186 protein-coding genes and 2 pseudogenes are annotated in these 187,401 nt (G+C 66.9%); 82 read left to right on the top strand and 106 right to left on the bottom strand.

Annotation, left to right across the window (positions count from 1 at the left end; genetic code table 11):
- The 3 genes and pseudogenes from METUNV1_RS06505 to METUNV1_RS06495 form a co-directional block, all read right to left on the bottom strand.
- Positions 1-351: pseudogene (locus METUNV1_RS06505) on the bottom strand (hypothetical protein); the annotation flags it as partial.
- Positions 352-475: 124 nt separating this feature from the next.
- Complete coding sequence (locus METUNV1_RS06500; RefSeq protein WP_008060042.1) at positions 476-1,849, bottom strand: MATE family efflux transporter; 1,374 nt, start codon at positions 1,847-1,849, stop codon at positions 476-478.
- A gap of 7 nt (positions 1,850-1,856) precedes the next feature.
- The gene (locus METUNV1_RS06495) at positions 1,857-2,870 is read right to left on the bottom strand and encodes a quinone-dependent dihydroorotate dehydrogenase (RefSeq protein WP_008060040.1); all 1,014 of its coding nucleotides are present in this window, start codon (positions 2,868-2,870) and stop codon (positions 1,857-1,859) included.
- A gap of 316 nt (positions 2,871-3,186) precedes the next feature.
- Here METUNV1_RS06495 and METUNV1_RS19960 point away from each other — a divergent pair, with 316 nt between their 5' ends.
- Positions 3,187-3,447, top strand: a complete 261-nt coding sequence (locus tag METUNV1_RS19960) for a transposase (RefSeq protein WP_232416241.1) — start codon at positions 3,187-3,189, stop codon at positions 3,445-3,447.
- 9 nt (positions 3,448-3,456) lie between these two features.
- Entirely contained in the window at positions 3,457-3,636 is a 180-nt protein-coding gene (locus METUNV1_RS19955; RefSeq protein WP_232416242.1) for a hypothetical protein, read from the top strand.
- Between the two features lie 249 nt (positions 3,637-3,885).
- Here METUNV1_RS19955 and METUNV1_RS06485 read toward each other — a convergent pair whose 3' ends face one another.
- The 3 genes from METUNV1_RS06485 to METUNV1_RS20205 are packed head-to-tail and all read right to left on the bottom strand — an operon-like array spanning position 3,886 to position 6,440.
- Positions 3,886-4,635 (bottom strand): arginyltransferase, encoded by a 750-nt coding sequence (locus tag METUNV1_RS06485; protein ID WP_008060036.1) that lies wholly within the window; start codon positions 4,633-4,635, stop codon positions 3,886-3,888.
- 18 nt (positions 4,636-4,653) lie between these two features.
- Positions 4,654-5,358, bottom strand: a complete 705-nt coding sequence (gene aat, locus METUNV1_RS06480; RefSeq protein ID WP_008060029.1) for a leucyl/phenylalanyl-tRNA--protein transferase — start codon at positions 5,356-5,358, stop codon at positions 4,654-4,656.
- On the bottom strand, positions 5,355-6,440 hold the full coding sequence (locus tag METUNV1_RS20205; RefSeq protein ID WP_008060028.1) for an ABC transporter ATP-binding protein: 1,086 nt from the start codon (positions 6,438-6,440) through the stop codon (positions 5,355-5,357). Before METUNV1_RS20205 ends, aat begins: the two co-directional genes overlap by 4 nt.
- Before the next feature lie 158 nt (positions 6,441-6,598).
- Between METUNV1_RS20205 and METUNV1_RS06470 the strand changes: the two genes are divergently transcribed.
- Positions 6,599-8,236 carry an ABC transporter permease gene (locus METUNV1_RS06470; RefSeq protein WP_008060027.1) on the top strand — a complete coding sequence of 546 codons (1,638 nt, stop codon included), beginning with the start codon at positions 6,599-6,601 and terminating at the stop codon, positions 8,234-8,236.
- 151 nt (positions 8,237-8,387) lie between these two features.
- Here METUNV1_RS06470 and METUNV1_RS06465 read toward each other — a convergent pair whose 3' ends face one another.
- The 7 genes from METUNV1_RS06465 to dapC are packed head-to-tail and all read right to left on the bottom strand — an operon-like array spanning position 8,388 to position 17,226.
- A complete protein-coding gene (locus tag METUNV1_RS06465) occupies positions 8,388-8,837 on the bottom strand; it encodes a response regulator (RefSeq protein ID WP_008060025.1) in 450 nt (149 codons plus the stop codon).
- 27 nt (positions 8,838-8,864) lie between these two features.
- Positions 8,865-11,813 carry a PAS domain-containing sensor histidine kinase gene (locus METUNV1_RS06460; protein ID WP_008060023.1) on the bottom strand — a complete coding sequence of 983 codons (2,949 nt, stop codon included), beginning with the start codon at positions 11,811-11,813 and terminating at the stop codon, positions 8,865-8,867.
- Complete coding sequence (gene prmB, locus METUNV1_RS06455; protein ID WP_008060021.1) at positions 11,810-12,742, bottom strand: 50S ribosomal protein L3 N(5)-glutamine methyltransferase; 933 nt, start codon at positions 12,740-12,742, stop codon at positions 11,810-11,812. The genes METUNV1_RS06460 and prmB overlap by 4 nt, the downstream gene beginning before the upstream one ends.
- Positions 12,739-13,884 carry a succinyl-diaminopimelate desuccinylase gene (dapE, locus tag METUNV1_RS06450; RefSeq protein ID WP_008060020.1) on the bottom strand — a complete coding sequence of 382 codons (1,146 nt, stop codon included), beginning with the start codon at positions 13,882-13,884 and terminating at the stop codon, positions 12,739-12,741. Before dapE ends, prmB begins: the two co-directional genes overlap by 4 nt.
- 30 nt (positions 13,885-13,914) lie before the next feature.
- The gene (locus tag METUNV1_RS06445) at positions 13,915-15,096 is read right to left on the bottom strand and encodes a PilT/PilU family type 4a pilus ATPase (RefSeq protein WP_008060018.1); all 1,182 of its coding nucleotides are present in this window, start codon (positions 15,094-15,096) and stop codon (positions 13,915-13,917) included.
- 48 nt (positions 15,097-15,144) lie between these two features.
- Entirely contained in the window at positions 15,145-15,963 is an 819-nt protein-coding gene (gene dapD, locus METUNV1_RS06440; RefSeq protein WP_008060016.1) for a 2,3,4,5-tetrahydropyridine-2,6-dicarboxylate N-succinyltransferase, read from the bottom strand.
- A gap of 48 nt (positions 15,964-16,011) precedes the next feature.
- Entirely contained in the window at positions 16,012-17,226 is a 1,215-nt protein-coding gene (gene dapC, locus METUNV1_RS06435; RefSeq protein ID WP_008060014.1) for a succinyldiaminopimelate transaminase, read from the bottom strand.
- Positions 17,227-17,301: 75 nt separating this feature from the next.
- Here dapC and METUNV1_RS06430 point away from each other — a divergent pair, with 75 nt between their 5' ends.
- Complete coding sequence (locus METUNV1_RS06430; RefSeq protein ID WP_008060010.1) at positions 17,302-18,225, top strand: DMT family transporter; 924 nt, start codon at positions 17,302-17,304, stop codon at positions 18,223-18,225.
- Positions 18,226-18,338: 113 nt separating this feature from the next.
- Here the strand turns inward: METUNV1_RS06430 and METUNV1_RS06425 are convergent, their stop codons facing one another.
- Entirely contained in the window at positions 18,339-19,250 is a 912-nt protein-coding gene (locus METUNV1_RS06425) for a bifunctional GNAT family N-acetyltransferase/nucleoside diphosphate kinase regulator (protein WP_008060008.1), read from the bottom strand.
- 287 nt (positions 19,251-19,537) lie between these two features.
- Here METUNV1_RS06425 and smc point away from each other — a divergent pair, with 287 nt between their 5' ends.
- From smc to METUNV1_RS06395, 6 genes are read left to right on the top strand one after another with little or no spacing between them, the layout of a single operon-like run.
- The gene (gene smc / locus METUNV1_RS06420; protein WP_008060005.1) at positions 19,538-23,044 is read left to right on the top strand and encodes a chromosome segregation protein SMC; all 3,507 of its coding nucleotides are present in this window, start codon (positions 19,538-19,540) and stop codon (positions 23,042-23,044) included.
- A 20-nt stretch (positions 23,045-23,064) separates the two neighbouring features.
- On the top strand, positions 23,065-24,219 hold the full coding sequence (locus METUNV1_RS06415) for a cell division protein ZipA (protein WP_008060003.1): 1,155 nt from the start codon (positions 23,065-23,067) through the stop codon (positions 24,217-24,219).
- Positions 24,219-26,288: an NAD-dependent DNA ligase LigA gene (ligA, locus tag METUNV1_RS06410; RefSeq protein WP_008060001.1), complete on the top strand. Its 2,070-nt coding sequence runs from the start codon at positions 24,219-24,221 to the stop codon at positions 26,286-26,288. Before METUNV1_RS06415 ends, ligA begins: the two co-directional genes overlap by 1 nt.
- 4 nt (positions 26,289-26,292) lie before the next feature.
- A complete protein-coding gene (gene galU, locus METUNV1_RS06405; RefSeq protein WP_008059999.1) occupies positions 26,293-27,180 on the top strand; it encodes a UTP--glucose-1-phosphate uridylyltransferase GalU in 888 nt (295 codons plus the stop codon).
- A complete protein-coding gene (locus METUNV1_RS06400; protein WP_008059998.1) occupies positions 27,177-27,722 on the top strand; it encodes a hypoxanthine-guanine phosphoribosyltransferase in 546 nt (181 codons plus the stop codon). The genes galU and METUNV1_RS06400 overlap by 4 nt, the downstream gene beginning before the upstream one ends.
- A gap of 2 nt (positions 27,723-27,724) precedes the next feature.
- Positions 27,725-28,249, top strand: coding sequence for a 3'-5' exonuclease (locus METUNV1_RS06395; protein ID WP_008059995.1), 525 nt, complete (start codon positions 27,725-27,727; stop codon positions 28,247-28,249).
- Here METUNV1_RS06395 and METUNV1_RS06390 read toward each other — a convergent pair.
- A complete protein-coding gene (locus tag METUNV1_RS06390; RefSeq protein WP_008059994.1) occupies positions 28,239-29,864 on the bottom strand; it encodes a methyl-accepting chemotaxis protein in 1,626 nt (541 codons plus the stop codon). The genes METUNV1_RS06395 and METUNV1_RS06390 overlap by 11 nt on opposite strands.
- A gap of 225 nt (positions 29,865-30,089) precedes the next feature.
- Positions 30,090-31,904, bottom strand: coding sequence for a translational GTPase TypA (gene typA / locus METUNV1_RS06385; RefSeq protein ID WP_008059992.1), 1,815 nt, complete (start codon positions 31,902-31,904; stop codon positions 30,090-30,092).
- Between the two features lie 128 nt (positions 31,905-32,032).
- Between typA and METUNV1_RS06380 the strand changes: the two genes are divergently transcribed.
- Positions 32,033-32,782 (top strand): S-methyl-5'-thioinosine phosphorylase, encoded by a 750-nt coding sequence (locus tag METUNV1_RS06380; RefSeq protein ID WP_008059991.1) that lies wholly within the window; start codon positions 32,033-32,035, stop codon positions 32,780-32,782.
- Entirely contained in the window at positions 32,779-33,309 is a 531-nt protein-coding gene (def, locus tag METUNV1_RS06375) for a peptide deformylase (RefSeq protein ID WP_008059990.1), read from the top strand. Before METUNV1_RS06380 ends, def begins: the two co-directional genes overlap by 4 nt.
- On the opposite strand, the gene METUNV1_RS06370 is transcribed toward def, so the two are convergent.
- The 3 genes from METUNV1_RS06370 to map form a co-directional block, all read right to left on the bottom strand.
- The gene (locus METUNV1_RS06370) at positions 33,264-35,894 is read right to left on the bottom strand and encodes a bifunctional diguanylate cyclase/phosphodiesterase (protein ID WP_008059989.1); all 2,631 of its coding nucleotides are present in this window, start codon (positions 35,892-35,894) and stop codon (positions 33,264-33,266) included. The genes def and METUNV1_RS06370 overlap by 46 nt on opposite strands.
- Positions 35,895-36,006: 112 nt before the next feature.
- Entirely contained in the window at positions 36,007-38,589 is a 2,583-nt protein-coding gene (locus tag METUNV1_RS06365) for a [protein-PII] uridylyltransferase (protein WP_008059988.1), read from the bottom strand.
- 3 nt (positions 38,590-38,592) lie between these two features.
- On the bottom strand, positions 38,593-39,411 hold the full coding sequence (map, locus tag METUNV1_RS06360) for a type I methionyl aminopeptidase (RefSeq protein WP_008059987.1): 819 nt from the start codon (positions 39,409-39,411) through the stop codon (positions 38,593-38,595).
- A gap of 278 nt (positions 39,412-39,689) precedes the next feature.
- Between map and rpsB the strand changes: the two genes are divergently transcribed.
- The 15 genes from rpsB to rnhB all read left to right on the top strand — a co-directional run bounded on the left by rpsB (position 39,690) and on the right by rnhB (position 53,803).
- Entirely contained in the window at positions 39,690-40,442 is a 753-nt protein-coding gene (rpsB, locus tag METUNV1_RS06355; protein ID WP_008059986.1) for a 30S ribosomal protein S2, read from the top strand.
- 83 nt (positions 40,443-40,525) lie between these two features.
- Positions 40,526-41,428: a translation elongation factor Ts gene (tsf, locus tag METUNV1_RS06350; protein WP_008059975.1), complete on the top strand. Its 903-nt coding sequence runs from the start codon at positions 40,526-40,528 to the stop codon at positions 41,426-41,428.
- 23 nt (positions 41,429-41,451) lie between these two features.
- Positions 41,452-42,165 (top strand): UMP kinase, encoded by a 714-nt coding sequence (gene pyrH, locus METUNV1_RS06345; protein ID WP_008059973.1) that lies wholly within the window; start codon positions 41,452-41,454, stop codon positions 42,163-42,165.
- A 75-nt stretch (positions 42,166-42,240) separates the two neighbouring features.
- Positions 42,241-42,798, top strand: coding sequence for a ribosome recycling factor (gene frr, locus METUNV1_RS06340; RefSeq protein ID WP_008059971.1), 558 nt, complete (start codon positions 42,241-42,243; stop codon positions 42,796-42,798).
- Between the two features lie 17 nt (positions 42,799-42,815).
- Positions 42,816-43,565: a polyprenyl diphosphate synthase gene (uppS, locus tag METUNV1_RS06335; protein WP_008059970.1), complete on the top strand. Its 750-nt coding sequence runs from the start codon at positions 42,816-42,818 to the stop codon at positions 43,563-43,565.
- The gene (locus METUNV1_RS06330) at positions 43,558-44,397 is read left to right on the top strand and encodes a phosphatidate cytidylyltransferase (RefSeq protein WP_008059969.1); all 840 of its coding nucleotides are present in this window, start codon (positions 43,558-43,560) and stop codon (positions 44,395-44,397) included. Before uppS ends, METUNV1_RS06330 begins: the two co-directional genes overlap by 8 nt.
- Positions 44,397-45,563, top strand: a complete 1,167-nt coding sequence (gene ispC, locus METUNV1_RS06325; protein WP_008059967.1) for a 1-deoxy-D-xylulose-5-phosphate reductoisomerase — start codon at positions 44,397-44,399, stop codon at positions 45,561-45,563. The genes METUNV1_RS06330 and ispC overlap by 1 nt, the downstream gene beginning before the upstream one ends.
- Positions 45,560-46,918 carry an RIP metalloprotease RseP gene (gene rseP, locus METUNV1_RS06320; RefSeq protein WP_008059965.1) on the top strand — a complete coding sequence of 453 codons (1,359 nt, stop codon included), beginning with the start codon at positions 45,560-45,562 and terminating at the stop codon, positions 46,916-46,918. The genes ispC and rseP overlap by 4 nt, the downstream gene beginning before the upstream one ends.
- Positions 46,919-46,937: 19 nt before the next feature.
- On the top strand, positions 46,938-49,232 hold the full coding sequence (gene bamA, locus METUNV1_RS06315; protein ID WP_008059964.1) for an outer membrane protein assembly factor BamA: 2,295 nt from the start codon (positions 46,938-46,940) through the stop codon (positions 49,230-49,232).
- A gap of 31 nt (positions 49,233-49,263) precedes the next feature.
- Complete coding sequence (locus METUNV1_RS06310) at positions 49,264-49,785, top strand: OmpH/Skp family outer membrane protein (protein WP_008059962.1); 522 nt, start codon at positions 49,264-49,266, stop codon at positions 49,783-49,785.
- A gap of 7 nt (positions 49,786-49,792) precedes the next feature.
- On the top strand, positions 49,793-50,833 hold the full coding sequence (gene lpxD / locus METUNV1_RS06305; protein ID WP_008059960.1) for a UDP-3-O-(3-hydroxymyristoyl)glucosamine N-acyltransferase: 1,041 nt from the start codon (positions 49,793-49,795) through the stop codon (positions 50,831-50,833).
- 10 nt (positions 50,834-50,843) lie between these two features.
- A complete protein-coding gene (gene fabZ, locus METUNV1_RS06300; RefSeq protein WP_008059955.1) occupies positions 50,844-51,278 on the top strand; it encodes a 3-hydroxyacyl-ACP dehydratase FabZ in 435 nt (144 codons plus the stop codon).
- Positions 51,278-52,057 (top strand): acyl-ACP--UDP-N-acetylglucosamine O-acyltransferase, encoded by a 780-nt coding sequence (lpxA, locus tag METUNV1_RS06295; protein ID WP_008059953.1) that lies wholly within the window; start codon positions 51,278-51,280, stop codon positions 52,055-52,057. Before fabZ ends, lpxA begins: the two co-directional genes overlap by 1 nt.
- A 1-nt stretch (position 52,058) precedes the next feature.
- The gene (gene lpxB, locus METUNV1_RS06290; RefSeq protein WP_008059951.1) at positions 52,059-53,210 is read left to right on the top strand and encodes a lipid-A-disaccharide synthase; all 1,152 of its coding nucleotides are present in this window, start codon (positions 52,059-52,061) and stop codon (positions 53,208-53,210) included.
- Positions 53,207-53,803 (top strand): ribonuclease HII, encoded by a 597-nt coding sequence (gene rnhB, locus METUNV1_RS06285; RefSeq protein WP_008059950.1) that lies wholly within the window; start codon positions 53,207-53,209, stop codon positions 53,801-53,803. Before lpxB ends, rnhB begins: the two co-directional genes overlap by 4 nt.
- 26 nt (positions 53,804-53,829) lie before the next feature.
- On the opposite strand, the gene METUNV1_RS06280 is transcribed toward rnhB, so the two are convergent.
- Genes METUNV1_RS06280 through modA form a run of 5 tightly spaced genes read right to left on the bottom strand, consistent with a single transcriptional unit; the run spans position 53,830 to position 57,062 of the window.
- A complete protein-coding gene (locus METUNV1_RS06280) occupies positions 53,830-54,165 on the bottom strand; it encodes a cupin domain-containing protein (protein WP_008059946.1) in 336 nt (111 codons plus the stop codon).
- On the bottom strand, positions 54,162-54,548 hold the full coding sequence (locus METUNV1_RS06275; protein WP_008059945.1) for a cupin domain-containing protein: 387 nt from the start codon (positions 54,546-54,548) through the stop codon (positions 54,162-54,164). The genes METUNV1_RS06280 and METUNV1_RS06275 overlap by 4 nt, the downstream gene beginning before the upstream one ends.
- Positions 54,545-55,636: an ABC transporter ATP-binding protein gene (locus tag METUNV1_RS06270; RefSeq protein WP_008059944.1), complete on the bottom strand. Its 1,092-nt coding sequence runs from the start codon at positions 55,634-55,636 to the stop codon at positions 54,545-54,547. The genes METUNV1_RS06275 and METUNV1_RS06270 overlap by 4 nt, the downstream gene beginning before the upstream one ends.
- Positions 55,633-56,307: a molybdate ABC transporter permease subunit gene (gene modB, locus METUNV1_RS06265; RefSeq protein WP_008059938.1), complete on the bottom strand. Its 675-nt coding sequence runs from the start codon at positions 56,305-56,307 to the stop codon at positions 55,633-55,635. The genes METUNV1_RS06270 and modB overlap by 4 nt, the downstream gene beginning before the upstream one ends.
- Positions 56,307-57,062 carry a molybdate ABC transporter substrate-binding protein gene (modA, locus tag METUNV1_RS06260; RefSeq protein ID WP_232416243.1) on the bottom strand — a complete coding sequence of 252 codons (756 nt, stop codon included), beginning with the start codon at positions 57,060-57,062 and terminating at the stop codon, positions 56,307-56,309. The genes modB and modA overlap by 1 nt, the downstream gene beginning before the upstream one ends.
- A 139-nt stretch (positions 57,063-57,201) precedes the next feature.
- Here modA and METUNV1_RS06255 point away from each other — a divergent pair, with 139 nt between their 5' ends.
- The 13 genes from METUNV1_RS06255 (at position 57,202) to METUNV1_RS06195 (ending at position 68,461) form a co-directional block, all read left to right on the top strand.
- Complete coding sequence (locus METUNV1_RS06255; protein ID WP_008059934.1) at positions 57,202-57,525, top strand: ArsR/SmtB family transcription factor; 324 nt, start codon at positions 57,202-57,204, stop codon at positions 57,523-57,525.
- 13 nt (positions 57,526-57,538) lie between these two features.
- Positions 57,539-58,051, top strand: coding sequence for an ArsI/CadI family heavy metal resistance metalloenzyme (locus METUNV1_RS06250; RefSeq protein ID WP_008059930.1), 513 nt, complete (start codon positions 57,539-57,541; stop codon positions 58,049-58,051).
- 1 nt (position 58,052) lies between these two features.
- On the top strand, positions 58,053-58,544 hold the full coding sequence (locus tag METUNV1_RS06245) for an arsenate reductase ArsC (protein WP_008059929.1): 492 nt from the start codon (positions 58,053-58,055) through the stop codon (positions 58,542-58,544).
- A gap of 7 nt (positions 58,545-58,551) precedes the next feature.
- The gene (gene arsB, locus METUNV1_RS06240) at positions 58,552-59,577 is read left to right on the top strand and encodes an ACR3 family arsenite efflux transporter (RefSeq protein ID WP_008059927.1); all 1,026 of its coding nucleotides are present in this window, start codon (positions 58,552-58,554) and stop codon (positions 59,575-59,577) included.
- Positions 59,578-59,652: 75 nt separating this feature from the next.
- Positions 59,653-60,216 carry an alkyl hydroperoxide reductase subunit C gene (gene ahpC / locus METUNV1_RS06235; protein ID WP_008059925.1) on the top strand — a complete coding sequence of 188 codons (564 nt, stop codon included), beginning with the start codon at positions 59,653-59,655 and terminating at the stop codon, positions 60,214-60,216.
- A gap of 144 nt (positions 60,217-60,360) precedes the next feature.
- The gene (gene ahpF / locus METUNV1_RS06230) at positions 60,361-61,932 is read left to right on the top strand and encodes an alkyl hydroperoxide reductase subunit F (protein ID WP_008059923.1); all 1,572 of its coding nucleotides are present in this window, start codon (positions 60,361-60,363) and stop codon (positions 61,930-61,932) included.
- An 89-nt stretch (positions 61,933-62,021) separates the two neighbouring features.
- Positions 62,022-62,489, top strand: coding sequence for a CopD family protein (locus METUNV1_RS06225; RefSeq protein WP_008059922.1), 468 nt, complete (start codon positions 62,022-62,024; stop codon positions 62,487-62,489).
- Positions 62,486-63,256, top strand: coding sequence for a TrmH family RNA methyltransferase (locus tag METUNV1_RS06220; protein ID WP_008059920.1), 771 nt, complete (start codon positions 62,486-62,488; stop codon positions 63,254-63,256). The genes METUNV1_RS06225 and METUNV1_RS06220 overlap by 4 nt, the downstream gene beginning before the upstream one ends.
- A 109-nt stretch (positions 63,257-63,365) precedes the next feature.
- Complete coding sequence (locus METUNV1_RS06215; RefSeq protein WP_018229319.1) at positions 63,366-63,839, top strand: MarR family winged helix-turn-helix transcriptional regulator; 474 nt, start codon at positions 63,366-63,368, stop codon at positions 63,837-63,839.
- A 3-nt stretch (positions 63,840-63,842) separates the two neighbouring features.
- On the top strand, positions 63,843-65,921 hold the full coding sequence (locus METUNV1_RS06210) for an FUSC family protein (RefSeq protein ID WP_008059917.1): 2,079 nt from the start codon (positions 63,843-63,845) through the stop codon (positions 65,919-65,921).
- A complete protein-coding gene (locus tag METUNV1_RS06205) occupies positions 65,911-66,120 on the top strand; it encodes a DUF1656 domain-containing protein (RefSeq protein ID WP_008059916.1) in 210 nt (69 codons plus the stop codon). Before METUNV1_RS06210 ends, METUNV1_RS06205 begins: the two co-directional genes overlap by 11 nt.
- Entirely contained in the window at positions 66,117-67,028 is a 912-nt protein-coding gene (locus tag METUNV1_RS06200; RefSeq protein WP_008059914.1) for an efflux RND transporter periplasmic adaptor subunit, read from the top strand. Before METUNV1_RS06205 ends, METUNV1_RS06200 begins: the two co-directional genes overlap by 4 nt.
- Positions 67,025-68,461, top strand: coding sequence for an efflux transporter outer membrane subunit (locus tag METUNV1_RS06195; protein ID WP_008059905.1), 1,437 nt, complete (start codon positions 67,025-67,027; stop codon positions 68,459-68,461). Before METUNV1_RS06200 ends, METUNV1_RS06195 begins: the two co-directional genes overlap by 4 nt.
- Before the next feature lie 29 nt (positions 68,462-68,490).
- Here METUNV1_RS06195 and METUNV1_RS06190 read toward each other — a convergent pair whose 3' ends face one another.
- Both METUNV1_RS06190 and METUNV1_RS06185 read right to left on the bottom strand, forming a co-directional pair.
- Positions 68,491-69,174, bottom strand: a complete 684-nt coding sequence (locus METUNV1_RS06190) for a response regulator (protein WP_008059904.1) — start codon at positions 69,172-69,174, stop codon at positions 68,491-68,493.
- 1 nt (position 69,175) lies between these two features.
- Positions 69,176-70,528, bottom strand: a complete 1,353-nt coding sequence (locus METUNV1_RS06185) for a sensor histidine kinase (protein WP_008059903.1) — start codon at positions 70,526-70,528, stop codon at positions 69,176-69,178.
- Positions 70,529-70,709: 181 nt separating this feature from the next.
- Between METUNV1_RS06185 and METUNV1_RS06180 the strand changes: the two genes are divergently transcribed.
- A complete protein-coding gene (locus METUNV1_RS06180; RefSeq protein WP_232416244.1) occupies positions 70,710-70,970 on the top strand; it encodes a hypothetical protein in 261 nt (86 codons plus the stop codon).
- A gap of 25 nt (positions 70,971-70,995) precedes the next feature.
- Here the strand turns inward: METUNV1_RS06180 and METUNV1_RS06175 are convergent, their stop codons facing one another.
- A complete protein-coding gene (locus METUNV1_RS06175; protein ID WP_008059901.1) occupies positions 70,996-72,375 on the bottom strand; it encodes a GGDEF domain-containing protein in 1,380 nt (459 codons plus the stop codon).
- 270 nt (positions 72,376-72,645) lie between these two features.
- On the opposite strand from METUNV1_RS06175, the gene METUNV1_RS06170 reads away from it, so the two are divergent.
- The 7 genes from METUNV1_RS06170 to METUNV1_RS06140 all read left to right on the top strand — a co-directional run bounded on the left by METUNV1_RS06170 (position 72,646) and on the right by METUNV1_RS06140 (position 79,336).
- Entirely contained in the window at positions 72,646-73,572 is a 927-nt protein-coding gene (locus tag METUNV1_RS06170) for a histone deacetylase family protein (protein ID WP_008059899.1), read from the top strand.
- A 155-nt stretch (positions 73,573-73,727) separates the two neighbouring features.
- Positions 73,728-75,065, top strand: coding sequence for a hemolysin family protein (locus METUNV1_RS06165; RefSeq protein ID WP_008059897.1), 1,338 nt, complete (start codon positions 73,728-73,730; stop codon positions 75,063-75,065).
- Positions 75,066-75,188: 123 nt separating this feature from the next.
- Complete coding sequence (locus METUNV1_RS06160; RefSeq protein WP_008059895.1) at positions 75,189-75,650, top strand: NfeD family protein; 462 nt, start codon at positions 75,189-75,191, stop codon at positions 75,648-75,650.
- Positions 75,647-76,510, top strand: a complete 864-nt coding sequence (locus METUNV1_RS06155; protein ID WP_008059887.1) for an SPFH domain-containing protein — start codon at positions 75,647-75,649, stop codon at positions 76,508-76,510. Before METUNV1_RS06160 ends, METUNV1_RS06155 begins: the two co-directional genes overlap by 4 nt.
- Positions 76,511-76,682: 172 nt before the next feature.
- On the top strand, positions 76,683-78,338 hold the full coding sequence (locus METUNV1_RS06150; RefSeq protein WP_008059885.1) for an electron transfer flavoprotein-ubiquinone oxidoreductase: 1,656 nt from the start codon (positions 76,683-76,685) through the stop codon (positions 78,336-78,338).
- Positions 78,339-78,767: 429 nt separating this feature from the next.
- The gene (locus METUNV1_RS06145; protein ID WP_232416245.1) at positions 78,768-79,010 is read left to right on the top strand and encodes a ribbon-helix-helix domain-containing protein; all 243 of its coding nucleotides are present in this window, start codon (positions 78,768-78,770) and stop codon (positions 79,008-79,010) included.
- Positions 79,007-79,336, top strand: a complete 330-nt coding sequence (locus tag METUNV1_RS06140; protein WP_008059883.1) for a type II toxin-antitoxin system RelE/ParE family toxin — start codon at positions 79,007-79,009, stop codon at positions 79,334-79,336. The genes METUNV1_RS06145 and METUNV1_RS06140 overlap by 4 nt, the downstream gene beginning before the upstream one ends.
- Positions 79,337-79,583: 247 nt before the next feature.
- On the opposite strand, the gene METUNV1_RS06135 is transcribed toward METUNV1_RS06140, so the two are convergent.
- The 7 genes from METUNV1_RS06135 to METUNV1_RS06105 all read right to left on the bottom strand — a co-directional run bounded on the left by METUNV1_RS06135 (position 79,584) and on the right by METUNV1_RS06105 (position 84,202).
- Positions 79,584-79,796, bottom strand: a complete 213-nt coding sequence (locus tag METUNV1_RS06135) for a hypothetical protein (protein WP_008059882.1) — start codon at positions 79,794-79,796, stop codon at positions 79,584-79,586.
- Between the two features lie 76 nt (positions 79,797-79,872).
- Entirely contained in the window at positions 79,873-80,358 is a 486-nt protein-coding gene (locus tag METUNV1_RS06130; protein WP_008059881.1) for a VOC family protein, read from the bottom strand.
- A 38-nt stretch (positions 80,359-80,396) separates the two neighbouring features.
- Complete coding sequence (locus METUNV1_RS06125; protein WP_008059880.1) at positions 80,397-80,864, bottom strand: YciI family protein; 468 nt, start codon at positions 80,862-80,864, stop codon at positions 80,397-80,399.
- Positions 80,865-81,004: 140 nt separating this feature from the next.
- On the bottom strand, positions 81,005-81,433 hold the full coding sequence (locus METUNV1_RS06120) for a VOC family protein (protein WP_008059879.1): 429 nt from the start codon (positions 81,431-81,433) through the stop codon (positions 81,005-81,007).
- Between the two features lie 143 nt (positions 81,434-81,576).
- Positions 81,577-82,185 (bottom strand): hypothetical protein, encoded by a 609-nt coding sequence (locus METUNV1_RS06115; RefSeq protein WP_008059878.1) that lies wholly within the window; start codon positions 82,183-82,185, stop codon positions 81,577-81,579.
- A 19-nt stretch (positions 82,186-82,204) separates the two neighbouring features.
- Complete coding sequence (locus METUNV1_RS06110; protein ID WP_043359206.1) at positions 82,205-82,462, bottom strand: DUF1488 family protein; 258 nt, start codon at positions 82,460-82,462, stop codon at positions 82,205-82,207.
- 333 nt (positions 82,463-82,795) lie between these two features.
- Complete coding sequence (locus tag METUNV1_RS06105; RefSeq protein ID WP_139026298.1) at positions 82,796-84,202, bottom strand: hypothetical protein; 1,407 nt, start codon at positions 84,200-84,202, stop codon at positions 82,796-82,798.
- Here METUNV1_RS06105 and METUNV1_RS06100 point away from each other — a divergent pair.
- Both METUNV1_RS06100 and METUNV1_RS06095 read left to right on the top strand, forming a co-directional pair.
- Positions 84,201-84,572 (top strand): hypothetical protein, encoded by a 372-nt coding sequence (locus METUNV1_RS06100; protein WP_139026297.1) that lies wholly within the window; start codon positions 84,201-84,203, stop codon positions 84,570-84,572. The genes METUNV1_RS06105 and METUNV1_RS06100 overlap by 2 nt on opposite strands.
- A complete protein-coding gene (locus METUNV1_RS06095) occupies positions 84,569-85,540 on the top strand; it encodes an NAD(P)H-dependent flavin oxidoreductase (RefSeq protein ID WP_008059873.1) in 972 nt (323 codons plus the stop codon). Before METUNV1_RS06100 ends, METUNV1_RS06095 begins: the two co-directional genes overlap by 4 nt.
- A 15-nt stretch (positions 85,541-85,555) precedes the next feature.
- Here METUNV1_RS06095 and METUNV1_RS06090 read toward each other — a convergent pair whose 3' ends face one another.
- From METUNV1_RS06090 to METUNV1_RS06075, 4 genes are all read right to left on the bottom strand, one after another.
- On the bottom strand, positions 85,556-86,341 hold the full coding sequence (locus METUNV1_RS06090) for an HvfC/BufC N-terminal domain-containing protein (RefSeq protein WP_008059871.1): 786 nt from the start codon (positions 86,339-86,341) through the stop codon (positions 85,556-85,558).
- Positions 86,338-87,186 (bottom strand): MNIO family bufferin maturase, encoded by an 849-nt coding sequence (bufB, locus tag METUNV1_RS06085; protein WP_008059869.1) that lies wholly within the window; start codon positions 87,184-87,186, stop codon positions 86,338-86,340. Before bufB ends, METUNV1_RS06090 begins: the two co-directional genes overlap by 4 nt.
- 66 nt (positions 87,187-87,252) lie before the next feature.
- The gene (gene bufA2 / locus METUNV1_RS06080) at positions 87,253-87,543 is read right to left on the bottom strand and encodes a BufA2 family periplasmic bufferin-type metallophore (RefSeq protein ID WP_008059867.1); all 291 of its coding nucleotides are present in this window, start codon (positions 87,541-87,543) and stop codon (positions 87,253-87,255) included.
- A gap of 207 nt (positions 87,544-87,750) precedes the next feature.
- Positions 87,751-88,995 (bottom strand): tyrosine-type recombinase/integrase, encoded by a 1,245-nt coding sequence (locus tag METUNV1_RS06075; RefSeq protein ID WP_043359204.1) that lies wholly within the window; start codon positions 88,993-88,995, stop codon positions 87,751-87,753.
- A 167-nt stretch (positions 88,996-89,162) separates the two neighbouring features.
- Here METUNV1_RS06075 and METUNV1_RS06070 point away from each other — a divergent pair, with 167 nt between their 5' ends.
- Genes METUNV1_RS06070 through METUNV1_RS06045 form a run of 6 tightly spaced genes read left to right on the top strand, consistent with a single transcriptional unit; the run spans position 89,163 to position 95,065 of the window.
- Positions 89,163-91,979: a monovalent cation/H+ antiporter subunit A gene (locus METUNV1_RS06070; RefSeq protein ID WP_008059862.1), complete on the top strand. Its 2,817-nt coding sequence runs from the start codon at positions 89,163-89,165 to the stop codon at positions 91,977-91,979.
- Positions 91,976-92,347, top strand: a complete 372-nt coding sequence (locus METUNV1_RS06065) for a Na+/H+ antiporter subunit C (protein WP_008059860.1) — start codon at positions 91,976-91,978, stop codon at positions 92,345-92,347. The genes METUNV1_RS06070 and METUNV1_RS06065 overlap by 4 nt, the downstream gene beginning before the upstream one ends.
- Positions 92,344-93,954, top strand: a complete 1,611-nt coding sequence (locus tag METUNV1_RS06060) for a monovalent cation/H+ antiporter subunit D (RefSeq protein WP_008059858.1) — start codon at positions 92,344-92,346, stop codon at positions 93,952-93,954. Before METUNV1_RS06065 ends, METUNV1_RS06060 begins: the two co-directional genes overlap by 4 nt.
- Entirely contained in the window at positions 93,951-94,460 is a 510-nt protein-coding gene (locus METUNV1_RS06055) for a Na+/H+ antiporter subunit E (protein WP_008059856.1), read from the top strand. The genes METUNV1_RS06060 and METUNV1_RS06055 overlap by 4 nt, the downstream gene beginning before the upstream one ends.
- A complete protein-coding gene (locus METUNV1_RS06050) occupies positions 94,457-94,726 on the top strand; it encodes a K+/H+ antiporter subunit F (RefSeq protein WP_008059853.1) in 270 nt (89 codons plus the stop codon). The genes METUNV1_RS06055 and METUNV1_RS06050 overlap by 4 nt, the downstream gene beginning before the upstream one ends.
- Positions 94,727-94,735: 9 nt before the next feature.
- On the top strand, positions 94,736-95,065 hold the full coding sequence (locus METUNV1_RS06045) for a Na+/H+ antiporter subunit G (protein WP_008059851.1): 330 nt from the start codon (positions 94,736-94,738) through the stop codon (positions 95,063-95,065).
- A gap of 314 nt (positions 95,066-95,379) precedes the next feature.
- Here the strand turns inward: METUNV1_RS06045 and METUNV1_RS06040 are convergent, their stop codons facing one another.
- From METUNV1_RS06040 to METUNV1_RS06030, 3 genes are all read right to left on the bottom strand, one after another.
- Positions 95,380-96,981, bottom strand: coding sequence for a peptide chain release factor 3 (locus METUNV1_RS06040; protein ID WP_008059849.1), 1,602 nt, complete (start codon positions 96,979-96,981; stop codon positions 95,380-95,382).
- A gap of 61 nt (positions 96,982-97,042) precedes the next feature.
- Positions 97,043-98,215 carry a DUF2863 family protein gene (locus METUNV1_RS06035; RefSeq protein WP_008059848.1) on the bottom strand — a complete coding sequence of 391 codons (1,173 nt, stop codon included), beginning with the start codon at positions 98,213-98,215 and terminating at the stop codon, positions 97,043-97,045.
- A 66-nt stretch (positions 98,216-98,281) separates the two neighbouring features.
- Entirely contained in the window at positions 98,282-99,403 is a 1,122-nt protein-coding gene (locus tag METUNV1_RS06030) for a substrate-binding domain-containing protein (protein ID WP_008059846.1), read from the bottom strand.
- A gap of 192 nt (positions 99,404-99,595) precedes the next feature.
- Between METUNV1_RS06030 and METUNV1_RS06025 the strand changes: the two genes are divergently transcribed.
- Genes METUNV1_RS06025 through METUNV1_RS06005 form a run of 5 tightly spaced genes read left to right on the top strand, consistent with a single transcriptional unit; the run spans position 99,596 to position 103,100 of the window.
- Positions 99,596-100,090 carry a hypothetical protein gene (locus METUNV1_RS06025; protein ID WP_232416246.1) on the top strand — a complete coding sequence of 165 codons (495 nt, stop codon included), beginning with the start codon at positions 99,596-99,598 and terminating at the stop codon, positions 100,088-100,090.
- On the top strand, positions 100,087-100,791 hold the full coding sequence (locus tag METUNV1_RS06020; RefSeq protein ID WP_008059842.1) for an ABC transporter permease: 705 nt from the start codon (positions 100,087-100,089) through the stop codon (positions 100,789-100,791). Before METUNV1_RS06025 ends, METUNV1_RS06020 begins: the two co-directional genes overlap by 4 nt.
- Positions 100,784-101,491: an ATP-binding cassette domain-containing protein gene (locus METUNV1_RS06015; RefSeq protein ID WP_008059840.1), complete on the top strand. Its 708-nt coding sequence runs from the start codon at positions 100,784-100,786 to the stop codon at positions 101,489-101,491. The genes METUNV1_RS06020 and METUNV1_RS06015 overlap by 8 nt, the downstream gene beginning before the upstream one ends.
- Complete coding sequence (locus tag METUNV1_RS06010; protein ID WP_008059838.1) at positions 101,482-102,312, top strand: ABC transporter substrate-binding protein; 831 nt, start codon at positions 101,482-101,484, stop codon at positions 102,310-102,312. Before METUNV1_RS06015 ends, METUNV1_RS06010 begins: the two co-directional genes overlap by 10 nt.
- A gap of 2 nt (positions 102,313-102,314) precedes the next feature.
- Positions 102,315-103,100, top strand: coding sequence for a molybdate ABC transporter substrate-binding protein (locus tag METUNV1_RS06005; RefSeq protein ID WP_008059836.1), 786 nt, complete (start codon positions 102,315-102,317; stop codon positions 103,098-103,100).
- A gap of 47 nt (positions 103,101-103,147) precedes the next feature.
- Here the strand turns inward: METUNV1_RS06005 and hyi are convergent, their stop codons facing one another.
- A complete protein-coding gene (gene hyi / locus METUNV1_RS06000; protein WP_008059834.1) occupies positions 103,148-103,918 on the bottom strand; it encodes a hydroxypyruvate isomerase in 771 nt (256 codons plus the stop codon).
- 109 nt (positions 103,919-104,027) lie between these two features.
- On the opposite strand from hyi, the gene METUNV1_RS05995 reads away from it, so the two are divergent.
- On the top strand, positions 104,028-104,786 hold the full coding sequence (locus tag METUNV1_RS05995) for a 2OG-Fe dioxygenase family protein (protein ID WP_008059831.1): 759 nt from the start codon (positions 104,028-104,030) through the stop codon (positions 104,784-104,786).
- A 10-nt stretch (positions 104,787-104,796) separates the two neighbouring features.
- Entirely contained in the window at positions 104,797-105,171 is a 375-nt protein-coding gene (locus tag METUNV1_RS05990; RefSeq protein ID WP_008059830.1) for a YidH family protein, read from the top strand.
- Between the two features lie 345 nt (positions 105,172-105,516).
- On the opposite strand, the gene METUNV1_RS05985 is transcribed toward METUNV1_RS05990, so the two are convergent.
- From METUNV1_RS05985 to METUNV1_RS05885, 22 genes are all read right to left on the bottom strand, one after another.
- On the bottom strand, positions 105,517-106,299 hold the full coding sequence (locus METUNV1_RS05985) for a DUF4344 domain-containing metallopeptidase (RefSeq protein WP_008059828.1): 783 nt from the start codon (positions 106,297-106,299) through the stop codon (positions 105,517-105,519).
- Positions 106,300-106,342: 43 nt separating this feature from the next.
- On the bottom strand, positions 106,343-107,053 hold the full coding sequence (locus METUNV1_RS05980) for a hypothetical protein (protein WP_008059827.1): 711 nt from the start codon (positions 107,051-107,053) through the stop codon (positions 106,343-106,345).
- A 68-nt stretch (positions 107,054-107,121) separates the two neighbouring features.
- Complete coding sequence (locus tag METUNV1_RS05975; protein WP_158005291.1) at positions 107,122-107,292, bottom strand: hypothetical protein; 171 nt, start codon at positions 107,290-107,292, stop codon at positions 107,122-107,124.
- On the bottom strand, positions 107,273-107,455 hold the full coding sequence (locus tag METUNV1_RS05970) for a hypothetical protein (protein WP_139026295.1): 183 nt from the start codon (positions 107,453-107,455) through the stop codon (positions 107,273-107,275). Before METUNV1_RS05970 ends, METUNV1_RS05975 begins: the two co-directional genes overlap by 20 nt.
- A complete protein-coding gene (locus METUNV1_RS05965) occupies positions 107,452-107,823 on the bottom strand; it encodes a hypothetical protein (protein WP_008059821.1) in 372 nt (123 codons plus the stop codon). Before METUNV1_RS05965 ends, METUNV1_RS05970 begins: the two co-directional genes overlap by 4 nt.
- A 7-nt stretch (positions 107,824-107,830) precedes the next feature.
- The gene (locus METUNV1_RS20085; RefSeq protein ID WP_008059820.1) at positions 107,831-107,953 is read right to left on the bottom strand and encodes a hypothetical protein; all 123 of its coding nucleotides are present in this window, start codon (positions 107,951-107,953) and stop codon (positions 107,831-107,833) included.
- Positions 107,950-108,693: a lysozyme gene (locus METUNV1_RS05960; RefSeq protein ID WP_008059818.1), complete on the bottom strand. Its 744-nt coding sequence runs from the start codon at positions 108,691-108,693 to the stop codon at positions 107,950-107,952. Before METUNV1_RS05960 ends, METUNV1_RS20085 begins: the two co-directional genes overlap by 4 nt.
- On the bottom strand, positions 108,690-108,902 hold the full coding sequence (locus tag METUNV1_RS05955) for a hypothetical protein (RefSeq protein ID WP_008059816.1): 213 nt from the start codon (positions 108,900-108,902) through the stop codon (positions 108,690-108,692). Before METUNV1_RS05955 ends, METUNV1_RS05960 begins: the two co-directional genes overlap by 4 nt.
- A 10-nt stretch (positions 108,903-108,912) precedes the next feature.
- The gene (locus METUNV1_RS05950) at positions 108,913-109,746 is read right to left on the bottom strand and encodes a hypothetical protein (protein WP_008059814.1); all 834 of its coding nucleotides are present in this window, start codon (positions 109,744-109,746) and stop codon (positions 108,913-108,915) included.
- Positions 109,746-110,174 carry a hypothetical protein gene (locus tag METUNV1_RS05945; protein ID WP_008059813.1) on the bottom strand — a complete coding sequence of 143 codons (429 nt, stop codon included), beginning with the start codon at positions 110,172-110,174 and terminating at the stop codon, positions 109,746-109,748. The genes METUNV1_RS05950 and METUNV1_RS05945 overlap by 1 nt, the downstream gene beginning before the upstream one ends.
- Before the next feature lie 2 nt (positions 110,175-110,176).
- The gene (locus METUNV1_RS05940; protein ID WP_008059811.1) at positions 110,177-110,449 is read right to left on the bottom strand and encodes a hypothetical protein; all 273 of its coding nucleotides are present in this window, start codon (positions 110,447-110,449) and stop codon (positions 110,177-110,179) included.
- A 2-nt stretch (positions 110,450-110,451) separates the two neighbouring features.
- Complete coding sequence (locus METUNV1_RS05935) at positions 110,452-110,820, bottom strand: hypothetical protein (RefSeq protein ID WP_008059809.1); 369 nt, start codon at positions 110,818-110,820, stop codon at positions 110,452-110,454.
- A gap of 12 nt (positions 110,821-110,832) precedes the next feature.
- Entirely contained in the window at positions 110,833-111,624 is a 792-nt protein-coding gene (locus tag METUNV1_RS05930; RefSeq protein WP_008059807.1) for a major capsid protein P2, read from the bottom strand.
- 489 nt (positions 111,625-112,113) lie between these two features.
- Positions 112,114-112,770, bottom strand: a complete 657-nt coding sequence (locus METUNV1_RS05925; protein ID WP_008059803.1) for a hypothetical protein — start codon at positions 112,768-112,770, stop codon at positions 112,114-112,116.
- Entirely contained in the window at positions 112,767-113,270 is a 504-nt protein-coding gene (locus METUNV1_RS05920) for a hypothetical protein (RefSeq protein WP_043359198.1), read from the bottom strand. The genes METUNV1_RS05925 and METUNV1_RS05920 overlap by 4 nt, the downstream gene beginning before the upstream one ends.
- A gap of 5 nt (positions 113,271-113,275) precedes the next feature.
- Entirely contained in the window at positions 113,276-113,551 is a 276-nt protein-coding gene (locus METUNV1_RS05915) for a hypothetical protein (RefSeq protein ID WP_008059798.1), read from the bottom strand.
- Positions 113,548-113,712 (bottom strand): hypothetical protein, encoded by a 165-nt coding sequence (locus METUNV1_RS05910; RefSeq protein WP_008059796.1) that lies wholly within the window; start codon positions 113,710-113,712, stop codon positions 113,548-113,550. Before METUNV1_RS05910 ends, METUNV1_RS05915 begins: the two co-directional genes overlap by 4 nt.
- Positions 113,709-115,016, bottom strand: a complete 1,308-nt coding sequence (locus METUNV1_RS05905) for a protein rep (protein WP_139026294.1) — start codon at positions 115,014-115,016, stop codon at positions 113,709-113,711. Before METUNV1_RS05905 ends, METUNV1_RS05910 begins: the two co-directional genes overlap by 4 nt.
- A gap of 9 nt (positions 115,017-115,025) precedes the next feature.
- The gene (locus METUNV1_RS05900) at positions 115,026-115,247 is read right to left on the bottom strand and encodes a hypothetical protein (protein WP_008059792.1); all 222 of its coding nucleotides are present in this window, start codon (positions 115,245-115,247) and stop codon (positions 115,026-115,028) included.
- The gene (locus METUNV1_RS05895) at positions 115,247-115,576 is read right to left on the bottom strand and encodes a hypothetical protein (RefSeq protein WP_043359196.1); all 330 of its coding nucleotides are present in this window, start codon (positions 115,574-115,576) and stop codon (positions 115,247-115,249) included. Before METUNV1_RS05895 ends, METUNV1_RS05900 begins: the two co-directional genes overlap by 1 nt.
- Complete coding sequence (locus tag METUNV1_RS05890) at positions 115,576-115,911, bottom strand: hypothetical protein (RefSeq protein WP_008059789.1); 336 nt, start codon at positions 115,909-115,911, stop codon at positions 115,576-115,578. The genes METUNV1_RS05895 and METUNV1_RS05890 overlap by 1 nt, the downstream gene beginning before the upstream one ends.
- 184 nt (positions 115,912-116,095) lie before the next feature.
- Positions 116,096-116,356 (bottom strand): hypothetical protein, encoded by a 261-nt coding sequence (locus METUNV1_RS05885; protein WP_008059787.1) that lies wholly within the window; start codon positions 116,354-116,356, stop codon positions 116,096-116,098.
- 210 nt (positions 116,357-116,566) lie between these two features.
- Here METUNV1_RS05885 and METUNV1_RS05880 point away from each other — a divergent pair, with 210 nt between their 5' ends.
- Positions 116,567-116,956, top strand: a complete 390-nt coding sequence (locus tag METUNV1_RS05880) for a helix-turn-helix domain-containing protein (protein WP_008059785.1) — start codon at positions 116,567-116,569, stop codon at positions 116,954-116,956.
- A 74-nt stretch (positions 116,957-117,030) separates the two neighbouring features.
- Here METUNV1_RS05880 and METUNV1_RS05875 read toward each other — a convergent pair whose 3' ends face one another.
- From METUNV1_RS05875 to METUNV1_RS05820, 12 genes are all read right to left on the bottom strand, one after another.
- Positions 117,031-117,366 (bottom strand): hypothetical protein, encoded by a 336-nt coding sequence (locus METUNV1_RS05875; protein WP_139026293.1) that lies wholly within the window; start codon positions 117,364-117,366, stop codon positions 117,031-117,033.
- Positions 117,367-117,374: 8 nt separating this feature from the next.
- A complete protein-coding gene (locus METUNV1_RS05870) occupies positions 117,375-120,746 on the bottom strand; it encodes a pilus assembly protein (protein ID WP_008059782.1) in 3,372 nt (1,123 codons plus the stop codon).
- Positions 120,747-120,754: 8 nt separating this feature from the next.
- On the bottom strand, positions 120,755-121,294 hold the full coding sequence (locus METUNV1_RS05865) for a pilus assembly PilX family protein (RefSeq protein ID WP_008059780.1): 540 nt from the start codon (positions 121,292-121,294) through the stop codon (positions 120,755-120,757).
- Positions 121,291-122,283, bottom strand: coding sequence for a prepilin-type N-terminal cleavage/methylation domain-containing protein (locus tag METUNV1_RS05860; RefSeq protein ID WP_008059778.1), 993 nt, complete (start codon positions 122,281-122,283; stop codon positions 121,291-121,293). Before METUNV1_RS05860 ends, METUNV1_RS05865 begins: the two co-directional genes overlap by 4 nt.
- Entirely contained in the window at positions 122,280-122,729 is a 450-nt protein-coding gene (gene pilV, locus METUNV1_RS05855) for a type IV pilus modification protein PilV (protein ID WP_008059776.1), read from the bottom strand. Before pilV (METUNV1_RS05855) ends, METUNV1_RS05860 begins: the two co-directional genes overlap by 4 nt.
- Positions 122,729-123,352 (bottom strand): GspH/FimT family pseudopilin, encoded by a 624-nt coding sequence (locus tag METUNV1_RS05850; protein ID WP_043359230.1) that lies wholly within the window; start codon positions 123,350-123,352, stop codon positions 122,729-122,731. The genes pilV (METUNV1_RS05855) and METUNV1_RS05850 overlap by 1 nt, the downstream gene beginning before the upstream one ends.
- A 110-nt stretch (positions 123,353-123,462) precedes the next feature.
- On the bottom strand, positions 123,463-123,942 hold the full coding sequence (locus tag METUNV1_RS05845; protein WP_008059771.1) for a type IV pilin protein: 480 nt from the start codon (positions 123,940-123,942) through the stop codon (positions 123,463-123,465).
- A 25-nt stretch (positions 123,943-123,967) separates the two neighbouring features.
- Entirely contained in the window at positions 123,968-127,573 is a 3,606-nt protein-coding gene (locus METUNV1_RS05840; RefSeq protein WP_051165279.1) for a pilus assembly protein, read from the bottom strand.
- 18 nt (positions 127,574-127,591) lie between these two features.
- Entirely contained in the window at positions 127,592-128,212 is a 621-nt protein-coding gene (locus tag METUNV1_RS05835) for a pilus assembly PilX family protein (RefSeq protein ID WP_008059767.1), read from the bottom strand.
- Complete coding sequence (locus METUNV1_RS05830) at positions 128,209-129,273, bottom strand: PilW family protein (RefSeq protein ID WP_008059764.1); 1,065 nt, start codon at positions 129,271-129,273, stop codon at positions 128,209-128,211. Before METUNV1_RS05830 ends, METUNV1_RS05835 begins: the two co-directional genes overlap by 4 nt.
- Complete coding sequence (gene pilV, locus METUNV1_RS05825; protein WP_043359190.1) at positions 129,270-129,719, bottom strand: type IV pilus modification protein PilV; 450 nt, start codon at positions 129,717-129,719, stop codon at positions 129,270-129,272. Before pilV (METUNV1_RS05825) ends, METUNV1_RS05830 begins: the two co-directional genes overlap by 4 nt.
- On the bottom strand, positions 129,716-130,363 hold the full coding sequence (locus METUNV1_RS05820; RefSeq protein ID WP_008059761.1) for a GspH/FimT family pseudopilin: 648 nt from the start codon (positions 130,361-130,363) through the stop codon (positions 129,716-129,718). The genes pilV (METUNV1_RS05825) and METUNV1_RS05820 overlap by 4 nt, the downstream gene beginning before the upstream one ends.
- Positions 130,364-130,573: 210 nt before the next feature.
- Here METUNV1_RS05820 and METUNV1_RS05815 point away from each other — a divergent pair, with 210 nt between their 5' ends.
- Together METUNV1_RS05815 and METUNV1_RS05810 are read left to right on the top strand one after the other, a co-directional pair.
- On the top strand, positions 130,574-131,884 hold the full coding sequence (locus METUNV1_RS05815; protein ID WP_008059757.1) for a DUF3422 family protein: 1,311 nt from the start codon (positions 130,574-130,576) through the stop codon (positions 131,882-131,884).
- 252 nt (positions 131,885-132,136) lie between these two features.
- On the top strand, positions 132,137-133,105 hold the full coding sequence (locus tag METUNV1_RS05810; RefSeq protein WP_008059755.1) for a TerC family protein: 969 nt from the start codon (positions 132,137-132,139) through the stop codon (positions 133,103-133,105).
- 42 nt (positions 133,106-133,147) lie between these two features.
- Here the strand turns inward: METUNV1_RS05810 and radA are convergent, their stop codons facing one another.
- Genes radA through METUNV1_RS05795 form a run of 3 tightly spaced genes read right to left on the bottom strand, consistent with a single transcriptional unit; the run spans position 133,148 to position 136,601 of the window.
- Entirely contained in the window at positions 133,148-134,509 is a 1,362-nt protein-coding gene (gene radA, locus METUNV1_RS05805) for a DNA repair protein RadA (RefSeq protein ID WP_008059753.1), read from the bottom strand.
- A gap of 1 nt (position 134,510) precedes the next feature.
- Complete coding sequence (gene alr / locus METUNV1_RS05800; protein ID WP_008059752.1) at positions 134,511-135,677, bottom strand: alanine racemase; 1,167 nt, start codon at positions 135,675-135,677, stop codon at positions 134,511-134,513.
- 45 nt (positions 135,678-135,722) lie between these two features.
- A complete protein-coding gene (locus METUNV1_RS05795) occupies positions 135,723-136,601 on the bottom strand; it encodes a LysR family transcriptional regulator (protein WP_232416247.1) in 879 nt (292 codons plus the stop codon).
- Between the two features lie 256 nt (positions 136,602-136,857).
- Here METUNV1_RS05795 and lplT point away from each other — a divergent pair, with 256 nt between their 5' ends.
- Positions 136,858-138,123 (top strand): lysophospholipid transporter LplT, encoded by a 1,266-nt coding sequence (gene lplT / locus METUNV1_RS05790; RefSeq protein WP_008059748.1) that lies wholly within the window; start codon positions 136,858-136,860, stop codon positions 138,121-138,123.
- Here the strand turns inward: lplT and METUNV1_RS05785 are convergent, their stop codons facing one another.
- From METUNV1_RS05785 to tsaB, 4 genes are read right to left on the bottom strand one after another with little or no spacing between them, the layout of a single operon-like run.
- Positions 138,124-138,675, bottom strand: coding sequence for a glycine zipper 2TM domain-containing protein (locus METUNV1_RS05785; protein WP_008059746.1), 552 nt, complete (start codon positions 138,673-138,675; stop codon positions 138,124-138,126).
- A 56-nt stretch (positions 138,676-138,731) separates the two neighbouring features.
- On the bottom strand, positions 138,732-139,520 hold the full coding sequence (locus METUNV1_RS05780; protein ID WP_043359186.1) for a uracil-DNA glycosylase: 789 nt from the start codon (positions 139,518-139,520) through the stop codon (positions 138,732-138,734).
- Complete coding sequence (gene rimI, locus METUNV1_RS05775) at positions 139,517-140,005, bottom strand: ribosomal protein S18-alanine N-acetyltransferase (protein WP_008059743.1); 489 nt, start codon at positions 140,003-140,005, stop codon at positions 139,517-139,519. Before rimI ends, METUNV1_RS05780 begins: the two co-directional genes overlap by 4 nt.
- The gene (tsaB, locus tag METUNV1_RS05770) at positions 140,002-140,697 is read right to left on the bottom strand and encodes a tRNA (adenosine(37)-N6)-threonylcarbamoyltransferase complex dimerization subunit type 1 TsaB (protein ID WP_043359226.1); all 696 of its coding nucleotides are present in this window, start codon (positions 140,695-140,697) and stop codon (positions 140,002-140,004) included. The genes rimI and tsaB overlap by 4 nt, the downstream gene beginning before the upstream one ends.
- 139 nt (positions 140,698-140,836) lie before the next feature.
- Between tsaB and METUNV1_RS05765 the strand changes: the two genes are divergently transcribed.
- Complete coding sequence (locus tag METUNV1_RS05765; protein WP_008059739.1) at positions 140,837-142,417, top strand: response regulator; 1,581 nt, start codon at positions 140,837-140,839, stop codon at positions 142,415-142,417.
- Positions 142,418-142,424: 7 nt separating this feature from the next.
- Here METUNV1_RS05765 and METUNV1_RS05760 read toward each other — a convergent pair whose 3' ends face one another.
- The 3 genes from METUNV1_RS05760 to METUNV1_RS05750 form a co-directional block, all read right to left on the bottom strand.
- A complete protein-coding gene (locus METUNV1_RS05760) occupies positions 142,425-143,459 on the bottom strand; it encodes a DUF1501 domain-containing protein (RefSeq protein ID WP_008059738.1) in 1,035 nt (344 codons plus the stop codon).
- A gap of 72 nt (positions 143,460-143,531) precedes the next feature.
- Positions 143,532-143,861: a hypothetical protein gene (locus tag METUNV1_RS05755; RefSeq protein ID WP_008059736.1), complete on the bottom strand. Its 330-nt coding sequence runs from the start codon at positions 143,859-143,861 to the stop codon at positions 143,532-143,534.
- A 14-nt stretch (positions 143,862-143,875) separates the two neighbouring features.
- The gene (locus tag METUNV1_RS05750; RefSeq protein ID WP_051165280.1) at positions 143,876-144,172 is read right to left on the bottom strand and encodes a hypothetical protein; all 297 of its coding nucleotides are present in this window, start codon (positions 144,170-144,172) and stop codon (positions 143,876-143,878) included.
- A 179-nt stretch (positions 144,173-144,351) separates the two neighbouring features.
- On the opposite strand from METUNV1_RS05750, the gene ompR reads away from it, so the two are divergent.
- Both ompR and METUNV1_RS05740 read left to right on the top strand, forming a co-directional pair.
- Entirely contained in the window at positions 144,352-145,080 is a 729-nt protein-coding gene (ompR, locus tag METUNV1_RS05745; protein ID WP_008059734.1) for an osmolarity response regulator transcription factor OmpR, read from the top strand.
- Positions 145,081-145,104: 24 nt separating this feature from the next.
- Positions 145,105-146,520: an ATP-binding protein gene (locus METUNV1_RS05740; RefSeq protein ID WP_043359184.1), complete on the top strand. Its 1,416-nt coding sequence runs from the start codon at positions 145,105-145,107 to the stop codon at positions 146,518-146,520.
- On the opposite strand, the gene METUNV1_RS05735 is transcribed toward METUNV1_RS05740, so the two are convergent.
- Entirely contained in the window at positions 146,521-147,291 is a 771-nt protein-coding gene (locus METUNV1_RS05735) for a SapC family protein (protein ID WP_008059732.1), read from the bottom strand. It lies immediately after the preceding gene.
- 145 nt (positions 147,292-147,436) lie between these two features.
- On the opposite strand from METUNV1_RS05735, the gene METUNV1_RS05730 reads away from it, so the two are divergent.
- Complete coding sequence (locus METUNV1_RS05730; RefSeq protein ID WP_008059731.1) at positions 147,437-147,829, top strand: group II truncated hemoglobin; 393 nt, start codon at positions 147,437-147,439, stop codon at positions 147,827-147,829.
- Between the two features lie 12 nt (positions 147,830-147,841).
- On the opposite strand, the gene METUNV1_RS05725 is transcribed toward METUNV1_RS05730, so the two are convergent.
- Positions 147,842-148,963, bottom strand: a complete 1,122-nt coding sequence (locus tag METUNV1_RS05725) for an AI-2E family transporter (RefSeq protein WP_008059730.1) — start codon at positions 148,961-148,963, stop codon at positions 147,842-147,844.
- Positions 148,960-149,436: a cyclic nucleotide-binding domain-containing protein gene (locus tag METUNV1_RS05720; RefSeq protein WP_008059729.1), complete on the bottom strand. Its 477-nt coding sequence runs from the start codon at positions 149,434-149,436 to the stop codon at positions 148,960-148,962. The genes METUNV1_RS05725 and METUNV1_RS05720 overlap by 4 nt, the downstream gene beginning before the upstream one ends.
- Before the next feature lie 136 nt (positions 149,437-149,572).
- On the opposite strand from METUNV1_RS05720, the gene METUNV1_RS05715 reads away from it, so the two are divergent.
- Positions 149,573-151,198, top strand: a complete 1,626-nt coding sequence (locus tag METUNV1_RS05715) for an MFS transporter (RefSeq protein WP_008059722.1) — start codon at positions 149,573-149,575, stop codon at positions 151,196-151,198.
- Positions 151,199-151,244: 46 nt separating this feature from the next.
- Here METUNV1_RS05715 and METUNV1_RS05710 read toward each other — a convergent pair whose 3' ends face one another.
- Positions 151,245-152,453 carry a M20 aminoacylase family protein gene (locus METUNV1_RS05710; protein WP_008059721.1) on the bottom strand — a complete coding sequence of 403 codons (1,209 nt, stop codon included), beginning with the start codon at positions 152,451-152,453 and terminating at the stop codon, positions 151,245-151,247.
- On the bottom strand, positions 152,450-152,896 hold the full coding sequence (locus METUNV1_RS05705; RefSeq protein WP_008059720.1) for an MEKHLA domain-containing protein: 447 nt from the start codon (positions 152,894-152,896) through the stop codon (positions 152,450-152,452). The genes METUNV1_RS05710 and METUNV1_RS05705 overlap by 4 nt, the downstream gene beginning before the upstream one ends.
- 24 nt (positions 152,897-152,920) lie before the next feature.
- Here METUNV1_RS05705 and METUNV1_RS05700 point away from each other — a divergent pair, with 24 nt between their 5' ends.
- From METUNV1_RS05700 to METUNV1_RS05685, 4 genes are read left to right on the top strand one after another with little or no spacing between them, the layout of a single operon-like run.
- Positions 152,921-153,976, top strand: a complete 1,056-nt coding sequence (locus tag METUNV1_RS05700) for a ligase-associated DNA damage response exonuclease (protein ID WP_008059719.1) — start codon at positions 152,921-152,923, stop codon at positions 153,974-153,976.
- The gene (locus tag METUNV1_RS05695; RefSeq protein WP_008059718.1) at positions 153,973-155,625 is read left to right on the top strand and encodes an ATP-dependent DNA ligase; all 1,653 of its coding nucleotides are present in this window, start codon (positions 153,973-153,975) and stop codon (positions 155,623-155,625) included. Before METUNV1_RS05700 ends, METUNV1_RS05695 begins: the two co-directional genes overlap by 4 nt.
- Before the next feature lie 54 nt (positions 155,626-155,679).
- On the top strand, positions 155,680-156,405 hold the full coding sequence (locus METUNV1_RS05690; protein WP_139026292.1) for a PEP-CTERM sorting domain-containing protein: 726 nt from the start codon (positions 155,680-155,682) through the stop codon (positions 156,403-156,405).
- Between the two features lie 34 nt (positions 156,406-156,439).
- Positions 156,440-157,288, top strand: coding sequence for a DUF429 domain-containing protein (locus tag METUNV1_RS05685; RefSeq protein WP_162829700.1), 849 nt, complete (start codon positions 156,440-156,442; stop codon positions 157,286-157,288).
- Here METUNV1_RS05685 and METUNV1_RS05680 read toward each other — a convergent pair.
- On the bottom strand, positions 157,278-158,180 hold the full coding sequence (locus METUNV1_RS05680) for a LysR family transcriptional regulator (RefSeq protein WP_008059714.1): 903 nt from the start codon (positions 158,178-158,180) through the stop codon (positions 157,278-157,280). The two genes, METUNV1_RS05685 and METUNV1_RS05680, sit on opposite strands and share 11 nt — an antisense overlap.
- Before the next feature lie 108 nt (positions 158,181-158,288).
- Here METUNV1_RS05680 and METUNV1_RS05675 point away from each other — a divergent pair, with 108 nt between their 5' ends.
- The 4 genes from METUNV1_RS05675 to METUNV1_RS05660 all read left to right on the top strand — a co-directional run bounded on the left by METUNV1_RS05675 (position 158,289) and on the right by METUNV1_RS05660 (position 163,676).
- Entirely contained in the window at positions 158,289-158,630 is a 342-nt protein-coding gene (locus METUNV1_RS05675; RefSeq protein ID WP_008059713.1) for an HPF/RaiA family ribosome-associated protein, read from the top strand.
- A 33-nt stretch (positions 158,631-158,663) separates the two neighbouring features.
- Positions 158,664-159,365 carry a Bax inhibitor-1/YccA family protein gene (locus tag METUNV1_RS05670; protein WP_008059712.1) on the top strand — a complete coding sequence of 234 codons (702 nt, stop codon included), beginning with the start codon at positions 158,664-158,666 and terminating at the stop codon, positions 159,363-159,365.
- Between the two features lie 180 nt (positions 159,366-159,545).
- Positions 159,546-160,709 (top strand): methyl-accepting chemotaxis protein, encoded by a 1,164-nt coding sequence (locus METUNV1_RS05665; protein WP_008059711.1) that lies wholly within the window; start codon positions 159,546-159,548, stop codon positions 160,707-160,709.
- Positions 160,710-160,763: 54 nt separating this feature from the next.
- Positions 160,764-163,676 (top strand): EAL domain-containing protein, encoded by a 2,913-nt coding sequence (locus METUNV1_RS05660; RefSeq protein WP_232416248.1) that lies wholly within the window; start codon positions 160,764-160,766, stop codon positions 163,674-163,676.
- Here the strand turns inward: METUNV1_RS05660 and METUNV1_RS05655 are convergent.
- From METUNV1_RS05655 to METUNV1_RS05600, 12 genes are all read right to left on the bottom strand, one after another.
- The gene (locus METUNV1_RS05655; protein WP_197315195.1) at positions 163,673-164,296 is read right to left on the bottom strand and encodes a Crp/Fnr family transcriptional regulator; all 624 of its coding nucleotides are present in this window, start codon (positions 164,294-164,296) and stop codon (positions 163,673-163,675) included. The genes METUNV1_RS05660 and METUNV1_RS05655 overlap by 4 nt on opposite strands.
- Positions 164,297-164,552: 256 nt before the next feature.
- Entirely contained in the window at positions 164,553-165,443 is an 891-nt protein-coding gene (locus tag METUNV1_RS05650) for an OmpA family protein (protein WP_008059707.1), read from the bottom strand.
- Entirely contained in the window at positions 165,443-165,958 is a 516-nt protein-coding gene (locus tag METUNV1_RS05645; protein WP_008059705.1) for a DUF4398 domain-containing protein, read from the bottom strand. The genes METUNV1_RS05650 and METUNV1_RS05645 overlap by 1 nt, the downstream gene beginning before the upstream one ends.
- A 153-nt stretch (positions 165,959-166,111) precedes the next feature.
- Positions 166,112-168,634 (bottom strand): EAL domain-containing response regulator, encoded by a 2,523-nt coding sequence (locus tag METUNV1_RS05640; protein WP_232416249.1) that lies wholly within the window; start codon positions 168,632-168,634, stop codon positions 166,112-166,114.
- A 379-nt stretch (positions 168,635-169,013) separates the two neighbouring features.
- Positions 169,014-169,214: a CsbD family protein gene (locus METUNV1_RS05635; protein ID WP_008059696.1), complete on the bottom strand. Its 201-nt coding sequence runs from the start codon at positions 169,212-169,214 to the stop codon at positions 169,014-169,016.
- Positions 169,215-169,335: 121 nt separating this feature from the next.
- Positions 169,336-178,170, bottom strand: coding sequence for a glycoside hydrolase family 94 protein (locus METUNV1_RS05630; RefSeq protein ID WP_232416250.1), 8,835 nt, complete (start codon positions 178,168-178,170; stop codon positions 169,336-169,338).
- Between the two features lie 109 nt (positions 178,171-178,279).
- Positions 178,280-178,597: a BON domain-containing protein gene (locus METUNV1_RS05625; protein ID WP_008059689.1), complete on the bottom strand. Its 318-nt coding sequence runs from the start codon at positions 178,595-178,597 to the stop codon at positions 178,280-178,282.
- Positions 178,598-178,912: 315 nt separating this feature from the next.
- Positions 178,913-181,285 (bottom strand): phosphoketolase family protein, encoded by a 2,373-nt coding sequence (locus METUNV1_RS05620; RefSeq protein WP_008059687.1) that lies wholly within the window; start codon positions 181,283-181,285, stop codon positions 178,913-178,915.
- 108 nt (positions 181,286-181,393) lie between these two features.
- Positions 181,394-181,687 carry a glycine zipper domain-containing protein gene (locus METUNV1_RS05615; protein ID WP_008059685.1) on the bottom strand — a complete coding sequence of 98 codons (294 nt, stop codon included), beginning with the start codon at positions 181,685-181,687 and terminating at the stop codon, positions 181,394-181,396.
- A 60-nt stretch (positions 181,688-181,747) separates the two neighbouring features.
- Complete coding sequence (locus METUNV1_RS05610) at positions 181,748-181,909, bottom strand: DUF1328 domain-containing protein (protein WP_008059683.1); 162 nt, start codon at positions 181,907-181,909, stop codon at positions 181,748-181,750.
- A gap of 311 nt (positions 181,910-182,220) precedes the next feature.
- A complete protein-coding gene (locus METUNV1_RS05605) occupies positions 182,221-182,460 on the bottom strand; it encodes a hypothetical protein (protein WP_008059681.1) in 240 nt (79 codons plus the stop codon).
- A 67-nt stretch (positions 182,461-182,527) separates the two neighbouring features.
- On the bottom strand, positions 182,528-182,719 hold the full coding sequence (locus METUNV1_RS05600; RefSeq protein WP_051165286.1) for a glycine zipper 2TM domain-containing protein: 192 nt from the start codon (positions 182,717-182,719) through the stop codon (positions 182,528-182,530).
- A 279-nt stretch (positions 182,720-182,998) separates the two neighbouring features.
- On the opposite strand from METUNV1_RS05600, the gene METUNV1_RS05595 reads away from it, so the two are divergent.
- Positions 182,999-183,730 carry a Crp/Fnr family transcriptional regulator gene (locus METUNV1_RS05595; RefSeq protein ID WP_008059680.1) on the top strand — a complete coding sequence of 244 codons (732 nt, stop codon included), beginning with the start codon at positions 182,999-183,001 and terminating at the stop codon, positions 183,728-183,730.
- Between the two features lie 4 nt (positions 183,731-183,734).
- Here METUNV1_RS05595 and METUNV1_RS05590 read toward each other — a convergent pair whose 3' ends face one another.
- Both METUNV1_RS05590 and htpG read right to left on the bottom strand, forming a co-directional pair.
- On the bottom strand, positions 183,735-184,610 hold the full coding sequence (locus tag METUNV1_RS05590) for a prenyltransferase (protein WP_008059678.1): 876 nt from the start codon (positions 184,608-184,610) through the stop codon (positions 183,735-183,737).
- 256 nt (positions 184,611-184,866) lie between these two features.
- Positions 184,867-186,777: a molecular chaperone HtpG gene (htpG, locus tag METUNV1_RS05585; RefSeq protein WP_008059676.1), complete on the bottom strand. Its 1,911-nt coding sequence runs from the start codon at positions 186,775-186,777 to the stop codon at positions 184,867-184,869.
- Positions 186,778-186,887: 110 nt separating this feature from the next.
- Between htpG and METUNV1_RS05580 the strand changes: the two are divergent.
- Positions 186,888-187,401 (top strand): annotated as a pseudogene (locus tag METUNV1_RS05580) (pseudouridine synthase); the annotation flags it as partial.

Raw genomic sequence — 187,401 nt, 5'->3', positions numbered from 1 at the left:
TTCGGCCGGGGCGAGGGGCGCGGCGAGTACCGGCAGCGGCGGCGCCGGGCGCGGCACCTCCTTGGGCGGCTTCGGCGTCGGCTTGGTCGGCGGCGGAGGCGGCGGTTCGATGATCTTCTGTGGAGGCGGCGGGGGCGGCGGCGGCACCGGGCGCTCCGGCTCGATCATCCGGATGTCGACACGCACTTCCGGCTCATGCACGCGCGGCACATACACCGATGCCCGCCATACGACGAAGGCATGAACCAGTATGGAGGCGACAAAGGCGGCTGCCCACAGCCAGGAGCGAAAACGGGAGAAGTCCCGGAAATACGCGATATAGGGTGGGCGAAGTACGGAGGTCGGATTCATCAGCGGTGCTGGGGCAAACCCGGACGAGTGGTTTGTTCTGTTCCGGGCGGGGCAGTGGCGGACTTTACCTGATAGACCGCACCCGGTGCACGGTCGGGAGTTTTTCCCGGGTCCGGGCGGCGTTTCAGCGCTGTGCGGGCGGCGTACGGCGGATCACCCGCAACAGCAGTCCGCCGATCAGGATGCCCGCCAGCGCGGTGGACAGCAGGGTCGCGAGCCAGAAGCCGGCGGCGCCCATCGGTGCGGTCACGCCCTCGAGTCCGTGGAATGCAAGCCACGCGCCCAGGCCCAGCCCGACGCCCCAGAAGCACACGGTGTGGACCAGCATGGGCGCCAGCGTCACCTTGTAGCCGCGCAGCGCGAACGAGGCCAGCGTATGCGCCGCATCGACCAGCACGAACAGCACGACATAGGGGATCAGACCGCGGGCGACCGCCAGCACCGCGGTGTCGCTGCTGAACAGCGTCAGCACCGGCTCGTGCAGCGCCCACAGCGCCAGTCCGACCAGCACCGCCAGTCCGCTGGCCAGCGTGAAACCAGTCAGCGCCGTGCTGCGCGCGCGTGTCCAGTCGCGCGCGCCGGCAGCCTGGCCGACCCGCACCAGCGTGCCGCTGCCCAGGGCCAGCGGCAGCATGAAACAGAGGCCGTTCAGGTTGGCCACCACGCGATGCCCGCCGACCACGTCCGGACCCAGCCGGGCGACGAACAGCGCGATCAGGGTGAAGCTGGTGATTTCGACGAAATTCGACACCCCCATCGGCCCGCCCAGCCGCAGCATGTCGCGCTGCGCCCAGGCGCGCGGCGCCTGCCAGTCGGCGAACGGGCGCAGGGTACGCATGCGGCCCGCCCGCAGCAGATAGCCCAGCCCCAGCAGCACCGATAGCGCATTCACCGCCAGCGTCGAGAGGCCGCAGCCCAGCGCGCCCAGCGGTGCGCCGAACACCCCGGTGGTGAGCGCCCACGCCAGCGGCACATGCACCGCAAGACAGGCCAGCATGATGACCATGACCGGCCGCGGATGACCGATGCCGTTCATCAGCGCCTGGAAGGCGCGGAACAGCAGCGCGCATGGCACCGCCCAGGCCAGTGCCGCGAGGTAGGCGCGCGCCTTGGCTTCGACCACCGGGTCGAGCCGCGACAGCGCGAGCAGTGGGTCGGGAAAGGCCAGCAGCAGCGCACCCGGCACCGACAGGAAGAGCGCCAGCCACACCGCCTGCTGGAAGGCTGGCGCGATGTCTTCGTGACGGTTGGCGCCGACGTGGTGGGCGATGATGGGCGAGGCCGCCTGCAGCACGCCGATCAGCGCGATCACCACCGATACGAACAGGCCACCGCCCACCGCCACGGCGGCCAGGTCGACCGTGGCGTGATGGCCGGCGATGACGGTGTCCGCGACGTGGGTGCCGATGCCCGCGAGCTGCGACACGAACATCGGCCAGGCCAGCGACACGATGCCGGCGGCGATGCCGCGCGGCGTTTCGCGGGCGGCCACGCTCACGCCGGGTTCAGCGCGCCAGCGCGCGTGCGGCGTCGGCCACCAGCGCCGGGCCGCGGTAGATCAGGCCGCTGTACAGCTGCACCAGCTGTGCGCCGGCGTCGATCTTGGCCTTCGCGTGCACGCCTTCGGTGATGCCGCCGACGCCGATCAGCGGCACACGGCCGTTCAGCCGCTGCGCCAGCGCGCGCAGCACCGCAGTCGACTTCTCATACACCGGCGCACCGGACAGACCGCCGGCCTCGCCGCCATGCGGCAGGTTCTCGACGCCGGTGCGCGACAGCGTGGTGTTGGTCGCGATCAGCGCGTCGATGTGGTGACGCACCGTGGCGTCGGCGATCGCTTCGATCTGTTCCGGGTCGAGGTCGGGCGCGATCTTCAGCGCGACCGGGACCACGCGGCCGGCGGCGGCGTCGAGCTTCCGGCGCTCGGCGTCGAGCGCGCCCAGCAGCTGGTTCAGTTCGTCCGCGCCCTGCAGCTGGCGCAGGTTCTTGGTGTTCGGGCTTGAAATGTTCACCGTGATGTAGCGCGCGTACGGGTGTGCGCCGCGCAGGCCGATCAGGTAGTCGTCGGTGGCACGCTCGATCGGCGTGTCGGCGTTCTTGCCGATGTTGATGCCGAGGATGCCGCCCTCGCGCACCCAGCGCGAGCGCTTCACGTTCTCGATCAGCACGTCCAGACCGAGGTTGTTGAAGCCCATGCGGTTGATGATGGCGTTTGCCTGCGGCAGCCGGAACATGCGCGGCTTCGGATTGCCCGGCTGCGGCCGCGGCGTGACCGTGCCGATCTCGATGAAGCCGAAACCGAGACGGGCCAGGCCGTCGATGGCGGCGCCGTTCTTGTCCAGCCCGGCGGCGAGCCCGACCGGATTCGGGAAATCGATGCCCATCACCCGCACCGGATTCGCGGCGATGCGCTGTTGCGGCACCAGGCCAGGATGCTTCGCCAGCGTGCCCAGCGTCAGTTCATGGGCGTGCTCGGCGTCGAGCGAGAACAGCAGGGGGCGCAGCAGCGGGTAGAGCATGGCGGAATCCGGATCGGCGCACCGCGATGCTGCGGCGCAAAGCCGCGGATTATCGGCCGGCCACCGGGACGAGGCAACCGGCGCATGGCGGTGGCCGGCGCAGTCTCGCCAGCGAACGCCGAAATCGCGGCGGGGGCGCCGCTCGCACAATCTGGACTCGGCGGTGACTGGCGGGTTTTCGTGGGAGCGACGCCCCGTCGCGATAGGGCCTGCGCCCGGCGCAGTCTCCTGAACAGGCGCAGAAATCGCGGCGGGGGCGCCGCTCCCACAAGGCAGAAGCGGTTTCAGCCGGCTTTCTTTATTCTATGCTTTATGCATGAATGATCTTCCCTCTTCCCACCGTTTGCGCAAGGGCCGCTATTCGCAGACCGGCGTCACCTACATGGTCACCACCACGACGATCGGGCGAGCCCCGATATTCCGTGACCTGATCGCGGCGCGCTGTGTTGTCCGGACGCTTGCGGCTGCTGTCGAGCGCGGAGAACTCGAGCTTCTGGCGTATGTGCTGATGCCGGATCATCTTCATTGCCTGCTGACGCTGACCGGTTCTCTGTCGCTGCAGGCGCAGATGCAGTAGCTGAAGTCCGTGAGCGCGCATCGCTGCGGTCGGCGTATCTGGCAGGCCGGATTTCACGATCACGCGCTGCGCGACGAGGAGAGCCTGATCAATTGTGCCCGCTACATCGTCGCGAATCCTGTCCGGGCGGGGCTGGTGGACAGGGTTGGAGACTATCCGCATTGGGACGCGATCTGGCTGCCGCAATGAGGCGTGCGGCGGCGAGATGGTCGGCAGCGCGCTATTGCCCCAGCAGTAATCGCGGCGAGGGCGCCGCTCCCACAATCTGGGCTCGCCGGTGACTGGCGGTTTTGTGGGAGCGACGCCCCGTCGCGACAGGGCCTGTACTTGGCGCCATCTATTGAGCGGGCACCGGAATCGATGCGAGGGCGCCGCTCCCACAATCTGGGCTCGCCGGTGACTGGCGGTTTTGTGGGAGCGGCGCCTCGCCGCGATGATTCAGCTGAGGTCGTCGTCGTCCAGCTCGCGCCAGGCGCTGTTGATGCGGCCTTCGAGCGGGCGGAAGCGGGATTTGTAGGCCATCTTGGCGCTGTCGCGTATCCAGTAGCCCAGATAGACGTGGTGCAGGCCAAGCAGCCGGGCGAGGCGTACCTGCCACAGGATGTTGAAGGTGCCATAGCTGGCGCCTTCGACGTCCGGGTCGTAGTAGGTGTAGACCGAAGACAGGCCGTCATCGAGGATGTCGATGATGCTCACGATGCGCAGCGGCGCGTCCGGCGCGCTGCCTTCGCGGAATTCGATCAGCCGGGTGTCGACATGGCTCTGCAGCAGGAAGTGCGCGTACTGCTCCCGTGAATCCTGGTCCATGCCGCCACCGCTGTGCCGGCTGGACTGGTAGCGCTGGTACAGCGCGTAATGCTCTTCGCGGAAGGACAGCGGCGCTTCGCGCGCCACCAGGTCGTCGTGCTTCTTCTCGGCCCGGCGCTGGGTGCGTGACGGCACGAAGCGATCGACCGGCAGGCGCACCGGCGTGCAGGCGCGGCAGGCGTCGCAGTAGGGCCGGTAGGTAAACACGCCGCTGCGGCGGAAGCCGGCGCGCACCAGATCGCTGTACAGCCGGGAATCGATCAGGTTGGACGGCGTGGCGACCTGCGAACGGGCGGTACGCCCCTGCAAATAGGAACAGGCATAGGGCGCCGTCGCATAGAACTGCAGGGTGGTGAAGGGCAGGTCCTTGAGCAGCGCCATGGCGTCAGCGGTCGGTGTTCAGTCTTTGAAGTAATGCGGGATTTCGTCGGTACGCCAGCGGCGCGGGTGGGCCGACAGCACCGACTGTGACAGCACGCGGCAGAATTCGCTGCGCGCAATTTCACGTCCGCCCATGGACGCCAGATGCGCGGTGTTCATCTGGCAGTCGATCAGTTCGAAACCCTGCGATTCAAGATAGCGCGCGAGATGCACCAGCGCAATCTTCGATCCGTCGCGCACGCGACTGAACATCGATTCGCCGTAGAACATGCGGCCGATGGCCATGCCGTAGAGTCCGCCGACCAGTTCGCCGCCAACCCAGATTTCGACGCTGTGCGCCCAGCCCTGCGCGTGCAGTGCGCAGTAGGCGGCGATCATCGGTGCGGAAATCCAGGTGCCGCGCTGGCCGTCACGCGGTTCGGCGCACAGCCGCATCACCTGCTCGAAGGCGGTGTCGCAGCGCACTTCGTATGTACGGTTGCGCAGCACCTTGCGCATCGACGGCGTGATGCGGATTTCTGATGGCACCAGCACCATGCGCGGGTCCGGGCTCCACCAGAGCACCGGCTCGCCTTCTGAAAACCAGGGGAAGATGCCCTGGCGGTAGGCGTCCAGAATGCGTTGCGGCGTCAGTTCGAGGCCGGCGGCGAGCAGGCCGTTGGGTTCGGCCAGCGCCTGCGTGACCGGCGGAAAGGCGTCGCCCGGTTCCAGCCAGGGAATCACGCTGCGCGGGCAGCCGCCTCGGGGTGGCGGAAAGCCACCACATGGTCGGCGTCGAGCCGGATGCCGATGAATTCGCCGATCGCGTGATTGTGATGCGACGGCACCAGCGACAGCACGCGCTGGCCGGACGCCAGCCTCAGCGTGTACAGGAACTCCGCGCCGCGGAAGGATTTGCCCATCACTTCGGCGCGCAGCGGCGCGGCGTCGTCATGCACCACGTCGTCCGGCCGCAACAGCACGTCGACCCGGGTGTTGCCGGCGCAGTGCGGGCAGCCGTCCTTACATTCGAACGGGAATTCGCTGCGCAGCACGCCCAGTTCCAGTTCCACTTCGTGGTCGCCACGCAGCGTGCCCGGGAGGAAGACGCCCTGACCGACGAAGTCCGCGACGAAGCGGCTGGCCGGGCGGTGGTAGAGGTTGTAGGCGCTGTCCCACTGCAGCATCTCGCCCGCCTTCATCACGCCGATCTCGTCGGCGATGGCGAACGCTTCCTGCTGGTCGTGGGTGACCAGGATGGCGGTGATGCCGCGTGCCTTCAGGATGTCGCGCAGTTCGACCGCGAGCCGGGTGCGCAGCTCGACGTCGAGACTGGAGAACGGTTCGTCGAGCAGCAGCAGTTCCGGATCCGGCGCCAGTGCGCGCGCCAGTGCCACCCGCTGCTGCTGGCCGCCGGACAGCTGGTGCGGGTACTTGTCGGCGTGTTCGCTCAGACCGACCACCGCCAGCATGTCGTCTGCACGGGCGCGACGTTCCGCGCGCGAGCCGCTGCGCAGGCCGAAAGACACGTTGTCGGCCACGCTCAGATGCGGAAACAGCGCGAAGTCCTGGAACACCATGCCCACCCGCCGCTGTTCCGGCGCGCGGTGCTGCTGCGGCGTGGATACGGTTTCTCCGCGGATGGCGATGCGACCGCCGGTCAGCCGCTCGAAACCGGCGATGGCGCGCAGGATGGTGGTCTTGCCGCAGCCGGACGGGCCGAGCAGGCAGCCGATGTGGCCCCGTTCGAGGCTGAGCGAGAGGTCGCGGACGACTTCGGTGGCGCCGTACGCGATGCGTACGGATTCAAGCTGCAGTTGTGACATGAACCGAAGTCTGAGGGCGGCGGCAGGACAAATCAGTGATCTGTATCAAGATCGATAATCGCTCTCAATTATAATGCAGCGCCGTCGTGTGGACAGCGTTCCGCACGACAACACACCGCAACCGAAAGCCGGCCCGGCCGGCACAGCCCATCCGCCACGTGTTCGCCCGCCGTTTTCACCCCCTGTCGCTGAGTGCGCTGCTGCTGGCCGCGCTGGTCGCCGCACCGGTGCTGTCGGTGCTGTTCAACCTGTTCGCCGGCGGCACCGGCGATACCTGGGCGCATCTGGCCTCTACCGTGCTGCCGGATTACATCGCCAGCACGCTGTGGCTCTGCCTGTGGGTGGGGCTTGGCACTGCGACCATAGGTGTGGCGACCGCGTGGGCCACCGTGATGTGGGAATTTCCGGGCCGTCGCGTGCTGGAATGGGCCATGGTGCTGCCGCTGGCGACGCCGGCCTACGTGATGGCCTATACGTATACCGACCTGCTGCAGTTCGTCGGCCCGGTGCAGACCGCGCTGCGCGACACCTTCGGCTTGGAACGCGGCGATTACTGGTTCCCGGACGTGCGCAGCACCGGCGGGGCGGCCTGCATGTTCGTCGCGGTGCTCTATCCCTACGTCTATCTGCTGGTGCGCCAGTCGCTGATCGAACGCGCGGCCGGCCTGAACGAGGCGGCGCGCATGCTGGGGCAGGGCGCCTGGTCGGCCTTCTTCCGCATCACCCTGCCGCTGGCGCGTCCGGCCATCGCCGCCGGCGTGTCGCTGGCGCTGATGGAAACGCTGGCCGACTACGGCGCGGTGAGCTATTTCGGCGTGCAGACCTTCACCACCGGCATCTACCGCGCCTGGTTCTCGCTCGGCGACCGGGTGGCGGCCGCCCAGCTGGCCGCGGTGCTGCTCGGATTCGTCGCCACGCTGCTGCTGCTGGAACGGATGAGTCGCGGCGCCGCACGCTTCCACGACAGCGGCCGGGCCGGCGGCAGCGCCCGTCGGCAGGCGCTGTCGCCGTTTGCCGGTGGCTGCGTGAGCGCGCTCTGCCTGCTGCCGCTGGCCGCCGGCTTCCTGATTCCGGCCGGCGTGCTGATGAAGTGGGCGTTTTCCGAAGGCGACGCGCAGTTCGGCGAACGCTTCATCGGGCTGGCCCTGAACAGTTTCACGCTGGCCGCGACCGCGAGCGTCTGTGCGGTGGCGCTGGCGCTGCTGCTGGCCTACGCGGTGCGCGTGAGCCGCTCGCGGCTGGTCGCGCTGGCGCGCGGCGCGGTCGGCCTGGGCTACGCAGTGCCGGGCGCGGTGATTGCGGTGGGCATCCTGATTCCGGTCACCCGGCTGGATCACGCGCTGTCCGGTCTGTGGGCACACTGGACCGGCCAGAATCCGGGCCTCTTGCTGACCGGCGGCATCGCGGCGCTGATCTACGCCTATCTGGCGCGCTTCCTGACGGTGTCGCTGCAGTCGGTGGAATCCGGCCTGGCCCGCATCACGCCCAGCATGGACGAGGCGGCGCGCAGTCTGGGGCTGGGCGCCGGCGAAACGCTGCGCCGGGTGCACTGGCCCATGCTGCGCGGCAGCCTGCTGACCGCTTCGCTGCTGGTCTTTGTGGACGTGATGAAGGAACTGCCGGCCACGCTGGTGATGCGGCCGTTCAATTTCGACACCCTGGCCACCCAGGCCTATACGCTGGCCAGCGACGAACGGCTGCAGGAGGCCTCGACCTCGGCACTCGCCATCGTGGTGGTGGGTCTGCTGCCGCTGATTGCGCTGTCACGCCAGATCGCGCGTTCGCGGCGGAACTGACAAGCGTGGCGACTCAGTCGCCAGGAGTTCGGCGGCTTTGCTGGATGCGGTGGTGGGGCAGGCCCTTTCGCGGCGGGGGCGCCGCTCCCACAGGTGTCCGCAGTCTGTCGCCGACTTCGTGGGAGCGGCGCCCTCGCTGCGGCGACCGCGCTCAGAGGCCCGGCGGATCGACCGGTTCGTTCAGAACCAGCCAGTACAGGCCGAGCTGGCCGACCGCGTAGATGAATTTCTCGAAATCGACCGGCTTGCGGATATAGCTGTTGGCGCCGAGCTGGTAGGCCTCGTAGATGTCCTGCTGTTCGCGCGAGGTGGTCAGGATGACCACAGGCAGCAGATTGGTGCGGGCGTCGGCGCGCACACGGCGCAGCACTTCGAGACCATCTACGCGGGGCAGCTTCAGATCGAGCAGGATGACCGCCGGCGCCACCGACAGGTCGCGCCCGGCGTAGGCGCCGGTGCCGAACAGGTAGTCGAGCGCTTCGACCCCGTCACGGGCGACCACGACTTCGTTCGCGATGCGGTTCTTGTGAAAGGCGCGAAGCGTGAGGGCTTCGTCATCCGGATTGTCTTCAACCAGCAGTATCGGGCGTTCGCTTGCCATATAAAACAGCCTGTCAGGTCGCCTGCGTCATTGCACGGCAGGCTCCAGCGTAAAGAAGAAGCATGCGCCGCGTTCCACTTCGGCTTCTGCCCAGATCCGACCGCCGTGCCGCTGGACGATGCGGTTCACGATGGCCAGTCCGATGCCGCTTCCGGAGAATTCGCCCACCGAGTGCAGCCGCTGGAAGGGGCCGAAGAGCTTTGTTGCGTAACGCATGTCAAAGCCCGCGCCGTCGTCCTTCACAAAATACACGAGCTCACGATCATGCTGCAAGCAACCGATCTCGATGCGGGCGCCATCATGACGGCTGGTGAACTTCCAGGCGTTGCGCAGCAGATTGTCCAGCGCGATACGCAGCAGATTGGCGTCAGCATACACGCGCATTGACGGCTGAATGAGGAACTCTGCCCGCCGTTCAGGCTCGGATCGCGTCAGTTCCGAGCATATTTCGCTCACCATGGCACTCAGATCCACCATCTGGCGGTTCATTTCGTTGCGGGTGATGCGTGCCAGACCGAGCAGGTCGTCGATCAGCCTGTGCATGCGCTGGGTGCCGGCGCGGATGCGGTTGATGTAATCGCGGCCGCGTTCGTCCAGCTGGTCGGCATAATCTTCCTCGATCATGCGCGAAAAGCCGTCGATGCCGCGCAGTGGTGCTGCCAGATCGTGCGACACCGAGTAGCTGAAGCTCTCCAGTTCGCGCATCGCGGTCAGCAGTTCGGCGGTGCGCTCGCGCACCCGGGTTTCCAGGCGCTGGTTCATCGCCAGCACGCTGCGTTCGGCTTCCTTCTGGGCGCGGATGTCCAGGCCGGTGCACAGCAGGTGGGGCAGGCCGTCCAGATCCAGCCGGTAAAGGCTGAAGGCGTGGGTCAGGTGCTCGCCGCCGGCCGACAGCAGGTCGGCCTCGAAGGTGGAATCGCGGTGGGTCAACGCCCGGCGGGCCTGGCGGCGCAGCAGCGGGCGGAACACCTCCGGGAAAAGGTCGAGGGCCGATTTGCCCATCAGGTCGGGCGCGCCGTGACCGGTCACGGTCTGCAGATTCTCGTTCCAGCGGCGCAGCGCGCCGCGCGCATCCACCAGCAGGAATACGCCGGGCATGCTGCGCACCAGCGCAGCCGAGAAATGCTCCTCGCGCCGGGCGGCGTCCAGCGCGCGCCGGCGCGCGGTGTCGTCGGAAAAGATCCAGATCGTTTCTTCCGGCGAACTGGTCCGGGTGCTGACCTGGCGTACCGAAACATAGGCGTGCAGCGGGCTGCCGTCGCGCCGCATCAGCATGGCTTCCTGCGCGTGCGGCTGTGGCGCGTTGCGGCCGGCCCCTTCGAGCAGCGCAGGCAGTTCGTGGTAGCTGTTGAAGAACAGATCCATCGTGCAGCCGATCAGCTCACTCTGGCGGTAGCCGAAAATTTCCTCGCAGCGCCGGTTGCAGTCGGCGATCTGGTTGTCGCGCACATAGACGATGGCCACCGGCACGTCGTCCAGCAGCGCCTGCTTTTCGGCGGCCAGCCTGACCACCGCTTCTTCCGCCAACTTGCGCTCGGTGATGTCGGTGATCGAGCCGGAAAAGCGCAGCACCTTGCCGTTGGGGCTGCGGGTGGCGAGGCCGCGGTCGCGCACCCACAGGTAGCGGCCGTCGGCATGGCGCATGCGGTATTCGATGTCGAACGATTCGCGGCGCAGGAAGTGTTCGTCGATCGCGTGCTGCAGCCGCGCCAGATCGTCCGGGTGCACCCGCTCCAGCAGATCGTCGTGGGTCTGTGGCTGCTGCGCCTGCGAAATGCCGAGGATTTCGCTCAGCCGCGGCGACAGGAAGTAGCGTCCGGCGCCCAGATCCCAGTCCCAGGCGCCGTCGAAGGAGCCGCGTACCGCGTGGAACAGCCGCGCCTCGCTTTCGCGCAGCGCGTCCAGCGTCATCCGCTCGCGGGTCACGTCCTCCAGCGTGCCGGACACGCAGCGCGCGCCGCCCTGCGGGTCGCGGTCGGCGGTGGCGCGCAGCCGGAACCAGCGGTAGGTGCCGTCACGCACGCGCAGCCGTATCGGGTCGTCGGTGCGCTGCAGTTCGCCGCGCACCAGCCGGTCGCGCGCCCGGCGCACCGTGCCGGCGTCGTCCGGATGGATCGCGGCGCGCCACTTGAACTGGCTTTCGAACGCGTCGTGCGCGGTATAGCCCAGCAGTTCGGGAAAGCGCGGGCTGTACCAGGTTTCGCCGGTGGCCGGCCACCATTCCCATTCCGCCTCGTCGTGGGCGCGCACGATGCGACCCAGCCGCTGTTCGCGGGCCATGGCCTCGTCGCGCCGGCTGGCCAGCGTGAAGGCGGCGTTTTCCAGCGCACGTGCCAGCGGCGCGAGCAGGCTGTCGGTGATGCGGTCAAGGCTGGGTCGCCCGCCCTGGGCGATGACCGCGCTGGCGCCTTCGAGCGCGGACAGCGAGGGCGCCAGACGACGGCGCAGCGTGCTGCCGGCACCCCAGGCCACCAGCGCGCAGAAGCCGGCCAGCGCGAAAGCCGGCAGCAGCGTGCGGGCGAGCAGGCTGCCGCCGCCTTCCTGCATGCTCACCACCGACAGCAGGCCGACCGGACGACCCTGATGCATGACCTGGCCGTCGATCTGCAGATGGCGTTCGCTGCCGGTGGGCGACGGGCCTTTCAGCTCGGCGATCACGGTGCCGTCAGCGTCGCGTACCGTGGCCGCGATCAGCTGGCCGCGCCGGGCGGCCTCGTCCAGCGCGGCGTGGATGGGCTCTGCACGCCGTTCGGCGATTGCTGCGGCCAGTTCATGACCCAGCGTTGCATGGACGGCGCCGGCGTCGTCGCGACCGGACAGCGCGGCCAGGCCGAGCGACACCATGAGTACGAACAGGCCGAGCGACAGGCCCTGCCACAGCGCGGGCGAGCGCCTGCCCCGGCGGGCGCGCGCCGCCGGGGCGGCGTCCGCAATGCGGTCCAGCCCTGATGCGGGCTGGTGGTCCGCTTCGCTCATTGCGGCAGGTCTTCGGCCCGCAGCAGGAACACCGGCGCGGTGGCCGAATCGGTGTCCAGCCAGACCAGCGGCAGGTCGGGCAGGGCGGCTTCGGCTTCCGCCTGGTTGTGGCCGATCTCGATCAGCAGCAGGCCACCCGGATTCAGGTGGCGGCCGGCTTCGGCCACGATGCGGCGCACGATGTCCATGCCGTCCGCGCCGGCGCCCAGCGCCATGGCGGGTTCCTTGCGGAACTCTTCAGGCAGCGCGTCCATCGCGGCGTCGGTGACGTAGGGCGGATTGGACAGGATGAGGTCGTAGCGGCGGCCTTCGAGCGGCTCGAACAGGTCACCGTGCAGCACCTCGACCCGGTCGCGCAGACCGTGGTCATGGATGTTGAGCTGGGCCACCTTGAGCGCGTCGGCCGACAGGTCGACCGCGTCCACCTCCGCGTCCGGGAAGGTGTGGGCGGCGGCGATGGCCAGACAGGCCGAGCCGGTGCACAGGTCGAGGATGCGGCCGGGCGCGCCGGTGTCATCCAGCCAGGGCGAAAAACCGTCCTGCATCAGTTCGAAAATGTGCGAGCGCGGAATGATGACGCGCGGATCGACCCGGAAGCGCAGGCCGCCCAGCCAGGCTTCGCCGGTGATGTAGGCGGCCGGTTCGCGCTCCTCGCAGCGGCGCTCGACCACGCGCATCAGGCGTTCGCACTCGTCGACCGTCAGTGCCGCGTCGAGAAAGGGCTCCAGCCGGTCGAGCGGCAGATGCAGCGTGTGCAGCACCAGATAGACCGCCTCGTCCCAGGCGTCGACGAAGCCCTGGCCGAAGGACACTTCGGCCGCGCCCATGCGGCTCATCAGGAAGCGCAGCCAGTCGCGGACCGACAGCAGTTCCTCCGGCGGCAGGGTCTTTTTCGGGGCGGGCGTCTTTTCGGAAGATTTCAGTTTCATGCGGCGGAGTCCGGACCGAGCAGGCGGTCGAGCAGGTTTTCATAGATGCGGGACAGCGGCTCGATGTCGGCCACCGCCACGCATTCGTTCAGTTTGTGGATGGTGGCGTTGCTCGGGCCGATCTCCACCACCTGGGCGCAGATGTCGGCGATGAAGCGGCCGTCCGAGGTGCCACCGGTGGTCGACAGTTCGGTGGTGAGCCCGGTCACGTCGCGGATGGCGGCGGCGGCGGCATCGACCAGCGTGCCGCGCGGTGTCAGGAAGGGCCTGCCGCCCAGCGTCCACACGATGTCGTAGTCCAGACCGTGACGGTCGAGGATGTCAGTCAGCCGCGCCTTCAGCCCGTCCGGCGTGCTGGCGGTCGAGAAGCGGAAGTTGAACAGCACTTCCAGCGTGCCCGGGATGACATTGGTGGCGCCGGTGCCGGCCTTGATGTTGGAAATCTGCCAGCTGGTGGGCGGGAAGTATTCGTTGCCTTCGTCCCAGGTGACCGCAGCCAGTTCGGCCAGCGCCGGCCCGAACAGGTGGATCGGATTCTTCGCCAGATGCGGGTAGGCGATGTGGCCCTGTACGCCCTTGACCGTGAGCCGGCCGGACAGCGAGCCGCGACGCCCGTTCTTGATCATGTCGCCGACCCGGGTGACCGAGGTCGGTTCGCCCACCACGCAGTAATCCAGCCGTTCGCCGCGTGTCGCCAGCGTTTCGACCACGCGCACGGTGCCGTCGATGGCGTCGCCTTCTTCGTCCGACGTGAGCAGGAAGGCGATCGAGCCGGCGTGGTCCGGGCAGCGCGCGACGAAGCGCTCGGTCGAGGTGACGAAGGCGGCCAGCGAGGCCTTCATGTCGGCCGCACCGCGGCCGTACAGCATGCCGTCACGGATGACCGGTTCGAACGGGTCGCTGTGCCACTGGTCGAGCGGACCGGTCGGCACCACGTCGGTGTGGCCGGCGAAACAGAACAGCGGTGCGGCGCTGCCGCGGCGCGCCCACAGATTGGACACGCCGCCGGCATCGATGCGCTCGAGCGTGAAACCGGCCGCGGCCAGACGCGCACCGATGGTTTCGAGGCAGCCGCCGTCGACCGGCGTGACCGACCGCGTGGAAATGAGCTGACGGGTGAGCGCCAGGGTGGCTTCGGACATCAGGGAAATTCCGGAAGGACGCAGCGGCGCTCAGCGGCCGCTGTCGTCGAGATTGAGCGAAAACTCGGCGAAGGATGCGCCGCTCGGCTCGGTCGCTTCGAGGTCCGGAATGTCGATGCTCTGCGCATCGGGTTTGGGCGACTCGGGCGTGCCGAACTGCGAGTTGTTGATGAGCCAGGACAGGTTGGTCGGCGAGTCGGAATTCGACAGCGCCTCGTCCAGCGTGATTTCGCCTTCGCGGTAGAGGCGGAACAGATCCTGTTCGAAGGTCTGCGAACCGGGCGCCATGCTGCGCTCCATCGCCTCCTTCACGCTGTTTACCTCGCCGCGCTCGATCAGTTCGGAAATGTAGCGGGTGTTCAGCAGCACCTCGACCGCCGGCATGCGGCGGCCGTCCGGCTTGCGCACCAGGCGCTGCGAAATGATGCCCTTGAGCGTGACCGACAGGTCGAGGAAAAGCAGCGGACGGCTGTCCAGCGGGAAGAAATTGACGATGCGGTTCAGCGCGTGGTGGGCGTTGTTCGCGTGCAGCGTGGCCAGGCACAGGTGACCGGTCTGGGCGTAGGCGAGTGCCGCCTGCATGGTTTCCAGATCGCGGATTTCGCCGATCAGGATGCAGTCCGGCGCCTGACGCATCGCGTTCTTCAGCGCGGGCGCCCAGCCCTCGGTGTCCATGCCGATCTCGCGCTGATTGACGATGGATTTCTTGTGCTTGAACAGGTATTCGATCGGGTCTTCGACCGTCAGGATGTGGCCCGACTTGTTGGCGTTGCGATAGTCGATCATCGCCGCCATCGTGGTCGATTTGCCGGAACCGGTGGAGCCCACGACCAGGATGAGGCCGCGCTTCTCCATGATCATGTCGGTCAGCACCGGCGGCAGGCCGAGGGTGTCCAGCGGCGGGATGTCGCCCAGGATGTAGCGCACCACCATGGCGATGCTGCCGCGCTGCCAGAACATGTTGACCCGGAAGTTGCCGAGGTCGCGCCGGCCGAAGGACAGGTTCAGTTCGCGCGTCTTCTCGAACTTCTGCTGCTGCTCTTCGCTGAGCATTTCGTAGGCCATGCGCTGGATCGTTTCCGGATCCATCACGCGCTGGTTGATCGGCACCGTGGTGCCCTGGATCTTGATCGCGATCGGCGCGCCGGCCGAAATGAAGATGTCGGAGGCGTTCTTCTCCGCCATGACCTGGAACAGCTTGTCGAGAATCACGCGAGGGCCTCCGCCGGCGACATCTTCAGTGGGTCGGACTGTGCGGAATCAGGCGCGCAGCAGTTCGTTGATGCTGGTCTTGGCGCGGGTCTGCGCGTCGACGCGCTTGACGATGACGGCGCAGTACAGGCTGTACTTGCCATCGGCCGACGGCAGGTTGCCGGACACCACGACCGAACCTTCCGGCACGCGGCCGTACATCACCTCACCGGTGGCGCGGTCGTAGATCTTGGTGCTCTGGCCGATGTACACGCCCATCGAGATCACGCAGTTGTCCTCGACGATGACGCCTTCGACCACTTCCGAACGGGCGCCGATGAAGCAGTTGTCGCCGATGATGGTCGGGTTGGCCTGCACCGGCTCCAGCACGCCGCCGATGCCGACGCCGCCCGACAGGTGCACGTTCTTGCCGATCTGGGCGCAGGAACCGACAGTGGCCCAGGTGTCGACCATGGTGCCTTCACCGACGTAGGCGCCGATGTTCACGTAGGACGGCATCAGCACCGCGTTCTTGGCGATGTAGGCGCCGCGGCGCACGGTGGCCGGCGGCACCACGCGGAAACCGCCGGCGCGGAAGGCCGCTTCGTCGTAGCCGGCGAACTTCATCGGCACCTTGTCGAAGTAGCGGGTTTCTGCGCCGTCCATCACCACGTTGTCTTCCATGCGGAAGGACAGCAGCACCGCCTTCTTGATCCACTGGTGGGTGACCCACTGGCCGTCGATGCGCTCGGCCACGCGCAGCGCGCCGCTGTCGAGCTGGGCGAGTACGTATTCAATGGCTTCGCGCACCTCGGCCGGGAAGTTGTCCGGCGAGTACTGGGTGCGGTTTTCGAAGGCGGTTTCGATGATCTGCTGTGCGGCCTGCATGGAGGGTGTCCCGTAGTGTTCGATGTGAGAGGGTCGTGGTGCCGCGGCTCAGAGTGCGCGACAGAACTGCACGATGCGTTCGGCGGCCTCGATGCACTCGCTGGCGGGTGCCACCAGCGCAATGCGGACGAAACCGGCCCCCGGATTGATGCCGTGGGCCGTGCGGGCGAGGTAGCTGCCCGGCAAGACTGCAACATTATATTCGGCGAGCACGCGCCGGGCGAACTCGGCATCGTCGATCGGCGTGCGTGCCCACAGGTAGAAACTGGCGTCCGGCAGCGGCGATTCCATGACCGAGGCGATCAGCGGCTGCACCGCCGCGAACTTGGCGCGGTACTGGTCGCGGTTGTCGCGCACGTGCGCTTCGTCCGACCACGCGGCGATGCTGGCGCGCTGCACCGCCAGCCCCATCGCGCCGCCGTGGTAGGTGCGGTAGAGCAGGAAGCGCTTGAGCAGGCGCGCGTCGCCGGCGACGAAGCCGGAGCGCAGGCCGGGCACGTTCGAGCGCTTGGACAGGCTGGAAAACACCACCAGCCGCTCGAATGCGCTGCGGCCGAGCGCCTGCGCGGCCTGCAGGCCACCGAGCGGCGGGGCCGCCTCGTCGAAATAGATTTCCGAATAGCACTCGTCGGAGGCGATGACGAAGTTGTGGCGGTCGGCCAGTTCGAAGAGCGCGCGCCACTCGTCCAGCGTCATCACCTTGCCGCAGGGATTGGCCGGCGAGCACACATAGACCAGCTGCACGCCCTTCCAGTCCGCCTCCGGAATGCGATCGAAATTGCAGGCGAAGCGATCGTCCGGCAGCTGGTTGTAGAAGGCGATCTGTGCGCCAGCCAGCAGGGCCGCGCCTTCATAGATCTGATAGAAGGGATTGGGCGCCAGCACCTTCGCGTCCGGCCGGCTGCCGTCGATCACGCACTGCGCGAACGAGAACAGCGCCTCGCGCGAACCGTTCACCGGCAGCACCTGGGTCGCCGCGCTCACCGCCGGCAGGCCGTAGCGGCGCTGCAGCCAGGCCGCGATACACTCGCGCAGCGCATCGATGCCGGCGGTGGTCGGATACACCGCGAGGCCGTCCAGCGCGCCGGTCAGCGCGTCCTTGATCAGCTGAGGCGTGGCATGCTGCGGCTCGCCGATCGACAGGCGCACCAGCGGCAGATCGGCCGGTCCGGTCACGCCGGCGGTCAATTCCTTCAGTCTTTCAAAGGGATAGGGTTGGAGCAGCGACAGATGGGGCGTGACGGGCAGGGTGTCGTTCAGCATGAAAGTCAGCAGTTTCGGTTCTTGAAGCCGGTGGCGCCGACGGCGGCGCCCGTAAACCCGTAAGTATACGTCCCGATGCTCACTTCCCGCCGGCCGTCGTCACGGCTGCTGCCCTCGATCGCACTGCTGGCCGGCGCGGTCGTGTGGGGCCTGATCTGGTACCCCTATCGCGTGATCGACGCCGCCGGCGTCGGCGGCGTCACCGCGACCCTGATCACCTACGGTCTGGCCTTCCTGTTCGGACTGGGGCCGCTGTGGCCGGTACTGCGCCGCACCCGGCCCAGCTTCTGGTTCGTCGCGCTGGCGCTGGCCGCGGCCGGCACCAATATCGGCTACGTGCTCGGCACGCTGGACGGCGTGGTGATGCGGGTGCTGCTGCTGTTCTACCTGTCGCCGCTGTGGACCGTGCTGCTGTCGCGCCTGCTGCTGGGCGAACGGCTGAGCCGGGCCGGTGCCGGCGTGATCGCGCTGTCTCTGGCCGGCGCCTTCGTCATGCTGTGGCGGCCGGAACTCGGCCTGCCCTGGCCATCCGGCACCGCGGAGTGGGTGGGTCTGGGTGCCGGCGTGTGTTTTGCGCTCACCAATGTGCTCATCCGCCGCACCGCCCACATCGAGATAGAACAGAAGGTGATGGCGGTCTTCCTCGGCGTGATCTGCATGGCGCCGCTGATCGCCTGGCTGCGCGGCGAATCGCCGCTGGAACAGGCGGTGTCCGCCGGCGCCGGAACCTGGCTGCTGCTCGCCGTGGTGGCCGGCGTGCTGCTGGTGGTCAATCTGGTGGTGCAGTACGGCATCACCTTCCTCAGCGCCAACGCTGCGATCGCGCTTTTCCTGTTCGAACTGGTGGTCGCCGCGATCTCGTCGTGGTGGCTGGCGGGCGAGGTGATGGGCGTGAAGGAATGGGCCGGCGGCGCGATGATCATCGCAGCCAGCCTGTTTTCCGGGCATCTGGAAGCGCCAGCGGACGAAACGCCGGCCGGGCGCCCGTCCGGCGGCTGAGCGTCCGCGTCCTGCAGGCAACACGGTAGCCAGGGCGCACGGTCACGCATTTTCCGACCGGTGCATTGCCGCGGCCCGACATGCACCGCGGCCGGTCCGCCGGCGCAGCGGGCCTAAAGGTGAAAGTCGCCCGCCGCTTCCGGCTGGTACAGCACGCGCTCGATCCGGATGCGCCGGGTGCGGTGCGGCGTCCGCCAGTCGATGGCGTCGCCTTCGCGGTAACCCAGGATGGCGGTGCCGATGCTTGAGCACACCGACAGTTTGTCCTCGCTGCCGTCCGCGTCCTCCGGATAGACCAGGGCCACTTCCATTTCCTCGTCGTCCAGATTCAGCACGGCACGGGAGTTCATCGTGACCACGTCGCGTTTCACCTGTTGCGGCTCGACCACGATGGCGCGTTCGATCTCGTGTTCCAGATCGACCACGTCGGCACCGTCTTCCAGCGCGATCAGGGTGCGCAGCCGGCTCTGGTCGATTTCGGTGATGTAGATGCCGGACGGATCATTCACCGTATCTTCGCGCAGGCGCTGCAGATAGCGCTCCGAACTCATGGCGAATGACTTCAGCGTCGGTGTTTCGCTGTCGAGCAGGAAGCCGCTGCGCAGGAAGGTGTTCAGCGAGCGTGCGTTGTCGGCGTGAATCCGCGCGATCAGTCGTTCGGCCCGCATGTCGAAAAAGGCGAACTTCATGCCTTCGCGCAGCGCACTGGCGCCCAGCCTGCGGCCCCAGTTGTCGCGGTCGCCGATGACCAGCACGATTTCGCAGTCCGCGCCGCTCTTGACCAGACGCACGAAGCCCACCGGCCGGTCGTCCCGGTCATGGGCCATGAAGAAGCGGCCGCCCTGGTTGAACAGATGGGTCAGCACCGGCAGCTGGACCCGGCTGACGACCTGTTCGATGTGGCGGGAAACATGGCGCGAATCGCTCAGATAGCGGATGACGTTTTCGTCCTCCAGCCAGTCCATCAGATTCAGCGCGTTGGCCCGGGTGATTTCCGGGCACAGGGAAATGAAAGGCTTGCTCATATTCACCCCGATTGATGACAAGGATGAAAGCCTTCCATGGTCAGTGCCATGACGGTTCTTTCGACTGAGGCGCCATTCTAGGACGACACGCGGACGCCGCGGCATTCGATGCACTGCAGCATCCGCGCTCGCTGCGACGGAGCAGAGCCGGATGCTCGACCACCGGACGGCGCCGCCGGTTTCCCTCGCAAAGGCCGCTGAGCCGCGCCGGTGCTATCATCCGCACCCTATCGGGCGTCATTCGCCCGCCTTTTTTCAGCTCACGTCCTTCCTCCCGCCGCAGACCCGTGCGACTGTCCAAGCTCAAACTCGCCGGTTTCAAGACCTTCGTCGATCCGACCACCATTCAGATGCCCGGCCAGCTGGTCGGCGTGGTGGGGCCGAACGGCTGCGGCAAATCGAACATCATCGACGCGGTGCGCTGGGTGCTCGGCGAGTCGCGCGCCTCCGCCTTGCGCGGCGACGCGATGACCGACGTCATCTTCAACGGCTCGGGCACCCGCAAGCCGGTGGGCCGGGCCAGCGTCGAACTGGTGTTTGACAACGCCCAGGGCAGGGCGGCCGGGCAGTGGTCGCAGTACGCCGAAATCGCGGTCAAGCGCGTGCTCGAGCGCGACGGCCAGTCGGATTACTACATCAACAACACCCGCGTGCGCCGGCGCGACGTGATCGACGTGTTCCTCGGTACCGGCCTGGGCCCACGTGCCTACGCCATCATCGAGCAGGGCATGATCACCCGCATCATCGAGGCGCGGCCGGAAGAGCTGCGCGCCTTTCTCGAAGAGGCGGCCGGCATCACCAAGTACCGCGAGCGGCGCAAGGAAACCCAGGGGCGGCTGGACGATGCGCGCGACAATCTGGTGCGGCTGGACGACATCGTCGGCGAACTGGGCAGCCGCATCGACCGGCTGCAGAAGCAGGCCGAAGTCGCCGCCCGCTACACCGAACTGAACCGGCGGCTGAGCGAACGCCAGGCGCTGCTGTGGGCGCTGAAGCAGCGCGCGGCCGCGGCCGAAGCCGAAACCCTGGCGCAGGATGCCGGCCGGCTGGAAAACGACATCGAGCGCGATACCGCGGCGCTGCGCCATCACGAGGCAGCGCTGGAGCGCATCCGCACCGAACATTTCGCCAGTTCCGAAGCGGTGCACGCCGCCCAGGCCGAACTGCTGACCGCGAACGCCGAAGCCAGCCGGCTGGAAGACGACCTGAAGCGGGCGGCCGAGAACCGGCACAAGCTGCAGGCGCGCATCGCCCAGCTGGAAGGTGAAGTGGCCAACTGGCGCGCCCGCATAGAAGGCATCGAAACCGATATCGGCCGCTGGACCGAACTGGCCGACCACGCCGCGCACCGGATCGAGCAGGCCGAAGCGCGGCACGAAACCACCTCCGCGCTGCTGCCGGAGGCCGAAGCCGCTTTCCAGGAGGCCGAACAGCAGGCCAGTGTCGCGCGGCGCGAACTGGCGGCGGTCGAACAGCAGTTGAAGGTCGAGGAAACCCACCGCGCCAACGCCGGCCGCACGCTGAATTCGCTGGCCGGGCGGCGTGAGCGCATCGCGCATGACGAGGCGCAGCTGGTGGAGCCGGACCGCGAGGCGCTGGCGCTGGCCCAGGACAAGCTCGAATCGCTGCAGATGGCGCAGGAGGCCGCACAGCAGCGGCTGCACGCCGCACAGAACGCGGTACCGCAGCTGCAGGCGCAGGTGCGCAACGCCCAGGACGCCGAGCGCGCCGCCACCCGCACGCTGACCGAAACCCGCGCCCGCCGCGACGCGCTGGTCGAACTGCAGCGCAAGACCCAGAGCGACGGCAAGCTCGCGCCCTGGCTGGCCGCGCTCGGCCTGCAGGACGCGAAGCCGCTGTGGCAGTCGCTGCAGGTCGATGCCGGCTGGGAAATGGCGGTCGAGGCGGTGCTGCGCGAACGACTGGGCGCGCTCGAAGTGCCGGACGCAGACACGCTGGCCCGCGCCCGCGCGGCTGGCGCCGCGCCGCAGAACCTCACGCTGGCGCTGCCCGGGCAGGACGCCTCGGCTGCGGTGCCGGCGGACAGCCTGCGCCACCGGGTGCGTGCGCAGGACGCCCGCTGGAACGCGCTGCTCGATCTGTGGCTCGGCCCGGTCGCCGCGGTCGAGTCGCTGGATGGCACCGCCACCGGCCCGCGCGTGGACCGCGAAGGCCGGCTGGCGCACGGCGCCTCGCTCACGCTGTACGCGCCGGACGCGCGCACCCACGGCGTGCTGGAGCGGGCGCGCGACATCGAAGGGCTGGGCGCCGAAATCGACGAGGCGGACGTCCGTCTGGCCGAATCGCGCGAAATGCTGCGCGAAGCCGAAGCGGCGCTCGCCGGTGCGCATGAGGAACAGGCGGCGGCGCGGCGCGAACAGCAGTCGCTGACCCAAGCGGCGCACAGCGCGCAGGTGGAACAGATCAAGCTCGCGCAGGCGGTGTCGCGCTTCGACGAACAGAAGGCGGCGCTGGCGCGCGACCGGGCCGAGGTCGAACTGGCGGAACAGACCGAACAGGCGCATCTGGAGCGTGCCGACGCGGAGATCGAACGCGCGCGCGAACTGATCGAAGTGCAGCGCATGCGGCTGGATTCGGCGCTGGACGCGCAGAAGAACGCCGACATCCAGCTGCGCGAAGCGCGTTTTGCCGATCAGGCGGCGGTGCGCGAACTGCAGGAAGCGAATTTCTCGCAGCGCGAATGCAGCAGCCGGCTGACCGACCTCGGCAACAATCTGGGCATGGCGAAAACCCAGCTCGAGAACGCCGAGCTGGAGCGCGCGCTGCGCAGCGACGAATTCGCGCAGATCGACGAAGGCAGCATAGACGCCCGGCTGCAGCAGGTGCTGGACAACCGGCGGGCGCGCGAACAGGTGCTGGCCACCTGCCGCGACGCGCAGGAAGTGCTGGCCGCCCAGCTGCGCGACCTTGAATCGCAGCGCGCGAACACCGAACACACGCTGGCGCCGGCGCGCGAACGGCTGGCCGACCTGAAGCTCAGGCAGCAGGCGGCACTGCTGAATGCCGAACAGTACGCCCAGCGGCTGGCCGAGATCGAACTGCCGGAAGGCCGGCTCGATGCGCTGGTCGCCGAAGGCGAGGCGGAGAAGGTGAAGGAGGGCGCGCTCAATGGCGAGATCGGCCGCCTCGGCCGCGAAATCGCCGCGCTCGGTGCGGTGAACCTCGCCGCGCTGGAGGAACTGGCCCAGGCCAGCGAGCGCAAGGGCTATCTGGACGCGCAGTCCACCGACCTGCGCGACGCCATCGCGACGCTGGAAGACGCCATCCGCCGCATGGACCGCGAAACCCGCGCCCTGCTGAAGGAGACGTATGATCGGGTCAATGCCGAATTCGGGCGCATTTTCCCGGAACTGTTCGGCGGCGGTGAAGCCCGGCTGGTCATGACCGGCGAAGAAATCCTCGATGCCGGCCTGCAGGTGTTCGCGCAGCCGCCGGGCAAGCGGAATGCATCGATCCAGCTGCTGTCCGGCGGTGAGAAGGCACTGACCGCGACCGCGCTGGTGTTCGCCTTCTTCCAGCTCAATCCGGCGCCGTTCTGCATGCTGGACGAGGTGGATGCGCCGCTGGACGATACGAATACCGAACGCTTCTGCGAAATGGTGAAGCGCATGTCCGCTTCGACGCAGTTCGTGTTCATCAGTCACAACAAGATCACGATGGAAATGGCGCAACAGCTGGTCGGCGTCACCATGCAGGAGCGCGGCTGTTCGCGCGTGGTCGAGGTCGATATGGAAGCGGCGCTGAAGCTGCGCGACGAAGCGCTGAGCGTCTGAACGAACAAGGAACCGGATTCATGCAACTGACTGAACTGCAGATGGGCCTGATCGCGCTGGGCGTGCTCGGCGTCGGTGCCGTGATCGGCTACAACATGTGGCAGGAACGCCGTCACCGCCGTACCGCCGAGCGCGCGCTCGGTGACGCCCAGCCGGATGTGCTGATCGATCCGCTGGCCGCCCCGGTGCGCCGGGTGGAGCCGACGCTGGACATCGACCTCGGCAGCAGTCTTGGCGCCGCTCAGGACGACGCCGTGCTGACCGAGCCGAAGCTGCAGGCCGCGGCCGACGATACCGTGGTCATGCCGCCGCCGGCCCGCGAAACGGCCCTGACCCCGGTCGCCGCCGATGACGCCGGCGGCTGGCTGGACGCGCGGATCGAGGAACAGGTGGTGATCGAGTTCGACAGCCCGGTGGCGGCGACCGAATTCAGCCGCACCTGGGAAGAGCTGACCCGCGCGGTCGACGCCGCGCTGCGTCTGCGTGGCCACGACGCGCAGGCCGGCCGCTGGCTCGCGCTGACGCCGGACACTGCCGGCATGCTGACCCGCGTCGACATGGCGGTGCAGCTGGCCGACCGTCGCGGCCCGCTCAGCGACGCGTCGCTGTCAGCACTGGCGCATGCGCTGCAGGCGGTGGCCGACCGCTTCCTGGCGGTGGTGCATTTCCCGGACGCGCGTCAGCTGCTGGGCCGGGCACGCGAACTGGACGAGTTCGCCGCCTCGGTCGACGTGCAGATCGGCCTCAATCTGGTGGCTGGCGACCATCCGATCTCCGGCACCAAGCTGCGCGGCCTGGCCGAGGCCCAGGGCTTCGTGCTGGAAGGCGGGCAGTTCCATGCGCGCGACGACGCGGGCGTCACTCACTACACGCTGGTGAACCAGGATGCCGCGCAGTTCGCGCCGGAAACGATGAAATCGCTGCAGACGCCGGGCGTCACGCTGCTGCTCGACGTGCCCACGGTGCCGGACGGCGCACGCGCTTTCGACCGCATGGTCATGGTGGCCGAACAGCTGGCGCACGCGCTGGGTGCGCGGGTGGTTGATGACAACCGCCAGCCGCTGTCGCCGGCCTCGCTCGGCCTCATCCGCGGCAAGATCGCGGAGTTCCAGGCCCGCATGACGCAGTTCGGCGTGGCCGCCGGCAGCCCGTCGTCGCGGCGTCTGTTCAGCTGATGGACGCAGCCGTCCGGGCGCGTGCAGAGGAACTGCGCGCGCAGATTGCCCATCACGACCGCCTCTACTACGAACTCGACGCGCCGGAAATTCCGGACGCGGAATACGACAGGCTGTTCCGCGAACTGCAGGCGCTGGAAGCCGGACACCCCGAACTGGCCACGCCGGATTCGCCGACCCGTCGCGTCGGCGGCAAGCCGCTCGACAGCTTCGCGCCGGTGCGTCACGTGGTGGCCATGCTGTCCATCCGCACCGAAACCGATACCGAAGCCAGCGGCGCGCTGAATTTCGATGCACGGGCGCGGCGCGAACTCGGCCTGGCTGAAGATGCGCCGCCGGTCGAATATGCGGCCGAACTGAAATTCGACGGCCTCGCCATCAATCTGCGCTATGAGCAGGGCGTGCTGGTGCAGGCCGCCACCCGCGGCGACGGCGAGACCGGCGAGGACGTGACCCAGAACGTGCGCACCATCCGCGACGTGCCGCTGCGCCTCACCGCGCCGCCGGTCAGCGGCCAGCCCTCACTGTTCGACACGCCCGGTCTGCCCGAGGTGCTGGAGGTGCGCGGCGAGGTGTACATGCGACGCGATGATTTCGACGCCTACAACGCCCGTGCGATCGCGGCCGGCGAAAAGACGCTGGTAAACCCGCGCAATGGCGCGGCCGGCAGCATCCGCCAGCTGGATCCGGCCATTGCCGCGAAGCGGCCGCTGTCCTTCTACGCCTATGGTCTGGGCGAGGTGCGCGGCTGGGACCTGCCCGCCACCCATGCGGGCGTGCTCGACGCGCTGGCCGCCTTCGGCCTGCCGGTCAGCGAACATCGCGCGGTGTGCGCCGGTGGCGAGGCGCTGGCCGCCTTCCACGCCCGCATCGCCGAGGCCAGGCCGACGCTGCCGTTCGACATCGACGGCGTGGTCTACAAGGTGAACAGCCTCGCGCTGCAGGCAAAGATGGGTTTCGTGACCCGAGAGCCGCGCTGGGCGGTCGCGCACAAGTATCCGGCCCAGGAAGCGCTCACCACGGTTCAGGACATCGAGGTGCAGGTGGGACGCACCGGCAAGCTCACGCCGGTGGCCCGGCTGGCGCCGGTGTTCGTCGGCGGCGTCACGGTGACCAACGCCACGCTGCACAACGAGTCGGAAATCCGGCGCAAGGATGTGCATGTGGGCGATACCGTCGTCATCCGGCGGGCAGGCGACGTCATCCCCGAAGTCGTGTCGGTGCTTTCGGACAGACGGCCGGTGGACGCCCGTGCATTCTCCATGCCCAGCCACTGTCCGGTCTGCGGTTCGGACGTGGTGAGGGAAGAAGGCGAGGTCGACCATCGCTGCACCGGCGGGCTGTACTGCTCGGCGCAGCGCAAGCAGGCGGTGCTGCATTTCGCGCAGCGGCGTGCGATGGACGTGGAAGGCCTGGGCGACCGGCTGGTGGAGCAGCTGGTGGACGGCGGGCTGATCCGCACGCTCCCCGACCTGTACCGGCTGGGCGTGCTCAAGCTGGCGGAGCTGGATCGCATGGCCGAGAAATCGGCCGAGAACCTGGTGGCGTCGCTGGAAAAATCCAAGCGCACCACGCTGGGGCGCTTCCTGTTCGCGCTGGGCATACGGCACGTCGGCGAGGCGACCGCCAAGGATCTGGCACGACACCTCGGCAGCATGGATCGCATCATGGACGCCTCTGTCGAGGAACTGTCCCAGGTACCGGACGTCGGGCCGGTGGTGGCCGCCAGCATCCACACCTTCTTCGCCCAGCCGCACAACCGCGAAGTGGTCGAACAGCTGCGTGCCTGCGGCATCGTCTGGGAAGAGGGCGAAGCGCAGGTGGCGAGCGGGCCGCTGGTCGGCAGGACCGTGGTGCTCACCGGTACCTTGCCGACGCTGTCGCGCGATCAGGCCAAGGACTTGCTTGAGGCCGCGGGTGCGAAAGTGGCCGGCAGCGTGTCGAAAAAGACCGATTTCGTGGTGGCGGGCACGGACGCCGGTTCCAAGCTCACAAAAGCGCAAGAACTGGGCATTAATATCCTCGATGAATCCGGGCTGCTGTCGCTGCTCGGTAACAGGGAGCAATAGAACGATGAAATCCGTACGCAAGGCCGTGTTTCCGGTCGCCGGCCTGGGCAGCCGTTTCCTGCCCGCCACCAAGGCCAACCCGAAGGAAATGCTGCCGGTGGTCGACAAGCCGCTGATCCAGTACGCGGTCGAAGAGGCGGTGGCTGCCGGCTGCACCGATCTCATCTTCATCACCGGTCGCACCAAGCGTTCGATCGCCGACCATTTCGACAAGGCCTACGAACTCGAGCACGAGCTCGAAATGAAGCAGAAGCATGATCTGCTGGCGCTGTGCAACACGGTGCCCAAGCACGTGAACTGCATCTACATCCGTCAGGCCGAGCCGCTCGGGCTGGGGCACGCGGTGCTGTGCGCCGAGCCGGTGGTTGGCGACGAGCCGTTCGCGGTGCTGCTGGCCGATGACCTGATCGACGGCGAGCCGCCCATCCTGAAGCAGATGACCGACATTTTCGACCGCTTCGGCCGCTCCATCCTGGGTGTGCAGCAAGTGCCGCGCAGCCAGACCGGCAGTTACGGCATCGTCAGCACCGACGCCGACGTCGGCGGTCTGTACGGCGTGACTGGCATCGTCGAGAAGCCCAAGCCCGACGTGGCGCCCTCCACGCTGGCGGTAGTCGGTCGCTATGTGCTGACGCCGCGCATCTTCCATCACCTGAAGTCGATCACGCCGGGCGCCGGCGGCGAACTGCAGCTGACCGATGCGATTGCCGCGCTGCTGAACGAGGAGGCGGTGCTCGCCTATCCGTTCAAGGGCACCCGCTACGACTGCGGTTCCAAGCTGGGCTATCTGCAGGCCACGGTGGCGCTGGCGCGCAAGCACCCGGAAGTGGGTGCCGCCTTCACCGCCTGGATGGACGCGCAGGAAGTGTCGCGCGAAGCCGACGCCGCGTGAGCAGGCTGGCCGACGCGCAGGCGCTGCTCGACGGCGCCGACCTGATCTGTTCCGCGGCCGAGGTCGACGCCGCGGTGGACCGGGTAGCACGCGAGATCACGGTCGCGCTCGGCGACAGCTATCCGCTGCTGCTGTCGGTCATGGGCGGGGCGGTGGTATTCACCGGCAACCTGCTGCCGAAGCTGGCCTTCCCGATCGATTTCGATTATCTGCACGTCACCCGCTACGGCGACGATACCGCCGGCGGCACGCTGCGCTGGATCAGCGAACCGCGCACACCGGTCGTGGGGCGCACGGTGCTGGTGATCGACGACATCCTGGACGAGGGCATCACGCTGGCCGCCATCCGCGAACACCTCTTGGCCAAGGGTGCGGCACGCTGCCTGACCGCGGTGTTCTCCGACAAGCGCATCGGCCGGCCGAAGCCGATACGGGCCGATTTCACCGGCCTCGAACTGCCGGACCGCTACGTGTTCGGCTACGGCATGGACGTGCGCGGTGCCTGGCGCAACCTGCCGGCCATCTACGCGCTGAAGGACTGAGCATGTGCGCCGCCGTGCCCGAGGCGCTGCCGGTGTTTCTGGACATCGAGGCCTCCGGCTTCGGCGCCGGCAGCTACCCGATCGAGGTGGGCTGCGCGCTGTCCGACGGACGCACCGTGTGCTGCCTGGTCCGCCCGGCGGGATCCTGGCAGCACTGGGATGCGCAGGCCGAGTCGGTGCATCACATTTCCCGCGAAGTGCTGGAACGTCACGGTCTGCCGGTGCAGGAGGTGGTGGGCCGGCTGGACGAGGCGCTGCGCGGCAGTGAGGTCTACAGCGATGCCTGGGGCAATGACTACGCCTGGCTGTCCCGCCTGTATGACGAGGTGGACCGGGTACCGCGCTTCAGGCTGCGCAGCCTGCGCGAACTGCTGAACGAGGACGAGGCCGCGCGCTGGCACGCGGTGAAGGAAGCCGTGGCCGGAGAACTGCGCAGCACCCGTCATCGCGCCAGCAGCGACGCCCGCGTGCTGCAGACCGCCTACGCCCGTCTCAGGGCGCAGGCCGGCACGCCGCTTACACCCTGAATCGGGCGGACGACGCCTGCAGACCGGCAGCGAGCCGCTGCAGCGAGGACGCCTCGTCGGCGATGGCGATCACCTCACCGCTGTTGCGGGTGGCGGTCGACGAAATGCTGACGATGTTTCCGCTCACCAGCGCGCTGGCGGCTGACTGTTCCTGCAGCGCCTCCGAAATGTCGCGTATGGCCTCGCGCACATCGATGGCACCGCGGCGGATCTGTTCCATCGAATCCATCGCCACGCGTGCGGTATCCACGCCTTCGCCGACCCGGCGGCTGCCCTCCTGCATGCTGTCGATGGCGCGCTGGGTCTCTTCCTGGATGCGCGAAATCTTGGTCGATATTTCAGTGGTCGATTGACCGGTGCGCTCGGCCAGCTTGCGCACCTCGTCCGCCACCACCGCGAAGCCGCGTCCCTGTTCGCCGGCGCGGGCCGCTTCGATCGCGGCGTTGAGCGCCAGCAGATTGGTCTGGTCGGAAATTTCCCGGATCACGTTCACGATGCTGGAAATTTCCTGCGACTGCTGGCCCAGCGTTTCGATGAAGCGGGCCGAGGTCTGTACCGAATCGGCGATGCGCTGCATTTCCTCCACCGCGCGTGACACCACGTCCGCGCCCTGCATGGCCAGCTGTTCCGCCGAGCTCGCGGTGTTGTCGGTGCTGCGTGCGCGGTCCGACACGCGGGCAATGCTGCCGCTCATCTGTTCCACCGCGGCCGAGGTTGCCATGGCCGACTGGCTCTGGTCCTGCGAGGCCGAGGCGACCGAGGACGAGGCGGCCGACAGCTGACGGGCCGCGGCCTCGACCGCCTGCGAGGACTGCCCGATGTCGCGTACCAGCCCCTGGAAGCCGCTCATCATCGTGTTGAAGGACTGCGCCATGTTGCGGATTTCCAGCGGACCTTCCACCGGGGCTCGGCGGGTCAGGTCGTGGTTCATCGCCACCTGATCCATGGTGTGTTCCACCGCCTGCAGCGGCTTCAGGATGCTGCGGCCGGTCAGGTGGGCAAGCAGGAAGGCGAGGGCGGCCAGGGCGGCCACCAGCAGACCGGAGCGCAGCGCGAGCGCCATGAAGTCATGGTGCAGGTCGTCGATGTAGATGCCCGAGCCGACGATCCAGCCCCAGGGCTCGAAGCCTTTGACGTAGGACAGCTTGGGCTGCGGCGTTTCCGCGCCCGGACGCGGCCACTGGTAGTGGACGAAGCCGGCCTTCTGCGTGCGCACGACGTCGACGAATTCGCGGAACAGGAACTTGCCGTCCGGGTCCTTGAAATCGGCCACCGACTTGCCGTCCAGTTCGGGCTTGAGCGGATGCATGAGCATGACCGCGTTCATGTCATTGACCCAGAAGTACTCGCGGCCGTCGTAGCGCAGCGACTTCACCGCGGCCAGCGCCGCCTGCTGCGCCTGTTCGCGGGTGAGTGCGCCGGCTGCTTCCTGCTGCTGGTAGTGCGCGATCAGCGCGTGGGTGGATTCGACCAGATGGCGGGTCTTGATTTCGCGGTCGGTCGCGACGTTGCCGTATTCCGACATCAGTCCGAAAACCAGCACCACGACCATGCCGATGGTGCCGATCAGGCTGAGCACCACAAGTTTGCTGCGCACACTGTTGAAGCGGGCCATATCCCGATTGCTCCGTTCTGTTTATTGATTCGAGTTTTCAGATGCAATGCGACTGCGCGAGTCAGGGGCGTGTGCTGGGGCCCGGACACAAGCGCGAAATACGGCCGTGGTGATCCACTCCTTTAGGGCGGGTCGCGGTGTGACATGAAATATTTCCGCCACCGACCGCGCAAACGAAAAAAGGGCACCCGAAGGTGCCCCTTTCTGTCACGGGAACAGTGACGATCAGGCTTCGTCGCGCAGTGCGCGCTTGCGCTCGTGTTCCTTCAGGTGACGCTTGCGCAGGCGGATGTTCTTCGGCGTGATTTCGACCAGTTCGTCGTCGGCGATGAATTCGATCGCCGATTCCAGCGTCAGCGCGATGGGCGGAATCAGACGCACCGCTTCGTCGGTACCCGAAGCGCGCACGTTGGTCAGCTGCTTGCCCTTGATCGGGTTCACCACCAGATCGTTGTCGCGCGAGTGGATGCCGATGATCATGCCCTCGTACAGCACATCGCCCGGATTGACGAACATGCGGCCGCGATCCTGCAGGTTCCACAGCGCGTAGGCCACCGCTTCGCCGTCGTTCTGCGAGATGAGCACGCCGTTGCGACGTTCCGACATCGGGCCGGCCATCGGGCCGTAGTCGTCGAACACGTGGCTGGCCAGACCGGTGCCGCGGGTCAGCGTCAGGAATTCGCCCTGGAAGCCGATCAGGCCACGTGCCGGAATGCGGTACTCGATGCGCACGCGGCCCTTGCCGTCCGGCTGCATGTCGGTCATTTCGCCCCGGCGGCGGCCCAGCTCTTCCATCACGCCGCCCTGGTGGCCTTCCTCGACGTCCACGGTGAGCATTTCGTACGGCTCGCACTTCACGCCGTCAATGTCCTTGAACACCACGCGCGGGCGGCCGACCGCCAGTTCATAGCCTTCGCGACGCATGTTTTCCAGCAGGATGGTGAGGTGCAGTTCGCCGCGACCCGACACCAGGAACACGTCGGAGTCGTTGGTGTATTCGACGCGCAGCGCCACGTTCTTCAGCAGTTCCTTTTCCAGGCGCTCGCGGATCTGGCGGCTGGTGACGAACTTGCCTTCGCGGCCGGCCAGCGGTGAGCCATTCACCATGAAGTTCATGGTCAGCGTCGGCTCGTCCACCGCGATCGGCTTCATCGGTTCCGGCGCTTCCGGATCGCAGATGGTGACGCCGATATTGACCTGCTCGATGCCGGACACCAGCACGATGTCGCCGGCGCTGGCGGAGTCGGCCTGCGTGCGGTCCAGGCCCTTGAAGGTAAGCACCTGGCCGACCTTGGCCTTGCCGCGGTTCTCTTCGCCGTAATAGACCACCACTTCCTGGTTCGGCTTGATGCGGCCGCGCTTGATGCGGCCGATACCGAGCTGACCGATGTAGGTCGAATAGTCGAGCGAACAGATCTGCAGCTGAAGCGGCGCTTCCTCGTCGACCTCGGGCTGCGGCACGTGCTTCAGGATGGCCTCGAACAGCGGACGCATGTCCTTGCGCTCGTCCTCGAGGTTCTCGACCGCGAAGCCGTTCAGGCCTGAGGCGTAGATGACCGGGAAGTCGAGCTGTTCGTCGGTGGCGCCGAGCTTGTCGAACAGGTCGAACGTGTGGTTGATCACCCAGTCCGGACGCGCGCCCGGCCGGTCGATCTTGTTTACGACCACGATGGGCTTGAGGCCCTGCGCCAGCGCCTTGCGGGTGACGAAGCGGGTCTGCGGCATCGGACCTTCCTGCGCGTCCACCAGCAGCAGCACCGAATCGACCATGGACAGCACGCGCTCGACCTCGCCGCCGAAGTCGGCGTGGCCCGGGGTGTCGACGATATTGATGTGCGTGCCTTCGTATTCGATCGCGCAGTTCTTCGCGAGAATCGTGATGCCGCGTTCTTTTTCGATATCGCCGGAATCCATGACCCGCTCGGACACCTGCTGGTGCGATGCGAAGGTGCCGGATTGGCGCAGCAGCTGGTCAACCAGCGTGGTCTTGCCATGATCGACGTGCGCGATGATGGCGATGTTGCGTATGGAGCGGGACATGGGAATGGTGCGGCGCAAAAGATAAACACGCGAGTTTAGCATGCCGCGCTTGCTGCTGATGTATCGGGTGAGCTAGCCCGGCTGATAGACTGCCTGGCTCTCAATCCACACACGGAACTCGACGCAAGATGCTGGCCATCATCGGCGGAAGCGGGCTGACACAGCTCGCCAATCTGGATGTCACGCGGCGCGAAGTGGTGCGCACGCCCTACGGCGAACCGTCAGGTCCGCTCACCTTCGGCCGTCTGGGCGGTCGCGAACTGGTGTTCATCGCCCGCCACGGCTACGGTCACACGATTCCGCCGCACCGGGTGAATTACCGCGCGAATATCGCGGCATTGCGCAATGCCGGCGCCGGCAAGGTCATTTCGGTGGCGTCGGTCGGCGGCATACGTGCGGATCTGGCGCCCGGCAGTCTGGTGGTCCCGGACCAGATCATCGATTACACCTGGGGGCGTCATTCGACCTTCTTCGACGGCCACGACGGCCAGGTCAAGCACATCGATTTCACCGAGCCCTATGACTTCGATCTGCGTCGCCGTCTGCTCGAGGCGGCGCGGCTGGCCGGCGAGGCGGTGGTCGATGGGGCGGTCTATGCCGCGACCCAGGGTCCCCGTCTGGAAACCGCCGCCGAAATCAACCGCATGGAGCGCGACGGTGCCGACGTGGTCGGCATGACCGGCATGCCGGAAGCCGTGCTCGCGCGCGAGGCCGGCCTGGCCTATGCGGCGCTCAACGTGGTCGTGAATCATGCGGCGGGGCGCGGCGCCTCCGCGCACGGCATCGAAATGTCGGCGATCGAGGCCATGCTTCAGGAGGCGATGATGCGGGTACGCCATCTGCTCGAACGCCTGTGCGAAGAAGGGGTGTGCCCGTGATCCGCGACATCCTGCGCATGGGGGATCCGCGGCTGCTGCGGGTGTCGCGTCCGGTCGACCGCTTCAATACGGTCGAACTCGACGCGCTGGTGCGCGATCTGATCGACACCATGGAGGCGGCTGACGGCGCCGGCCTGGCCGCGCCGCAGATCGGCGTGGACCTGCGGGTGGTGATTTTCGGCGGCCTGCCGCCGGCACGCTATCCGGACGCGCCTGTCGTGCCCTTCACCGTGCTGGTCAATCCGGTGCTCGAACCGATGGGCAACGAGATGGAAGACGGCTGGGAAGGCTGCCTGTCGGTGCCCGGCCTGCGCGGCGTCGTGCCGCGCCATCAGCGCCTGCATTACCGCGGCTTCGATCAGCATGGCGTGCCGATTGATCGCGTCGTGCAGGGCTTTCACGCGCGGGTGGTACAGCACGAGTGCGACCACCTGGACGGCGTGCTGTATCCGATGCGGGTACGCGACTTCTCGCGCTTCGGCTACACCGACGTGCTGTTTCCCGGCATGACCGGCGGCGACGACTGAGGCATCTGGCCGCGGGCGCGTATCCATGCCTCGAGCTCGGCGGCCGGCAGCGGTTTGCTGAACAGGAAGCCCTGGGCACATTCGCACCCCAGATTGCCAAGGAAGGCGAACTGCGCCTCGGTTTCCACTCCTTCCGCCACCACGCTCAGGCCGAGATTGTGGGCCAGGCTGATGGTCGCGGCACAGATCGCGGCGTCGTCCGGATCGGTTTCGATGTCCTTCACGAATGAACGGTCTATCTTCAGCCGGTGCAGCGGCATCAGTTTCAGATGGCTGAGTGAGGAATAGCCGGTGCCGAAATCGTCGATCGCCAGTTCGACGCCGAGTTCGCGCAGCTGCGCCAGCATGCGCAGCGTGTTGTCGGCATCCTCCATGGCCACGCTCTCGGTGATTTCGAGTTCGAGCTGCCCGGGCTGAAGGTTGTGTTTCAGCACCACGTCCTTCACCTGGCGCAGCAGATTTTTCGACCGCAGCTGTCGCGCCGACAGATTGACCGCCACCCGCAGCTCCAGTCCGCCTGCGTGCCACAGGCTGAGCTGGCGACACGCTTCCTGCAGGATCCACTCGCCGAGCCGGATGATGAGATCGCTTTCCTCGGCGATCGGAATGAACTTGTTCGGCGGCACCAGGCCGCGCTCCGGGTGCTGCCAGCGCACCAGCACCTCCACGCCGACCAGACGCCCGCTGCCGGTCTCGATCTGCGGCTGGTAGTGAAGCACGAACTGCTGCTGCGCGATGGCCTGGTGCAGGCTGGTCTGCAGTGCCAGCCGCTCGCTGGCGTTGGCTGACATGCTGCGGTCGAAGAACTGGTAGTTGTTCCGGCCCGCCGCCTTGGCGTGATACATCGCGCTGTCGACATTGCGCAGCAGGTCGTCCACGGTTTCGCCGTCGGTCGGAAACACGCCGATGCCGACGCTGGGGGTGGAGTGCAGCTGATAGGCATCGATCGCGTACGGCGCGGACAGCGCGGTCACGATCTTCTCGGCCACCGCGGCCGCGGTCAGCGTGGTCACCATGTCGGTCACCAGCACGACGAACTCGTCGCCGCCCAGCCGCGCCACCACGTCGCTCTGCCGCACGCAGCGATGGAGACGCTTGCCCACCTCGACCAGCAGCGCATCGCCGACGTGATGCCCGAGCGTGTCGTTGATGTCCTTGAAGTGGTCCATGTCTATCATCAGCGCCGCCAGCAGCGTGCCGTGGCGACGGGCGTGCGACATCGCCTGTTCCATGCGCTGCTGCAGCGAGAAGCGGTTGGGCAGCCCGGTCAGCATGTCGTGGTGGGCCAGGTGATGGATCTGCCGCTCGGCTTCCTTGCGCTCGCTGATGTCGGCAAAGGAATGCACGTAGTGACTCACCCGGTCGGTGGCGGCGCGGACCGGATAGATGGACAGCGATTTCGGATAGCGTTCGCCATCGACCCTGTGGTCCTCGACTTCGCCATGCCACAGTCCTTCGGCGGCCACGCGCTGCAGAAAGCTGTCGCGCGTTTCTTCGCTGTAGGGGCAGCCGGTGACGACGGCCGCCGCACGCCCGATCACGTCGCGGGCGGACACGCCGGTTAGCGCGCAGAACGCCGGGTTCACCGTCACCACGCGATCGTCGGCGTCGGTCACCATGATGGCTTCGTTCAGACTTTCGATCACGCTGGCGGCCAGCGACAGTTCGCGGTCGCGCGCCTGCAGGCGCTGCAGGTGCTGCTGACGCAGGTAGAGCAGGGCGGCGACCGCAAGCGAAAGGGCGCCACCGGCCAGTGCCAGCCCCAGTACCTGCGGGTCCTGATACGGGCTGCGCCAGCCGCGGGTCGGAATCGCCGCGAGCTGCCAGCGCGCCTGATCCGGCAGCACTACATCCAGCGTGACCGGATTGGCCTCGAACAGACGCTCGTCACCGTAGATTACCGCCCCTTCTGCACCCAGTCCGTCCCGGCCGCGGATGGCATAGCGTATGCCGTCGGCACGCGAGGTCAGGCCGCTCGCCGACAGCAGCGAGTCGAAGCGCAGTACCACGGACACCAGACCCCAGTACCGTTCAGGTGTGCCGTCGCGTGCCGGCAGAAAGACCGGAAAGCGGTTGATGAGACCGATGCCGCCCTGCACCAGGTTCAGCGGACCGGCCAGCACGAAGCGGCGCGTCGCGATCATGCGTTCGACGCTGGCGCGCTGCTCGGGTACCCGCGCGTATTCCAGATCGATCGCGGCCTCATTGCCCGCCAACGGATAGACGTAGCGGACGACGTTGTCCGGTGCGACGGAAATGTTCCGCACATGCCGGCCGTATGACAGCATCCGTTCGGCCACGCGGGTGAAGGCGTCGCGACTGAAATCCGGATTGGCCGCGATGTAGCTGACCAGTCCGAGCGACAGATGGGCGGCGCTGTTGATTTCGCTTTCCAGCCGGGCGCGTATCTGCCCCGCTTCGGCCGCGATCGCGGCCCGCTCGCGTGCGCTGACCGCGGACGCCTGGCTGTTCACGATGTAGGCGGTCAGCAGCAGGCCGATCAGCGCTGTCAGCAGCGCCACCAGGGCGGGGCGCATGCGGTCGGTGGCGTTGAAGCGGCTGGATGCGGGGCTGATCGGGCTCACGTTTCAGGTCGAGAGGCGGATGTCTTGGGAATGTCGATGGCGTGGAAGCGGCCCCCGCCATACCCGTTCGGAGCATAGTCGAAACCGCGCCCGGCTGGGGTCGGCCGGGCGATCAGGATACGGCCAGTTCGCCCAGCAGTTCCTGCTCCAGCCGGATCAGCGTGCTGCTGTTGCCCAGCTCTTCGCCGGAAATCAGGAACACGTCCTCGGCCCGTTCGCCCAGCGTGGTGATCTTGGCGGTATGCAGGCGGATGTGGTGGGCCGCCAGCACGCGCGCGACCGAATAAAGCAGGCCGGGGCGGTCCGCCGCGGTGACGTGCATGATGTGGTGCTGTCGCCGCTCGTCCGGCTTGATCACGATTTCAGGCGTGATCGGGAAATGCCGGACCTCGCGTGACAGCCGGCCGGCCACCGGCTGATCGGCCGGCTGCTCCGACTGCAGGCGTTCCACCAGACCGGTCTCGATCAGCGCGATCATGTCGCGCGAATTGAGGTGGCGGTTCGGGTCGAGCAGCACGAAGCTGTCGAGCGCGTGGCCGTCGTTCGTGGTGTGGATCTTGGCGTCGGCGATGCTGTAGCCCAGCCGGCCGAAGAAGCCGCACAGGCGCACGAACAGATCGATCTGGTCCGGCGCGTACACCATGACCTGCAGGCCGTCGCCGACCTGATTGGGTCGTGCCTTCACCACCGGCACGGTGGCATCGGCCTGGAAGTAGAGCATGCGGGTATGCCAGGCGATCTCGTCCGGCTCGTGGCGCATGAAATAGACGGTGTCGAGCCGGGTCCAGAACTCCTGCTCGATGCCCTCGCGCAGACCGAAATAGCGCAGCAGGTGGCGGGCGTCCTGCTGGCGGTCGGAACTGTCGGTGGCGTGGATGCCTTCCCCCTTCAGCTGACGGAGTGCCGACAGGTAGAGGTCTTCCAGCAGCTTGCCGCGCCAGGCATTCCAGACCTTGGGGCTGGTGCCGCGGATGTCTGCGTGGGTCAGGATGTAGAGCGCGGTCAGCCGGCGTTCGGTCTTCACCAGACGGGCGAAATCGCGGATCACGTCCGGATCCGACAGATCCTGCTTCTGCGCCACGGTGGACATCGACAGGTGATGTTCGACCAGGAACACCACCAGATCGGTGTCCTCGCGGCTCAGGCCGTGCTGGCGGCAGAACATCCGCGCATCGCGCATGCCCAGCTGCGAGTGGTCGCCGCCCCGGCCCTTGGCGATGTCGTGGAACAGCGCCGACAGATAGAGCAGCCAGCGGCGCTCGAAGCCGGTGATCAGGCGCGACAGCAGCGGGTACTCGTGGGCGTGCTCTGACATGGTGAAACGGCGCACGTTGCGCATCACCTGCAGAATGTGCTGATCCACGGTGTACACGTGGAACAGGTCGTGCTGCATCTGGCCGACGATGCGGCCGAAAGCCGGCAGGTAGCGACCGAGGATGCCGTACTGGTTCATCCGCCGGATTTCATGCACCAGGCCGCGGGTCTGCTGGAACAGAGACAGGAAGAGCGCGCGGTTCTTCGGATCGCGCCGGAATTTCGCGTCGATCAGCCGCCGCGCGCGCCACAGCGCCCGCAGCGTGCGCGCGGTCATGCCTTTCAGTTCGCTGTGCCGCTGCAGCAGCGTGAAGCATTCGAGCAGTGCACTGGGTTCGCGCTCGAACACGTGTTCGTCCACCACGTCCAGGAGTTCGCGGCTGGACTGGAAGCGTTCATTGAGCGGGTGTGTGGCGCCGTCCTCGACCGGGAACAGCGCCGCCGAAATGTTCTGCAGCAGGATGGTGTTCAGCTGCGTGATGGTCTTGGCACTGCGATAGTAGTGCTGCATCAGCACTTCGGACGCCCGGCGGGTCGGGGTGGCGGTCAGGCCGAAGGCGGCGGCCAGCGCTTCCTGATGGTCGAAGATGATGCGGTCCTCGCGCCGGCGCGCGATCAGGTGCAGCCGCACCCGGGTGTCGCGCATGAAGCGTTCGACCCGCGATAGCTGGCGCGCTTCTTCCGACGTGATCAGCCCGCGCGCCGCCAGTTCGCGCCAGCTCGCGCCGAGCTGGCTGGCACGGGCGATCCACTGGATCACCTGCAGGTCGCGCAGGCCGCCCGGACTTTCCTTGCAGTTGGGTTCGAGGCTGTACGGCGTTTCGTGATAGCGCTGGTGACGTTCGTCCTGTTCCAGTCGCTTGGCCTTGAAGAAGGCCTGCGGGTCGCGCTGTTCGGCCAGCGTGTCGCGCAGGTCGCCGAACAGCCGGCGCGAACCGGCCAGCAGGCGGGCCTCGAGCAGCGTTGTTTCGACCGTGATGTCCCGTGCCGCCTCGTCCAGGCACTGCGCCACGGTACGCACGCTGTGGCCGATGTCCAGGCCGATATCCCACAGCAGCCCGACCAGCTGTTCAAGCCGGGCGTCCACGCCGGGCGCGGTGTCTGCCGGCAGCAGGAACAGCACATCGACGTCCGAGGCGGGATAGAGCTCGCCGCGGCCGTAGCCGCCGACCGCGACCAGCGCGGCCGAACGCGGAATGCCGACCGCGCTCCACAGACGGCGCAGCGCCTGATCGACCGCGCGGGCGCGGCCGGCGAGGATGCGCTGGCTGTTGCCGTCCTGTTCGAAGCGCGTGCGCAGTGCCTGCTGGGTGGCGGTCAGTTCGCCACGCAGCGTGGTGACCAGCGTGCGCAGGGCGTCCTGTTCCGGCACTGCGCTCATGCCTCAGGCGGCCCGTGCGCTGTCGCCGAAGTCGGCAGGCGGCGGGCTGCCCGCAGAAACGGTCAGTACCTCGAAGCCGTCGGCGGTCACCAGTACCGTGTGCTCCCACTGGGCGGACAGGCTGCGGTCGCGGGTGACGATGGTCCAGCCGTCCGGCAGTTCGGACACCGCAGCCCGGCCGGCGTTGATCATCGGCTCGATGGTGAAGATCATGCCTTCCTTCAGTTCCATGCCGGTATTCGGCTTGCCGTAGTGCAGCACCTGCGGCTCTTCGTGGAACTTGCGGCCGATGCCATGGCCGCAGAACTCGCGCACCACCGAGAAGCCGTTGCTTTCGGCGTGGCGCTGGATCGCGTGCCCGATATCGCCCAGTCGTGCGCCCGGCTTCACCTTCGAAATGCCCAGCCACAGGCATTCGTAGGTGATGCTGCACAGGCGGGCGGCCTGCTTGGTGGTTTCGCCGCCGACGATGAACATGCGGCTGGTGTCACCGTGGAAGCCGTCCTTGATGACCGTGATGTCCAGATTGACGATGTCGCCCTTCTTCAGCGCGCGTTCGGCCGGCACGCCGTGACATACCACGTGGTTGACCGAGGTGCAGATCGACTTCGGATAGGGGCTGTAGCCGGGCGGCGCGTAGTTCAGCGGCGCCGGAATGGTCTGCTGCACGTTCACCATGTAGTCATGGCACAGGCGGTCGATTTCCGCCGTGGTCACGCCCGGCTGGACATGGGGCCCGATGTAGTCGAGCACTTCCGAGGCCAGTCGGCACGCCACGCGCATGCTTTCGATTTCTTCCGCTGTCTTGATGGTGACGCTCATGAAAAGGGGCTCTTCCTGGGTATTCCGAGGGACAGGAGGTTAGCGGAAGCGCTTCCGCCCGGCAAACGGCCGTCATCCGCCTGACTTGAGTTTGTTGCATTGCGGCTGCTAGAATCATGGGCTGTCTGATTTCAGCTTCCGGTGCGGAGGCGTCAGGCAAATCCACACGCCCGGTGTCATCGCGCTCAGCGCGGCGACGTAACCGATAGGGTGCGCGGCTCCGGACGGGGCTGCGAACACGGCCGGGCGGAGGTCAAACCCTGTTCGGAGTATCTCGAATGTCCGTGTCCATGCGCGAAATGCTGGAAGCCGGTGTCCATTTCGGTCACCAGACCCGCTTCTGGAACCCCAAGATGGCCCCCTTCATCTTCGGCCATCGCAACAAGATCCACATCATCAACCTCGAGAAGACGGTCGCCAAGTACAACGAGGCGATGACCTTCCTGCGCCGCATGTCGGCCAACAAGGGCACCATCCTGATGGTCGGCACCAAGCGTCAGGCCCGCGAAATCGTGGCCGAAGAAGCGCAGCGCGCCGGCGTGCCCTATGTCGACGAGCGCTGGCTCGGCGGCATGCTGACCAACTTCAAGACCCTGAAGCTGTCGGTCAAGCGCCTGAAGGACCTGGAAGCCATGGTCGAAGATGGCTCGATGGAACGCATGCCGAAGAAGGAAGCCCTGGTGCTGCAGCGCGAGCTGGTCAAGCTGCAGAAGAGCATCGGCGGCATCAAGGACATGGCTGGCCTGCCGGACGCGCTGTTTGTGATCGACGTCGGCTACCACAAGATCGCCATCACCGAAGCCAACAAGCTGGGCATCCCGGTTGTGGCCGTGGTCGATACCAATCACTCGCCGAACGGCGTTGATTACGTCATCCCGGGCAACGACGATTCGAGCCGCGCGATCCGCCTGTACGCCTCCGGCGTGGCCGATGCCATCCTCGAAGGCCGCAACAGCGCGGCTGCCGAACTGGTGGCGCAGCTGAAGTCCGACGACGAGTTCGTCGAGGTCGAAGGCGAGCAGCAGGCCTGATCGATCGATGCGGGCGCCACGGCGCCCGCAACTGTTTCAGAGCACCGTTTTTCACTGAATTGCAAACATAGGCAGGAATGAGCATGGCGGAAATCACCGCAGGTATGGTCAAGGAACTGCGCGAAAAGACCGACGCGCCGATGATGGAATGCAAGAAGGCGCTGACCGAAGCGGGCGGCGACCTGGCGAAGGCTGAAGAAATCCTCCGCGTGAAGCTGGGCAACAAGGCGAGCAAGGCTGCCGCCCGTGTGACCGCTGAAGGCGTGGTGGGTCTGTTCCTGGCGGCTGACGGCAAGACCGCCGCCATGGTCGAAGTGAACTGCGAAACCGACTTCGTGGCCAAGAACGACGACTTCCTGGCGCTGGTCAATGGCTGCGCCAAGCTGGTGGCCGAGAACAATCCGGCCGACGTCGACGCGCTGTCGGCGCTGCCGTTCGGCGAAGGCACGGTCGAATCGACCCGTTCCGCACTGGTCGGCAAGATCGGCGAGAACATGACCATCCGCCGCTTCACCCGCGTGCAGGCCGAAGGCAAGGTGGCCAGCTACGTGCACGGCGGTTCGAAGATCGGCGTGCTGGTCGATGTGGTCGGCGGCGAAGAGGCGCTGGCCAAGGATCTGGCGATGCACATCGCTGCCTCCAAGCCGAAGTCGCTGGATTCGACCGGCGTGCCGGCCGATCTGATCGAAGCCGAGCGCCGCGTTGCGGTCGAGAAGGCGCGCGAAGCCGGCAAGCCGGAAGAGATGATCGCCAAGATCGCCGAAGGCTCGGTCCAGAAGTATCTGAAGGAAGTGACGCTGCTCGGTCAGGTCTTCGTAAAGGCCGAAGACGGCAAGCAGACCATCGAACAGCTGCTGAAGGCAAAGTCTGCGAAGATTGCTTCCTTCACGCTGTACGTGGTCGGCGAGGGCATCGAGAAGAAGACCACCGACTTCGCCGCCGAAGTGGCCGCCCAGGCAGCCGCTGCCGCTGCCGCCAAGGCCTGATCGGTCAACACCAGGGAGCCTGCATGACTGTTGCCTATCGCCGCATCCTTCTGAAGCTGTCGGGCGAAGCCCTCATGGGCGACGACGACTACGGCATCAGCCGCGACATGCTTGCACGCATCGTCGCCGAAATTGCCGAAATCCGCGCGCTGGGCGTGGAAGTGGGGGTCGTGATCGGCGGAGGCAACATCTTCCGCGGTGTGGCGGGGGGCGCGGCCGGCATGGACCGCGCCACGGCCGACTACATGGGCATGCTGGCGACCGTGATGAACGCGCTCGCGCTGGGCGACGCGATGCGTCAGGCCGGCGTGGCCGCGCGCGTGCAGTCGGCGCTCAGCATCGAGCCGGTGGTCGAGTTCTATATCCGTGGCAAGTCCATCCGCTACCTCGAAGAGGGCAAGGTGGTCATTTTCGCGGCGGGCACCGGCAATCCTTTCTTCACCACCGACACCGCAGCGGCGCTGCGCGGCCGCGAGATCGAGGCCGAAGTGGTGCTGAAGGCGACCAAGGTCGATGGCGTGTACAGTGCTGATCCGATGAAGGACAAGAGCGCGACCCGCTACGACCGCATCAGTTTCGACGAGGCGATCAGCCGCGATCTGAAGGTGATGGACGCCACCGCGCTGGCGCTGTGCCGCGACCAGCAGCTGCCGATCAAGGTGTTCAGCATCTTCAAGCCGGGCGCGCTCAAGCGCGTGGTACTCGGCGAAGACGAAGGCACGCTGGTCCATATCTGAGTCCCGCCGGGCGGTGCAGCCCGGCCGGCAGACGGGCCGTTGCGCAACGGCCGCACTTCAAACAAGAGGCGAGTGATGATCCCCGAGTTGAAGAAGAACACCGAACAGAAGATGCAGAAGACGCTGGAGTCGCTCAAGACCGACTTCGGCAAGGTGCGCACCGGCCGTGCGCACACCGGCATCCTCGACCACATCCAGGTCGATTATTACGGCTCGCTGGTGCCGCTGTCCCAGGTTGCCAACGTGACCCTGATCGACGCGCGCGCCATCGGCGTGCAGCCGTGGGAAAAGAAGATGCTCTCGGTGGTCGAGAAGGCCATCCGCGATTCCGACCTGGGCCTGAATCCGTCCGCCATGGGTGACATCGTGCGCGTGCCGATGCCGCCGCTGACCGAAGAGCGTCGCAAGGAACTCATCAAGGTGGTGCGCGGCGAGGCTGAAAACGCCCGGGTCGCGGTCCGCAACCTGCGTCGTGACGCGAACAACGCGCTCAAGGATGCGGTGAAGAACAAGGAAATTTCCGAGGACGACGAACGTCGCGCCCAGGACGATGTACAGAAGCTTACCGACCGCTACATCGCCGAGGTCGACAAGCAGCTGGCCCAGAAAGAACAGGATCTGATGGCCGTCTGAGGCCGGGTGTCCTTATCTTGTCTTCATCGAACGGCACCCGCGACATTCCGCGGCACATCGCCATCATCATGGATGGCAACGGCCGCTGGGCGAGGCGCCGCTTCATGCCGCGCGTGGCCGGTCACCGCAAGGGTGTCGAGGCGGTGCGTGCGGTGGTGTCGCGCTGTGCCGAGCTGGGTGTCAGCCACCTGACGCTGTTCGCCTTCAGTTCCGAGAACTGGCGCCGGCCGGCGGAAGAGGTCAATTTCCTGATGCAGCTTTTCGTGCGTGCCCTCGAGGACGAGGTGTCGCGCCTGCACCAGAACGGCATCCGCTTGCGTGTGATCGGCGATCTCAGCCGGTTCGAGCCGCGTCTGGTCGAGCTGATCCGCAACGCGGAGGCGACGACCGCGCAGAACACCCGCCTGAACCTCACCATCGCCGCCAACTATGGCGGTCGCTGGGACATCCTGCAGGCGATGGAGCGCATGCTGAAAGCGCGGCCGGACCATCGCGGTCCGTTCACCGAACAGGAGCTGGAACCGCACCTGTCGATGGCTTTCGCGCCGGAGCCCGACCTGTTCATCCGTACCGGCGGCGAAAAGCGCATCAGCAACTTCCTGCTGTGGCAGCTCGCCTACACCGAGCTGTATTTCACCGACAGCCTGTGGCCCGAATTCAACGGCGCCGCCATCGACGACGCGATCGCCTCCTACCAGCAGCGGGAGCGCCGTTTCGGGCGCACCAGCGAACAGGTCCAGGCCGCTTCGGCCGGCCAGCATGCTTAAGCAGCGGGTCATCACCGCCATCGTGCTGCTGGTCGGGCTGTCGGCTGCCCTCGCGCTGATGGATCTCGCCGCCTGGTCCTGGCTGGTGGCCGTCGTGCTCGGTTTCGCCGGCTGGGAATGGGCGCGGCTGGGCGGTGCCGGTCCGATGCCTGCCCGCATCGCCGGTGTGCTCGCGTTTGCGGTGGTTGCGCTCAGCGCCCAGTGGACGTTCGGCCCGGACGGCGTCCGCGCCGGCGCGGTCGGGCGCCTGACCGCGCTGCACGGCGTGGCGGTGCTGTTCTGGCTGTTCACGGTACCGGCCTGGATGTCGCGCGCCGCACGTCCGACCGCGCTGGTGCATGGCCTGACCGGTTTCATCGTGCTGCTGCCGCCGGCGCTGGCGCTGATACAGCTGCGCGCGGTCGGCGTGCTGCCGCTGCTGCTGCTGATGGCGGTGGTGTGGATTGCCGACATCGCCGCCTATTTCAGCGGCCGCGCCCTCGGCCGTCACAAGCTGGCGCCGTCGATCAGCCCGGGCAAGACCTGGGAAGGCGCATTCGGCGGTGCCGTGGCGGTTCAGGTCTACGGTTTCGCGATCCGGCCGCTGCTGGCCGACAGCGGTCTGGTGCTGCCGTCCGTCGCGGTCTGGGCGGGTGTGCTGCTGCTGCTGACCGCGGTCAGCGTCGTCGGAGATCTGTTCGAATCCATGCTCAAGCGCCAGGCCGGCATGAAGGACAGCAGCCAGCTGCTGCCCGGTCACGGCGGCGTGCTCGACCGGGTGGACAGCCTGACCGCGACGCTGCCGCTGATCGGCCTCTACCTGCTTACCCTGAATTCCGGAACACTGCACTGATGCAGAGACTGACCGTACTGGGCGCAACCGGCTCCATCGGCGTCAGCACGCTGGACGTGGTGGCCCGTCATCCGGACCGCTTTGAAATCGTCGCGCTGTCCGGCCACCGCCAGATCGAGCGGCTGGCGGATCAGTGCCTGCAGTTCGCGCCGCGTTACGCGGTGGTCGCCGATGCCGCTGCGGCGGCGCTGGTGGCCGGGCGGATCGCCGGCAAGGTGGCGACCGAAGTGCTGCACGGCGTCGAGGCACTGGAAGCCATTGCCGCGCTGCCCGAGGTCGATGCCGTGATGGCAGCCATCGTTGGCGCCGCCGGCCTGCGTCCGGCGCTCGCCGCCGCCCGTGGCGGCAAGCGCGTACTGCTGGCGAACAAGGAGGCGCTGGTCATGACCGGCGACCTCTTCATGCGCGAAGTGGCAACCCACCGCGCCACGCTGCTGCCGATCGACAGCGAGCACAACGCCGTCTTCCAGTGCCTGCCGTCCCAGCATCACCGCGGAGTGCGCCGCATCCTGCTGACCGCCTCCGGCGGGCCGTTCCGTCGCACGCCCATCGCCGATCTGGCGAATGTCACGCCGGAACAGGCCTGCGCCCATCCGAACTGGGACATGGGCCGCAAGATTTCGGTCGATTCGGCCACCATGATGAACAAGGGGCTGGAAGTGATCGAGGCGCGCTGGCTGTTCGACACGCCGGCGGACCGCATTGACGTGGTCATCCACCCGCAGAGCATCGTGCATTCCATGGTCGAGTATGTGGATGGATCGGTGCTGGCCCAGATGGGCAATCCGGACATGCGCACGCCGATCGCCCACGCGCTGGCCTGGCCGGAGCGCATCGACTCCGGCGTCAGTCCGCTCGATCTTGCGGCGTCGGCCGATCTGGTGTTCGAGCGCCCGGATTTCGAGCGTTTCCCCTGCCTCAAGCTGGCTTTTGACGCGCTGAAGGCGGGCGGCGGCACACCAGCGGTGCTGAACGCCGCCAACGAAGTGGCGGTGGCCGCCTTCCTGGAACACCGGCTCGGATTCCGTGCCATAGCCGATGTGATTGCCCATACCCTCGATCAGCTGCCGGGTCGCCCGGCCGACACCCTCGAACAGGTGTTTGCCGCCGACGCCGAAGCGCGTGCGCTGGCCACCCGCATCGTGTCGGAGCGAGCGGTCGCGTGAACCTGCCTTTCTACATCGGCGCCTTCGCACTGGCGCTGGGCATCCTGATCACCGTGCACGAACTGGGGCACTACAGCGTGGCCCGGCTGTGCGGCGTGAAGGTGCTGCGTTTCTCGATCGGCTTCGGCCGTGCGCTGTGGTCGCGCCGGGCTGGCCCTGACCAGACCGAGTGGGCGCTGGCGGTTTTTCCGCTCGGTGGCTACGTGAAGATGCTGGACGAGCGCGAGGGCGAGGTGGCCGCGCACGAACTGCACCGCGCCTTCAACAGGCAGTCCATCGGCCGCCGCTTCGCCATCGTCGCGGCCGGTCCGATCGCGAATTTCCTGCTCGCCATCGTCGTGTACTGGGGTCTGTTCATGTACGGCATGGAAGAGCCCCGTCCGCTGCTGGCGGCGCCGGCGGTCGGCACACCCGCTGCGCAGGCAGGAGTGACGGATGGTGATCTGGTGCGCAAGGTCGATGGCGAGGACATCCTGTCGTCCCAGGATCTGCGCTGGCATGTAGCCCGGGCGGCGGTGGAGCGGCGCACCCTGACGGTCGAAACCATCAACGAGGCGCACGAAATCAACGTCCGCCGGATCGATCTGTCGGGCGTCGGCGGCGATGTCGATGCCACGCTGATGGAGCGCGTCGGCCTGATGCCCTACCGGCCGCGCATGCCGACCGTGGTCGGCACGCTCACCGACGGCGGTGCCGCTGAAAAGGCGGGTGTGCGGGTCGGGGACCGGGTGCTGGCGATAGACGGCAAGCCGCTGGACGACTGGGGTGACATGGTGAAGGTCGTGCGCGAACTGGCCGGCCGGACCGTGCCGGTGCGGCTGCTGCGCGACGGCCGCGAGATCGAACTGCAGGCCGAAGTGGCCACGGTGGAAGAGGGCGGTCAGCGCTTCGGCCGGCTGGGCATCGGCCCGACCCCGGATCCGACGCTGCGCGACCGGCTGTTCGTCGAGGTGAGGCACGGCGTGCTCGATGCGCTCGGCCTGGCCGTCTCCCAGACCTGGGATACCGCCGCATTCAGCCTCAAGGCTTTCGGCCGCATGCTGACCGGCGAACTGTCGTGGCGCAACCTGAGCGGACCGGTCACCATCGCCGACTACGCAGGGCAGTCCGCGGCCATGGGGCCGACCCACTACATCAAGTTCATCGCCCTCATCAGCATCAGTCTGGGCGTGCTCAACCTGCTGCCCATCCCGCTGCTGGACGGCGGACACTTGATGTACTATACGATCGAGTTTTTGAAGGGCGGTCCGGTTTCCGAGCGGGTCATGGAAATCGGGCAACAGGTGGGTCTCGCCATCCTGCTGATGCTCATGGCGTTCGCCTTCTACAACGATATCAATCGCCTCTTCGGTTGACTGCCGGCTGAATTCCCCGATGCGCAAGTTTCTCCTGCCCGCACTGACTGCGGGCCTGCTGTCCGCTCATGCCTACGCGTTCGAACCTTTCGTCGTCCGCGACATCCGGGTCGAAGGCATCCAGCGCACCGAAGCGGGTACGGTGTTCAACTACCTGCCGGTCCGCGTCGGCGAAAGCTTCAACGACGAGAAGGCGGCCCAGGCGATCAAGGCGCTGTTCGCCACCGGCTTCTTCAAGGACGTGCGCATCGAGGCCGAAGGCGACGTGCTGGTGGTGGTGATCGAAGAGCGACCGGCCATCGCCTCGCTCGACTTCACCGGCATGAAGGAGTTCGACAAGGAAGCGATCAAGAAGGGCCTGCGCGAAGTGGGTCTGGCCGAATCGCGCATCTTCGACCGCGCGGTGCTCGAACGCGCCGAGCAGGAACTGAAGCGTCAGTACCTGTCGCGCGGCCGCTATTCGGTCGAGGTCAAGACCACGGTGACGCCGCTGGAGCGCAACCGGGTCGCCATCAGCTTCCAGGTCGACGAGGGCGAAGTCGCCAAGATCCGCCAGATCAACATCGTGGGCGCCAATGCGTTCAAGGAAAAGGATCTGCTCAAGCTGATCACGCTGACCACGCCGAACTGGCTCAGCTGGTACACCAAGAACGACCAGTACTCGAAGCAGAAGCTCGGCGCCGACGTCGAAACCCTGCGCAGCTGGTATCTGGACCGCGGCTATCTCGAATTCAACGTCGATTCGACCCAGGTGTCGATCACGCCGGACAAGCAGGACATCTACATCACCATTTCGATCACCGAGGGCGAGAAGTACACCATCTCGGGCGTCAAGATGTCGGGTGACCTGCTGCTGCCTGAAGCGGAACTGCGCAAGCTGGTCAAGCTCAGGACCGGCGAAGAGTTCTCGCGCAAGAACCTGACAGACACCACCAAGGCGATCAACGACCGCCTGGCCAACGAAGGCTATGCCTTCGCCAATGTGAATGCGGTACCCGAGCCGGACAAGGACAAGCGTACGGTGGCCTTCACCGTGTTCGTCGATCCGGGCCGTCGTGTCTACGTGCGCCGGATCAACGTGGTCGGCAACAGCAAGACCGCCGACCAGGTGATCCGCCGTGAATTCCGCCAGATGGAAGGTGCCTGGTACGACGGCGAGAAGATCAACCGCTCGCGTACCCGGGTTGACCGCCTGGGCTATTTCGACGCCGCGACCATCGAAACGCCGGCGGTGCCCGGCAGTACCGACCAGGTCGACGTGAACATCACGGTGAAGGAAAAGCCGACCGGCAACCTGATGTTCGGTGCCGGTTTCTCCAGTTCGGAAAGCCTCATCCTGTCGACCTCGGTGTCGCAGCAGAACCTGTTCGGCAGCGGCAAGTCGCTGTCGCTGAGTCTGAACAGCGGCAGCATCAACAAGACCTATGCGCTGTCCTTCACCGACCCGTACTACACGCCGGATGGCATTTCCCGCGGTTTCGACCTGTATCTGCGCAACGTCGATCCGACCCGTCTGAACATCGGCAACTACCGCACGTCGTCCATCGGTGCCGGTCTGCGCTGGGGCTTCCCGATCCGTGAGGACGACCGGATCAACTTCGGTCTGGCGGTCGACCAGACCTCGATCGACACCTTTGCCGACAGCCCGCTGCGCTACAAGAACTTCGTGAACGAGTTCGGCGACACCAACACCTCGCTGGTGAGCACCATAGGCTGGGGCCGCGACACCCGGGACAGCTTCATCTACCCGACCCGCGGCTCGGTCCAGCGGGTTAACGGTGAGGTGTCGGTACCGCCGGGCGACCTGCGCTACATGAAGGCCTCTTACCAGCACCAGACGTATTTCCCGCTGTGGGGCGATTTCGTGCTGATGCTGAATGGCGAACTGGGTTACGGCCGCGGCTATGGCGGCAAGCCGCTGCCCTTCTACAAGAACTACTACGTGGGCGGCATCGGTTCGGTGCGCGGTTTCGAAACCGCGTCGATCGGCCAGCGCGACCGCGACGCGAACGGCAATCTGCTGCGCACGACCATCGGCGGCGACCGCAAGCTGGTCATGAACGCGGAAGTGCTGTTCCCCTTCCCCGGCATGGGGCAGGACAAGACGCTGCGCCTGGGCACCTTCTTTGATGCCGGCAACGTGTGGGCCGACGGCCAGAGCCTGAGCGTCAGCGATTTGCGCTATAGTGCCGGCCTTTCCGTGGCGTGGAGTTCACCCATGGGTCCGCTGAAGTTCAGCATTGCACAGCCCCTGAACAAGGAACCGACCGATCGTCTGCAGCGCTTCCAGTTCCAGATGGGTAATGTGTTCTGATCGCAACACGCACCGAATGAACAGGTCGAGTATGTCCGTACGCTCCGCACTTCTTGCCGCACTGTCTTCGCTGGCGCTTCTGGCGGCCGCCCCGGCTCACGCGGAAAACGACGTGAAGATCGGTTTTGTCGACACCGAACGCATCCTGCGCGAGGCGGCGCCGGCCGTGCGTGCCCAGAAGAAGCTCGAAAAGGAATTCGAGAAGCGCAGCCAGGAACTGGAGCGCATGGCCAAGCAGCTGCAGTCGATGCAGCAGAACATGGAAAAGAATGCGGTCACGCTGTCAGACAGCGACCGCCGCGCCAAGGAGCGCGAGTTCAGCGAACTGACGCGCGACATGCAGCGCAAGGAACGCGAATACCGCGAAGACCTGAACCAGCGCCGCAACGAGGAACTGTCGGGCGTGCTGGACAAGGCGAACAAGGCGATCAAGGTGATCGCCGAGGCCGAGAAGTACGACATCATCTTCCAGGAAGTGGTCTATCGCAGCGCGCGCATCGACATCACCGAAAAGGTGCTGAAAGCGCTCGCGGACCCTCCCGCAACCAAGTAAGGCATCCATGGCAGCCCGACTTGGCGACATCGTCGCCCGTCTGGGCGGCGAACTGCATGGCGACGCCGACCTGATGGTCGAGCAGGTCGCACCGCTGGACAGCGCCGGCCCGGCCCACATTTCCTTCCTGTCCAACCCGAAGTACCGCCCCGCGCTGGCCACCAGCACGGCCGGGGTGGTGATCGTGCCACCGAAGGACGGCGAAGGCCTGGAACGCACCCATATCCGGGTGCGCAATCCCTATCTGTACTTCGCTCGGGTGGCCCAGCTGCTCAATCCGGACTCGCGGCCTGCGGCCGGCGTGGACCCGATGGCCAGCGTGCATCCGGGGGCGCGCATCCACCCGACGGCCCATGTCGCAGCCGGCGCGGTCGTGGGCGAGGGCGCCGACATCGGTGCCGAGGTGGTGGTCGGCGCCGGTTCGGTGGTGGGTGAGGGCGTGCGCATCGGCGCGGGCAGCCGGCTGCATGCGCGCGTGGTCATCTATCCGCACTGCGTGGTGGGCGAGCGCTGCATCCTGCATTCCGGCGCGGTGATCGGGGCCGATGGCTTCGGTTTCGCACGCGAGGGCGACGGCAGCTGGGTCAAGATTCCGCAGATCGGCCGCGTGCTGATCGGCAACGACGTCGAGATCGGCGCCAATACCACGGTGGACCGCGGCGCGCTCGAAGACACGGTGATCGAGGACGGGGTGAAGCTCGACAACCTCATACAGATCGCCCACAACGTGCGCATCGGCGAACACACCGCGATGGCGGCCTGCTCCGGCGTCGCCGGCAGCACCACCATAGGCAAGCGCTGCATGATCGGTGGCTCGGCCAACATCATGGGCCACATCGACATCGTGGACGACGTGGTGGTGTCCGCGGTGTCCTTCGCCACCAAGTCCATCCCGGAAGCCGGTGTCTATACCGGCTCGGTGCCGTCGATGGAACACAGGGAATGGACGCGCAACTATTCGCGCCTGCGCCACCTCGACTCGATGGCTGACCGCATCAAGGCGCTCGAGCAACAACTTGCAACGCTGCAAGGCAACAAGGAAGACTGAATTGAAATCGATGGACATCCACGCGGTACTGAAGTCGCTGCCGCACCGCTTTCCCTTCCTGCTGGTCGACCGCGTGCTCGAAGTCGAGCCGGGCAAGCACATCCGCGCGCTGAAGAACGTCACCATCAACGAGCCCTTCTTCCCCGGCCACTTCCCGAACCACCCGGTCATGCCGGGCGTGCTCATCGTCGAGGCGCTGGCCCAGACGGCCGCCATCCTGTCTTTCGAGACGCTGGGCACGACGCCGGACGCCGATTCGGTCTACTACCTCTGCGGCGTGGACAACACCCGCTTCAAGAAGCCGGTCATGGCGGGCGACCAGCTCGTTCTGGAAGTGGAACTGCTGAAGCACTCGCGCGGCATCTGGAAGTACCAGGCCCGTGCCCGGGTGGACGGCGGCGTGGTGGCCGAAACCGAACTGCTGTGCGCGGTGCGCCCGACCTGATGGCTGCGCAGATTCATCCGACCGCGATTGTCGATCCGGCGGCGCGCATCGCCGACGGCGTCGAGATCGGTGCTTACAGCGTGATCGGCCCGAATGTAGAGATCGGCGCCGGCACCCGGGTGCACCCGCACGTGGTGATCCAGGGCCATACCCGCATCGGCAGCGACAACGTGTTCCATCCGTTCTGCTCGATCGGCGGCGATCCGCAGGACAAGAAGTACGCCAACGAGCCGACCCAGCTCGTCATCGGTGACCGCAACACCGTGCGCGAATACGTGACGATGAACTGCGGCACCGTGCAGGACGGTGGCGTCACCCGCCTGGGCGACGACAACTGGCTGATGGCCTATGTTCACGTGGCGCACGACTGCCAGGTCGGCAGTCACACCATCATGGCCAACAACACCGCGCTCGCCGGCCACGTCCATGTGGGCGACTGGGCCATCCTTGGCGGCTTCACCGGCGTGCACCAGTTCGTGCGCGTGGGTGCGCACAGCTTCTGCGGCGTGCATTCGAGCGTGCTGCAGGACGTGCCGCCCTTCGTGCTGGCCAATGGCGTGCCGGCGGCGCCGCACGGCATCAACAGCGAAGGCCTGCGCCGCCGCGGCTACAGCAGCGAAGCCATCATGGCGATCAAGCGCGCGTACAAGACGCTTTACCGCGAAGGCCTGAAGCTGGACGACGCGAAAGCGGTCATCGCCGAGGCTGCCAGAACCACGCCGGAAGTGGCGCTGCTGTCCAATTTCCTGGAAGCCGGCGGACGCGGCATCATCCGCTGACATGGCCGACCGCATCACGGTGGCCATGGTCGCCGGCGAAGCGTCGGGCGACCAGCTGGCCGCGCATCTGATCAAGGCCCTGCAGGCCGTCCGCCCCGACATCGATTTCGTCGGCATCGGCGGCCCGCGCATGGAAGCCGCCGGCTTCAAGGCCTGGTGGCCGTCGGAAAAGCTGGCGGTGCGCGGCTATTTCGAAGTGCTGAAGCATTACCGCGAACTGTCGGGCATACGCCGCAGCCTGCTCAGCCGTCTGCTCAAGGACAGGCCGGCTGCCTTCATCGGCATCGATGCGCCGGATTTCAGCCTGTGGCTGGAAAAGCGCCTCAAGGATGCCGGCGTGCCGGCCATCCACTACGTGAGCCCGTCGATCTGGGCCTGGCGCGGCGGGCGGATCAAGGGCATCGCACGCAGCGTGTCGCGCATGCTGTGCCTGTTCCCGTTCGAACCGGCGATCTACGAAAAGGCCGGCGTGCCGGTCAGCTATGTCGGCCACCCTTTCGCCGACGAAATTTCACCCGAACCGCAGCGCTTCGCGGCGCGCGAGCGGCTGGCACTGCCGGTCGATGCGCGCATCGTTGCGCTGCTGCCGGGCAGCCGCCAGTCCGAACTGCAGTACAACGCGCACGCCTGGATCGGTGCCGCCCAGTTGCTGCACCGGCGCCATCCGGACCTGCGCTTCCTGGTGCCGCTGACCACGCGCGAAACCCGCCAGCAATTTGAACAGGCGCTGTGGGACTGTCAGGCCAACGATCTGCCGCTGTCCATCCTGTTCGGCCACGCGCGTGACGCGCTGATGGCCTGCGACGTGGCGCTGGTCGCCAGCGGTACCGCCACGCTGGAAGCCGCGCTGTGCCGCGCGCCGCATGTGGTGGCCTATCGCATCCACCGGCTGAGCTATCTGCTGATGAAGCGCATGGCCTATCAGCCCTGGGTGGGTCTGCCCAACATTCTGGCCGGCCGGTCTCTGGTGCCCGAACTGCTGCAGCACGATGCCACGCCGGAAAAGCTGGCCGACGCGCTGGACGCGCTGCTCGGCGACCCGGTCGCGCGCAGTGCGCAGATCGAGGAATTCGAGCGCATCCACCACACGCTGCGCCAGGGCACGGCCGCGCGCGCGGCACAGGCCATCCTGCCGCATCTGCCGCCGGCATGAGCGGCGCCGTGCTGCGGCAGGCCGGCGTCGACGAAGCGGGCAGGGGGCCGCTGTGCGGTCCGGTCTATGCCGCCGCCGTCATCCTCGATCCGGCGCGACCGATACCCGGGCTGAACGATTCCAAGAAGCTGTCCGAGAAGAAGCGCGAGGCGCTGGCGCCGCTGATACGCGAGCGGGCGCTGGCGTGGGCGGTGGGCATCGCGACGGTGGAGGAAATCGACCGGCTGAACATCCTGCACGCCACTTTTCTCGCGATGCGGCGGGCGGTGGAGGGACTGGCGGTGCGGCCGGACGAGGCGCTGATCGACGGCAACCGCGTGCCGCCCGGCCTCATCGTGCCGGCGCGCGCCATCGTCGGCGGCGACGCGTCGGAAGCGGCCATTTCGGCGGCGTCCATCCTGGCCAAGACCGGCCGCGATCACGAAATGCTGCAGTGGGCCGAACGGTATCCGCAGTACGGCATCGCGAAGCACAAGGGCTATCCGACTGCCGAACATCTGGCGGCGCTGCGGGCGCATGGCCCGTCGCCCATCCATCGCCGCAGCTTCGCACCGGTTGCTCAGTGCGCGCTCGATTTCGGCCAGACGGACTGACTCCGCTGGCCCCGGTTGCGGCGGATTCAGACGGTCGCGGCCGGGAGATGCACGGCCAGCCAGACCGACACCTGTTCCGGGTCGGTGGCCTCCACCCGATGGCGCGCACGCGCCGGAATGAACACCCAGTCGCCCGGGCGCAACATGCGCGGCGCCGCCTCGTCCGCCAGCCTCAGCTGCGCGCTGCCTGACAGCAGCACCACCCATTCGTCGTCCGGCTGCTCGTACCAGAAGCCGGGCGGGCTGCACTGGCCGGTGGATACGATGCGCTCGATCCTTACCCCGGCACCCGCGTGCAGTTGTTCGAAGTGTTCGTCCGCTTCCGGTGCCGACGGCAGCCCTGCGAACAGATTGCCGCTCATGGCGCGGCGTCCAGCAGTTCGGTGTCCTCGTGCGCGTACGCCGGGCTGCAGCAGCACAGCAGGGTCAGCGGCGCCTCACCCAGCGTTTCGATGCAGTGCGCCGCGCCCGGCGGAATCAGCACGGTGTCGCCCGGCCCGACCTCGAATCTGCGTTCGCTCAGCGTCATCAGGCCGCGCCCTGCGGTCACGTGGTACAGCTCTTCGGTCAATCCATGCCGGTGCAGCAGCGTGCGGGTACCCGGCGGCACGGTGGCTTCGGCCAGGCTCTGCGCACGGCCGCCGTGCTGCTGCGGGTGCATCAGTTCGCGGATGATCGAACCGTCCTTGGTCACATAGGCCGGAATGTCCGCGTAGCGGGTGTGGGGCGTGCAAGGCGTGTTCATGGGGCGGCATCGTCGCACAGCGGCACGATGTCGGCACTGCGCAGGCACAGCGTCACGTCGGCGTCGCGGCTTACCGCATGACGACGGATCGCGCGGGTCGGCAGGCGCAGTTGCAGCGGCGCGTCGGCCAGCCCGGCGGGCTGTACCCGCACTACCGCTTCGCCGCCCAGTTCGACCACCTCCCGCACTCGCGCCGGCACCGCGTTTTCCAGATCGCTGTTCCACGCCCGGTCGGCGTGCGCCAGCAGCACGTTGGACGGCAGCACCGCCCAGCGCAGCAGGCCGTCCGGCAGCGCCGGATCGAGTGCGGCCACACGCAGGCGGTGCGGACCCCAGTGCAGCAGCCGTTCGCCGCCGCCCTCGCGCGTCAGCCGGCCCTCGAACACGTTCGGAATGTCGAGCAGCCGCGCGGCGGACACGCTGCGCGGCCGGTTGAGCACGTCGGCCGCCGGCCCGGCCTGCAGCAGCCGGCCGTGCCGCACCAGACACAGGTGGTCGGCCAGCTGGGCCGCCTCGTCCAGATCGTGGGTCACCAGCACGACGGTGTTGCGCAGCTGTTCGTGCAGCCGCCGCAGTTCCAGGTAGAGGCGCTTGCGGGTGCTGCGGTCGACCGCCGAAAAAGGTTCGTCCAGCAGCAGCACCCTCGGCGCGCGGGCGATCGCGCGGGCCAGCGCCACCCGCTGCTTCTGGCCGCCGGACAGCTCGTGCGGCCGCCGGTGTTCCAGCCCGCCAACGTGGGCCAGCGCCAGCACTTCGAGCGCGCGGGTGCGGCGTTCGGCGGCCGGCAGATGGGTGAGCGACATTTCGACGTTGCCGAGCGCGCTCAGGTGCGGAAACAGCGCGTAGTGCTGGGACACCAGACCGATGCTGCGCGCGCGGGTGGGCAGGCGGACGCCTGCCCCGTCCCAGTGTTCGCTCTCCAGCGTGACGCGGGCTTCGCGCACCGGCAGCAGGCCGGCGATCGCGCGCAGGATGGAGGTCTTGCCGCTGCCCGACGGGCCGAGCAGGGCGGTGATGCGACCGCGCGGCAGATCGGCGCGGAAGTCGAGCGGCGGGCCGTCGTGGCGCAGGTCGAGCGACAGGCTCATGCGCTGCGCCGCCTGCGCATCAGGCGCTCCACCAGGCCGTAGCTCACCGCCATCGTGACCAGCGAAATGACGAGCAGCAGCGCCGCCATGGCGCCAGCCGATGCGTGGTCGAAGGACTGGGTGCGGTCGTAGATGGAAATCGCCACCGTCTGGGTTTCGCCCGGAATGTTGCCGCCCACCATCAGCACCACGCCGAATTCGCCCAGCGTGTGGGCGAAGGTGAGCACCGCGGCGGACAGCAGGCCGGGCCAGGCCAGCGGCAGTTCGATGCGCCACAACGCCTGCCAGCGGGTCAGGCCGCAGCATTGCGCCGCTTCGCGCAGATCGGGCGAGATCGATTCGAAGGCGCGCTGCACCGGCTGTACCGCGAACGGAACGTTCACCAGCACCGAGGCGAACACCAGCCCGCCGAAACTAAAGGCCAGCGCATGGCCGACCACCGCCTCGAACAGACGGCCGAGCGCGCTCTGGTTGCCCATGGCCACCAGCAGGTAGTAGCCGACCACGGTGGGTGGCAGCACCAGCGGCAGCGCCAGCAGGCCTTCGATCCAGGGCTTGAAGCGGGTGCGGGTGACCGCCAGCCAGCGGCCCAGCAGCACCGCCAGCGGCAGCAGCACTAGCAGCGTCACGCCGGCCAGCCGGGCCGACAAGGCGATCGCGGTCCCGTCCATCAGGGCGCGGACGCTTCAGGCCGCGTGAAACCGTGGCGGGCGAGCAGATCGCGTCCCGCCGGGCTGCGCAGCCAGTCGTGAAAGGCGCGCGCGGTGGCACCGGCACCTTTGAGCAGCACCATGCGCTGGCGCAGCGGCTCGTCGGCATGCCATTCGGCCGGCAGGGGCACGAAACGTCCCTGACGGGCGATGTCCGGTGCACGCGACAGCGACAGCGGCACGATGCCGCCCTGGCTGGAGCCGGAGGCCGCGAACTGCATGGCCTGGGCGGCGTTCTCGCCCAGCACCAGACGCGGCTCGATCGCGGTCCACAGGCCAGCGTGCCGCAGCACCGAACGGGCGGCGCGGCCGTAGGGCGCGTGTTCCGGGTTGGCGATGGCGAAGCGGCGCAGCCGGCCGTCGGTCAGCGCCGCGCGCAGGTCTTCCAGCGTCGGGTCCGGCTTCAGCGGCGAGCGCTCGGGCACGAAAAGCACCAGACGGCCGATCGCGTACTGCGTGCCGCGGTCCAGCGTGCGGCCCGCGTCGGCCAGCCGGAACACGAAGGCCTCGTCCGCCGACAGGAACAGTTCGAACGGCGCACCGTTCTCGATCTGCTGCGTGAAATTGCCGGACGAGCCGAAGCTGAGCCGGACCTTCTGCCCGCTGTCGCGCTCGAACTGCGTGGCCGCTTCGCTCAGCGCGAACTTGAGATCGGCCGCCGCAGCCACCGCAGGCGGTTCGGCCGCGCGGATGCTACCGAAGCACAGCGTCAGCACAACAAGAACAAGCGGGAGCGGAAGCAGACGACGGCGCATATGAAGTTCACTTCTGAATACAGGAGCAAGGGTAGCCGATTTCGCTTTCCGCAGTTTCCCGGCGCTTGCGTCCGGAATACATTTCAACAATAATTGAATTATGGAAGAACAGGACATCATCCGCGCACTCGGGGCGCTGGCGCACGACATCCGGCTGCGGGTATTCCGCGCGCTGGTGGTGGCCGGCCCCGAAGGCATGACGCCTGGCCGGCTGGGGGAGGCGCTGACGGTCGCACCGACCACGCTGTCCTTCCATCTGAAAGAGCTGTGCAACGCCGGCCTGCTGCTGCAGGCGCGCAGCGGCCGCAACCTGATCTACCGCGCCGACTACGCGCGCATGGGCGCACTGATGGCCTATCTGACCGAGAACTGCTGCGCCGGCGACGCCTGCGCAGTCACCCCGCCTTCCTGCACGAACTGCTGACCGGAGACACCACATGAAGCGCTTCCACGTCCATCTGCACGTCGACGACCTGGCGAAGAGCATCGCCTTCTACAACCGCCTGTTCGACGCGCAGCCGGCGCGTTCGGAGTCCGACTACGCGAAGTGGATGCTCGACGATCCGCCGGTCAATTTCGCCATCTCCACCCGTGGCAGCAAGGCCGGCATCGACCACCTGGGCATACAGACCGACGATCCGTCCGAACTGGCCACGATGAAGTCGCGCGCCGAGGCGGCCGACATGGCGCTGCTGGACGAGGGCGAAACCACCTGCTGCTACGCGCGCAGCGAAAAGCACTGGGTGACCGATCCGCAGGGCATCGCCTGGGAGCATTTCCATACGCTGGGCAACATTCCGGTGTTCAACGAAGCTGCGACCACAGCCGCCGAAGGCAGCGCCTGCTGTGCGCCGAAGTCGCCGGGTGCCCAGAGCGCGCCGGTGACCCGTGGCAAGCCGCTTTCCATCGGCATCAAGAGCACTGGCGGTTCGGGCTCCGGGTGCTGCTGAGTTGACGCAGCCGCTCAATGTGCTCTTTCTGTGCACCCACAATTCGGCGCGCAGCGTGCTCGCCGAATGCTTGCTGAACCATCTGGGCCGCGGACGCTTTCGCGCCTTTTCGGCCGGCAGTGCGCCCAGCGGCACGGTGAATCCGTTCGCGCTGCAGGCGCTGGCGGAGCAGGGCGTCGATATCGCCGGCGTGCGCAGCAAGGCATGGGACGAATTCGCGCGGCCGGGCGCACCGCAGATGGATCTGGTGATCACGGTATGCGATGCCGCAGCCGGCGAAACCTGTCCGGTGTGGCCCGGGCATCCGGCGACCGCGCACTGGGGCTACGCCGATCCGTCACTCGTGGCGGGCAGCGACGCCGCGAGGCTGACCGCCTTCCGTGACACGCTTGCGCTGATCCGTCGCCGCCTCGAAATCCTCATCGCGATGCCGGACGAGCGGCTGCACGCACTCGCGTTGCAGCAGACCGCGCGGGATCTTTCCGCACACTGAGGACCTCATGGGACTGTTCGAACGCTGGCTCACGCTGTGGGTGGGCCTGAGCATCGCGGCCGGGGTGGCGCTGGGTCTTGCCGCACCGGCTGCTTTTACCGCCGTAGCCCGGCTTGAGCTGGCGCACGTGAATCTGGTGGTGGCAGTGCTCATCTGGGTGATGATCTATCCGATGATGATCCAGATCGATTTCGCCGCGGTACGCGAAGTCGGCCGGCGGCCACAGGGGCTGGTGCTGACGCTGGCGGTGAACTGGCTGATCAAGCCCTTCACGATGGCCGTGCTCGGCGTGCTGTTCTTCGATCACCTGTTCGCCGGCTGGGTGGATCCGCAGTCGGCGTCGGAATACATCGCCGGCATGATCCTGCTCGGCGTGGCGCCGTGCACCGCCATGGTGTTCGTGTGGAGCCAGCTCACCCGCGGTGACCCCAATTACACGCTGGTGCAGGTCGCGGTGAACGATCTGGTCATGGTGTTCGCCTTCGCGCCGATCGCCGCCTTCCTGCTGGGCGTGACCGATGTCGACGTACCCTGGCAGACGCTGCTGCTGTCGACCGTTCTGTACGTGGTGCTGCCGCTGGTGGCCGGCGTGATCACGCGCCGGATGCTCGGCGGCGAGGCGGTGGTCGGGCGCTTCGTGGCACGGCTCAAGCCCTGGTCCATCGTCGGGCTGCTGGCCACGGTGGTGCTGCTGTTCGGTTTCCAGGCGGCCACGCTGGTGGCCCAGCCCTTCGTGATCGCGCTGATCGCCTTGCCGCTGGTGCTGCAGACCTACGGCATCTTCGCCATCGCCTTCATCATCGCGCGCCGGATGAAGCTGCCGTATCCGATTGCCGCACCGGCCTGCCTGATCGGCACGTCGAATTTCTTCGAACTGGCGGTCGCGGTGGCGATTTCGCTGTTCGGCCTGCACTCCGGCGCAGCGCTGGCGACCGTGGTCGGGGTGCTGGTCGAGGTGCCGGTCATGCTGTCATTGGTGGCGCTGATGCGGCAGGCCGAGCATCTTTTTCCGGATACCGATGAACTTTCTTAGATCAAGTCTAAACAAAGCATCAGATTCGCACTATCATGCGCGCTTTCTCCACCCACAACAGAAGAGGACTCTGAGATGAGCATCATCAATACCGCTGTCCAGCCGTTCAAGGCCAACGCTTTCCACAACGGCAAGTTCATCACCGTCACCGAAGAGAGCCTCAAGGGCAAGTGGTCGGTCCTGGTGTTCATGCCGGCCGCCTTCACCTTCAACTGCCCGACCGAAGTCGAGGACGCCGCCAACAACTACGGCGAATTCCAGAAGGCCGGCGCTGAGGTCTACATCGTCACCACCGACACCCATTTCTCGCACAAGGTGTGGCACGAAACCTCGCCGGCGGTCGGCAAGGCACAGTTCCCGCTGGTTGGCGACCCGACGCACCAGCTGACCCGCGCTTTCGGCGTGCACATCGACGAAGAAGGCCTGGCGCTGCGCGGCACCTTCGTGATCAACCCGGAAGGCGTGATCAAGACCGCTGAAATCCACGACAACGCGATCGCCCGCGACATGAACGAAACGCTGCGCAAGCTGAAGGCAGCCCAGTTCGTCGCCAACAACCCGGGCCAGGTCTGCCCGGCCAAGTGGAAGGAAGGCGCGCAGACCCTGACCCCGTCGCTGGACCTGGTCGGCAAGATCTAAGAGCGTTTCACGCTCTGCGCAGCAACACCGGCAGGCTCACACCTGCCGGTGACGCACCGCCGGAACGCCCGGGTCTGATCGCGCACCGCGCCCGGCCCGGGCGTTCCGTTTTCTGCTTCACCCGTTTGGAAAGCCGAGCACATCATGCTGGACGACACCCTCAAGGCCCAGTTGAAGGCCTACCTCGAAAAGCTGCAGCAGCCCATCGTACTGAAGGCCGCGCTGGACGACTCGAACGCGTCGCGCGAACTGCAGGCGCTGCTGAACGACATCGCCTCGCTGTCGGACCGGATCAGCGTGAGCGCCGACGACACGCCGGGCGCGCGCACGCCGTCGTTCGCGATCCAGCGTCCGGACGGCACGCTGTCGCTGCGCTTCGCCGCCATTCCGCTCGGCCATGAATTCACGTCGCTGGTGCTGGCGCTGCTGCAGGCCGGCGGCCATCCGCCGCGCGTGTCCGACGACATCATCGAGCAGATCCGCGGGCTCGACGGCGACTACAGCTTCGAAGTGTTCATGTCGCTGTCCTGCCACAACTGCCCGGACGTGGTGCAGGCGCTGAACCTGATGGCGGTGCTGAATCCGCGGGTGAAGGTGGTCACCATCGACGGTGCGCTGTTCCAGAAGGAAGTGGACGACCGCCAGGTGATGGCGGTGCCCATGGTGTTCCTGAACGGCGAACTGTTCGCCTCCGGCCGCATGACCATCGAGGAAATCCTGTCCAAGGTCGATACCGGTGCCGCGAAGCGCGACGCCGAAAAGATCAGCGCCCGGGCGCCGTTCGACGTGCTGGTGGTGGGCGGCGGCCCGGCCGGCTCGGCGGCCGCCATCTACGCGGCGCGCAAGGGCATCCGTACCGGCATCGTCGCCGAGCGCTTCGGCGGCCAGCTGATGGACACGCTGAGCATCGAGAACTTCATTTCGGTCAAGGAAACCGAAGGCCCCAAGCTGACCGCGGCGCTGGAAGAGCACGTCAAGAGCTATGAGGTCGACGTGATGCCGCTGCAGCGGGTAGAGAAGCTGGTGCCGGCCGAACAGCCGGGCGGGCTGGCCACGCTGCATCTGGCCAATGGCGCCACGCTGCAGTCGCGCGCCGTGATTGTGGCGACCGGTGCGCGCTGGCGCGAAATGAATGTGCCGGGCGAACGCGAGTACCGCAACAAGGGCGTGGCCTACTGCCCGCACTGCGACGGCCCGCTGTTCAAGGGCAAGCGTGTCGCGGTGATCGGCGGCGGCAACTCCGGCGTCGAGGCGGCGATCGATCTGGCCGGCATCGTCGGTCACGTGACGCTGCTGGAATTCGACAAGCAGATGCGCGCCGACGCGGTGCTGCAGCGCAAGCTGCTGTCGCTGCCCAATGTGACGGTGATCCTGCAGGCCCAGACCACCGAAGTGACCGGCGGTGCCGATGGCAAGGTGAATGCGCTGAAGTACACCGACCGCGCCACCGGCGAATCGCACACCGTGGAACTGGAAGGCATTTTCGTGCAGATCGGTCTGGTGCCGAACACCGAGTGGCTCAAGGGCAGCATCGAGCTCACGAAGTACGGCGAGATTCCGGTCGACGCGCGCTGCGAAACCGGCACCCACGGCGTGTTCGGCGCCGGTGACGCGACCACCGTGCCGTACAAGCAGATCATCATCGCGATGGGCGAGGGCTCGAAGGCCGCGATTTCCGCCTTCGACTATCTGATCCGCACCTCCGCGCCGGCCTGAGCCCGGCTCGCGTACACTCCGGCTCGCACGCTGCAAGGTGTGCGGGCCTTTTTCTTGATGGAAGAGCGACCTGTCAGCGGACCCCTGCCATGAACCTTCACTACCTGATGCTTTTCCTGCACATCGCCGGCGTCACCGTCTGGGTCGGCGGCATGTTCTTCGCCTATGTCTGTCTGCGGCCGGTGGCCGCCAGCCAGCTCGAACCGCCGGCGCGGCTCACGCTGTGGCGCGGCGTGTTCGCGCGCTTCTTTCCGGCGGTCTGGGTTTCGGTGCTGGCCATACTCGGCAGCGGGCTGGCGATGATGCTGGCGGTCGGCATGAAGGCGGCGCCGATCTACTGGCACATGATGTTCGGCATCGGCCTGGTCATGATGCTCATTTTCATGCACGTGTTCTTCGCGCCCTGGCGCCGGCTGCAACGGGCGGTGGACGCGGCCGACTGGCCGGCCGGCGGGGCTGCGCTCGGCCAGATCCGCAAGCTGGTGGCGCTCAACACCACGCTGGGCTTCATCAATATCGCGGTTGCCACGCTGGGCCATCTGCTGGCCAACGGATGAAACACATCCAGTCGCGCGACAACGCGCAGTTCAAGCAGCTGCGCAAGCTGGCCACCACCGCACGCGCGCGGCGCGAAGCCGGGCAGACGCTGATCGACGGCGCCCACCTGTTCCGCAGCGCGCTGGAGGCCGGCGCGCGGCCACGCATGGCGCTGGTCGCCGAGCGCGCGCTGCACCAGCCGGAAATCGCGTCGCTGCTGGCCGGGCAGGAGGTGCTGCTGCTGGCCGACGCGCTGTTCGATGAACTGAGCGTGACCGACACGCCGGCCGGCCTGCTCGGGCTGGTCGATCTGCCGCCTGAGCCGGAAGGTGCGGTCAGCGGCGACTGTCTGGTGCTCGACGCGGTACAGGACGCCGGCAACCTCGGCACGCTGCTGCGTGCGGCCTGGGCGACCGGCGTGCACGACGTGCTGCTCACCACCGGCTGCGCGCAGGCGTGGAGCCCCAAGGTGCTGCGCTCGGGGCAGGGCGCCCACTTTTCGCTGCGCATCCGCGAACACTGCGACGTGGCCTCGCTGCTGGCTGGCTACCCGGGCCGCATCGTCGCCACGCGGCTCGATGCGCGCGGGGCGCTGTACGACCTTGACCTGCGCGGTCCGGTGGCCTGGCTGTTCGGCAACGAAGGCGCCGGTCTGTCGCCGGCGCTGGCGGCGCTGGCGACCGACGCGGTCATCATTCCGATGCCGGGCAGTGCCGAGTCGCTCAACGTCGCCATGGCCGCCACCGTCTGCCTGTTCGAACAGGCGCGCCAGCGCCGTCCGGGCTGAGACCTCACCGCCACGCGCCTGCACGTCCGGTGTGGGCAGCCATCCGGAGCATGTGTATCCATTAATTAACTAGCTTGCTTATTAATTGGTTGGTTGCTATCTTGAGGCCATGGATACGATCGATCAGCTCAGACTCAGCCTTACCCGTTCGCTGCTGCAGACCGGCCGCCACTGGCAGCATCTGGCGCAGAACGCGATGGGGACCTACGGCATCTCACCCTCCGGCGCCACCGCGCTGCTGTTCATCGGCCGCCTCGGCGAAGGGGTACGCCAGATCGAACTGGCGAAGGAAATCGGCATCGAGGGCGCTTCGCTGGTGCGGGTGATCGACCAGCTCGAAGCGGCCGGGCTGCTGCGGCGGGAGGAATCGTCGACCGACCGTCGCGCCAAGACCCTGTGGTTTACCGAGGCGGGCAGGGCGCTGACGCTGCGCATCGAGGCGGTGCTGGTCGATCTGCGGGCGCGCGTGCTGGCCGACATCGACGCCGCCGATCTGGACGCCACGCTGCGCGTGTTCAAGGCCATCGAGCGTGCCGCCCAGCAGGGCGTGCCGCCCGCTGCCGACACCGGCCGTCCGGGCTGAATCATGGGCGGCGGCCTCACCCTACCGGGCTGGCGGGACTGGCTGTTCTCGGCCAAGACCTTTGCCGCCGCCATGCTGGCCCTGTACATCGCGCTCGCCTTCGAACTGCCGAATCCCTACTGGGCGATGGCCACCGTGTATGTGGTGGCGCATCCGCTGGGCGGCGCCACCCGATCGAAGGCGATCTATCGCGCCGCCGGCACCGTGATCGGCGCGGCGGCGGCGGTGTTCTTCGTGCCGCTGTTCATCCATGCGCCGCTGCTGCTGAGCGCGGTGATCGCTTTATGGACCGGCAGCCTGCTCGGTCTTTCCATGCTCGACCGCTCGCCGCGCAGCTATGTGTTCATGCTCGCCGCCTATTCGCTGCCGATGATCGCGCTGCCCGCGGTCGACACGCCGCTCGCGGTATTCGATCTCGCGGTCGCGCGCAGCGAGGAAATCCTGATCGGCATCGGCTGTGCCAGCCTCGTGTCGGCGCTGTTCTTTCCGGGCCGGGTCGCGCCGGTGCTGGGCGCGCGGGTCGATCACTGGCTCGCCCACGCGGCCGACTGGGCGGCGGACACCCTCGGGTCGGCCGCCGGTCACGCGCCGGCCAGGGCTTCCGGCCGCCCGGCGCTGGCGGCGGACATTCTCGCGCTTGACCAGTTCATATCGCACCTCGCCTACGATTCCACGCGCGAAGCGCTGACCGGCACCGCGCACGAACTGCGCGGCCGCATGAGCATGCTGCTGCCTGTGCTGTCGTCGCTGACCGCCACCGTCGACGCACTGCGTCGCCAGCCGGGCGGCGTGCCCGCGGATCTGGCGCAGCAGATGGATGAGGTCGCCGACTGGATGCAGCGCACCGACCGCGCCCCGGCGGAGGCCGGCCGGCTCGTTGCGCAGCTGCAGTCGGCCGGGCAGGCGGCCTCGCGCGAACAGGGCTGGTCCGCGCTGCTGGTCGACCAGACCCGGGCGCGGCTGATCACGCTGACCCGGCTGTGGCAGGACTGTCTGGCGCTGCGCCGGATGATCGCGGACGAGCGGCCGAACCGCCAGTGGCAGCCGGCCTACCGCCGCGCCGGCACCGCCATGCAGGCCCGCCACCGCGACGCCGGCATGATGCTGTACGCCATCCTGTCCGCTTCGCTGGTCACCTTTCTGGCCTGTATCGGCTGGGTGGAGATGGGCTGGGCCGACGGCGCTCAGGCGGTCATCATGACCGCCATCGCCAGCTGCTTCTTCGCGGCGCAGGACGAGCCGGCGCCGCTGGTGCGCGTGTTCCTGCTGGCCGGATCGATCGGCATGGTGATCGCGTCGGTCATGCAGTTCCTGATCATTCCGCTGGCCCACGAATTCGAAACGCTGGTCGCGCTGCTCGCGCCGCTGTTCCTGCTGATCGGCACGCTGAGCACGCAGCCGCGCTACAGCATGCTGGCCGCCATCCTGGCGGTGAACACCGCCTCCTTCGTCGGCATCCAGCACGCCTACCTCACCGACGCGGCCGGCTTCATCAATGCCAGTCTGGCGGGGGTGGCCGGCATGATGCTGGCGCTGGTGTGGACACGGCTCACCCGCCCGTTCGGCGTCGACCTGGCGCTGCGCCGCATCGTCCGCGCCGGGCGCGAAGATCTCGCGCACAAGGCGGCCGGCCGGCACGACGGCGACTACGCGGCGCTGACCGCCCGCATGTTCGACCGGCTCGGGCTGACGCTGACCCGTCTGGCGACCCGCAGCGCGGACGCCGCCCCCGACGGGCTGGCCGACCTGCGCGCCGGCTTCGCGGTGCTCGACCTGCAGCGCGCCGGTCGCCGTCTCGATGGCGCGACCCGGAGTGCGCTCGAACGCGTGCTGGCCGCGGTGGAACGGCATTACCGCCATCTGGCGGATCACCCGCACGCTGCCCAGCCCGACCCTCGGCTCGCATTCGACATCAACGCCACGCTCGACGCCGCCCTCGATGCGGCGCGGCAGGCCGCCGGTCCGGCGGCGCGGGCGGCACGCCACGCGCTGACCGAACTGAAGCTCACGCTGTGCCCGCCGGCAGCGGTGGGCATTCCCGATACATCGCTGCCGCCCGCGGAGGTCGCCCATGCCGGGTGAGATCGATCTGTACGGCGTGTTCGTGCCCAGCCTGCTGATGCTGATGCTGATCGCGCATGCGCTGACCGTACTGCTGCGCCACGCCTTCGAGCGCTGTGGCCTGTACCGCTTGGTGTGGCACCGCGCACTGTTCAATGCCGCCCTGTACGTGATCGTGCTGGGGGCGACCGTAACGCTGACCCGAGTCCTGATGACATGAAGACCGCTTTCCGACCGCTGCTCCGTCGCCTCGGGCCGGTGGCCCTGACGCTGACCCTCACGCTGGCCGCGCTGCTGGTGGCCCAGCACCTGTGGGCCTACTACACCCGCGCGCCGTGGACCCGCGATGGCCGGGTGCGGGCCGACGTGGTCCGGATCGCGCCCGACGTGTCCGGCCTCATCACCGCGGTGAAGGTGCGCGACAACCAGCCGGTGAAGCGCGGCGAGCTGCTGTTCGTGATCGACCGCGCGCGCTATGAACTGGCGCTGCGCCAGGCCCTGGCGGAGGCGGCGGCGCAGCGGGCGCTGCTCGCACAGGCGCGGCGCGAGGCCGGCCGCAACGGCGAACTGGCCGAACTGGTGTCGGCCGAGGCGCGCGAAGCGGCCGAAGCGCGGGTGCAGCAGGGCGAAGCGGCGCTGGCGGCGGCCGAGGCGGCGGTCGGCATCGCCCGGCTCAATCTCGAACGCACCGAGGTGCGCAGCCCGGTCGATGGCTGGGTCAGCGATCACCTGCCGCGCGCCGGCGACCACGTGACCGGCGGTCAGGCGGTGCTGTCGGTGGTCGATGCGGCGTCCTTCCATGTCGATGGCTATTTCGAGGAAACCAAGCTCGACCGGGTGCGCGTGAACCAGCCGGTGGACATCCGCATCATGGGTGAGTCGCGGGTGTTCCGCGGTCATGTGCAGAGCATTGCCGCCGGCATCGAGGACCGCGAGCGCAGCAGCGGCGCCAGCCTGCTGCCCAACGTGAATCCGGCCTTCAACTGGGTGCGGCTCGCGCAGCGCATTCCGGTGCGCATCGCGCTCGACGAAACGCCGTCCGACCTGCATCTGGTGGCCGGCCGCACCGCCACGGTGGAAGTACGCGAACAGCCGGTGGCTGCGGGCGGGGAGGGCGCACGCTCATGAAACGCACGTTCGCGCTGCTGCCGGTGTTCAGTCTGCTGGCCGCCTGTACCGTGGTCGGCCCGAATCACCGGGTGCCGGATGACGCGGCGATCCGGTCACCGGCCGCGTCAGCCCCCTTCATCGGTGTCGACGGCAGCGCCACCTCGATCGCGCCGCTGCCGCCGCGCTGGTGGTCGCTGTATGACGACCCGCAGCTCGACGGACTGGTGCGGCAGGCGCTGTCGGCGAATACCGATCTGCGCGTCGCCTCCGCCCACCTGCGGCGGGCGCTGGCCCAGCGCGACGAGGTCGATGCGCTGGCCGGGCCGCACGCGGTCGCCAGCGCCTCGGCCCGCCGCGCGCAGAGCGCCGGCGAAAGCTATCTGCTGCCGCGCAAGCTGGCCGCCGCGAATCTGGCGGATCTGGGTGTCCAGGTGTCGTATCAGGTCGACCTGTTCGGGCGCATCGCGCGCAGCGAAGAGGCGGCCGACGCGAACGTCGGGGCCGGACAGGCGGCGCTGGAATCGGCCCGGGTCACCGTGGTGGCCGAAACCGTGGCGGCCTATGTCCAGCTGTGTGCCGCCACCCACGAACAGGCGGTCGGCGAGCGGGTGCTGGCGCTGCAGCAGCGCAGCGTCGCGCTGGTGCAGCGGCTGGCCGATGCCGGCCGCGGCCCGGTGACCGACGTGACCCGCGCCCAGGCGCAGGCCGAAACGCTGCGTGCGGCACTGCCGCTGCTCGAAGCCGAACGCAGTGCCGCCCGTTACCGGCTGGCGGCCCTGCTCGGAGAAATGCCGCGTGACTTCGATGCGCGCAAGGTCGACTGTGCGCAGGTGCCGCAGCTGCGCGCGCCGGTACCGGCCGGTGACGGGGCAGCGCTGCTCGCCCGCCGGCCCGACGTGCGCGAAATGGAGCGCCAGCTCGCCTTTGCCAGCGCGAAGATCGGCGTCGCCACCGCCGCGCTCTACCCGGACATTTCGATCGGCGCTTCGGTCGGCTTCACCGGTCTGCTCGATCATCTGGGGCAGGGGCGTACCACGCGCTGGGGGCTGGGGCCGCTGATCAGCTGGTCGATTCCGGACAGCGGTGCCCGCGCCCGCGTGGTGCAGGCCGAAGCCGATGCCGAGGCGGCGCTGGCGCGCTTCGACGGCGTCGTGATCAACGCCATCCGCGAAACCGAAACCGCGCTCGCCCGCTATGTGCGCGCGCTCGAAAGCCAGGCCGCGCTGCGTGCCGCGCGCGACGCCGCCGACACGGCGCGGCAGCAGCAGGCGCGCCTGTACGCGGCCGGGCGTACGCCCTATCTGGCCAGTCTGGACGCCGAACGCACGCTGGCCGATGCCGAGGCCCGGCTGGCCCGCTCGGAAAGCGCAGTTGCGAAAGAGCAGGTGGGTCTGTTCCTCGCGCTCGGTGGGGGCTGGGAGATGGCCGTCACCGACGGCGACCTCCGATAGCCGCTGGCGCGGCAGTGGCCGCCGGAGGGTCAGGCCGCGGCTTCGCCTTCGACGCCCGGGCGCGCCGCCCACGGCACCAGACCGGCGGCGGTGGCCAGACGCACCAGTTCCACGTCGCTGCGCACATCCAGCTTCTGGCGGATTTCGCTCATCCGGTTGGAAATCGTTTTCGGGCTGAGCTTGAGCGCGTCGGCGATCTCGTCCACCGTCATGCCGGCCAGCAGCAGGCGGCAGATCTCGAATTCGCGCGGCGTCAGCACGTCCAGCCGCTTCTCGTCCGGCATCACGTTGTCCAGCGCCAGCTGTTCGGCCACCCGCGGGCTCAGCGTGCGGCGGCCCTGGGCGGCGGCGAGCACCGCCTGCACCAGCGCGTCCGGCTCGGTGTCCTTGGTCAGGAAGCCGATCGCGCCGGCTTCGAGCGCCTGACGGGCGAAGGCCGGCTGTGCGTGCATCGAGAACATGAGCACGCGCGCCCGGCCGTCGAGCGCCAGCATGCGGCGCGCCGCCTCGATGCCGCTGGCGCCGGGCAGCGAAATGTCCATCACCACCACGTCCGGCTTGAGCAGCCGGAACATCTGGTAGGCCTCGTCGGACGTGCCGGCTTCGCCGACCACTTCCATCACCCGGCTGTGTTCCAGAAAGCGGCGGTAGCCGGCGCGCACGACTGCGTGATCGTCGACCAGCAGCACGCGGATGGGATTGTTGGGCGTCATGTCAGGGCTCCTGTACCGATGTCTTGAGGGGCAGCCAGGCGGATACCGCCCAGCCGCCGTGCGGGCGCGGACCGGCGATGCAGTCGCCGCCCAGCGCCAGCGCGCGTTCACGCATGCCCACCAGCCCGAAGCCGCTTTCCGGCGGCACGAAGGGCGTGGGTTCGCCGTTGTCCAGCACCTCCAGCACCACACGGCCGGCGGCCTCGTCGATCGACAGGCGAACATCGATGCGGGTGCAGCGCGCGTGCTTGGCGGTGTTGGTGAGGCACTCCTGGACGATGCGGTAGAGCGTGATGTCGTGCATCGCCGACAGCCGGCCGAGGTCCTCGTCCAGATGCAGCACCACCTCGGCCTGATCGGCCGCCCGGCTGCGCTGGGTGCCCAGTTCGCGCAGTGCGTGACCCAGCCCCAGTTCCTCGATGTCCGGCGGACGCAGGTGTTCGAGCAGGTTGCGCACCAGGCGCAGCAGGTGGCCGACCTGCTCCGCCATCCAGCTGGCGGCGCTGCGGTGCTCGGCCAGTTCGGGACGGTCGGCGCAGGCGGCGGCCAGCAGGCGGGCGTGCGGGTGGATGGCCACCAGATAGGGGCTCAGTTCGTCGTGCAGGTCGCGCGCCAGCTCACGCCGGGTTTCCTCTTCGTGAGTGATGAGCTTGCGCAGCAGCCGGGCGCGCTCGCTGACCGCGGCTTCCAGCGTGGCGGCCATCGCGTTGAACGAGGCGGACAGCGGCGCCAGATCGCCCGGGCCGACATCGTCCAGCCGCGCGTCGAGCCGGCCCTCGCCGATGGCGGACAGTGCGCGCATCACGCGGCCCAGCGGCTGCAGCGCGCGGCCGACCGCCCAGAACACCATGATGCAGGCGATCACGCCGATGGCCGCGACCATGATGGTCTGTTCGATGTAGTCGTTCCAGATTTCGCGCAGTTCGTCGTCGGCGTTCGGCACCAGCAGGTAGTGGCCGATCACCGTGCTGCCGACCCGGATGTCCTTGCGCAGCGGCGGCAGGCTGCGCAGCCGGTCGCCCAGCCAGGCGATCAGCGCCGGTGGCTCCTTCGGCGGGCCGCTGCGCGAGGACTGGACCAGACGGTCGTCCGGCGTGCGCACCTCGACCGTCAGGTGGCGCAGCGTGCGCAGTTCGCGCGTCAGTTCGATGCGGGCGAGCAGGGCTTCGGCGCCGAGGCCGGGCGGCGGCGGCGACAGCTGGCTTGGCAGCAGCGCATGTGCCAGCCGTGCCACCGAATCGATCTCTGCGACCGCGTCGTCGTGGGCGTCATGCAGCCGGCGCGCGCTGTCGGCCACGACCAGCAGCGACATCAGGGAGGCGATGATGAGGGTGAGTCTGAAGCGCAGACTCATGCGGTGGTGTCCTGAAGCGGTGACCGGCCATCGTAATGCGAAGGCAACCGGGAAATCCTCCCGTGCACCGGTCCGACCTGGCCCGCCCGGGGCAGGGGGCCGTATTTGTAATCGTTGTTTTCAGTGCCGAACCGGCGTTGTGGCCCCGGCGTCGGTGACAGTGCATCGATTAGCACACTAAATGATGTGCGCGATGTACCCATCGAAACCATCGACTATGGAGGACGTCATGAGCATCAAGACCGCTTTTCTGGCTGCCTGCGTGGTGTGTGCAGGCGCCGCCCATGCTGCCGAAGGCAACCGGGCCGGCGACGGAAAGCCCGAACTGGCCCGCGACTGGGTCGCCATGGATGTTGACCGCGACGGTCACATCACGCCGGATGAAATGCTGAATTACGAAAAGCGGAAAAAGGAAAAATCCGCGCAGAACACGCGCAAGTGATCGCGGCGCCGCAGCCCGCCCGCTTTCATGACGGGCTGAGGCTGCGCGCAGCGGCTTCCGGGCGGGCATGCACCACACGGTTGCGGCCCGCCCTTTTCGCTTCATAGAGTGCGGCGTCGGCCGCATCGATCAGTTCATCCAGGCTGGTGATCCCGTCCGCCGGAAACCGGCTCAGACCGATGCTCACCGACATGCGGCAGGGCACCGTTCCATGGTCGTAGGCGGCTTCGACCGCGGCGCGTATGCGCTCGGCGACCACGCCGGCGCCGGTTTCGTCGCATTCCGGCAGCAGCACGACGAATTCCTCGCCGCCATAGCGGGCGATCACGTCGCAGTGGCGGTTGGCACTCGCACACAGCTGCAGGGCGGCGGATTTCAGACACAGATCGCCGGCCGGGTGACCGTAGGTGTCGTTGATGTGCTTGAAGTGGTCCATGTCGATGAACAGCAGGGCGAGCGGCCGGGCGTGCCGGCGCGCCCGCTCAAGCTCCGTCTGCATCAGCTGCAGCAGGCCGCGCCGGTTCAGCAGGCCGGTCATCGGGTCATGAACCACCTCCACCTGGAGCTGGAGCGCCCGCTGGGCGGCCGCCCGATACAGGCGGAAGGAGTGGGCGAGCAGGGCCATCAGCAGCGCACCCGCGCACAGCAGGCTCATCGCGCGCGACATGTACCAGCCGGCGCTGTAGCGCGACTGGCCGGCCAGCGCGAGCACCACGTCCAGCGTGAAGGCGTACTGGCCGAGTGTGAGCCAGCGGTCGAAGGTGTCGCGCAGCCGGGTCACGCCCACCACCGCACACAGTGCGGTCACGCTGAGCACCACCGCGCCGATGCCGCTCGGGTCGCGCAGCATGGTGCCGTAGTGATACCCGTCCATGATGACCGGCAGGTGTTCGGCCGCCCCCAGCACGATGAGGCCAAGCAGCAGCGCGCAGGCGACTGAGAACAGCACCGGCAGGATCTGGGTGGCCGGCGCCTGGGCTTCGTGCCGACCCAGCAGACGCTGACCGACATGGGCCAGCAGCAGCAGCGGGAAGCCGGCGTGCCATACCGCCCACACCCAGGCGGCGGTCTGGCCGCTGCCGCCCACCAGTGGCGCCGGGCCGAAGATGCCGGGAAAGGCCAGCATCTGCATGACCGCCATCACCGTGGAAAAGGCGTAGGCCGCCGCGACCCAGGTCAAGCTGTGCAGCGGGCTGCCGGCCAGCAGAAGCATGCACAGGATGGCGGCCGTGAGGCCGTTGAGCAGGCAGACCGCAAGAAGGAACAGACCCATCAGCGCCGGCTGGGCCGGCAGCGCCACCGTGGCCACCGGCAGCGTGAACAGCGCCATCAGCGTGAGTACCGTGGCGCTGAGCGGGAACGCGAGCGGGTTGCCCGGGCGGCCGGCGTTCGCGTCCGGAATCATGGGTCCCGTCCGCACCGTGACGGGGGCGCCGCGCCTGTCGATGAGGCACCCGCTCCCGGTGCCGCGCGCCCTGTTCGGGAACGGCCCGGGAGGCGTGTGCTGCACGGATCGGATGACCACTCACCGAAGCTGCTGGACGGCATGACCGGCCCCCTGCGGACGCCCTGCCGTGCAGCGTAATACGCCTCCGGCGCTTTTGTCATCCGGCATGCACCGGACCGGCTCACGCGGTGCGCCACACGCCGCGACCTGTGGCTACACTGTCGCCCCATGGCCTGCGCACTGATTTCCCACCCCGACTGTTTCGACCACCGACCGGGCGAGCGTCACCCGGAATCGCCGGCACGGCTGGAAACCGTATTCGCAGAGCTGGAACGCAGCGGGCTGCGCAAGACGTGGGTGCCGTACGAAGCGCCGAAAGTGACCCGCGAACAGCTGGAGCGCGTGCATCTGCCGGCCTATCTCGACGAACTGGAGCGGGTGTCGCCGAAGACCGGCACTTACCGCGTCGAGAGCGACACCGTCATGTCGCCCGGCTCGCTGCTCGCCGCGTCGCGCGCGGCCGGTGCGGCGGTGCTGGGGGTGGATCTGGTGATGAGCGGCCGTGCATCGGCCGCCTTCTGTGCCACCCGGCCGCCGGGTCACCACGCCAAGCCGGGTGACGCCATGGGTTTCTGCCTGTACGGCAACGTCGCGATTGCCGCCGCGCATGCGATGGCGGTGCATGGGGTCGAGCGCGTCGCCATCGCCGATTTCGACGTGCATCGCGGCAACGGCACCGAACTGATGTTCCGGCGCGAGCCGCGGGTGCTGATGGCCGACAGCTTCCAGCATCCTTACTACCCGCGCGGCGAGTTCCCGGAGCGCGCCGGCTACATTCCGCTGCGGCTGGCCGAGGGTGACGGCTCGGCGGTCTTCCGCAGGCAGTGGAAGGAGGTCGCGCTGCCGAAACTGCGCGCCTTCCGGCCGCAGCTGGTGCTCATTTCGGCCGGCTTCGATGCGCTGCGCGACGACCCGCTGGCCAGCATCGAACTGGAGGCGGCGGATTACCGCTGGATCACCCACGAACTGCGCGACATCGCGGAAGCCTCGGGCAAGGGGCGCATCGTGTCCACGCTGGAAGGCGGCTACGGCCTGCCCGCCATCGGGCCGGCAGTGGCGGCGCACCTGATGGCGCTTGGCGACTGCGGCCCTTGATGGGCCGCGACTGCAGGCCGGTGGCCCGGTTGAAGCAAGCGGGTGGGGCCGGCTGAGCGCATCGGGCGGGCGGCCGTCACGGGCGCGGCCGCCAGCTTTGCCATAATGGAATCCAAATCACACCCGGGCCGCGGCGCTGCCGGGCGGCCTTTCGCATGGACATCGTCCTGCTCTTCGCTCTCATTCTTCTCAACGGCCTGTTCGCCATGTCCGAAATCGCGGTGGTGTCATCGCGCAAGGTCAGGCTGATCGGCATGGCCTCGGACGGCAATCGCGGCGCCGCCGCCGCGATGAAGCTGCACGAGGACCCGACCCATTTCCTTTCGACCATACAGGTCGGCATCACCTCGATCGGCATCCTGAGCGGTGCCATGGGCGAGTCGGCGCTGGCCGATCCGCTGGCCACCTGGCTGTCCGGCATTCCGGCGATCGAGCCTTATGCGCGCACCGTGGCGCTGTCGGTCGTGGTGGTGGGCATCACCTATTTTTCGGTCGTGGTGGGCGAACTGGTGCCCAAGCGGCTGGCGCTGCTGGCGCCCGAAGGCATCGCCTCGCTGGTGTCGCGCCCGATGCTGCTGCTGGCCGCGCTGGCCCGGCCGCTGGTGCTGGTGCTGTCGGTCACCAGCAATGCGGTGCTGCGCCTGGTCGGCGCCCGCCGCACCGAAGAACCGCCGATCACCGATGAAGAGATCAACGTGCTGATGGGGCAGGGCGCCGAGGCCGGCGTGTTCCACGAGAGCGAACAGCAGATCGTGTCCAATGTGCTGCGGCTGGACGAACTGCGGGTGGGCGCCATCATGACGCCGCGCAAGGACATCTATGCCATCGACCTCGACGACGATGACGACACGCTGCGCCGGCGCATCGCCGCCAGCCCGTTCAGCCGCATCCCGGTGTGCCGCGACGGTCTGGAGCACATGCTGGGCATGCTGCAGACCGGTGCGCTGCTGCAGCATTCGCTTGATGGCACGACCATAGACCGCGCCCGGGTGGAATCGCTGCTGGCGCCGGCGCTGTACGTGCCGGACAGCGTGAGCACCGCCCAGCTGCTGGAGAACTTCCGCCGCACCGGCAAGCACGTCGCGCTGCTCGTCGACGAATACGGCGATCTGCAGGGGCTGGTTACGCTGCACGACGTGCTCACCGCCATCGTCGGCGACATTTCGCTGTCCGGTCTGCCGGAGGAGCGCGAGGTGGTGCAGCGCGAGGACGGCTCGTGGCTGATCAGCGGCAGCACCTCGATCGAACGCTTCCGGCAGGCGGTGGAGGTGGGCGAGGACCTGCCGGGCGAGGACGAGGCGAATTTCAATACCGTGGGCGGCTTCGTGCTGCACATGTTCGGCCGCATCCCGGTCGCGGCCGACCACTTCGAATGCGCCGGCCTGCGGGTCGAGGTGGTGGACATGGATGGCAACCGGGTCGACAAGCTGCTGGTGCAGCGGTTGCCGTCGGAGGCCGGCATGACCGACGCATCCGGCGGTCCGCTTCAGTAAGTCCGCGCGGCGGCCGCGTCGTCTGCCCGTCTTCTGCTAGTCTGCGCGGCGGCGTGCATCGCGTGCCGCACGTCTTCGTCATTGAATCGACGCCCTCCGGGGCCTGCTTATGGACGTTCTCTGATGGACATACTCTGGTGGCACTGGCTGGTGGCCGGTCTCGCGCTCATCGTGGCCGAACTGGCGGTACCCGGCATGGTGCTGGTGTGGTTCGGCGTCGGTGCAATCGGCACCGGGCTGCTGCTTGCGGCCGCGCCCGCGCTGTCGCTGACCGCCCAGCTCGCGGCCTGGACGGTGCTGTCCTGCGCGCTGGTCGTGCTGTGGTTCCGGGTGTTCCGTACCGACCAGCACAAGACCCATGTCGGCATGGCGGACGGCGAAACCGTCGGCGAGATCGGCCTGCTGGTGAGCGCGGTCGAGCCTTTCGGCCGCGGGCAGGTGCGCTTCCAGAAGCCGCTGCTGGGCAGCGAGGTGTGGGCCTGCATCGCCGACGAGGCGCTGCCGGCCGGTGAACGGGTGAAAGTGCTGTCGGTCGAGGGCTCGCTGCTCAAGGTCGGCCGCAACAACAGGGGAGGGGCGGCATGAGCGCAGGTCTGGTGGTGGCACTGGCAATACTGGTCTTCGCGGCGGTCACGCTGGCCAAGGGCCTGCGCATCGTGCCGCAGGGCGAGGAATGGATCGTGCAGCGGCTGGGCAAGTACCACGGCACCCTGCTGCCCGGCCTCAACGTCATCATTCCCTACCTCGACGACGTGGCCTACAAGGTGGTGACCAAGGACATCATCCTCGACGTGCAGGAGCAGGAGGTGATCACCCGCGACAACGCGGTCATCCGCACCAATGCGGTCGCCTTCATCAAGGTGACCGATCCGGTGAAGGCGGTGTACGGCGTGACCGACTTTTCGGAAGCCATCCGCAACCTCATCATGACCACGCTGCGCTCCATCGTGGGCGAGATGGATCTGGACCAGGCGCTGTCCAGCCGCGACAAGATCAAGGTGCGGCTGCGCGAAAGCATCGCCGACGAGGCGATCGACTGGGGTCTGACCGTGAAGTCGGTCGAGATCCAGGACATCAATCCGTCCGAGTCGATGCAGCGCGCGATGGAACAGCAGGCCAGCGCCGAACGCGAGCGCAAGGCCATGGTGACCCGCGCCGAGGGGCAGAAGCAGTCGATGATTCTGGAAGCCGAGGCGCGGCTGGAATCGGCCAAGCGCGACGCCGCCGCCCAGGTCACGCTGGCCGAGGCGAGCGCGGAGTCGATCCGCCGCGTCACCTCGTCGAACGCCGACCCGCAGCTGCCGATGATGTATCTGCTGGGCGAGAAGTACGTGAATGCGCTGAACCGGCTGGGCGAATCGCCCAACGCCAAGATCGTGGTGCTGCCGGCCGACCTGAAGGACGCCATCGCCGGCGTGCTGAGCCGGGTCGCCGGCAGGCAGTAAGGCACGGGCCCGCGGCCTGCTCGCTCCCCGGCGGGCGCGGCAGCGCTGCCCGGCCGCTCCAGAACCGGCAGGAATCCTGGCATGCCTCACGCGGGTCGGGCACGGAAGACGCGTATTTGCGAGAATCCGCGCCTTCCGCGGCCCGGCCGCCCCTGAATGACGAGAACACCGAATGAGTGACAGCGTGAGCGACATCGAACGCGAATCCATGGACGTCGACCTGCTGGTCGTCGGCGCCGGCCCGGCCGGTCTGGCGGCCGCCATCCGCGCGAAGCAGCAGGCGGCGCAGGCCGGCATCGAACTGTCGGTGTGCGTGATCGAGAAGGCGGCCGAAGTCGGCGCCCACATCCTGTCCGGCGCGGTGATGGACCCGCGCGCGCTGACCGAACTGCTGCCCGACTGGGCCAGCACCGGTGCGCCGCTGGACACCCCGGTCAGCGAAGACCGGGTGCTCTTCCTGTCCGAAACCGGCGCCCGCGCGGTGCCGCACGCGCTGCTGCCGCAAAGCTTCCACAACGACGGCAACTACATCGTGCGTCTGGGCCATGTCGTCAAATGGCTGGGCGAACAGGCCGAAGCGCTGGGCGTAGACGTGTTCGCCGGCTTTGCCGGTTCGCAGCTGCTGATCGAGGACGGCAAGGTGGCCGGCGTCATCACCGGCGACATGGGCCTCACCCGCGAAGGCGAGCCCGGCCCCAACTTCGCGCCCGGCATGGCGCTGCGCGCGAAGTACACGCTGTTCGCCGAAGGCTGCCGCGGCCATCTGGGCAAGGAGCTGGAACAGCGCTTCCGGCTGCGCGACGGCGTCGATCCGCAGACCTATGGCCTCGGCATCAAGGAACTGTGGGAAGTGCCGGCCGCGCAGAGCCAGCCCGGCCTGGTGGTGCATACCGCCGGCTGGCCGATGGACAACGCCACCTACGGCGGCGGCTTCATCTACCACCTGAAGGACAATCTGGTCGCCATCGGCTACGTGGTCGGCCTCAACTACAGCAACCCGCACCTGTCGCCGTTCGAGGAATTCCAGCGCTTCAAGACCCACCCGTCGGTGCGCACCCACATCGAAGGCGGCCGCCGCCTGTCGTACGGCGCCCGTGCCATCACCGCCGGCGGCCTGCAGAGCCTGCCCAGGCTGGTGTTCCCGGGCGGTGCGCTGATCGGTGACGACGCCGGCTTCCTGAACGCCGCCCGCATCAAGGGCAGCCACGCCGCGATCAAGAGCGGCATGCTGGCCGCCGACGCCGCGGTGGCCGCCATCGCCGCCGACCGCGCGCAGGACACGCTGGACGCCTACCCCGAAAGCTTCCGCACCAGCTGGCTGCGCGAAGAGCTGTATCGCACCCGCAACTTCAAGCCCTACATGAAGAAGGGGCTGTGGCTGGGCTCTTTCCTGTACGGCGCCGAACAGCTGCTGTTCAAGGGCGCTGTGCCCTGGACGCTGCGCAACCAGGCCGACCACACCTCGCTGAAGCCGGCCGCCAGCTGCGCGCCCATCGATTACCCGAAGCCGGACGGCGTGCTCACCTTCGATCGCCTGTCGTCGGTGTTCCTGTCGAACACCAACCACGAAGAAGAGCAGCCCTGTCACCTGCGGCTCAAGGACGCGGCGGTGCCCATCACCGTGAACCTCGCCGCCTACGACGCGCCGGAACAGCGCTACTGCCCCGCCGGCGTGTATGAAATCGTGCGCGAGAACGACACCCCGAGGCTGCAGATCAACGCGCAGAACTGCGTGCACTGCAAGACCTGCGACATCAAGGACCCGACCCAGAACATCACCTGGGTCACGCCGCAGGGTGGGGAAGGGCCGATCTACAACGGCATGTAGGTCAGTTTCCTGCGGGAGCGGCCTTGGCCGCGACAGAGCCTGAACCCGGCACCGCCACTCTGCTCACCGCTGCTGTCGGGGTCAGAAGACCCCTCCCACAGGGGCTGCGCACCCGACCGGCGACCTGAGCCTGGGCCGCCCTTCTGCAGGAGCGGTCCTCTGACCGCGACAGGGCCTGAACCCGGCGCCGCCACATTGCCCACCGCCGCGGTCGGGGTCAGAAGACCCCTCCCACAGAACCTCGGCGCCGGCCGCGGGTCAGGCGTGATCCCTGTGGGAGCGAGCTTGCTCGCGATGCGGCCGATGCGGGCCGCAGTCATCAATATCCGCCACGATCGCGAGCAAGCGTGCTCCCGCACACCTCTGCATCGCCCCCGCGCACACCTTGCCAATTTTTGGCAAAGCACCCACACTCGGTTCATGGGCACGATGAACATTTCCCTCCCCGACACGCTGAAAGCCTTCGTCGATGAGCAGGTCAGTCAGCGCGGCTACGGCACGAGCAGCGAGTACGTGCGGGAGCTGATCCGCAAGGATCAGGATCGCCTGCAACTGCGCAGCCTGCTGATTTCTGGCGCCGAGTCGCCTCCCGCAGCCGTGGCTGACGGCAACTACTTCGAGGGCCTGCGGGACAAAGTACGCAAGGCCGCCGGAACGACGCCCAAGGCGTGAAGAGCAAGCCTGTCGTACCGCGCGAGCTGGCCAACAAGGATGTGGACGACGCTGTCGCCCACTACCTCGACGAAGCCACCGAGGCGGTGGCGCTGGGCTTCATCGATGCGCTGGAGCAAGCCTGTGCCCACGTCGGCCGCAATCCCGCCATAGGCTCACCGCGCTACGCCCACGAACTCGATCTCCCCGGCCTGAGGGTCTGGCCGCTGACGCGCTATCCCTACCTGGTTTTCTACCTGGAGCGTCATGACCACATCGACGTATGGCGCGTGCTGCACCAGCAGCGCGACATCCCGGCCTGGATGCAGGAACCGGACAGCATCTGAACGCCTGCCGCCGCAGTCGGGGTCAGAAGCCCCCTCCCACGGAATCCCGACTCAGGCCGCGGGTCGGGCGCAATCCCTGTGGGAGCGGCCTTGGCCGCGACAGGGCTTGCGCACACTGCAAAGCTTCGATTACAGGCGGCGATCGCGAGCAAGCTCGCACCCACAGTCTCCGTCACAGCTCGGAGCGGAGACCTCTGTGGAATGGCGCCATCGCTGTTGGCCGGGCCAGAACCCAGCGCCACACCCCTCACTTCGCCGGAATGCAGGTGCCCTTCGTCATCTGCGAACTCAGCAGCCCCAGGGTTTCGGCTGCCGCGCCGGCCTTCTTCGCCTGCCCATAGTGCTCGGCCCATTCCTGTCGCATCTGCGCTTCCGCCGAAAGGCATTCCGCCAAGCTGCCGAAGACCAGATCGGTCTTGACCGGCGCGTTCATCACGATGACCACCAGCATCCACTTCATTGCAGACCTCCCGGTTCCGTTCTGACTGCGTTCCGCCTCTGAATCCACCGCCCGAGCAAAGCCCTGGGCGTGCGGTTCACCCGCGCACCGCCGCCTCGATTGCCGCGATGTCGATCTTCGTCATGCCCATCATCGCCTCGAACGCCCGCTTCGCCGCGGCCGGGTCCGGGTGGGTGATCGCGTTCATCAGCGCCACCGGCGCGATCTGCCACGACACGCCCCAGCGGTCCCGGCACCAGCTGCACGCGCTCTCCTGACCGCCGTTGCTCACGATGGCATTCCACAGCCTGTCAGTTTCCGCCTGATCCACCGTCGCCACCTGGAACGAGAACGCCTCGGTCTGCGGGAAGGCCGGCCCGCCGTTCAGCCCGAGGCAGGGGATGCCCATGACCGTGAATTCCACCGTCAGCACATCGCCTTCCTTGCCGGACGGATAGTCCGCCGGCGCGCGATGCACCCGGCCGACGAAGGAATCGGGAAAGGTGGCCGCGTAGAACCGCGCCGCGTCCTCGGCGCCGCCGTTGAACCACAGACAGACGGTGTTCTTTGCAGGGGTGACCATGGTCGTTCTCCTTCAGAGGTGCCCGAATCCGGGGCGCTTCAGCGTGCACCGCCGGGCTTCGTCGCCCTGCCGCTTCGCGACTGCCAGGTATCGGCACTCCAGGTCGGCGCCGCTTCCTCGATGAGCTGCAGAAGATCAGCGGGCAGGTCATCCGAACCGGTCAGTTGCCGGACTTCCAGAATGTCGTCCGTACGGAGGCCGCAGGGCGCGCGCAGCGCCCACTGTATGGCGTCGTCGAGCGAGGGGACTTCGATGATGTAGAAGCCACCCACCAGCTCCTTGGACTCCGCGAACGGACCGTCGACGACATAGCGTTTGCCGTCCGCAACAGCAATCCGCGCGCCTTGCGCCGCCGGATTCAGACCCTCGGACGCGATCAGCACACCCGCCGTGTGCATCTCTTCGTTGAAGCGCATGTAGGCCTTGAACAGCTCGGCATCGAACTCCGCCGATGCGTCGGATGGCGTGCTCGCTGCATCGGACTGCGCCGTGATGATGAATCGCATCGCCTGATCTCCATTCAGAGTGGGGTAGGGATGGGTACGACGAACGATGGGCTGGCGGATCGACAGGGCCGCCCCTCGGCGCCGACAGCAAGCCAGTTCAATAAGCTTGTTGCGTCCGAAGAAGGGATCGGCGCGCTCCGTTAGAACGTGATGCGGACGGAAGCGGACGATCGGGTCGCTTCGCCGTGATAGACCGCTTCGATGTTGTTGCCATCCGGATCGAGCACAAAGGCCGCGTAGTAGCCGGGGTGATAGGGCCGCTCTCCCGGCGCCCCGTTGTCCTTGCCGCCACTCGCCAGTGCGGCCGCGTAGAACGCATCCACCATCGCCCGGTCCTGTGCCTGGAACGCCAGGTGACAGCGACCGGTGACCTTGCCTTGCGCCGCAACGCTCGTTGCCGTCGACACGAACAGCTCGTCCGCCCAGAAGTAGTCATCCGCCGAGCCGCCAAGGGGAATGTTCAGGGCGCCGAGAACAGCCTCATAGAAGGTCTTGCTGGCCATGAGATCGCTGACTACGAGCTGGATGTGATCGATCAGACGGCCGCGATGCAGTTCCTGAGTTTCCATAAATGGGCTCCGGGGTTTCCGGTGAACGATGAAATTCCGAGTCTTGAACGGCGGTCGGCTTCATTGACCTGAAAGGTCGAATATCAAACCGAGCTCAGTGAACAGAGAACGTGGTCTGTCCCCTATTATTCCAAGCGACGGAGTCACTTTGGCTGCGTTATGTATCCGATAAGTGTCGCGAGTGCGAGGCATGCCATGTTTGCCCAGCGCGTTGCCCAGTCGTGAGTGACTTCGTCATCGCGCTTCCGCGTTGAGAATAGGTCGCTGCTTGGGACAAAGCTTGAAGTGAAAGACCCGACTTTCAGCATACTCACGTAGATAATGCCGACAAAGAACGAATAGAGCAAAAAACGCCAAGCTGGCTCACGGAGAAAAATTGCTAGAGTAGGTAGCAAAAAAAGGATGCTGGTAAACGGGCTCATCTTTGCGCCACCTGTTCTGAAAATTAGAACCGTGACGAAGATGATGTCGAGCACAAAGACCGCTACAAAGGCGCCTTCGCGAGGAATGCTTGGAAGCGCGACGTTGCCGAGCACCGGGCTCCATTGCGCGTACAAGTCCTCGCCCATGACAATGACTATGATCGTCAAAAGAAGCCACAGGACAAGTGTGCTGTGGGAGCCCCGGGTTGTTAAACGCCCATTGAGGCTGCGGCCAAGTATTCCGAGGGCCACATATGCGATCGTGAGTACGCAGATCTGAATGACGATGGATGCACCAGAGAGAGCCGCGGGCGTGATAGGCGTGGTCATAGATTACGATTCTGAAGGCCTAAAGGTCGCCTGTATTGACGAGTACGACTCCATTCACAATGCCTCCATTGCGAATCTTCTTTTCCGCAATCGCGAGGAGCCGCTCTGCACTAAAGTTAAATTGGTTGATCGGTTGATCTAGGGTGAACTCCGGATTGACGTCTTGGAGGGCTTCCCAGGTGAACTGACAAGCAACCGTCACGCCGTCGACGGTCGCGCGATAAGAAATTCCTCCGTCCTGCATGGGAACGGCAGGACCTGGAAATTGAACGTTCATCTGTTTCCTCCTTTGTGAAATCTGTCTTCTTATCGACCGCGCAAACCCCGGATTTCATGCGTCGCTGGCGGTGGCCTCATTGAACCTAACGTGGAAGCTAGGAGCAGCCGGAGCACGGAGGGCACAGAAGGGTTACCGACCGATTGTATTTCTCTGCATCCATGGCGAACTCCCATGAGTGAGTGGGCGCATAGCGTTCAAGGTCAGGAGCGAAATAGGGGGCAGACCACGATTATGTTGCCCCACCGGTAATTCAGATTTCTGAAGACGTGGTCCGCACCTATTGTTCAGCCTGTCCCTTGTTGTTCTTCATTTCCTTATCTCCGCACAGGATTATTCATCATGGGGCACTCCTACCTTGATTGGTTTGTTCGGGATTTTCTTCGGTTTGTCGAAATCGAGCTCGCTACCACCGACCTTGAGCTTCAGCTTTGACGCCGTACCCAATAGCGCCGACGCGAGTTCGTCTGCGGGGTGGATGACACGCTCTGGCTCCGTCTGGTTGTTCACAAAAAGCCCGGTTGTAATGCTCCCGAGCAGTTCCTTAGGAATGGCCGACTCCGTCACCTTTCGCCACTCCAGGCAACTTTCAATGACCCAGTTGGCCCTGTTGACGTCGATATAGAATTGCTGAAGGTTAAACTCCGAAATGATGTGCTGTTCAGCCCATCTGTTCTGCCACTTGATGTAGTAGAGAATCGTGCCGACAAGCCCTAGTGAGAAGAGGGTGAATCTGCCCCACAGCCAGAATAGATGAGTGCGGTCCACATCGGTAGCGGAGACGTGAGCAACGACGTCCGCGCCGAGCCCAGCCGCTTTTATCTTTTCCGGCCCCCATGCCGATATGTTCTTTATTGCTTCAAGCATGCTGGAGTACTGGTTGTCCATGGCGTTGATTTCGTATCCAGTCCAGCCCAACAGTCCGACGAATACAGCCAATAGTAAAATAATTCCCACAAGAACCGGGCGCCGCTTATCTGATGTGAACCTGGAAACGCCGAATTGACTGATCCGTTTCTTGACGTCGTCAAGCATTCGATCGCGAATCTCACGCCGGACATGGGTGTTGTCTCGATCATCAATGGCCTTCAGCTTCTCGTCGAGTGCCCGCTCTTTAGCTTCGACCTGAGCGGTAAGTGCTTGCCCATCAACTTCGAGACGCTTCTTCTTCTCAGCATACTCAGCATCGACTTGCGCTGCTTTCTCTTCAAATTTCTCTTCTAGGCCCTTCCGAAACTCGGAGCTTTGTCGAATAAGGTCTTCATTCAACCTCTCAAGTCGATCAAGCGTGCTTTGGTGGATCGCCAAGAGTTGTGCCTGCTCCTCTGAGACCCCAGATCCGATTACTCGACCGGGTTCGAATGGATGCAGTCGGCTATTTATAAAAGCGACGATGTCGAGCTTTTGTGCGGTTGTTGGAGTCCCTTGATTGTGCCAATTTAGAACAATTTCATCGAAGATCGGCGACTTTTGCTCAGACGGATACTGGCCTCCCCGAGCGTACGAAATAGTAAGCCCGCCAATCGAGCAGCCCATCGATTCGATCAAACTTGAATCGTGGTCCAGCAGAACCTTCCAATCGCCGACTGGTTCCCCGGTTAGGTTAATCTGGCCAATGTCGCTAAATGCCAACGCGTTCACATGGGCGTGGGTTGTTGCAAATTTTTTTCCAAGCTCGGTAAACGTCTCAGCGATTTTTCTGTCGGCGACGCGAGGAATCTTAATGCGCTGAACGCTCATGGACGGCCTCAATGAAAATGGAATGGTGAAGCATAAAATGATGTGTGCGAGGGTTTCATCGTGTACGAAGGGCTCTGTTTCGATAAATGGAGAAACCGGACACTGGTCTCCCTCATATATTCAAAACATCGCATTCGATTTTCTGCTTAAGAAAGAAACCGTGAAACTGGACATATGGTTCTCGCTTCCCGATCCTGCCTTCTCTTTTGGCAGCGAGCACTTTTTACTTCATGCGTGCACGCGACTATACCGCGTGCATCTCCGTCAGACCCATCGGCCGTTTTCCCGAGCACACCGTTTGAAACGCCCCGTCTCCACCCCACTGGCGCATCATCACCCCCTGTTCCCCGTCACCGGACGCAAGGCATGAAAACGCGCATCACCGAACTTCTGGGCATCCGCTACCCCATTGTGCAGGGCGGGATGATGTGGGTGGGGCGGGCGGAGCTGGCTTCTGCGGTGTCGAATGCCGGCGGGCTGGGCATTCTTACCGCGCTGACGCAGCCGACGCCTGAGGCGCTGACGGCGGAGATTGCGCGCTGTCGTGACATGACGGATCAGCCTTTCGGCGTGAATCTGACGATACTGCCGGCGATCAAGCCGCCGCCTTACGAGGCCTATCTCGACGCGATGCTGGATGCGGGCATCCGCATCATCGAAACCGCGGGCAACAATCCGGAGGCGTTCATCGCCAAGGCGAAGGTGCGCGGGGCGACGATCATCCACAAGTGCGTTGCGGTGCGGCATGCGCTGTCGGCGCAGAAAAAGGGCGTGGATATCGTGAGCATCGACGGCTTCGAGTGTGCCGGGCACCCGGGTGAGGACGACGTGCCGGGCCTGGTGCTGATTCCGATCGCGGCGCGGGCGCTGGACATTCCGGTGATCGCGTCCGGCGGCATCGGCGACGGCCGCGGCATGGCAGCGGCGCTGGCGCTGGGCGCCGAGGGCGTGAACATGGGCACGCGCTTCTGCGTGACGAAGGAGGCGCCTATCCACGACAGCATCAAGCAGGCGCTGGTGAAGGCGAGCGAGCGCGACACGCGGCTCATCCTGCGCAGCCTGCACAACACGGCGCGCGTGTTCCGCAACGCGGTGTCGGACGCGGTGGTCGAGGCGGAAAGCCGCGGCTGCACCTTTGAGGACATCCGCCCGCTGGTGAGCGGGGCGCGCGGTGCGGCGGCGCTGGCCGAGGGCGATATCGATGGCGGTGTGGTGACCGCCGGTCAGGTGATCGGGCTGATCGACGACATTCCGGGCTGCGCGGAGCTGATCGAACGCATGGTGGCGGACTGCCGCGCGGCGCTGAAAGCCGCTGCTGAAAAGGCGGCCGGCGACTGAGGCCGGCGGGCCCGCTCAGCCCGGGTCGGCAGGCGGCGCCGGGCAGTCGGCTTCGCGGATGAGCCCGTCGGCCAGCCAGCGCGCCAGCCAGCCGCCGATCAGCGTCTGCGCGTCCGGCGCATCCACGCAGGCGCAGGCGGCGGCGAAGGGCGTGCCGGCCTGCATCGCACGCAGCATGACGGCTTCCGGCGCGTCGACCGAGCGGAAATGCGGCTGTTCGCCCTTGCGCCACGCCAGCACGGTGAGCGGCTGCGCCAGCGTCACGAGAGCGGGCGGCGGGTCGCCGCGGTCCATCGCGTGCCACAGATCCAGCGTGTTGCGGCTGAACTGCAGCCACTGCGCGCCCGGCTGCAGCGCGAACACGATGCGGCCCCAGTCTTCGGCGCTGTAGGCCGCCAGCGCGGCGGCATCGAGCGCTGCGCCGTCGGCGCTGTCGAAGGCGTCGCGCAACGCCCAGTCGAGCGCGGCCAGTTCGGCCACTTCCGGGTCTTCCGGCCATGCGCTCTGCAGCCACGCGGGGAAGCGGTCGCCGAAAGGCCGCAGGCTGAACTGCGTGGGCGGTTGGGCCGCGATGTAGCGCCGGCCGGCCGACTCGAAGGCCTCGTCGCCCAGCCAGGCCCAGGTCTTGTCGAAACTGTCTTTCAGCGTGTCGAGCAGACGCACCCGGTAGGCGTTGTGATAGATGTGCGCCCGCGCGGCCGGCGCCAGCCCGTCGCTCGCGGCCAGCGTGTCGATGAAGGCGTTCGGCGCGTCATGCAGGTAATGCATGAACTGCCGCTGCAGTTCGGCCAGCGCGCTCATGCGGCCACCTGTTCGGCGGTGACGGCCTGCGCGGCGATGCGGCGGGCGCGGGCGAGTTCTGTGAGCAGGTCGGGCAGATCCGGGATGTTGTCGTCGCGCTCTATCATCGTGGCGACGTCGCCGAACAGGCGGCAGGCGTGCTCATACAGCGCCCACACTGCTTCGCACACCGGCTGGTCATGGGTGTCGACCAGATGGTCGTCGTGGGTCGAGTGGCCGGCGAGATGGATCTGCTGCACCCGCGCGGCAGGAATGCCGGCCAGATAGTCGAGCGGGTCGAAGCCGTGATTGACGCTGCTGACATAGACGTTGTTCACGTCGAGCAGCAGCAGGCAGTCCGCCTCTTCGGCCACGGTGCGGATGAAGTCCCACTCGGTCATGTCGGACACCGCGTAGCCGAGGTAGCTGGATACGTTTTCCAGCACCAGCCGGCGGCCGAGTTCGTGCTGCACCTGACCGATGCGGCTCACCAGCAGGCGCACCGCCTCTGCGGTATAGGGCAGCGGCAGCAGGTCATGAGAAGTGTGGCCGCCGACGCCGGTCCAGCAGAAGTGGTCGGAAATCCACAGCGGATCGACCCGGTCTGCCAGCGCTTTCAGCTTCTTCAGGTAGTTGCGGTCGAGCGCGTCGGTCGAGCCGATGGACAGCGCCACGCCGTGCAGGGCCATCGGGTAGTCGGCGCGCAGGCGGTCCAGCATGGCCATCGGCTTGCCGCCGTCGACCATGAAGTTTTCGGAAATGATTTCCAGCCACTCGAGCGGCGCGCGCGTTTCGAGCAGCGCTGCGTAGTGGGCCGGACGCAGGCCCAGGCCGAAGCCGGGCGAGGGGGCGGTGAGTGTTGTCATCGGCGGTGCGCGGCCCGGTGCGAAGAGGTCTGGACAGAAGCCCCGGGCCGCGTGTCGGCGCGAAGCTTACTTGGCCGACAGGTCGCCGATGGTGCCGCCTTGTTCCAGGCACTGCTTGGCCGAGGTGGCCTTGAAGCCGTGACCCTTGCAGGCGTTCTGGCCCTTGCAGCTGTGTTCGGTGGTGGCGCAGTCGCTGTTGCCCTTGCAGGCGTGCAGGCCGTAGCAATGCACCTTGTCGCCGGCGCCCACTGCGGCGCCCTTGCTGCCGGCCGGCATGTCGGCAGCGAAAACGGTTCCGGACAGGGCGAGCAGGGCAGCAGCAGCGGCGATCGAAGCGCCGAAAGTGTTCGTGGACATCGAAATTCTCCTCGGGAGGTGCGGCCGGGCGGGATGCACGGCAACGCGGCGGGTGCGCCGCCGGTGTCCGGATCACCGGCGGCGACAGTCCTGCCCACAAGACCTGCCCGATGCGGAAAACCTTACCGGGATCTTTCGCGTGCCCTCAAATTTTCCGGCCGGCCCTGCTCCGGGCCGTGATGAGCAGGGGCAGGGCGGCGGGCCGGGTCACTTCGATCCGGGTGTCGACGCGTCCGGCCCGTCGGGCACCACCCACGGCAGCTGCTGCTTCTGAGCCTCGTCGTGCCAGCGCTCTTCCTCTTCGTGGATGTAGCGCTGGGTGGTGCGCGCGTCGGTGTGGCGCGCGTCCTTCTGCACGTAGCGCTCGCTCATGCCGGCGTCGAGCTTGGCGGTGATGCCGGTGTGGCGGCCCCAGTGGGCGGAGGCGGCGCGCAGCTTGTCCTTCTTGTATTCCGATTCTTCCGGCAGCAGTTCGGCCGCGGCGTAGAAGATCTTTTTCAGGATCTGGTTCAGCCGGCGCGAGGTGATCGGGCTGCGGTCCTTCAGCGACACCAGCAGCGGCGTGAGGTCGGTGCGCTTCGGCATGGCCGGCAGGCCCAGATGCTTGCGGTAGCGCACCAGCGCATGAACCATGTCGTCGGCCACCGGCACCTTGGCCTGCTTGCCGCCCTTGCCGACCACATGCCACCACCAGCGCCCGCGCTCTTCGCGGAAGCTGTTCATGCGGTGCGATTCCAGCTCGCCGGCGCGCGGCGCCAGCATGTAGAGCAGGGCGGCGATGAAGCGGGCGCGCTCGTACTCGTCGCGCTCGCCGTCGGTGTCGCGCGGCATGGCCTCGATGGCGCGGGTGACCGCCTGCCACATTTCGGCGTCGAGAAAGCGCTCGATCTTCTGCATCTCTTCGGTCTGCGCGATCACGTGCGCCGGGCCCGCGTTCTGCGCGGCCAGCTTGCGGCGGCGCTGGCGGATCAGGCCGAGCGGGTTGCCCGCCAGATAGCCGGCGTCGACCAGATAGGCCATCAGCGAATTGATGGCGGCGATCGCGGTGAGCACCGCCGATTCCGACAGCGGGCCGACGAAGGGCCGCCACTCGGCGCGCACCCGCTGCACCTTGGGGCCACACCACAGCTTCGCCGGCTGCGGGTCGACCAGGAAGTTGAGATAGCCCTCGAAGTCCTGCCGGTTCAGGCTGGACAGCGGCTTGCCGCACTCGACCAGCGACCACAGCAGCAGCCGTTCGCACTCGCGCTGGTAGATGCGGTGGGTGCCGGGCGAGCGGTCGTATTCGGTCAGGAAGCAGCGGATGGCGTCCATGTCGGTGTCGGCGCCGATCTGCAGCCGCGCGCGGTCAGCGCGGTTCACGCCGTCATGGCCGTCGAGTGCGACCGGCACCGAAATTTCGTCCATCGGACGGATGGGCACCGGTGCGCCGCCAGGAAATTCATCGCTCATGGGGCGTGATGTTACCGCCCGCTCCGCTCGTGCGGCAGAGCGGTGCCGGGAACCTGCCGCCGCACCGGCGGTCAGGTCGGAAATCCGAAATGGCGGCCGGCCGGGCGCGCACGCGAAAACAGGTATCCTTCGCCGCTCCCGCGCACGACCGCCCCCGCATCGTCTGCATGAATCTTCTCGCCACCGTCGTACTGCTCCCGCTGCTGGCCGGAACGTCCGCCTGTGCCCTGATCGGGCGCGGCAATACGCCGGCGCGCCGCCTGCTCACCGCGCTGGCGGCCGGCGGCGTGACGCTGGCCGCACTCGCGCTGCTGCTGCGCATGGCGCCGGCGGTATTCGCGGGCGAGGTGCCGGCAGCCGGTTTCGAATGGCTGCCGCAGCTGGGCCTGAACATCGGCTGGCGGCTCGACGGCCTGGCGCTGATGTTCGGCCTGCTCATCACCGGCATCGGCGCGCTCATCGTGCTGTACGCCCATCACTATCTGGGCAGCGAAGACCCGGCGGGCAAGTTCTACGCGCTGCTCATGCTGTTCATGGCCGCCATGCTGGGCGTGGTGCTGTCGGACAACCTGCTCATGCTGGTGGTGTTCTGGGAGCTCACCAGCGTGTCCTCCTTCCTCCTGGTCGGCTACTGGGGTCACCGGGCTGACGCGCGCGCCGGCGCGCGGATGGCGCTGGCGGTGACCGGCGGCGGCGGGCTGGTCATGCTGGCTGGCTTCGTGCTGCTGGGCCAGATCGCCGGCAGCTATGAACTGACCGAAATCCTGCAGCACCGCGAACGCATCGTCGCCGACCCGCTTTACCCGCTGGTGCTGGCGCTGGTGCTGACTGGCTGCTTCACCAAGAGCGCGCAGCTGCCCTTCCATTTCTGGCTGCCGGAGGCGATGGCCGCGCCGACGCCGGTGTCCGCCTACCTGCACTCGGCCACCATGGTGAAGGCCGGCATTTTCCTGATGCTGCGGCTGTATCCGGTGCTGGGCGGCACCGCGCTGTTCGAACAGGTGGTGACCGGCTTCGGTCTGGCCACCGTCACCTTCGCCGCCTGGGTTGCCATCTTCCGTCACGACCTGAAGGGGCTGCTCGCCTATTCGACCGTGAGCCACCTCGGTTTCATCACCGTCCTCATCGGCCTCGATGCGCCGATGGCCAAGGTGGCCGCGGTGTTTCACATCCTGAACCACGCCACCTTCAAGGCGGCGCTGTTCATGAGCGCGGGCATCGTCGATCACGCCTGTCACAGCCGGGACCTGCGCCGGCTCGGCGGCCTGTACGGCTGGATGCCCTGGACCGCCACTTTCGCGCTGACCGCGGCCGCGGCCATGGGCGGCCTGCCGCCGCTGAACGGCTTCCTGTCCAAGGAAATGTATTTCGCCGAAGCACTGGCCGGCGCCGACCGCCTGAGCTGGATCGTGCCGGCGGTCGCGCTGCTGGCGGCGGTGTCGTCCATGGCCTATTCGCTGCGTTTCGCGCACGACACCTTCTTCAACGGCCCGACGCGCGATCTGCCGGCGGACGCCCATCCGCACGACCCGCCGGCCGGCATGCTGGCGCCGGTCGCGCTGCTGGCGCTGCTGTGCGTGGCGGTCGGCCTGTTCCCGGAAAGCACTTACGGGCCGCTGGTGCGGCTGGCGGCCGATGCCGCGCTGGGCGGCCCGCCGCCGGAATTCCATCTGGCACTGTGGCATGGCGTGAATGGGCCGCTGGCGATGAGCGCGGTGGCGGTGCTGGCCGGCTTCGCGCTGTATGCCGGACTGATGAAGGGCCGCGCATTGCACGGTTACCTGCCGCGCGCATGGTCCGGCAAGTTGGCGTTCGGCTGCGCGATCGACCGGCTGTTCGCATTCGCCGGCCGCGTCACCGCCGCCACCGAGAACGGTTCGCTGCAGCGTTCGCTGCTCATCATGGTGGCGTTCGCGGTGCTGCTGGCCGCGGCGCCGTTCTGGCAGGCGGACGCGCTGCCGGCGGCAGGAGATCGCACGCTGATGCCGGCCACGCCGCTGGCGCTGGCGCTGTGGGCGCTGCTGCTCATCACCGCCACCGTGATCGCGGCCACCCATCATCAGCGCTTCCGCGCGCTGGTGCTGGTGGGCATCGTCGGCCTCATCACCGCGCTGACCTTCGTCGGCCTGTCGGCGCCGGATCTGGCGCTCACCCAGCTGTCGGTCGAGGTGGTGTCCACCGTGCTCATGCTGATGGGGCTGGCACTGCTGCCGCAGCACACGCCGCGTGAATCGAGCGCGCTGCGGCGCGGCCGCGACGCGCTGCTGGCGCTGGTGGCCGGCGGCGGCGTGGCCGGGCTGACCTGGCTCATGCTGACCCGCAATCACGACTCGATCTCGTGGTTCTTCCTGGAGCGCTCGCTGACCGAAGGCGGCGGCAACAATGTGGTGAATGTGATCCTGGTCGACTTCCGCGGCTATGACACCTTCGGCGAAATCACGGTGCTGGGCATCGCCGGACTGGGCGCGCTGGCGCTGCTCGACGGCTTCCGCACGCGCCGGCCGGCCGCCGACGCCGACGGCCGTGCCTGGGCCTTCGAACAGCAGCCGCTGCTGCTGCGGGTGGCGGCGCGCGTGGTGCTGCCGCTGGCGCTGCTCGCCTCCGCCTACATCTACTGGCGCGGCCACAACATGCCGGGCGGCGGCTTCATCGCCGGCCTGATGACTTCGGTCGCGCTGGTGATGCAGTACATGGCGCTCGGTCAGGCGCGTGCCGAAAGCCTGCTGCACGGCGCGGCCGGCCGCCGCTTCACCCGCTGGATCGGTACCGGTCTGGGCATTGCCGGGCTGACCGGCATCGGCGCCTTCTGGTTCGGCCGCCCCTTCCTGACCAGCGCACATGGCCACCCGGCGCTGCCAGTGATCGGCGAACTGCCGCTGGCCAGCGCGGCGGCCTTCGATCTGGGTGTGTACATCACGGTGGTCGGCGCCACGCTGCTCACACTGTCGGTGCTGGGCGCGGCCAGCAAGGAAGATCACGCATGAGTCTGCTCGCCAACGTCAGCATGGAATTCCTGGTGGCGACCGGCATCGGCTGGGTGACCGCCTGCGGCGTGTACCTGATGCTGCGCGGGCGCAGCTTTCCGGTGGTGCTGGGGCTTACGCTGCTGGGCTATGCGGTAAACATTTTCATCTTCGTGATGGGTCGGCTGTGGAGCGGCGCGCCGCCGATACTCGGGCAGGGCGCGGTGCAGGCTGACCCGCTGCCGCAGGCGCTGGTGCTCACCGCCATCGTGATCGGCTTCGCGACCACCGGTTTCGTGATCGAACTGGCGCTGCGCAGCCGGGCCGAAGCCGGCACCGATCACGTGGACGGGCGCGAGCCCGGCGAACGGCCGGAGCGCGACGCATGAACGCCACCTTTGCCGACGTCATGATGCAGATGTTCCGCCAGCACCTCGCGGTGCTGCCGGTGCTGCTGCCCAGTCTGACCGCGGTCTTCATGCTGCTGATCGGCGACCGCGCCGATGCGCTGCCGCGGCTGCGCCGCATCGCGCTGGTGTCGGTCGCGCTGGGCCTCATGTTCGCGCTCAAGCTGGCGCTTGAGGCGGACAGCGGCGCACTGCGGGTGTACCGCGTCGGCGACTGGCCGGCGCCTTTCGGCATCGTGCTGGTGGTGGACCGGCTGTCGGCGATGATGCTGGTGCTCACCCAGGCGGTGGCGCTGCCGGTGCTGTGGTACGCCGCTGGCGGCTGGGACACCCGCGGCCGGCATTTCCACGCGCTGTTCCAGTTCCAGCTGATGGGCCTGAACGGCGCTTTCGTCACCGGCGACCTGTTCAACCTGTTCGTGTTCTTCGAGGTGCTGCTGATCGCTTCCTACGTGCTGCTGATACACGGGCAGGGCCGGGAGCGCTTCCGGGTCGGCCTGCAGTACGTGGCGATCAATCTGGCGGCGTCGGCGCTGTTCCTGATCGGCGTGTCGCTGATCTACGCCAACGCCGGCACGCTGAACATGGCGGACCTCGCGCAGCGGGTGCCGCTGGTCGAGGGTGACGCCGCGGTGGTGCTGAAGGCGGCGGCGCTGCTGCTGCTCGTGGTGTTCGGCGTGAAGGCGGCGCTGCTGCCGCTGCACCTGTGGCTGCCCGCCACCTATGCCGCGGCCAGCGCGCCGGTGGCGGCGCTGTTCGCCATCATGACCAAGGTGGGCGTGTACAGCATCGTGCGGGTGCATGCGGTCATTTTCGGCGCGGACGCGGGGGGCTCGGCGCTGGTGGCCGGCCCCTGGCTGCTGCCGCTCGGGCTGGCGACCGGTCTGCTCGCGGTGTGCGGCGTGCTGTCGGCGCGCAGCCTGCCGCGGCTGGTGGCCTGGCTGACGGTGGCGTCGGTCGGCACCGTGCTGGCCGGGGTCGGGCTGTTCAGCCCGGCCGGCCTGTCGGCCGCGCTCTATTACATGGTGCACAGCACGCTGGTGGTGGCCGCGCTGTTCCTGCTGGCCGAACTGCTGGCCGCGCAGCGCGGCGACGCGGCCGACCGCATCGAACCCGGGCCGCCGCTGGCGCAGCCGGCGCTGCTGGGCCTGCTCATGCTGCTGGCCGCCGCGTCGGCCGCCGGTCTGCCGCCGCTGCCCGGCTTCATCGGCAAGCTCATGGTGCTGCAGGCCTCCAGCGGCATCGCGTCGCAGCCCTGGGTGTGGGCGGTGGTGCTGACCGTGGGCTTCCTGACCCTGCTCGGGCTGGCGCGCGCAGGCAGCGTGCTGTTCTGGAGCGAACGCCCTGAACTGGCCGGCAGCGGTACGCCGGCCGGCGCCAGTCCGCGCATGCTGGCGGCACCGGTCGCGCTGCTCGGCGCCGGCGTGCTGATGAGCGTGCTGGCCGGCCCGCTGACCCGCTACACCGACGCCGCCGCCGCCCAGCTGGCGGACCGCCGCAGTTACGTGCAGGCGGTGCTCGGGGTCGAAGGCGTCATCACCACACGGCCGTATGGATTTCCGGCACCGGACGGGGAGGGCAGGCCATGAGCGAACAGCGCAGCCCCGCCGCCCGCCGCTGGCTGGCGCACCCGGTCATGTCCGCGCTGCTGGCGGCCGGCTGGCTCATGCTGCAGCAGTCGCTCGACGCCGGAAACCTGATCGCGGCAGCGCTGCTGGCGCTGGTCATTCCGCGCATGGTGGGCGGCTTCATCGGCGACGGCTTCCGGCTGCGCGCGGCCGGCCCGGCGCTCAGACTCACCGCCATCGTGCTGTGGGACATCGTGCAGTCCAACATCACGGTGGCGAAGCTGGTGCTGAACCCGGCCCGCACGCCGCAGCCGGCCTGGGTGCCGGTGCCGCTGGACATCACCCACCCGAACGGCATTGCGCTGTTCGCGTCCATCATCACGATGACGCCGGGCACCGTGTCCTGCATCGTCGACGAAACGCGTCGTGAAATCCTGGTGCATGCGCTGGACTGCAGCGACCCGGAGGCCGCGGCGCGCGACATGAAGGCGCGTTACGAGGCGCCGCTGAGGGAGATTTTCGGATGACCGATCTCGCGCTCGACATCACCTTCGGCGCACTGGTGCTGGCCATGCTGGCCTGCGGCTGGCGGGTGCTGCGCGGCCCGGAAATCGCCGACCGCATCCTGGCGCTCGATACGCTTTACGTGAACGTGGTGGCGCTGGTCATCGTGCTGGGCATGCGCCAGCGCAGCGAACTGCTGTTCGAGGCGGCGCTCATCGTCGCCATGCTGGGCTTCGTCGCGACCGTGGCGCTGGCGCGCTACCTGACGCGTGGCGACGTGATCGAGTGAGGGGCCGCGATGACTGAACTGAATCCGTGGATCGACGGGCTGGTGGCGCTGCTTCTGCTGATCGGCGCCTTCTTCCTGCTGGTGGGCGCGCTCGGCATGCTGCGCTTCCGCGACTTCTTCCAGCGCCTGCACGCACCGACCAAGGCCAGCACGCTGGGCGTGGGCGGCGTGCTGATCGCCAGCATGCTGTACAGCGCCGCCACCGGCCGTCTGGCCATCCATGAACTGCTGATCACGCTGTTCATCTTCATCACCGCACCGGTGTCGGCCAACCTGCTGGCCAAGGCCGCGCTGCACCTGAAACTGCCGTCGAAGGCGGGGCATCCGGAGCGGGACTGAAGGCCGCTGCCTGCAGCATGAGCCCCAGTGACCTGTGCAGATTCCGTGGGAGCGGCGCCTAGCCGCGATCGCGGCGGTTGTTCAGGAGACGGTGCTGGGCGCAGGCCGTATCGCGGCGGGGGCGCCGCTCCCACAAAGACTTTCAGCGACCAGTGCGGATGCCGTGGGAGCGGCGCCTCGCCGCGATTGCGGCGGTTGTCCAGGAGACGGTGTCGAGCACAGGCCCCTTCGCGGCGGGGGCGCCGCTCCCACAACGGCGTGCCGCGACCTGTGCAGATTCCTGTGGGCGCGGCGCCTTCGCCGCGATTGCGGCGTCAGTGGCTGGCGAACATCAGCCCCGCGTGTTCGCGCATGGCGTGGAACTTGATCTTTTCCCACTTCTCTTCGGCCACCTTCAGCTCGGCACGCATGGTGGCGAGGAAGGCGGGGGCGTTCACCGCGTCGTAGGCGATCCGGTGGGCGTTGGCGTCAATGAAGCGCTTCAGTTCGCGTTCGTCGTCGCAGGTGACCCAGCGCGCCATCGTGTAACGGGTGCCTTCCAGCCGGGCGTCGCAGCCGTATTCGGTCTTCAGGCGGTGGATCACCACCTCGAACTGCAGCTGGCCGACCGCGCCCAGCAGCAGCGTGCCGCCGGCCAGCGGACGGAATACCTGGATGGCACCTTCTTCACCCAATTGCTCAAGACCTGCACGCAACTGTTTGGTTTTCAAGGGATCTCGAACTTCCACGCCCTGGAACAGCTCCGGCGCGAAGAAGGGCAGGCCGGTGAACTGCAGGGTTTCGCCTTCGGTCAGCGTGTCGCCCAGCTGCAGCGTGCCGTGGTTGGGGATGCCGATGATGTCGCCGGCGTAGGCCTCTTCCAGCAGCTCGCGCCGCTGCGACAGGAAGGTGACCACGTTGTTTGGCCGGATGTCCTTGCCGTTGCGGCTCACCTTCATCCGCATGCCGCGCTCGAAGTGGCCGGAACACACGCGCAGGAAGGCGACGCGGTCGCGGTGCGAAGGGTCCATATTGGCCTGGATCTTGAACACCACGCCGGAGAACTTCGGTTCGGTCGGTTCGACCCGGCGCTGGATGGCCGGGCGGCCGCCCGGCGGCGGGGCGAGGTCGACCAGCGCGTCCAGCACTTCCTTGACGCCGAAGTTGTTGATGGCCGAACCGAAGAACACCGGGGTCTGCCGGCCGGCGAGGAATTCGGCTTCGTCGAAGGGCGGGGCGGCATCGCGCACCAGGTCGATCTCGGCGTGCGCGGTTTCGAACTGCATCGGGTAGCGGCCGGCGATTTCCGGGTTGTCCAGCCCCTGCAGCACTTCCTCGTCGCCGGAAATGCGGTCCTCGCCCGCGCGGAACACGCGCATGCGGTCCTCCCGCAGTTCATAGACACCGGCGAAATCCTTGCCCATGCCCAGCGGCCAGGTGAAGGGCGCGACGTCCATGCCCAGCGTGCGTTCGAGTTCGTCGATCAGGTCGAGCGGCGCGCGCACCTCGCGGTCCATCTTGTTGATGAAGGTGATGATGGGCGTGTTGCGCGCACGGCAGACCTCGAGCAGTCGCAGCGTCTGCGCTTCGACACCGTTGGCGGCGTCGATCACCATCAGCGCGGCGTCGACCGCGGTCAGCACCCGGTAGGTGTCTTCCGAAAAGTCCTTGTGGCCCGGCGTGTCCAGCAGGTTCACGACGCAGTCGCGGTACTCCATCTGCATCACCGAGCTGGCGACCGAAATGCCGCGCTGCTTCTCGATTTCCATCCAGTCCGAGGTGGCGTGACGTGCGGCCTTGCGCGCCTTCACGCTGCCGGCGATCTGGATCGCGCCTGCGAACAGCAGCAGCTTTTCGGTCAGCGTGGTCTTGCCCGCGTCCGGGTGGGAGATGATGGCAAAGGTGCGCCGGCGGGCGACTTCTTGTTCAAGCGACATGGCGATCTTCGGCAAATGAAAACGGCCGCGCGAGGCGCGGCCGCGGAAACAGGGTCAGGTGTCAGTGCAGGTGGGCGGGCGGCTGGTCGCCGGTTTCCGGCAGTTCGGCATGCACCGGCTGGCCTTCCGGGTCCGGGTACATCGGCGCGCCGCAGTCGTCGCAGTACTCCATCGGCATGCGGTGGTCCAGCACCAGGATGTCGGTCACGCCGCACTCGCGCAATACCGCCTCGATGTCGCCCACGGTGTCGGTCTCTTCGTCCTCGGCGCCGAGCAGCGCCCACACCAGGCCGTGCACCACCTGGTTCGAGCCGCTGGTGGTGAAGGCGACGCGGTATTCCTCGAGCTGCTGGTCGTGGAAGGGCGCGATGATGGCACGCAGGCCACTGGCCGGCACCGCCAGCGTCTGTTCCAGGAAGGCGACCGACGCGCGCAGCGAATAGGCGCGCGACGCGCGGTCGGCTTCGCGGCAGGCCGAGTGGTAGGCATTCGGCGGCAGCAGTTCGAAGGCGCAGCCCGGCAGCAGCGTGGCCATGACCGCGCCGCCCTGGGCCTGCCACTGCTTGAGCACGTGCTCGCGCGAGCCGTCGTCTTCCTGCCAGCGGAACAGCGCCTGACCGCGCGGCGCCATTGCGATGCCGATCAGGTAGCGGGTGTCGGACAGGAAGGTGGTGGTCTGCGCCATCGCGTCGGATTCCAGCTTCAAGTCCTGGCCGGCGCGCACCACCTCGCCGAGGTCGTCGGCCAGATCGCGGGTTTCGACATAGCCGCGCGGCAGCTGGTCCGGGCTGAACAGATAGTCGGCAAGCGCCACCTTGACCCGTGCGCCGAAGGCGTGGGCGCTCAGCTGCACTTTCAGGCTGGCCAGCGTGGCAGCCGGAATCGGGCCGGCCGGAATGGAAAAGCGCGACCAGGCGAGCAGCGGTGCGGCGAACACCACCGCGTCCCAGTCCTTGCCGGCCTCGCCGGCCACGCCGCATTCGGCGCCGGCTTCGATGAAATCGGCCAGTTCGTCGTAGGCGGGCGCGTCCTCGCGCCACAGGTGGTCGAGCGCGGCGTTCAGCGCATCCTCGTTGCGGTCGGCCAGCAGCCGGCTCACCTGTTCGGTGAGCCGCACTTCCCAGTAGCGGTCTTCGATGCGGCTGGCGGACAGCGCCAGTCCGGCGGCCAGCCGGGTGAGCAGCGCGGCGTCCTGCGTGAGGCCGCCGCGGCGGGCAAATCGGGTGCGTTTCATGTAGGGGTCCGGTAACTGAGGCGCGATTTTAGCAAGCCGCGCCGCCGGCCGCGGCAGAGTTGCCGGTCATCGGGCGGGGATCCGGGCGGAAGGCGGGCCGAACAGCAGCGTTTCGGCGCCGGTCATATCGTATTCCTCGCCGGCTTCATCCAGCGCGTAGCCGCTCAGTTCGCGGCCGCGGGCGCGCCAGTGCGGATCGCGCAGCAGCGCCGACAGCGCGTGCGCGGTGTCGCGGCCGGCGGCGCTGTCGCGCAGCGCGAGGAAATACATTTCCTCGAACAGCGGGATGAAATCGAGATCGAGCCGGCGCGCGAACGCCTCCAGCCCGAGGCCGGCGTCGGCTTCGTCGCTGGCGATCAGCGCAGCGACCGCGGCGTGGGTGTGCTCTTCGTCGCCGTCGTTCAGCGCCCGCGTGTCCAGCCCGGCCCGGCGCGCCAGCAGATCGAAGGCCAGCCGGGTGCCGGCGCCCGGCTGGCGGTGTACGAAGCGCAGGTCCTTGCGCGTCAGGTCGGCCAGACCGCTCACCTTCTTAGGATTGCCGCGCGCCAGGATGAGACCCTGGGTGCGGCGCGCGAAACCGATCAGCCGCAGTTTCGGCAGACCCGGCTGGGCACGGTAGAGCGACCAGATGTCGCGCCCCAGATCGCCGACCGGGCAGTGAAAACCGGCGATGTCGCAGCGGCGGGCGGCCAGCGCGAGCAGCGATTCCAGACTGCCGTGGGTGCTCAGCGTGACCGCGGCGCCATCGGCGCGGGCGCTGCGCAGCTGGCGGATCAGTTCGTTCAGCAGCGGTTCGTGGCTGGCGGCGAAGCGCAGCGCCGCGCTGTCGTGTTCGGCCGGCTTCAGCGACAGCACACGCATCGGTTCGCTGGCGTGCTCCAGCGCGCGCGACAGCGAGCGGCGGGCACCGCGGTCGATCTCCAGCAGCTGGCGGGCAAAGGGCTCAAGCGACGAGCCGTGCGCGCGCGCGGTGACGATCAGAGGCTGGCCGAACCAGGCCTGCCAGGCGTTGATCAGGCCCCAGGCGTTGCGGTAGGACAGCCCGGTTTCACGCGCCGCGCCGGCGATTGAACCCGAGCTGTCGATGGCGGCCAGCAGCGCGATCAGCCGGCCGATGCTGGCGGGCGCCTCGGCGCCGAAATCCCACTCGACCCGGAGCGTCGGCAGGTTTTGTGCAGAATCGGACATATAGGACGCAAAGCGTCGTTGAGATAGCGTCGCGCATCTTATGTGTTTTCCGATGCCGATTCATGAATTCGCCTGTTCCGGGAACGCCCGGTCCGGCGCCGCGCTCAGGGCCGGCGCGCCTTTCGCAGCGTTTGCGGCAGGGTGAGGAATAGGATGCGATCTTCAGGACTTGCGCTCGCGGGTCTGCTTGCGGTGAGCGCTCTGTTACCGCTTCAGGGACGGGCCACCGACAACGACGCGGCCTGTGCCGATGCGCCGGCGGTCACCGCTGCGCTGGCACGCGCGTGGACGATGCCCGCCGACATGCTGGAGGCCGGCCGCAGCGCCGCTGCCGCACCGGCGATACGGCCCGGGCAGCGCGCAGACGCACGACTGGACGACGAAACGCGGGTGACGCTGCAGGCGCCGGGCCGTCGCACTGCCGGTCAGGCCGGCATTTTCGTGCTGGGCGTGCCGGCCAGCGGCCTGTACCGCGTCATGAGCAGCGCACGCGCCTGGATCGAAATCGTGGCGCCGGACGGCCGGCCGCTGCCGGTGTTCATGCGGCCGCTGCGCTGCCTGCGCGGCGAGGGCGTGCAGAAGGAACTGATCTACCGGCTTGAGGCGGGTGTGGCTTACCGGCTGGAAATCAGCGCGGTCGCCGAAGCGCAGGTCGGGCTCATGGTGATCGCGGAGCCCGCGCCATGAGTACGATCACCGAAAGCTTCCTCACCGCCGGCCAGCTCATCGCCGAAGCCGACGGCAAGCTGCTGTCCATCGTCGGGCTCAGCCTGCAGGTGAGCCTGACCGCCGTCTTCCTGGCCGCCTGCCTGGGCCTGCCGATCGGCGCCGCCGTCGCGGTCGGCCGCTTTCCCGGACGCAAGCCGCTGACCGTCATCCTGAACGGCATGATGGGCCTGCCGCCGGTGGTAATCGGTCTGCTGGTCTATCTGCTGCTGTCGCGCGCCGGTCCGCTCGGCCCGCTCGGCCTGCTGTTCACGCCGACCGCCATGGTGATCGCGCAGGTGGTGCTCATCACCCCCATCATCGCCGCGCTGTCGCGCCAGATCGTGGCCGACGCCTGGCGCGATTACGAAGAACAGCTGCGTTCGCTCGGCGCTTCGACGCCGCGGGCAGCGCTCACGCTGCTGGTGGATACCCGCTTTTCCCTCAGCACCGCGGTGCTGGCCGGCCTCGGCCGGGCGGTGGCCGAAGTGGGCGCGGTCATGATCGTCGGCGGCAACATCGACGGCGTCACCCGGGTGATGACCACCAGCATCGCGCTCGAAACCAGCAAGGGCGACCTGCCGCTGGCGCTGGCGCTGGGCTTCATCCTCATTTCCATCGTGCTGATACTGAATGCGCTGGCGCACGCGCTGCGTGAATGGGCGGCAAGAAGACATGGCTGAGCCGCTGATCACCCTGGAATCGCTGCGCTACGAAGCGGGCGAACGCACGCTGATCCACGACGTGTCGCTGCGGCTGGATGCCGGCCGCCGTACCGTGGTGCTCGGCCCGAACGGCGCCGGCAAGAGCGTGCTGATGCGACTGATGCACGGCCTGATCGAACCGACCGCCGGCCGCATCGTATGGAACGGCGGCGGCGCGCGTCCGCCGCAGGCCATGGTGTTCCAGCGCCCGGTCATGCTCCGCCGCAGCGTGCTCGATAACGTGAGCTATGCGCTCTACCTGGCCGGCGTGCCGGCTGCCGAACGCCGAGCGCGCGCCGAAGCGGTGCTGGAGCGGGTCGGCCTGTCGCCGCTCGCGCACCGGCCGGCGCGGGTGCTGTCCGGCGGCGAGCAGCAGCGGGTGGCGCTGGCGCGCGCCTGGGCGCTGCGCCCGCGCGTGCTGTTCCTCGACGAGCCCACCGCCAGCCTGGACCCGGGCGCGTCGGCCGAGGTCGAGCGCCTGATCCGCGTCATCGCCGACGACGGCTGTTCCATCGTCATGGTCACCCATCACCTCGGTCAGGCGCGTCGCCTGGCCGATGACATCGTTTTCGTCGACGCCGGCCGCATCACCGAACACACGCCGGTCGCCGATTTCTTTGCCGCACCGCGCTCGGAGCAAGCCGGGCATTACCTCAGAGGAGAACTTTCATGGACCTGATCCGCCGCTCGTTCATCGCCGGCGCAGCTGCCGCTGCCCTGGCACTCGCCGCACCGTTCGCCACCGCGGCCGACCGTTTCATCACCGTGTCGTCGACCACCTCGACCGAACAGTCCGGCCTGTTCAAGCATCTGCTGCCGGTGTTCCAGGCCAGGACCGGCATCGAGGTGCGCGTGGTCGCGCTGGGCACCGGTCAGGCGCTGGACATGGCGCGTCGCGGCGACGCCGACGTGGTGTTCGTGCACGACAAGGCGGCGGAAGAGAAATTCATCGCCGAAGGCTTCGGCGTGAAGCGCCAGGAAGTGATGTACAACGACTTCATCCTGGTCGGCCCGAAGAGTGATCCGGCCAAGGTCGCCGGTGGCAAGGACATCACCGAAGCGCTGAAGGCGGTGCAGACCGCCCAGGCGCCCTTCGTGTCGCGTGGCGACAAGAGCGGCACCCACGCGGCCGAACTGCGGCTGTGGAAGGCGGCCGGCATCGACCTCGATGCGGTCAAGGGCGCCTGGTACCGCGACACCGGCTCCGGCATGGGCCCGGCGCTGAATACCGCGGCGTCGATGAACGCCTACATCCTGGCCGACCGTGGCACCTGGCTGTCGTTCAAGAACCGCGCTGACCTGACGGTGGTGGTCGAAGGCGACAAGCGCCTGTTCAACCAGTACGGCGTCATCCTGGTGAACCCGGAAAAGCACCCGCACGTGAAGAAGGCCGACGGTCAGGCCTTCATCGACTGGGTGGTGTCGGCCGAAGGCCAGAAGGCGATCGCCGACTACAAGATCGACGGTCAGCAGCTGTTCTTCCCGAACGCGGCCAAGTGAGCATGCGCGCACTGATCGTGGCGGTCTGCACCTCGCTGCTGTCCGGTGCCGCGCTGGCCGACGGCGCGTCGGTGCACGCGGCGGGCAGCCTGAAGGCGGTGTTCACCCAGCTCGGCAAGCTGTACGCGGAGCAGGGCGGGGCCGCGCCCCGCTTCGAATTCGGACCGAGCGGCGTGCTGCGGGACAAGATTGCCGGCGGCGCGAAAGCGGACCTGTTCGCGTCCGCCAACATGTCGCACCCGCAGACCTTCGTGGACGCAGGCAAGGCGGCGAAGGTCGAGCGCTTCGCGCGCAACGAACTGTGCCTGCTGGTGCGGCCGGGGCTGGCGGTGACGCCGGGCAATGCGCTCGATCACATGCTGCGCCGTGATCTGAAACTGGGCATGTCGACGCCGAAGGCCGACCCGTCCGGCGACTACGCGGTACAGATGTTCGAACGGGCGGACGCGCTGCGTCCGGGCGCCGGCCGTGCGCTGCTGGCGCGTGGCCGTACGCTGACCGGTGCCGCCGATTCGCCGAAACCGCCGGGCGGGCGCAATGCCTACGCCTGGGTGGTGGACAGCGGTCAGGCCGACCTTTTCGTCACCTACTGCACCAATGTGCGGTTGGCAAAACAGGAGGTGCCGGCGCTGCAGGAAGTGGCGCTGCCGCCGGAACTGTCGGTCGGCGCCGACTACGGCCTGGTGGTGCTGTCCGGTGCCGGCAGCGAGGGCGAGCGTTTCGCCCGCTTCCTGCTGTCAGCGCCAGCGCGCGCGGTGCTCGCCGCCGACGGCTTCGCGCTGCCCTGATCCGGCTTGCGCGGCGTGCCCTTCGGGGTACGCCGCGGCCCGCCGCATCAGCGTGGCAGCCAGCCCAGACCGGCCACGGTGTCGCCCGCCGGCAGGTATTCGGCGCTGACCCAGCCGTCGTAGCCGATGCGGTCCAGCCAGTCGAACAGGAAGGGGAAGTTGATCTCGCCGCTGCCCGGTTCGTGCCGGCCCGGATTGTCCGCGATCTGCACATGACCGATGCGCGGCAGTTCGCGCTCAAGCGTGCGGGCGAGGTCGCCTTCGGTGATCTGCATGTGATAGACGTCGTACTGCAGTTTCACGTTGGGCTCGCCGACGCGCTCGATCAGCGCCAGCGTTTCGGCCGAACGGTTCAGCAGGAAGCCGGGCATGTCGCGCGGATTGATCGGTTCGACCAGCAGCGTGATGCCTTCCTTCGCCAGTGCGCGCGCGGCGAAGCGCAGATTGCGTTCCATCACCGACAGCAGTTCGCTGCGGTCCGCATCCGCCGGCGCCAGTCCGGCCAGACAGTTGATGCGGCGGCAATCCAGCGCCTTCGCGTAGCGGATCGCAGTGCCGACGCCGTGCTCGAATTCGTCGATGCGGTCGGGCAGGCAGCCGATGCCGCGCTCGCCGGCGGACCAGTCGCCGGCGGGCAGATTGAACAGCACCTGTTCCTGCGCGTTGCGACGCAGCGCGTCGGCCAGTACCTCCGCCGGTTCGGCGTACGGAAAGTGGCACTCGACGCCGCGGAAGCCGGCGCGGGCGGCCGCATCCCAGCGCTCGGCGAATGGATGTTCGGTAAACAGCAGTGACAGGTTGGCGCAGAAGCGGGGCATGTGACGGTTTCTCCGGCGGGGCATCGATTCTAAATGGCCGGAGCGCGTGCGCAGTGAGGGGCAGGGGAGTATCGTCCGTGCTTCAGTCGTTTTCACCGCCGTGTCCCCGATGTCCGCCGCTTCAAATTCCGGAACTTTCGCCCGTGCGCTGGCCGAACAGGTCGCTGCCCACGATTTCTGCTTTCTTCCGTCCGCACAGCTGCGCGATGCGCTGAGCAGCCTGCGTTCGGGCTGGCGTACCGACTGGGACGTATTCGCGGCAAGCTGGGGGGATCTGGTCACCGATACCTATATGGCGGACGGCGGTCGCTACCGCCGGCGCCGCTATGCGGTACTGAGCGCCCCGGCGGAGGGCCTGCGCATCCAGCTCGAACCGCACCAGCCGCACTATCAGAGCCTGGACTACAACACGCTGAATGGCGGCATCGAGCGTCATTTCGAGCCGATACGGCCACAGGTGCTGGCCGGCCCGACGCTGCAGACGGTGGCACAGTTCGGGCTTTCGGTGTTCCAGCGCCTGCATCCGGATCAGGCGGCGCACATCGAGGTGCACCAGTTCCGCATCGAGGCGCGCGCGGACGGCGAGGGCAAGCCGACGCCCGAGGGCGTGCACCGCGATGGCGTGGATTTCGTGCTGGTCATGATGGTTCGACGGGAAAACGTCGAAAGCGGCACCACCGAAATCTTTTCGCCGGAAGGACAGCGGCTGGACAGCTTCACGCTGACCGCGCCCTGCGACGCGGCGCTGGTGAATGACCAGCGCGCGCTGCACGGCGTGACGCCCATCCATCCGCTGGATCCGGCCAAACCGGCGTGGCGCGACGTGCTGGTGGTGACCTACCGCCGGCGGCCGACCGCCCAAAGCTGAAGACGTCCGCGTGTCCGACCTGAACGATCCGCGCGTCTTTTTCGCGGCCGAGCGCACCTTGCTCGCCTGGACCCGCACGGCGCTCGCGCTGATGGCCTTCGGCTTCGCGATCGAACGCTTCGCGCTGTTCGTGGCGATGATGCACAACCCGCAGACCGTCGCCGCCCAGGTCGGGCACGGATCGTCGTTCTGGATAGGCGTGGCATTGATCGCGCTCGGGTCGCTGGCCGTGGTGCTGGCGGTCGTGCAGTACCGGCGGGTGCTGGCGACCCTGAAGCCGGTGGAGATACCCGACGGCTACATGGCCGGGCTGGCGTCCTGGACTTCGCTCGCTGTCGGCGTGATCGGCATTGCGCTGATCGTGCAGCTGTTCTCTTCGCGCTGATCGGGTGAGTGTGCGCCGGATATCAACCGAAGAAGCAGAAGCAGAAAATGAAAATCCAGCAGGGCCAGTAGTTTGGCGAAAAGATCTCGCACATCACTTCAACCTTCCTCAACTTCTGAAAACAGTAATTTTCAGAACTTGGAGGTTTACCGCGTCGCGCTGCCTTCCGGCATGGTTTTCTCGTTTTCGGAGGGTTCTGCAGAGTGCGTTTCAGGGCGGTTTTGCTGCACATGCACTGACCTGACCCGCTGCGGGTGCACACCCGCTTGAGACACAGAAGGCCCGGCGACCAAAGCGGTCGACCGGGCCTTCTGCTTTTTGCACTCTATCAGCGCGCAGCGGATTTCACCACGGTGCGGCGCGGGCCGGCTTCAGCACGCGGCCCAGCAGCCGCGGAACGGCTGCATCGATCGCCGCCCATTCTTCGGCGCAGCTGGCGCGTCGGGCGTCCGGCAGGCGCACCATGTCGGGCAGTTCTCGATAACGCACAGGGTCGGCACCGAAGGCCCAACACGCGACGTTCATCAGCCGCTGCGCGTCCAGGCTGTGCGGCCCGCCCATCGCTTCATAGTCGGTTCTGGTCTGCGGATTCAGGAACACCAGCATGCCGCCGGTGATCGGCTCATTGACGCCCGCCGGTGGCCGGCGGATGGCGATCCACGTCGCCAGCTGGTCGGCGACGTCCTCACGGCGGCCAAGGGTCGGCAGATCGGCAACTTGGTGCACGGCGTGCCCCACTTCGTGCAGCAGGATGAACCACAGCGCACCGTCGAGCATTTCAGTTGCCGTCCGCGTCGAGGCACCGACCGACGACGAAAGCCACGTCACCCGCTTGTGAATGGCGTCCTGCATCTCGTAACAGAAGACGACGGCACGCTGACGCGGCGAAAAGAAGGCGTTCTCCATGCCGCAGGCCTGGAACTGGATCAGGACCGGCGCCGGCAGCTGCAGGACGCTGTTCAGGTGATCGGCGATGCGCTGGGGAATCTGGCCGCGGGCCAGTGACAGCGCGATCCGCTGGTGTGCCGGATCGGGGGGTGCTGCCTGGAAATTGCCGACGAAGCCGGCGGCGGGAGCCTGGCCGGCGGCGATGGCCAGCGCAACGGCAACGAGGAACAGACGGAACATCGGGATACCTCCCCAGCAGGACGCCGGGGAGGATAACGCGCGGTCAGCTGTGCGGGTATGCGGCGATGATCACCGACGACGATGCTCCCAGGGCATTTGCTGCATCCGCATTTACCGCATAGACCATGACGTAACGCCCGGTCGGCCGCACATGCGTTTGATTCGTTCCGTTGGCGGATGCCATATTCGAGAACGTGGAGCCCCAGTTTGAACCGAACGCGTGCTGCAATCGACGGATTGACGACGTAGAGGCATTCGGTCCGCTGTAGATCTGTACCGCGTTCAGGCCGGATGATGGCGCCTGAGGGAAAACGCTGACGCTGACAACTCCATATCGGTCCCAGTGCGGCCCGAGATCGAAAATTACCGTCACCCCTGCGGACGGCGCCAAGTTCGCGATATCGCCCGACACCCATCCAGGCATTGCATCGCCGGCGACAACGGGATTCGTTCCGGACGCAGCCGTGATAGTGGGCAGTCCGCTTTCCATATCGGCGACGCCAGTTCGCACCATCGATACGAGAAACGAAACGGTTTGCGGTCCCGGAGAGATGATGCGAACGCGCGTGAAGGGATCGTCTTCGAAGTCTGCCCAGAAGCCGGCGGTGATCGATTCCAGCAGTTCGGCCTGCTTTCCTGCACGCTGCAGGGAGACAGTCACCGGCGCCACGGATTCCAGCAGCGTGAAGAACCGGCCCGGGTGGTCCAGTTCGACCGGCACGCCGGCTTGCATCTGGAGGCTGTATCGCTTCATCGGTCAGCCCTTCTTACGGCGGCGAAACTGGCCGTTGCTCTTGCGAGGCGGCAGGCGTTTCTTCTTCGTCATCGCGATCCCCTTTCGTAGAGTTGATCAAGTCGGGCATGAGCCCGCGTTACCGAAGCTTCGTTGGCTTCGATCCTCACCAGCATGTTCTGCAGGTCTGCACGGATGCCGCCGTACAGCGCGCCGCCGCAGACCAGCAGCGTTGCGATTTCACGGACGATGCTGGGCATTGCTTTGGTTCTCCGGCATGAACACGGCGACCAGGCCGGCGAGGCCGCCGACCGCGTTGGCGACGGCTTGCGCCTCTTCGACGCTGGCACCGAACAGCACGGCGAGGCCGGCGAGGCCCGCCCAGGTGCTGGGCTCTTTCAGGCGTTGGGTGGTCTTTTTCATTTGAACCAAGCTCCGAAGGCGTCGTTCTGCAGCTGTTCGAACGACTGTTGACCGAGGTCGACCGGCGACGGGTTCGGATTCGTCGCGGCCGGCGTTTCTTCCAGATCGTCAGGGTTCAGCGCGTCGTAGAGCCAATAGCCCCAGGACTGGAAGTCATCGCCGAAGATGGCCCGGCCGACCGCGTTGCTGCCGCGATAGAAGATGTTGTTGTGCGACACCGGGTTGATTGATTCGCCGAATGCGGACACTGCTTCCACGGCCTTGGCGCCGTTGCGCACGGCCACGAACAGCACGCCCAGCACGATCACGCCGCCGATGAAATACAGCTGTTCGGTCGAAACCTTGGGAATGGGAAGGGAGCTGCTCATTGGCGCCTCACGGGTAGGTGTAGCTGTACGGGTCGGCGTTGGCCGACTGCTGCGCGGCGGCGGCGCCCTGCCCTGCCCGGTACAGCAGGAACAGCGCGGCCGCGACGATCAAGAGGTGTTCGGTTTTCATGAGTAGTAGCCCCCGGCGGTGCCGCTGAACATGGCGACTTCAGCCTGTCGGCGGTTCAGCAAGCCGGCGGACTGGACCTTCTGCCCGCCCTTGGTCACATAGACCCAGCGCGTGAATTCCTGCGCGACGGTCGGATCACCCGCATTCAGCTTCCGCAGCAGCGTGGAGCGGCGGAACGCACCGGTGCCGACGTTGAAGACGAACGACACCAGTGCGTCGAACTGGTACTGCGACAGGCCGACGCGCACCAGAGAATTCACGGCGTCTTCGGCGCGGCCGACGTCCTTGGCTAGCAGCGAGGACGCCTCCTGTTCCGTCAGGCTGCTGAATTCCTCGCCGGCCTCGATCTTGTGGCCGTAGCCAATGGTCCAGATGCCCGCCTGATCCTTGTAGGGCACCGACACGAACTTTTCGTGTTCCTTGATCGCGTTCAAACCTGCCAGTGATAAGAACATGCGGCCCCCCGTGAAACCAGACAGTGCGGTGCCGGCGCTGTAGAGCACCGGCATGAAGTAGTTCTCCACCAGCCCTTCGTCCACGTAGCCGTCCGGGTCGGTCGGCGTGACGGTGGAATCCCACTCCGACGTATCGGTGTAGGGGTTGGTGAACCAGAAGCCGAGGTAGTCATCGGACGTGGTGCCGGTCACGGCCGGCGCGCCGGTGGTGGCCGGCCGGCGGGCGAACCACCAGGCGGCACCGATGCCGGCGGCGATCACGACCAGAGCGGCGGCGCGGCTCATTCCGTCACCGACAGCTGCAGCGTGCTGCACACGCGGCGCAGTTCAGCGCCACTCAGGGCGGCCACTTCCGGCAGCTGTTCGCGCAGCTGGGCGAACGTGAAGACCTTCGTTTCACGGTTCGCCTGCAGATGCGCCTTCAGCATGTCGCGCGCGGTGGCCACCTTCTGCGCGCTGGCGTTCTGGAAGAACGGGTTGGTGATACTCGGCATTGCGATCCCCTTAGATGAATTCGACGTCCGACTCCGCCAGTTCCGTCCACTCGACTTCGATGCAGGCGGTGGTGGCGATGGTCTGAGACATGACGATCCAGGCCAGCCCGCGGCCCGGTTCCACGACGCGCGGGAAGCGGTCCAGCACCAGCGACTGGCGGAAGTACAGGTCTTCACCGTTGTGCACATACGGGTCGGTGCTGACGGTGACCAGCATTCGGGCCTTGGACGCGCTGATCAGCGATGACCAAGTCGCGTTGTCGTACAGGCGCGCGTTCGTGCCCTGCGGCCACGATGACCATGCGGTCCACGTGTCGGTGGCCGGGAACGCGACGTCACGTTGGAAGCTGTAGCCCTGCCGCAGCAGGCCGATGGCGTCATTCTTCAGCGACACGACCAGGCGCTTCACGACGAGGATGACGCCGCTGTCTTCGTGGTTGCGCAGGCCGAAAATCGCCACGTTGCCGGCGCCGCTGGCGGCGATCAGCGCCGACCGCTGCATGTAGAAGTTCTTCCCCTCAATTGCGGACGCCAGTTCGCGTTCGCTGACGGTCAGGTTTCCGATGACGCGGCTGTCCTGGAAGTCGGCGAGGCCTGCCACCAGTTCGCCGACGATGCCGGCTTCGCCGTCCGCGTTCTCGATGTACAGCTGTTTCACCGGTGCGTTGAAGCGCAGTTTCTGACCCGGCACCATGCGCACTCGCTGGCTGGTGGCGTCCGCGCTCACGAGGATCGCATTCGACCAGCCGCGGGCGTTGCCGCGCACGTAATGCACGGACGTGGCTTCAACGGCGATCCCGACCGGCGCCGACAGCTGCGGGAGGTCAAAGCGGTAGGTCTGCATCAGCGCATCGCCTGCAGCGCGACCACGCCGGCGATGAGCAGCCCGGCGTAGATCAGCGGCTTGTTGCCGACCGCGGTATCGGTCGCGTCCTTGAACTGGTCGCCGGTGGCATCCAGCACGCGCAGCACGTTGGCCTGCAGCGTGTCGTTCTGGCGCTCGTTCGACTGGATGAGCGACAGGTAGCTCGCGGCCAGATCGGAATAGCCGGCGCGCAGCGTGTCATTGCTCTGCGACACCATGTCGGCCGCTGCCTTGATCAGCGCCGGATCGACGTTGGTGATCGACAGCGATGATCCGGCGCCGCCGATGCTGATATCCGGCGCGAAGACCGACGACATGCCGTCCGCAACGATGCGGCGGTCGATGTTGTTGATCGTCGTGGTGTTGTACGTCGACGACTTCGACTTGCTGGACGAAAGCAGGCCCATGGTCAGCCCTTCTTCTTCCAGACCAGCAGCGCGAGCACGACCGCCGCACCGACCGCGGCGACCATGTAGACCGACGTCGATTTCAGCGCGGGCGGCGTGCCGTAGGCGGTACCGCCGCCGGTGCTCACGGTCCAGCCCGAATGATCGACCGGGACCGTAGAGCCGAGCGTGCCGCTTCCGGAAATGGCCGGCGGTGCCGGCGGCGCGGACAGCGCCTTGCCGAGCACCGACGAACCGGCGTTGAGCCATTGCGACGCGGTGATTCCTTCCAGCACGCTCAGTCCTTCAGCAACAGGATGCCGGCGATCACCACCGCGCCGCCGATCAGCAGCATCGGCAGCATGCCGGACATAGCGGACGCCTGCAGGCCGGTGGCGCGCGCCTGGACGGCGGCGGCCTGGCCCTGCAGGGCAATGCCGTTCGCCGCCTGTTCATAGCGGCGCTGGTCCTGCCACTCGGACTGATCGCGCATCAGCAGCACGCCAGCACCGAATTTCAGGATGTCGAGCACGTCCTTGCCGTAGTCCCATCCGCCATCAGACGACGACGGCTGAGACGCGCCCCACCATTCATTCGCGTTCGGATTGACGGTCGCGCCGGTGTCGTAGTCGCTCAGCGTGCCGTCAGAGTTGAACATCCACGACATGGCGCGGCCCCCTTACAGGTTGCCCAGCACGTCGAGCACTTCCACCACGGCGGTGGTGGTGTCGCTCGCGCTGTACGTGGCGTTGAATTCCAGCGACGTCATGTCGTTGGTGCGGATCGCCTCGCTGTAGTTGTCGGTGCAGGTCGGGTCGTAGCTGAACAGGTTGGTCTGCGCGGTCTTTTCGTACTGGCCGTTCAGGAACGAGTTCACCGCGGTCGGCACGTTGTCGAAGATGACGATGCCGTTTTTCTTCACTTCCAGGCTGGACAGGTTGCCGCCGTGGGCGAAGTGGACGCGCTTCACGATGCAGCCGCGGTTCGCCACGTCGATCAGGCGCACCGGGAACTTGCCGCTGCCGGTGTTCGACGACACGAACATCAGCTGCTTGTAGATCACGCCCAGCGGTGCCGGCGGGCCGAGTTCGGACCACGAATCCAGCGTCGGGCTGGTGGCGCCCGAGATGGTGACTTCCAGCGTCAGCGAGGACACGCCCTGCGCGGTGTTCAGGTTGCCGACGTACTGTTCGGCCATCGTGCGGGCGCGCGCTTCGGTGAAGTCGATCACGAGGAAGTTAGCGGACGCCGCGAAGCCGCGATAGGTCTGGATCAGGTCCAGGCGGGCGCCGGTGTTCTGGAAGATGACCTTGCCGTTCAGCTTCACCTTGATGTCGGTGATCATCGCCTTGGTGAAGGTGCCGCCCAGCTGCAGCAGGATGCGGTTATACGACATGCCAATCGGCAGATTGACGGTCGCAACGCCGTTGGCCACGACGTTGTTGAAGGGTACGTTCTTGACGAAAAGCATGTCGCGGCCCCCCGATTACAGGTCCTTCAGGACCGGCACGTTCAGCTGCTTGAAGACCGGGCGCACGACCAGGGCGTGCACGACCGAGTAGGCGAGGAACAGGCCGAAGCCCTTGACGTGTGCGTTCATTTCACTGTCTCCGATGGTTGAATTCGGCGGGTGTGCCGACGTGTCGGAGACTGCGCGCGAGCGGGCCGGAAACCCAAGCCGGGCGCTCATTGATGCCCGGCGCATTGAACACCGCCCCGCCCTGCCCTGCCCGGCGATCACCGGGCGAAAAAAAACCCGCCGTAGCGGGTGAAGAGGAGCCTTCTGTGTGCGTTACGTTTTCGGCCGGTACACATCACCAGCGGTGACGGCGTTACGATTTTTTCCAGCTGCTGGGAGCCCGAGCGTTCATGAGGGTGAATTTTTTCCTCAGTCGATAGGCCTTTTGGCGGTCCGCATTGTCCCGATACACCCGCCGTCGCCCTGCACGCTTGTGGCCGCTCACGGCTTCACCACTCCGCGCCGGGTTTCGTTCGGGCTGGTGGTGCGTTCGATGAAGTGCAGATCGGGCAGCGTCAGCAGATCGGACGGCGGCACCAGCAGCACGCGGCCCAGCACCTTCGCGTCATCTTCGAACGAAACGCGGCCGGCGTGGATCATGGACACGTTGCTGAACAGGTCCTTATCGACCGACGCCGGCCGCTGCGACAGCGCGAAGATTTCCACGCCCGCGGCGCGGCCCATCAGCACCAGCGCGGACCACTGGTCAGGCGCCCAGCTGGGTTGCGTGACGGTGTGCAGTTCTTCCACCACCAGCGTGATGTTGCCCAGCTTCAGCACGGCGGCGCAGATGGCGTCGAACTGCTTGACCGCGGTCTTGCGGTTGATCGACGGGCGGAACACCAGGCGGAACGGCGACGTGGTGCCGGCCGCCGACATGACGGCGTATGCGTCGCGCACCGTATCGACGGCCGGCGCCTGGAAGGTGATCGCGTGGCCGTCCTGCGCTTCTTTCGGCGACCAGATCACGAGGCGGTTGCGCTTCGGCTTGCGCAGCTGCTGGATGGTCCATATCGACTTTCCGGTACCGGTGGCACCGAACACGGCGACGATGCGCGCGCTGCGGGCGTTGCCGGTGGCCGGCTTGACCGTGGTCACTGGTACAGGCCCATCTGCGAGTGGACGCCGTCCGCCGGCTTGGCCGGATCGGCGGCCGGTGCGCTGGCCACCACTTGGCCGGGGATCGGCGCAGCTGGCTTCGTGCCCTGCTCTGCCTGTTCGGTCTTCAGGTCCGCGATGATCGCGTTCCGGGTTTCGATCAGCAGCATCAGCACCGATCCGCCGGCACCGATCCACATCATCGTTTCGCCGTGGTTCAGGCTCACGCCCAGGCGCTCGAGCGCGGGCGCCAGCGCCTCGCCGTGCGCCTTGCACCGTTCTTCGGTGTAGACCTTGGCCAGCGATGGGAAACGCATGCTCCCCATGCTGCCAACGGTCAGCAGGATTGCGGCAAGCTGGTCGGCCTGGCTGGGTGCCGGTGAGGCGACCTGGCCGGCCGGCTTTGCAGCGGCGGTCTGTTCAGCGTGCGCGCTGTCAGCGGCGTCCGCGAGGTGCGCCAGATCGGCGAGCGCGTCGGGTGCGGTGTTCTGGTCGGCCATGGCGCTCACCCGAAGATCGTTGCGGGTTTCGGCTTCGCGGCCGGCTTGGCCGCTGCCCCGGCCGGCGGCACCGCTGCCGGCTCGGGGTGAGCGCCTTGGCTGCTGGAGTTATTCGGCTTCATCTTCGATTCAATGACCTTGCGCGCCTGGGTGCCCTGCCGGCCGTAGCCGCTGAAGTCGCACCACGGGCAGCAGACCGACAGCGCGCCGCTGTCGGCTTCCTTGTAGGGGATCGTTTCGCCGCAGGCGAGGCACGGGCCGGTGCCGATCTGTCGTTTCATCGCGGTTGCTCCTTTGGTGCGGTCAGGGTGACCAGGTCATCGGCGCGCCGCAGGATCGCGGCGACTTCGGCGGACAGCTGCAGGCGGATGATGGCGGGCGCCTTCGCCCACAGTGCCGACAGGTCATCGCGCAGCGCGACGGCGGTTTCGTGCGCCGTCATGCGGCCAGTTCCAGCACGTCGCGGCCACTGGTGAAGACGCGCGGCACCAGCACGGCGCCGCGTCCGGTCTTCGGCATCGTGCGTGCCCAGGCCATCCAGTCGTTCAGCGATTCCTGATCGTCGGCGCGGCCATATGGCCCGAAGGTGCGCACCAGTTCGCCGAGCAGGCCACGCGACACGATCACCTGCAGATCTTCCACCTGCAGCACGCCCACGCGCTGGCGCTCCGGCAGTTCTTCGTCGAGGTCGGCCACCGCTTCATCTGACGCCTCTTCCGCCGACAGCTTCAGGCGCTTGCGCAGACCCGGCGACCAGGTGAGCAGACGTTTCCCGTGGAAGGCGTCCGCGTACTCGCGGAACAGCGCGCCGGCGCGGGTGTCGCCAGCGCCGGCCCATTCCAGCAGCTGAAACGGCGTCACATGCAATGCGCCGCCCACCGTGCCGGCCGCGCCCACCTTGGCCGCGCTGCGGGTCAGTTCCGACGACGCGCCCCACCGGGTGTCGCGGCCGTACTTGGCGATGTACTCCGCGGCCTTCTCGCCGCCGCGCACGTTGAAGCTGTGCGCCCAGACGTCGGAAACCTGCTGCTGGTCCGCAAGGCCGACTTTCAGCAGCTGCTTGACCCAGGCGCCGCGCAGCGCGTCGATATCCGGCGACGACAGGTCACCGTTCAGCGCCGGCAGACCATCGCCCAGGCCACCGCGGGCGGCGAAGACCAGCATATGCACGTGCGGGTGCCAGCCATTCGCGCCGTGCGTCACTTCCATCGCCGTGACGGCACCAGCAGAGCCGGCGGTGCCGTCCGGTCCCAGGATGCGCTTGTAGGTCCGGCTGTTCTTCCAGCCCTGCCGCGCCTTGGCCAGCTTTTCGAGCATGGCGCCCAGGTCATCGCCCGCGGCGTGCGGGAACGTCAGCGTCACGAGGTAGGCCGTGCCGCCTTCGGCATTCGTCCACGCGGCCATCGCTTCGGACAGTTCGCGGCGGCGGTGTTCGGCGATCTTGGCGCCGCACACCGGGCACGTCCAGCCGTTGCCGCAGGTGTTCAGGCCCGAGAGGTACGCATTGGAGCCGTCCGCCGCGCGGTACAGCGTCGCGGACTCGCCGCGCATCGATCGATGGCACCAGCACGTGCGGTGCTGCTGCAGCGGCGCGAGGTCTTTCCGGAACAGGATGCTCTGCGCCGTGCGCTGCAGACGGAAGCGGGCCGCCTTCGCCTCGCACGCCGCCGCGCTGGAATCCAGACTGCGCGCGGGTTTCCCGCCCGCGTGTATCGATTTCGCGTTAGTACCGAGAAGAGCTTGCACGGGTTTCGTTCAGTGCGGTTGTGCGACCGGCCGTAGCTGGTCGAGGGGCACGAGGAAGTGCGCGACGCGCTCCTCGTTGGTGTGCTTGACCCATGCCATGCCCCGCGCGGGGGCTGGCACGGCGCTGGAGGCGGTCAAACCTTCGACGGCGACCACCTCGACAGGCCAGCCATCGATAGCGGCGTAGAAGTCGCTGGACGCGGCCACAACGCAGGGCTGGCCCAGCTTCATCACAGGCGCTTCAGTTCGCTGACGTCGACGGCCACTTCCACGACGGGCCGTTCGCTGTCGGCGTCCAGGCGCACGACGGTCTGCCCCGACTCGCGGTTGATCTGAGTGACGATGCCGGCGCGGCCGGCGTGCGGGTTGTCCTCGTTGCTGACTTGAACGGCGTCCCAGGGCTGCATTGCGCTCTCCTTCAATGAAAAAGCCCCGACCACCAGCGCAGTGATCAGGGCAGTGAAGACCGCGTAGGCGGTCCAGAAACGGCGGGCGCACGACCAGCGTCGGCGTCCGAAAATTCGGCGCTGGGCGTCGATGGCGTGCGGGTGCGAGTACATCAGGCGGCCTGCTTCTCATTGGCCGCCTGTCTGGCGAGGCGGGCGCGGGCTTCGATCAGCGCGGCGTCAGCGTTCTCCCAGGCGAGGTCCACCGTGCTGCTGAACTGCTGCACAAGATCGAGCAGCTGGACGGCGTGATGCGGCGGCAGGATGCAGACGCCGCGCGCTTCGTCCTGCTGCGCGAGGACGATCAGTTCGACGGCGGCCAGCAGCGCCGGGGTGATACAGATGGACAGGCGGTTCGCGCAGTCGCGGATTTCCAGCAGTCGGCTTTCGACGGTGGCATCCGCACGGGCGATCACGGCGCGGGCGCGGTGAAGGTCGGCGGCGCTCATCGCACCACCTCACGCTGCCGCACGAACTCATACCCGAACACGACCGCATGAACGCACGACCCGGCCGGCACTCGTTCCGGCGCATCCATGCTCCGCATGCTGTCATCGTCTTCCGTCAGCCTGAAAACGTCGCTCAACAAGCACGGCAGCACCCATGACCCTATCGACGCGATCGGATACTGAGTCATTGCAGGCTCCCCGTCCGCTGGCCGCGGTTCATGTGCGAGGCCACGGTGGCGGCCCGGATGATCGATTCGGCGATGGTCAGCGCCTCGTGCGGCTGGAACGTCATCGCAAGCACCTTCTCACCCTCGAACCACACGTCCGCATCGACCACGGCGGCCATGTCCGCCATGACGGCCGATATCTCGATGACCGGGTGTCCGCTGCTCTTGCTGCGTTCTTCGGCCGACAGCTGGCCGGCTGCTACAGGTGTGTCGCTCATTGGAATCCCCTTCAAGGTTTCCGGTTTGAGGCCCGCAGGGATGCACCCGGCAGGGCAACCGGAAACGTGAAGGGGATCGCGGGGACCGCCCTAGCTCCGGGTGCAGGGCGAAAAATACGTCCACATCTTGAAACTAGTCAACTGATGGAGCGTATTCCCCAGCTGTGGACGTAGCGTTAGAGTGCAGCCGTCCACGTGAAGGGGATTTCAATGAACACCACTCAGAGGTTGATGCAGGAGGCGAAGTCCGCCTTGGGCATCGAGTCGGATTACGCGCTGGCAAAGGCGCTGGAGATGAGCCGGCAGGCCATCAGCCATTACCGGACGGGCCGGTCACAGCTGGACGTTGAAGGGGCGTTCAGGATTGCTGAGGTCTTGGGGAAAGACCCGGCCGCGATCATCGCGGCGGTGGAAGCGGAGCGGGCGACGAAACCGGAGGCCCGCGAGGCCTGGATTCAGCGCCTAAAGCAGCTGGGCGGGGTGGCCGCCTCGGTGGTTTTCGTTATGTTCGGAGCGCTGCCCGCTCCGGCGGATGCTGCGGGTGCACAGCATGAAGATGATGCAGCGGTCCTACCATACTCAGTAATTTTCAGAAGTTGAGGAGTCGGGCGGCGCAGCAGATTCTTCCGGGCTTCGCGGTCGCAAACGACGCCTCAGACCGTGCTATCGGCGCTTCACGGCCTGTACGGCTGTATGCCTCCACCGACGTAGATCTGGGTGACCGAGCCGTCCGCTCCGGTTGAAAAGCGCACCGGTGCGTTGGCCGGTATGTCGGTCACCTTCGCAGCGCGCCTCACATTGCCGCGGCCGTCGTCGAGAAAGATGACCGTCCGGGCGTTGACCCGGTAGCGCTTGCCGCCGATGGAAATGGCGCCGGTTGCGCTGTCCACCTGGCCGGCGATGCCCTGTTCCTCATACAGCGACGGATTGGCGATCGGCGACAGCGGCTCCGCCGCCCATGTCGTCCAGGCGGCGAACATGCAGGCCGCGAGCAGTCCCGTTTTTTTCATCACGTCCATCAGTCCCTGACTATTTCCTTCCACGACACCCGTCCGGACCGCAGGCCGTCCGACACGATGCGCGTATGGGCGGTACCGTCCGACCCGCCGACGACCTGCTGCTTGCCGATCTGCAGCGGGCTGCCCGGCAGACTGTCGGTGCTGTAACCGCTGCCCACCGTTCTGCGGCTGGTGCCATCGCCATTGGCCAGATTGACCTGGTCTCCGGAGTCGACGCTGCCGTCGCGGTTGAAGTCGAATACGTCGAATTCCTGCCGGCCGCCGGTGAAGGGATTGACGCCCATCACCCACCCTCGCCCGCCCGGTACGCACGGATCGCTGCTGGGGATCAGCGAATTGACGAAAAGCGTGCTGCTGGCCAGCACCGGCGGATGGATGATGCGCTCGCCCTCGGCGCCGGACACCGGTGAGGTCAGGTCAATGTACCAGCCCCGTTTGGTTCCCATGACCGTGCCGCCGGAACTGTCGCCCGGTTTGGATACGACCCGGTAGGAATCTCCGGCGCCGGTCGAACTTTCCTGGAGGATGATGCGCTGCGCCAGATCGCTGCGGCTCGCGATGGTGCTGCCGGTGTCGTTGAGGCCGTACCAGGTCTGGGTGGCGGTGGTCGAGAGGTCGGCGGTCGACAGATAGCGCCCGGTACCGAAGAACACCCACAGCTTGCGGTCCTTGGGATTGAAGCCGACGCTGACGCCACCGGTGATCGGCTGCACCACACCGCTGCTGCTGGTGGCCGAGAACAGCGGTGCAGGTGCGGCGGTGGTGCCGTACGCCACCTTCCACTGCGCAGCCGTGGCAGCGGTGAAGTCGAATTTCCACAGATTGCCGAGCAGGTCGCCGGCGTAGAAGTAATCCATGTCGCCGTCGCGATCGATATCCACGCCTTCGGCGACCGCAAGCCCGTTCGGGGTGGTCGACGATCCGCGCAGCGTGTCGATGCGCGCGATCAGCGCACCGGTGGCCAGATTGATCACGAACAGCTCCGCCCGCTCGTTGCCGCTGTTGTAGCCGTTTCCGACAATGGCTGCCCAGCTGCCGTCGTTCAGCCGGGCGATCACCGGCGGACCGACGATCTGTCCCAGGCTGGCGTGGGTGAATTCCCACATGATCTTGCTCGTGCCGAAACTGTCCGGACTGGTCACGTCGAGTGCGTACAGGCTTTTTCCGCCCCGGCCCTGCGCGCCGACGAGGACGGTACGCCAGGCGCCATTCACATAGACCTCGGCCACGACCGGCGTGCCATCGTTGATGAACTTGTGGGCGTAGTCGCGGCTGGTCAGCGTCTTCATCGTCGCCAGTGCGCCGCTGGGTACGAAGGCGAAGCGTTCGGCGCCGGTGCGCGCGTCAAAGCCGTGCAGCATGCCGTCATTGGCCGCGACATAGACCATTTCCCGGCGCGAGGCGACCGCGGTGCGATGCGCCTGATAGGTGTCGGCGCCGGTCCAGCTGAAGCGGTCCAGACGCAGATCGGTGACCGGTCCGACATAGACCGGAGACGAATTGACGATGTCGCCGAGCACCGACGCACGGTTGCGCAGCGTGCCGCCGTTGCGCAGTTCGCCGGAGGTGTCGCCGCGCAGATAGGACAGTGTGGCCGAACTGCCCAGCGTGGTCTGCTGCGCGGTGGTGAGGCTGGCCCACTGGAATGGAATGCCGGCCGTACCCGACCAGGTGTAGATGGCGCGGCTGGCTGCGCTTGGCAGCCGTTCGCCCGCCTTCCAGCTGGGCGTGGTCGCGAGCGTTCCGTCCGTATTGAAGCGGGTGGCCCACAGATCGCCGGTCCAGTCGTTGCCGACGAAGCGCGCCTGGAACAGCAGGGTGTTGGTGCTGATCGAGGTGCTGGTCGCCGCGACCGCGCCATTGGACGCGACACGCTCACCGATGTCGGCCAGCATCGACGAAAGGCCATCGACGAATTCGGTCGGATCGTTGGCATTGACGAAAGCACCCCGTCCGTTCAGCGTCGCATGCCACAGATCGTCCAGCTTTGCCGGCGAACTGGTGGTCGGATCGGGCCAGCTCTTGGTGCCCGCGGTCAGCGCGGCCAGGTCGGTGTCCGGGTTCAGCGTGCCCTGGGTGCCGAGCGAAATGCCGAAGGTCACCATGTGCTGCCAGTTGGCGCTGTCCTTGGGCGAGGTCGGCACGTTGTTCGCGATGCCGGTGCGCAGATCGCGCTTGTAGTAGTACATAGCGACGTCCGCGAGCGTGTTGCTGTAGGTATCGCGGTATGGGCGCGCAGCGGTCCCGTCCGCGTTCTGGTCTGCCGGCAGGGCGTAGATGTCACCCCAGTAGCCGTCAGTGGTCAGAATGGTGAAGGACTGACGGCAGGCCAGCGGCTGCGTGTACGCGCTGTCCTTCCACGGATCGTCCGTGCCGGTCTTGGTTTCGTAATAGTTGCCCGCCCAGGCAAGTGCGGTGCGCAAGGGCGTGCCGAAAGACGGCACCGGGGTGTTGAAAAGCCGGTCGAACCAGGTTGATCGATTGGTGCCGGTGAACGTGCCTGTGGTCGGGATCAGGAATTCGCCCGCCCCGTTGATGGTGCGGAAGCCGACCCGGTAGTTCGTACCAAGCTGACCGAAGGCGATCGAGGCCCCTGCCCTCGCTGCCAGCGTACGGCTGCGGTAATAGCTGAACCAGTTGGCGAAGTTCTGGGTCTCCTGCGCCACGGTCCGCGTCGTTCCGTTCGGCCATGGAAAACTCGTGATTTCCACTTCGGCGGCGGTGACCGGATCCCGCTTGTAGGCCCGCGTACCGCGGATCTGGTATTTCACGTAGTTGGCGGCACTGACGCGAGAGCCGGATCCTTTGTAGACGAAATACGTGATGGGCTGGAAGGTCTGGTTGCAGGGCGGAACGCAGGCATAGCTGGCCTGATTCTGGTCGGTATTGGAGGTGTTGGTGAACCAGAAGGCGGCCTGGGTGGCCGCGGCGGTCAGGTTCAGTGTCCCGCGGGTCGCGTCGACCGGGTTGTAGGGGGCAGCGGTGGGTGACACGTCGCCGAAGGATTCGCCGGTGGAGCGTATCCACGGCTTGTAGGTGTTCAACGGGTTGTAGAACACCTGATTGTTGGCCGACGACCGTCCATAGAAATTATGGATGTTGTTGTCTTGGAAAGTCGGTACCTGGGAGGTGTATACCCCTGCGCCGTAGAGCAGTGCTGGTACCGGAAAAAGATAGTAGGAGTAATAGAGGTTTTCATCCGGCATCACTTCCCACTGCATCGATCCCGAATCGTCTAGCAGGAACATGATGTTGGGCGCCACCGCGGTGCCGACCATGATGGGCGAATCCGAAATGTCGACCACGGCCCGCACCGGCAGTACGCAGGCGGTGAGCTGTATGAAAAGAAGGATGAGCAGTCGCACGTACATGGCGGGTCTCAGGGTCGGTAGGTTGTCTGCAGCAGCACCACCGGACGGCCTGCGACCTGCGCACTGCGCGCGGTGATGCGGTAGCGCGGCTTGAGGCAGTCGGACGCGATGGTGGTCACGGTGTCGCAATCCGGCGTCGATGGCCACATGCCGAGATCCTCGATGATGTACTGCGGTGCACCGGCCGCGCGGGCACGGGTGCCCGCATCCGCCGCGGTCCACCAGGTGCTGGCGCTGGCCCACGCGGTGGCGCTGTTGTCCCAGCGGTTCTTGAATCCGCTGCCTGCCGGATCCGGCTTGCCGAACAGCCCGGCGACCGTGCCGTCAAACGGGCCGGCGGTGCCGGACGCGAGCAGGGTTTCCGCCTCGCGCAGTGCGGATTCAGCGGCCTGAAAGGCGATGGCGCGGTCGTACAGGTTGGCGCTCATGCGTTCCTGCATGCCGGTGCCGCGCATGCTGGCCAGGCCCAGCAGCGTGACAGCGATCAGCAGCATCAGCGCCACCACCAGGGTGACGCCATGCTGACGGAAGGCGTTTGACCGACTCATGACATGCGGTTCCGGAGCGTGACCACATGGGTCATGGTACGTCGTACCCGGTCGGTCACCGCCGCCGGACGGTCCGGCTCCTCGATCTGCAGCCGGATGCGTACGCCGGTGACCGCGTTCCAGTTGGTGACCGATGCCGCCGGGACGAAGGCGGTGGTGCCTTCCAGAAGGTAGTCCAGCTGCAGATCGATTACCCCCTCGAGCACCTCTTCGGCGACCAGCGTCAGGGTGCCGGCGTTGTTCTGTGGCGCCACCCGGAACAGGGAGCGCGCGGTGGTGCCGGCGCGGCCGGTATTGCCGACATACCAGGCCAGCGATTCGAGCTTCATCAGCACTGCGTTGGCTTCGAAGCGGTAAGTCTGCCCGGTGGTGCTGCAGTCCGGCGGATCTGCGAAGCCCAAGCCGCGGCTGCAGTTGCCCGGCGTACCGCCGGTGTCGTGCGAAACCGTCGTGGCCGTGGCGGCCGACACCTGGAACAGGCTGGCCTGACTGAAGTTGCAGACGATGGCCAGATCGCCCGCGGCCAGCGCGTCGTTGGCCGGACTGAGGGTGAAGGTGCGGGTGCTGGTGTCGTGCGCGGCCACGGTCTGGGGCTGGCTGCCGCTGCGCATCACCTGCAGTGCCGCGGTACCGCTCACGCGCTGGCCTGCGGCAGTGCCGATCGGCGCGCCGGAAAACGCTTCGGTACCGCCGTAACCGCGAAGGCCGCCGTTCCACTGGGTCCACCAGAGGGAGGACGGATTGTTCAGCACATTGACGAACTGCAGCGCGCCGCCGCAGGAATTCAGCCCGGCTTCGCGCACATCCCGCGCGAGCAGTTCGAAAGCCATGCGTGCCGATTCCTGGATGCGCGAAAGCCCCTCGGTGGTGTCGTAGGTCTGGCGGTTGCCCAGCATCACGCCAATCGCGGCGGCCGTGATGAACAGTCCGATGGCCAGTGCGATCATCAGTTCAACCAGCGTGCTGCCGCGCTGCCCCGCCCGCTTCACAGCCTTGCCTCGATCGAGAAGGTCTGATTGGTACGACCGCCGCGAACCCGACTGTCATCCCAGCGAACGCTGATGACGCAGGTCGCGGTGGCGCCGGTGGTGCAGGTCACCCCGCCGCAGGCGGATGAGCCCATGCTGGTCTGCAGGTCGGTCAGCCAGGCCGCAAGCTGGGTGGCGGGAAAGGTGCTGCCCGACGGAATCGTGCAGCTGTTGGCCGGAAGGGCCAGGTTGTAACTGCCGGCGCGGGCGGCGGTGATGTCCGCGCGCAGGCGGTCGATCATGGTGTAGGCAGCCAGCACCGCGGCACTGCGCTCATACGAGCTCTGGTTTGAGCGCAGTGAAGCCATCTGCAGTCCGGCCATGCCCAGCATGCCGATGGCGAGCACGAACACGGCCACCATGACCTCGATCAGCGAAATGCCGCTCTGCGCGCCACGTACCTTCATCAGCCGTTTCCAGGAGCGCTGCAGCTGGACGAAGTCGTCCGGGTCACGCTGATGCGGCTGCCGCCACCGATCCGCACATCGCGCGCATTCTGCTGAAGAGATGAAGACGGCTCGCAGATGCGCACCGTGGCGGTCTGGAGCGTGGTCTGCCCTGCCGCACGTGCCAGGCCATCCGGGCGGAACACGATGCGGTTGCCTGCACCGGAAAGGCCGGCACTTGAACCGATCTGCATCTGCGCGCCGTTGAACACGTGCGCGCGCACCAGTACCTCATCCGGATTGGTCGTGGCGTTCGGGTTGTAGCTGCCGCTGCTGTCCGCATCGATGAAAATCATCCAGCCGCCCCAGCGATCGGTGCCGCTCACGCAGCCACCGGCCGCATCCACCTGCCCGCCCGCTGCCACTGCGGCGCGACAGAGTATGGCCCGCCTGTTCAGGCGGATCGCCTCGCTCCGCGCCTGCCCGAGGCCGGCAAGCAGTTCGTTGGCTTCGCTGGACAGACGGTTCAGCGTGATCAGCGACTGGAAGGACGGAACGGCAAAGGCCGCGATCACCGACAGGATGGCGATCACGATCATCAGTTCCAGAAGCGAAAAGCCCGCCATGGTTCGAGGGCCGGTCATGAACAGCACTTTCAGGGTGGATCAACGGTTTACGGCCGCTTCACCTTGCAGCTTGAGCGCCCCCTCTGCGGCCGGCCGGTGAAACTGTGTGTCCGCTCTGCCTGATCCGCCTACTTCCAGCAGGCCGTGACACCGGCGCCGGTCGAACAGCGGGACGGCGTACCGCTCGCGCCCTTGGTACCGGCCTGATCCAGAGCAAGCGAACAGCCGCATTTCGAATCGTTGCTCTGCTGTGCGTTACGAGGGGCGGCGGTGATCGAGAACTGGCGCGGACTGGCGTTGCTGATCGTCACGCCGAAGGTATAGAAGTTGGTCAGGTCCGTGACGCACTGCAGTTCGTTCAGATCGCGTGTGCCGTTTGCGTTGGCATCGCCATCGCCCCCGACATAGGTGAGATTGGTGGTGAAGAAGCGCTCGAGCACCTGTGCCTGCTGGGTCAGGCAGGCGGCCGCGGTTGCCCGCCTGCTGTCTATCACGTACTGCGTGTAATTCGGATAGGCGATGGCGGACAGAATCCCGATGATGACCACGACGATCATCAGTTCGATCAGTGTGACACCGGCCTGAAGGCCTGCGCGCGTGCGTTTCATGTGTGCTTTCCGTTGTCGGTCCGGGTCAGTCGTTGATCAGTTCGCGCCAGGATATGCGGCCGAAGCGGTCGGGCAGATTCAGACGTTCGCGCAGGATACCGAGGTCGGACGTATTGACCAATGCGTCCGACCGTCCGACGGTGCTGCCGGACGAGCTGCCGCCACTGCCTCCGGTGGTGCCGCCGGTATCGGTGCCTGTATTGCCCGAACCGCCGGTGCTGCCCCCGGTCGTGGTGCCGCCGCTGCCTTCGTTGCGCACCAGAATCGGACTGGACGGCATGGAGCCGGTGCTGACTGCGCTGACATAGTAGCGGTTCGACGTTTCACCCGAGGTGATGGTCACCTGTGCGCGGTTCGCGAACAGATCGGCGTTCAGCCGGCCGCCGGTATAGGGATTGATACCCATCAGCCAGCCGGAACCGCCCGGTGTGCAGGGATCGTCGGCAGGAATGGCCGATGTCGCGAAAAGGGCGCCGCCAAACGCCTGCACGCCGTAGATCATGCGCTCGCCCGCAGCGGTGCGGGTGTCGGGCAGCAGGTCGAGGTACCAGCCCTTGCGGATGTAGGCGCCATCGGCATTGGTGATGGCCTGACCACCCACGTCGTCGCCCGGCGCAGAAATGACGCGCACTTTCACCGAGGTCGCGGTGTCGCCGGTACCGGTAGTCTGCGTTTCTTCCTTGATGACCCGGCGTTCGGCCAGATTGGTACGACCGACCACCGGACTGGTGGTGGTGCCGCTCAGATAGTTGTCGTACAGGCCGTACCAGCTCTGGACCGCGCGACTGTTGCGGTCGGTGGTGCTCAGGAACTGGCCGGTGCCGAAGGACACCCAGCGCACGCCGGTAGACGGATCGAGCATCACCTCGACGCGTGAGGTGATGGGTTGCGGCGTTCCGGCCGAGTCGACCGCGCGGAACAGCGGCAGCGGGCTGGAAGCGGTTCCGAAGGACACTCCCCAGTTTGATGGCGTCGCGGAGGTGACATCGAAGCGCCACAGATTGCCGCGCAGATCGCCGGCATAGATGTAGTCGACGTCCCCGTCGTCGTCGTCGTCCCAGGTCGTCACTTCGGCCAGGCCATTGCTCACGCAGGGCGAGTCGGTCGTCGGGCAGGCGCCGGTGTCTATGGTCGAGATGAGCTCGCCGGTCAGCGCATTGATGACGAACAGGAAGCCCTTGTACTGATCGCTGTTGTAGCCGTTGCCGACGATGACCGCCCACACGCCATTGTTCATCCGGGCCACCACCGGCTTGCCGGTGAACCGGCCGAAATCGCTGTGCGAGAACTCCCATTTCACCCGGGCAGCGGCCGCGCCGGAAGCCGGAACAGTGGGGTCGGTCACGTCCAGCGCATACAGCTGACGTCCGCCGCGACCGGTAGAGCTCACCAGCAGGCTGCGCCAGTTTCCGACGCTGCCGCTGGAGTCGAACACGTCCGCCACAGTGATGGCACCGTCATTGATGAACTGATGGCTGTAATTCGTCTGGGTGAGCGTCTTCATCTGCGCCAGCGCCGACGACGGCACATAGGCGAACACCTCGGCGCCGGTGTTCGCATTGAAAGCATGCGTCATGCCGTCATTCGCATTCACGTACAGCATCGGCGTGCGGCTCGCGCGCAAGGCGCGATAGTCCTGGTAGGTCGAGGCGCCGCTCCAGGAGAAGCGCTCGTACCCGAAATTGTCCGGCGTACCGACAAAGACCGGCGACGAATGCACGATGTCGCCGATCAGCTGATTGCGGTTGCGGAACAGGCCGCCCTCGGACGCCTCCCCGGTGCGTACGCCGCGCAGGTAATCGAGCACCGCACTGTTGTTGCCAAGTGCCGCCTTCTGCGCATCACTCAGATTGCTCCAGGTGAAATCGACCGAGCTGCTGCCATTGCGGGTGTAGATGCTGCGCGCCGACGGGGCCGGAATCTGTTCCGATGCCTTCCAGTTGGCGGTGGTCTGCAGGTTGCCATCGGTGCCGACCTGGAAGGCCCAGATGTCGCCGGTCCAGACTTCGCTGGTGAAACGGGCCTGGTACACGCGGCTGCCCTGCCGCAGCTGGGCGGAGGACACGCCGAGATTGGACGAAGAGGCCGTGCGGGCAACGATGGTGTCCAGCGCCGCCTTCAGACCGTTGGCAAACTCGGTCGGATCAGCGGCACTGACGAAGCGCCCGCGCCCGTTCACCGTTGCGTGCCAGAGATCATCCAGCTTGGCGGTGTCACTCAGCGTCGGATTCGGCCACGACTTCGTGCCTGCAGTCAGCGCCGGAAGATCCGAGGTCGGATCCAGCGTACCTTTCAGGCCGAAGGCGACGGCGAAGGTGTTCATGTGCTGGCGGTTGTTCGGGTCCTCGCCGCTGGTCGGCACCTTGTCCGCGATCGTGGTCTGCAGATCGGTGTCGTAGTAATGCATGGCGATGTCCGCCAGCGTCAGCGAGTAGGTGTCTGCGTAGGGACGCCCCTTGCCACCGTCCGCATTCCCGATGCTCGAATTTACCGCGGTAATGTCGCTGTCGGTCGTGGTGTTGTAGTAACCATCGGTCGTCATGATGGTGAAGGCCTGCCGGCACCCGAGCGGAGCGCCTGCCACATCCGGTCCCCAGGGGGCTGAGGTCTTGAAGTATTCGCCTGCGTCCAGCAGTGACTTGCGCAGCGGCGTCAGACCGGAGGGCGTTGCAGCGAACAGCTTGGTGAAGAAGTTGGTTCTGTTGGTATCGGAAAACGTACCGGTCGTTGGAATGCTGAGCCAGCCGCTGGTGCCGTTGATGGTGCGGAAACCGACGCGGTAGTTCTGACCCAGGGTAGAGAACGCAAAGCTCACGCCGCCCTTGGCGGAATTCATCCGGGTGCGGCCGTAGGTGTACCAGTTGGCGAAGTTCTGGATTTCCTGAGTTACGGTGCGGGTGACGCCGTTCGGCCAGGAAAAGCTGGATACGGTCACTTCGGTCCCGTCAGCGAGATCCTTGCGATAGGCGGTGCTGCCCTGAATGCGGTAGCGGTAGTAGTTGCCCCGCTCATAGATCGAGCCTGTCCCCTTGTGCACGAAGAAGGTGATCGGCCAGAACGTGAGAGAGCAGGTGTCGTTGTTGCTCGCACAGGCCCGGTTGCGCGGAATCGCGGATGAACTGAACGAGAAAGTCGTCACCGACGTGTTCTTGCGCCACTTGAAGGTGCGTGAGGTCTGGCTCGTCAGATCGAGCAGCGAGCTGGAACCAGGCTCTGCAGGCGCAGCCGTTGGCGTCGCAGGGTCATATGCACTGCCGTCCGCCTTGGTCCACGGCTTGTAGGTAACCGTCGGGTCGTAATAGATCCTGTTCAGCCAGGCGGTCCGCGTCGCCAGATTGAAGATGTTGAGGTCGTCGTAATCGGCAACGATCTCGCCAGTATCGTTGGTCGGCTTCAGCGCGAAGTCGATCGAAAAGGTGTTGTAGAAGTCATCCGGCAGCATTTCCGATGCCATCGACCCCGAGTTGTCCAGGATCATCAGCACGTTGGGCGCCGCCGTGACGTTCAGCACCAGCGGCTGGCTGGAAATGTCGGTCGCGGCCTGAACCGGCAGCGCGATGGCGAATGCGGCAAGCAGTGCGGCGTTCAACCTGCGCGGGGCGCTCCCTGCATATTTGAGAGTATTCGTCATGCGTGTGCTCCGAAAGAATCAGGGCCGGTAACTGGTCTGGAGAATGACGTTGGGCAGGCCATCGACCTCGGGCATGCGGGCGGTCACCCGGTAGCGCGGGCCGCGGCAGCTGGTGTCATTGCGACGGCCGCAGCCGGTGCCGTCTTCCGACTCGCCCATGTATTCGATGATGTATTCCGGTCTGCGATTGGTGCCGCCGAGGCGGGCCTTCATCGCGCTATCGACGCTGTTCCACCAGCCGGACGCCGCGGTCCACTGCGTGCCGGTGTCCTTCCAGCGTTCGACGAACACCACTTCCGGGGGCGTTGTCCCGCCTCCGCTGCCACTTGTCGCGCTCTGGGTCGCGGAGGGGCCGGGTACGGCGCACGACGGCGGTATGCCGTTGGGCGGGCAGTACAGTCCGTTCGAATTGGTCACCACCGTATTGATCGAAATGGTCGCCTCCGCTTCACGCAGTGCGGACTCGACCGCCTGGAAAGCCAGGCTGCGGTCGTAGAGATTCGCACCCATGCGTTCCTGCATGCTGGTGCTGCGTATGCTGGACAGGCCGAGCAGTGTCATCACCACCAGCAGCACCAGCGCGATCAGCAGCGTCGCACCGCGTTGCCGATCGATCGGCCGGACATAGTGGGCTTTCATGGCACCCGGTTCCTCAGATTGACCATGTGAATCAGCGTACGGGTGAGCCGATTTGCTGCTGCCCCCGACGTGGTGCCGCTTTCGGGTGACTCGATCACCAGCCGTATCTCGACGCCGGTTACCAGTTCCCAGTTCGCGGTGGTGGTGATCTGGTTGGCGGTCAGGTAGTCGGTGCCGAGGACGTACCAGACCTGCAGATCGCGCACCCCCTCAACCACTTCTTCCACCACCGGGGCGGCCGTTCCGGTGCCGTTGCCGCGCACGCTGATGCGGTAGAGCGAGGTCGGGCTGCTCTGGGTGCCGGTACGTCCGTTGTTGCCGACGAACCATGCGACCGGCTCGAAGCGCATGACCGAGGATCCGGGGACGAAAGACCTCACCGGTGCCGCGGCACAACTGCTGCCGAAACCCATCTTGGTGCCGCAATTGCCCGGCGATCCGGTGCTTGCCGCGTGCGCCACGGAATTCGACGCGGTATCGATGGCGGAGGCCTGGAAAATCGTGGTGTCCTCGTAGTCGCACACCACCATGAGATCGCCCGGTGCAAACGAGTGCGCCTGGCCGTTCGGGCGCTCCAGTGCGATCGAGTAGGCCGGTACGCTCAGGCTGCCCACCGTTGTGGCCGACGCGGTCGCGTTGTGGGCACGCACCGGCAGCGCATTCGATGCGCCATGCATGATCTGGATCACATCGGTACCGCTGACCCGCTGACCGACGCCGGTGCCGATGGCCACCGCGCCGGCCGCGTCGGTGTCGTTGAAGCCGCGCAGACCGCCGGTCCAGTCGGACCACCAGTTGGTGGTCGGCGAATTCAGCAGATTCATGACCCGCACGCCGCCGCTGCACGCATTGACGCCGGCGGATCTCAGATCACGCGACATCAGGTCGAAGGCGACACGGGTGGTTTCCTGCACCCGGGCCAGCGATTCGGTGGTGCGGTAGGCCTGACGGTTACCGATCACGACCGATATGGCGCCGACCGACACGACCAGACCGAGCGCGAGCGCAACCATGACCTCGACCAGAGAAACGCCCGCCTGCCTGAAAGCGCTCTGCTTCATATGCGCACATCCACTTCAAAGGTTTGCGCCGCCCCGCCGTTGGCGACCCGGCTGTCGTCCCAGCGAACGGTGATGCGGCAGAACGCCGGCGTGCCGGCGCAGTTGATCGCACCGCACGCGGTCGTTCCGAAGTTCCGGTTCAGTTCATCCAGCCATCGGCTGGTATCGACAGAAACCCGGTCAGTCCCCGAGGGGGCCGTGCATGCACCGGTCGGCATCGTGCGGTTGTAACCGCCGGTGCGGGCCGCGGCCTGGTTGCTGCGCATGCGCTCCGCAATCGAATTGGCCGAAATGACCACGGCGTTGCGTTCGAATGCACTCTGGTTTGCCTTCATCGCCATGGTCTGCATGCCGGCGATACCCAGCATGCCGAAAGCGAGCACAAACAGCGCCACCAGAACCTCGATCAGCGACACGCCCTGCTGGATGCGTCGGGGCCCGTTCATTGCGTGGTCTCCGTGGTGGATGTCGGCGGTTCCGGCACAACGCCGCAATTGGTGATGGTGGCGCGGGTGACTGCGATCCGGCTGCCGGCGAGCAGCGCTACGTTGCGCGCGTTCTCGCCGGTGAGCACACCGCTGCTGTCGCACACCGTGATCGTCGCGGCCTGCAGGGCGGCCGAATCGACCGCACGGGCCAGGCCATCCGGGCGGAACACGATGCGGTTGCCGGCGGTACCCAGTGCATTGTCGGACGAGAACACCAGACCGCTGGCGGTGATGGCCTCGCTGCGCAGCAGCGTTTCGCCGGCGTCGAAGGTGCCATCCGAATCGTTATCCACGAATACGGCCCAGCCCTGCCATGGCGCACCGTCGGCTGCGGTCACGCAGCCGGACGAGGCGGTCAGCGTGACCAGGCCGCCGGAAGTCGCCACCCGGCACAGGATGACGCGCCGCTGTATGCGTACCGCTTCCGACCGCGCCAGATTCAGCGCGGCCAGCATTTCGTTCGATTCCGCGGTCAGCCGGTTCGACGCAATGAAACCCTGAAACGCAGGCATGGCCATCGCCGCGAGAATGGCGAGCAGCGCCACCACGATGGCGAGCTCGATCAGCGAAAAGCCCCGCTGGAATGTCCGGGCGACTGTCATGGCGATGAACGCAATTCACGAAATTGTGTAAATCGAGGTTAAATCAATGTCGCCGCAATCTCGACCGAAGCAGGACGAACGGCGGACAGCAGCCGGCGGACGGCAGCCGTGGCGCGGCATCGCGTGAAATCCGTCACGGCCGCGTTCGCGGCGCCCGAAGCGGGTCGGCCTCCTGCACAATGAAGGTTCTTACATTCGCGCGCTTGATTCATGTCGTCATCCACGCCCGCTTCCACGCACCGTCCGGCCGAACATCCGCTCCGCTACAAACTGAACAACGAGGTGCACGCGCGCCCGCCGGTGCCGGTCAGCCATCCGCAACTGGTGTCCTATGTGGCACTGATGCACGACGGGCTGCAGGAGGACGACGAACTGCGCCATCTGCAGGCGCTGGCGGACGCGTACGCGCGACCGCTTCCGCAGTCCGACGGCGGCCACCTGCAGCTGGACGTCGGCGATTTCCGGCTGAAGTGGGAGCGCCACAACGAATTCTCCAGCTACGCCTTCTTCCGCGCCCCGGCCGCCGACGAGGACGGCAGCCGGGGCGCGCTCGGCGTCGTGCCGTCAGCCTGGTTCGACGCCCTGCCCGGTCAGCTGATGGTGGCCACGCACATCGAGCTGCGCTCGACCGCCGATCTGCCGCCGCGCGCGGTCATGGACAGGCTGATCGCCAGCGGCCGTCAGGCTGTGGGCGCCCAGGTGTCCGATGGCGCCGCCTGGGTATTTACCGACTTCGTGCTGACCGACGGCTGGTCGCGCTATACCGTGCTGGATGAACGCCTCACGCCGCGTCAGGCCGGGCGTACGGTGCAGCGCCTGCTGGAGATCGAGACCTATCGCGTGATCGCCCTGCTCGCCTTCCCGGTCGCCAAGGAGGTCGGACGGCTGCTCGGTCGCGCCGAAGGCGAACTGGCCAACCTGATGGACGGCATGGGCAATGCATCGACCGCCGAGGACGAGCGCAGCGTGCTGTCTCACCTGACCCGTCTGGCGGCCGAAGTCGAACATTCGGTTGCCCGCACCACCTATCGTTTCGGTGCGGCCCAGGCCTACTACCGTCTGGTGCGCAGCCGCATCGCGGAACTGCGCGAGCATCGCATCGAAGGCTTTCCGACCATGGGCGAATTCATGGACCGGCGGCTTACGCCGGCGATTTCGACCTGCGAGGCGATCGCCCGCCGGCAGGAAGACCTGTCCGGCCGGGTTGCCCGCAACTCGCAGCTGCTGCGTACCCGGGTCGACATCGAACTGCAGCGGCAGAACCAGGAACTGCTGGCGCAGATGAACCGGCGCGCCAAGCTTCAGCTGCGGCTGCAGGAAACGGTGGAAGGCCTGTCCATCGTCGCCATCACCTATTACGCGTCGCAACTGGTGCAGTACGTCGCCAAGGGCGCGAAGTACGCGCTGCCGGTGAATCCGGACATTCTGACTGCGGTGTCCATTCCGCTCATCGCCGGCATGGCGGCGCTCGGCCTGCGCAGCATGCGGCGCAAGCTCGCGGCGGAAGAAGGCGCCCACTGAAGGAAGCAGCCGCGTGTAGGAATGCGCTGACAGCGGCGGGGCCTGGCCCCTGCCACTATCCGGCTCCAGAAGGGGAGTAGCTCCACGCCGCCTGTCGTCATTACGAAGCGTCAGCTTCCGGCACGCGGGTCCGCACAGTGCGGATGAGCAAGACCTTTGCCGTGACGGCAAGGTCGACTCCGGACAAAGGAAGGCCTTGTGTGCGCGCGGACACAAGGCCTTTTTTCTTTGATCCGACGGAGATTCGATCTGATGGAAACCGTTGCAACCGGCTGGATGTGGGCGGCCTTTTCGGCCGTCGTACTGGGCATGCTGTTCATCGACCTCTTCCTGGTCGGCGGCGGCAAGAAACATGTGGTGAGCTTCCGCGAGGCCGGCATCTGGTCTCTCATCTGGGTCAGCGTGGCCATGCTGTTCGCCGCTTTCCTTTGGTGGACGCTGGACGGTCAGCTGGGGCGCGAAGCCGCCAACGAACGCACGCTTGAATTCATTACCGGCTACCTGATCGAGAAATCGCTGGCGGTCGATAACGTATTCGTCTGGCTGATGCTGTTCAGCTACTTCGCCATTCCGGCGGAGCTGCAGAAGCGGGTGCTCATTTACGGCGTTATCGGCGCCATCGTGATGCGGGCCGGCATGATCTTCGGCGGCGCCTGGCTGATCGAGCGCTTCCACTGGGTGCTGTATCTGTTCGGCGCCTTCCTGCTGGTGACCGGCATCAAGATGGCGTGGTTTGCCGACCACGCGCCTGATCTGGAAAAGAACCCGGTGCTGCGCTGGCTGCGCGGTCACATGAAGGTGACCCCTGAGCTCGAGGGCGAACGCTTCTTCGTGCTGCGCGACGGCGTGCGCTACGCCACCCCGCTGTTCCTGGTGCTGGTGCTGGTGGAACTGTCCGATGTGGTGTTCGCGGTGGATTCGATCCCGGCCATCTTTGCCATCACCACCGACCCCTTCATCGTGCTCACCTCGAACGTGTTCGCGATCCTGGGCCTGCGTGCGATGTATTTCCTGCTGTCCGGCATGGCTGACCGCTTCTCGCTGCTGAAATACGGTCTGGCTGCTGTGCTCATCTTCATCGGCATGAAGATGCTGCTGATCGATCTGGTGAAGATTCCGATCTGGCTGTCGCTGCTGGTGGTGGCTTCGCTGATCGGCGGCTCGGTGTGGCTGTCGCTGCGCAGGACGGCGCACGCCGAGCACCCGGCGCCCAAGCCCTGACCTGAATGTACGGCGGACCCTGGCGGGTCCGCCGCAGCGGCCTCAGTCCAGTTCGCGCAGCCGCGCGAACGCTTCTTCGATACGCTCGACCGCGATGACGGTGAGACCGTCGATCGGCTGCTTGGGCGCATTCGACTTCGGAATCAGCGCGTGAGTGAAACCGAGCTTTGCGGCTTCCTTCAGTCTTTCCTGTCCGCGCGGGGCGGGACGGATCTCCCCGGCCAGACCGACTTCGCCGAAGGCGACCAGCTTGGCCGGCAGCGGCCGGTTCTTCAGCGAGGACACGATGGCCAGCAGCACCGCGAGGTCACCCGCCGGCTCGCCGATCTTCACGCCCCCCACCGCATTCACGAACACGTCCTGATCCGCGCAGGTCACGCCGGCGTGGCGGTGCAGCACCGCCAGCAGCATGGCCAGCCGGGCCGAATCCAGGCCCACCGTCAGGCGGCGCGGATTGCCGTATGCGCTGTCGACCAGCGCCTGGATCTCCACCAGCAGCGGCCGCGTGCCTTCCTGGGTCACCAGCACGCAGGCGCCGGGCACCGGCTGCGCGTGCTGTGACAGGAAGAGCGCTGACGGGTTGGACACGCCACGCAGCCCGCGCTCGGTCATCGCGAACACGCCCAGTTCATTGACTGCGCCATAGCGGTTCTTGAACGCGCGCACCAGCCGGAAGCTGGAGCCGGTTTCCCCTTCGAAATAGAGCACCGTGTCCACGATGTGCTCGAGCACGCGCGGTCCTGCCAGCGTACCTTCCTTGGTCACGTGGCCGACCAGGATGAGGCTGTGTCCGGCCTGCTTGGCCGCCCGCGTGAGCTGGGCCGCGCATTCGCGCACCTGGGCGACCGAACCGGGCGCCGACGTGAGCTGTTCGGAATAGACGGTCTGGATGGAATCGATCACCACCACGCGCGGGCGCGTATCGTTCAGCGCGGCACCGATCTTTTCCAGATTGATTTCGGCCAGCAGCTGCAGGCCGGCCGGGTCGAGCGCCAGCCGCTGCGCGCGCAGCGCCACCTGTTCGCCCGATTCCTCGCCGGTCACGTAGAGCGCCGGTACCCGCGGCGCGAGCTGGGCCAGTGCCTGCAGCAGCAGCGTCGACTTGCCGATGCCCGGGTCGCCACCGATCAGCACCACGCCGCCGGGCACCAGGCCACCGCCCAGTACCCGGTCGAATTCGTCCAGGCCGGTCGGCAGGCGCGGTTCTTCGCGCGGCCGGATGTCGGCCAGAGACTGCACCTTGGCGGTCCCGGCCAGAGAGGCGAAACGGTGGCCGCCACCGCCCTGCTCCGGCACGGTTTCAACCAGCGAATTCCAGGCCTTGCAGTCGGCGCACTGGCCGGCCCACTTCGGGCTGACCGCACCGCACTCGTTGCAGACGTACTGGGTTTTCGCCTTCGCCACGTCAGCGTGCCAGAGCGACGGCCGGCTGCGGCTCGGTTACGGACAGATCGGCCACGCCGACCTCGACCGCAGGCACCCGCAGCGCCAGCGCGCACACCAGTTCGTAATTGACCGTGCCGGCGCGCTGGGCAACCTCGTCCAGCGACACGTGTTCGCCCCACAGTTCGACCACGCTGCCCAGGCCGGCCTGCGGAATATCGGTCAGGTCCACCGCGATCATGTCCATCGACACCCGGCCGACCAGCCGGCTGCGCACGCCATCCACCGCCACCGGGGTGCCGCTCGGCGCGTGGCGCGGATAGCCGTCCGCGTACCCGCAGGCCACGGTGCCGATGCGCATCGAGCGTTCGGCGGCGAACAGGCCGCCGTAGCCGACGCGATCACCGGGCTGCAGCTGCTGCACCGCGATGACCCGCGCTTCGAACCGCATGACCGGCTTCAGGCCGATGTCGGCCGCCGTCATGTAGGCGGTGGCCGGGCTGGCACCGTACAGCAGGATGCCCGGTCGCACCCAGTCTGCGTGGGTCTGCGGAAAACGCAGCAGCGCGGCCGAATTGGCCATCGATACCGGACCGTCGAACTGTGCGGCCAGCGGTGCGAAGCGCGCGAGCTGGGCGTCCACGCCACGCTCGCCGTCGGCGTCGGCGAAATGGGTCATCAGACCGATCGGACCCGCGTGCGGCCAGGCACGCAGACGGGCCAGCGCGGCCGGCACCTGGGCCGGACTGATGCCCAGCCGGTTCATGCCGGTATTCACCTTGAGGAAAAGCGGAATGCGGGCGCCGGCCGGCAGCTGCGCGGATTCCAGCCAGTCGAGCTGCTCCGCGGTGTGCACCACCGTCGACAGCTTCCGGGCGGCGATCTCCGGCAGGTCGCGGGCGCTGAAGAAGCCCTCCAGCAGCAGGATGGGCTGACTGATGCCGGCTTCACGCAGGCGGACCGCATCTTCCAGATCGAGCAGGGCGAAGCCGTCGGCCAGCGTCGACAGCCCGCGGGCAATGCGCATGATGCCGTGACCGTAGGCGTTGGCCTTGATCACCGCCCACATCCTGGCGCCACCGGCCAGCTCGCGGGTGCGCAGGTAGTTGTGGCGCAGCGCATCGAAGTCGATGCGTGCGTGGATGGGGCGGAACAGCGGAAAGGAATCGGTGAAGGACGGGCGCGACATGAAGGGGCTTCGGGGAACTGCCTGGCTGCGAAGCCCCGGATTGTACTATCGGGGCTGCGACAGCCGACCCGCTGCGAACTGTCCGAACTGTTTCGCCATGTAGGTGCGGAAGCGTTCGGATGGATACAGCAGTGTCATGTGCCGGATGAGCCGCGGCCTCAGCGGCACCGCGACCAGCAGCCCCAGACTGGTTTCATGACGGATCGCCGCGCGCGACAGGATGGCGTAGGCCAGGCCGCGTTCCAGTACACCTTTCACCGAAGAGAGGCGGTCCAGTTCGAACGCGAGCGGCAGCTTGGCCGGATCGACGCCACCGCGCGACAGATAGTTTTCCAGCAGCGCGCGCACGCTGCCCGCGTCGCGGCCGGCGCACGGATGCTGCAGCAGGTGCTCGGGCGTCACTTCCTTCTGCTGCGCGAGCGGAAAATCCGGCGAGCACACCACCACCAGTTCGTCTTCGGCACAGTGCTCCACCATCACCTGCGACCCGCCTCGGCCCAGGCCTTCCACGATGCCGATGTCGAGCACCCGCTCGTCCACCATGTCCTCGATCACGTCCGGGTTATCGACCGTCAGACGCGGTACCACATTGGGGTGCGCAATACGGAATTCGGCCAGCACCGGTGGCAGGTGATATTCGGCGACGGTGGGCGTGGCACCGATCAGCAGGTGGCCACGCAGATCGGTGGCCATGGCCTGCAGTTCGTTCTCCAGGCTGGCGAACAGATCGAGGATGCGCGTCGCGTAGTCCTTGACCTTGTCGCCCTCGGGCGTCAGCGACACGCGGCCGTGGGCGCGTTCGAACAGGCGGGTACCGAAATGCTCTTCCAGCTGCTTGATCTGGAAAGTGACTGCGGGCTGAGTCATCTGCAGCAGTTCGGCCGCGCGCGTGAACGACAGCTGACTCGCCGCTGCGTGAAACACCTCCAGCCTCCGATCAGGCATTTTTCCCTCTTTATAAGTGACACCTGCCCTCGTGGTTATAGACCAAGTCAGGCTTCAACGGTGAACGAAAATGCGGCCAGTCTAAGCCGCATCCTGCATGCATTCACATGCTGCGGTGCGACAAGATACGGATTGTCAAAGCCCCTGGAACGCCCGACGGGGCGTCACCGGGTTCATGGTATAAAAGCGGACTTTTTTCGCCCGGCCGGCTGGCTGTTCCGGCCATAGACGTTCGATGCCTTTCGGCTTCTACATCATCATGGCGGCGCAGTTTTTTTCCGCGCTCGCCGACAATGCCCTGCTGGTCGTCGCCATCTACGTGCTGAAGGACATGCAGGCGCCGGGCTGGCAGATTCCGCTGCTCAAGCTGTTCTTCACGATTTCCTACGTATTGCTGGCCGCCTTCGTCGGCGCCTTCGCCGATTCCATGCCCAAGCGGCGGGTCATGTTCGTCAGCAATCTGATCAAGGTGGCGGGCTGCGCGATGATGTTCGGCTGGGCCCATCCCCTGCTGGCCTATGCGGTGGTCGGCCTGGGTGCGGCCGCCTATTCGCCCGCCAAGTACGGGATTCTGACCGAATACCTGCCGCACCGGCTGCTGGTGGTGGCCAACGGCTGGATCGAGGGCCTGACGGTTGGCGCCATCATCCTCGGTGTGCTGATGGGCGGTCTGCTGATCGATCCGGCCATCAGCGCCCGCCTGCTGGCCGTCGATCTGCCGCTGCTGGACACCGGCCTGGACACCACGGTGGAGATCAGCCTGGTCATCGTCGGTGGCCTGTACGCGCTGGCTGCGCTGTTCAATCTGTACATTCCCGATACCGGTGTGCCGCTGAAGCCGATGCATGGCAGCCCGGTGATCCTGCTGCGCGACTTCACCCGCTGCTTCAGCGGACTGTGGAAAGACAAGCTGGGACAGATTTCGCTCGCGGTGACCACGCTGTTCTGGGGCGCCGGCGCCACGCTGCAGTTCATCGTGATCGACTGGGCGGATCGCGCGCTGGGCATGGGGCTGTCCCAGGCGTCCAAGCTGCAGGGCGTGGTCGCGGTCGGCATCGCGATCGGCGCCATCATGGCGGCGCGCCGCATTTCACTGCGTGGCTCGGTGCGGGTGATTCCGCTGGGCATCGCGATGGGCGTTCTGGTGCCGCTGATGGTGCTGGTGAACAGTCTGTGGCTGGCCGTCCCGCTGCTGGTGCTGATCGGCGCCTGTGCCGGTTTCTTTGTGGTGCCGATGAATGCACTGCTTCAGCACCGCGGCCACATGCTGATGGGCGCGGGGAATTCGATCGCGGTCCAGAACTTCAACGAAAACCTGTCCATCCTGATCATGACTGGCCTGTACGCCGTGCTGCTGGCAGCCGGCCTGTCGGTCTATGCGGTGATGGTGCTGTTCGGCCTCTTCGTGGCGGGCGCGATGTGGCTGGTGCGCCGCTGGCATCACGCCAACCAGCGCCGGCATGATGACGTCGCCCAGCTGGACGACGGCACCATCCACTGATCAGCCGCGCGGCACCCAGGCGCCGTCGTCACGCCGGCAGGCCGTCCCCTTCGTGCTGTCGCTGCGGCCATTGGCCTCCCCGCGCAGGGTGTAACTGCGGCAGCCCTTGCCGCTGGCCTTGCCCGGAATGACGGTGTAGGTCACCCCCTCCGACACCCACCTGACCTGACGGCCTCCCGCAGCCAGTTCCAGCGCATGGCCGATGCAGGCGCGGTCGGTTTCGTCCAGATCGCGGCCGATGCGGGCGCCGATCAGTGCGCCGATGGCCGAGCCGAGCAGGATGGCCACCGTACGGCTGTCGCGGTCACTGATGGCCGAGCCGGCCAGCCCGCCCACCACGCCGCCCAGCGCTGCCCCGACCGCCTCACGGTTGCAGCGCCCTGACCGGATGCCGTAATCGTCCTGCCACGTGCGGCCGGTGTAGCCGACATAGTGGGGGTCGTTCTTCTTGCGCCAGCCGTGGGCTGGCGCATGACCCGGCGGATCGGCCAGCAGCGGGACCGACACGGCAGCCAGACCGAGGGCGATGACCATCTTCTTGACGAGATTCAAGTGGGAACTCCGGAACAGGGACGCGCGATGCTAGCGCCGCTCACCGGCACCCGCTGTCAGACGATGCTGGCACGCGCAAAGCACAAATCTTCCCATGCCTTGGCCTTGTCCTGCGGGTTGCGCAGCAGATAGGCCGGGTGATAGGTCACCACCACCGGAATGCCATGGCGATCGAACAGTCGACCTCTGGCCGCAGCGATCTTCACCTCGCCGTCCAGCAGTGTCTGCGCGGCCGGCCGGCCGAGCGCCACGATGATGCGCGGCCTGATCAGTTCGATCTGGCGTTCCAGATAGGGCTGGCAGGTCGCCATTTCGTCCGCTTCGGGCGTGCGGTTGCCGGGAGGCCGGCATTTGACCGCGTTGGCGATGTAGACATTCTGGCCGCGCCGCAGCCCGATCGCCGCCAGCATGGCATCCAGCAGCTTGCCCGCCTGACCGACGAAGGGCTCGCCGCGCTGATCCTCTTCCGCACCCGGACCTTCGCCGACGATCAGCCAGTCCGCCTCGCGATCGCCGACGCCGGGCACCGCCTGGGTACGGCGTTCGCACAGCGCGCAGGCCCGGCAGTCCCTGATCTGCTGTTCGAGCGCCTCCCAGCCCAGGCCGGATACATCGGGCACGGCCTGCGGGCGAGGCGGCGCAGCAGCCGGTGCAGACGCTGCCACGGTTCGCGGACGCGCCGGCGGAGGGGGCGCCACCGCCGGCGGGGCGGACTCTGGCGCAGGCGGCGGCGCAGTCTGTCCGGCGGGCGACACTTCGGGCGGATCGACCGGATCGACCGAGCTGCGCAGACGCCAGAGCGGCGCCAGCCCCATTTCCCTCAGTACGGCGCTGCGACGGTTCACTTGAGCCACTCCGTATCGATGCCGGCACTCATCACGATGGCGTCCTCACGGCCATCCAGCGCCGGGTAATAGGCCGGGCGCCGTCCTATGGGCTGGAAACCGGCCCGGTGATACATGGCGCGGCCGGCCGCATTGCTGGGCCGTACTTCGAGAAACATCCGGGCCGCGCCGTGGCCGGCCGCCTCGCGCCCGAGGTGGCCGAGCAGACGCCATCCCAGCCCGCGGCGCTGGAATTCCGCTGCCACGCTGATATTCAGCAGATGAGCCTCGTCGAGCACGCACATCATGACTGCGTAGCCGGCCAGCGCCCTGCCCTGCCACAGCACGCGGCACAGATAGCCCGCGGCCAGGGAATCGGCAAAATTGGTCCGGGTCCACGGAAAATCGAACAGCGTGCGCTCGACGCGCGCCACCTCGTCCAGATCCTGTTCGCGCATCGGCGCGAAGGCGGTCACCGCGGTCGAGGCCAGACTGGCGTCGTTCACGCCCGCCCTCCTGCCGCCAGCCTTTCGGCCGTGGTCTGGGCCACCTTGTCGCGGATGTAGAGCGGTGCGGCGAGCGCGGCGTCCACGGTCTGTCCGGCGTCGAGCAGCCGGGCGCCGAGCCGGGCCACATCACGTGCATGCGGGGCGGCCGACGCGTCGATGCCGGCCAGCGTTGGCAGCCAGTGCAGCGACTGCGTGGCGGGCAGCGCAAAGCCGCTGCCGCAGGCCTGCCACTGCGCGGGTTCGCCCGGCGGCGGTGACAGATCGCCCGGCGCGCCCACCCGTACCTCGCTGCGCGCGATCACCGCATCGCCGCGCACCTCGCAGGCCTGGCTGTACACCTCGCTCATCCGCGCATCCATGCAGCACAGGTGCAGGCCGTCGCCGCGACCGAAAGCCAGTGCGTGCAGCGTCGGTACCGCAATCAGCGGAAGGTCGGCGGCCACCGCCAGACCCTGGGCGACGGATACGGCCAGCCGCAGGCCGGTGAAACTGCCCGGGCCGGCACTGAAGGCGATGCCGTCGATCTCCGCCAGCGCACATCCGCCCTCCTCCAGCAGCGTCTCCACCCAGCCGAGCACGAAGCGGGCATGGGTGCCGGGCGTGCCGCCTTCACGGTGCAGCAGGCGATCACCGGTCAGCAGGGCGACCGAGGCGGTTTCGGCGGAGGTTTCGAGCGCGAGAAGCTTCATGCAGCGGATGGACAGCAAGGGTTCAGGCCCGGATTGTAGGGGCTTACGCCGCCCGGTGGTTCGGAAGGACACTTCAAGTTCACCGGCGGATCCGCCGTTAGACCGAACTGCTTTACTCATCCAAGGTGCATCGCTGCCCATGTTCCTGCCGACCGAAGTCCTCGACAAGATGCGCGTGGTCATCGCGGACGCCAATCAGGTGGTCCGTACCTGGGTGCGCACGCAACTGTCGCAGGCCGGGGTGAAGCATGTGGGCATGGCGGGCACTTCTGCCGACCTGCTGCGGCAGTGTTCGGCCACGACACCGGACGTCGTGCTCTGCGACTACAACTTCGGCGAGAAGCAGGATGGCCTGCGGGTGCTGGAGGAACTGCGGCTGAACGACATCCTGCCGCTGTCCTCGGTATTCATGATCGTGACCGGCGAACGGGTGCGCAAGCGGGTGGTGTCGGCGGCGGAGTTCGCGCCCGACGACTATCTGCTCAAGCCCTTCACCTCCGGGCAGCTGGGCGAGCGGCTGGTCAAGGCGGTCGAGAAGAAGCATGCGCTCAAGTCCATCTATGAACAGATGGCGGCCCGCGATCTTGAGGGTGTGGTCATCGAATGCGACCGGGTGCTGGCCAGTGCGCCGCGCTACTCGATGGACGCGCTGCGCATTCGTGCCGAGGCGCTGATCGCGCTCGGCCGGCTGGACGAGGCGGCGGAAATCTACAAGGCGGTGATGGCCCGCAATACGGTGCCGTGGGCGCGCATCGGCTACGCCATGGTGCTGAGGGAGCGTGGCGAAACCTCGGAAGCGGCGCGCCACGCCGCCGAAATCAACCAGGAGTTTCCGGATTTCATGGGGGTGTACGACTTCCTGGGCGAACTTCACGAAAAGGCGGGCGAACTGGAGCAGGCACGGACCTACTACGAGCGGGCCGACTCGATCGCGCCGGACAACCTCCGCCGGCTGCGCAACATCGGCGAAATCTGCCTCGAATCCGGTGACGCGGAAGAAGCCGCCAAGGTGATGCGGCGCGTGGTCGAGCGTACCGAAGGCACCTCGCTCGCCAGCGCCGAGGACCACCTCACGCTGATCAAGAGCCTGATCGAACTGCCGGACACCGGCAGCGAGCTGAATCAGCGCCTGAACGAAATGAAACCGCTGCTGCAGGGCAGCGAATCGGCGACCGTGCTCGCCGATGCGCTGGAAGCGCGGGTGAAGGCACAGCAGGGCGATGAAAGCGGCGCCCGGGCAGCGATCGAACGCGCGCTGAAGGCGCACTCCGAGCTGCAGAAGCAGGACACGCTGGCGACCACCGAACTGGCCGACGCCTGTTTCAGGACGAACAACGACGAGGCCGCAGCCGGTCTGGTCGAACAGCTTGAAGCGAGCGGCAGCGCGCCCAGCCGACTGAAGCGGCAGAGCGCCCGTTCGGCGCGCGAACGTGCCCAGGTGGCGGCCGCGCAGCTTGCCGCAGAAACCGCGGCCGGACCGGACCTCGACCACATCGAAGCGGAGCTGACCCGCCTGGCCGACGTGATCAAGCGGCTCGACCCGGCGTGGAGCGATGCGCTGGCGGAAGAGGCGCGCAACATCCTTATCGACGTATTCACGCTGGCGCCGCGCGAGCGGCGGGTGATCGACGCGCACATCCATTACAACCGGGTGGCGCAGAAACACGGCTACGAGCGGCACAAGCCGACCGCCCGCACGAACAGCGAAGATCAGGAGTGATCCGGCGTCAGCTGACCAGCGCGAAGGGCAGCGGCGGCAGATCGGCGCCCAGCGCGGCAGTGTCCACGCCCAGCCACTGTTCGGCGATGGCTGACTGCAGCGTGCGGACATCCAGCGTCGCCGGCACGCCGCCCCGCGCGTCCAGCGCATCGAGATCGGCGGCGGTGCCGCGCAGTCCGCCCTCCACCCGACCGCCTGCGACCAGCTGCACGCCGGCATTTCCATGGTCGGTACCGGCGCTGAGATTCTCGTGGGCGAGCCGGCCGAACTCGCTGCGCGTCATCACCAGCGTGTCCTGCCAGCGGCCCATCGCGGTCAGCGCATTGCGCAGCGCCGCCAGGGAGCGGGCGAGCGAATCGAGCAGTCGCGCGTGCGTGGTCGGCTGGTCTTCGTGGGTGTCGAAACCGTCCAGCGCGACCCGGATCGCCGTGGCATCTGCGCCCCCGGCCAGTTCGGCACAGGCACGAGCCAGCGCATCGCCCAGTGCGTCGGCCGGAAAACCGAAGCGCGCGGCCAGCGTCTCGCCATCGGCACAGGACAGGCTGCGACAGCGCGGCAGTCCGTGCAGCGGTCCGGGCATGTCCGAGCTCACGACCAGCGCCGGCGTGGCGGCGTGGCGAGCGGTTTCATGCACTGCCAGACAGCGTGCCAGCCAGCCCGGCTGCAGCGGGCTGTCGTCCAGGCGACCGCTGTCCATGATTTCGGTGGCGCGGTGATGCGACAGACTGCCGGCCGGGCACCCCACGCCCTGGAGCAGCGCGAGCTGTCCGTCCTGCCAAAGCGGCATCAGCGGACGCAGTGCCGGATGCAGTCCGAACCCTGAGGCCACCGGAAGCAGCGCGCTGCGGTCCATCGCAATGGTGGGGCGCAGCCGGTAGTAGGCCGGCTGACCGAAAGGGATGAGGGTATTCAGGCCGTCATTGCCGCCCAGCAGATCGATCAGCACCAGAAGACGACCCGACGGGGCCGCGGCGACCTGACCGAAAGGCGCCAGTGCGAGCGGGGCGCTGCCGGCGGTGAGCAAGAAATGCCTGCGGTCCATTCAGACTCCGTCTGGAGAGGAGGCCACCGTCCTGCGGCGGCAGCATGGGGGCGAGCGGAATGACAGGGAGAATCAGGGACCCGGCGCGTCGCGGTACAGCTCGCGCGCTGCGTCCCGGATGTCGCGTCGCAGCTGGCGACGTTCTTCGGGGGTCATGCGGCTGCTGCGCGGGTCGCCGTAATCCAGCCGGCGCACCGGCCCGGAATCCTCGTCGAAGCGACGCATGGGCTGCATCGTTGCGCCGGCCGGAATCACCCGTTCAAGACGCTGCGGTTCGGCAAAGTCGCGACGCCCGCCCGGCTCGCCAGCGAGTACCGGGAGCGACGCAAACAGGGCCGCCCCGACGCACGAACCGGCGATCAGGCCGTACAGTCGTGAACCGGCAAGCTCTGCACACTTCATCCGCTGTTGCTCCTTCACTGCGTCACGTGTCCGAGGGTGTCCGCCTCTGCGGGAACGCCGGCCATGAGCAGCCCGGCGGCCGGATTGTAGAGTGAGCGACTGGCCCGGTGTAGTGAGTACTGCAGTCGTAGATGCGTATCCGCAACACTTTCCGCTTCGGTCACCCCGGCCTGCGGCGGAGTGGCAGGCAGCCCTGCCGCGGCCACCGGGTCCGCCGGCCGCTCGGTCTTCATTGCGGAAGACGGTGCCGCCGACAGGTTGCCGGACAGCGCACACAGTGCGAGCATCGATACAAGCAGCGTCGTTTTCATCCGTGACCCCTCCGGCTTCGACACCGGACATCGTTACGGAATTGATGCTGAGCGGGCGCTGTAAGCGTTCTGTGTTGCCCCGGGCGGGCTTTGTAAGCACGGGTAACCGGCGCGCCGGCGCGTAACATCCGCTCACGGGGCAATTGAACAGGCCGGATTCGCTCGGGTAGCATCAGTCCATGGAAGAAAAAAAACGCAAGATCCTCGTCGTCGATGACGACGCCCGCCTCCGCGCACTGCTCGAACGCTATCTCGGCGAACAGGGCTTCACCGTCAAGTCGGTGGCCGACAGCGGCCAGATGGACCGGGCGCTGGCGCGTGAACTTTACGATCTGATGGTGCTTGACCTGATGCTGCCGGGCGAGGACGGCCTGGCCATCTGCCGCCGCCTGCGCGCGCAGGACAACGCGATTCCGGTGGTCATGCTGACCGCCAAGGGCGACGAGGTCGATCGCATCGTCGGCCTGGAAATGGGGGCGGACGACTATCTGCCCAAGCCCTTCAATCCGCGCGAACTGGTGGCCCGCATCAACGCGGTGCTGCGCCGCCAGGCGCCCAAACCGCCGCCGGGCGCGCCGGCCCTGGACGAACGCGTCGTGCGCTTTGGCCAGGTCGAAGTCAATCTGGCGGCCCGTACGCTGACACGCGACGGGCAGGAACAGGTGCTCACCACCGGCGAGTTCTCGCTGCTCAAGGTGCTGCTCGAATCGCCGCGCGTACCGCTGTCCCGCGACAAGCTGATGGAGCTCGCGCGTGGCCGCGAATACGACGCCTTTGACCGTTCGATCGACGTCCAGATGTCCCGCCTGCGCAAGCTGGTCGAGGACGATCCGGCCAAGCCGCGCTATCTGCAGACCGTCTGGGGATTCGGCTACGTGTTCGTTCCGGACGGCACCCGGCATGGCTGACGCCGGTCGCGCCACCACCCGGCCGTGGTGAGACGCAGTCGCCGGCGCGGCAGCCTTGCGCGCTGGACCGGCCAGACGATTGCCCGTCCGCTGCGCCGCTTCACGCTGCTGCCACGCTCGCTGCTGGCGCGCACCTTCCTGCTGCTGGCGGGCCTGCTCACCGCCTCGGTGCTCGCCTGGTCCGGCATCTACAGCTGGCTGGAACAGGGGCCGCGCGCGCAGCAGGCGGCGCAGATCATCATCAGCGTGATCAATCTGACCCGCGCCTCGCTGGTGAGCGCCGACCCGCAACGCCGGCTCGAACTGCTGACCGAACTGTCGATGCGCGAGGGCCTGCGCATCTATCCCGACGGCGACATCCCGGGCTTCCAGCCCATGGCCGGCGACCGTTCGCTGGCCACCATCGAGCAGGAACTGCGCCGCCGGCTGGACCCGCGCACTCGCATCGTCGTGTCCAAGGGGCTGCAGAGCGGCCTGTTCGTCAGTTTCAGCATTGCTGACGAAGAAGGCGTGGACGATTACTGGCTCATGCTGCCGCGCAGCCGCATCGAGCGTCCGCTTGCGCTGGAGGTGATCGGCTGGGGCACGGCGGCGCTGCTGCTGGCGCTGGGTGGCGCCTATCTGATCGTGCGACGGGTCACCCGCCCGCTGGCCGCGATGAAGCGCGCGGCACGCGCGATCGGCCGTGGCGAGCGCCCGGCCCCGCTGCCAGTGCAAGGCGCGGAAGAACTGGCCGAAGTGGCCAGCGCCTTCAACCAGATGGCCGACGATCTCGCACGCAACGAGGACGAGCGCGCGCTCATCCTGGCCGGCATTTCACACGATCTGCGCACGCCGCTCACGCGGCTGCGGCTGGACATGGAACTGGCCGGGCTGGACCCGGATACGGTGCGCGACATGAGTGCCGACATCGACGACATGGACAAGATCATCGGCCAGTTCCTCGATTTCGCGCGCATCACGACCGGCGAAGAACCGGTCGAGGGCGATCTGGCCAGTCTGGTGCTGGAAGCCGCCCAGGCCTACGCCCGGCACGACAAGCCGGTCCTGCTTGGCCGGGTCGATCCGCTGCCGGCGCTGCGCTTCCGGCCGCTGGCGATACGCCGCTGTCTGAACAATCTGATCGACAATGCGCTGCGCCATGCCGGCGAAGACAGGCAGATCGACCTGCTGTGCAGGCTGGAGGACGGCGAAGCGAGGCTGGAAGTATGCGACCGAGGTCCGGGCATACCGCCGGAGCAGGTCGATCGGCTCAAGCGGCCCTTCACCCGTCTGGATTCGTCGCGCACCGGGCAGAGCGGCGCCGGCCTCGGTCTGGCCATCGTCGATCGCACCATGCGTGCGCACGGCGGCCGCTTCGACCTGCTGCCGCGCGAGGGCGGCGGCCTGATAGCGCGGCTGAGCCTGCCGCTGCCGGCCGGCTCGACCGCAAGAGACTGATCAGTGCTTCGTCGCCTCGGCAGCTTCCTCTGACGGCGGGGTTTCGGCTGCGCCGCGGGTGGCGGTCCGGTCCAGCAGGATGCGCAGGTGACCCAGCGACAGCAGCTGGGCATAGACCAGACCCATCCAGCCGCGCCGGAACAGATCGACCGCGGCGGCCGCGGACAGCGCCTGCAGCTTGGCCTCGTCGATCACCCACAGGCCGTCGAGCCGGAACTTGCGGCCGTCGTTCAGTTCGGCCATCGCGCTCATTTCGTTGAGCAGGCCCAGCTGTTCGATCTCGCGGCAGAATTCCGCGGTGCGCTGCGCCTCGTTCTGGTAGCCCTGCACGAAGGCCAGTGCATTCTTCAGGTAGTCGGTTTCCGCACCGTTCTCGTCGAACAGACGCTCGCCCTCTTCCGTATTGAAACCCGGGAACTTGTCGTCCATGCACACCAGCAGCTTGTCCGGCGCGTTGTTGTCCTGCACTGCCACAAAGGGATAGCGACGGACGAAGGCCGGCACGTAGCGGGCGTCCCACTTGCCTTCCGCAGTGACATAGAGATTTTCCGCGTCACGCAGGCCCAGCAGCGCCACCGGCACCAGACCGCCGGGCAGCCGGGCAAACACGATGGGGTATTCGCGGGCCACGTCGCCGAACTCGACCAGGGCCAGCGGCACGCAGTTGGTTTCCGCGGCGAACTTCAGATTGTCCTGCGGCTTCAGGCGCAGGTCGCGGTGGGTGTCGCGGTTGAGCACGACCACGTTGTCGTAGAACAGCAGGGTTTTCATGGCACTCCTCGGTTCGGTGTAAGCGTGCAGCGCCCGGATTCTATGCCGCGGCCGATGACGTCCCTGCGAAAAAGGTCCGCCGGCCGAGCAATGAAGAAGCCGCCGGCCGCGATAAAATCACGGATTCACGCAAGACACCCCCGAAATGAGCCAGAGCGCCCCCACCTTCTACGATTACATCGGCGGCGAAGCCACCGTCCGCCGACTGGTCGACCGCTTCTACGAACTGATGGACACGCTGCCGGAGGCCTACGGCATCCGCAAGCTGCACCCGGCCGACCTGTCCGGCTCGAACCAGAAGCTGTTCATGTACCTGTCCGGCTGGCTTGGCGGCCCGCAGCTGTTCGTGCAGGCCTACGGTCATCCGCGGCTGCGTGCCCGCCACCTGCCCTTCACCATCGGCGAGGCGGAGCGCGATCAGTGGCTCATGTGCATGCGGCTGGCAATGGACGAAGTGCTGCCGCCGGACGAGGCGAACGAACAGCTGCTGAAGGCGATCGAGGATCTGGCCGACCACATGCGCAACCGGGAAGGCTGAAACCGCCCCGGTTCAGCCCAGGTCGCGGGTGACCGACTGCAGGCGCAGTCGTCGCGCATGGGCGTGACGGGCGCGCAGTCGCGGGTCGGCGGCGACAATGCTGGCGGTTTCACCGATCACCATCACCACGCCCAGTAACGGCAGCACCAGCAGCAGGCCGGCGACGCCCGCGACCGCACCACCGACGAAAATCATCAGCACGGTCACCAGTGGATGCATCTTCAGGCTGCGACCTATGGTGAGCGGCATGAACACGAAGTCATCCAGCAGCCGCACGAACACGAACAGGCCGACTGCGGCGTAGGCCACGCCGGGCGAACCGGGAAAATCGGTCGCCGCCACCATCACCACCACCGCGCAGCCGAGGATGGACCCCACATAGGGTACCCAGGCCAGCACCGCGGTGATCAGTCCCAGCATCAGCGGCGACGACAGCCCGATCAGCCACAGGCCGATCGCCAGGCAGGCGGCGTCCAGCACGGTGAGCTTGATCAGGCCCTGAAAGTAGGCGCGGGTGGTGCGGTCGACCTCGTACAGCAGGTGCAGCGTGCGCTCGAAATAGGCGTTCGGCACCGCCCGCGCCAGAAAGCGCTGGAAACGGCGACCGTCGCGCAGGAAGAAGTAGGCCAGGAAAGGCGCCAGCAGGAAGGACGGCAGCCAGGCCGCCACGCCCAGCATCAGCGCCGGCAGCCGTTCCTGTGCGAAGCCCTCGCCGGCCCTGGCGATGCCGGACGACACCGCATCCGCGACGTGCGCGTCGCGCATGAAGCGGGACTGGGCTTCCAGCGCCCGCAGCGTTTCGTTGAGCAGGGTGAGCCCGCCCTGCAGATAGCGCTGGCCGGTGTCCTGCACGCTCACCGCGTGCGCGGCGAACCAGGGCAACATCAGCGCGAAACACACGATCAGCAGCAGGGCGAAGGCGCCGACCGTGATGTTGGCGGCCGCCTCCTGCGAAAACCCGGCGAACACCAGGCGCTGCACCGGCGGATACAGGAAGTAGTAGGCGATCAGTCCGAACAGGAAGGGCAGCACCAGCCACAGCAGGTGCTGGAACAGGAACAGCGCCAGCGTCGTGGCGAGCAGGATGCCGCACCAGGCCAGCGGCCCCGCGCCGGACGGCTGCAGCCGTCTCACAGATGGCCTTCCTGACGCGCGCCGGCATTCGCCTGTCGCAACCGGCCACCCAGATGGCGGGCCAGAGCCAGCGCGATCTTGGACGCGATCTTGGGGTGGGTTTCCAGCAGGCTCATGAAATCGGCACGGAAGAACACCACCAGCCGGCAGTCGCTGAGCGCCCTTGCCTGCGCGGCGCGCGGTGCCTGATCCAGCAGCGCCAGTTCGCCGAACACCTCGCCCGGCGCCAGCAGCGCCAGCCGGTGCGGGCTTCCGCCCTCGGCACGCAGGATTTCCACCTCGCCTTCGACGATGGCGTAGATCGCCTGGCCCTCGTCGCCCTGGTCGAACACGATTTCGCCGGCCAGGTAGTGACGTTCGTGCCGCAGGCCGTACACCACCTTCAGCTCGCGCGCGGTGAGCGACGAGAACAGCTTGATCTGGCGCAGCGGCTGCAGCGCGGCATGGTCATCGTCGCGGCCGAAAAAACGCACGTCGTGCTCCGGTGGGCGTGGGGTGGAGGTCAGCGCGCAAGCATACCGGCTTTCGCCGTCCGCTTTTGCGGCGCATTCATTGAATTCCCCCTATCCTTGCCGGTCACAGGCGCGATCGCCACAACAAGAACAGACCATGACATCCCGACTGCTGAACTGGATCGATCAGAACATCCTGTCCCTCGGGCGCGAAATGCGCCTTTCCTACCTGCCGCCGCTGATGGTCTACATGGCAGCGGGCATCCAGGGCCTGACCGGCATCGTCGGGACCTTCTTCGTCAAGGACTACCTCGGGTTGTCGGCCGAATTCCTGGCTGCGCTCGGCTTCTGGGTCGGCATACCGTGGGCGCTGAAAATGCCGATCGGCCATCTGGTCGATCTGCTGTGGCGCTTCAAGAGCCTGCTCATCTATCTGGGCGCGACGCTGATCGCCGCCAGCCTGCTCATCATGGCCGGCCTGATCGCCGAGCGCGAAGCGATGGCCGCGGTGCTGCCGGTCAATACCTGGTTCGTGATCAGCGCGCTGCTCAGTCCCATCGGCTACGTGCTGCAAGACGCGGTGGCCGACGCGATGACGGTCGAGGCAGTCCCGCACGTCGATGAGCAGGGCCGGCCGGTGCCGCCGGAACAGCTCAAGCTGATGCACACCACGATGCAGACGCTGGGCCGGGTCGCCATCATCGGCGGCAGCGTGCTGGTGGCCCTGATCAACCTGTACGTGTTCGCCGGCACCGAAAAGCTGCCGGAAGCGCAGAAGGTGCTGATCTACCGCGACATCTACCTGATGGCGCTGGTCATTCCGGCGGTGTCGGTCGCCGGCGTGGCCTTCGCCGCCTGGCTCAGGCGCGGCGCCCTTGCCGCCCACATGTCGCGCGGCCTGTCGCGTGCCGAGGCGGCTGCCCTGCTGCGCGATCCGGACAGCCATACCGACCCCAACTGGTGGATCCTCGGCGGCAGTCTGGTGTTTGTCGTGTTCACGCTGGGCATGGGCCTGTCCGACCTGAAGTGGAACCAGGAAATCATTTTCGCCGGTTCATTCGCCATCATCGCCTTCCTGATGACCCGGCTCACCCGCGAACTGGAACCCGCCGCGCGCAACACGCTGATCGGTACCGCGCTGGTCATCTTCATGTTCCGCGCCACCCCGGGCACCGGCCCCGGCGTGTCCTGGTGGACCATAGACGTGCTCGGTTTCGACCAGGCCTTCTTTTCGGTGCTGTCGCTGATCGGCAGCGCGCTGACGCTGGCCGGCATGTTCATGTTCCGCCGCTTCATGGCGGAACGCTCGATCACCTATGTCGTGGGCTGGCTCACAGCGGCCGGCTTCATCCTATCGATGCCGACGCTGGGCATGAGCCTGGGCCTGCACGAATGGACCGCCCGCGTGACCGGCGGCGTGGTGGACGCCCGTTTCATCGCGGTGATCGACACCGCGCTGGAATCGCCGCTGGGCCAGATTTCGATGATTCCGATGCTGGCCTGGATCGCCAATTCGGCGCCGGCCCACCTGAAAGCCACCTTCTTCGCGGTGATGGCCTCCTTCACCAACCTCGCACTGTCGGCAAGCCAGCTCGGCACCAAGTATCTGAACCAGATCTACGTGCTGTCGCGCGAGGTGAAGGACCCGGCGACCGGCGCGGTCATGACCGCCGCGAACTACGGCGACCTGACGCCGCTGCTGCTCACCGTGGTGGCCATCGCGGTCGTCATGCCGGTCAGCGCCATCCTGATCGCGCGCGCGCTCGGACTGCGCAGCGCATGAAACAGGCTGCGGGAACGCGCGTCCCCGCAGCCTCCGGCGGGTCCTGCTAGGCCAGCCAGCGCTCGACCAGCCGCGTCCAGTAGGCCACGCCCAGAGGGATGATGCGGTCGTTGAAGTCGTAGCGCGGGTTGTGCAGCATGCAGCCGCCGCCCTCGGCATGCGCCGGGTCCGACGCCGCATCCGGTCCGCCGCCGTTGCCCAGCCAGACATAGCAGCCCGGCCGCTCCTGCAGCATGTAGGCGAAATCCTCCGCACCCATGCTGGGCGGGTAATTCACCTGCACCTGGCTGTCGCCGAACACCTCGCGTGCGACCGCGGCGCAGAAATCCGCTTCGCCCGCGGTATTGATGGTCGGCGGGTAGCCGCGGCGGTAGGTCGCTTTCGCGCTCACGCCGTGCGCGGCCGCCACACCCTGCACCACGCGCTGTATGCCGCTTTCCAGCTGGTCGCGCACTTCCGGCGTGAAGGCGCGCGCGGTGCCGCCCAGACGGGCCGACTCGGGGATCACGTTGTAGGCCTCGCCGGCATGAAACTGGGTCACGCTGACCACGCCGCATTCGACCGGCGGCACGTTGCGCGACACGATGGACTGCAGCGCCTGCACCATGGCCGCGCCCGCCAGCACCGGATCGGCGCCCAGATGAGGCATGGCCGCGTGGGCGCCGCGGCCCGCGATCTCGATATCGATCGAATCGCTGCACGCCATCGCCGGCCCGGTGTGCACCGCCATCTGTCCCACCGGCAGGCCGGGCCAGTTGTGCAGGCCGAACACCGCCTGCATCGGGAAGCGCTCGAACAGGCCGTCGGCGATCATGGCCGGCGCGCCGCCCGCGCCCTCCTCTGCCGGCTGGAAGATGAAGTACACGGTGCCGTCGAAACCGCGGGTTTCAGCCAGATATTCGGCGGCAGCCAGCAGCATCGCGGTATGACCGTCGTGGCCGCAGCCGTGCATGCGGCCCGGGTGGGTGGAACGATGGGCGAAGGTGTTCTGTTCGGTCATCGGCAGCGCGTCCATGTCGGCGCGCAGGCCGATGGCCCCGCTGCCATTTCCGTTGCGCAGCACGCCCACGACACCGGTGCGGCCGATGCCCTCGTGTACCTCGATGCCGGCTTCGCGCAGTACGCGCGCCACCACCTTCGCGGTCCGGTTTTCCTCGAATGCCAGTTCGGGATGCGCATGCAGGTCGCGCCGCAGTGCGGTCCAGCGCGCGACGCGTGCATCCAGCGCGTCGACCAGCGGATGCAGTGCGTTCATGAAAGCTCCTCGATATCCGAAAACAGGGCCGCCTGCCCGCGCAGCACGCCGGCCTCGTCGATCACGTTCCACACGGTGGCGCGGCGGATGCGGAACAGCCGACCGTCCGCCCTGACCCTCACCCCGCTGTAATCCGGAATGTAGCCGTCGCGGCTCACCTGCTCCAGCAGCCGGGCGCGTTCGTCGCGCTCGGGTGCGCGGGCCGACAGACGGGACGGCAGCGTGACGAAGGTGGCCCAGTCGTAGCCGAACACCTGCTGTGCGTGCCGGTTGGCGTAGTTGAACACCGGATCGGCTTCGGTGCCGTGCGACACCAGCGCGAACGGCGCGTCATACAGTGCATCTGGCGGAACGCTGATGTCGCGCCCCACCAGGCGGCGGTGACTGTCGGCAAGCAGCGCGCCATGGGCGCGCAAGAACTTCGGGTCGGGCAGTACGGTCATGGTCCGGAAGATACCATCGTCCCCATGCGCACCGACCTGATCACGCTGCGACCGGAAGGCCTGTACTGCGCCGCCGGCGACTTCCATATCGACCCCTGGCGTCCTGTGGCGCGGGCGGTCATCACGCACGCCCACGCGGACCATGCGCGCACTGGCCACGGCGCCTACTTGGCCAGCCGCGAAGGCGAGCGGGTGCTGCGCGCCCGCCTTGGCGACATCGCGCTGCAGACGCTGGACTATGGCGAGCGCCTGCGCATCGGCGACGCCACGGTGTCGCTGCACCCGGCCGGCCATGTGCTTGGCTCCGCGCAGGTGCGGGTCGAGGTGGAGGGTGAGGTGTGGGTGGCCTCCGGCGACTACAAACTGGAGGCCGACGGTACCTGCAGCGCCTTCGAGCCGGTGCGCGCGCACACCTTCATCAGCGAATCGACCTTCGGTCTGCCGGTGTATCGCTGGCGTCCTCAGGCCGAACTGCTGGCCGAACTGAACCGCTGGTGGGCCGCCAATGCAGACGCCGGCCGCAGCAGCGTGGTGTTCGCCTACGCCTTCGGCAAGGCGCAGCGCATCCTGGCCGGCCTCGAGACGCGGATCGGCCCGGTCGTCTGTCACGGCGCGGTCGAGGCGATGAACCGCGCCTACCGCGACAGCGGCGTGGCGCTGCCGGCAACGCGCGCGGTGTCGGAGGGGCTCGACGCCGATCTGCTGCGCCGCGCCCTGGTGATCGCCCCGCCTTCGGCCCAGGGTTCGCCGTGGATGAAACGCTTCGGCGACTACGCCGACTGCTTCGCGTCCGGCTGGATGCAGGTGCGCGGTGCCCGGCGGCGGCGCGCGGTGGACCGCGGCCTGGTCATGTCCGACCACGCCGACTGGCCTGCGCTGATGCGCGCGATCGGCGAAACCGGTGCCCAGCGTGTCATCGTCACCCACGGTCAGGTCGCGCCCATGGTGCGCTGGCTGAACGAACAGGGGCTGGAGGCCGGCGCCTTCCGCACCGAATTCGGTGACGAACGCGACGACGCGGACACCGAAGTGCGGGACGGCGCGCTCGCGCCCGATACCCCGGACGGCCCGCCCGCATGAAGCGCTTTGCCTCCCTGTACGACGCGCTGGACGCCAGCACATCCACCCGCGCCAAGGTGGAGGCCATGCGCGCCTATTTCGCGCTCACGCCACCTGAGGATGCTGCCTGGGCGGTCTATGTGCTGGCCGGCGGCAAGCTGCGTCAGGCCGCCCCCAGCCGCCTGCTGCGCGAAACCGGGGCCCGCGTCGCCGGCCTGCCGGACTGGCTGGTCGACGAATGCTACGAGGCGGTCGGCGATCTGGCCGAAACGCTGGCGCTCATCCTGCCGCCGCCCGAGGCCGACGACGACGCACCGCTGCACCGCTGGGTGGACCGTCTGGGCGCCCTGCGTGCCGCAGCCGCCGGTGACAAGCCGGCACTGCTCGAATCGGCCTGGCGCGCACTCGACGCGCGCAGCCGTTTCCTGTTCAACAAGCTCATCACCGGCGGACTGCGGGTCGGCGTGTCACGGCTGCTGGTGACGCGCGCGCTGTCCTCAGTGGCCGGCGTGCCGGCCGAAACCATCGCCCAGCGACTCATCGGCTATCTCGCGTCGGATCCGGCCCGTGCCGGCATGAGCGGTACGCGCTATGAGGCCCTGATCGCCCCGCCCGGTGAAGGCGAACGGGGTCTGCAGCCCTATCCCTTCTTCCTCGCCCATCCGCTGCAGCAGGCTCCGGCCGAAGCGCTGGGTGACGCGGATGACTGGCTGGCCGAATGGAAGTGGGACGGCATACGCGGCCAGCTGGTGCGCCGGGCCGATGAGGCGGCGCTGTGGTCGCGCGGCGAGGAACTGGTAAGCGAACGCTTTCCGGAACTGATGGAAGCCGCCCTCACCCTGCCCGAGGGCTGTGTGCTCGACGGCGAAGTACTGGCCTGGCAGGACGGCGCGCCGCTGCCCTTTGCCCGGCTGCAGACCCGCATCACCCGCAAGACCGTGAGCCGCCGGCTGATCGACAGCGTGCCGGTCGTGTTCATGGCGTACGACCTGCTGGAGCTGGACGGACAGGATCTGCGCCCGCAGCCCCAGTGGGCGCGCCGCCAGAAGCTGGAGGCGCTGCTCACCGCCAGCGCGCATCCGCGCCTGTTGAGTTCGCCGCTGATCAGCGGCGACTGGCTGGCGCTGGCCGGGCAGCGCGCGCAGTCCCGCGATCGAGGGGTCGAAGGCCTGATGCTCAAGCGACGCGACGCCGCTTACGGCGTGGGACGCGTGAAGTCCGATGCCCGCGGCCAGTGGTGGAAGTGGAAGGTCGATCCCTGGACTGTCGATGCGGTGCTGCTGTACGCCCAGCGCGGGCACGGCCGTCGCGCCGGGCTGTACAGCGACTACACCTTCGCGGTGTGGTCGGTGGCGGCCGACGGCTCGCGCACGCTGGTGCCTTTCGCCAAGGCTTACTCCGGTCTGACCGACGCCGAAATGCGTGCGGTCGATGCCTTCATCAAGGCCAATACGATCGAGCGCTTCGGCCCGGTCTGTTCGGTACGGCCTGAACTGGTATTCGAATTGGGCTTCGAAGGCCTGCAGGCCTCACCGCGGCACAAGTCGGGCATCGCGGTGCGCTTTCCGCGCATGCTGCGCTGGCGCCAGGACAAGCCGGCGGCCGAGGCCGATACGCTGGAGGCGCTGAAAGCCCTGCTTTCACCGGAAGGGTCGATACCGAATGGATAATCCCTTCGGCTGATCGACGGGTGCGCGCCCGTCCGACACACTGCGGCCGTCTTCATGCATTTTCATGTCATGCGCGCACGCTTCCGGGTCACCTCGCCGGGCCCTATTTCCGCTTCCTTTCCCGCTTTCCTGTTCGTGCCACTTCTCGCGCTTCATGCCCCATCCGCGGTCGCAGCGATCTCAGGCAGCGTCAGCTGTTCCGGCACGTTGACCACGCTGAACGGCGAAGGCCTCCATATCCGGTGCGCAGGTGCGCTGTCGCTGAGCGATGCGGTGGTGAGCGATCCGCTGCGCGTCGTGCTGGAGGCATCCGGCCCGCTCAGCCTGACACGCAGCGTACTGCAGGCCCCGGCGCTGGAACTGGTGTCGCCGCAGATCGCGCTCGACAGCCGGTCACGGCTGAATGGCGCGGAGGTCCAGTTCCTGTCCGCACCCGCGGTGGTGCCCGTCCCGCTTTCCCCAAGTAGCGGCTCGCTGCAGGTCGGCGGCAGTCCGCTCGGGGTCATCCCCGGCGCGGGTGCATCGCCTGGACTCACTGGTGGATCGCCCTCCGGTCCGTCTTCAGGCCCGCTCCCGCCGACATCGCCCCGCAGCGGCGGATCGCTGCAGCTGGGCGGCGGCGGTCCGCCCACCTTGACCGGCGGCACTCAGGGCGGCAGCGCCGGCATTACGTCCGGGGCGATGGCGTCCACGGTTCCCGAGCCCTCACAGGCGCTGCTTTTCGCTGCAGGCATGGCGGTTTTCATGTTGCGCTGCACACGGAAATCCGGGCGGCGATAGGCCCGGATCACCGCCGCGGCGTATGCTGCGCCCCATGAGCACGCTGTACGGCATCGATTTCACCTCCGCCCCGTCGGCCCGCAAGCCGATCACCGTCGCGTCCGGGGTCGTGGGCGCGGACGGCGCAGTGCATCTGCGACGCGTCGAACGCTTTCCGTCCTGGGACGGCTTCGAAGCTTTCCTCCGCCGCCCCGGCCCCTGGCTGGGCGCATTCGATTTCCCCTTCGGCCTGCCGCGTGAGTCGGTGCTGGAGCATGGCTGGCCGACCGACTGGGCCGGCCTCGTGCGTGCCGTCACCGCGCTGTCGCGCGCCGAATTCAAGGCACTTGCCGACGCCGAACGCGCGCAGCGCCCGGTGGGCGACAAGTACACCCACCGTGCGACCGACCGCCCCGCCGGCTCCCATAGCCCGATGAAGTGCGTCAATCCGCCGGTGGGCTGGATGTTCATGGAAGGCGCGCGCCGCCTGCTGGATGCCGGTGTCCATGTGCCGGGCATGCATGGCGGAGACGGTCAGCGTGTCGCGCTGGAGGCCTATCCCGGCTGGCTGGCGCGCAGCATCGTGGCCGGCTCGTACAAGAGCGAGGCGGCCGCAGGCCAGACGCGGGAACGGCTGGCCAACCGCATGCTGCTGTCGGAAGCGCTGCTGCGCGGTCAGCATCCGCTGGGCGTGCCGCTGCGCTGCGACGACAACGCGCTGCTGGAAGCGATGAGCAGCGACGGCACCGGCGATACGCTGGACTGCGTGCTCTGTCTGGTGGAAGCGGCCTGGGCCTGGTTGCGGCGCGACGCCGGCTACGGCCTGCCGCTGCACATCGATCCGGTGGAAGGCTGGATCGTCGGCGTATCACGCCCGGAAGCGGTCGATCCGCTCAGGCACTGAGGCCGTTGCCGACGTCGGTGCGGCGGCCAGCCAGCACTTTCTGCACCAGCGGATGCTGCACCCGCCGCTCGGCGGAAATGGCGTAGAAGTGCTCGACCACTTCGGTGCAGCGGCCGACCAGGGTCAGCGCACGGTGTCCGGTCAGTTCGTCGTGTGACCATTCGGTCGCCGGAAAGGCACCCATGCCACTCTCGCCGAAAATGGCGAGCAGCGCGCTGTCCTCGAATTCGCCGGCCACCTGCGGCCGCAGGCCGCGCCGCTCGAACCAGTCCTCGATGCGCGCACGTACTGCGGCGTGGCGGGTGGGCAGCAGCAGCGGCATGCGCTCGAGACAGGCCGGAAAACCGATGTCCGCCGCGGCGGCCAGCCCGGCCGGCGCATACCACTCGAGGGCCGCGTCGCCGACCGGGTGGCTGTACACCTTCAGATTGGGATTCGCCGGCGCCGGCCGGTCGGCCAGCACCACGTCCAGACGGTGCAGCGCCAGATCGGCCAGCAGGTCATCGAATTCGTCCTCGACGCATACCAGATGGAGGCCGGGCGTTTCGGTCGCCGGTTCAAGAATGTGGCGCACCGCAGCCTTGGGCAGGCCGTCGGAAATGCCCACCGACAGCCGCACGCCCTGCGACTGCGCCGCCTCGCGCACCGCCAGCGGCAGCTGTTCGCCCAGCTGAAAAATCTGTTCGGCCAGTCGCACCGCCGCCGCACCGGCCGCGGTCAGTTCAACGCTCCGGCCGGCCGGCTTGAACAGCGCATGGCCGAGCGCCCGCTCCAGTTCACGTATCTGGGTGCTCACGGTCTGCACCGCCATGTCCAATCGTTCGGCTGCGCGCGCGATGCCGCCTTCCTTGGTGGCGACCCAGAAGTAATACAGATGACGGTAGTTGAGCACGATCTCTCCTGACTTCGTATTTTACGAAGTGAAACTACCATCAACATCCATTTTTAGGAAACCCGGACCTGCGTACAGTGAGCGCTCCCATCCACAAGGAGGTGAGCCATGGAAGTGATCGTCGAAACACGTCATCCGGAAGGCCAGGCGCTGCGCAGAGCGGCAGAGCACCGACTGCGCTTCGTGCTGCGACGTCTGGCCTGGCGCATTCCCCGCGTGACGCTGCGGCTGGCCGACACCAACGGCCCGCGCGGCGGCGAGGACAAGGAAGTGCAGGTGACGCTGCAGCTGGCAGGCGGCCCGCCGCTGCTGGCGAGAGCCCGCGCGCGCGAGTGGCACGCGGCGCTGGACGGTGCGCTCGATCGCGCCAGCCAGCGGCTGCGCCGCACCCTGAAGCGCAGCCGGCAGCGGCTGCATGAACGCAGCCGGCCCGATCTGCAGCCGGCCTGAACCGATTTTTATGCATCGAACAAGGAGATCATGATGGATGACCGTCTTTCCCGTGCGCGCCCTCTGACGCTGCGCGCCGACCACGTATCCGACGCCACGATGGTGATCGACGAGCGCGCCCGGGGCGTGCTGCGCAACACCTGGATGCTGCTCGGCCTGAACCTCGCTTTCAGCGCTGCCGTCGCCTACTTCGCCATGGCGGCGAAATGGCCGGCCCCGGGCATCCTGCTGACCCTGGCCGGCTACTTCGGCCTGCTGTTCGCGGTCACCAGGTTCCGCGACAGCGGTGTCGGCGTGCTGCTGACCTTTGCGCTGACCGGCTTCATGGGCTACACCGTCGGGCCGCTGCTCAACGCGGTAATGGCGCTGCCCGGCGGCAGCCAGACCATTACGCTGGCGCTGGGCGCGACCGCGGGCGTGTTCCTGACGATGGCGGGCTGGGCCACCGTGACCCGACGTGACCTGTCGGGCATGGGCAGCTTCCTGTTCATTGGCATGGTGGTCGCGATGCTGGCCGGTTTGGGCGCGATCTTCTTCGAAATTCCGGCGCTGTCGCTGACCGTGTCCGCGGTGGTCGTGCTGCTGATGGCGGGCATGATCGCCTTCGAAACCCAGCGCATCGTGCGCGGCGGTGAAACCAACTACGTGATGGCCACGACCGGCCTGTTCGTGTCCATCTTCAACCTCTTCACCGCCCTGCTGCAGCTGTTCGGTTTCGCCGGCAGCAACGACTGATCAACCTCCTCCGGTGCACCCCGGTTATCCGCGCGCGGCGCACGCCGCCCGCGGATTTTTTTCGTCGGTCGCCGCCCGGCGGACCGGCTCAAGTCGGCGGGAAATCCGCCCGATAAGCGGAAACGAAGGGTTCTGTCGCACACCCTTTCGATGAACAGAATCCGGGGGCACGGAGGAGACATGTTGAAAAGTCTGAGCATCCGCAAGGCGTTTGCCGCATTTGGCGCGTCGTCGGCACTGGTGTGCTGCGTCGTCCTGAACCTCGCCATCGGCAACGCGAACCTGCCGCTGCAGATCGCCCTGTCAGCGCTGCTGCTGGCCGGCGGCGGCGTGACCGGCATCCTGATCGGACGCTTCTATGGCCAGCGCGCCGAGGTCATTGTCGGCGGGCTGAATGCGCTGGCCAAGGGACATCTGGACTGCCGGCTCGACCTCGACGGTCGCGACGATTTCGCCTGGCTCTGTTACGAGTACAACGCAGCGCGCAAGGCGGTTAAGAAGCTGGTCGAGCATCTTCAGGCCCTGTCCAGCACGCTGACCTCCGCCGCGGTGGAGCTGTCCGAGCACTCCGGCAGCGCGCGCGAGAACGGTGCGCGCCAGCTGGACTCGATCCGCGCGGTGGGCAGCGCGATCGAACAGATGAGCGGCAATATCCGGGACATCGAATCGCTTTCAAGAGAGGCCGACGAGCTCGCGCGCAATGCCGGCGAAGCGTCGCGCGTGGGCAAGAGCACGCTGCAGGCCTCGCTGACCGGCGTGCATGCTGCGTCAGACAAGATGGCGGCGTCCCTTACCGTGATCGAGGAGCTGGTCGAGGATTCGCGCGCGATCAACCGGATCAACGAGCTGATCAAGGAACTGTCGGACCAGACCAATCTGCTGGCGCTGAATGCCGCGATCGAGGCGGCGCGCGCCGGCGAGCAGGGTCGCGGCTTCGCGGTCGTGGCCGACGAAGTGCGCAAGCTGGCGCAGCGCAGCCAGGTGTCGGCCAACGACATCAGCCAGCTGGTGGTGCGCATCCGCGACGACGCGGAACGCACGATAGAACTGGTGCGCAGCGCAAACGCGGAAGTTGACGGCGCAACCGGCAGCACCGCCACCGCGGTGAACGAGTTCGACGACATCCTCAGCCGGCTGGAAGCGCTGTCCGGGCGATCGGCCACGATTTCCAGCAGCCTCGGTGCCCAGAACAGCGCGGTGGCCGAAATCGTCCGCAACGCCGATCTGCTGTTCGGGCTGTCCGAGCGCTCCGCGTCCGGTGCCGAGGAAACCGCGCGTCAGGGCGACGAGGTGGCGCGCTCTGCACAGTCGCTGCAGGAGGCGGTTCAGGCGTTCCGCATCTAGTCAGGGCCGCGTGCCGGCACGGCCGGACTCCTTTCAATTCCACCGCGGATGGCGATGCGCTTTCATCTTCTGTTCGGCCCCGCAATCCGGCTGATGAACCGGCTGGACTATCGGCGCAAGTTTGCGGTGTTCGGCGGTCTGGTGCTGCTTGCACTGTTCGTCCTGTCGCACAGCCTGTATTCCAGCCTTCGTCAGGACATCGAGGCCGCGGAGCACGAACTGGCCGGGCTGTCCCATATCCGCACGCTCAGCCAGATTGTCCAGCGTGTGCAGAAGCACCGTGGCCTGAGGGCGGGTGAGCTGGCCGGCGTACGCTCGATGGGCGCCGAGCGCCAGGTGCAGGCAGCCGAAACCGACGCGCTGTTCGATCACATAGCCACCCAGCTGCCGGCCGGACTGCTGTCACAGCGTGATCTGTTTGCACTGCGCACCGACTGGGAACGGTTGCGCAGTCCGGGTGAGCCGATGGACAGCCCGGCGAATTTCGATGCCCATACCCGGCTGATCGAACGGCTGCTGAACTTCGAAGCGGATGTGGCCGACGCGTACGGTCTGACGCTGGATCCGGACCCGGCATCGACCTATCTGATCGACAGCAGCGTGAGCAAGCTGCCGGCCACCATCGAGAGGCTGGGCCGCGTGCGGGCCTTTGGTGTCGCCCTGCTGTCGGCAGGCCACGCGTCGCCCGAGCAGGTCAGCGAACTGTCCGCACTGGTGACCGAACTCGATTCGGCACGCAAGGTGGCGGGCTACAACATCGAGAAGACCGGGCGCTACAACCCTGCCCTGCAGTCCGAAATGTCGCGCTCGGCGGTCGATATCGGCGATTCGCTGAGTGCCATTGTGCGGCTGGTGCGGACGCGCATCCTGTCGGGCCCGGTCACGCTCAGTCCCGAAGTGTTCTACCGCGACGCGACCTCGACGATAGACAGCCTCTACGCCCAGATCGAACACATGCTTCTGCCGGCGGCCGAGCGCCTGATCCGGGAAAGACTGGACGGTCTCCGCCACGCACTCATGCTGACCATGGGTATGGTGTCGGCCCTGCTTGGCGTTGCTCTCTACTGTTCGATCGGTGGCTACTACGCCATCACGCGTTCAGTGCGCAATCTCGCCGAATCCGCCCGTGCGCTCGCCGATGGCCGGCTGGAGGAACGCATCCGGCTCGACAGCCGGGACGAACTGGCCCAGATCGCCGGCAGCTTCAACGACATGGCGGCCGGCCTTTCGGCGCTGATCGCTACCCGTCGTGACAACGAAGACACCATGCGCGCCATCATCGATTCCGCCCTCGACGCCGTGGTGCAGATGAACGAGGACGGCGAGGTCACCGGCTGGAATCCCCAGGCGGAAGCCATCTTCGGATGGACACGCAGCGAAGCGGTGGGCCAGCCGATGCACGCACTCATCGTGCCGCCCGAATACCGCGAAGCCCATGTGCGCGGTCTGCGTCACTTCCTCGCGACCGGCGCCGGTCCGGCGCTGAACCGGCGCCTGACGATCACCGGGCGTCACCGGGACGGCCACGACATTCCGATCGAACTGACCATCGCGGTCAGCCGGGTGAACGGCCGGCACGCTTTCAGTGCGTTCATCCGCGACATCACCGAACAGAAGAAGGCGGAAGAGCTGATCTGGACCCAGGCCAATTACGACGTACTGACCCAGCTGCCGAACCGTCGCATGTTCCGCGACCGGTTGGATCAGGAACTTCTGAAGGCCAATCGCAGCGGACGTTGCATGGTGCTCATGTTCATCGACCTCGATCGTTTCAAGGAGGTCAACGACGCCTTCGGTCACCAGACCGGCGACGTGGTGCTGATCGAGGCGGCACGACGCATACGGAGCTGCGTGCGCGAATCCGATACGCTGGCCCGACTGGGCGGCGATGAATTCACCGTCATTCTGTCCGAGCAGGACGATGCCGCCCACGCTCAGCGGGTCGCCAGCGACATGCTGCAGGTGCTGACCGCGCCCTACGACCTCGGCCACACGTCTGCGCACCTGTCGGCCAGCATCGGCCTCACCGTCTATCCGCAGGATGCCGCCGACGCTGACGGCCTGATACGCAATGCCGATCAGGCCATGTACGGCGCAAAGGACAGCGGCCGCAACTGTTTCAACTTCTTCGTCAGTTCGATGCAGGAGGCTGCGCAGAAGCGGCTGCAACTGATCAAGGACCTGCACGCGGCACTGGAACAGGAGCAGCTGGTGCTTCACTACCAGCCCATCATCGGTCTGGAAACCGGCACCATACACAAGGCGGAGGCACTGCTGCGCTGGCAGCACCCCCAGCGAGGTCTGGTCAGCCCGGCCGATTTCATTCCGCTGGCGGAAGAGACCGGCCTGATCGTGCCGATCGGCGACTGGGTATTCCGTGAAGCCACCCGCCAGCTGCTGCGCTGGCGCGAAGCGTATGCCCCCGGGCTGCAGGTGAGCGTAAACAAGTCACCCGCCCAGTTCGAACGCAGTGCCGGCGATGAAGGCTGGATAGACCATCTGCAGACCCTGGGCCTGCCCGGTGACAGCGTGGTGATCGAAATTACCGAAAGCCTGCTGCTGGACGCCACGAGCAAGGTGGCCCGCCAACTCTGCAAGTACCGCGAAGCCGGCATCCAGATATCGATCGACGATTTCGGCACCGGATACTCTGCACTGTCCTACCTGACCAAGTTCGACATGGACTACCTCAAGATCGATCAGTCATTCGTCCGCAACATGAGCCGGGATCCGGCCGGTACCGCACTGCCTGAAGCCATCATTCTGCTGTCGCACAAACTGGGGCTGACCGTGGTGGCCGAAGGCGTCGAAACCGTCGCCCAGCGCGACCTGCTGCGCGATCTGGGCTGCGACTACGCGCAGGGCTATCTGTTCTCGCGGCCGCTGCCCGCAGCGGACTTCGAGGCGATTCTGAAAATGCAGAGAGGGATGCCCCACGGCTGTGTGCCGATGATGGGCATGGCCTAGGTTGCGGTGCGGTCCGGCAGGAGCCGGTCGTACTCCTTCTTGACTACGGCATAACACTCGCAGGTGCGCCGCTCCAGCCCGGCGCGGTCGAGTACGTGGATGTGGCCACGCGCGTAGCGGATCAGACCTATCCTTTGCAGTTTCAGCGCGGCTTCGGTCACACCCTCGCGGCGCACACCCAGCATGTTGGCGATCAACTCCTGGGTCATCGTCAATTCGCTGCCCTGCAGCCGATCAAGGCTCAGCAGCAGCCAGCGGCACAGTTGCTGGTCCAGCGTGTGGTGTCGGTTGCATACCGCGGTCTGCGCCATCTGCGTGATCAGCGCCTGGGTGTAGCGCAGCAGCAGGTGCATCACGGGTCCGGCGCGGTTGAACTCGTCCTTGATCTTTTGCGCGCTCATCCTGACACCCTTGCCGGCGCTCTGAACGACCGCACGACTGGGCGTCGATTCACCGCCCATGAAAAGGGAAATGCCGACCACCCCCTCGTTGCCGACCACGGCGATCTCGGCGGAGGCACCGTTCTCCATCACGTAAAGAAGCGACACGATGGCGCTGGTCGGAAAGTAGACATGGCTGAGGGTGCGCCCGGATTCGTACAGCACCTGGCCCAGCGGCATATCGACCCATTCGAGCAGAGGCAACCAGCGCTGCCAGTCGGCCTCGGGCAGCACTGCAAGCAGCCGGTTGCTCTTCGGGTCTGCAGCATTCAAATTCAACGCCCTCCGGCGACTCGTGTAATCGGAAAAAGCGGGCTGGGCTGACTACCGGCACGTCCCTGAAAACACTATAGCAACTGATTTGAGGGATCTTTTGTGCGGTAGCGAACACAGTCGATGGGCGCTCGTCGAAGCGCTGTTCCGCGGCTGCGGCCGATCAGCGACGGCCATCGCTCCGGGTGTCGATGATGATGTCGACGCGACGGTTGCGCAGGCGCCCGCTCGCCGAGTCATTCGGGGCGATCGGCATATGCTCGCCCATGCCCGAGGCGACGATGCGTGTGGCGGAAATACCGCGCGCCACCAGATAGGCTTTCACCGCATCAGCCCGTCGCTGCGACAGGTCGAGATTGGCGTCACCGCGCCCCACGCTGTCCGTGTGGCCTTCTACCGTCGCCGTGCGTTCGGGATAGACCTCCATGAAGGCCGCAATTCTGTCCAGACCTGGCGTAACGCCCTCATTGAGTCCGGCTTCCCCGCTGCCGAACAGCACATCGCCCAGCGTGATGACCAGACCACGATCGGTCGGCCGGCCCTCGAGTTCATCGATCCGTGCCTGAACTGCTGCACCCGCCTGTTGTGCCGTGCTCGCCTCTGCGCGCGCAACCTCAGCCTGATGTCTCGACTGCTCGGCGTCTTTTCGTGCCGAACTCAAGTCGTCACGCGCAACGTCCGCCTGCCGTGTGCGGGCATGCAGCCGCGCTTCCTCGCGCTGTACGACGAGTCGTTCCCGCTGCTCTTCCGCCAGTCGCCGTTCCGCGAGCGCACGGGCGATGTCTATGCTGCGTTCGGCCATCAACAGGCGATGCGCCGCCAGTTCGTCGTCCTGATGCGGCAGTTCCGCTTCACGTACCGCGGATTCGGCCGCGTTGAGCGCCTCCGGCGCGCGGCGGGCGAGCTGCGGGTCTGCCTGCAACTGCGCCAGCCTGATGCGGGCTGCTTCGGCGCCCGGCGAGGGCGCGGGCAGTGCGGAGCAGGCTCCCAGCGCAAGTGCACCGACGACGACGCCACTGAGCGGTGACGAAAAGCGGTGGATCCTGGCATTCATCAGCGGTCTCCCGTGTTGCGCTGCATTTCCTGCTTCAAGGTGTCGGTGCTGCGGCTCATGTCGGCGTTCACGGCGCGCGCGCGCGCCAGTTCCGCGCGTGCGGTCGCCAGTTCCGCGCGTGCGGTCGCCAGTTCCGCGCGTGCGGTCGCCAGTTCCGCGCGTGCGGTCGCCAGTTCCGCGCGTGCGGTCGCCAGTTCCGCGCGTGCGGTCGCCAGTTCCGCGCCTGCGGTCGCCAGTTCGGCGGACGCGCGGGCCCGCTGGGCCAATCTGTGGGCGCGCCCCATGTCTTCCTGCCGGACGGCCTCCCGGGCCGCATTCAGGCTGTCACGCGCGTCGCCCAGTTCGTTTGCGGCGTAATCGGTCACACGCGCCTGCTCTGCGGTCGCGATGGCACGCTCAGCCGCCTCGATCGAAGCCGTGGGCGGAGGTGCCGACGCGCAACCAGACAGCGCCACCAGCGCATTGAAGGCGAAGATGGCCCGGCTGGGGCGCAATGTTTCGGAACGGAGGCTCATGATGTAGTTCCCTGTCAGAACCGCCGACGACGAGCGTCGCCGCACGGTCACGCCCTGCAGCGCACTCCTGCGCACGCATGAGGTCGCATGGTCCAGGGTTCAGTGTTGACCGGCGGTTTCCTGCGGTCGGTACGCTGACGTACTCAGAGCCGTTCAGCGCGCGGGCATTCCACCTGCAAGAAGGCCTGCAAATCCGTCAGCCTCCATTGGTCTGCCCACCAGATGTCCCTGCACCGCGTCGCACTGACGGATGCGCAGCAGCGCCAGTTGCTGCTCGGTCTCCACGCCTTCGGCAACCACCTTCTGGCGCAGGTGGGTCGCCATGCCGATGATGGCGCCGACGATGCCCGCATCGCCATCTTCGCTGTCAAGATCGTGTATGAACGACTGGTCGATCTTCAGCACGTCGAAGGGAAACCGACGCAGATAGCTGAGGCTGGAATAGCCGGTGCCAAAATCATCCATCACGAGCTTTACCCCGATGCTCTTCAGCGATCTCAGCACGCTCATGGATGATTCGGCGTCCTGCATCAACCGGGTTTCGGTCAGTTCGAGTTCAAGCAGATGGGGTGGCACGCCGGTCTCGTAAAGAATCCGGGCAACGCTCTCCGCAAAGCCCGGACGCCGCAGTTCGACCACCGAAATGTTGACAGCGACGGGCACGACGCACAGCCCCCTGTCCTGCCATGCGCGGATCTGGCGGCACGCCTCACGCAACACCCATTGTCCGATCGGTACGATCAGACCGCATTCTTCGGCAATCGGTACGAACTGGGTTGGTGAAACCAGTCCGTGATCGGGCGTCCGCCAGCGTAGCAGCGCTTCGGCGCCGGTCACGGCTCCGGAGGCGAGATTGATCTGCGGTTGATAGTGCAGCCGGAACTCCTGATTGCCGAGCGCCCTGCGCAGACCGCCTTCTATCAGCAGACGCTGCACTGCGCGTTCGTTCATTTCCGGTGTGAAGAACTGGCAGTTGTTACGCCCCTGGGCCTTGGCGTGATACATCGCGATGTCGGCATTCCGCATCATGGCTTCGGCGGTGTTGCCGTCGTCAGGATAGACACTGATACCCACGCTCAAGGTGATCTGCAGTGTGTGCCCGCCGACCTGCTGGGGTTCCAGGAAGGCCTGGTGAATCTTGTCGGCGACACCGGCGGCGTCCTGCGGCTGTTCGATCTCCGCAAGCAGGATGACGAACTCGTCGCCGCCCTGACGACACACCGAGTCAGTGGCGCGCACGCAGCCGATCAATCGCTCCGCCACGCATTGCAGCAGCTGGTCGCCCACTGCATGCCCGAGCGAATCGTTGATGCGCTTGAAGAAGTCGAGATCGATGAAAAGCAGCGCCACCTGCTTGTGATGGCGTGCCGCCTGGCCGATGGCCTGAGCAAGCCGCTCGGTCAGCAGCGCACGGTTGGGCAGTCCTGTGAGGAAATCGTGCTGCGCCATGTAAGCCATGCGTATCGCCATGGCGCGTGACTGACTGACGTCGTGGAATACGATGACTGCACCGGTTACCCTGCCCCGACGGTCGTGTATCGGTGCAGCAGAATCCTCGATCGGCAGTTCGACGCCATCGCGACGAACCAGCAGGCAATCCATTGCCAGACCGACCCGCCTGTTCTCGGCGATGGCCCGTTCGGCAGGATTGGTCGCCACGACGCGGCTCGTGCCGTCGATGACTGCGAATATCTCGCTGAGCGGGCGGCACAGTGCCTCGGGTGCAGACCAGCCGGTCATCGATTCGGCCACCTGGTTCAGATAGCTCACCCGCCCCTGGGAATCGGTCGCGATCACGGCGTCACCGATCGAATTCAGGGTCACCTGCGCGCGTTCACGCTCATCGAACAGCGCTTCCTCGGCCTGCAACAGGGCATTTTCGGCCTTCTTGCGATCGGTAATGTCTTCGACCGTCTGCACGCAGCCCTGTGGTGCGCCGTCGTCCGTCATCCAGGCGGCATGCATCCGTGCCCATACGACTTCGCCGTCCCGCTGCAGCAGACGCATTTCCCCGCTGAACGTCTTGGCACTCTGCAGCACAGCGGCAACTTCGAGCTGCACGCGGGCACGATCATCCGGATGAATGAAGCAGCTCCAATGCCGGCCGGCAACGTGCCGCGCATCAAGCCCGGACATTGATTGATAGGCGTCATTCGTGTAGGTGCACAGCCCCTGCGCATCGGTCACGACGATACCCAGCGGCGAGGCATCACTGATCGCGCGAAACCGTGTTTCGCTGAAGCGCAGCGCACGCGCTGCCGCGCGGCGCTCCAACGCATGGCCGACGGTGCGCGCGAGCCATCGGGCGTCGGTGTCTCCTTTGAGCAGAAAGTCGTGTGCGCCGCACTGCAAGGCTGCACGCGCGCGCGCCTCATCACCGGCCTCGGCAAGCACGAGCAGAAGTGCGTCAGGCGCCAGCGCACGTATCTGTCCGCAGGTTTCGAGGTTGTCGGCGGGCAACAGTGCGAGATCGAGCAGTACGATCGTGATGTCGTCGCGGGTCAGCTGTTCCGCGGCATCGGTCAGCGAGGTCACGCATTCGACCCGGAAAAGGTGTCCGCTCATCGCCTGCGCCTCGGTGCCTTCAAGCACACCGCGCAGCCGCCCCGCTTCCCGGGTGTCGGCATTGACGATCAGTACGCGCGTCCGGGCCGCGTCCATGTCATGAGCGTCCACTGCATGCTCCCGTGCGGCGCATGACCGCTCGTTCAGCGCATGCGCCGGGCACGTACCTTGCCCTCCCAGATGCAGCTCATCGAGCCGCAGCGGTAGCGATAGATAGACACGAAAAGATTGACGAACAGGTCCATCAGATTGCGCTGCACGCGATAAGCCGAACGCCCGCAGCGAGGACACGGAATGCCCTTTGCGTAATGTCCGGAGTCTTCGCTGCGCGCCGTGGCGTCTGAAGCGGGTATGTGCATTCGAACCTCCATGTCACGTTCTGCAGGCAGGCAGATGACAGACGTGGAGCCGTCCTCCCGCAGTGTTCCTCGGCAAGCCTGCTGCCAGCTGGATGCGGAATCACGGGAGGACGGTTCTCGCGGACGCCTTCTTACTTGTGCAGCAGCTCGAACCGTTCGATCTGGCGTTCTGCCTGTTCCTTCGTCAGCCCGTAGGCCGCCTGCAGGCGGCCGGACAGCTCCTGGCGTTTGCCGGCGATGACATTGATGTCATCGTCGGTGAGCTTTCCCCAGCGCGCCTTCACGGTGCCCTTGATCTGCTTCCAGTTACCTTCGACAGTGTCCCAATTCATATCGGATATCCTCCGTGATTGCTGTACCGGCGAAGTCGCCGGTGCAGCGAAGCAAGAGTGCGCCTTCCATGTCCAGGTGTCGGTACGGTGTCGCACATTGCCGTCTGCCGACCCGGGTGGATCAGCACGCCACAGTGACCTCGACGCGATGCGTGCAGCCGTCATCGACCAGCACGAAGGCGCCGTCACCGCAGGCTGTGCCATCGAGTACGACCGCGTTTGCTTCCTCTTCCTCGCCGTTGGCGGCTGAGCGGCCAATTTCGATGTGATACGGCGTGTCCCCGAAGCGGTAGTCGATGACGAAATCGCGCCAGCCGGGCGGCATGCACGGCCGTACTCGGAGTATGTCCCCGGTACGTCTGAACCCGAGCAGCGATTCGAGCAGCAGGCGGTACATCCAGCCCGCGGAGCCGGTGTACCAGGTCCATCCGCCGCGGCCAGTGTGCGGATCTGCCGCATAGACATCGGCCGCCATCACATAAGGTTCCACGCGATAGATCGCCGCTGCGTCTGGCGACAGCGCGTGATGTACGGGATTGATCATGTCGGCGAGTGCCCAGGCGCGCTCACCGTCACCCAGTTCGGCAAAAGCCATCGCTGCCCAGATGGCGCCGTGCGTATACTGGCCTCCGTTCTCGCGCACACCTGGAACGTAACCGCGGATGTAGCCCGGATCGAGGCCGGCGGTGTCGAACGGCGGATCGAGCAACTGCACCAGCGCGTCGGCGGGACGAACCAGACGGGCATCGACCGACTGCATGGCGCGTCGCACACGGTCCGGGTCGCCGCCCCCTCCCCCGCACAGCACCGACCAGCTCTGCGAGATCGAATCGATGCTGCATTCGGCATTGACCGCGGACCCCAGCGGCGTGCCGTCATCGAACCAGGCGCGCCGGTACCAGTCACCGTCCCAGGCGTGCTTCTCGATATCGCTGCGCAGGCGCACACCCTCACGCAAGCACAGGTCGGCCACCGCTGCGTCGTCGCGCGCCCGCGCCACGGCGGAAAACTGCTGCAGCACCTCGCACAGGAAAAAACCCAGCCATACGCTCTCGCCGCGCCCCTTGATGCCGACACGGTTCATGCCATCGTTCCAGTCGCCGGACCCCATCAGCGGCAGTCCGTGCACGCCGAAGCTCAGCCCGTGGCGAATGGCCCGCACGCAGTGGGCGTACAGGGTGTCCGCATCGGCCGAACGCGCCGGCAGATCGTAATAGGCGTCATCCTCGCCGTGCACCGGGCGGCCTTCGATGAAGGCAACTTCCTCGTCCAGCACGGAGGCATCTCCGGTGCTCTGCACATAGCGGCAGACGGCCAGCGGCAACCACAGATAGTCGTCGGAACAGCGCGTACGCACGCCACGCCCCGAGGGTGGATGCCACCAGTGCTGCACGTCACCCTCGGCGAACTGGCGGCTGGCGCACAGCAACAGATGAGCGCGCAGCCGCTGCGGCTCGGTGTGCACCAGGGCCATCAAGTCCTGCAACTGATCGCGGAAGCCGAAAGCGCCCCCCGACTGGTAATAGCCGCTGCGCGCCCAGACACGGCAGGCCAGCGTCTGATACACCAGCCAGCCATTGACCAGCACATCGAGTGCGGGGTCCGGCGTGCTCACCTGCACCGTGCCCAGCGTGCGCTGCCAGTGGGTGCGCACTGCCTCCAGCGCCGCGTGAGCGGCTGGCGTGCCACGGAAGCGCTGAACCAGATGGCCGGCATCTTCCAGGTCGCGCCCGCTGCCGAGGCGGAACACCACCTCGCGCGTCTGACCTTCGTCCAGATCGAAACCCAGCTGTATCGCCGCGCACGGGTCCAGACCGGCGCCGACGCGTCCGGACAGGCGCTGCCGCCCCATGGCTGCCGGTGTACGCAGGCTGCCGTTACGACCGATGAACTCGCTGCGGTCGGCCGTCACCGTGCGCGAAGGATCGTCGACGTCGAAGAAGGCAACCCGCTCGGAAAACTCGGTGCTGTAGGGGTTGCGCGCATACAGCGTGCCAGTGCGCAGTGCCGTTTCGGTCGCCACGTGCATGGCTGACTTTTCGCGCAGATCACCAAGCACCCAATCTACATAGCCGGTGACCGAAAGGCTGCGTGGTCGACCAGACAGATTGTGCAGCCGGAGCAGCGAGAACTTGACCGGCGCATCGAGGGCGACGAATACCCAGAGCTCCGAGCGGATGCCGTCACACACCGTTTCAAATACGCTGTAGCCAAAGCCGTGCCGGATGGTGAAGGCGCTGGTCGCCCGCACCGGCAGTGGCGTCGGCGACCAGTAGCGGCCGTTCTCCTCATCGCGGATATAAAGCGCCTCGCCGCCAGCATCGCTGACCGGGTCGTTGTGCCAGGGCGACAAGCGGAACTCGTGCGCGTTCTCGCACCAGGTGTAGGCGCTGCCGGATTCCGACACTACGGTGCCGAACTGCGGGTTGGCCAGTACGTTCCCCCAGGGTGCCGGCGTGACCTGACCCGGCGCCAGCGAAATGACGTACTCGCGCCCGTCGGCGGAGAATCCGCCGAAGCCGTTGAAGTGCGTGCGGCCCGCCGTCGCACCGTGCTCGTTCTCGGGCGGCAAGAGCACCGGTGCATCACGACGGCGGGGAAGCAGCCGCGGCACCCGCACCGGCGCGACGCCGCGCTGTTCGATCTGTTCTGCGAGCGAACCTCGGCTGTCGGCAATGACGACGCGCGCGACCGACAGCAGCAGGACCCTGTCCTCACCCGATATCTGCTCGGCCGGACGTACGAAGATGCCACCCGGCCGGTCGATCACGCTGGCTTCCAAGCCAGAGGCGATCAGCCCGGTGATCTGATCCTGCAGCATCTGCCGATAGCCGGCATGGTCCTCGTTCCAGATGACCAGATCGACCGCCAGACCCTTCAGCCGCCAGTAGGCGTGCGCCTGCACCATCTGGCGCACGAGGTCGATGTTGGCGGCGTCGGCGATCTGGAGCAGTACGATGGGCAGATCGCCGGAAATGGCGTAGCCCCAAAGTCCCGACTGCCCGCGCCGGTTGCGCAGCAGCACCGCCGGGTCGGCGCGCAGCGAAGGGTTGGCGAACAGCACCGATGCGGCAACGCGTGCGTGCAGCTGGGCGTCTGCCTCGGTCGCATTGAGCTGGCGCAGCACCACCTGACCGTGCGTCCAGGTCAGGTCGACGACACGGTCGGACAGGTGGCGGTCGAGGTACTTGTCGACCCGCGACAGTGCGATGTCGCGGCTGTCCGCCACGCCGGTGACGATGTCCACGGTGACCGACTGGCCGGCGGCGAGCGTGAGCACGCTGCGGATGGCCACCACCGGATCGAGCACGGCACCGTCGGTACCCGACAGTGTGGCCGTGTCCATCGCCTGCGGATCGGCGCAGGTGCGGGTGCGCCCGAGAAAGCGCATGCGATCGGTTTCACACGACACCTGTTCCGCATCGACGCCATGTACCGCCATCAGGTGCAGCATCCACGGCACCTGCTCGCCGGCCGAACGCGGCCGCCGCGTGCACAGGATGGCCGGGCGGTCGCGCAGTATTTCGGTCTGCACGAACAGATTGCTGAAAGCCGGATGCAGTGCGTCGGAGGCCGCCGGCGCGATCACCACCTCGGCATAGCTGGTCACGTCGATGCGCCGGCGGGTCGAGGTCCGGTTGGTGATGCGCACGCGGCGCAGTTCGATATCGTCTTCCGGCGACACGACGATCTCGGTATGTGTCTCGAACTCGCCCTCACCGTCGGCGCTGGCATCGCGCCGCCGGAATTCTGCCCGGCCTTCCGAGAAGATCGCCTCGTACGACAGTGCCTGCGTCTGCACCGGCTGGTGGGCCACCGACCACATGCGCCGGGCGCCGGTCGTGACATTCAGTTCGCGCACATAGCAGAAGCTGCCGCGGTCGTCGCAGGTGCCGTCCTCGCGCCAGCGCGTGACCGCCAGATCCTTCCAGCGGCTGTAGCCGCCGCCCGCCTGCGTCACCATGACGTGATAGCGGCCGTTGGACAGCAGCTGCACCTCCGGGATGAGCGTATCCGCGGTGTCGAACACGCGGATCGGCGTCTGCGCCGTCAGCGGCGTCGAGCGCAGCGCGTGCAGCTGGGCCGTGTGCTCGAACAGCGCCGTGGCCTTGGGGATGCGTTCGTGCAGCAGCAGCATGACCGACTGAAACAGCCGGTCGGACGCGAAACGCCGTTGCATCGGACGGTCGAGCAACAGCGAGGCCAGCGCGAGCAGGCTCATGCCCTGGTGGTGCGCCATGAAGGCCCGCACGACGACGCGCGTCTGGCCGCGTCGCTGGCGTGCCGGCGTGTAGTCGATGGCCTCGAAGAAACCGTAGCGCCCGACGAAGCCCTCCCCGGCCATCCGCTGCAGGTTGGCGCAGGCCTCTTCCGGCGCCACCAGCAAGGCAAGCACCGACGCATAGGGCGCGACCACCAGATCGTCGGCCAGACCGCGCTTGAGACCCAGGCCCGGCACACCGAAGGCGCGGTACTGGTAGTTCAGGTGCACATCGACCGTGTTGTAGCCGGACTCCGACATGCCCCAGGGGACGCCGCGCTGCCGTCCGTACTCGATCTGCCGTGCCACCGCGGCGCGGCAGGTCTGGTCGAGCAGCGTGCCGTCGAAGGACGGCATCACCAGCATCGGCATCAGGTACTCGAACATCGACCCGCTCCAGGACAGCAGCACCGGCTCGCCGCCGGCAGCCGTGAGCAGGCGTCCGAGCGCGAACCAGCCCTCCTGCGGCAACTGTCCCTGGGCAATGGCGACGAAGCTGCACAGACGCGCCTCGGACGCCAGCAGATCGTAGTAGCTGCTGTCGGCGCGGCGCTCCGGCACGTTGTAGCCGATGGTCAGCAGATGGCGCGAGCTGTCGTACAGGAAGTCGTAGTCCATGCGCGCAAGATCGGCTGCCTGCGTGGCCAGAGCGTCGAACTGGGCGATGCGCTCACGCGCGTGGCGGCTGCCCTCGCCCAGGTTGTGCTGCAGCGCGCCCAGCCAGGCGCGCTGCTCGGCGGTGCACGCGTACTCGCCAAACTGCGTGCGCGCGGCGAGCCGGCGTCCGATGTCGGCGCCGGGCGCGCGATCCAGGCCAGCCAGCGCCGACAGCGTCGGCATCGACGCCAAGGACGGGAGCAGATCCGTCAGGCCGGCGGGGGGGGGCGGCATCGACAGCCAGGGCGCCAGCAAGGTCAGTTCGTCGAGAGCGTTGGCACATTGCCGTTCCAGGGCTTCTGCCCAGGTCGTCGCCTCCGTGGCCGGCGCGGGGTCGAGCGGCAGCGCACGCGGCAGCTCCAGCTCGCCGATCTGTGCCTTCAGCCGGTGCAAGGCACGCGCGACCTTGGCCAGGGAGTCGGGCGGCACCGCGCACAGCGCCTGCAGTTCGTCGCGCAGGAGCGCCACGCGCCGCGCCGCTTCGCCCTCGATCGCTTCGGCAAGCAGGGCCGCGGTGTCGTCCAGGCCGGCGAACAGCCGGGCCGGCAGCAGCGGCTGTTCGCCCATGACCGCGAGGCCGGCGCGCAAAGTCAGCAGATGACCGGCGAGATTGCCGCTATCCACTGAGGACACGTAGAGCGGGGGCAGCGGCAGCAAGGTCTGCGTGTCATACCAGTTGTAGAAATGTCCGCGGTATCGCTCCAGCCCGGCCATCGTGCGCAGTGTCGATGCGATACGTTCCATCATCGGCCCGGCGCACAGGTAGCCGAAGTCCCAGGCCGAGAGGTCGGCCAGCAGCGCCAGCCCCATATTGGTCGGTGAAGTGCGGTGAGCAATTGCGGCGACGCGGTACTCCTGATAGTTGTCCGGCGGCAGGCCGTGGTCGTCGCTGCCGACCAGATTGTCGAAGTAGGCCCAGGTACGACGCGACAGGCGGCGCAGGAACGCCGTCTGCGCGGCGGTCAGCCTGACTTCACGGCGTTTCAGCGGCAGGCTGACCCACCAGGCGATCGCCGGCGAGGCGGTCCAGAGCAGCAGCAGCGGTGCCGACGCAAGCAACTGCTGCGGCGTGGCGACGGCCAGGTGCAGCGCGATCGTTGCCGCCAGCGCCGGGGCGATCCACATGGCCTGCATATGGCTGAGCAGCGTGCTGCGCTGAGCGGCCTGGCGATCGGCCTCGCCGGACGGATTCCACTCCAGCAGGCGGCGGTGCGATACACCCATGCGCCACAGCGTGCGGACGATCGCATCCAGGCTGTAGAGCCCCTGGTGAGGCAGGCAGGCCAGTTCGAAAGCCGCCAGCCGGAGGTGGCGCATCGCACTTTGCCCGACCGTCGCCAGGTGCTGCCGCAGCCGCACGTCGGACGGCTTGCGCAGCAGCTCGGTCAGGCTTGCGCACACGCCCGGCAGCAGCACGATGGCGAACACGATTGCGGTCCACGGCAAGGCGGTGGACCGCAACGACCAGCCGAGCAGCAGCATCGTCAGCAGCGAGAGCGGCACCAGACTGCGCCGCAGGTTGTCGAGCAGCTTCCACTGCGACAGCAGCGACAGCGTATTGGCCTGCGTTTGCGCCCCTTCCGCGGCCTCGCACAGGCACATGCAGGGCACACGGCGCTTCAGCCAGCCCGCAAGCTGCCAGTCGCCGCGTATCCAGCGGTGCCGGCGCGCCACGTCGGCGCCGTAGTGCGCCGGGTGGTCCTCGAACAGCTGCATGTCACTGAGCAGCCCGGAACGCGCATAGCAACCCTCAAGCAGGTCGTGACTGAGTATGCGGTTCGCCGCAAAGCGTCCGCCCGCCGACTGTTCGAAGGCATCGACATCGTAGATCCCCTTGCCGATGAAGGAGCCTTCGCCGAACACGTCCTGATAGACGTCGGACACCGCCCGTGTATAGGGGTCGATGCCGGGCTCGCCACCGTTCATGCGCGCAAAGCGCGAACGGCCGGTGGCCTGCAGGCTGGCTGCCACCCGCGGTTGCAGGATGCCGTAGCCCTCGACCACACGTCGTCTGCCCGGGTCGTAGCGCGGGCGATTCAGCGGATGGGCCATGGCGCCGACCAGCTGGCGGGCAGCGTCGCGCGGCAGCTGCGTGTCGGTGTCCAGCGTGATCACATAGATGACGTCACGCAGCGGTGCGGTATCGCCGACGACCTGCGAGAACCCGTCGCCGGCCTTGTCGGCGGGGCGGCCGCGCAGCAGCGCGTTCAGATCCGCCAGCTTGCCGCGCTTGCGTTCGTCGCCCATCCAGACGCCCTGCTGCGGATTCCAGCGCCGCGCGCGGTGGAACAGGAAAAAGCGGTCTCCGGTATCGCCATACTTCGCATTCAGCTCTTCGATCCGCGTGCGCGCCAGCGCCAGCAGCGCTGCGTCGCCAGGCAACGTGGCGGAGGGCGCGTCGGCGAAGTCGGTCAGCAGTGCGAAATGCAGGTGCGGGTCCCGATTCGCCAGAAAACGCACCTCCAGCGCCTCGACCAGCGATTCGATGCCGGCTTCGCTGGATATCAGCGTCGGTACCACAACAAGCGTGCGGGCGTCTGCGGGCACACCGGTCGAGTAATCCATGCGCGGCAGCGGTCGTGCCTTCACCCGCAGCGTCACCACCCAGTTCACCAGCGAAACCGCGAGCTGGCTCACGGCCGGTAACAGCAGCAGTCCAAGTGCGTAGAGCGCCAGCCCGCCCGCCCAGGCAGGCACCCTGTGGAGCGCTACGCTGGCCAGCAAGCCGGTCTCGAGCAGTGCGGCGAGCAGCGCGATGCTGCCCAGGTAAGGCAGCAGCGGCATGCGTGTGAGTGCCCGGCGCAGCGCATGGGTCGCCGACGGGCGGATATCGAGTGCGTGCTCCAGTTCCGCCCGTCCGCGGTCGATCAGGTAGAAGCCGACATGGCCGATGCGCCCGGGCCGGAGCACGGCCCCAGCGTTCGCCAGCTCGAGGGCTTTCAGCGCCACTTCGCTTTCGCTCACGCCACCGCGCCGGGCGATGGCTTCGGTCGCATGGCGGTAATGATCGCGGCTGCTGAAGTCCATCCGCCCATACACGCCGTCCGGATCATTGTGCAGGATCCGCTCGACCGCACTGAGACTTTCGACGAAATCGCGCCAGTCGGCGGCGCCGAGCACGCGCAGGCTGCCTATGCTGTTGCTGATCGACAGCTGGTCGGCCGCCTGCTGCTGGTTCTCCTGCTGCACGAGCTGCTCAACTGTCAGCGACGACGCGGACAGGTACTGCTCGATCCAGGTCAGCGCCAGCGCCAGCGCCGGTCCCCGCCCCTGCAGCCGACGCGCCAGCTCAGCGACGAAGGCGCCCAGCATCGGCGGCTTCGAATGCGCCATGTCGGCGATGACCAGTATCAGGTCTGCCGGGTTGCGCTCGACCGCCTCCGCCATGCGGTCTGCCCAGACGCTGGCCAGCGTGCGCTGATTCCAGCTGGCGGCCACATGCGCGCCGACGCGCCGCAGATTCTCGATCAGCGCCAGACGCAGCATGATGGGGACCGCCCACAGCTCGCCGAGCTTCAGCGGCGATACCGTCTGATACGCGGCAACGAAGCGCCCCAGGCTTTCGGTATCGACGCGGCCGTCGCCGTGCGCCACGGCAGCCAGCGCGATGTCGTACACGCGCGGATGCCCGGCGGAGGGGCCGCGCGCCAGACGCGGCAGTTCGCGACTGTAGCCCTTCGGCAGATGCCGCTCCGCCGCACGGATGTGCTCTTCGACCAGGTAGAAATTGTCCAGCAGCCAGTCGGCCGCCGGCGTGATGCGCCGGCTTTCGGTCGCCGCCTCGGCCAGCAGGGCGCTGACGCCCGCGAGCACGACTTCGTTTTCGGCCAGTCGCGCAAGCAGGCGGTCCGGCAGTCGAGCGGCGGTCAGTGTGTGCGAAGCGGCCAGTTCCTTGCCGTGCTGCGCCATCTGTTCGGCGCTGAACAAGCCACCGCGCAGCGGTATCTCGTCATCCGGTGCGCGCTCAACGCGCCGCGCATCGTGGCGACGTCTTCTCCATGCGCGCCATCGCGCGCCGGCGGACAGTTGGGCACTCACGGCCATGACCTTCCGCCGGCCGCAGCAGCGCCCGCACGTGCGGACTGAAGTGTGTGTCCGGCCACCGGCCGGAACCTTTTCGTGCCGACGGGCTGCAGTCGGCGACCACTCACTTGACGCGCATGTCGTTCTTGACCGACTTCACGCCGCCGACTGCGCGCGTCACCGCGACCGCCTTGTCCATCATGGCCTGCGAGCTGACGAATCCGCTCAGCTGTACGACGCCCTTGAAGGTTTCGACATTGATCTCGGCCACCTTCAGCGACGGGTCATTGAGGATGGCCGTCTTGACCTTGGTCGTAATGACGCTGTCGTCGATGTACTCGCCGGTGCCTTCCTGCTTCGACGTGGATGCGCAACCACCGGTTGCCGATACCAGCGCAACGGTAAGGAAGACTGCAGAGAGGTATTTGCCCAGCTGTTTCATGATGGAAATCTCCTGATGAGGAATGGGGACGGTGGCCTTACGGCACACCGGACAGACGTCTCCGCGGTCTCCACGCGTGCCGCGGCGCGTGCACAAGGCAAGGTGCCGGCAATCCGGTCACCCCGGTTCAACCGATGCGAAGGTCATCGATGGAGGCATCGATGAAGGCCTTCTGCGGTAAGGAACCCGCAGGAATCCGATACAGCATTGACAGCATAGAGAGCGGCCGCACCGGGGTATGTACGGCAGCGCACACAACAGGTTTTCAGGCGGAGGACGAACGCTGTACCCGGCCGCACCCGGGCTGGCAGACGATCAGGCGAGCGGCGGTGTTGGCCACTGCCAGTTGCGGATCTCCGGCATGTCCTCGCCATGCTCGAGGATGTACTGGCGGTGGGCATTCAGACGGTCGCGCATGCGCTGCTTGATGTGTGCGGCCTGCGGCTGCAGCATCGGCACACGGCTGGCGACGTCCATGACCAGGTGGAAGCGGTCGAGCATGTTCAGCACCACCATGTCGAAGGGCGTGGTCGTGGTGCCCTCCTCCTTGTAGCCACGCACATGCAGGTTGCCGTGGTTGCTGCGCCGGTAGGTCAGGCGGTGGATGAGCCAGGGGTAGCCGTGATAGGCGAACAGGATGGGTACGTCGGGCCGGAACAGCGATACGAACTCGTCGTCCGACAGACCGTGCGGATGCTCCTCGCGCGGCTGCAGCGTCATCAGGTCGATCACGTTGATGAAGCGCACCTTGAGCGTCGGCGCCAGTTCGCGCAGCAGGTCGATGGCGGCCAGCATTTCCAGCGTCGGCACGTCACCGGCAGCCGCGAGCACCACGTCCGGCTCGCCCGTGCTGTCGCTGCACGCCCACTCCCACATGCCGATGCCGGCCTCGGCGTGAGCGATGGCGGCGTCCATCGACAGCCACTGCCGTTCCGCATGCTTGCCGGCGACAATCACGTTCACCCGGTCGCGGCTGCGCAGGCAGGTATCGGTCACGTAGAGCAGCGTGTTGGCGTCCGGCGGCAGATAGATGCGGATGATGTCCGCCTTCTTGTTCACCACGTGATCGATGAAACCCGGATCCTGGTGCGAGAAGCCGTTGTGGTCCTGTCGCCATACATGCGAGGTGAGCAGGATGTTGAGCGAGGCCACCGGGCGGCGCCACGGAATGTCGCGACACACCTTGAGCCATTTGGCGTGCTGGTTGAACATCGAATCGACGATGTGGATGAAGGCTTCATAGCAGCTGAACAGGCCGTGCCGTCCGCTCAGCAGATAGCCCTCCAGCCAGCCCTGGCAGGCGTGCTCCGACAGCATTTCCATCACCCGCCCGTCGGGCGCCAGATGGTCGTCGGCATCGAAGCGCTGCGCCATCCAGGTGCGGCCGGTCACCTCGAACACCGCCCCCAGCCGGTTGGACGCGGTCTCGTCCGGACCGAACAGGCGGAAGCTGTGCGGATTGTCGCGCATCACGTCGCGCAGGAAGCCGCCCATCACCCGCGTCGACTCCGCCAACACCGCGCCCGGCGCTGGCACATCGATCGCGTGGCTGCGGAAGTCCGGCAGGCGCAGGTCGCGCAGCAGCGTGCCGCCGTTGGCGTGCGGATTGGCGCCCATGCGGCGCCTGCCATGCGGAGCCAGGGCAAGCAGTTCCGGTCTGGGGGCGCCATGCGCGTCGAACAGCTCTTCCGGGCGATAAGACCGCATCCACTGCTCGAGAAGACGCAGATGCTCCAGGTTGTCCATGTCGCCGAAGGGCACCTGATGAGAGCGCCAGCTGCCTTCTGTTTTGAGGCCGTCGACCTCCTTCGGGCCGGTCCAGCCCTTGGGGGAACGCAGAACGATCATTGGCCATTGAGGCCGGCTCATATAGGTGCCCTGACGCGCCCTGTGCTGAATGTCCCGTATGGCAGCAATCGCCTTGCTGACCGCTGTCGCCATCAGGCCGTGCATCAGCGCGGGGTCCTCGCCCTCGACGAAGATGGGCGCGTGGCCATAGCCGATCAGGAGGCTTTCCAGTTCGGCGTGACTGATGCGGGCCAGCAGCGTCGGGCTTGCGATCTTGTAGCCGTTCAGGTGCAGCACCGGCAGTACGGCACCGTCGGTGCGCGGATTCAGGAACTTGTTGGAGTGCCATGAGGTGGCCAGCGGCCCGGTCTCGGCTTCTCCGTCACCGACCACGCAGCAGGCGATCAGGTCCGGGTTGTCGAACACGGCGCCGTAGGCGTGCAGCAGCGCATAGCCAAGTTCTCCCCCTTCGTGAATGGAGCCGGGCGTCTCAGGTGCGGCGTGGCTCGGGATGCCGCCGGGGAAGGAGAACTGGCGGAACAGTCGGCGCATGCCCTCCGCGTCCTGCGCCACGTCGGGATAGACGGCGCTGTAGCTGCCTTCGAGCCAAGTGTTGGCAACCACCGCCGGACCACCGTGACCTGGCCCGGCGACGAAGATCATGTCGATATCGTGCTGCCGGATCGCCCTGTTCATATGGGCGTAGATGAAGTTGAGGCCGGGTGTGGTCCCCCAGTGACCCAGAAGACGCGGCTTGATGTGCGCCCTCTGCAGCGGCTGCCTCAGAAGCGGGTTGTCGAGCAGGTAGATCTGGCCGACCGACAGGTAGTTGGCGGCACGCCACCAGGCGTCCAGCCTTTGCATCTCGTCGAGGTCGGGCAGTGCTGAAGGCAGTGTCATGCTCACCCTCCGGGTCGTCGGCAGCCCGGAGTCCCCGCCGGGCGCCGCGCTTGCGGGTGTCTCGCGAAACGCCGCGGCGCGGACCCGTCCGAATGGATTGGAGATGGCTCAGTGACGCCGTATGAGCAGAGCCGCCAGCAGCCCGGCCGCGGCAGCCAGCGCCATCGCTCTCCACGGATGTTCATTCACATAGCCCTGTGTCGCATCGGCGACACGCCGTGTCGTGCCGGCCAGCGCAACGCCTGCATTGTGCAAGCGGGTTTTCGCTTCGTCCAGGCTGGCGTCGACACGCTCGGGTACCGTCGCGCCGTCACTGGCGGCCTCCTGGATGCGCCAGTCCTTCACGCCGCCGTCCTTCTTGCTGTCCAGCGCTGAATGCAGCGGATTCGTCTCGATGTTCATGGTGACTCCTTGATGTCCTTGGTTGGGGCACGATGCCCGAGGCGGGTTCGACGACGGCGTTCAACGTCGGATCAGCCCCATGATCAAGGTGACGCCGAACACGATCAGAAAGACGAAAAAGAGGATTTTCGCGATATCGGCAGCACCTGCCGCGATGCCGCCAAATCCGAACACTGCGGCGACGAGGGCGATGACGAAAAATATGACAGACCATCTCAGCATGGTGATCTCCTCCCAGGGTGACGCGATGAGCAGACTTCCCCGGATCAGACTGTGGCCCCGGTCAGGCAGCGCCTGACCATCGACGACGCGGAAGGGCGGTCGTCTTGCAGGCCGTCCATCCGTAAGAATGTGTGTCCATCGTGTGCCGCGCTCGATGACGCGTCTGTACGTCACCGTACCGATGTACCGCAACGCACGGTCCGGTCGGCGAGCGATCGGCGACGTGAGCGGCACGACCTTGCGCCAGAGACGATCAAACGGACGCCGCACGGTGTCAGGAGCCGGCGCAAGATTTCGCAGACGCACGGCGGCTACCTTGACCCAGCGTCCTGCATCTTCTCGCCCGCCTTGTCGATGCGGTCGCCGGCATTGCGTGCAGCCTCGTTGATCTTGTCGCCGGCCCGCTCCGCATCACGCGAGAGCTTCTGTCCGGCTTCGTCAATTTTCCTGCCAGCGGTTTCCGCCGGTCCGTCCTGCTTCTGGCACCCTGCCAGCAGCGCCATGCTGGTGACCAGCGTCCATGCGAGGGCAATGGCGTGACGCGCTTTCATGATCTGACTTTCCTTCCGGGCTCGCGCATGCAGTGGAGATGCGTCTCCATGGTCGTACTCGCGCCGCTCACTTCTTGTCCTTTCCGACCTCGTGTCCGATGATGCCGCCCACGGCGGCACCCCCTATCGCGCCGGCAGCACTGCCGCCCGTCATGACTGCGCCGCCGACAGCGCCTGCGCCGGCACCGATGGCCGTGCTCCTGTCCTGTGCCGACATGCCCGAGCAGGCCTGGAGCAGGATCAGCAGTGCCGCTGTCATGCCTGTCCGGGCATGACAGCGGGTGCTTCGACTGGGTGTTTTCATGGTGTGACCTCGTGTGTTCGATCATGCATGTTGATCAGCCGCGGGCTCCGTCGTCGTGCGGAAGATGAGGGGACGCCCTTGAGCGCTACCGCCTGCTGGCATGGGACGTATATGACGCCCGATCAAAAGACTGAAGCGTCGCCTGCGGCCCGTCTGTGCGCTACCGTCCCGACGGCACCCTCAGAGACGCATATGCTTTGACTGTCGGCATACTCCGACGCCAGGAAGGTCGCCGTGCCCTCTCACTCCACTGCCATCGTCGGCAACGGTCTCATCGGCGCGCTGCCGCGCCGCGAGCGGCTTCAACTGCTGGCAAACTGTGACACGGTTGACCTCGTGCTTTCTGACATCCTGGCTGAACCCGGCCAGCGCATCCGTCAGGTCCACTTTCCGATCGACAGCTTCATTTCACTCACCACCCCGGTGAATGAACGGGCATGCATCGAGATTGGCCTGGTGGGCAACGAGGGCGTGCTGGGTGCGACCCTGATGCTGGGCGTCGACATGTCGCCGCTGCATGCCCTGGTGCAGGGGGGCGGTCGGTCGCTGCGCATGGATGCGAGGCGCTTCAAAGCCGTACTTGACTCGACGCCGACGCTGCGCCGCACGCTCGGTCGCTACCTGTACGTGACGATGGCGCAACTCGCGCAGACAGCGGCATGCCCGCGCTTTCATGTGGTTGAAGCTCGCCTCGCGCGCTGGCTGCTGATGACGCAGGACCGTGCGCACTCGCCCCACTTCCATCTCACGCACGAGTTCCTTGCGCACATGCTGGGCGTGCGTCGCGTGGGCGTGACGCACGCGGCCACCGCGTTACAGACCCGGAAGCTGATCAGCTATCGCCGAGGCAACATCACCGTGCTCGACCGGAAGGGGCTGGAGCGCGCGTCCTGCAGCTGTTACCTCGCGAACAATGCGGTATGGGACAGCGTGATGGGCCAGCGCCCCGCCCCACGCGCGGGTTAGCGGGCTATCCGCCCGCCAGCAGACCCGCTGCCAGTAAAAGGCCATGCAAGGTCGCGCTCAGGACCGACAGCCTTATGGGCCCTGGCAGATGCGCAACATCGCCTCCGGCCGCCCGCAGCGATCGCGCTGCCCGCCATGACAGCGGCAGAGACAGCAGGCCGGCAAGCGTTCCCGCTGGCAGCAGGCCGGCCACGACCGCTCCGATCAATACCGCGTAGGCCGCCAGCGCCACCCAGACATACAGCCACGCCGCGGTTCGATGGCCCAGGCGCACCACCAGCGTGCGCTTGCCGACCGACGCATCGGACACGGCGTCCGGAAAACCGTTGATCAGCAGGATGTCAGCCACCAGCAGGGCCAGACTCAGCGAGGCGGCCAGCGGCAGCGCGGAAAATCCGGCGCGCTGCACATAGTCGCCGCCGATCACCAGCAGGCTCCACGACGCACCCACGGTCAGTTCGCCCAGCCCGCGCTTCATCAGCGCCAGCGGCGGCGCCGAATAGGCCCAGCCCAGCAGCAGGCCGGCTAGACCGATGACGAGGAGTCCGGGACCGCTGAACGCTGCCAGCGCGATGCCGGCCGGTACCACGACAGCCAGCAGCGCCGTGGCCAGACGACCGGTGTCGCGCACGCTCACCTCACCGTTCTGGATCAGGCGCGAACCGCCGGTGAATGGCGAAATCGCGGTCCGGTTGGCGGCATCCGCGCCGTTCAGCGCGTCGTGGTAATCATTGAGGACATTGGCGGCCGCGTGGGCCAGTATGGCCAGCAGCACCGACACCGCGGCGCGCAGCGGCTCGAAGTGGCCGTCGTGCGCGGCAGTCGCTACGCCGATCAGCACGGCGACCGCGGTGATGGTCAGGAAGCCGGGACGCGTCATGCGCACCTTCAGGCTCAGGGAAGGTGCGGCGGCAGCAACGGACATGAAAAAGGCGCCGTGGTGGAAACGGCACCGATGTTCTCACAAGCCGCGTTACGGAATGCGGCGGTCTGTCGGCGAGCACGGCCGGATCGGAGGTCGCATCGCGGCGAAGGCGCCGCTCCCACGGAACCGGTCGCGGTCTGCGCAGATTCCTGTCGGGGCGGCGCCCCGCCGCAATGAAGCGACCGGCTCTGATCCAGCGTCGCGACCGGGCTCAGTTGCCGGACATGGCCAGCATGAGCTGGTTCATCCGGCGCACGAAGCTGGCCGGATCTTCCAGCGCACCACCTTCCGCCAGCAGGGCCTGGTCGAACAGCACGCCGGCCCAGTCGTCGAAATGCGCTTCTTCGCCGCGCAGCCGCTGCACCACCGGATGCTGCGGATTGATTTCAAGGATGGGCTTGGCCAGAGGTGCTTCCTGACCGGCGGACTTCAGGATGCGCGCGAGATTGCCGCCGATGTCGAATTCGTCGCTCACCAGGCAGGCCGGCGATTCGGTCAGCCGGTGCGTGATGCGCACCTCCTTCACCCTGTCTAAGAGGCTGGCCTTGAGCTTGTCGACCAGCGGCTTGAATTCGCCCTCGTCGCGCTCCAGCGCCTTCTTCTCCTCTTCGTCTTCCAGCGCGCCCAGGTCGAGGCCGCCCTTGGCCACCGACACCAGCGGCTTGCCTTCGAATTCGGTCAGGTTGCCGACCACCCATTCGTCGACCCGGTCGGACAGCAGCAGCACCTCGATGCCCTTCTTGCGGAACACTTCCAGATGCGGGCTGTTCTTCGCGGCCTTGAAGGTTTCGGCGGTGACGTAATAGATCTTGTCCTGCCCTTCCTTCATGCGGCCGATGTAGTCGGCCAGCGACACCGACTGTTCTTCGGTGTCCAGATGAGTGGATGCGAAGCGAAGCAGACCGGCCACCTTGTCGCGGTTCGCCTGGTCTTCGCCGACGCCTTCCTTGAAAACACGGCCGAATTCCTTCCAGAAGGTGGTGAACTTATCCTTCTGGTTCTCGGCCAGGTCTTCCAGCAGCGACAGCACCTTCTTCGTGCAGCCGGAACGGATGGTGTCGACGTCGCGGCTTTCCTGCAGGATTTCCCGCGACACGTTGAGCGGCAGATCGGCCGAATCGACCACGCCGCGCACGAAGCGCAGATAGGCCGGCAGCAGCTTCTCGGCGTCGTCCATGATGAACACGCGGCGCACGTAGAGCTTCAGGCCGTGCCTGGCGTTGCGCTCCCACATGTCGAACGGCGCGCGCGACGGCACGTAGAGCAGCTGGGTATATTCGTGACGGCCTTCGACACGGGCATGGCTCCAGGCCAGCGGGTCCTGGAAGTCGTGGGCGACGTGCTTGTAGAACTCGGCGTACTGCTCGTCGCTGATGTCCGACTTCGAACGGGTCCACAGCGCGCTGGCCTGGTTCACCGTTTCGTCCTCGTCAGTCACGACTTGCCCGCCGTCCTTCCACTCTTCCTTCTTCATCACCACCGGCTGCAGGATGTGGTCGGAGTACTCGCGGATGATGGAACGCAGCTTGAAGCCGGACAGCAGTTCGTCCTGGTCCTCGCGCAGATGCAGCACTATTTCGGTGCCGCGGTCGGCCTTGGTGATGGGTTCCACCGAGTACTCGCCGGCGGTGTCGCCGCTCATCGAGCACGACCAGCGCACGCCCTGGTCGGCCGGCAGGCCGGCGCGCCGGGTATTCACGGTCACCGTGTCGGCGACGATGAAAGCGGAGTAGAAGCCGACGCCGAACTGGCCGATCAGGTTGGCGTCCTTCTTCTGGTCGCCGGTCAGGCTGGAGAAGAATTCCTTGGTGCCGCTGCGGGCGATGGTGCCCAGATGGCTGATCGCCTCGTCGCGCGACATGCCGATGCCGTTGTCGGCGATGGTGATGGTGCGCGCGGTCTTGTCATAGCTCACGCGGATCTTCAGTTCGCTGTCCGACTCGAACAGCGCCGGGTCGGCGATGGCCTCGAAACGCAGCTTGTCGCAGGCGTCCGACGCGTTGCTCACCAGCTCGCGCAGGAAGATGTCGCGATTGCTGTAGAGCGAATGGATCATCAGGTGCAGCAGCTGCTTCACCTCGGCCTGGAAATTCATGGTCTGGGCGGTCGCGGTTTCGGACATGACGGCTCCGTGCAGGGTGTGGGTTGGAAAGAATGACAACCGCGGGAGATGGAGACTTCCCCCCGGCATTTCAAGACCCCGCTATGCTGTCGGGTCCACAGAAAGTTTTCATGCCGATGACCACCCGTACCAAACTGGGTTTGCCCCGCAAATCCGACGACAGCTCGAACACCGGACGCGACCCTGCGCGCAAGCCGGTGCGCAACAGCACCGCCAAATCGCGCACGCTGAGCCGCAACACCACTCAGGTCGCGCCCCCTTCGAAACCGGCCCCCGCACGCAAGCCGGGCGCAGCCCGCCCTGAAGGCGAACGGCCGGCGAAGAAGGCGTTTGGTGATCGCCCGCCGAAAAAGGACTTTGGCGACCGTCCGCCGCGTGCGGCTGGCGAAAAACGGGAGTGGACACCTCGGCCCGACCGCGAAGGCCGTCCGCCGCGCGCCGAAGGTGGCGAGCGCAAGCCGTGGGAGAACCGTGAACGCCCGGCCCGCAGCGAATCGGGCGGTGGTTTCGGCGATCGCCCGCCGCGTGCCGCTGGCGAAAAACGGGAGTGGTCACCCCGCCCCGACCGCGAAGGCCGTCCGCCGCGCGCCGAAGGTGGCGAGCGCAAGCCGTGGGAGAACCGCG

This window comes from Methyloversatilis universalis FAM5 (genome assembly GCF_000214035.2).
Classification (GTDB): Bacteria; Pseudomonadota; Gammaproteobacteria; order Burkholderiales; family Rhodocyclaceae; genus Methyloversatilis; species Methyloversatilis universalis.
The sequence above is the reverse complement of the archived record's forward strand: the minus strand, read 5'-3'. Positions and strand labels throughout refer to the sequence as shown.

Coding starts and splice junctions, on each gene's coding strand:
- METUNV1_RS06330 (WP_008059969.1), top strand. CDS start 43,558: ATGCTTAAGCAGCGGGTCATCACCGCCATCGTGCTGCTGGTCGGGCTG.
- METUNV1_RS06485 (WP_008060036.1), bottom strand. CDS start 4,635: ATGGCGCTGCTCAAGGACCTGCCCTTCACCACCCTGCAGTTCTATGCG.
- METUNV1_RS06065 (WP_008059860.1), top strand. CDS start 91,976: ATGAGTCTGCTCGCCAACGTCAGCATGGAATTCCTGGTGGCGACCGGC.
- METUNV1_RS05695 (WP_008059718.1), top strand. CDS start 153,973: ATGAAGCGCTTTGCCTCCCTGTACGACGCGCTGGACGCCAGCACATCC.
- METUNV1_RS20205 (WP_008060028.1), bottom strand. CDS start 6,440: ATGTCACAACTGCAGCTTGAATCCGTACGCATCGCGTACGGCGCCACC.
- METUNV1_RS05615 (WP_008059685.1), bottom strand. CDS start 181,687: ATGAACATCGAGACGAATCCGCTGCATTCAGCGCTGGACAGCAAGAAG.
- METUNV1_RS05820 (WP_008059761.1), bottom strand. CDS start 130,363: ATGACAGTCGCCCGGACATTCCAGCGGGGCTTTTCGCTGATCGAGCTC.
- METUNV1_RS06390 (WP_008059994.1), bottom strand. CDS start 29,864: ATGGCCCGCTTCAACAGTGTGCGCAGCAAACTTGTGGTGCTCAGCCTG.
- dapC (WP_008060014.1), bottom strand. CDS start 17,226: ATGCTGAACGACACCCTGCCCGTCACGCCCCATCTGTCGCTGCTCCAA.
- alr (WP_008059752.1), bottom strand. CDS start 135,677: ATGTCGCGCCCGTCCTTCACCGATTCCTTTCCGCTGTTCCGCCCCATC.
- METUNV1_RS05675 (WP_008059713.1), top strand. CDS start 158,289: ATGGAAGTGATCGTCGAAACACGTCATCCGGAAGGCCAGGCGCTGCGC.
- METUNV1_RS06205 (WP_008059916.1), top strand. CDS start 65,911: ATGCCGGGTGAGATCGATCTGTACGGCGTGTTCGTGCCCAGCCTGCTG.
- METUNV1_RS05590 (WP_008059678.1), bottom strand. CDS start 184,610: ATGACGCGTCCCGGCTTCCTGACCATCACCGCGGTCGCCGTGCTGATC.
- tsaB (WP_043359226.1), bottom strand. CDS start 140,697: ATGAAGCTTCTCGCGCTCGAAACCTCCGCCGAAACCGCCTCGGTCGCC.
- pyrH (WP_008059973.1), top strand. CDS start 41,452: ATGACTGTTGCCTATCGCCGCATCCTTCTGAAGCTGTCGGGCGAAGCC.
- METUNV1_RS06465 (WP_008060025.1), bottom strand. CDS start 8,837: ATGGCAAGCGAACGCCCGATACTGCTGGTTGAAGACAATCCGGATGAC.
- METUNV1_RS05845 (WP_008059771.1), bottom strand. CDS start 123,942: ATGAAACGCACGCGCGCAGGCCTTCAGGCCGGTGTCACACTGATCGAA.
- METUNV1_RS05760 (WP_008059738.1), bottom strand. CDS start 143,459: ATGGACCGCAGGCATTTCTTGCTCACCGCCGGCAGCGCCCCGCTCGCA.
- METUNV1_RS06015 (WP_008059840.1), top strand. CDS start 100,784: ATGGCTGAGCCGCTGATCACCCTGGAATCGCTGCGCTACGAAGCGGGC.
- METUNV1_RS05995 (WP_008059831.1), top strand. CDS start 104,028: ATGTCCGCCGCTTCAAATTCCGGAACTTTCGCCCGTGCGCTGGCCGAA.
- dapE (WP_008060020.1), bottom strand. CDS start 13,884: ATGTCCGAAGCCACCCTGGCGCTCACCCGTCAGCTCATTTCCACGCGG.
- METUNV1_RS05690 (WP_139026292.1), top strand. CDS start 155,680: ATGCATTTTCATGTCATGCGCGCACGCTTCCGGGTCACCTCGCCGGGC.
- bufB (WP_008059869.1), bottom strand. CDS start 87,186: ATGACAACACTCACCGCCCCCTCGCCCGGCTTCGGCCTGGGCCTGCGT.
- METUNV1_RS06210 (WP_008059917.1), top strand. CDS start 63,843: ATGGGCGGCGGCCTCACCCTACCGGGCTGGCGGGACTGGCTGTTCTCG.
- METUNV1_RS05935 (WP_008059809.1), bottom strand. CDS start 110,820: ATGTCGTGGATGTTCAACTCTGACGGCACGCTGAGCGACTACGACACC.
- METUNV1_RS05970 (WP_139026295.1), bottom strand. CDS start 107,455: ATGAAAAAGACCACCCAACGCCTGAAAGAGCCCAGCACCTGGGCGGGC.
- pilV (WP_043359190.1), bottom strand. CDS start 129,719: ATGAACGGGCCCCGACGCATCCAGCAGGGCGTGTCGCTGATCGAGGTT.
- METUNV1_RS06155 (WP_008059887.1), top strand. CDS start 75,647: ATGAGCGCAGGTCTGGTGGTGGCACTGGCAATACTGGTCTTCGCGGCG.
- rpsB (WP_008059986.1), top strand. CDS start 39,690: ATGTCCGTGTCCATGCGCGAAATGCTGGAAGCCGGTGTCCATTTCGGT.
- METUNV1_RS05835 (WP_008059767.1), bottom strand. CDS start 128,212: ATGAAAGCCCACTATGTCCGGCCGATCGATCGGCAACGCGGTGCGACG.
- METUNV1_RS06160 (WP_008059895.1), top strand. CDS start 75,189: ATGGACATACTCTGGTGGCACTGGCTGGTGGCCGGTCTCGCGCTCATC.
- METUNV1_RS05660 (WP_232416248.1), top strand. CDS start 160,764: ATGCGCTTTCATCTTCTGTTCGGCCCCGCAATCCGGCTGATGAACCGG.
- METUNV1_RS06115 (WP_008059878.1), bottom strand. CDS start 82,185: ATGACCACGCCTATCACGCCCGCGGCTCTCTCTGGTGCATCCATCGTC.
- METUNV1_RS05870 (WP_008059782.1), bottom strand. CDS start 120,746: ATGTACGTGCGACTGCTCATCCTTCTTTTCATACAGCTCACCGCCTGC.
- fabZ (WP_008059955.1), top strand. CDS start 50,844: ATGGACATCCACGCGGTACTGAAGTCGCTGCCGCACCGCTTTCCCTTC.
- METUNV1_RS05900 (WP_008059792.1), bottom strand. CDS start 115,247: ATGAAGCTGGGCCAGCCCTGCGTTGTGGCCGCGTCCAGCGACTTCTAC.
- typA (WP_008059992.1), bottom strand. CDS start 31,904: ATGTCCCGCTCCATACGCAACATCGCCATCATCGCGCACGTCGATCAT.
- METUNV1_RS05665 (WP_008059711.1), top strand. CDS start 159,546: ATGTTGAAAAGTCTGAGCATCCGCAAGGCGTTTGCCGCATTTGGCGCG.
- ligA (WP_008060001.1), top strand. CDS start 24,219: ATGGACGCAGCCGTCCGGGCGCGTGCAGAGGAACTGCGCGCGCAGATT.
- METUNV1_RS06150 (WP_008059885.1), top strand. CDS start 76,683: ATGAGTGACAGCGTGAGCGACATCGAACGCGAATCCATGGACGTCGAC.
- METUNV1_RS06050 (WP_008059853.1), top strand. CDS start 94,457: ATGACCGATCTCGCGCTCGACATCACCTTCGGCGCACTGGTGCTGGCC.
- METUNV1_RS06200 (WP_008059914.1), top strand. CDS start 66,117: ATGAAGACCGCTTTCCGACCGCTGCTCCGTCGCCTCGGGCCGGTGGCC.
- METUNV1_RS06175 (WP_008059901.1), bottom strand. CDS start 72,375: ATGATTCCGGACGCGAACGCCGGCCGCCCGGGCAACCCGCTCGCGTTC.
- lpxA (WP_008059953.1), top strand. CDS start 51,278: ATGGCTGCGCAGATTCATCCGACCGCGATTGTCGATCCGGCGGCGCGC.
- METUNV1_RS06180 (WP_232416244.1), top strand. CDS start 70,710: ATGATGTGCGCGATGTACCCATCGAAACCATCGACTATGGAGGACGTC.
- METUNV1_RS05850 (WP_043359230.1), bottom strand. CDS start 123,352: ATGACCGGCCCTCGAACCATGGCGGGCTTTTCGCTTCTGGAACTGATG.
- METUNV1_RS05650 (WP_008059707.1), bottom strand. CDS start 165,443: ATGAATGCCAGGATCCACCGCTTTTCGTCACCGCTCAGTGGCGTCGTC.
- METUNV1_RS06040 (WP_008059849.1), bottom strand. CDS start 96,981: ATGTCGCTTGAACAAGAAGTCGCCCGCCGGCGCACCTTTGCCATCATC.
- METUNV1_RS06195 (WP_008059905.1), top strand. CDS start 67,025: ATGAAACGCACGTTCGCGCTGCTGCCGGTGTTCAGTCTGCTGGCCGCC.
- METUNV1_RS06365 (WP_008059988.1), bottom strand. CDS start 38,589: ATGAGCGCAGTGCCGGAACAGGACGCCCTGCGCACGCTGGTCACCACG.
- ispC (WP_008059967.1), top strand. CDS start 44,397: ATGCAGAGACTGACCGTACTGGGCGCAACCGGCTCCATCGGCGTCAGC.
- METUNV1_RS06005 (WP_008059836.1), top strand. CDS start 102,315: ATGCGCGCACTGATCGTGGCGGTCTGCACCTCGCTGCTGTCCGGTGCC.
- dapD (WP_008060016.1), bottom strand. CDS start 15,963: ATGCAGGCCGCACAGCAGATCATCGAAACCGCCTTCGAAAACCGCACC.
- METUNV1_RS06165 (WP_008059897.1), top strand. CDS start 73,728: ATGGACATCGTCCTGCTCTTCGCTCTCATTCTTCTCAACGGCCTGTTC.
- METUNV1_RS05635 (WP_008059696.1), bottom strand. CDS start 169,214: ATGAATTGGGACACTGTCGAAGGTAACTGGAAGCAGATCAAGGGCACC.
- frr (WP_008059971.1), top strand. CDS start 42,241: ATGATCCCCGAGTTGAAGAAGAACACCGAACAGAAGATGCAGAAGACG.
- METUNV1_RS05655 (WP_197315195.1), bottom strand. CDS start 164,296: ATGCCGCTGGGCCAGGTGCTGTACGAATCCGGGCGCACCCTCAGCCAT.
- METUNV1_RS06090 (WP_008059871.1), bottom strand. CDS start 86,341: ATGAGCGCGCTGGCCGAACTGCAGCGGCAGTTCATGCATTACCTGCAT.
- map (WP_008059987.1), bottom strand. CDS start 39,411: ATGAGCGTCACCATCAAGACAGCGGAAGAAATCGAAAGCATGCGCGTG.
- METUNV1_RS05605 (WP_008059681.1), bottom strand. CDS start 182,460: ATGAAAGCGCGTCACGCCATTGCCCTCGCATGGACGCTGGTCACCAGC.
- METUNV1_RS06045 (WP_008059851.1), top strand. CDS start 94,736: ATGACTGAACTGAATCCGTGGATCGACGGGCTGGTGGCGCTGCTTCTG.
- METUNV1_RS06215 (WP_018229319.1), top strand. CDS start 63,366: ATGGATACGATCGATCAGCTCAGACTCAGCCTTACCCGTTCGCTGCTG.
- METUNV1_RS05620 (WP_008059687.1), bottom strand. CDS start 181,285: ATGACACTGCCTTCAGCACTGCCCGACCTCGACGAGATGCAAAGGCTG.
- METUNV1_RS05700 (WP_008059719.1), top strand. CDS start 152,921: ATGCGCACCGACCTGATCACGCTGCGACCGGAAGGCCTGTACTGCGCC.
- METUNV1_RS05975 (WP_158005291.1), bottom strand. CDS start 107,292: ATGCCCAGCATCGTCCGTGAAATCGCAACGCTGCTGGTCTGCGGCGGC.
- htpG (WP_008059676.1), bottom strand. CDS start 186,777: ATGTCCGAAACCGCGACCGCCCAGACCATGAATTTCCAGGCCGAGGTG.
- tsf (WP_008059975.1), top strand. CDS start 40,526: ATGGCGGAAATCACCGCAGGTATGGTCAAGGAACTGCGCGAAAAGACC.
- METUNV1_RS05830 (WP_008059764.1), bottom strand. CDS start 129,273: ATGAAGCAGAGCGCTTTCAGGCAGGCGGGCGTTTCTCTGGTCGAGGTC.
- METUNV1_RS06220 (WP_008059920.1), top strand. CDS start 62,486: ATGAAACACATCCAGTCGCGCGACAACGCGCAGTTCAAGCAGCTGCGC.
- arsB (WP_008059927.1), top strand. CDS start 58,552: ATGGGACTGTTCGAACGCTGGCTCACGCTGTGGGTGGGCCTGAGCATC.
- METUNV1_RS06035 (WP_008059848.1), bottom strand. CDS start 98,215: ATGAAACGCACCCGATTTGCCCGCCGCGGCGGCCTCACGCAGGACGCC.
- METUNV1_RS06145 (WP_232416245.1), top strand. CDS start 78,768: ATGAACATTTCCCTCCCCGACACGCTGAAAGCCTTCGTCGATGAGCAG.
- METUNV1_RS05715 (WP_008059722.1), top strand. CDS start 149,573: ATGACATCCCGACTGCTGAACTGGATCGATCAGAACATCCTGTCCCTC.
- METUNV1_RS05710 (WP_008059721.1), bottom strand. CDS start 152,453: ATGAACGCACTGCATCCGCTGGTCGACGCGCTGGATGCACGCGTCGCG.
- hyi (WP_008059834.1), bottom strand. CDS start 103,918: ATGCCCCGCTTCTGCGCCAACCTGTCACTGCTGTTTACCGAACATCCA.
- METUNV1_RS06130 (WP_008059881.1), bottom strand. CDS start 80,358: ATGGTCACCCCTGCAAAGAACACCGTCTGTCTGTGGTTCAACGGCGGC.
- METUNV1_RS06060 (WP_008059858.1), top strand. CDS start 92,344: ATGAACGCCACCTTTGCCGACGTCATGATGCAGATGTTCCGCCAGCAC.
- METUNV1_RS06190 (WP_008059904.1), bottom strand. CDS start 69,174: ATGACGCCCAACAATCCCATCCGCGTGCTGCTGGTCGACGATCACGCA.
- modB (WP_008059938.1), bottom strand. CDS start 56,307: ATGGACGGGACCGCGATCGCCTTGTCGGCCCGGCTGGCCGGCGTGACG.
- METUNV1_RS05915 (WP_008059798.1), bottom strand. CDS start 113,551: ATGAAACGACAGATCGGCACCGGCCCGTGCCTCGCCTGCGGCGAAACG.
- METUNV1_RS05885 (WP_008059787.1), bottom strand. CDS start 116,356: ATGAGCGACACACCTGTAGCAGCCGGCCAGCTGTCGGCCGAAGAACGC.
- METUNV1_RS05765 (WP_008059739.1), top strand. CDS start 140,837: ATGTTCCTGCCGACCGAAGTCCTCGACAAGATGCGCGTGGTCATCGCG.
- METUNV1_RS06070 (WP_008059862.1), top strand. CDS start 89,163: ATGAATCTTCTCGCCACCGTCGTACTGCTCCCGCTGCTGGCCGGAACG.
- METUNV1_RS06250 (WP_008059930.1), top strand. CDS start 57,539: ATGAAGCGCTTCCACGTCCATCTGCACGTCGACGACCTGGCGAAGAGC.
- METUNV1_RS05980 (WP_008059827.1), bottom strand. CDS start 107,053: ATGAAGCGATACAGCCTCCAGATGCAAGCCGGCGTGCCGGTCGAACTG.
- METUNV1_RS19960 (WP_232416241.1), top strand. CDS start 3,187: ATGAATGATCTTCCCTCTTCCCACCGTTTGCGCAAGGGCCGCTATTCG.
- METUNV1_RS06170 (WP_008059899.1), top strand. CDS start 72,646: ATGGCCTGCGCACTGATTTCCCACCCCGACTGTTTCGACCACCGACCG.
- METUNV1_RS06460 (WP_008060023.1), bottom strand. CDS start 11,813: ATGAGCGAAGCGGACCACCAGCCCGCATCAGGGCTGGACCGCATTGCG.
- METUNV1_RS05730 (WP_008059731.1), top strand. CDS start 147,437: ATGAGCCAGAGCGCCCCCACCTTCTACGATTACATCGGCGGCGAAGCC.
- METUNV1_RS05965 (WP_008059821.1), bottom strand. CDS start 107,823: ATGAGCAGCTCCCTTCCCATTCCCAAGGTTTCGACCGAACAGCTGTAT.
- METUNV1_RS20085 (WP_008059820.1), bottom strand. CDS start 107,953: ATGAAAACCGAACACCTCTTGATCGTCGCGGCCGCGCTGTTCCTGCTG.
- METUNV1_RS05960 (WP_008059818.1), bottom strand. CDS start 108,693: ATGAGCCGCGCCGCCGCTCTGGTCGTGATCGCCGCCGGCATCGGTGCC.
- METUNV1_RS06495 (WP_008060040.1), bottom strand. CDS start 2,870: ATGCTCTACCCGCTGCTGCGCCCCCTGCTGTTCTCGCTCGACGCCGAG.
- METUNV1_RS06185 (WP_008059903.1), bottom strand. CDS start 70,528: ATGAGTCTGCGCTTCAGACTCACCCTCATCATCGCCTCCCTGATGTCG.
- METUNV1_RS06075 (WP_043359204.1), bottom strand. CDS start 88,995: ATGAGCGATGAATTTCCTGGCGGCGCACCGGTGCCCATCCGTCCGATG.
- METUNV1_RS05945 (WP_008059813.1), bottom strand. CDS start 110,174: ATGGGCCTGCTTTCGTCCAGCAAGTCGAAGTCGTCGACGTACAACACC.
- METUNV1_RS05930 (WP_008059807.1), bottom strand. CDS start 111,624: ATGCTTTTCGTCAAGAACGTACCCTTCAACAACGTCGTGGCCAACGGC.
- METUNV1_RS06225 (WP_008059922.1), top strand. CDS start 62,022: ATGAACCTTCACTACCTGATGCTTTTCCTGCACATCGCCGGCGTCACC.
- ahpC (WP_008059925.1), top strand. CDS start 59,653: ATGAGCATCATCAATACCGCTGTCCAGCCGTTCAAGGCCAACGCTTTC.
- prmB (WP_008060021.1), bottom strand. CDS start 12,742: ATGAAACTGAAATCTTCCGAAAAGACGCCCGCCCCGAAAAAGACCCTG.
- ahpF (WP_008059923.1), top strand. CDS start 60,361: ATGCTGGACGACACCCTCAAGGCCCAGTTGAAGGCCTACCTCGAAAAG.
- METUNV1_RS05810 (WP_008059755.1), top strand. CDS start 132,137: ATGGAAACCGTTGCAACCGGCTGGATGTGGGCGGCCTTTTCGGCCGTC.
- METUNV1_RS05840 (WP_051165279.1), bottom strand. CDS start 127,573: ATGACGAATACTCTCAAATATGCAGGGAGCGCCCCGCGCAGGTTGAAC.
- METUNV1_RS06095 (WP_008059873.1), top strand. CDS start 84,569: ATGAAAACGCGCATCACCGAACTTCTGGGCATCCGCTACCCCATTGTG.
- METUNV1_RS06430 (WP_008060010.1), top strand. CDS start 17,302: ATGCTCACTTCCCGCCGGCCGTCGTCACGGCTGCTGCCCTCGATCGCA.
- METUNV1_RS06020 (WP_008059842.1), top strand. CDS start 100,087: ATGAGTACGATCACCGAAAGCTTCCTCACCGCCGGCCAGCTCATCGCC.
- pilV (WP_008059776.1), bottom strand. CDS start 122,729: ATGAAGGTACGTGGCGCGCAGAGCGGCATTTCGCTGATCGAGGTCATG.
- METUNV1_RS05910 (WP_008059796.1), bottom strand. CDS start 113,712: ATGACGGCGCACGAAACCGCCGTCGCGCTGCGCGATGACCTGTCGGCA.
- METUNV1_RS05670 (WP_008059712.1), top strand. CDS start 158,664: ATGGATGACCGTCTTTCCCGTGCGCGCCCTCTGACGCTGCGCGCCGAC.
- METUNV1_RS05750 (WP_051165280.1), bottom strand. CDS start 144,172: ATGAAAACGACGCTGCTTGTATCGATGCTCGCACTGTGTGCGCTGTCC.
- METUNV1_RS06380 (WP_008059991.1), top strand. CDS start 32,033: ATGCTGGCCATCATCGGCGGAAGCGGGCTGACACAGCTCGCCAATCTG.
- ompR (WP_008059734.1), top strand. CDS start 144,352: ATGGAAGAAAAAAAACGCAAGATCCTCGTCGTCGATGACGACGCCCGC.
- METUNV1_RS06275 (WP_008059945.1), bottom strand. CDS start 54,548: ATGAACACGCCTTGCACGCCCCACACCCGCTACGCGGACATTCCGGCC.
- METUNV1_RS06425 (WP_008060008.1), bottom strand. CDS start 19,250: ATGAGCAAGCCTTTCATTTCCCTGTGCCCGGAAATCACCCGGGCCAAC.
- METUNV1_RS05600 (WP_051165286.1), bottom strand. CDS start 182,719: ATGACAGCGGCACTGCTGATCCTGCTCCAGGCCTGCTCGGGCATGTCG.
- METUNV1_RS05880 (WP_008059785.1), top strand. CDS start 116,567: ATGAACACCACTCAGAGGTTGATGCAGGAGGCGAAGTCCGCCTTGGGC.
- METUNV1_RS05950 (WP_008059814.1), bottom strand. CDS start 109,746: ATGCAGACCTACCGCTTTGACCTCCCGCAGCTGTCGGCGCCGGTCGGG.
- METUNV1_RS05815 (WP_008059757.1), top strand. CDS start 130,574: ATGTCGTCATCCACGCCCGCTTCCACGCACCGTCCGGCCGAACATCCG.
- METUNV1_RS06125 (WP_008059880.1), bottom strand. CDS start 80,864: ATGCGATTCATCATCACGGCGCAGTCCGATGCAGCGAGCACGCCATCC.
- METUNV1_RS05625 (WP_008059689.1), bottom strand. CDS start 178,597: ATGAAACAGCTGGGCAAATACCTCTCTGCAGTCTTCCTTACCGTTGCG.
- METUNV1_RS06120 (WP_008059879.1), bottom strand. CDS start 81,433: ATGGAAACTCAGGAACTGCATCGCGGCCGTCTGATCGATCACATCCAG.
- METUNV1_RS05645 (WP_008059705.1), bottom strand. CDS start 165,958: ATGAGCCTCCGTTCCGAAACATTGCGCCCCAGCCGGGCCATCTTCGCC.
- METUNV1_RS05985 (WP_008059828.1), bottom strand. CDS start 106,299: ATGTTCCGTCTGTTCCTCGTTGCCGTTGCGCTGGCCATCGCCGCCGGC.
- METUNV1_RS05920 (WP_043359198.1), bottom strand. CDS start 113,270: ATGGCCGACCAGAACACCGCACCCGACGCGCTCGCCGATCTGGCGCAC.
- METUNV1_RS05755 (WP_008059736.1), bottom strand. CDS start 143,861: ATGAAGTGTGCAGAGCTTGCCGGTTCACGACTGTACGGCCTGATCGCC.
- METUNV1_RS05735 (WP_008059732.1), bottom strand. CDS start 147,291: ATGAAAACCCTGCTGTTCTACGACAACGTGGTCGTGCTCAACCGCGAC.
- METUNV1_RS05610 (WP_008059683.1), bottom strand. CDS start 181,909: ATGCTGAGATGGTCTGTCATATTTTTCGTCATCGCCCTCGTCGCCGCA.
- bufA2 (WP_008059867.1), bottom strand. CDS start 87,543: ATGTCCACGAACACTTTCGGCGCTTCGATCGCCGCTGCTGCTGCCCTG.
- rnhB (WP_008059950.1), top strand. CDS start 53,207: ATGAGCGGCGCCGTGCTGCGGCAGGCCGGCGTCGACGAAGCGGGCAGG.
- lpxD (WP_008059960.1), top strand. CDS start 49,793: ATGGCAGCCCGACTTGGCGACATCGTCGCCCGTCTGGGCGGCGAACTG.
- METUNV1_RS05705 (WP_008059720.1), bottom strand. CDS start 152,896: ATGACCGTACTGCCCGACCCGAAGTTCTTGCGCGCCCATGGCGCGCTG.
- METUNV1_RS06415 (WP_008060003.1), top strand. CDS start 23,065: ATGCAACTGACTGAACTGCAGATGGGCCTGATCGCGCTGGGCGTGCTC.
- METUNV1_RS06100 (WP_139026297.1), top strand. CDS start 84,201: ATGGACGGCCTCAATGAAAATGGAATGGTGAAGCATAAAATGATGTGT.
- METUNV1_RS06110 (WP_043359206.1), bottom strand. CDS start 82,462: ATGAACGTTCAATTTCCAGGTCCTGCCGTTCCCATGCAGGACGGAGGA.
- METUNV1_RS06310 (WP_008059962.1), top strand. CDS start 49,264: ATGTCCGTACGCTCCGCACTTCTTGCCGCACTGTCTTCGCTGGCGCTT.
- METUNV1_RS06270 (WP_008059944.1), bottom strand. CDS start 55,636: ATGAGCCTGTCGCTCGACCTGCGCCACGACGGCCCGCCGCTCGACTTC.
- METUNV1_RS06280 (WP_008059946.1), bottom strand. CDS start 54,165: ATGAGCGGCAATCTGTTCGCAGGGCTGCCGTCGGCACCGGAAGCGGAC.
- bamA (WP_008059964.1), top strand. CDS start 46,938: ATGCGCAAGTTTCTCCTGCCCGCACTGACTGCGGGCCTGCTGTCCGCT.
- lplT (WP_008059748.1), top strand. CDS start 136,858: ATGCCTTTCGGCTTCTACATCATCATGGCGGCGCAGTTTTTTTCCGCG.
- METUNV1_RS06055 (WP_008059856.1), top strand. CDS start 93,951: ATGAGCGAACAGCGCAGCCCCGCCGCCCGCCGCTGGCTGGCGCACCCG.
- METUNV1_RS05875 (WP_139026293.1), bottom strand. CDS start 117,366: ATGAAAAAAACGGGACTGCTCGCGGCCTGCATGTTCGCCGCCTGGACG.
- METUNV1_RS05685 (WP_162829700.1), top strand. CDS start 156,440: ATGAGCACGCTGTACGGCATCGATTTCACCTCCGCCCCGTCGGCCCGC.
- lpxB (WP_008059951.1), top strand. CDS start 52,059: ATGGCCGACCGCATCACGGTGGCCATGGTCGCCGGCGAAGCGTCGGGC.
- METUNV1_RS06255 (WP_008059934.1), top strand. CDS start 57,202: ATGGAAGAACAGGACATCATCCGCGCACTCGGGGCGCTGGCGCACGAC.
- METUNV1_RS05865 (WP_008059780.1), bottom strand. CDS start 121,294: ATGAGTCGGTCAAACGCCTTCCGTCAGCATGGCGTCACCCTGGTGGTG.
- METUNV1_RS05890 (WP_008059789.1), bottom strand. CDS start 115,911: ATGAGCGCCGCCGACCTTCACCGCGCCCGCGCCGTGATCGCCCGTGCG.
- METUNV1_RS06105 (WP_139026298.1), bottom strand. CDS start 84,202: ATGAGCGTTCAGCGCATTAAGATTCCTCGCGTCGCCGACAGAAAAATC.
- galU (WP_008059999.1), top strand. CDS start 26,293: ATGAAATCCGTACGCAAGGCCGTGTTTCCGGTCGCCGGCCTGGGCAGC.
- METUNV1_RS06395 (WP_008059995.1), top strand. CDS start 27,725: ATGTGCGCCGCCGTGCCCGAGGCGCTGCCGGTGTTTCTGGACATCGAG.
- METUNV1_RS06030 (WP_008059846.1), bottom strand. CDS start 99,403: ATGTCCGATTCTGCACAAAACCTGCCGACGCTCCGGGTCGAGTGGGAT.
- METUNV1_RS06010 (WP_008059838.1), top strand. CDS start 101,482: ATGGACCTGATCCGCCGCTCGTTCATCGCCGGCGCAGCTGCCGCTGCC.
- METUNV1_RS06135 (WP_008059882.1), bottom strand. CDS start 79,796: ATGAAGTGGATGCTGGTGGTCATCGTGATGAACGCGCCGGTCAAGACC.
- METUNV1_RS05895 (WP_043359196.1), bottom strand. CDS start 115,576: ATGTACTCGCACCCGCACGCCATCGACGCCCAGCGCCGAATTTTCGGA.
- METUNV1_RS05955 (WP_008059816.1), bottom strand. CDS start 108,902: ATGCCGAGTATCACCAACCCGTTCTTCCAGAACGCCAGCGCGCAGAAG.